Here is a 164,781-nt window from a genome sequence, read left to right as displayed (position 1 = left end):
GCGCCGGTGTTGGCGGCGGTGGCGCGGCCGGGGCCTCGGGCGCGCTGGCGGCAGCCGCCGGCGCACTCGGGGCGGCCGAAGGCTGCGGGGCAGCCGGCTTGGGTGCCGCGGGACGCGGGGCAGCCGGGGTCGGCACTTCAGCCGCCGGGGCCGCGGGGGCCGCGGGCTTGGCCGGAGCCGGCTTGGGTGCGGGGGCGCCGGGCTTCGGTGCCGCCGGCGTGGGCGCGCCGCCACCCTGCGGGCGCGGCTTTTCCTCGGGCTTCTTGCCACCCGAACGTGCTTCGGCCTTCGCGCCGAACGATTCGCGCAACCGACGCGCGACCGGCGCCTCCACCGTGGAGGATGCCGACTTGACGAACTCGCCCTGCTCCTTGAGCTTGGCTAAGAGTTCCTTGCTTGTGACACCGAGTTCCTTGGCCAACTCGTGTACACGGGCCTTACCTGCCACTACATCTCCTCGTCTGGAGGCAACAGCGGTGGTAGGCGCCGCGCCTCGGGTTTAGCTATGACGCATGGTCATCGGGACTTCACGGTGTGCTCATGTTCTTCGCTACCTGTTCTCTTGACCGGAGTGCTCGGGTGGCCGAATTCCTTCGACGTACTCGATCACTGCGGATGTATCCGGTGAACCGGTGAGTCGCAACGCTCGGACGAAAGCTCGTCGCCGGACTGCCAACTGTGCGCACTGACGGTCAGGGTGCAACCATGCACCCCGCCCGGGCAGGCTGGCCGTGGGATCAACGGTTACGGAACTCGTCCCGTTCCCGTCGGTCACCGCGACCACACGAAGCAACTCGGCGGCCAACTCTCGCTTCCGGCATCCGATGCAGGTCCGCACTGGTCCGACAGAGGTGTCGGAGGTGCTTTCATGCGTCAGAGCCGGAGTCTCGCGCTGGATCACGGCTGAGTCTACCGCCCCACCGGGTGTGCTCCGAAACGCCGGTCACTGCTGTCAGTCGTGTACCGCACCCGGCCGGACGTCCTGGTCCGGCTGAGGCGCCGCATCACTGCGGATATCGATCCGCCACCCAGTGAGCCGGGCCGCCAACCTGGCGTTCTGCCCTTCTTTGCCGATCGCCAGCGAAAGCTGAAAATCGGGCACGATCACCCGCGCCGCCCGAGCAGCCTCGTCGATCACCGACACCGACACCACCTTGGCCGGCGACAGGGCGTTGGCGACGAACCGCGCCGGGTCCTCGTCATAGTCGATGATGTCGATCTTCTCGCCGGACAGTTCGCTCATCACGTTGCGCACGCGCTGGCCCATCGGACCGATGCACGCACCCTTGGCGTTCAGGCCGGGCACCCGCGAGGCGACCGCGATCTTGGACCGGTGCCCGGCCTCCCGAGCCACCGCCACGATCTCCACCGAACCGTCGGCGATCTCGGGCACCTCCAGCGAGAACAGCTTGCGCACCAGGTTCGGGTGCGTGCGCGACAGCGTGATCAGCGGTTCCCGAGCGCCCCGGGTGACGCCGACGACGTAGCAGCGCAGCCGGTCGCCGTGCTCGTAGCTCTCCCCTGGCACCTGCTCGGCGCTGGGGATCACGCCCTCGGAACCCTTGGTCTCGCTACCCATGCGGACCACCACGAGCCCGCGGGCGTTGGCCCTGGCGTCGCGTTGGATCACCCCGGCCACGATGTCGCCCTCGTGAGCGGAGAACTCTCCGTAGGTCTTCTCGTTCTCGGCATCGCGCAACCGCTGCAGGATCACCTGCCTGGCCGTGGTCGCCGCGATCCGCCCGAACCCCTCGGGCGTGTCGTCCCACTCGTGCAGGACGTTGCCGTCGGCATCGGTCTGGCGGGCGATCACCTTGACGACACCGGTCTTGCGGTCGATGTCGATGTGCGCGTCGGGCTCATGGCCTTCGGTGTGCCGATAGGCGGTGAGCAGTGCCGACTTGATCGTGTCGACGACCACGTCGACGGTGATGCCCTTGTCCGCCTCGATGGCATGCAGCGCGGCCATGTCGATGTTCATTCCCCGGCCCCCTTCCCGGTTTGTCCAGACAGTTCCAATTCGCGTCGATTTGGAGGCGAAAACTCCACTTGCACAACAGCTTTGGCGACGTCAGCCAGGGCGATTTCACGGATCGCCAGCTCCCGGCCGTCCGGGACCACGACTTTGACCACCGCGCCGTCGGTTTCCCCGATCCGGCCGGTGAACACCGTGCCGTCGGCCAGCGTCAGTTCGGCTTTGCGACCACGGTTGCGGCGGAAGTGTTTGGCTTCGGTCAGCGGCCGATCCACCCCTGGCGAGGTGACTTCGAGCACATACGGCGTGTCGCCCAGGGCAAGTCGATCGAGCAACTCGGATGCGGTCCGCGACAACGCGGCAAGCGAATCCAGATCGAGGCCTTCGTCGCCGTCGGCGGTGACGATGATGCGGGGCGGGCGCGCGGAAGCCTCGATGACGACGTCGTCGATCTCGTAACCGGCGCGCGCGAATTCGCCGTCAAGTAGCTCGATCACCTGCGCCTGCGACGGTAATTCCGCAGACCGCAACTTTGGATCCGGTGCCACGGCGAGCTCCTCATCTTGAATTGTCTCCGGCACGAAGGCCCGGGCCAGCCGCGTGGGCTGGCCCCGGAATCGCCTATCCACGATACGCCAGGGCCGCGGCAGCAACCGCCAATCGCCGTCGGGTGCGTGGCGGACGTCGTCAGTGGCGGTGTCGGGCAATGGCAGGATGTTCACGTGCCGAGCGCCGATGCAGACATCAGCCGGCGGCGCGTACTGCTCTCGGCCGCGGCCCTTGCCCTGTTGGGCACCACCGCCGCCGCCTGCGGTACGACGACGCCGCAACCCGAAGTCGACGACCTCACCCGGCAGTTGGACCGGGCTCGCGCCGATGCCGAACTGGCCGCCGCGGTCGCAGCCGAGCAGCCGTCACAAGCACCCGCTGCCCAGGCGTTGAACGCGGTGGCCGCCGATCGCACCGCCCACGCCGAAGCGCTGTCCGACGAGTTGACGCGCATGGGTGCGGCGCCCGCAGCCACCGGCACCGCCACGACCACGACGCGTGCGCCGGACACCGCGGGCGCGGCCACCTCCACGGTCAAAGACGTCATCGACGCCCTCAAGGAGTCCGCGGACCAGGCAGCCGATGTCGCGCACGCGCTGGCCGGCTACCGCGCCGGTCTGCTCGGATCCATCGCGGCCTCGTGCACGGCCGCCTACACCGTCGCACTGGGAGGTGCACAGTGACCTCACCGGACCCACGGTCGACCACCGCCCCGACCCGGCCGAGCACGTCGGCCGATGCTGCCCTGTTCGACGCGGTGGCCGTCGAACACGGGACGATCTACGGCTACGGGCTGGTGTCGTCGCATTCGACCCCTGAGGAAAACGCCCTGGTGGCCGCGGCGATGGCCGAGCATCGAGCTCGTCGGGAAGACGCCATGGCCCGGCTCGAGGCTCGCTCGGTCACCCCGCCGCTGCCGGCGGCCGGCTATCAGCTGCCCGCGCCGGTGACCGACCCGACCGACGCCGCCAATCTCGCGATCCGGATGGAAGAGGATGCCTCGGTGGCCTGGCGTGCGGTCCTCGAACAGGCCACCAACGCCGATGACCGCACGTTCGCGGTGACCGCCCTGACCGAGACCGCAATTACCGCGGCCAAGTGGCGGGCCATCATCGGTACCTCGCCGGTCACGACCGCCTTCCCCGGCGGCACCGAGTAATCGCCTTCCGCGGGCCCGTTTCACCTTTGCGCGGTTTTCCACCTCAGGGCTGCCGATGGTCGCTCACAACAGCCCTCAGGTGGAAACCGGTGCATAGGTTCGCCCGCCCCGCGGCAATCAGCCGGTGATCGCCGCTGAGATCGCCGTTGAGATCTCACTGGCAGCCGCGTCGACGGCCACCTCGCGCTTCTCGCCGGTGAGCCGGTTGCGTAGCTCCACCACGCCATCGGCCCAGCCGCGACCCACCACCACGATCCACGGCATGCCGAGCAGTTCGGCGTCCTTGAACTTCACGCCGGGCGAGGCGGTGCGATCGTCGAACAGCACCTCGTGTCCGAGCCGGTCCAGATCGGCGACCAGTTCGCTCGCACCGGTGCGTGCGGCGGCATCCTTGTTGGCCACCACCACGTGCACATCAAAGGGCGCGACGGCGCTCGGCCAGCGCAGCCCCAGCTCGTCGTGCTGTTGCTCGGCGATCACCGCCACCAGGCGCGACACACCGATGCCGTAGGACCCCATGGTCAGCCGCACCGGCTTGCCGTCCTCACCAAGCACGTCGGCGGTGAAGGCGTCGGTGTACTTGCGGCCCAGCTGGAAGATATGGCCGATCTCGATGCCGCGCGCCGACGTCAGCACACCGGCACCGTCGGGTGACGGGTCACCGTCGCGTACCTCGGCCGCCTCGATCGTGCCGTCAGGGGTGAAGTCGCGTCCGGCCACCAGGCCCACCACATGCTTGTTCGGCGCATCCGCTCCGGTGATCCAGGCGGTGCCGGTCACCACCCGCGGATCGACAAGGTAGCGAACACCGTTGTCCTGCAATGCCTTCGGGCCGACATAGCCCTTGACCAGGAACGGGTTCTTGGCAAAGTCGCCCTCGTCGAGCAGCGCGAACTCGGCCGGCTCCAGCGCCGCGCCGAGGCGCTTCTCGTCCACCTCGCGGTCACCGGGAACGCCGACGCCGAGCAGTTCCCACTCACCGCCCGGTTGGCGGACCTTGACCAGGACGTTCTTGAGCGTGTCCGCCGCGACCACCTCACGGCCGGCGAATTGCGGCAGCTGCGCGCTGTTGGCCCACTCCACCAGCGTTGCGATGGTCGGAGCATCCGGGGTGTCGTACACCTGAGCCTCCGGCTGCCCGTCGACAGGCAGGGCTTCGGGCGCGTGGGTGATGACGGCTTCGACGTTGGCCGCGTAGCCCGATTCCAGGCAGCGTACGAAGGTGTCCTCACCGACCTCGCTCTCGGCCAGGAACTCCTCCGACGCGCTGCCGCCCATCGCCCCCGACACCGCCGAGACGATCACGTATTTGACGCCCAGCCTGCCGAAGATCTTCTGGTAGGCCTCGCGGTGGGCGTGGTAAGCGGTCTTGAGCCCGTCGTCGTCGACGTCGAACGAGTACGAGTCCTTCATCACGAACTCGCGGCCACGCAGGATGCCGGCCCGCGGCCGCGCCTCGTCGCGGTACTTGGTCTGAACCTGGTACAGGATCACCGGGAAGTCCTTGTAGGAGGAGTACTCCCCCTTCACCGTCAGGGTGAAAATCTCCTCGTGCGTCGGGCCGAGCAGATAGTCGTTGTTCCGGCGGTCCTGCAGCCGGAACAGGGTGTCGCCGTATTCGTTCCAGCGGTTGGTGGTCTCGTAGGCGGCGCGCGGCAACAGCGCGGGCAACAGGATTTCCTGCCCGCCGATCGCATTCATCTCTTCCCGCACGATGTTCTCGATCCGGCGCAGCACCCGCAGCCCCAGCGGCAGCCAGCTGTAGATACCGGGACCGACCGGGCGGACATAGCCGGCCCGGATCAACAGCTTGTGGCTGGGCACCTCGGCATCGGCAGGGTCGTCACGCAGGGTTCGCAGGAACAGCTCGGACATACGGGTGATCACAGCGGGCCAGCCTAGTCGCGGCCCTGCCACGTGCAGATGCAGGCCTCGTTGCCCTCGGCGTCGGCCAGGACCCAGAACGCCGGTGCCCGACGGTCACTGAGCAACCGGCCGCCTGCGGCCAGGGCCGCGTCGAGCCGCGCCTGCGCCACGTCGTGTGGGACGTCGACGTCGAGGTGGATGCGGTTACGTTGCGCGCGTGGGGAATCCATCTGCTGAAACCAGATGACCGGGCCCCGGCCGAACGGATCGACAAGTCCGCCGCTGAAACCTGATGCGCCCGACTCAGCTGGGGTCTCGTCCTCGTACCCGGTGACGGCTTTCCAGAACGGGCGCACCGCGGCGATGTCCAACGCGTCGATGGCGATCTCGAAGGCCTGGATCGAACCGCCCCCGCTCGACAGCTCGAAACCGTGGGCCGCCAACGCCTGTGACACCTCATGGGCCAGCTCGAGATCCCGCGTCGTCACCGCACCGGCATCGCGGGTCCGCAGGCGCAGGATGGCCCGGTCACTCCGGATGTCGATCGACAGATGCCCCGGCGCGTCGGAGCCGGCGGCCTCCACCGCGTGCGCGACCGCCCCGGCCGCGGCCGACATCGACGGCACCAACACCTCGGTGTAGATGGCGCCCAGGACCAGCCGCCAGCCCAGCGGGCCGACGGTTTCCGAGATGTGTTGTCGGTTCATCGTCGTGGGCCCCGGTTCGCCGGCTCAGTCGAGCTCGAGCTCTCCGGAATCGATCGCGTCCTTGACCTCTTGGGCATGGGCGACCTGTTCGGAGGTGTACCCGATGAACAGAGCGGCGCCACCGACGAGCACCGCCACCGCGGCCACCCACAACAGCCCATACGTGTAGCCGGCGTCGAGCGCCGCCAGTTGCGGACCGTTCATGTCCTTGACCGGACCGGTGATGCCACCCAGGAAAAGCGTGCGCGACGTGATGACGGCCTGGATGATCGCCAAGACCAGCGGACCGCCGAGGTTCTGCAGCATCAGGGCGATGGCCGAGGCCGGCCCGATCCGGTCGAAGCCGACACCGGCGATCGCGGCCAGGGTCAGCGGCACCACGATCATGCCGATGCCGATGCCGCCCACGGTGATCGGCAATACCAGGTTCGGAAAGTACGGGATACCGGCATGCAGCGTCGAGCCGTAGATCATCGAGCCGAGCACCAGGATGCCGCCGCCGATCACCACGAACCGCGGCTGGAAGTACCGCACGATCTGTGACGAGGCGCCCAAGCCGATACCCATGCCGACGACGAACGGGATGAAGCCGATGCCGGCGTGCAGGGCGCTGTAGCCCAGGATGTCCTGGACGTAGAGCCCGATCAGCACGGTCAGGGTGAACAGCACGCCACCGGCCAGGAAGATCGCCACAAACGTGGCGACCCGGTTGCGCTCGTGGAACAGGTCGAACGGCACCACCGGGTTCTCGGCGCTGCGTTCGGCGATCAGGAAGGCGATGCCGGCCACGGCGGCCACCGCCGCGGAGCCCAACGTGATCGGCGCCAGCCAGCCGCTCTCGGGGCCCTGGGTGAAGGCGAACACCGCAGCGGTGCAGGCCAGGGTCGCCAGCAGGGCGCCTGCGGCGTCGAGCTTCATCCGCTCACGGTTGGTCTCGCGCAAAGCGGTGCGGGCCAGATAGAGCATCACCAGGCCGATCGGCACGTTGACCAGGAACGCCAACCGCCAGGAGACCTCGGTGAGAGCGCCGCCGACCACCAGGCCCATCACCGAGCCGATGGCTGTCATCGCACCGAACACGGCGGTGGCGAGGTTGCGCGCCGGGCCCTTCGGGAAAGTGGTGGCCACCAGCGCGAGACCGGTGGGTGAGGCGATCGCCGCGCCGATGCCCTGCAACAGCCGGGCGATCACCAGCGTCGCTTCGTTCCAGGCGATGCCGCACAGGATCGAGGCGATGGTGAACAACGCGACACCGACGATGAAGGTGCGTTTGCGTCCGATGGTGTCGCCGAGGCGGCCGCCGAGCAGCATCAGACCGCCGAAAGTGAGCACGTATGCCGTGATGACCCAGCTGCGCCCGGCGTCGGAGAGGCTCAGCTCGTCCTGGATCTTGGGTAGCGCGACGATGGCGACCGTGCTGTCCATGGTGGCCAGCAGCTGCATGCCGCCGATCGCGATCACCGCTGAGAGGAAGCCCCAGGACGGGAACCAGGATGGGAGGCGGGCGGCGAGTCCCTGGCGCTCGGCGTCATTGAGTGCCGTCATACCGCGCCACCTTACCGGAATCTTAAGAATCCTTTAACCGGCGAACGCCGCGACAGAGCCGATCACGATGATCGCCGGGGGTCGAATGCCCTCGGCACGAATCCGTTCCGGCGCATCGGCGAGGGTGGCCCGCAGTGTGCGTTGCGCGACGGTGGTGCCGTGCTGGACCACGAGGACCGGCGTATCCGCAGGTCGACCGCCGTCCAGCAACGCCTTGGTGAACTGCTCGATCCGTTCGACGGCCATCAGCAGCACAATCGTGCCGCTCATCGCCGCCAGCGCATTCCAATTCACTAACGATTCCGGGTGGCCGGGCGCAACATGGCCGCTGACCACCACGAATTCATGCGTCATACCGCGGTGGGTGACCGGCACGCCGGCCAACGCGGGCACCGATATGGCGCTGGTCACACCGGGGACGACGGTGACCGGGACGCCGGCCTCGGTGCACGCCAGGACCTCTTCGTAACCGCGGGCGAAGACGAACGGATCGCCGCCTTTGAGGCGGACGACGAACTTTCCGGCCCGAGCGCGTTCCACCAGGACCTGGTTGATCGCCTCCTGGGCCATCGCCCGGCCGTAAGGGATCTTGGCCGCGTCGATCACCTCGACATGAGGTCCGAGTTCGGCGAGCAGTTCCTGCGGTGCCAACCGGTCGGCCACCACGACGTCGGCGCGGGCCAGCAGACGGCGGCCGCGCACGGTGATCAGCTCGGGATCGCCCGGTCCGCCGCCGATCAGTGCCACCCCCGTGGGCGCCTCCCCCGAATCATCACCGACTTGGGCGGTCAGCAGCCCGCTCTGCAGCGCTTCGTGGATCGCGGTGCGGATCGCCGCCGAGCGGCGGTGCTCACCGCCGGCCAGGACACCGACCGACAGACCGTCGTAGTCGAAGGTGGCCGGGGTCACCGCGGAGCCGTCGCGAGCGATGTCGGCTCGCACACAAAAGATGCGCCGCTCCTCGGCCTCGGCGGCGATGGCCGCGTTGACCTCCGTGTCGTCGGTGGCTGCGATCACATACCAGGCGCCCTCGAGGTCGCCGGCCTGGAAGTCGCGTAGCTGCAGGGTGATCCCCGGGTCGTCCTGCGACAGCGCCTCCACCGCGGGGCTGGCCGCCCGGGCGATCACGTGTACATCGGCGCCGTGGGCGATCAACAGGGGCAGCCGGCGTTGCGCGACGGTTCCGCCGCCCACGACGACGACCTTCTTGCCTGCCAGGCGCAGGCCGACGAGGTAGGCGTTCTCGGAGATCACATCGCTCCTCGCGTGCGCGGTAGTCACTCGCCGAGCTTAGTGGTTGCTGCCACCGGCTCGTTGGGTCGGCACCGCCGACGCCACGAACCGGGTGATGGCCTCCGGGTGTGCCGCCGGGTGGGTGTGCAGGTATCCGGCGTGCACACCACCCCGTACCGCGCCATCGCGCCGCGCCACCTGCCCGGCACCGGCGAACGCCCACGCCGGCGGTTGTTCTTCGGCGAATTCCACTGTGGTTCGGTGGAATTCGTGGCCGGTGACCCGATCACCCGCGGCGTGCAGGCAGGAATCCACGACGGCCACCGCGTCGCGGTAACCGAGGGTGAGACGCTCGGTGAAGCGTGCCGATCCGGCCAGCACACCGCACATGGGTATCCCGTCGAGGTCGTCGACCAGATAGGTCAACCCGGCACACTCGGCATGGATGGGGGCGCCGCGGCCGGCCAGGTCCCTGATCTGCTGGCGGACAAGGTCATTGGCCGACAGTTCGGCGGTGAACTGTTCGGGGAATCCGCCGGGCAGCACCAGTGCGCTGACGCCCTCGGGCAACGGGTCGGACAACGGATCGAACTCGGCGACCTGCGCTCCGGCCCCGCGCAGCAGTTCGGCATGTTCGGCGTAGCCGAAGCTGAACGCCTTGCCGGCGGCCAGCGCCACGGTGACATTTGTCACCGTGGCGGCCACCGGGCTCCAGGGTTCGGCGGTGACCTGCGCGCCCGAGGCAGCGACCAGAGCGGCGAGATCTACGTGCCGGGCCACCAGGGCCGTCATCGCGGCCACCGCCTCGCGCGCCTGCCGACCATGTTCGACCGCGGTGATCAGCCCCAGATGCCGTGAGGGGACGGTCAATTCGTCGGCGCGGGGAATCGCGCCGAGCACCGCCACCCCGGCATGCTCGCACGCCTGGCGCAACACCGCCTCGTGCCGCGGAGAACCCACCCGGTTGAGGATCACCCCGGCGAGCCGCACGGAGGGGTCGAAGGTGACGAAGCCGTGGATCAGCGCCGCGATGCTGTGGCTCTGCCCGCGCGCATCGACCACCAGCACCACCGGCGCGCCCAGCAGGTTGGCCACCTGCGCCGCCGACCCGCGCGGGATACCGGTCATCTGTCCTTCGATACGACCGTCGAACAGTCCCATGACGCCCTCGACGACCGCGATGTCTGCGCCGGTGCAGCCGTGCCGGTACAACGGGCCGATCAACTCTTCGCCGACCAGCACCGGGTCCAGGTTGCGACCGGGCCGGCCCGCCGCCAGGGCGTGGTAGCCGGGGTCGATGAAGTCCGGGCCCACCTTGAACGGGGCCACAGCGTGGCCGGCCTGACGCAGCGCACCGACCAAACCCGTTGCCACCGTGGTCTTTCCGCTGCCCGACGCCGGAGCGGCGATCACCACCGCCGGGGTGGTCATGCTCACCTCAGCACCGCGAGCGTGCGTGTCTGCTGCCCGACACGCCGCAAAACCTCGACGCCGAGCGCACGCTCGGCGGCCGCGAGCGGGTCGAGAATCACCACTCGATGCCCTTCTGCCCCTTGCGGCCGGCATCCATCGGATGCTTGATCTTGGTCATTTCCGTCACCAGGTCGGCGGCATCCATCAGAGCCTGCGGGGCGTCACGGCCGGTGATCACCACATGCTGCGTGCCGGGACGGGCATTGAGCGCCTCGACGACCTCGTCCACGGGAATCCAGCCCCACTTGAGCGGATAGGTGAACTCGTCGAGCACGTAGAAGTCGTGACGCTGTTCGGCCAACCGACGTTTGATCTCCGCCCAGCCGTCGGCGGCCGCCGCCGCGTGATCGACGTCGCTGCCGTGCTTACGGGTCCACGACCAGCCCGAGCCCATCTTGTGCCACTCGACCGCCCCGCCGAGGCCCTGTTCGTCGTGCAGCCGGCCGAGCTGACCGAACACGGCCTCCTCACCGACCTTCCATTTCGCGCTCTTGACGAATTGGAACACCGCGACCGAAAAGCCCTGGTTCCAGGCGCGCAACGCCATCCCGAAGGCCGCGGTCGACTTTCCCTTCCCCGGCCCGGTGTGTACCGCGAGCAGCGGCGCGTTGCGCCGGGCCTTGGTGGTCAGGCCGTCGTCGGGGACGGTCAGCGGCTGCCCCTGTGGCATGGGCGGTCCTTCCTGCAGAGTGGGGTCTAGGCAGCGGTCTGGTGCTGTACCAGCCGGGTCAGTTCGGCTGCGCGCAACTGTTCGAGCCGCACCACCGGCGATCCCAACTGTTCGGCCAGTTTCGGCGCCAAACCCAAACGCACGAACGATGTTTCACAATCGACCACCACGGCGGCGGCGCCCTCGGCGACGAGCGCAGCCGCGGCCTGCCCGGTGCGGCCCAGCGGATCGGGACCGCCAGTGGCGCGGCCGTCGGTGAGCACCACGACGAGGCTGCGCCGGGCGCGGTCCCGCGCCTTCTCCCGGATGACGAGATCGCGCGCAGCCAACAGGCCCTGGGCCAACGGCGTCTTGCCGCCGGTGTCGAAGCGAGCCAGTCTGCGGCTGGCAATGTGCACCGAGGTGGTCGGCGGCAGCAGCACTCGGGCATCGGCCTGGCGGAACGTGATCACGGCGACCTTGTCCCGGCGCTGATAGGCGTCACGCAGCAGCGACAGCGTCGCGCCGGTGACGGCCGACATCCGGTCCCGGGCGGCCATGGACCCGGAGGCGTCGACGACGAAGATCACCAGATTGCCTTCGCGGCCTTCACGTACCGCGCGTCGCACATCCTCTGGACGGGGGCGTGGCAGGCCGGGGCCCTGCTGCCGGCCGGCGGTGGCCAGCAGGGTGGCGAACATGTGCAGGCCGTGACCGCTGCCCGGTTCCGCGGTGGCCGCGATGGGAGTGCCGGTACGGTTGCGGGCCCGCGAACGACGACCGGGTGCCCCCTCGCCGACCCCGGGTACCACCAGGGCCTTGGTGCGGAACACCGGAGACGGCGGCGCGCTCGGCCGGGTCCCCGACTTCGCCGAATTACCCTGTGTCGGCGACCCTTCCGAGCCGGCGTCGGCCCCGCCGCCGGGCGGGTCGAAATCCGGGTCGAAATCGGGATCTGGGTCTGCTTCCGACTGCGGTGCCTGGGCGGACTCCCCCGCCTGCTGCATGGCCTCGTCGAGGCGGTCGGGGTCCAGGCCCGGATCGTCGAATGGATCGCGACGGCGCCGGTGCGGCAACGCCAGTTCCGCAGCCACCCGGATGTCGTCTTCGGTCACCGTGGTCGCGCCGCGCCAGGCAGCATGTGCGACGGCGGTGCGTGCCACCACCAGATCCGCGCGCATGCCGTCGACGTCGAAAGCCGCGCACAGCGCGGCGATGCGGCGAAGTTCGGTGTCCGGCAGCGTCACCGAGCCGATGCCGGCCCGGGCCGCGGCGATCCGGGCGGCCAGTTCGCCGTCGGCGGCGGCGTAGCGCTGAGTGAAGGACTCGGGGTCGGCTTCGAACGCCATCCTGGCCCGGATGACCTCGACGCGGACGTCGACATCACGCGAGGCGGCCACGTCCACGGTCAGCCCGAACCGATCCAGTAGCTGCGGACGCAGTTCGCCTTCCTCGGGGTTCATCGTGCCGATCAGGACGAATCTGGCCTCGTGGGAATGCGAGATCCCTTCCCGCTCAACATGAACCCGGCCCATCGCGGCAGCGTCCAACAAGACGTCCACCAGATGGTCGTGCAACAGGTTGACCTCGTCGACGTAGAGCACGCCGCCGTGGGCACGGGCGAGAAGACCCGGCGAGAAGGCATGTTCGCCGTCGCGGAGGACCTTCTGCAGGTCCAGCGACCCGACCACCCGGTCCTCGGTCGCCCCGATGGGCAATTCGACCAGTCGGGCGTCGTCGTCGACGGCGGACAGCACCGCGGCAAGGCCGCGCACCGCGGTGGATTTCGCCGTGCCCTTCTCGCCGCGGATCAGCACGCCGCCGATCTCCGGGTGAACGGCGCACAGCAACAGAGCCAGCCGCAGCCGGTCCTGCCCCACGAGTGCGCTGAAGGGGTAGGTGTGCTCGGTCATGAGGGGTCCGTCTCCGTCACATCGGCTCCTCTGACGCCGGGCCGCACCATCGGTACATGCGGGATTCCGTCGTCGAGGAACTCGTCGCCGTCACGGACGAACCCGTGCCGGCCGTACATGTCCACCAGGTAGACCTGGGCGTTGATATGGCATGGATAGTCACCGACCTCGGCCAACGCCGCCTGCATCAGTCGTGTGGTGTGCCCGTGGCCGCGGTCGCTGCGTTTGGTGCACACCCGGCCGATCCGGAAGCTCTTCTCCCCGCCGGGATGTTCCTCCATCAGCCGCAGCGTCGAGATCACTTCTCCGTCAGGACCTTCCAGCCAGAAGTGACGGGTCTCGGCCAGCAGATCTCGGCCGTCGAGTTCCGGGTACGGCGTGGCCTGCTCCACCACGAACACCTCGACGCGGAGCTTGAGCAGCTCGTAAAGGGTTGGTACGTCGAGGTCTTTCGCCCAGCTTCGGCGTAACGCGACCGTCATCCGCCCGACCCTGTCACACGGTCGCGGGAACGTCCAGTTGGAGCGCCTTGGTGCCCCACGCCCAGACCTCCTGGAACAGGCCTGGTTCGGTGGACAGCTTGGTACCGAGGGAGGGCACCATCTCCTTGAGCTTGGGCAACCAGCTCTGGTAGCGATCGCCGAAGCAGCGCTCCAGCACATCGAGCATGGCCGGCACCGCGGTGGACGCGCCGGGCGAGGCGCCGAGCAGACCGGCGATACTGCCGTCGGCGGCGGTGAGCACGGTGGTGCCGAATTCGAGGACGCCCCCGGCGCCCTTGCGCCGGATCACCTGCACACGCTGCCCCGCGATGTCCAGCTCCCAGTCGGAATCGACTGCGCTGGGCGCGAATTCGCGCAACGTATCGACCCGGTCGGCCTCACTGAGCAGCAACTGGCCGATCAGGTATTTGAGCAGCCCGACCTCGGTCAGACCGACCCCCAGCATCGAGGCCAGGTTGTTGGGTTTCACCGAGAACGGCAGATCGGTGACCTTGCCCTGCTTGAGGAATTTCGGCGACCAACCGGCGAACGGTCCGAACAGCAGCCACGACTTGCCGTTGATCACCCGGGTGTCCAGGTGCGGCACCGACATCGGCGGGGCTCCCAACGGCGGCAGCCCGTACACCTTGGCCTGATGTCCTGCGGTCAGCGTTTGGTTGTTTGTCCGCAGGAACGCACCGCCGACGGGGAAGCCGCCGAAGCCCTTGGCCTCGGGGATCCCGGACTTCTGCAGCAGCGGCAGCGCACCGCCACCGGCGCCGACGAAGACGAACTTGGCGTTGAACTTGCGGTTGAGGCCGGTGCGCCGGTTGGTCACCTTGAGCGTCCAGGTGCCGTCGGATTCCTTGCGCAAGTCGCGCACCTCGTGACCGAACAGCGTGTCCATCCCGCGCTGCGCGGTGAAACCGATCAGCTGACGCGAGAGCGCGCCGAAGTCGACGTCGGTGCCATGTTGGGACCAGTTGAGGCCGACGGGCTCGGAGAAGTCACGCTTGGCGGCCATGAACGGCAGCCGGCGGGCGAACTCGTCCTTGTCGTCGATGAATTCCATCGACGAGAACAGCGGGTTGCTGACGAGCGCCTCGTAGCGACGCTTGAGGTAGCCGACGTTCTCAGCGCCGTGCACGAAGCTGACGTGCGGGATCGGGTTGAGGAAGCCGCGCACGTCGGGCAGCACACCGTTCTCGGCCGCGTAGGCCCAGAACTGCCGCGACACCTGGAACTGCTCGTTGACGTTGATGGCCTTGGTGGTGTCGATCGAACCGTCAGACAGCTCAGGGGTGTAGTTGAGCTCACACAGGGCCGAATGGCCGGTGCCCGCGTTGTTCCAGGGATCACTGCTCTCGGCCGCGGCGCCGTCGAGCCGCTCGATCATCGTGATGGACCAGTCCGGCTCCAGCAGCCGGATCAGGGCGCCCAGAGTTGCGCTCATGATGCCGGCCCCAACCAGCACGACGTCGGTCTTCACGGTCGTACCCACGTTTGCCTCAGACACCCTGATCGCTCGTCCTTTGTATTGCGGCGGCCCGTCTCCATCGACGGCTTTTGTTATGCCCAGGTTATCGCGCGACGAATCCCGGTTGGCCAGGCATGGTAGTGCTGTCCGTCACCCGGAACCTTCCGCGCCGCGGTTAGGGTGGAGCCGTGACGTCACGGGAGCCCGTATGGGAGCCGGATGTATTGCCGGGGTTCTGGCAGCACACCATCGATGGCGGAGCCGATCCTGACGGGGAAGGTCACCTGGTCGCCACACTGGTGCGGCACGGCGCCGGAGGCGCCAAGACCGGACAGAGCGCCGGAGGCGCCCAATCCGGCCATGCCGTGCTGGCGCTGCACGGCTATACCGACTACTTCTTCCACACGGAGCTGGCCGAGCGGTTCGCCGAGCGCGGCTTCGCGTTCTACGCGCTCGACCTGCCCAAGTGCGGGCGGTCCCGGCAAGAGGGCCAAACCCCGCATTTCACCACCGACCTGGCGCGCTATGACGCCGATCTGCAGCGGGCCCTGACCGTCATCGCCGCCGATACCGGCAACGCCACGGTGTGCTTGTACGGGCATTCGGCCGGCGGGCTGATCCTCACTCTGTTCGCCGACCGCCTGCGCCGCAGCGGCCGACTGGTCGAGCACCGGGTGGGCGGGTTGATACTCAACAGCCCGTTCTTCGACCTGCACGGACCGGCGGTCTTGCGCATGGCACCCACGTCGGCCGCGCTGATCGCGTTGGCCCGGTGGCGGAAGCTCTCGGTGATCCGCAAGCCCACCGAAGGTGGATACGGCACCACCCTGCATCGGGACTACGACGGTGAGTTCGACTACAACCTGGCCTGGAAACCATTGGGCGGCTTCCCCATCACCCTCGGCTGGATCAACGCCGTCCGCCGAGCGCAGGCCCGGCTGCACCGCGGCCTGGACGTCGGTGTGCCCAATCTGATCCTTCGGTCCGACCACAGCGTCCGGGAGACCTCCGACCCGGCTGCGATGCAGCGCGGCGATGCGGTGCTCGATGTCCGCCAGATCGCGCGGTGGGCGGGTTGTGTGGGAAACCGCTCCACCGTGGTCCCGATCGCCGACGCCAAGCACGACGTCTTCCTCTCGGTGCCCGAGGCCCGAGCTGTGGCCTACCGGGAGCTCGATCACTGGCTGGACCACTACCTGAACACTCAAAGACAGTCCAGCACAACACCTTCCGGATAGGGACAGCAGATGGACCACTACGACCTGACGATCATCGGCACCGGCTCGGGCAACAGCATCATCGACGAGCGCTACGCCGGCAAGAAGATCGCGATCTGTGAACAGGGCACCTTCGGCGGCACCTGTCTGAACGTCGGCTGCATCCCCACCAAGATGTTCGTCTACGCCGCCGAGGTAGCCCATACGGTCGCCGACAGCACCCGATTCGGCGTGGACGCCCACGTCGACAAGGTGCGCTGGCCCGACATCGTGTCACGGGTGTTCGGCCGCATCGATCCGATCGCGGCCGGTGGTGAGGATTACCGCCGTAACGACCCCCAGATCACGGTGTACGCCAGCCATACGCGGTTCGGGCCCACAACCGCCGATGGCCGCTACACGTTGCGCACCGAGGCCGGAGATCAGTTCAGCAGCGATCAGGTGGTGATCGCCGCCGGGTCCCGCACGTTCATCCCACCGGCCATCGTGGATTGCGGTGTGACGTACTACACCAGCGACGACATCATGCGGATCCCCGAACTGCCCGAACACCTGGTGATCGTCGGCGGCGGATTCGTCTCGGCCGAGTTCGCCCATGTCTTCTCCGCCCTGGGAGTGCGGGTCACCATCGTGGTACGCGGATCTGGACTGCTCACCCACTGCGACGAGACGATCTGCCACCGATTCAGCGATTTGGCTGCCGAGAAATGGGACCTGCGGACGCACGAGAACGTGATCGGCTCCCATCAGGACGGCGACAAGATCGTGCTCGAGCTCGACGACGGCAAGACCCTGCCCGCCGACATGTTGTTGGTGGCCACCGGCCGGATTCCCAACGGCGACATGCTCGACGCCGAACTGGCCGGGGTTGAGGTGGACGAAGACGGCCGGGTGATCGTCGACGACTACCAACGCACCACCGCGCGAGGCGTTTTCGCGCTCGGCGACGTGTCGTCGGACTATCAGCTCAAGCACGTGGCCAACCACGAGGCACGCGTGGTCAAGGAGAACCTGCTGCGCGACTGGGATGACACCGAGGCGATGGTGCGCAGCGATCACCGCTTCGTGCCGTCGGCGGTCTTCACCGAGCCCCAGATCGCCACCGTCGGCCTAACCGAAGCTCAGGCCCGCGCGGAAGGCTACGACATCGTCACCAAGGTGCAGGCCTACGGCGACACCGCCTACGGCTGGGCCATGGAGGACACCACCGGTATCGCCAAGCTGATCGGCGACCGCGACACCGGCAAGATCCTGGGCGCCCACATCATGGGGCACCAGGCATCCTCGATCATCCAGCCGCTGATCCAGGCGATGAGTTTCGGCCAGACCGCCAAAGAGATTGCCCGTGGCCAGTACTGGATCCACCCGGCGCTGCCCGAGGTGATCGAGAACGCGTTGTTGGGACTGACGGACTGACCGTCAGGCCCGCGCCGCCCAGCGCTGCTCGATCCGCCCGAACCGCCAGATACCCACTGCGACTGCCCAACTCAGCACGAACAGCCCGACGATCGCAAAGCCGACGAACTCGAGGTCGGCCGAACCGACGACGGCCAGCGGTCCCGTGGTGATGCCGAGGCGCTCGACGATCAGACCGACGAGCACGATGACGCCGACGACCAAGGCCACGATCACCGAAAGCACCGTCACCGTCAGGTTGTAGTAGACCTTGCGCACCGGCTGCAGGAAGGCCCAACCGTAGGCCCGGGCCATGAAGATGCCGTCCAGGCTGTCGAACAGGCTCATCCCCGCCGCGAACAACACCGGCAGCACCAGCATCGCGTACCAGGGCAGCGTGAACGCCGCGGTCCCGGCCGCCAGCACCAACAGGGTGACCTGACTGGCGGTGTCGAAGCCCAGCCCCATCAGGAAGCCGACGGGGTACAGGTGCCAGGGCTTGCTCACCCGGCGCATGACCCGAGCCAGCAGGCGGGCCAGGAACCCCCGGCTGTCGAGCTGACGTTCGAGTTCGGCCTCGTCGTACTCGCCGCTGCGCATCGCGCGAAAAACCTTGGCGATCCCCACCGCGGCGGCAAGATTCGTCAAACCGATCAGGATCAGGAATGTTCCGGCCACCAGCGACCCGATCAGCCCGAGGGTCTGCAGCATCGCGGACTGTTCGTCCTGCACCGGACCGGCGAGTGTGCGCACGCCCAGCGCCAGCAGCAGCGCCAACCCGAACACCACGCTGGAGTGACCCAGGGAGAACCAGAACCCCGCCGACACCGATCGGGTGCCCTCCCCGACCATTTTCCGGGTGGTGTTGTCGATGACGGCAATGTGGTCGGCATCGAAGGCGTGCCGGACACCGAGTAGGTAGGCGGTGAGTCCCAGGCCGACGCCGAACACACCGGTCGACCCCAGCGTGATGTGCTGCGGCGCCACACCGAAGACCAGGACACCCCACCCGATGACGTGCAGTAACAGGACCACGGCACCGACCGCGCCGATCGAGATCCAATCGGCTCGGTCGAAACGGGTTGCCATTCCGGCTGATCGGGCGGTCGGCTGCGAAGCACCGATGGTCATCGTCCGAGCGTAGGGCGACCCCTGACATCTGTCCAGGTGGACAGATGATGATCGGCTTCAGCCGTGTCGGGCTCCGATCCAGTGCAACAGGTCGTGCACCGTCTCGTCCTCCAACCGGTAGTTGACCGTCCGACCAACTCGCGTCGCGCTGACCCAGCCCTGCTCCCGAAGCACCCGCAACGCCTGGGACACCGCATTCTCCGAGCGTCGGAGTGCGGCGGCCAGATCGCCGACGCAGATGCCGGGGGCACTGTGCAGACCCAGCAGGATCTCCAGCCGGTGGGGGTCGGACAACAGGTCGAATCGCCGCGCCCATCCCGACGTGTCGACGTCGGCCAGGGCCGACGATGCGCGCTCGACCTGTTCGTCGTTACCGGGATGGACCACGGTTCGAATCTAATCCAGGAAGCCGTGCAGCAAGGCCGACGATCCGCCGACGTGCGCCAGCATGGCCGCGGCTGCACCCTCACTGTCACCGGCCAGGATCGCGATGACGATGGCCTCGTGCTGTTCGTCGGAGTGGGCAATGTTGCGCGGCAACAACGGGATCTGATCCAGCAGCGCGTTGACCCGCATACGGTTCTCGGCCACCAGCGGCACCAGCGACGGTGACCCGGCAGCCTCGGCGATGGCCAGGTGCAACCGGGAATCCAGGCGTCGGTAGTCATCGGGCGCGGCCCCGCGGACGTCGGCCAGCCGGCACCACAACCCATCCCGCTCGCTGGCACTCAAGGTGCGGCCGGCCGCCATCCTGGCCGCCCCGACCTCCAGGATCTCGCGCAACCGCAACGCATCGTCGATCTCCTCGCGGGTCGGCCGTGGGCCGTCAGCCGTGTGCCGCGGCAACTCGGCGGCCAGGAAGGTGCCGCCGTAACGTCCGCGCTTGGACACCAGGTAACCGGCGTCGGCCAGCGATTTGATCGCCTCGCGCACGGTGTCGCGGCTGACGCCGAGACGCGTCGCCAACTCGCGCTCGGGTGGGAGGGACTCCCCTGGGGTCAGGACGCCGAGCCGGATCGTCTCCAGCAGCCGGCCGACGGTGTCCTCGAAGGCGTTTCCGAGGCGGACCGGCCGCAACAGCGTGTCAGCTGTTTCGGCGGCGGCCTGCGGATCCGGTTCGGTCATGGCGGGTCACAGAGGCGTGACGTAGGCCGAGCTGATCCCGCCGTCGACCAGGAACGTCGACCCGGTGATGAAGGAGGCGTCGTCGCTGGCCAGGAACGCGACCGCGGCGGCCAGTTCCTCGGGCTCGGCGAAGCGGCCCAGGGGGATGTGCACCAGCCGACGTGCCGCCCGTTCGGGGTCCTTGGCGAACAACTCCTGCAACAGCGGCGTGTTGACCGGACCAGGGCACAACGCGTTGACCCGGATGCCCTGGCGGGCGTACTGCACGCCGAGCTCACGCGACATCGCCAGCACCCCGCCTTTGGAGGCGGTGTAGGAGATCTGCGATGTCGCCGACCCCATCACCGCCACGAAAGAGGCGGTGTTGATGATCGAGCCCCGCCCGGCCGGGACCATGTGCCGCAGCGCCGCGCGGCACGACAGATACACGGATTTGAGGTTGACGTCCTGCACCCGCTGCCAGGCCGGCAGTTCGGTGGTCTCGATCAGATCGTCCTCAGGCGGCGAGATCCCGGCGTTGTTGAACGCGATGTCGACCGAGCCGAACGTTGCCGCCGCGGTGTCGAAGAGCTGGTCGACGGCGCCCTCGTCCGACACGTCAACCGCGACGAATAAGCCGTCGAGCTCCTCGGCGGCCGCCTCGCCCGTGGTTGGGTCGATGTCGCCGACCACGATGGTGGCGCCTTCGGCGCGCAGCCGCTTACCGGCGGCCAGGCCGATGCCGCCGGCGCCGCCGGTGATGACGGCGACCTTGCCGGCCAGGCGTTGGGTCAGATCCATCTACAGCTCCTCTACTGCGAAAAAGACGTTCTTGGTCTCGGTGAACGACAACGGCGCATCAGGGCCCAGTTCCCGACCGAGACCCGACTGCTTGAAGCCGCCGAACGGGGTGTTGTACCGGACCGACGAATGTGAGTTGACGCTGAGGTTGCCCGATTCCACCGCCCGGGAGACGCGCATAGCGCGCGACAGGTTCTCGGTCCAGATCGAGCCGGACAACCCATAGGGGGTGTCGTTGGCGAGCGCGATCGCGTCGGCCTCATCCTCGAACGGCAGCACCGTCACGACGGGCCCGAAGATCTCGTCGGTGACGGTGCGATCGGTGCGGCTCGGGGTCAACACCGTTGGCGGGAACCAGAATCCGGGCCCGTCGGGCGCCGAGCCGCGGAACGCCACGGGCGCATCGTCGGGAACATAACTGGCCACCGATTCCCAGTGCGGCCGCGACACCAATGGGCCCATCTCGGTGTCGCGCACCGTGGGATCTCCGACCGTCACGCCCTTGACCGCCGGTTCCAGCATCTCCATGAAACGGTCGTAGACACTGCGCTGCACCAGGATTCGGCTCCGCGCACAGCAATCCTGCCCGGCGTTATCGAACACCCCGTACGGTGCGGTGGCCGCGGCCTTCTCCAGATCGCAGTCGTCGAACACGATGTTGGCGCTCTTGCCGCCCAGCTCCAGGGTGACGCGCTTGACCTGGGCGGCCGCCCCGGCCATCACCCGCATGCCCACCTCGGTGGAGCCGGTGAACACCACCTTGCGCACGCCCGGGTGGGTGACGAACCGCTCACCCACCACCGACCCCTTACCGGGCAGCACCTGGAACAGGTCCGCGGGCAGGCCCGATTCAGTGGCCAGCTCGCCCAACCGGATCGAGGTCAGTGGCGTCCACTCGGCCGGTTTGAGGACGACGGCATTGCCGGCGGCGAGCGCGGGGGCAAACCCCCAGGCCGCGATCGTCATCGGGAAGTTCCACGGGGTGATCACCCCGACCACGCCCAACGGCTCGTTGAACGTGACGTCCAGACCGCCTGCCACCGGAATCTGCTTGCCGCTCAACCGCTCCGGGGTGGCCGAATAGAACTGCAGTACGTCCCGGACATGCCCGGCCTCCCATTCGGCCTGCCCGATCGGATGTCCGGAGTTGGCCACCTCCAGGGCGGCCAGTTCATCGACATGGGCGTCGACGACGGCAGCGAAGGCGCGCAGGGCCGCCGCCCGTTCCGCCGGAGCCAGCCGAGCCCACGCTCGCTGTGCCGCCCCGGCACGCGCCACCGCGTCGTCGACGGCCGCCACATCGAGGAGCTCGACGGTGGTCAACACCGCCTCGGTCGCCGGATTGATCACCTGACCTGATGTCATGAGACCCTTTCTGTTGCATACGTTCCGGCCGCATCTACCACGGCGGCGAACAAGCGCAGGTCGTCGAGAGTTTCCTCGGGATGCCATTGCACTCCGACGACGAATGCGTCGCCCGGGTACTCCACGGCCTCGATCACCCCGTCGGCGTCGCGCGCGCTGACCACCAGCCCCTCACCCAGCAGGTCGATGGCCTGATGGTGATAGCACTGCGCATCTGAGGTCTCGCCGATCAGGGCGGCCAGCGCGGTATTCGGCACGGTGTGCACCGCGGATGTGCCGAACACCGCATTGCCCTGTTGATGGTGGGTGTTGCCGATGACGTCAGGTAGGTGTTGGTGCAGGGTGCCGCCGAGGGCGACGTTGAGCACCTGCGCCCCGCGACACACGCCGAGCACCGGAATGCCCCGCCGCAGCGCCCCTTCCAGCAGCGCGAACTCCCAGGCATCCCGCCCGATGTCCGGCGCATTGGTGGCCGGATGCGGCTGTTGCCCGTACCGCGCCGGGTCGACGTCGGGCCCGCCGGTGATCACCAAGCCGTCGATGCGGTCGAGCACCCGGTCGACGACGTCGCCGTCGGCCGGCTGCGGGGGCAACAGCATCGCGATGCCACCGGCCCTGCTGACACCTTCGAAGTAGATCTGCGGCAGGAAGCTGGCCTGCACGTCCCACACCCCGGTCTGCGCCTGCTGCAGATACGTCGTCAGCCCGATTACCGGCCGTGCGTTCGCCGGGCCGGCCGTCGGGCCGGTCGCCGGGGCGGTCGCCGGGCTGGCGTCAAAGGCGTTCAAATCCACGCACCCTTTCCCAATCCGTCACCGCAGTGTTGAACGCCGCCAACTCCACCCGCGCGTTGTTCAGGTAGTGCTCGACGACCTCGTCCCCGAACGCCGTGCGCGCCACCTCGGACTTCTCCAGCAGCTCGACCGCCTCGACCAAGGTGGTGGGTAGCCGTTGCGCCCCACTGGCATAGGCATTCCCCGACATCGGGGCCGGCAGTTCGAGCTCGTGGTCGATACCGTGCAGGCCGCCGGCGATCAACGCCGAGACCGCCAGATATTGGTTGACGTCGCCGCCGGGCGCCCGGCATTCCATCCGCATCCCGTGCCCGTGCCCGACCACCCGCAACGCACACGTGCGATTGTCCATCCCCCAGGCCACCGCCGTGGGCGCAAAACTTCCGGCGGCAAAGCGCTTGTAGGAGTTGATGTTCGGTGCATAGAACAGCGTCAGCTCTCGCAAGGTGGCCAGCTGGCCCGCGACGAAACTGCGGAACATCGGGGACATGCCATACGGGTCGGACTCATCGGCGAAGACAGCCGAACCCTGGTCGTCGCGCAAGGAGATGTGGATGTGACAGCTGTTGCCCTCACGCTCGTCGAACTTCGCCATGAACGTCAGGCTCTTGCCGTGCTGATCGGCGATCTCCTTGGCACCGTTGCGGTAGATGGTGTGGTTGTCACACGTGATGCGGGCATGGTCGTAGCGGAAGGCGATCTCCTGCTGGCCGAGGTTGCACTCCCCCTTGACGCCTTCGCAGTACAAACCGGCTCCTTCCATCCCGAGGCGGATGTCGCGCAGCAGCGGTTCCATCCGGGTCGAGGCGTGCATGGCGTAGTCGACGTTGTAGTCCGACGCCGGGGTGAGACCGGTGTATCCGGCGGCCCAGGCCTCACGAAACGTGTTGTCGAAGACCATGAACTCCAGCTCGGTGCCGACGTAGGGCACCAGGTTCCGCTCGGCCAGGCGGTCGATCTGCCGGTTGAGGATGCTGCGCGGCGCCTGCTGCACCGGGTTCCCGTCTGTCCACGACAGATCCGCCATCACCAGCGCGGTGCCGGGCAGCCACGGGATCAGGCGCAGCGTGCTGAAGTCGGCGGTCATCACCATGTCGCCATATCCGGTGTCCCAACTCGACATCGCATAGCCGTCGACGGTGTTCATGTCGACGTCGACGGCGAGCAGGTAGTTGCAGCACTCCGCCCCGTGGGCGGCGACCTCCTCGACAAACAACCGGCCGGAGACCCGCTTGCCCGTCAACCGGCCCTGCATATCGCAGAACGCGACGATCACCGTGTCGATCTCACCGGCGGCCACCATTTGCTCGAGGTCGGCTCGTGCCAGCATGCCGGGGTGGTGGCTCATTGCACACTCTCCTGCCCGTGTCGGATTCACTGGCCAACCCGAACTCCAGCCGACCATTGCCTAGCCCGATGACGTCACGATCGTGCCCCGAATCCGCACGATTGTCACGCACAAAAGGTAGGACAACCGACCAATAACACTCTATTGTCCGTGTGCAGCGCGGGTTCGTTCCGCCCGGCCCGCCCGTACCGAGGAGGCGTTTGTGCCCGAAGGCCATGAGCAACTCACCGACGACGAACAACATCTGGCCAAGCTGGGCTACACCCAGGAGCTCCAGCGTTCCTGGTCCGGGTTCTCCAATTTCGCCATCTCGTTCTCGATCATCTCGATCCTGGCCGGCTGCTTCACGTCATTCGGGCTCGGCTGGAACAACGGCGGCCCGGCGGCCATCGCCTGGGGTTGGCCGATCGTCGCGGTGTTCATCCTGATCATCGGGTTCTGTCTGGCCGAACTGGTCTCGGCCTACCCGACATCAGGCGGAATCTATTGGTGGGCATCCAAACTCGGCGGTCCGAAGGCCGGCTTCTACACGGGCTGGCTCAATCTCATCGGGCTGGTGGCGATCTTGGCCTCGGTCTCCTACGGGTGCGCGACATTCCTGGACCTCACCCTGGGCACTTTCAGCGAGTCCTGGCTCGCCGGTTACAGCCTGACCCGGGTGTTCATCATGTTCCTGATCATCTTGGGTGTCTCCGCGGTGATCAACATCTTCTCCAGCCATCTGCTGGCGGTGATCAACAACGTCTCGGTGTGGTGGCACGTGGCCGGCGCCGCCGCGGTGATCCTCATCCTGTTCCTCGTCCCGGAGCAGCATGCCAGTTTCTCCGACGTGTTCGCCCAGACCATCAACAACAGCGGCATCTTCGGCGGCGAAAAAGGTTGGGGTTTCCTGCTGTTCGTCTTGCCCATCTCGGCCATCCTGACCCAGTACACGATCACCGGGTACGACGCCTCGGCGCATCTGTCAGAGGAGACCAAGAGTGCGGCCAACGCCGCCGCCCGCGGGATCTGGCAGTCGATCTTCTACTCGGCGATCGGTGGCTGGATCCTGTTGCTGTCCTTCCTGTTCGCGGTCCAAGACGCCGACGCGGTATCCAAGGGCGGCGGCGCGGTGGCGGTGATCTTCGCCCAAGCGATGAGTTCGAAGTGGGTGGCCATCGTCCTGTTGATCTCGACGGCCGGACAGTTCTTCTGCACCACGGCCTGTCAGACCAGCGCATCGCGCATGCTGTTCGCGTTCAGTCGAGACCGCGCCGTGCCGGGCCATCAGCTGTGGTCGAAAGTCAACGCCAAGCGGGTGCCGGCCAACGGCGTGATCGTCACCGCCGCCGTCGCCGCGCTCATCACGCTGCCCGCGCTGGTGCCCGTCGAGATCAACGGCGCCCCGGTGCCCGTCGCGTTCTTCGCGGTGGTGTCCATCGGGGTGGTGGGCCTGTACCTGTGCTTCGCCGTGCCGATCTACTACCGGCTCAAGGCCGGTGACTCCTTCGAGCAGGGCCAGTGGAACCTCGGCAACAAGTACAAGTGGATGGCCCCCGTGGCGATCATCGAGATCATCGTCACCTCGATCATCGCGATGTTCCCGACCTCGCTGGGCGGCATGCCGTGGGATCCGAGCTTCGCCTGGAAGTTCGTCAACTACACGCCGCTTCTGGTGGGCGGCGTCTTGGTGCTGCTGTTCATCTACTGGCACGTGTCGGTGAAGCACTGGTTCACCGGACCGATCAAGCAGGTGGACGACGCGGCCGTGCAACTGCCCCGCTGATCACCCGAGCAGTTCGCGGATGTCGGAGGCCGTGATGGCCGAGCCGAACAGATCACCGTCGTCGACCACCGCGGCGAACAGGGCCCGCTTGCGTTCCTGCAGAGCCACCACCTTTTCCTCGATGGTGTCCTGGGCGACCAGGCGGTAAACGGTGACGGGCCGGGTCTGCCCGATGCGGTGGGCCCGATCGACGGCTTGAGCCTCGGCGGCCGGGCTCCACCACGGGTCGCACAGGAAGCAGTAGTCGGCGGTGGTGAGGTTCAGCCCGAACCCGCCGGCTTTGAGGCTGATCAGGAACACCTGTGTGGTGCCGTTCCCGAATTCCTCGATGGCGGTGGCTCGTCCGTCGGAAGTGACCGAGCCGTCGAGGTAGCTGTAGGCAATGCCCGCCGAATCCAGATGCGCCCGCAGGATTCCCAGGAATCCGGTGAACTGGCTGAACACCAAGGCGCTGTGTCCCTCGGCGACCAACTGACCGAGTTGTTCGATCAGGAAGTCGATCTTGGCCGAGCCCACCGAGCGGGCGGAGTCGTCGACGAGCCCGGGGTGCAGGCTCAGTTGCCGCAGCAGGGTCAGTGACCGGAAGATCTGGAACCGGTTTTTCTCCCAGTCCCCCAGCAGCCCGAGCACCTTCTGCCGTTCCCGGGCCAACCGGGTGTCATAGATCTTGCGGTGCCTGGCGCTCAGCGCGATGGCGAGCACCTGCTCGCTCTTCGGGGGCAGCTCGGCGACCACCTGGGTCTTCGTGCGGCGCAACAACACCGGCTTGATCCGCCGCCGCAACACGGGCAACCGGTCGTCGGCCGCACCCGATTCGATCGGCTTGCGGAAATACATCTCGAAGATCTTCGGTGACGGGAACAAGCCGGGCACCGTGATCGACAGCAACGACCACAGCTCCATCAGATTGTTCTCCATCGGCGTGCCGGTGATGGCCAACTTGAACGGCACGTCGAGCAGACGTGCGCTCTGATGGGTCTTGCTGTAGTGGTTCTTGACGAATTGGGCTTCATCGAGAACCATTCCGGCCCATTGAAGTTCAGCATATGCGGCCACATCCATGCGCAGCAGCGTGTACGAGGTGACGACGATGTCGGCCTCGGCCACCTGCTCGGCCAGTCGTACCGCGCCGCGCGCATCGGTACTGGTCACCACCACCGCGGTCAGCCCCGGGGCAAACTTGTGGCATTCGGCCACCCAGTTGCGGGCCACGCTGGTCGGCGCCACCACCAGGAACTTCCCCGCCCCGTCGGCCACCGCCCGGGCGATGAGCGCCAAGGTCTGCACAGTCTTTCCCAGCCCCATGTCATCGGCCAGTACGCCGCCGATGCCGTTGTCCCACAGGAACGACAGCCAGTCCAGACCCTCGCGCTGGTAATCGCGCAGGTCGGCATCGAGACCCGCCGGCGGCTCGATCGGGACCGGTGGCCGGGCAAGGGCCAACCTGGCCAGGTTGGCCCGCCACCGGGAGAGCTGCTCATCGACGACACCGAGCTCAAGCAGTTCGTCCCACAGCGTGATGTTCAACGTGGCGGCATTGGCCCGCTCCCCGTCGATCTCGCCGAGTGCCCGTGCCTCGTCGAGCAGGGCCCGCAACCGGAGCAGCTCGGGGGTGTCGAGCCGGAAGTACATACCGGAGGGCAAGAGCATATGCGTTGCCCCGGAGTCCAATTCGCGGATCACGTCGGCCAGGGCCACCGTCTCACCGTCCACCCTCACGGTGACGTTCAGACTGAACCAGTCGCCGGGAAGCGAGGAGTCGCCGGAGAACGACAGCAGGGGGTCGACGCCGGAGGCCCGGTACTGCACCTCGGAATCGATGACCAGCTCCGCAAAGCACTCGAGCTGGGGCAAGGTCTCGTCACAGAGCACCGCGGCCTCGACGGGCGTGAGGTTCACCGCGCCCAGCAGCGTGCGCCGCGATGCCAGTGCGGCCGCCTCCACGGCACCGTGGGCGTTGACGATGGCCCGCAGCTCGTGGACCGCGCCGGTGTCCAGCGTGGCCGAGATCCGGCGGTTGACATGTTGGGAGGCCTGCCGTTTCCAGTCCTGTGCGGCCGCCGCGACGGCCTGCAACGCCGGCGTCACCCGCTCCCACAGCTCGTCCTCGGCGGCGGCGTCGCGGTACCCGGTCACCCCGGCGCTCGACGTCGGGTCGAAGTCGTGATGCTGGTCGTTGACCTGATAGCGGGTGCTCCAGAAGGCCCGGGCCCCGCCGTCGAGGATCTGCACCGTGAGCACCGCCACCGGCCCGGTGATGGTGGGCGGCACGAACAGTCCGTCGGCCACCTCCATCTCGACGCTGTGAGCCAGGCGCGGCAGGATGTCGACGGCGAGTTCGCGGGCCATCGCCGCCGGGATCTGGACCTGCTCTCGGCGGCCGAGCAGCTCGGCCATGGTCCGCCCGGGCAGCGGATCGAAGGCACCCAACCGCAGCACTGAATCGACGACCTGAAACATCCCGTGCGGCGCCGGCATCCCGATCAACCCGACGCCCTCGGGATCGTGTTCCTGTCCGTCGACGATCATCGCCACCGACATCACCGCACCCCCGGCAGTTTCGGCGGCGAAGTCCAGTCGCAGGTGCACATTCTTGATCAGTTCGACAGCCCGAATCCCGCTGGCGGTGTCGGCCAAGACGGTCACCCCGGCGTCCAACACCTCGTCGAGCCGCGGCCACAGGGAGGCCGGCATCCCGTTGAGCATCATGGCCTCGGTGCCGTGCGGCGACGCGTACCGCTCCATCTCGGAGATCAACCCGCGCACCGCCTGGTACTGGTCGCGTTCGAACTCGCCGGGCTCGGGGTGGTCGAGCAGGCGCCGCCACGTCAACGCCCGCGTGATCCAGGTGCCTCGCTTCCCGAGGGTCAACGGCCGCAGCATCAGCAATGTCCCCGGCCGGAACCGGCTGGGGGCGCCGATGGAGAACTCCAATGCGATCGGTTTGCCACCGCCCTCGGGCACAGCCACCTCGTCGAGCACCCGGTCGAGCAGATAACGCCATCGCTCGACCGGCGGCTGCGGCGCGGCCCCCGGCACCGCCGTCAGCACCAGGGCGACGGCATGTTTGCAGAACGAACCGACAGGGCATGTACACAGCGCCCATTCGACGACCGCCGGGTTTCCCTGCGACAAGCCGACCTCAAGGACATACCACTGACCATGCGATCCCACACACCGTCCGCGCAGCAGCCGCCCGTCATCGTCGGACTCGACATCACGGATGCGGCCCTCGGCCGCGTAGCGCTCACCGCGCATCGTCGATTGCGCGCCGAAGTCGCGAATCAGCTCGTCGCGGGCTATGCCGAAGCCGAATCCTGGCCCCATGGGAGGAGGATAAAGCCACTGTCCGACAGGTTCGGCCACGGCGCCGGAGAAATCCCCGTCACCCCGGGGAGGGGACAGCGCGGCCAGATGCTTGTAGGGTCGAACTGATGTGTGGAGCCGCCGGGGAAGTGCGTCTCGATGGTCAGGCACCGGATATTTCCGCGGTGTCGGCCATGGCAGACGCGATGACGCCCAGGGGTCCGGACGCGGCCGGTGTGTGGTCGCAAGGCCGGGTCGCGCTGGGTCATCGTCGCCTGAAAATCATCGACCTGACCGAAGCGGGCGCCCAGCCCATGGTCGACCCCGAGCTGGGGTTGACCATTTGCTGGAACGGCTGCATCTACAACTACCAAGAGCTACGTCGGGAACTGTCCGGACACGGCTACCGCTTCTTCTCCCACAGTGACACCGAGGTGTTGCTCAAGGCCTATCACCACTGGGGTGACCGGTTCGTCGAGCACCTGATGGGCATGTTCGCCTTCGCGATCGTCGAGCGCGACACCGGCCGCGTGCTGCTGGGCCGCGACCGGTTGGGCATCAAGCCGCTCTACATCACCGAGGACGTCCACCGGATCCGGTTCGCCTCCTCGCTGCCTGCCCTGCTGGCCGGCGGCGGCGTCGACACCCGGATCGATCCGATCGCGCTGCACCACTACCTCACGTTCCACTCGGTGGTGCCCCCGCCACTGACGATCCTGCAGGGCATCAAGAAGGTGCCGCCGGCCTCGGTGGTCGCGATCGAACCCGACGGCAGCCGGCACACCACCGTGTATTGGTCGCCGGACTTCACCCGACACGACGACCGGGCCGACTGGTCCGAAAGGGACTGGGAGGACGCGGTACTGGAGTCGCTGCGCCGCGCGGTCGAGCGTCGGCTGGTGGCCGACGTACCCGTCGGATGCCTGTTGTCCGGCGGCGTCGATTCCAGCCTCATCGTCGGACTGCTCGCCGAGGCCGGCCAGCACGGGTTGTCGACGTTCTCGATCGGTTTCGAGTCGGTCGGCGGCGTGGCCGGTGACGAGTTCAAGTACTCCGACATCATCGCCGAGCACTTCGAGACCGACCACCATCAGATCCGGATCGGAACCGAGCGCATGCTGCCCGCCCTCGACGGCGCCATCGGCGCGATGAGCGAGCCGATGGTCAGTCATGACTGCGTGGCGTTCTATCTGCTGAGCCAGGAGGTGGCCAAGCACGTCAAGGTGGTGCAGTCCGGTCAGGGCGCCGACGAGGTGTTCGCCGGTTACCACTGGTACCCGCCGATGGCCGAGCCTGCCGCCGCCGATCTCGCCGGCGCGGTGGCCAGCTACCGGGGCGCGTTCTTCGACCGCGACAGCGACGGGGTCGGCGCACTGATCAGCGACGCCTACCGGGCCGAGGGCGATCCCAGCGGGCGATTCGTCACCGACCATTTCGCCGCCGCCGGCGCGCAGACCGGTGTCGATCGGGCATTGCGTCTGGACACCACGGTGATGCTGGTCGACGACCCGGTCAAACGGGTCGACAACATGACCATGGCCTGGGGCCTGGAGGGCCGGGTGCCGTTCCTGGACCACGAACTCGTCGAGTTGGCCGCCACCTGCCCTCCGGCGCTGAAGACCGCGTACGGGGGCAAGGGCGTGCTCAAGCAGGCGGCGCGCCGGGTGATCCCGGCCGCCGTGATCGATCGCCCGAAGGGGTACTTCCCGGTCCCGGCACTGACCCACCTCGAGGGTCCGTACCTCGACCTGGTCCGCGATGCGCTGTATGCGCCGGAAGCCAAGGAGCGCGGCTTGTTTCGACCCGAGGCAGTCGACCGGTTGTTGGCGGACCCCAACGGCAGGCTGACCCCGTTGCGGGGCAACGAGTTGTGGCAGATCGCGTTACTCGAGCTGTGGCTGCAACGCCACGGCGTCACGGGGGCCGCGGCGTGACCGCCACCGAGCCCGACGCCTCGGTAGCCCCACTAGGGTCCGATCACACCGAGGCGATCACGCTCGGTCTGCACGACGCCTCACCGCAGCACCTCGTCGATGCCATGGCCGACGATGTCGTCCTCGAACTGGGTTGGGGCCGGCTGATTTTCGGCCAGACGTTCGCAGACCCGGAACAGCTCGCCGAGGTGCTGCAGCGAGAGGGTCCGGGCCGGCGCGACATCTGCATCTATGCCCGTGAATCGCACGTGCTGGTGGCCCGCTCCCCCGCTGAGCTGTTCATCGACCCCAGCCACACCTACCGGCTGCGGTTCACCGACGAGCTCGCCGGGCCCGAGCCGGTCGGGTTCAGTGTGCGCACCCTGCACACCCCGGCCGACGCCGACGACATGAACCGCGTGTACGTCCGCTGCGGGATGGTGCCGGCACCGGTGGACGTCATCTGGCACAACCACACCCTGACGCCGGCGGTGGTCTATCTGGTGGCGGTGCGCGACGACGACGGCTCCGTGGTCGGCACGGTCACCGGTGTCGACCACAAACGGTTGTTCGCCGACCCCGAGGACGGGTCGAGCCTGTGGAGCCTTGCGGTGGACCCGGCCGCCGGGCTGCCCGGCGTGGGCGACGCGCTGACCCGCACGCTGGCCGGCATCTTCCGTGAGCGCGGCCGCGCCTATCTGGATTTGTCTGTGGCCCATGACAATTCGGCCGCAATCGCCCTGTACGAGAAGTTGGGTTTCCACCGGGTGCCGGTGCTCGCCGTCAAGCGCAAGAACGCGATCAACGAGCCGCTGTTCACCCACCCGCCCGAAACCGTCGACGATCTGAACCCGTATGCCCGGATCATCGCCGACGAGGCGATGCGTCGCGGTATCCGCGTCGAGGTGCTCGATGCCGGCGCCGGTGAGATGCGGCTGTCGCACGGCGGGCGCAGCGTCATCACCCGGGAGTCCCTCTCGGAGTTCACCTCTGCGGTGGCCATGGCCCGCTGCGACGACAAACGGCAGACCCGACGCATCGTGTCTGACGCCGGGATCACCGTGCCCAAAGGCCGCTTGGCCACCTTCGACGACGAGGACCACGAGTTCCTCGCCGACGTCGGCGACGTGGTGGTCAAACCGACCCGCGGTGAGCAGGGTAAAGGCATCACGGTCGGCGTGGACGGCAGTGAGGAATTGGATGCCGCGTTGCACCGGGCCCGCGAACAGTACCCGGAGGTGCTGATCGAGCAGCGCGCGGCCGGTGACGACCTTCGCCTGGTGGTGATCGACGGCAAGGTGGTGGCAGCCGCGATCCGCAAGCCCGCCGAGATCGTCGGCACCGGCAAGCACACCATCGGCGAGCTGATCGAGACGCAGTCGCGCCGCCGCGCGGCCGCCACCGGCGGCGAGTCACGCATCCCGATCGACGACGTCACGAAGGGAACCGTTGCCGAGGCCGGCTGGTCTTTCGACGACGTCCTGCCCGAGGGCGTGCGACTGCGGGTGCGGCGGACGGCAAATCTGCATCAGGGCGGGACCATTCACGACGTCACCGCGCAGGTGAATCCCGAGCTGTGCCGGGTCGGGGTGGCCGCGGCCGAGGCGATCGGTATCCCGGTGACGGGCATCGACCTGTTGGTGCCCGATGTCACGGGCCGCGAATACGTCTTCATCGAGGCCAACGAACGGCCGGGCCTGGCCAACCATGAACCGCAACCGACGGCCGCGGCGTTCGTGGATTTCCTGTTCCCGCAGCAGCCGGGTTTGCCGCAAGCCTGGAAGCCTTCGGAGGCGGCTGACTGAGCGCTCGCGCGAAGGCAGGCCGCCGACCCGACAAACACGGAGGCGGCTGACTGAGCGCTCGTCACCAAGTACTGGTGCGCAGCACGATCTCGGCGGCAAGTTGGGCCGTCGAGTCGCCGGCGTTGCGTCGACCCGGCATCTCCACGAGTCGGAAGTCGCCGTAGACGTATCTCTGGCTGGCCTTGGCCACGGCGCGGGCAGCCGGGGTGCTGACCAGCACGGTGGTGTTCATCTCGACCGGCGGGCATCCGTCGTCGCGGACCGTCCCGGTGGCATCGGCGACCCGCGGGTGCCCCCGGTCCACCACGACGAGGCCGATGAACTTGTCCAGCCGGGTGGCGGCCAGCTCCCACGCCAGCTCGCCGCCGAGACGGTCCCCGACGAGCAGCGCCCATTTGATGTCCAGCGAATCGAGAATGCCGACCACGGACTTGGCGGTGAGCCGCGGATCGGGACCGATGATCACTGTGCGCAGTGACGCGGTGTGGAGGCGCTGGCAGATCGGCTCGTATGCGGCCGGGCCGTGGTGGCCGGCGCTCAGCACCACCACGGTGGAGCCCTTGTCGGGCCCCGAGACGTCGACGGGCGTGCTGAACCCGTCGATCGTCATGACGGTGGTAAGCATTCGGTCAAACTACCGTCCGGATTCGACGTGCGGGCCGGAATCCACATTGTCTTGACGCCGACGTCAGCGCTGCGTCAGGCGCTGCGCCTGATGGTCGAAAACGTCCAGAAACGTCTGCGGCAACTCACCTTTGGCGACGATCGACGGATCCGGCGTAGGGAACGCGATGCCGAAAACCGACCAGGTGCCCACATTTTCGAAGGCGAAGTAGATGCTCTGTTCATCTCTGCCCAGCCGCATGGTCTGCTGGTACACCAAAGCCGAGTCCCGCGTTCCGGCCATCCGGGTGGTGGTCATGGGAATGCCCGTGTCCGACGGGTCGAAGTAGGTGGAGAAGCGGGCGCACCGAGCGGCGGTGGCTTCGAGCCGCTCCATCGGCAGTGGTGAAGTCAGCACGGTCAGCACCATGCGCGCCCCGTCGTAGGCCGCGACGATCTGCGCGGCGCTGCCCGGTCCCCGCTCTGCGGACTCGGCGATCACCCGGGTCAAGCCGTCACTGCACCCGGCCGGTTCGGTCAGCATCGCCGGCGGCCCGCTCGATCCCCCCGGCCCACCGGATGCGCCGTCGTCGGTCACTCGGTCGAATTGCACGCCGGGCGGGAAATCCGCGGCAGTCAGCACCACTTTCTCGAGGGTGGCGCCCGGCCAGGTCGGGCTACCGGCAACCACGGACGCGCAGCCCGACACCACCAGCAACGTGGCCATCGGCCCGACCAACGCTGCCACCCCTCGATGGCACCGATTCATCTGCCCAGGCTATCGGGCCGGACCGGTTAGTGCAGTGTTCATGGTGGGCCGTGGTGGCGGACCGCTCCGCAACAGGCCCATCACGGCCTCGACATCCAGATGGCCCGCCAGCAGATCGGCCATGAGATCCAGTTGAGCATCGCGCCGGCCGGGCACGTCGGTGTCGTCGGCCACGACGAACCCGCCGCGTCCGGCCGCGGCGGCGACCTCGGTCAGCCAATCTCGGCGCAGCCCGTCGTTGTCGAGCAGGCCGTGCCAGTGGGTGCCGTAGATCGCGCCGTGACGCAGGCCGACGCCGAGCCAGTCCGCCGCCGCGGAACGGGTCACTTGGCCGTGATGAATCTCGTAGCCCCACAAGGGTTTTTCCCAATGCCGCAGGGTCTTGTTCGGGGCAAACTCGATATCTGCGTCAAGCAGACCCAACCCGTCGACCGAGACTGGCCGCGCTGCTCCAGCCTCCACGGCGTCGTCGATTCGCCGGCACAGCATCTGAAATCCGCCGCACACACCCAGCACGGGTCGCCCCTGTGCAGCGTGTTCACCGATCGCGTCGGCCAGGCCGCGTTGGCGCAGCCAGTCGAGATCGTGCACGGTGGCCTTGCTGCCGGGGATGATCACCAGGTCGGCACCGTCGAGGTCGGCGGCATCGGCAACCCAGCGCACCACGACACCGGGCTCGCAGGCCAGTGCCTCGATGTCGGTGGAGTTGGAGATGCGGGGCAATCGGATCGCCGCGACGCTCAGCGTCTGCGTGCCACGGGGCGGTTGTGGAACACCGACGAGCCCGCCGGGCCGGACCGAGACGGAATCCTCGGTGTCCAGCCAGATTCCGTCGTCGAACGGGATCACCCCGTAGGTGGGCCGGCCGGTGAGCTCCTGCAGCCGAAGCAGGCCGGGTTCGAGCAGGGCGGGGTCGCCGCGGAATTTGTTGACGATGAATCCGGCGATGAGCGCCTGGTCTGCGGGTTCCAGCACCGCGACGGTGCCGTGCAGGTGGGCCAGCAGCCCACCCCGGTCGATGTCGCCGACCACGACGACGGGCAGGCCCGCCGCCCGGGCCAACCCCATGTTGGCCAGGTCGGTGGCGCGCAGGTTGATCTCGGCCGGCGAGCCGGCGCCCTCACAGATGACGACGTCGAATTCCGATCTCAGCGAGGCCAATTCGTCGGCGACGACGGCGGCCAGCCGGTCGCGGTGGGTGAAGTAGTCACCGGCAGCCACCGTGCCGGCCACTTGGCCACGGATCACCAGCTGCGAGGTGCGGTCTCCGCCCGGCTTGAGCAGGATGGGGTTGAACCTGGTGTGAGGTGCCAGCCCGGCCGCGCGGGCCTGCATCGTCTGCGCCCGGCCGATCTCCCCGCCGTCGACGGTGACCGCCGAATTGTTCGACATGTTCTGGGCCTTGAACGGCGCCACGGACAGGCCTTTGCGGGCCAACAACCGGCACAGCCCCGCAACGACCATCGACTTGCCGGCATCGGAGGTGGTGCCGGCGACCAGCAGCGCCCCGCTCACTTTTCCCTCGCGAGCAGACACTTAGGTACCCGAAATCCGGGCGTGTCGGGTACTTTCACGTCTGCTCGCGGGAAAAAACTCACGGCAGGGTGAGGATCTCGGCGCCGTCCTCGGTGACCACCAGGGTGTGCTCGAACTGCGCGGTCCATTTGCGGTCCTTGGTCACCACGGTCCAGTCGTCGTCCCAGATCTCGTAGTCCAGCGTCCCGAGGTTGATCATCGGTTCGATGGTGAAGGTCATGCCCGGCTCGAGCACGGTCTCCACGGCGGGCTGGTCGTAGTGCAGCACCACCAGCCCGTTGTGGAAGGTGGTACCGATGCCGTGGCCGGTGAAATCACGAACCACGTTGTAGCCGAACCGGTTTGCGTAGGCCTCGATGACCCGGCCGACGATCGACAACGCACGGCCGGGTTTGACGGCCTTGATGGCACGCATGGTGGCCTCGTGGGTGCGTTCGACGAGCAGGCGGTGTTCCTCGGAGACGTCTCCGGCCAGGAAGGTGGCGTTGGTGTCGCCGTGCACGCCGTCGATATAGGCCGTGACGTCGATGTTGACGATGTCACCGTCCTCGATCACCGTCGAATCCGGAATGCCATGGCAGATCACCTCATTCAGTGAGGTGCAGCAGGATTTGGGAAAGCTCTTGTAGCCCAAGGTCGACGGATAGGCACCGTGGTCGACCATGTAGTCGTGGGCGATGCGGTCGAGCTCGTCGGTGGTGACACCGGGCGCCACGGCCTTGCCGGCCTCGGCCAGCGCAGCCGCGGCGATCCGGCCGGCGACACGCATCTTCTCGATCACCTCGGGCGTCTGCACCCACGGTTCGCTGCCCTCCTGCACGGTGGACTTCCACGCGTACTCCGGCCGGGGGATCGACTTGGGCACCGGCAGGGTCGGCGAGAGCACGCCGGGGCGCAGGGCGGTACGAACAGGCATGACAGCAAGGATAGCCAGGAGAACGCCGATCTCTCACAGCGAGAATGGTGCTAACTTTTCAGCCATGCTCAGTGAGTCGACCCCGATGCGGACCACGCCCGGTCATCTGCTCGGCCAGATGGGGTTCCGCGATGTGCTGGAGAACGACGAGACGCTCATCGTGGAGATGGACAACCGGCCTGATCTGACGAATATCCGCGGCGCATTGCAGGGCGGATTGGTGGCGACCCTGATCGACATCGCGGCCGGACGGTTGGCGGGCCGTAACGTCGGGCCCGGGCAGGATGTGACCACCGCCGACATGAACATCCACTACCTGGCGCCGATCATCGAAGGTCCGGCGCGAGCGGTGGCCACCGTGGTGCGCTCGGGGCGGCGGTTGATCGTCACCTCGGTCGACGTCACCGATGTGGGCCGGGACCACCGGCTGGCCGCGCGGGCCACACTCAGCTTCGCCGTCCTCGATCCGCGGTAGACCCTAGGGCCGGTCAGACCGGGGAAAACGGCCGAACCAGGCCTTACGCGGCCCGCGGATGTCCACCGAGCCGCACACCACCCGGCCGGTCAGGATGACGTGCGGTGTGCCTTCGCCGGGGGCGTCACGACGATGATCGTCGGCGCTGCCCACGATCACCTCGACGTCGTCGATCGATGCGCTGGCGCCCTCGGGCAGCCGCAGCTCCAACGACCCGAATTTCAGGTCCAGCTCGATGACCACCATCGGCCCGGCGAACCGGGCCCGGGTCAGATCCAGATCCACCGAACCCATCCGGCGCACCAGCGCCAGTCGGGTCGGCACGGTCCATTCCCCATGACGTTTCAGCGAGCCGAGCACTCCACGCAGCTCGACCCGGTCGGTGGCCGTCGTGACGATCGCTCCGGGACCGGGCAGATCCCCCACCAGCGCGTCGAGATCGGAATGCAGACGGGCCTGCGAGACCATCGCCGACCGCTCCTCGAACTCGGCGATGTCGATCAACCCCAGCGCCACGGCGCTGTGCAGCCGCCGCAACGTACCGTTGCGGTCGGCATCCGAGACCCGCAGGTCCACCGATTGTTCGTTGGTGCCAGTCATGACGTACCCACGGTACCGCCGTTCAGGCGAGGTAATCGTGCGGCAAGCCGTCGAGCATGGTCTTGCACATGCGCACCGCGTATTCCGAACTGCCGCCGCCGACGATCAGTGCGGCGAACGCCATGTCTCCGCGGTACCCGGCGAACCAGGAGTGTGAGCCACCCATGAACTCGGCCTCACCGGTCTTGCCGCGCACGTCGCCGAGCCCGCCGAGATCCTTGGCGGTGCCGTTGGTGACCACCAGTCGCATCATCGGCCGCAGCCCCTCGACCATCTTCGGGCTGATCGGGGCGCCGGCCCCGTCGACCATGGTCTGGCGTCCCTCGATGAGCTGCGGCACCGGCGTGCGGCCGGCAGCCACCGTCGCCGACGCCAGTGCCATGCCGAACGGACTCACCAGCACCTTGCCCTGACCGAATCCGTCCTCGGTCCGCTCGGCGAGGTCAACCGTCGGCGGCACCGAGCCGGTCAGCGTGGTGATGCCGGCCACGTCGTAGTCGGTGCCGATGCCGTATCGCGCGGCGGCCTGGGTCAACCCCCGGGGCGGCATCCGGCTGGCGAGTTCGCCGAAGGTGGTGTTGCACGAGTTGGCGAAGGCCCGCGACATCGGGACCGTGCCCAAGTCGAAGGCGTCGTAGTTGGTGACGGTCCGGTGGCCGATGTCCATGGTGCCTGGGCAGCCCAAAAGTGTGTTGGGCGTTGCCATGCCGCGTTCGATGGCGGCGCCGGCAGTGACCATCTTGAAGGTGGACCCCGGCGGAAACTGGCCCATGGTGGCCAGTGGCCCGACGGCGTCGGCGGCCGCGTTCTGCGCCACCGCGAGGATCTCGCCGGTGGACGGTTTGATCGCGACGATCATCGCCTGTTTGCCGGTGGTGTTGACGGCGTTTTGCGCGGCGTCCTGGACCGCGCGGTCCAGGCTGATGGTGATCGACGGCGCGGGTTCTCCCGGTACCTCGTTGAGCACGTCGACGTCGACACCGTTCTGGTTGACGGTGACCACCCGCCAGCCCGGCTGGCCGTCCAGCTCGTCGGCCACCGACTTCTTGACCTCGTTGACGATGGCCGGGGCGAAATCCGGGTCGGTGGGCAACATTTCGGGTTGCGGGGTGATGACGACGCCGTCGAGCCTGCCGATGGCGGCGGAGATCCGGTCGTTGTCGGCCTGATTCAGCGTGATCAGGCTCATCGGCTGAGCCGACGCGCTGGCCTGTTCGGCGAGCAACTGCGGATTGCCCAGCGCCGGATCGAACGGACGTAGCGCATCGGCCACCGCGCGGGCGGTCGGCATCAGCGCGGCGCCGGCCGCTTTGGCATTCAGGGCGTAGTGGTAGACGTAGCCGGGCACCAGCACGTCGGTACCGCCACGCTCGTTGACCCGGGCTCGCCGCGGGGCATCGGCGCGCAGCGCGAACGTCTGGTGCTCCCCCAACCTCGGGTGCAGTCCGGTGGCGCTCCAGCGCACTTCCCACTGTCCTTCGTCACGGACCATGTTGAGTTGGCCGTCGTAGGTCCAGGTGCGGTCCTTGGGCAGGTGCCAGGTGTAGCGGTAGGTGATGCTGCCGGTGTCGCCGGCGTACTTGGAGCCCAAGATCTGGGCGTCGAGTCGGGTGGCCTGCAGGCCATTCCACGCTTCGTCGAGAGCGGTCTTGGCATCGTCGGGCCGGTCGGACAACGCCGCGGCCGCCTCGGTGTCACCAGTCGCCAATTCGGCAAAGAACTGCTCCGCAGCGGGTTCGGGTCCGTCGGGTCGGGGGGTGCAGGCGCTGAGTGCCGTCCCACCGATCACCGCGACGACCGTCAACAGCGTTGCGGTCCGTGTGACTGATGATGTTTGAGTTGCCATTGAGGCTGATGTTAGGAACGCGGACGCCGGTTTCGTCGGAGGCGCACCGAGACCAAATCGAGACAGTGGTGAGATCTTGCGCCCGTCGGTGACCCGCTGCAAAGTTGCGGCATCTGATCTCTGATCGCCGAGTCAGATCATTCCGGCCACGTGCAGGGTCGCGACGAGGTCGAGGATGTGCAGCAGCCCCAGGATTGCTAGCACCGCACCGGCGACAGTCATCCAGGTCCCGCCCGAATGCGGATTTGATGTGCGGTGTACGTCGGATCGCGCCGACCCGTCCGGATGCAGCAGCCGACGGTCGTCTTCACGGTTCCAGCGGATGCGGGCGATGCGACGACGAACACCGACGACAATCAGCGCCACACCCACGGCCGTGAACACCGCCGCTCGGACCGCGGGTCCGGTCCACGACGCGCCGCCCCCTTGGGCAGCGAGGATGTACTCAAGCATCACCCTCCCTCTACTTTTCGATCAAGATTCGCCATTTTGCGGCTTTGCGTCGGTCATCCCCAGTTCTTCCGCGCATTCTCAAGCCGCAATTGAACTAGCTCCTCGCAGACACGCGGAGCGGTTACCGGGTCTGTAAACAGCTGCTCGATGCGAGCCAAGTTCACGGTCATCCATGCTGCCAACTCGACGGCTGACCCCTGGGTGGTGTCGTCTCCGCCCTCGAGGTATTGACGCAGCAGTGAAAGCCAGAAGTGGTTGCCCTCGTTCCGGTATCGGAGTGGAGTCAGAATAATGTCGATCAGCCCACGATTGTTCGTGATATCCCAGCGCGGTGACTCACCGGACAGCGTGATCGAGGCATCGATGTCGGCGAGACCGCGAGAACGTGACTCGGTGAACCGATACACGGGGTTCAGGTAAAGCACCTGCAGATAGCGGACGACAAATTCTAGAAGTACTTTCACGCCAATCTCCAGCCTTTGGGGCGTGAGCGACCGACCGTCGCTCGCGATCTAGTATCCATGCGCCCGTCGATATCCAGATATGCGCGACTGCAGCGAGTTACCGAAGTTGCCAGCCGACGCATCGACCGATTTCCCTGAGGGCTTGTGGCGACAACTCGGGGTGAAGCCCGCCGAATCTGACCATGATGTCGTTGACACCTTGAGCGAGGGGCTTGTTTCCCCATTCGAGCGGCATCGCAACGGCTTCTTTAACAATCTCCAGAATTTGATCTGCTATGACACTCCCGTCCTTCGGCCCGTAGCGGTCCATAAGTTTCTCACGGTCGACCCGTGGTATCGCGGAGCCGGATATACTCAGAATTATCGCTTCACTGATCAGATCTGAATTCATTTTCACTTTCGTGACATCGAAATACCGTTCCCGAATTCTCTGTCGGTCGGGTTCAGTTTCCGTATTGCACAGACTCGGTGTCAGCGGCGAACAACCTGTAAAAGTAGGCGACGTCGTCTATATCCCCATTGTTCACCCGCTTGAAGGCTTTGCCGATCGGATTCGCGTGCGTTGCGGTGGATGTACGGCACACGGTGAGCGGACCCAGGTTGCGTGCGATTTCGGTCGGGGTATCGACCCATTCGTAACCGGCGTTGCGAACCAGCACCTCACCGATGTAGCAGCCGAAGACAAAGATGGTCTCGGCGACCGCGTCTGAGCCTGGCTCACGAAAACCCTCCAAGATGCCGTCCACCAAACTGAGTGAGTCCGGCGTGTAGTCGAGTTCGACACCGGAGACGTTGAGCGCGGCGTCCGCAGCACGTTGCGCCAGTTCGGCGGCGTGCTCAGGCGTAGGTGGTGCGGGCAGTCGCAGAGGGCGTCCTGCCCATGCCGGCCCGCTCATCGCCGCGCCAGGAGTCGGCTACCTGGTTGTCCACTGCGGTGATCTCCTCGCTGACTCCTCAAACCTGGCCATGCGTCCGGCCCCAATTTCCGCGCGACCAACCCTCCAGCAGTTACCTACAATGCACTACGTAGACCACTTTTGCGTCTGAACTCCAATTAGCGATTCCCTCGCGTATCACCGAAATATCCTGCTCGACGTAATCTGGGGGTGCCGCAGTTTCCAAATTTTCAATCTGCAGCGAATAAAATGCCGCGGCGTCGGCGGTAAACGTCAACGCGGCACTAGGCGACGTTATCAACTCAACAGCAATACCTGCCGATGTACGACTTGCCGATGAACCAATAACCGTCCACGCCGTTCGCATGTTACGCCGGTCGATCTGCTTCCAAGAATAATTGCTGATGCCCGAAGCGACGATCAATCCGGTACTTGCCTCTGTGATCCGTTCGGCGAGACGCATCTCGAGGATAATCCCCAGAACCGATCGGATGCCGTCATACCGAATTTCGAGAATTTGAGCTTCGAGCAGGCAGTCGTCTTCGAACGGATCCACTGCAGCAGCGTTACTATCACACATCTCGGTCGGTCCGGAGAAGTACAAATTGTCCAACGTGGGCATGATTTTAATCCTAACCTAACGGTATGTGCCAATATGGGTCCGAGCGACTGATCGTCCTACCGGTCACGGGGTTAACCGCCTGGCCCGCGCTGTTCTCGTACGACACGTACCCACCGGGATACTGATAGTCGCCTGTTGTAGTCGGATCCATGACGCGGACGCGGGCCACTCTTGAATCCAACCCTTCGGTACCGGCTGGAATCTCATAAACCATTCCCTTGCCATTATCGGCGACGGTCCCCGTGGCACCAGGAGGTACGACAGGAAGCGATTCGTTCCCAGGTCCGACGATTGCCTCTGGTTGCGGATGTGATATCCCGGGGCCGTCTCCAGGCGAACCAGTGCTGCCTGGGTCCAAATCAGTGTGGCCAGCACTCGGAGCGTCGGTATCTGGAGCCACTGGCGTGTCCGGTGTGTGATGTCCGCCGCTCGGGACGTCGTCGTGGGTATGCGGCGCAACCGGCGTGTCTACGTGAGGTGTTGGGACATCGTCGAGATGGCGGGCGCCAGAAATGATGTCGAGGCCATGTTCGAGCCCTTCAGCAAGAGGCTTACCGAACGGGAGGGGGAGCATCCCTGCGGAGTCGAGAATGGCTTGGGCTTTGTCTTCTCCAGAAGCCTGACCCCAGTTGTTGAACGTGTCGATGTCCTTGGCCACGTCAGGTATCAGGCCGAAGGTGTTTTCACTGAGCTGGTGATTGGCGTCGGCGAGCGTGTCTGAAATGCTGGGCGGCGGCGGAAACGCTTGTTTGTCAGCGTTTTCCGGTAGCGGCGGCACTGGGACGGTGGGCCCGCCGTGAGTCGCCGCAGCTGCGTTGAGATCCCGCAGCGCATCAGTCTGTACCGTTAGCTCACGGCGGGCATCGAATACCGCCTGGGTCAGCGACTTGGTCTCGTCGGGGCTTGGACCCGACCCGGCCCCGTGCACATAGCCGTGCCCGAAGGCAGCATTCGCCTTGGCTTCGGCCGCTGCGAGGTGCTGACGGGCCGCCTCCACCCGCGCACGTTGCTGATCGATCGTCGCCTTGTCCGGCGCCGCTGGCAGCCGGCTCAGCGCAGGCGGTAGACCGGGGTGCTTCTCGTCACCGGGCTTGCCCTGCTCAGCCTCTCGCGGCTTACCCTCCGGTGAATCGTTGGCGCCCAACAGGTCCCCCAACCCGGTTGGGTCGGAATTTTTGCTGTCCGCCGGCACTTCGCCTTCTGGCTTCTTCGCCGCGTCCTCAACGGATTTGGGCACCGCGAACGGGCCGATCTGACCCGGCGCCTGCCCGGGGACCGCTGGCTTCTTCTCGCCTGGTTCGCCCTTCTCCTCAGCGTCATGCTGGATCTTGTTGTCTACCAGCCGAACCCTGCCCTCACCGTTATCGCGGCCTTCAGCTTCGCCGTCGAATCTGATCCCATCCAGCTCAGCCGCTTTGGCCTGCAGGCGTTCACCGACGAACGAATCGGTCTGAGCAAGGCGCTCGGCGTACCAGCGGATGTCCTCGGCATGCTCGTTGAGCGAATTCTGCCGGGCGCGCATGGAGAAGACGTCGACCCGCCTGGTGTCGGTCACCGACAGGTCGTCGGCAACACTGAACCCATCGCTCTCGGCGGCACTGATCGCGGCGACCGCCTCAGACCGGGCCATGCTGATGTCATGGCGGCCGGTCTCAGCGATGTCGGCGGCCTCTCGCAACACCCCGCCCTGGCGGCCAACAACCACCACATCTCCGGTCGCCCGCTCCAGAGCCGCATCTTTTGCGTCACCTGCCCAGGTCGTCCCGCCGGGTGAGGCGATGTTCTGGCGGTGCTGAGCGAACGCGTCCTCAGACTGCGAGGCTGCCACGCGCCACGTCGTCGCCGCGGTGTCCAGGTAGGAGGTATCCCAGTTCTCGATCTCCGAGCGGGTCAACCCCGGACCGTCACCGGAGCCCGCTGGGCTCACACGGTCACCGTGATGGCATCACGACCGTCGGAGTCAGTGCTGTCGTAACGGGCACTACTGACGGAAAGATCCTCGGCTTGCCCGGTTATCCGCGTCGACTGGCGCCCCTGCGTCGCGGCCAGCGCCGCATTGACCGCAGCCACTCCGGCCGCGCTGGGATGTGACGACGACGGCCCGCCTGCCCCAACCCCACTCAGCGCCGTGGCAGTGAGTTCACTGCTGCCCGCTGCTACACGCAGACCACTCGCATCGACTTCCAATTCGTTTGCCACGTCAATCCCCCAACTGGCGAAACACCCTGGTCGCGAGATTACCTCACCATTTGCGCCCAAGCGGAAAGCCGGCGACTGCTAGCAATGGGGACCCGCTTCAGTCCAGCAACACCGTGGCGAAGGTGCCGACCTGTTCGAACCCGATGCGCGCGTAGGTCGCGCGGGCGACGGTGTTGTAGCTGTTGACGTACAGGCTCGCGATCCGGCCCGAGGCCACCACCGCCGCCGCCAACGCCGCCGTTCCCGCCGTGCCCAGTCCGTGACCCCGCCACTCCGGGTGCACCCAGACCCCCTGGATCTGACCGACGGCCGGCGACTGGGACCCGACCTCGGCCTTGAACACCACCTCGCCCCGCTCGAACCGGGCCCATGCCCGTCCCGCGGCGATCAGCCCGGCGATCCGGCGGCGGTAGCCACGGCCGCCGTCCCCCAGCCTCGGATCGACGCCCACCTCGCCGATGAACATGTCGACCGCGGCCACCAGATACGCGTCGAGTTCGTCCATTCGCACCGGCCGGACTGCGGGATCGATCGCGCAGTGCGGCACCGTGTCCAGTGCCATCAGCGGCTGTTGCTCACGGACGTCGCGCGCGGGGCCCCACACCGATTCCAGTCGACGCCACATCGGCATCACGAGCTCGGCCCGGCCCACCAGCGACGAACAGCGTCGGGCGGTGCTCATCGCCTTGTCCGAGAACGCCTTCAGGTCGTCGGCGTCACCGCGCAGCGGGATCAAATTGGGCCCGGCGTAACACAGGGATTCGGTGACGCCGCGTCGGGTCCACAGCTCGCCGCCGATGGCGCCGTGCTCGACACCGAACTCGGCCACCCGCGCAGCCACCATGCACGAACCCACCGGGTCCTCGTCGAACACCTGCAGACAGGGGGTGGCGTCTCGCACCACGGAAACTCGACGCTCGTCGACGAGGCGGAACAGTGGCGGAGCCGACATGGACAATTCTCTCTGCTCAAGCCGAGGCTGGGGTGACCCCGCTCACAGGGTCGCTATCAGCTTACGGTCACCACTGGCGAACCGCTTGCATCATCTGAACCCGACTCTTCGGCCAACCGCATGGCCTCTTCGATCAGAGTCTCGACGATCTGTGCTTCCGGGACGGTCTTGATCACCTCACCCTTGACGAAGATCTGGCCCTTGCCGTTGCCGGAGGCAACCCCGAGATCAGCCTCGCGCGCCTCGCCCGGGCCGTTGACCACGCAACCCATCACTGCCACGCGCAGCGGGACATCGAGCCCGTCCAGCCCCGCGCTGACCGCGTTGGCCAGCGTGTAGACGTCGACCTGGGCCCGTCCGCAGGACGGACACGACACGATTTCCAGGCCGCGCGGACGCAGGTTCAGCGACTCCAGGATCTGGTTGCCGACCTTGACCTCTTCGGCCGGCGGCGCCGACAACGACACCCGGATGGTGTCGCCGATGCCCTTGGACAACAACGCGCCGAAGGCCACCGCGGACTTGATGGTGCCCTGGAACGCCGGCCCGGCCTCGGTCACCCCGAGGTGCAGCGGGTAGTCGCACTGGGCGGCCAACTGCGTGTAGGCCTCGACCATGATCACCGGGTCGTTGTGCTTGACGCTGATCTTGATGTCACCGAAGCCGTGTTCCTCGAACAACGACGCCTCCCACAGCGCCGACTCGACCAACGCCTCGGGCGTGGCCTTGCCGTACTTCTTCATCAACCGCGGATCCAGCGAGCCGGCGTTGACGCCGATGCGGATCGGGATGCCCGCATCACCTGCAGCCTTGGCCACCTCCTTGACCCGGCCGTCAAACTCCTTGATGTTGCCCGGGTTGACGCGCACGGCCGCGCAGCCGGCGTCGATCGCGGCGAAGATGTACTTGGGCTGGAAGTGGATGTCGGCGATGACCGGGATCTGGCTGTGCCGAGCGATCTCGGCGAGCGCATCGGCATCCTCCTGCCGGGGGCAGGCCACCCGCACGATGTCGCATCCCGACGCCGTCAGTTCCGCGATCTGCTGCAGCGTCGCGTTGACGTCATGGGTCTTGGTGGTGCACATCGACTGCACCGCAATGGGATGCTCGCTGCCGATGCCGACGTTGCCGACCATCAGCTGACGGGTCTTGCGACGGGGTGCCAGGACCGGCGCCGGAGGCGCAGGCATTCCCAGACCGATGGAAGTCACGGGTTCTCCTATTGGAAGATGCTGAGTGGGTTGACCAGGTCTGCCGTCACGGTCAGCAGCATGTAGCTGACCACGACCAGAAGCACCACGTACGTGGCCGGCATGAGTTTGAGGTAGTTGACGGGTCCGGCGGCCACTTTGCCGCGGGCCGCCCGGAACATGTTGCGGATCTTCTCGTACGTCGCCACCGCGATGTGGCCGCCGTCGAAGGGCAGCAGCGGCACCAGGTTGATCGCGCCGAGCACGAAGTTCAGCTGGGCCAGGAAGAACCAGAACGCCACCCACAGCCCGGCCTCGACGGTCTCGCCGCCGATGATGCTCGCGCCGACGACGCTGATCGGGGTCTCCTTGTCGCGCTCTCCCCCGCCGATCGCCTCGACCAGAGCACCGATCTTGGTGGGAATCTTCGCCAGCGACTTGCCGAGTTCGACGGTCAGGTCGCCGGTGAAGGAGAGGGTGCCGGGGACTGCCGTGATCGGGTTGTACTTCGTCGGCGGGGCGACCGGGACCGCGCTGACGCCGATGGCGCCGACGGTGGCCGGTTCTTTGGCGTCGGCACTGGTGAACCGCTGTGTCTGGGTGACGTCGACGACGGTGGTGATGGTCTGGCCGTCACGCTTGAGTTCGATGGGCACCGGGCCGTGGAGTTTGCGTACCGCGGCGGCCATCTGGCTGAAATCGGAGACGGTGGTGTCGCCGACCTTGACGATCTCGTCCCCGGCCCGGATACCGGCCTGCGCCGCGGGGCCGGCACCCTGGCACTCGCCCATCTTCTCCAGGCTCAATTGCGGTGCGACACAGCCGGTTTCACCGACGATCGCCGTGGTGGGCTGGTTGATGTTGGGCAGGCCCCACATGATTGCCACCCCGTACAGCAGCACCAGACCGATGATGAAGTTCATCGCGGGACCGGCGAACAGCACCGCGACGCGCTTCCAGACCTTCTGCTTGTACATGGCGTACGGCCGGTCTTCGGGCGCGATCTCGTCGACCGAGGTCATGCCGGCGATGTCGCAGAACCCGCCCAGGGGGATGGCCTTGAGGCCGTATTCGGTCTCGCCGAGACGGTTGGGGCGCCGGGTCGACCACAACGTCGGACCGAAGCCCACGAAGTAGCGGCGCACCTTCATGCCGGTGGCACGCGCCACCCACATGTGCCCGCATTCGTGCAACGCCACCGAGATCAGGATGGCGAGCGCGAACAGCGCGATACCGATTGCGAACATCATTTGCTGACGAGCCCTTTTCTCACGGATGTCTTCTCGGACCGCGTAGCGATGGCGCGCCGTGCCTTCTCCCGGGCCCAGCGCTGCGCGTCGAGTACGTCTTCCACGGTAGCGGGTTCGGCGGCCCACTGGTCGGCAGCGTGCACCACGTCACCGACGGTGTCGACGATGGCCGGGAACGGGATGCGGCCGGAAAGGAACGCTTCTGCTGATTCCTCGTTGGCGGCGTTGTACACCGCCGTCAGGCAACCACCGCGGGTTCCAGCCTCGGCCGCCAGGCGCACCGCGGGGAACACTTCGTGGTCCAGCGGCAGGAACTCCCAGGTGGACGCGGTGGTGAAGTCACAGGCCAGGGCCGCGCCGGGGATCCGGTCAGGCCACCCCAGGGCCAGGGCGATCGGCAGCTTCATGTCGGGCGGGCTGGCCTGGGCCAGCGTCGAGCCGTCGGTGAAGGTCGCCATCGAGTGCACGATCGATTGCGGGTGCACCACCACCTCGATGCGCTCGTAGTCGATCCCGAACAGCAGATGGGTCTCGATCAACTCCAGGCCCTTGTTGACCAGCGTCGCCGAGTTCAGGGTGTTCATCGGGCCCATCGACCAGGTCGGGTGCTTGCCGGCCTGCTCGGGAGTCACCGATTCCAGGTCGGCGGCCGACCAGCCCAGGAACGGTCCGCCGGAGGCGGTCAAGACGATCTTGGCCACCTCGTCGGGTGTCCCGCCGCGCAGACACTGGGCCATCGCCGAATGCTCGGAGTCCACCGGCACGATCTGTCCCGGCGCGGCGGCCTTGAGCACCAGCGGACCGCCGGCGACCAGTGACTCCTTGTTGGCCAGGGCCAGTCGCGCGCCGCTGGCCAACGCGGCCAGGGTCGGCGCCAGGCCCAGCGCCCCCACCAGCGCGTTGAGCACCACGTCGGCCTCGGTGTTTTCCACCAACCGGGTGACCGCGTCGGGGCCGGAGTAGGTCACGTCGCCGACCTTGTCGGCGGCAGCCGGGTCGGCGACGGCGATGTCGGTGACGCCGGTCGCGGCGCGCTGGGCGGCGAGCAGGTGGGGGTTGCCGCCGCCGGCCGCCAGCCCGACGACCTCAAAGCGGTCGGGATTGGCAGCGATGACCTCGAGCGCCTGAGTGCCGATCGATCCGGTGCTTCCCAGTATCAGCACGCGCTTTCTGTCGCTCACCGTTACATTGTGCCGCGCACGCGCGTGGCCGGCCCAATGCGGCACGGGGCGGCTCGCGGCGCCCGTTCGGTGTGCCGCCCATCCGTATGCTGGGACGACCGCCACAACTCCACACCGAGGGACCAGATTCGCCAATGGCTGCAGCCGAGAATGCACACGTGATTCCCGTGACTGCCCGGACCGAGTACCTGACCAGCCGGCATCGCCTGTCTGGGATCACCGCCGGCGCGATGCTGGGATCCGGTTTGATCGCCCTGGTCGGACTCAACTACGCCGGAGTCTCCGGACTCCTCACCGCCATTGTCGTGGCGGTGCTGGTCACCCTCGGACTGGGCGCGGTGGCCTACGGACGGATGAGTGTGCCCGGCGCGGTATTGGTCACCGTCGCCGGCGACACCGTCTATCTCGGCGACAAGAACCACGAAATCGTCAGCTACCCGCTGTCATCGCTGGTCTCGGTAGGACAGGGCGGCCCGGCCGAGCACACGGCAACCGACGGTCGGCGCCTGACGGTTCGTGGTCAGCACTACCTGACGTTGACCTTCGCGGCAGCCGACGGCCGTCACGATGAGTGGCGGATCGCCGCCGTCAGATCAGATCCGGCGGTGACCGAGATCGTGGAGCGGCTGGAGGCGGCGCTGCCGGCGGTTCAACCGACCGCACCGCCGGTGTCGGGTGCACGAATTGCCGACGCCGGAACCGACGAGGCCGCGAAACGGTTGTGGGCCGAAGCTGCCCGGCGCCACGACGACATTCTCGGCGCCTACGGCGCGTACGAACTGGACCCGGCGATGCTGTTGCGCTACCCCGCCATCACGGATGTCACCGTCGAGCCCACGCAAACGTTCCACCTCGCACTCGATGAGGCCCAGGCTCTACGCACCGAGGCTTATCCGGGCAACCGGGGCCTGGCCGACGCCTACCAGCAAGCGGTAGTGACACTGCGCCGCGCCTGGATCGCGTGCGAATCGCACGGCAAGAAGGTGGGCACGTCCTATCTCGAACCGGCCGACCGGACCGAAATGGACACCGCGCTCAAGCTCTACAACCACGCCGCCTCGAGCACCACACCGGCCGAACAGGCCACCTACTACGGGCGGGTGCGCGAGATCGTCACAAAACTCGTCGATCGCGGCGTCCTGCACCCGCCGAAAGGCCAACTGGCACAGCTGGAAGGCGTCACCCGCCGCGCGATCGAGGCAGCCCGGTCCAGCTGACCGCTTCAGGTGGCACCCGGCGCGAGGAACTCTCCGGAGACCGAGTACGTGCCGGTCGCGGCGTCCACCCCGGCGAGTTCGATCCGAATCGCCAACCGGGACGGATCGATCTCCCGGTCCGTCATCCAGATGTGCACGGCCTCACGTTCGTACGGTTCCAGCGCGCCACGCTGCATGGCCTGTGCGCGAACGGATTCGAAGACATCCGGCGCGATGTCGTCGAAAGCGAAGGTCTGCCTGCCCGCGTTGTACGACTCGTCGGTGACCTCGGGCAACTCCCCCGGCACGATGATGATCTTGCCGGACCGCTCCCCGGTCTGGAACTCGAGCAGCACACCGCCGTTGGTCTGGAGTTCACTGGCATGGGCGATCGGGGTGGCCCGGTGAGTGCCGCGGATCTCGAAGTTCGTCAGCACCCGGTCTGACGGCGCTATCCCGGCCGACGCCAGCGCATCCCGCGCCTTGTGGAACGACACGGCGAAATCTGCCGGGTCGAAGATCTCACCGACGGTGCCGTCCGGAAGCGCGTTGATCGTCTTGCTGGCGAAGGTGCCGCTGAGGATCACCGGCGCGCCGGGAGCCGACCGTTTGATCTCCAGGGTGTCGAGTTTCCGCCTGCCGGAATCGAGTTGGCGGGACATCTTGTCGACGATGGCGATCAGGTCGGTGGCGGCGATGTCCGACGCGGAGAAGGTGCTGTCCTTGCGCAGCACTTGCGCCGACGGCGTGGTGAACGCGTCCCCGCCGTTGTTGACGTAGACGATCGTGGTGTCGCCGTTGGTCGGGTCGAGCACCGTGCCGTAATCGGACCCGCTGCCGGTGAACCGGAGACTGAGCAGGTTGTTGGCCGCTGCGGGGCCGAACTGTTCGGTGATCGCCCGGATCATGCCGTCGCGGCGGGCGTTGAGGTTCATGTCCTTGGACGTGGGCGCGGTCTCGGCTCGCGGCGCGGGTGATGCGGGCCGGTCGAATGAGATATGCCAGGCGTCGCCGACACCGAACAGGACGGTCAGCGTCACCAGGATGGTGATGGCCGGGGAGATCAGCGCCCACCGGCCGGGGTGGTCATCGAACCGGGGTGTGCGCGTCACGTCACGCCGAGGTAATCCGTTGGGCGCCAACGTGGTCGACGGGTTATCAGCCAGGGCACGGAAGTCTGCCTGCGACATCGAGGCGATCCAGCGCGCCTGGTACTCGGTGTCGTGCGGCGGGCTGACTGTCGCACTCACCAACGTCGGCTGCATTTCGTCGTCGGTGAAACTGCTGCGGGTCAGCGCCTCGACCCGCACCGGCACCGAATGCGGGGCCGACGCGTTCTCGAAGACCTCAAGTTCGGAGAGGCGTGAGGCCCGCGGCACCATCGCCACACCGACCACGATCAGCGGGACCGAGACCAACAGCGCCAGCCACCACGCGTTGTAGGCACCCACGCCAATACCGAGCGCGATGATGACGCCGGCCGCGCCGGCCTGGCCGACACGTAGCGCCGCGCGGTTCATCGAGCGTCCTCTCTGCACACCGGTTTTGCGCGATCATAGTGAGCACCGCCGCGAGGCGCCCGCGCGTGGCTTACCGCACCTTCGCGATGATCGACTCGGCGAATCGTTCGATGGGGCCGCGGAATCGGTCCGGCCCGGAGGCAGCGGCTGAATCCGCGGGTTCCGTTACGGCCCATGGCGCGCACATCACCGCGGTGATGCCGAGATCCTCGGCCCGCTTGTACAGATTCGGCGACGGTGGGTCCAGCAGGGCCAGGATGATCTCGAACGGCTCGTGCTCCCGGCCGTATTCACGGCGCAGCCCCGCCAGCCGGCTGGTGTACCGGGTCGCCTGTTCCAGGGTGTAGGCGTAGCCGATCCATCCGTCGCAGGCCCGCGCCGCCCGCCGCAGCGCCGCCTCGGATTCGCCACCGCACAGGATCGGCACCCGCGCCGGCGGATGAGGTTCGATCGTCATCTCGGGAACCTGGTAGTAACGCCCCTCGAACGACACCCAACCGCCGCGCCACAGCTCACGCAGCGCCGGGATCATCTCGTCGAGCCGCCGACCACGGGTGTCGAAGTCCTGACCCATCAGTTCGAATTCCTCGCGCATCCACCCGACGCCGACGCCGAGGGACACCCGACCGTTCGAGATCACCGCTGCCGTCGCAACCTGCTTGGCGACCTCGAGCAGTGGGCGGGCCGGCGCCACATACACGGCGTTGGAGAACCGTAGCCGTCGCGTGAGGGCTGCCATCGCACCGATCAGGACCCAGGAGTCGGGCCAGGCGGTCTCCGGTGCCCACGGTGGCGTGCCGCTCGGTGAATCCGGGTAGGGCGAGGACAGTTCGCGCGGATAGATCATGTGATCCGAGCAGACCATGCCGTGGTATCCGGCCTCGTCGAGCAACGGTGCCACCACCAGTGCATCGGCGGTGTCCATGAACGCCGTGCCACTCCAGAACTGCATCTACCAACCCTTCTGTGTATCCGTATCGGGAAACTGTCCGTACCAGGGCAAGATCTGCCGTTCGGCGCGGGTGAGCAGGCGGCCGAGGGACCGCAGCCTGAATTGAGCGCCGGGGGTCGGCATACGACGCAGCGTCGTATGCCAGAATGTCGGCAAGCCAGCCTGAAGCCAGTTCGATCCTGAGGAGCAACCCGTGGCCAGCACCGAGGTGGAGCGACACAACGGCGTCGACGTCGAGGACGTGCCGTCCGCAGCATGGGGCTGGTCCCATCTGAACATCAGGGTGATCCACATCGGCGGCCTGCTGTCGGCGGCCTTCTTGCTGGTGATGCTGCGCGGAAACCACGTCGGACGTGTCGAGGACTGGTTCCTCATCTCGTTCGCGGTCCTCATCGTGTTGGCCGTCGCTCGCGACTGGTGGCTGCGCCGCCGCGGGTGGATTCGCTAGGCGCATCCCTGCGCGCCGGCCCTACAACCGGGCCGGCACATCGATGGCGGTATCGGTCGCGCGCATCGAGCGGATCAGCCCTTCCTGCGTGAACGAGGCCAAGAGGTCGCCATCTTCGGTGTGTACCTGACCGCGGACATATGACATTCCCTGGCCGGCCGCAGTGCTGTCGTGGCTGTAGAGCAACCAGTCGTCCCATGCCACCGTGTCATGGAAGACAACCGTTGCCGACATCAGCGCCGTCGACAACGTCGCATGCGCCTGCGCGGTACCCACCCCGCGATGGGGCCGCATCGTGGTCGAGATGCCGAGTTGCCCGGTGAAATACGCCAACAGCGCCTTGGCCAGATCGTCGCGCGCCGGGATCGGGTCATAGCGCAGCCAGGCATGCAGTTCGGGCGGGCCCACTTCGCCGGGACTGTTGACGTCGACGATGTCGACCAGGCGCAACTCGTGGCCGTCCATGGCCGGTGTCCCCGGATAGGCATCGGCGGGGGTCTCGACGTCGGGCCGTAGCGCGTGGTGGTTGATCACCTCACCGCCAGGCACATCGGCCAGCACCGTTACCGTGGCGCACCGCCGTGAATCCTGCTGCACGGCCACCACGGCGGTGGCGGTCGAGCGGCCCTCGTGCACGACGTCGACCGACAGCTCGACGGTGGAGTCGATCACGACGGGCCTGGTGAAGACCGCATGTGCCGAACGAATCGTCTTGTTCGGGAATCGCTTTGCGGTTGCCACGATCACCTGACCCAGCGCTTGTGTGCCTTTGGCCACCTGCCGGCCATCGGTGCCGGCGGGTCCGGTCACGCCGACGAATCGATCGGGACCGGCCGGGGCCACGTCGAACACGTCGAGCAGACCGGCCACTGACGCCCGTCCCGCCATCAACACACCGGGACCAGATCAGAATCCAACAGGCCCGCGGACCGGCCATACCGGTACATGGTCTCGACTGCGCCGGTCGGCCGAGCATCGGACCCGAGCACCGCAGATGCGTGCGCCTTGAACGCCAACGCGGCCGCACTCGGCCGGTAGTTCACCCGGTGCACCTGACCGGTGAGGCCGTCGGGAGCTCGCCACCCGAAAAACACCGCGTCACCGAGATCGCGCATCGCGGCCGGTTCCAGACGGTCGACGCTGATCGCCGTCATCGTGACCGCTTCACCCTCATCTGCGTCTGTTAGCGAGAGCGCTTCGGGCTCAACGAGTTTCACACCGAGGATGCCCAACGCCCGCCGGTCGGCGGCAACGTCGGCGCCCTGGCCGACGGCCACGCCCACCCGCCAGCCCGCCATGGCCCGGTCGAACAACCATCCGCCGATGCCGGACACCACCGGGGCGACTTCTGCGGCCACCACGGTGAGCTCGTACCGCACGGCCCGCTCCGGCCACACCCGCCGCCGGGTGATCGGCACGGTGAGCGACCCGGCGGCGGGCGATTCGCCGACCGCGGGTACCTCGGACAACTGCACGGACATTTCTGGCTGTGGGGACATAAGGCATCCATTCCGGGTCCAGAGGCCTGATCGGCCGGTACGTCTCGAGGGTTGTTGCGGTGTCGTCCGCCTCATCCAACAGCGTGACATTCTCAAGATAATCTGTAAAGCTTCTATCTTGACGCGCCGATCGCCGCACCGGAGATGGTCGGGGCGTCCCCGCCCGCGCGCCGCGGCCAGCGGGTCGGCCAAAGTGGAGGTGGCGCAATGAGTCTCGTTGCCGGGCGTGGCCCATTGAGCACCCAACCGGCCGGTTGGTTCACTCCCCCGCTCGCCGGCGCCACCGTGTACATCGAGCCCCATCCGCGCCGTATCCAAGCCGTTCGCGGTGACATCGTCGTACTCGACACCGAGCACGCCCTGATGGTGCACCGCGCCGGCCACCCACTGAGCTATGCGTTTCGCAGCGACGAGGTCGGCGGCCTCCCCCACGAGCCGGTACTCGAGGCGCCGGGATACGTCTCGGTACCGTGGGATGCCGTCGACGCCTGGTTCGAAGAAGGCCGCAAGCTCGTGCACTATCCGCCCAACCCGTATCACCGGATCGATTGCCGGCCGACCCGACGCAGCCTGCGGGTGACCGCTGCGGACACCGTCCTGGTCGACACCGACGAGACGGTGGTCGTCTTCGAAACTGCGCTGGAGCCCCGCCTCTACGTCGACCCGGCCCAAGTCCGCACCGACCTGTTGCAGCCCAGCCAGACCACGTCGTACTGCAACTACAAGGGCACCGCCCGCTACTGGTCGGCGGCGATCGGCGACAGCGTCATCGCCGACGTGGCCTGGAGTTACCCCGACACCCCGCCGGAATCCCTGCCGATTCAGGGATTCTTCAGCTTCGACCCGACGCGTGTGGACGTGCTCGCCGAGCTTCCCACCCCGGGCGATTCGGCAGCCTGCGGCTGCGATCTGTGACCGGCACAACCTTGAAACCAACCTTGAAACCAGAGGAGAGCGAACACCATTGGGCATCGTGACCACCAGCTCCGAGACAGCGTTCACCCAATCCGCCGAGGAGATCTACGATTTCGTCACCAACCCGGCGAACTGGGTCAAGACCTACCCGGGCAGTGCCCACATCGGCGGACTACCGGAACGATTGCCGTTGCAAGTCGGTGACACCTGGACCGAGGCCGGGCCGGACGGGACGCAGATCTACACCTGGCATCTGGCGATCGCGATGCGGCCACGCCTGTGGGTGTTCAACTCGGTGGGCCGGCTGGGACATGACCGAGATGGCAACGGCGGCATGGACGGCCGGATCACCGTGCAGTACCAGTTCACCCGGCCGGGTAACGACGTCACGCTCTTTGGCCGCACGATGACCATCGAGGCCTACAAGGACACCCCGCTGCCGGATGCGCTGTTCCGCGTGGTGAATCCGGCGAACATCGACAGGTATCACGCCGCGGTCGCCCGGGAGCTCGCGCTCAGATGAGTGGCGCGCCGCCCTCGAAGTCGTCGGACAGGGCCGCGGCCAGCTCCAGGATGCGACGCCGGTAGGCCGGCCGCAGCAGGTCGAACTGGATGTCGGTGCCCGCGGCGATGTGCTTGTCCCACGGCAGCACGACCACCCGGCCGGGAGCCACATGCTTTTGGAACTGGTGTACCAGGTCACCGGTATTCACGTTGGGTTTGCGCGGACCCACGTGATTGATGACGACACAGGAGCGGTTCAGCAGCTCCTGATGGCCGTTCTGCCGCAGCCAGTCCATGGTCACCGCCGCTTGGCGGGCTCCGTCGATGGAGGCACTGGCCACGATCACCGCGCCGGACACCGTTGCCAACACGCCGCGGGCCGCCGAGGCGAACATGTCGGCGGCGCAATCGGCAAGGACGAGGTTGTAGTGCTTGGAGACCGCGGCGGTGGCGGAGTTCCAGTCCACATCGTTGAATGCCCGGCCGGCCCGGCTGTATTCGTCACCGGCAAGCACTTCGAGCTTGGACTCGTTCATGCTCGTATAGGCGCGGACATCGTTGTAGCGCGAAAGGTCCTTGGCCGCCAGCAGATCGCTCACGGTCGCCGCGGACTGTCGCCCGGCCCGATCGGCCAGATTGCCGCCTGCCGGATCGGCGTCCACCGCCAGGATGCGGTCACCGCGCACCGCGCTGAGCACCGATCCCAGAGCCACGGTGACGGCGGTTTTACCGACGCCGCCCTTCAGGCCGAACACGCCGATCTGATAGGACTCTCGCGCTGTGCGGCGCACCCGGGCGTACAGATCGAGTTCGTACAGTTCGTCGCGGGACAACCCGAGGTTGAGACGGGTCATGACATAGACCGCGCGTCGCCAGCCGCGACGGGGTTGCATCTTGACGGCCGAACGCACGCCGACGCGGGCCAGGTTGTCGATCGCGCGCAGCTCGCCGGCGGCCGCCGCGGGAACCGGCTGCTCCAGAATCCAGTTACCGGCGGTCGGCGAGGCGTTGGCCGGCGGGGCGATGGGGCGACGCGGGCTCACCGGCGGCAGCTTGGCCGTGATCTCGGATTCGCCGGGGACGGCGAAATTCGAGGTGAGGACGACCGGCGGGGTCGAAACCCGGGCATCGTCGGGCCGCGACCGGCCGTGGGGCAGCGCCGCCACCGGACCACCCAGCAGGGCGTCGAGCCCGCCGTAGTCCAACGTGCCCCGGGCGTGTTTGGGGTCTCTGGAGTACGTGAGCCGGTCGTCGTCGGCCGACATAGCCACCTCTCAATCGCTCACTTGCCCGCGGTTGCCCGTGCCGGCTCCCCGTGCCACAGACCTGGATTATTGCCCACAATATTGCCAATATTTGCCGACAACCACCGCCGAGCCGATGTCCGAGGCGGTCAGCTACCGGCTCAGCCGTGCAGGGCACGGCGCAATGCCGCGCCCTGCAGGGCGAAGAGTTGTTGGCTGACCTCCCACTCGGGAAGCAGCGAATCGAAGCCATGGCAGGTCCCGGCGAACAGGTGGAGTTCGGTGGCAACTTCCTGTTTCAGCAGGCTGCGGGCGTAGTCCAGCGCCTCGTCACGCAACGGATCGAGCTCCGAGCAGGTGATGAGGGCCGGCGCCACACCGGCCAGCGCGTCGGTGCGAGCCGGCACCGCCACCTCGGTGATGTCGCGACCACCCGAGTAGTGCCGCCACATCGCCACGGTGGCCGGACCATCGAACCCGGGGGTGTCGACGAACTCCTCCTTCGACCCGGTGCGCCGGTTGTCGAGCACCGGTTGGTGCAGGGCCTGGAACACCACCGGCGGTGCCGAGCCGGCCGCGGAGTGTTGGGCCAGCAACGCCGCCAGTGCGCCGCCGGCGCTGCTGCCGGCCACGGCGATCCGGTCGGCATCGATGTCAAGCTCGGCGGCCATCGTGGCGGCCCAGTTGAGCACCACCATGGCGTCGTCGAAACCAGCCGGGTACGGCGCTTCCGGAGCCAACCGGTAGTCCATCGCGATCACGGTGCAGCGGGCGCGTCGCGCCAACTCCACGCATTGGATCTGGTCGGTGTCGAGATTGCCCAGAACGAAGGCGCCGGAATGGCAGTAGATCACCGCAGGCGCGGGTGTGGGGCCGCCGCGATAGAGGCGCACGGCGATGGTGCGACGCCCGAGCGTGACCCGGCCCCCGACGATCTCCACGCCCGGGGCATCCAGCGCCTGCGCGGCCTCACGGCGACGCTGATCCAGTGACGTACGCACCGCCCCCAATGTCTCGGCGGACAGGTCGGTGCGCGCCTCGGCGAAGCCGCGCAGTGCGGGGTCGAGGCGCGCCCGCCAGGACACCGGTCAGCCGTCCGTTCGATCGGCGCCCGCACTGACCGCATCCGGTCGGGCGACGGGCGGGTCGAAGGTGTAGTCGCCCGGACGGAACCGTCGCGTCATCGTCCAGAACGCCCGGGCACTGCGCGGCCACTGCGTGACGACGCGTCCGCTGGGCGCCCGGAAATAGCTGCTGCACCGGGTGAGCCACACGGTGCCCTGCATCCACCGGTCGATGTCGGAGAGGAACGCCGCCATCGCCTCGGGCCGCACCGCGACATACGACTTGTGTTTGCGCCGAAGGTGTTTCAGGGCCCGTACCACGTAGCGGGCCTGAGCCTCCAGGATGAAGATGACGCTGTTGGACCCGACGTTGGTGTTGGGGCCGTAGAGCATGAAGAAGTTGGGGAATCCGGGAACGGTCATCCCCAGGTAGGCGAATGCTCCGTCACGCCAGGTGTCGTGTAGGGACACCCCGTTTTCCCCAGTCACCTCGATCTGGCCCAGATAGTCGGCCGCGGCATAGCCGGTGGCGCACACCACCACATCGACGTCGAGTTCCCGGCCGTCCTCGGTGACCAGCGTTCTCGCTCGCAACGCCCGCGCCGGGCTGGATACCACCTCGACGTTCGGTCGGGTCAGGGTCTGGATGAAGTCCGGTGAGAAAACCAGACGCTTGCAGCCCAGCGGGTGGTCCGGGGTGAGCCGGGCCCGCAAATCCTTGTCGGCCACCGTCGATTCGAGGAGGTTCAGCGCGATCGCCTTGAACTCCTGGGTCTTGTCGCTGCCGTTCTCGATCACCGCGATGTTGGACTCACTGCGCAACCACAGCCGGGTCCGGTAGATCTTCTTGGCGAACGGGATGTGGGCGAACAGCCAGCGTTCCCGTTCGGTGTAGGGCCGGTCGGGTTTCGGCAGCACCCAGGTCGCCGAGCGTTGCACCGAATACACCTTCTCGGCGACCTTGGCCAGTTCCGGAACTACTTGGGAGGCAGTCGATCCGGTGCCGAGAACGGCCACCTTGGCGCCATCGAGCTCGACATCGTGATCCCAGTTGGCGGTGTGCATGAGGGTGCCGGTAAAGGGTTCCTCCTGGATCAGGTCCGGCTGCAGCGGTTGGGTGAACAGCCCGATTGCCGACACCACGACGTCGAAGCGATGCTGCGCGCCGGTCGCAGTGGTCAGCACCCAGTTGCCGGCCTCGGCGTCCCATCGTGCCGCGACGATCTCGGTGTTCAGCTGCAGATGCGGGCCCAATCGGTACCGCTGGGCGCACCGCTCGAAATACTCGAGGATCTCCGGTTGGCCCGCCCACATCCGGCTCCAGTGGGCGTTGAGGTCGAACGAATACGAGTACAGGTGCGATTTCACGTCGCAGGCCAGACCCGGGTACGTGTTGATCCGCCAGGTGCCGCCGACGCCGTCTTCGCGGTCGAAGATGGTGAAATCGTCGAAACCGGCTTTCTTCAGGAAGATTCCGAGCGCCAGGCCGCCGGGGCCGGCGCCGATGATTCCCACCGATGCGGAGTTGCCCATGCGTGTCATCTGATCTGCAGACATTGGCCGCCGTCGACGAGCAGCTCGGAACCGGTGATGAACGAGGCTTGTTCGGACAGCAGAAACGCCACGGCGTCGGCGATCTCGGTGGGTGTGCCCAACCGGCCCAGGGTGGCCCGCTCGGCCAGCCGGGCCTGGGTCTTTTCATCGAGCATCGGCGTCTCGACCGGCCCCGGGAACACGGCGTTGACCCGGATGCCGTCCCGGCTCAGCTCGGCGGCGGCCAGCTGGGTAAGGCCCCGCAGCGCCCATTTTGACGAGCCATAGGCGGCATGGTGCGGGAACGGGCGGACCGCGCCGGTGCTGCAGGTGTTCACCACCGCGGCCCCTTCCGCCTGCCGCAGCGGTTCAAGGGCGGCCTGCAGTCCCAGGAACGGGCCGAGGCAGTTGACCCGCCAGGAGGCCTCGAATCCTTGCGGGGTTTCCTCGGCGATCGAGGCCCGGTGCAGCACACCGGCGTTGTTGACCAGTGCGTTGAGCCCTCCGAATTGTTTCATCGTTGCCTGCACCGCGGCCTGCCATTGTTCGGCCGAGGTGACGTCGAGCTTCACGGCCAGCACGCAATCACCGAATTCGGTTGTGCCAGCTGCCAGTTCGTCGAACAGCAGATCGGCCGCGGTCACCCGGTAGCCGTCGGCCACCAGGCGTGCCACGATGGCTGCACCTTGGCCCCGGGCAGCGCCGGTCACCAGGGCCACCCGCCCGGTTGCGCTCACTGATATCCCCTTCGTTCCGATTCGTCGTGGTTCTGTCCGATGGCTTCCTGCAGGTGCTCGGTGGCACCGCGGCGCAGGGCCTGCGACTCCGAGGCCAGGGTGATCATCTGGAACCCCACGTCGGCCATCGCTTTTCCGAGTCTTCCCGCCCCGGCATGAATCCCGGTGACCAAGCCCGCCGCGTGGGCGGCGTCCTTGATCGCGACCATCGATGCTCGTACGTCCGGGTGGGTCCAGGCGTCGGCGAGCTGGTAGCCCATCGAGATGGCCAGATCTGCCGGTCCGACGTACACGCCCGTGAGACCGGGAACGGCGCAGATCTCCTCGACGGCGGCCCGGCCGGCTGCCGTCTCGATCATCGCGAACACACTCACCCGCGATTCCAGTTCGGCGGTGTCCAACCCCATGCTGGCGCGCAACGGCCCGAAGCTGCGTACCCCGGCCGGAGCGAATCTGGTGGCCGCGACCGCCGCCGCGGCCTGCTCGGCCGATTCCACCATGGCGATGATCACCGCGTCGGCACCGGCGTCGAGTACCCGGCCGATCGGTGCGGCATCGGCCGAGGGCAGCCGCACCGCGGTCGCAATCGGCACGTGTTCCAACCGGCGCAGCAGCAGCGCCACGTCGGCGTCGTCGAGATAGCCGTGCTGGACGTCGAATCCCACGTAGTGGTAGCCCGCGGCCGCGAACTCCTCGGGGCCGATGATCGTCGGTCCGACCACCCAGCCACCCCAGACCTGGGCGTTGGCCGCCAGTGCGTCCTGCAGTCGGCTCGGGGTCATCGGGTGATCGCAATCTTGACGCGTTCGGGCATGGGGCGGCAGGCGAATTCGAATGCGGCCGGCACCTCGTCGACGCCGAAGGTGTGGGTCACGTAGCGGGGCAACAGATCCGGATGCTCGCGGGCGAACGCGTCGGCGCGACGTAACACGCGCTGACGGTCCAGGGTGACACCGGATTTGAGGGTCAGGTTGTTCCGCAACATGGTGCGCATGCTGATCGGGTAACTGTCGTCGTCGGGTACGCCGAAGTAGAACACCGTGCCGCCGAACGCGGCGGCCTCCAGCGCGTGGTTGAGGGTGGCGACCTGATGCCCAACGGCCTCGATGACGATGTCCGGTTTGCCGTCGGCGCCCAGATGCCTGACCCAGCGGTCACTGGTGGCACGGACCGCGTCGTCGACCCCGAACCGCGGGCCGATCGTGGTGCGGTCCACCGGGTCCACACCGGTGACCCGGGCGGCCCCCAAAGCCTTTGCCACATAGGAGAACAACAGACCGATCGACCCCTGCCCGATGACCGCGACGTGACGGCCGGTGACATCGGGCAACTGCTCCATGGCGTAGAGCACGCAGGCCAGCGGCTGCAGCCCCACCGCGAGCTCGGGGGCGAGCGCGGGGTCGTAGGTCACCAGCCCGGCACCGTCGGTGATTACGCGGCCCATCAGACCGTCGAAACCCGAGGCCCAGCCCACCACCCGCTCCCCCGCCCGATGATCGGGATGGCGGCTGGCCAGCACCTCGCCGACGATCTCGTGGATCGGGAAGCCGTTCATCTCCGCCGCGCAGGGACCGGTGTCACCCGGAAGCTTGCCCTGGGTGCCCTTGAATCCGGGCAGGTCGCTCCCGCAGATCCCGGCGGCCAGGAAGTCGAGCAGCACCTGGCCGTCGGACAGGGATTCCGGTGTGGGCTCGGCGATGTCGGATCGTTCGAACGTGAACGGTGCCACGAGGCGGTAACACCACATGTCACACCTCCACGGGAATGTTGTTCCAGCCCCACTGAAAACTCGACGGCGGGCGGGACGCCGCGGCCTCGTCGATGTGGTACTCGGGCACGCGTTTGAGGAACTCCTGGATCATGATGGTGATCTCCAACCGGGCCACGTGCACTCCCAGGCAGAAATGCTGGCCGTGCCCGAACGACAACAGCCGTTCGATCGGCCGGTTCCATACGAACTCATCCGGATTGTCATATTCCCGTTCGTCGCGGGCGGCCGAGGCCAGCAGCGTGATGATGCGCTGCCCGGGATTGATGGTCGTGCCGTGGACGGTGTACGGCCGCCGTACGGTTCGGGCGAACCACTGCGCCGGGGCGCTGTGCCGGATGATCTCCTCGCGTGCGATCGGCACGTTGCCGTCGAGATCCGCTCGCACCGCCGCCAATTGGTCGGGGTGCCGCAGCAACTGCCACAGCCCGGTCGCGGTGATCTTCGGGACGGTTTCGGTGCCGCCGATGAACACGCCCAGCATCTGCACGGCGGCTTCCATGTCCCCGAAGGCCGACCCGTCGGGCAGGCGGAAGTCGATCAGGGCGTCGGCGATCGGCACACTGCCGTCGGCACCCTCGGCACGACGACGTTCGATGATCGGGGTGAGATACGACAGATAGCCGGGCCGGGCGTTGCCCACCTCGACCCCTTCACCCGGTTGCGCGAGGCTGCCGGCATTGACGGTGGCCAGTACCTCTGGCGCCAGATCGGCTGGTAATCCGACGAAATCGCAGACCATCGCGGCCGCGACGATGCCACCATAATCCTGGGTGAGGTCGAACGTGCCACGCGGCAGCAACTCGTCGAGCCGCTCGTTGGCCAGCGTTCTGATCCGGTCAGCCAACTTGGGTACGGTCCTGATCCGGAACTGGGCGGACGTGCATTTGCGCACGTCCTCGTAGAGCGGCGAGTCGAAGTTTGCGTGAAAGGGCATGGGGTGCAACGGCGGATCGGGCACCGGGCCGTCGTTGTGGTGTGCCAAGACGTTCGCCGCCGGCAGGGTGCCCTCGGAGGCGACGAAGGTTCCGTCGTTGACGCCGAGCATGTTCCAGATGTCCTCGAACCGGGACAGCGCGTAGGTGTCCCACTTGTCGATGTAATACACCGGGTACTCGTCGCGCAGAATCCGGTAGTACGGCAACGGATTGGCCATCACGTCCGGATCGAAGGGATCGTAGGTGAACCCCTGCAGCACAGGTTGATTCATCGCATACCTACTTCAGCGGCGAGGGTGGCAGCGCCGAGAGGATCGAATCCTCCCAGCCGTCACGCAGGGCGGGCGCGACACTCATCCAGGTCACGATCTCCGCGGGCGGGTTCCCCTTCCACGACGGATAGTGGTTCTCGAAGCAGTCCCAGTCGTCGTCGAGCGCCCAATAGTGGATCACCTCGTTGAACCGGAACGTGGTGATGAACGACCCCAGCCAGCGTTTGCCGGTGCTCTCCGACCACGGCACATACAACCGTTCCAGTTCGCGGATGTAGTCGTCCTGACGCCCCGGCTTGGTCTCCATGATCTCCTGGATCACCAGTCCGGCACCGAACTTCGCATCCTGAAGCTGGGCGAGTGTGCGGTTGTACTTGCCGGCGTACATGATTCGGCCCTCGCCGCGGGCTCCGAGCTCGGACAGGTATGCCGCCCACTGCAGTGCGGGCTTCTCGTGACTGCCTCCGGCGGCTTGGGCCTTGCCGATGCGGGCATAGTCGGCGAAAGCGTCGATCTCCCAGATGATCGTCACCTGCGGCCAGTGCCCGTTGTACGGCGTGGTTTCCCAGATCGCGAACAGCCGGGCACCCAGCTCCTCCATCATCGGCTGATAGACCTCACCGAATGTCTGGGTGAACTGATCTGTCCGGCCCGAACCGAGATCGATGGTCTCGTGCAGATACAGCAGCGTGTGGCCGTAGAACTTCTTCATCTACCGCGCTCCGGTGGTTGACAGTGACACCCTGCGAGCGTGACACTTGGGGCGTGTTTTGTAAAGGCACGAGGATATGACGGCGGGAACCGAAGAGGCCGGGACAACCGAACTCGCACATGGCTTCTGTTTCGGTGAGGGCCCACGCTGGTTCGAAGGCCTGCTGTGGTTCTCCGACATGCTGGGCGAGGCCGTGCACACGGTCACCCTGTCGGGGGCCATGACCACCCTGCCCGTCCCCGGACATTCCCCGTCCGGTTTGGGTTTTCGGCCGGACGGCTCGCTGCTGATCGTTTCTACCCGAGGCCGCCAGGTGCTGCGCTACGACGGCGACACCGTGGAACTGTTGGTGGATCTCAGCGATCTCGTTCCCGCCGACCTCGGTGACATGGTTCTGGACGAACACGGTCGGGCGTACGTCGGGTCGCAGGCGCGTTCCCACGGCGTGATCGTGCGCGTCGACCCCGACGGCACGGCGAGCGTGGTTGCCGACAACCTTGACTTCCCCAACGGCATGGTCATCACCCCGGACGGCACCACCTTGATTGTCGCCGAATCCACCGCCCGCCGGCTCAGCGCCTTCACGATCCGCCCCGACGGCAGCCTCACCGATCGGCGCGTGTTCATCGAGGGGCTCGACGGCCCACCCGACGGGCTCGCCGTCGACGCCGAGGGCGGCGTGTGGGCGGCATTGACATTGGCGCACGGGTTCCAGCGCATCGCGCCCGACGGCTCCACGGTCACCGACCGCATCGATGCCGACGGACGCACCGCAATCGCCTGTGCCCTCGGCGGTGTCGAGGGGCGCACGCTGTTTCTCGTCACCACCACCGACGCCTACCCGGAACGGCTCGTCGGCACCAAGCTCTCGCGGGTCGACGCCGTGACGGTCGACATTCCCGCACCCGGCGATCACGACACCCATCACCATCACCACTGAACGGTAGACATGTCTGACTCCTACTACGAGCTGATCGACGCGAACGATCCGCTCGGCGAGAAGTTTCGCGCCACCGACATGGCGCGCGGCACCTGGTCGGCCTCGATCCAGCACGGCGCGCCGGTGTCGGCGCTGTTGGTGCGAGCGCTGGAACGCTGTGCGCACCGCGACGACACGCGGTTGAGTCGGGTGGCCATCGACTTGATGGGCGGTGTGCCGTCCGAAGGTGACCTGTGGGTGCGGGCCCAACTGGAACGCCCCGGCAAGCAGATCGAGCTCGTCAACGCCGAGATGCTGGCGCCCGGACCCGACGGCGAACCCCGGGTGGTGGCGCGGGCCGGCGGGTGGCGGATGCTGCAACTGGACACCACCGCCGTCGCGCATACGGGCGTCGAGCCGCTACCTCCGTTGGAGCAGGCCCGTAGCCGCGACATGGCCAAGAACTGGGAGCCCAACTATGTGCACAGCGTGGACTGGCGCTGGCTGACGGTGCCCCAGGCGCCGGGCCCGGGCGAGTCGTGGCTCAAGCCGACGGTCGATGTGGTCAAGGGTGAACCGATGACGCCGTTGCAGCGGCTGTTCGCGGTCGCCGACGACGCCAACGGCATCGGGTCGAAGATCGACATCCGCAAGTGGACGTTCCTCAACACCGATCTGGTGGTGCACATCCATCGCGTGCCCGACGGGGAGTGGATCGGCATCCGCGCCGACACCCACTACGGACCCGACGGCATCGGCACCACGGTCGGCACGTTGTTCGACGAGTCCGGGGCGGTGGGCGCGATCCAGCAGGCGGTGCTGGTCCGGCCCCGCCCACCCAGACGTTCTTAGCGCGAGCAGACGCAAAACCGTACCTTTTCACTCGCAGATGTACGGGTTTGCGTCTGTTCGGCGAAGAACTGAGGGGGTCAGGTCGGCCACACTCGCCACCCCCATCAGCGTCAGCGTCGAGCGCATCTCGGCAGCCAGGATGTCGAGCACCGCACCCACCCCCGCCTCGCCGGCGACGGCCAGCCCGTAGATGTAGGGCCGGCCGATCATCACCGCGTCGGCTCCCAGCGCCAGGGCCGTGACGATGTCGCTGCCGGTTCGCACGCCGCTGTCCAGCAGCACCGTGGCGCGGTCTCCGACAGCGTCGGCAATGTCTGGCAGCGCGTCGATCGAGGCGACCACGCCATTGAGTTGGCGCCCACCATGATTGGACACCACCACCCCGGTGGCGCCCACCTCGTCGACCGCACGTATCGCGTCGTCGGGCTCCAACACACCCTTGACCACGAAGGGTCCGTCCCAACGCTCGCGGAGTGCACCCACGTCGCGCCAGCTCAGGTCCGGCCGCATCCGGCGGCTCTGGATGCTGACCGATTCCACGGCACCCTTGGCGCCCGTGATGTGGGTGAGGCTGCGCATCGTCATCCGTTGATGACGCAGCAGCCCGTACCACCAGGCCGGCCGGATCGCGGCGTCGGCGATCCGGCGCGGGGTGAGGATCGGTGGATGCCCCATCCCGATGCGCCGCTCACCGGTCCGGTTGCCCTGCGCCGGGACGTCGACGGTCACCACCAGGGTGCGGTATCCGGCGTCACGGGCCCGGCTGAGCATGGAATCCGAGAACGGGCCGTCGCCCCAGGGGTAGAGCTGGAACCAGTGATCGGCCGAGGTGCCCGCGGCGACCTCCTCGATGGAGTACGACGACGCCGTGGACAGGGTGAGCCGGGTCCCGGCCTGTTCGGCGGCCCGGGCCGCGGCCAGCTCACCCGAGTAGTGCGCCAGGCCGGTGAGTCCGGTGGGCGCCAGCAGCACCGGCAGGTCGAGTCGTTGCCCGTCGATCGTCACGCCCAGATCGGCATCGGCGTGCCCGGACAGAACCCGTTGGCGCAGCTGCCATTTGGCGAAGGAGGCACGGTTGGCCCGCATCGTGCGCTCGTCCTCTGCCCCGCCGTCCAGGTAGGCCCACACCATGGCGGGCAGGGCCCGGCGTGCCGCGGTCCGGTAGTCCTCGATGCTGACCAGTGGCGTCGGGGTTCGCAGCCGGTACTGGAATGCCGGGCTCATTTGATCGCGATGGGCGTGACGGGGGACCCGACGGCGTTGCTGATGTGCAGCGGTGGCGCGACGAACAGGAAGCTCCACACGCCGTCGTCAGCGCAGTCGGCACTCAATGCGTCAAGGTCGAGGATCTCGGCCAGCGGCATGCCCATGTCGCGGATCAAGATGCAGTGCAGCGGCAGGGTCTCCCCTGTCTCACTGGGGATCACCTCGATGGCCCAGTTGTCGCTGCCCACCGCCGCGACACCGCGGTCGTGTAGCCAGCGGGCGCACTCGATGCCCAGGCCCGGCTCGGCGGACATCCAGCCGTCGCGGCCCTGCGCCAACAGGCGGGCCCGCCACCCGGTCCGCACGAGCAGGAAGTCGGCCTCCCCGACGGTCACACCCTGTGCCGCTTCTGCGGCCTTCAAATCGGCCGGGGTGATCGCGGTGCCCGGTTCCAGCCAATCCACCCCACGCAACCGGGCGATGTCGAGCAGCACCCCGCGACCGACGATCCGGTCGGTGAAGGCGTCGACGGCCAGCTGTCGGGCACCCGCGCGGGCCCCTACCTCGTCGGCGGAGTGTCCGTTGTAGAGCTTGCCGTCGTAACCGACATGCGACAACGCATCCCACTGAGTGCCGGATTGCAGCGGCATGATGATCCAGTCGTCAGCCACCTGCAGCCCGTGCGACTCGAAGTCGCTGTGCTGCATCGACATCAGGTGCACCGGGTTGTTCCGGCCGCCGACACCGCTCTGCGGTCCGTCTTTGCCCACCGGGATACTCAGCTGAAATACCTTGCCCGAACGGACTTCACCGGCCGCGGCCTGCACGTGGCGCGGCTCGACGAGGTTGAGGGTGCCGATCTGGTCGTCGGGCCCCCAGCGGCCCCAGTTGGACAGTTCGCGGCCGAGATCCTTGAAACTCACGCTTTACAGAGTTGCACAAAATTGTCAACATGGCAGCTATGGTCGCCGCCCATTATCCGCTGCTGTCGTTCGACACGACCGATCCGGCGTTCGTCGCCGATCCGTGGGCGCGCTACCGCGAGATCAGGGAGCTCGGCGGGGTGGTCTTCAACGAGCGGATCAACCGCTGGATGGTCAGCGAGTTCGACCTGGTCAAGCAGATCCTCAGCGCACCATCGCGGTTCGGCTCCGAGCGCGGCCAGGTCGAGCACGCAGCGGTGTTCGGCGGACCGACGATGGAGTTCTACGACGGCCCCCACCACGACCGGATCAGGTCCATTTGGTCAGGCGATTTCCGGCCGAGGACGTTGGCGCGGCTGCGCCCGGTGATCACCGACATCGTGCGGGCCCGGTTGACACCGGTGGCCGCGAGGCTGCGCGACGGGGAAACCGTCGAGATCGTCACGGAGCTCACCCGGGGCATCCCGACCGAGGTGATCGCCCACATGCTCGGCGTCGAACCAGAGATGGTCGACCAGTTCACCGCGTGGAGCGACGCGATGGGTGCCTCCGCCGAGGGTTACAGCATGCCGGGTGCGCACGGTGCCGAGTTGATCGCGGCCGGGAAACACGCCACGGCCCAACTGAATTCCTACATTCGCGAGCAGTTACCGGTTCGGGGCTGTCCGGCCGAGGGCAGTTGGGATCTGATCGGGACGATGGTCGCCCATGAATACGCGTGTGAGCACATGACCGAGCAGGAGATCGTCGCGAGCAACACCCAGTTGGTGTTCGCCGGCAACGAGACCACCGCCAAGCTGCTCGCCCAGATCGTGGCGACACTGGCCATACATCCCGACCAGCGCCGAATCCTGCAGTCAGACCGCAGCGTGGCCCTCGACGCGGTGGAAGAGGTACATCGCCTGGAAACCGTGTCGCACTCGATCTTTCGCGACGTCGTCGGCGACGACGTAACGCTGAACATTGGCGGCTCGGCCGCCGTGGGTGACGTCGCGGTGGCCGACGGTGAGCGCATCACCCTGCTGCTGGGAGCGGCGAACCGAGACCCGCGACGCTGGGAGCGCCCCGACGACTTCGATATCACCCGGCGCAAGCTGTCCCACCTTGGGTTCGCCTTCGGCCTGCACAGTTGCCTCGGAATGAACCTGGCCCGGCTGGAGGCGCAGATCTTCCTCGAGGAACTGATCGACACCGTGGGTGACTGGCAACTGGCCGGCCCGCTGGACTACGGCACCAACTACACCGTGCGCGGGCCGAGCCGAGTGTTGGTGGCCGCCGCCTGATTCGCAACAAACACGAGTAGCGCACTACTCACGACACCGACGCCGAGCAGCGAGATGCTGCCGAGATGACACCAGACGGCCGGCGAATCGAGCAGCGCCGTAGGTGGCATGCCGGGGCGATCGTACTCGCGTCGACATGCGGGCTGTGGCTGGCAACGATGTTGAGTAGCCCCGCATTCGCCGATCCGAGCCCGTCGTCCTCGACGTCGGAACCAACGACTTCGATGAGCCCAACCGAGTCGCCGACGCCCACCCCGGAGACGCCGACGCCCACCCCGGAGACGTCGGCGAGCGTCACCCCCACCACGACCGAAACCTCGACGGAGCGCCGAACAACGGCGCATATGAGCCTCACGCTCGACCGCGACGAGGGCTACCCGGCAACGCATTTCACGGGCACTCTGACGGGTGTCAGTGCATGCGCGAACGCGCGCGCACACCAGGAGAACATTCGGTCGTCACGGACGGAATTGTTCCAGTGGGATGGCGCGTCTCTGCCGCCTGACGGTGGAAACGAAGGTGTACATACGGACCCTGCCACCGACAGTGCCGCGATCGACTTCACCGTGCCCACGACAGCTGAGCCCGGTGCGCACGAGGTGGCAGTGGCCTGCCCGAGCGGGCGGGTCACTGCCCAATTCACGGTGCTGGCACCCACCCTCGCAATCGAACCCGAGCAGGGTTACGCGGGATCGTCGTTCGACGCGACGGTGAGCGGATTCGACACCTGCACCCCCGCCGACATGTCATTCCGATGGGACGACCAGGCGCTGACGCCAACCGAGCCAGGCGACGATGGCAGATTTTCGTTCACGGTACCGGAGAATGCAACGGCCACCTCGTACTCCGTGACCGCATCCTGCGGGCACAAAACGGCACCGGCAGTCTTCACGGTCGTCCCGACGCCAGAACCCACGCTTACTCTCACACCGGGACACGGAGAACCCGGCGACGTCGTGACTGCCGCGGGCACCGGATTCAGCTGCGACGGCGATGTCGAACTGCACTGGGACGACACACTGTTGGCCGAAGGTCTGCCCGGCGCGTTCACGTCGTCGTTCACGGTTCCGCCGGCACAGAGGTCGTTCGTCCACACTGTCACAGCGTCGTGTCGCCCCGACTCGAGCATCAAGGACACGCAGACCTTCACGGTGACGAGTATGCCCACACCCATACCCGAGCAGCCCGAGCCGACATTGACGCTCCAGCCCACGAGCGGCCGCACCGATGACGAGGTCCTGGCCACCGGTGAGTGGTTCCCGTGCGCAAACCACTCCGGACCCGTCGATCTGGCCTGGGACGACGGCCCGACACTGACCGCCGTATCACTCGACCGATCAGGGCATTTCACCACGCCCCTCCTGGTGCCGGCCAAGACCGATGGCGGCCGGGTGACATTGCGCGCGACATGTTCGGACGGAGTCGTACTGGCCGCCGACTTCACGGTCTTGAGCAGCCCTCCGCCGCCTCCGCCCCCGCCCAAACCCGATTATCAGTGGGTGCTGTGGCTGTTCCTCGGCGTCATCGCTCTCGCGGCCCTCGCCCGCACCTTTCGTCAGCGTTGGCGCGTCAAGCCGCCGCCCCTTCCGCACATATATGCCGTCGGACGTGCCGATGCCGCCCCGACTGTCATCGCACGGGAGACACCTGACCACGGGGAAACGACACACACCCTGCGAATGAACACGCACGCAGATCTCGGCACACAAACCGTCAGAGAGGTGGACGATGATTACTCCCACACGCACTGAGACGCCCATCGGGAACGCAACCGTGCGCGATCTCCTGTTCGGTGATGCAACCCGATCATCCACCGGCGTGCTGGAGGAATCTCTGCACGAACATCGCACGGTGCGAGCCCTGGTCCCTCCCATGCATGCCGCCGAGGCGGAGCGTCAAATAGCCGCTGCCACAGACGGACTGCTGTCATTGAACCTGGCCGATGTGGCGGCCGAGGGCTGGAAGAAGTACGTCGCCCTCAATAAGGCGGCGCGCAGCACCCTCGACAGCCCTTCGACCACCGAAGTGGTCACCCTGGTGACCCACAAAATCGAGTCGAGCCACCACCCCACCGTCGACGTGACCCTGGACGGCACACCGCTCGCCACCATCAATATCGATCTCCAACTCTGCTTCACCATGGCGGCAGTGAGCGCTGTGATTCAACGCGGCCGCCTGATGGAGATTCGGACGGGAACGTGCACCGTCACCGGTTCGCTGACGGTGCAGCGGATCTCAGTAGCCAAGAAGGAACGCAAATTCGCCCTCCCCGGCGCGATCAGATTGCTCGAAGGGATCCCCCTGCTCGGCGTCGACGCGCGTCGTGTCCTGGCCTAGGCGATGTGTGCCGGCACCCGCTTGATGCCGTGTACGAAGCTGCTGTACAGCAGTTCGGGCTCACCGAATTCGACGGTCTTGAGCCGAGTAAGCAACTCGCGGAACAGGTGGCGCAACTCGGTCTTGGCGAGTTGGTTGCCCAGGCAGAAGTGCGGGCCGCCACCGCCGAACCCGATCTGCGGGTTGGGTGAACGGCTCAGGTCGAACCGCTGCGGATCGGTGAACACCGATTCGTCCCGGTTGGCCGAGCAGTAGAACAGCCCCACCTTGTCGCCGGCGTTGATCTGCTGACCGGCCACCTCGACATCCTGGGTGGCGTGCCGGGCGAACTGGATGACCGGGGTCGCCCACCGCACGAACTCCTCGGTGGCCAATCCGATTCGATTGTCGAAATCCTCCAGCAGCCAATCCTTTTGGTCGGGATTGGCCGCCAGCGCCATCATCGCGTGGGTGGTGGTCTGCTTGGTGGTGTCGTTTCCGGCCGAGGCCAGCAGGATCAGGAAGGCCCCGATCTCCTCGTCACTGAGGCGGTGTCCGTCGACCTCGGCGTTGACGATGCTGGTCATCAGATCATCACCGGGGTTGGCCCGCCGGAACTTGGCCAACTCGATCCCGGTGTTCGAGATCAACATGATCTCGTTGATGGTCGCCATGGCCCGCTCTTCGAGCGACGAGTATTCGTCATCGCTCATGCTGAACAGCTTCTCGGCGGCCTTGGCCAGCGCCGGCTGATCCGCGGTGGGCACGCCCAGCATGTCCGAGATCGTCCGCATCGGCAGCTGCGCCGAACAGGCCTCGACGAAATCGACGTCGCCCGCGCCGATCAGGTCGTCGACGATGGACACGGCGTTGCGGTGAATCTGCTCTTCGATCTTCCGCACGTTGCGCGGGGTGAACGCCGAGCTGATCAAACGTCGATACGTGGTGTGCTCCGGCGGATCCATCATCAGGAAGAACGTGGCGAACTTCTGCACGTCGGCCGGCATCGGATCGAGCGCGACGCCCTGGGTCGAGGTGAACAGCTCGGGATGTTGACTGACGAACTGGATGTCGGCCCGGCGCGTCACCGCCCAGAAGCCGGGCTCTTCGACGTCGAACAGAGACGACAGCGGCTGATGCCAGCTCAGACCCGCGCCGGCACGCAGCTGCGCGAACGTCTCGTCGCGCTCGGCGAACGGCCGGCTCCAGAAATCGTGCGACGTGATGTCGAACGGGCTGTATTCGCGTGCCTGCGGTGAGCTGGCAACTGTCACGGGGGTTCCCTCCTGCACGGGCGTCCGACGACTGTGTCGCGCCACGAATTAGCGTGACAGTTCGCCGATAGTTTGTAAAGCTGGGTGCATGGCGGAGATATCGTCCATCGACGACGAGAGCACCACCCGTGGGCGCATCCTGGCCGCCACCGCCGAAGTGCTCGGCGCCAACGGAATGACCAAGCTCAGCCTGTCCGAGGTGGCGTCGCATGCCGGGGTGTCGCGGCCCACGCTCTACCGCTGGTTTGCCTCCAAGCAGGAACTGCTCGACGCATTCGTGGTGTGGGAACGCAAGTTCTACGAACGCTCCGTGGCCGAGGCCGCCGCCGATCTGCCCGAAGATGAGCACCTGGATGCGGCGTTGCGCACCGTCGTCGAGTATCAGCAGTCCTACCCGGGGCTGCGGATGGTCGACATCGAGCCCGAGCACGTCGTCAGGCGGCTCGCTCAGGTGATCCCGCTGATGCGGGAACGGCTGCAACGGCTGACAACCGGATCCGATGCCGACATCGCCGCGGCCACCGCGGTGCGGGTGGCGGTCAGCCATTATCTGGTGCGCAGCGACGACGCCGACGACTTCCTGGCGCAACTGCGCCATGCCGCCCGGGTGAAACATCCACAATGACCAGGGCCTTACTTATTCGGGGCTACCCTGGGGCCGGTGACGCACTTCGCTGATCTCACAGCCGGATTGGACCTGTCCGAACAGGCCGCGCTCGGCAGCGGCGCAAGTTTCTGGACCACCAAGGCGATCGGCGTGTTGCCGTCGATCGTGCTGACCGACGGGCCGCACGGGGTACGCAGGCAATCCGGCAGCGCCGCAGACCATCTGGGTCTTGCCGGCAGCGAGCCGGCGACGTGCTTTCCCCCAGCGGTCGGGCTCAGCCAGACCTGGGATCCCGAACTCGTGGAACGCATCGGCGCCGCTCTCGGGGACGAGGCCCGCGCACTGGGGGTGCAGGTACTGCTCGGCCCGGGGGTCAACATCAAGCGTGACCCGCGCTGCGGCCGCAATTTCGAGTACTACTCCGAGGACCCGCTGCTGTCCGGCCTGCTCGGTGCGGCGTGGATACGCGGGGTGCAGAGTCGCGGAGTCGGTGCGTCACTCAAGCATTTCGCGGTCAACAACGCCGAACACGACCGGATGCGGGCCAGCTCCGACGTCGACCTGCGCACGTTACGGGAGATCTATCTACGCACCTTCGAAATCGCGGTGCGCCAGGGCAGGCCGTGGACCGTGATGTGCTCCTACAACCGGATCAACGGGGTGTACGCCGCCGAGAACAGGTGGCTGCTCACCACGGTGCTGCGGGAAGAGTGGGGCTTCGACGGCGCGGTGGTCAGTGACTGGGGCGCGGTGGGCGATCGGGTTGCCGCCGTGGCCGCGGGCCTGGATCTGGAAATGCCGACGACGGGCGGGGTCTCCGACGCCGAGGTGGTGCGGGCAGTACGGGCCGGACGCCTGGGACCAGATGTCGTGGCCCGTGCCGCCGCACGCGTCGCGCGCCTGACGGAGCGGGTCACTCAAAACAACAGTCAAGCAACAGGTTTCGAGATTGACGCTCATCATGATCTGGCGCGCGAGGCGGCCCGCCGGGCCATCGTGCTGCTGAAGAACGACGGCGACCTGCTCCCCCTGACACCGTCGGCGGTGGCGGTCATCGGCGGGTTCGCGCAAGAGCCGCGGTATCAGGGCGGGGGCAGTTCACACGTGAACCCGACCCGGCTCGACATTCCACTCGACGAGATCCGCCGCGTTGCCGGAACGCATCCGGTGACCTACTGCCCCGGCACCGACATCGGTGCGGCGGTTGCCGCCGCCGAGTCGGCCGATACCGCAGTGCTGTTCCTCGGGCTGACGGCCGAAGAGGAATCCGAGGGCTACGACCGCGAGCACATCGACCTGCCGGCCGCGCAGATCGAACTGCTGCGCGCCGTTGTCGCCGCCCAGCCACGAACCGTCGTGGTGCTGGCCCACGGCGGCGTGGTCCGCCTCGAAACTGTCGACGCCGTGGCGCCGGCCATCCTCGACGGCGCCCTGCTCGGTCAGGCCGGCGGCAGTGCGCTGGCCGACGTGCTGTTCGGCGTCGCCAACCCATCGGGCCGGCTGGCCGAGACGGTGCCGTTGCGACTGCAGGATTCACCGGCCTACCTGAACTTCCCCTCCGAATCCGGCCATACCCACTACGGCGAGCGAATGTTCGTCGGTTACCGCTGGTATGACACGCGGGACATCCCGGTGGCATTCCCGTTCGGACACGGCCTGTCCTATACCCGGTTCGACTACTCCGGCCTGGACCTCGCCGCTACGGCTGACGGCATATCTGTCCAACTGACCGTGACCAACGTCGGTCAGCGGTCCGGCCGGGAGGTGGTCCAGGTCTACGTCGGATTACCCACCTCCAGGGTCGGCAGGCCGCTGCGTTGGCTGGCTGGGTTCACCTCCGTCCTCATCGAGGCGGGGGCCGCGCATACCGTCGAAATTCCCATCAGCCGAGCCGAACTCGCGTTCTGGGACACGGATGCCGAAGCGTGGGTTGTCGAGCCCGGCGAGTATGTGGTGACTGTCGGCGCGTCAAGCCGTGACCTCCGACTGAGCGCGACGGTGACGCTCGACGGTGATCGACCATCGCGACCGTTCACCCGCGAATCCACCCTGGGCGAGATCCTTGCCGATCCCGTTGCCGCCCAGACGATTCTGACCGCGCTGGGCAACGCGTCCCCGGTGGGCGCGGTGGATTCAGCCCTCGGCAGCAACCTGCTGCGGATGCTGGAGTCGGTGCCGATCGGACGGATGATCGCCTTCTCGGCGGGCAAGGTGACCCGAGAGCAACTCGACCAACTGCTCTCGGAGGCCAATGCTCAACGGTCCTGACTGCGCAATTCGGCCAGGATCTCGTCGGTGTGAGCGCCCAGCGCCGGGGCTAACGTGCGTGGTTGCCACGGGGTGGCCGAGAAATCGGCCGGGCTGGCCACCATGGGCGTCGACGAGATCCCGTCTGGCACATCCACGATGCCTCCGGCAGCATGGAACTGCTCGTCGGCGATGACGTCGTCGAGACTGTTGATCGGTGACCAGAAGAGATCGGGCTCATCGTCGAACAGTGCCGCCCAGTGGTCCATCGGATGGCCGGCGAAGATGGCGTCCAGGTCGGCGATCAGTGTGCGGGCGTTGACGTAGCGGTCACGCGCCGTGGCGAAGCGCGCATCGGTCAGCCAGTTTTCGCGGCCCACTGCCCGGCACAGCGCGGGCCAGTGCCGGTCGGCCTGCAACCCGACGATCCAGAAGCGTTTACCGTCGCCGGCGGTGTAGTTGTTCATGCAGGGGTTGGCCATCGACTCCCGCTGGCCGATCGCGATCTGTTGACCGCTCATCAGCACGGTGTTCAGGTCGAAGCTCACGGTGTAGGCGCCCTGCCGGTACAGCGAGGTGGTGACGAGTTGACCGGTGCCGGTGCGGTTTCGGGCCAGCAGCGCGGCGCACACCGCGGCCGCCAGCGTCATCCCCGCCGAGTGATCGCCCATACCGCCCCGCTGGAACGGCGGTGTGTCACCGGGGCGGGTGAGCAGGTCGGCCAGGCCCGCGCGGGCCCAGAACGCGGCGACGTCGTAGGCCGCCCGGTCCGCCTCCGGCCCGGTGAGGCCGTACCCGGTGATGAGCCCGTACACCAGGCGCGGATTGCGCGCCGCGACGGTCTCGAAGTCCAATTGCAGCCGCCGCAATGCGGCCGGGCGCACGTTGGTCAGGAAAACGTCTGCGCCGGAAAGTAATTCGAGCGCAGCTTGCCGACCGTCATCGGTTCCGAGGTCGAGCACGATGCTGCGCTTGGACCGGTTGTCCATCTCGAAGGGTGGGTTGGCCGCCGGGCCGAGCTCCGGATCCAGCCCCAGCATCCGACCGAAGGTTCTCGCCGGGTCACCCGAGGGTGGTTCGATCTTGATGACGTCGGCACCCCAGTCGGCCAGCAGCGCCCCGGCGGCCGGCGCGGCCACCCACACCCCGAGTTCGATCACCCGGAACCCCTCCATCGGACCCGCCATCGCCGTCCTTCCCGAATCGCTTTACAATCCCGCGCAAATTTGTAAACTTGCCCAATGCCCACACCGGCCCGCCGCCTCGTCCCAGCCGTCGGCCTGGCCTCGCACATCGGCCACGGCGTGCAACGTATCGCAACCGACGCGGTGATCGGCCGGATGCGCTCATTGCCCCGAAGCATCGCCGATCTCGATGCCGCCTACCTGTCCGCGCTGACCCGGCGCCCGATCACGTCGGTGTCCGTGGCCGGGGGCGACGCAGGCACGTCGTCGCGCGCCCGGCTGACGCTGACCGGCCGGGCGGACGCCGACGTGCCCGCGTCGGTGTTCGTCAAGATGCCCGCCGAAACGACCGCCACCCGGATGATGGGCGAGCTGGGCCGGCTGGGACACACCGAGGTGCGCTTCTACCAACAGTTGGCCGAGGGACTGACCGGCGTCCCCCGCGCGTACGGCGCCGCGTTCGATGCGCTGACGGGCCGGTTCGTGCTCGTGCTCGAAGACCTGACGCAGAGCCCCTGCGAATTCCCCGACACCCTGCATCCGCTCGACCGAGACCGGGCGGCGCTGACGGTCGAGCTGCTCGCCCGCGTCCATGCCACCCTCTGGAACCGGCTGCCGGCGCGAAGCGGCAGTGGGCCGCTGGGCTGGATCTACTCGGCCTCGGGCGATGACACCTCGCTGCTGACCGGCTCCCTGCTCAAGCTGTCGACCAAACGCCTGGCTGAGAGCACCGACATCCCCGTGGCCGGCGGCCGGTTCATCGACGAGAACTACCGCGCGGCTGCGCAGCTGCTCGACCGCCCGCCACACACCGTGATGCACGGAGACGCACACCCGGGCAACCTGTACTTCCGCGACGGCGAGGCCGGGCTGTTGGACTGGCAGGCGGTGCGCCGCGGACATCCCGGGCGAGAATTGGCCTATACGCTGGTGACCAGCATGACCACGGCAGATCGGCAGGCATCCGAACGCGAGTTGCTCGACGAGTACCGGACGGCCCTGGCCGCCTCAGGCGGTCCCTCGCTGGATCGCGACGAGTTGTGGGAGCGTTATCGGCTCGGCGCGATCTACGCCTACGCCGCACCGGTGATCACCGCCGGCCTCGGCGGGATGCAGGACGAGGGCATCGCGCTCGAAGGTGCCAGGCGGGGTGTGGCCGCTTTGTCCGACCTGGAGACTGTGGCAATACTCAAGAAGTTGCTGTGATGGTCCTACCATTTGGTGAACCGCGATCAACCAAGGCCTGGACGTGAATGAACCTGTACCCGCGCAGCGGGACGCATCTGTTGAGGACACCTCGACGCGCAATCGAATCCTGGTGGCGACGGCCGAGGTGCTGGCCCGCAGTGGGCAGACCAAGCTGAGCCTGTCCGAGGTGGCACTGCAGGCCGGGGTGTCCCGGCCCACGTTGTACCGCTGGTTCGCCGACAAGCAGGAACTCCTCGCCGCGTTCGGCACCTATGAGCGCGAGATGTTCGATCAGGGCATCAGCCGCGCCACCGTCGGCCTGCGCGGCAACGAGAAGCTCGACGCCGCACTGCGTTTCATCGTGCAATATCAGCAGTCCTACTCCGGCGTCCGAGTGGTCGACATCGAGCCCGAAGTGGTGATTGCCCAGCTGGCCAACGTCATCCCCCTGATGAGGGAGCGGTTACTCAAGCTTCTGTCGGGTGCCAATGCGCCGGTCAAAGCCGCCACCGCGATCCGCGTCGCGGTCTCGCACTACATCGTGCGAAGCGATGACGGTGATCAGTTTCTGGCGCAACTGCGTCACGCCGTCGGCATCAAACAGCCCGACGCGGGCTGACCTCCCACTGATTCGCCGGTAAACACCTCCCGCCTCACGCTCAACGAGACTCTACGATCGCAGAGACTTGTCGATTGGTCAATCCTTCGCTCAAAGGGGTGACACCACTCGCAATTTTTGTAAAGCTGTCTCCTATGACTCAGGTGCAGAGCGATACGGGTGTCCTCGCCGGCGACGAGCGGATGCTCATCGACGGGGAACTCCAATACACCGGCAGCGGCGCGAAATTCGACGTGATCCACCCCGCCAGCGAGCAGGTGGCGGGCCAGGCGACCGACGGCACGGTGGCCGACATGGAGCGCGCCGTGGGCGCCGCGCGCCGTGCGTTCGACGACACCGACTGGAGCCGCGACGTCGAGTTCCGCTACCACTGCCTGATGCAGCTGCACGACGCGCTGGAGGCCGAGAAAGAGCGGCTGCGCCGGGTGCTGGTCACCGAGGTGGGTTGTCCCGTCACGGTCACCGGAAGCCAGATCGAGGACCCGATCGGCGAGGTCAAGCACTGGGCCGAACACGGCAAGAACTTCGAGTACCTCGTGGACAACGGTGTGCACCAGACCCAGCTCGGGCCGGCACACCGCAAGATCGCCTATGAGCCGATCGGCGTGGTCGGGGCGATCACCCCGTGGAACGTGCCGTTCTACCTCAACATCGCCGAAACCATCCCGGCATTGATGGCGGGCAACACCGTGGTGCTCAAACCCGCACAGCTCACCCCATGGTCGGGCACCGAGTTGGGCCGCATCGTCGCCGAGCACACCGACATCCCGGCCGGGGTGTTCAACGTCGTGGTGTCCAACGCCAACGAGGTCGGGGCGGCGCTGTCGGCGGATCCGCGGGTCGACATGATCACCTTCACCGGTTCCACCGCCACCGGACGCGCCATCCTGGCGGCCGGCGCCCCCACGGTGAAGAAGACGCTGCTGGAACTCGGCGGCAAGTCTGCCCACATCGTGCTCGACGACGCCGACTTCAACTCCGCGTTGCCGATCGCGGCGATGATGGCCTGCGTGATGAGTGGGCAGTCCTGCATCCTGCCCAGCCGCATCCTGCTCCCCCGCAGCCGCTACGACGAGGGCATCGCGATGCTCAAGGGAGCGATGGAGAACTTCCCGGTCGGTGATCCGTGGACCCCGGGCGTCATGCAGGGCCCGCAGATCAGCGCCACCCAGCGGGAGAAGGTGCTGGGGCTGATCAAATCCGGCATCGACTCCGGGGCCCGGCTGGTCACCGGCGGCGGCATCCCGGAGAATCTGCCCACCGGCTACTACACCCAGCCGACGCTGCTGGCCGACGTCGACCCCAACTCGCAGGTGGCCCAGGAGGAGATCTTCGGTCCGGTGTTGACGGTCACGCCGTACGACTCCGATGACGAGGCGGTCGCGATCGCGAACAACTCGATTTACGGCCTGTCCGGCGAGGTTTCGTCGAGCGACGTCGACCGGGCCTTCGCCGTCGCGCGTCGGATGCGTACCGGCAACGTCACCATCAACAGCCGCAGCCACTTCGGCATCAACAGCCCGTTCGGCGGCTCCAAGCAGAGCGGCCTGGGCCGGCGCAACGGCGAGGAAGGCTTCAAGGAGTACTTCGAGTCCAAGACCATCGGTATGCCCGAGTGAGTGAAGAGATTTCGGCCCTGCTGTACCGGTACGCCCGGGCCGTCGACTCCAAGGACTGGGAGCTGTACCGGTCGGTGTTCACCGCCGACGCCGTCATCGACTACTCGTCGGCGGGGGCTGTGGTGGGCACCCGCGACGAGGTGGTCGACTGGTTCGCCGCCAACTTCGGGGTGATCCCGTGGAGCATGCACTACATCACGAACATCGAGATCCTGGAAACCGACGGTGACACCGCGACCGTGCGGGCCATGTTCTACAACCCCATGCAGCTACCCGGCATGGCGGAGATGAGTGCATGCGGCGGGTACTACCACCACGAACTGGTGCGCACACCCGATGGCTGGCGCAGCCGCAACCTGCGCGAGGAGAACCTGTGGTTCAGCAACGCGCCGGGTCAGGCCTGACTGACGGACCGTTGACATTGAATCTACGCAGGCGCCTACTCGATCTTTTGCAGCCTCAGTTCAAAGTCAACGCCGAAAACCTCAGCCCTCAGCGGCGAGCTGACCACAGGCCGCGGCGATCTCCCGGCCGCGGGTGTCGCGCACCGTGCACGACACGCCCTTGGCCTGAACCCGTTTGACGAACTCCCGCTCGACCGGCTTGGGGCTGGCATCCCACTCGCTGCCCGGGGTGGGGTTGAGCGGGATGAGGTTGACGTGCACCAGGGGGCCGAGCTTGGCATGCAGCTTCTTGCCCAAAAGGTCTGCGCGCCAAGGTTGGTCGTTCACATCGCGAATCAACGCGTATTCGACGGACACGCGACGGCCGGTGGTGTCGGCGTAATAGCGTGCGGCGTCGAGCACCTCGTCGACCTTCCACCGGTTGTTCACCGGAACCAGGGTGTCGCGAAGTTCGTCGTCGGGCGTGTGCAGCGACAACGCCAGCGTCACGCCCAGTTTCTCGTCGGCCAGTTTGCGGATGGCCGGGGCCAGCCCGACCGTCGACACCGTCACCGAGCGCGCACTGATCCCGAATCCGTTGGGCGGCGGCGCGATGATGCGCTTGACGGCGGCCACCACGCGGTTGTAGTTGGCCAGCGGCTCACCCATACCCATGAAGACGATGTTCGACAGCCGCCCACCGCCGGCAGAGCCGGCAGTCCCACCGAAGTGCTCGGACCGCATGGCCGACGACGCCGCCCGAACCTGCTCGAGAATCTCGGCGGTGGACAGGTTGCGCTTCAGGCCGCCCTGGCCGGTCGCACAGAACGGACAGGCCATGCCGCAGCCGGCCTGTGACGAGATGCACACGGTGTTGCGCTGCGGGTAGCGCATCAGCACGGACTCGAACGTCGTGCCGTCCACCGCCCGCCACAGCGTCTTGCGCGTCTCCCCCGCATCGCACTGGATCTGCTTCACCGGGTCGAGCAACGTCGGGAACAGGGCCTCGGCCACCGAAGCGCGCACGGCGGCGGGCAGGTCGGTCATCTGCTGCGGGTCGGCGATCAGCCGTCCGTAGTACTGGTTGGCCAGCTGCTTACCGCGGAACTTCGGCAACCCCAGCTCGGCGACGGCCTCCGCGCGGCCATCCTCGTCGAGGTCGGCAAGGTGCCGCGGCGGCATGGCGCGTCGCGGTGCGTCGAAAACCAGAGGAAGGGAAGTGGCCATGATCGCGTCCAGTATCTCACTGTCAGCGGCCAGGCCACGAATTCACGCCAGCAGCGTCAGCACGATCCAGCCGACGACTGCCGAGGGCAGCATCGCGTCGATGCGGTCCATGATCCCGCCGTGACCGGGCAGCAGCGTGCCCATGTCCTTGATGCCGAGGTCGCGTTTGACCTGGGATTCGATCAGGTCGCCGAGCACACCGGTGATCACCAACAGCAAGCCCAACGGCACGCCCACCCAGGCCTGCTTGTCCAACAGGAACGCCACCGAGAGCACAGCCGCGGCGATGCCGAACAACAGCGAGCCGCCGAGACCCTCCCAGGACTTCTTGGGACTGATCGCCGGCGCCAACAGATGTCTGCCGAACAGGACACCCGCGACATAGCCGCCGATGTCGGCGAAGACGACCGTCACGATGATGGTGAACACCCGGGCTCCGCCGTGGTCGGCGAAGATCAGCAGCGCGGTGAAAGCGGCGAACAACGGCACCCAGGTGGCCAGTAGCACCGTGGCGGCGATGTCGCGCAGGTAATTGACCGGCTGCTGATCCAGACCTTGCCCGACGAGACGCCACACCATGCAGACGACGACCGTCGCGCCGTACGCGCCCAGCAGACCTGCCAGCCCGTAGGGCCAGGTCAGCCAGATCATGGCCTGGCCGCCGAGGAGCAGCGGAACGGCGGGCAGGGCGTATCCCTGTTCGCGCAGCCGGCGGATCACCTCGTGGGTGGCGATGGCGATGGCCACGGCGAGCAAAGGCAGCCACAACGTCGGCGCAAACAGCAACGTGCCGATGGCCATGGCGCCGAGGACGACGCCGACCGCGATGGCCGCCGGAAGGTTACGGCCGGCCCGGGACTGCTTTTTCTGCGGTTCTGGAACCGGTGAATCTGTCACGAAAGGTACTTGCTGATCGGTCATCAGACCTCCAGCAGCTCGCCTTCCTTGTGCTTGACCAGCTCGTCGACCTGGCTGGTATAGGTGTGGGTGGACTTGTCGAGGTCCTTTTCGGCGCGGCCGACCTCGTCCTCGCCGGCCTCGCCGTCCTTCTTGATGCGGCTGAGCTCTTCCATCGCCTTGCGGCGGATGTTGCGGATCGAGACCTTGGCGTCCTCGCCCTTCGACTTGGCCTGCTTGACCAGGTCGCGACGGCGCTCCTCGGTCAACTGCGGGATGGCGATGCGGATGATGCTGCCGTCGTTGGTCGGGTTGACGCCGAGATCGGAGTTCCGGATCGCATCCTCGATCGGCCGGAGCTGGGACGCCTCGTAGGGCTTGATCACCACGAGGCGCGCCTCGGGCACGTTGATGCTCGCCATCTGCGTGATCGGCGTCATCGCCCCGTAGTAGTCGATGTTGATGCGGGAGAACATGCCCGGATTGGCCCGGCCGGTCCGAATGGTGGCCAGGTCGTCACGGGCCACACTCACGGCCTTTTCCATCTTCTCTTCAGCGTCGAAGAGAGTTTCGTCGATCACGTCGGCTTCTCCCGTTTCCCGTTCAGGTGGTGACCAGTGTTCCGATCTTCTCACCCGCCACCGCGCGGGCGATATTGCCTTCGGTCAGCAGGTTGAACACCAGCATCGGCATCCGGTTGTCCATGCACAAACTGAAGGCGGTGGCATCGGCGACCCGCAGGCCACGATCGATGACGTCACGATGGGTGACCTCGGTGAGCAGCTCGGCGTCCGGGTCTTCCCGCGGATCGGCGGTGTAGACGCCGTCGACGGCCTTGGCCATCAGCACCACGTCGGCGCCGATCTCCAGGGCGCGCTGCGCCGCGGTGGTGTCCGTAGAGAAGTACGGCAGTCCCATACCCGCACCGAAGATCACGACGCGGCCTTTTTCCAGGTGCCGCACGGCGCGCAGCGGAATGTACGGCTCGGCGACCTGCCCCATGGTGATGGCGGTCTGCACGCGGGTGTCGATGCCTTCCTTCTGCAGGAAGTCTTGCAGGGCAAGGCTGTTCATCACGGTGCCGAGCATGCCCATGTAGTCGCTTCGGGTGCGCTCCATGCCGCGCTGCTGCAACTGTGCGCCGCGGAAAAAGTTGCCGCCGCCGATGACAACCGCGACCTGCACGCCGCTGCGTACCACCTCGGCGATCTGGCGGGCCACCTGGTGCACCACATCGGGGTCCAGACCGACCTGACCGCCCCCGAACATCTCTCCGCCGAGTTTCAGCAGGACCCTCGTATAGAAGGGACGGATGGGTGCTGCGCCCTCGCCGGCGACATTCGGATCCGCCATCGGTCTCCTCGGCACTCCTCGCATGTAGAGAGCCACCCGGGTTACCCCTGGACGGCCTCTCTATCCTGCCCTATGCCGGGCAGCCTGCGTTGTCGGGGGAGCTCTCGCGGATCGGAGTGTCGCCGGCCGGCCTGCCGTTATCCCAGGTGAGCCTGCAACAGCCAGGCCGGCACCGACTTGCGGTCGCCGCCTTCGTCGCGAATGCCCGCGCCGGCGAAATCGGCGAAATTGGCGAACTCCGGTGGCACGTTGGCGTGGATCCGGGCCGGCCGAACGTCGTCGATCACCCAGTACTTGCCGACGACCTCGCGCAGTTCATCCTCGCTGACCGGGTTGGCCGGTCCGGTGTCACCCATCGCCGCCTTGTCGAACACCAGCACGAAGTACGAGGCACCGGGCGCGGCGGCCCGCACGATCGACTGCTGGTAGCCCTCCCGCAGCTCCACCGGCATGGAGTGGAACAGCGTGCTGTCGACGATGGTGCCGAAGCGTCCGTCGTAGCCGGTGAAGGCGCTGATGTCGGCGACCTCGAAGCTCGCATCTGTCAGTCCCCGCTTGGCGGCCTCGGCCCGGGCCAGGTCGATGGCGGTGGCCGATTGGTCGAGCCCAACCGTGGTGAATCCCCGCTCCGCCAGGTACAGGGCGGTCGCGGCCTCACCGCAGCCGGCGTCGAGGACATCGCCATGGAATTTTCCTTCGGCAATCAGCGCCGCGATCTCGGGCTGGGGCTCTCCGATGCTCCACGGCGGGCGCACCCCGACGAACTCGGGAGCCTCACCGCGGTAGGCGGATTCGAACATTGCGTCTGACATCTCACTCGGCGTGGTCATACGTCCGGTATATCAACGTGGTTGATATGTGTCAATATGCTTGACATGCCTGATGGTCTCGAGGAGCAGCCACTCGGCTACCTGATGTATCGCGTGGTCGCGGTGCTGCAGCCCCGGGTCGCCGCGCAACTTCAACCGCTCGGGCTGACCCTCCCCGAGTTCGTGTGCCTGCGAGTGCTGTCCATGGCCCCTGGACAGTCCAACGCCGAGCTGGCCCGCCACACCAACGTCTCGCCGCAGGCGATGAACAACGTGGTGCGGGGACTGCAGGAGCGCGGCGCGGTACGCAGGCCGGCCAGCGTTGATTCCGGACGCGCACTACCGGCCGAGCTGACCGGCGAAGGCGCCGAATTGCTCGCCCGCGCCGAGGCTGCCGTACTCGCGGCCGAGGCCGACGTGCTCGACCGCCTCGACGACGACCAACGACGTCAACTCAAGCGCCTGCTGGCCCACGCGGTGAACTGAGCGTGCCGGCGCGGCCGCCCGACGCGCCGTATGGCTGCACAGTCGGTAGTGTCACGACGGAATGAAGATCGTGCTGGCCCCGGACTCGTTCAAGGAGTCGATGACCGCGTCGCAAGCGGTGGCAGCGATGCGCGAGGGCATATCGGCGGTGTTCCCACGGGCCGAATGCGTGGGGGTCCCGATGGCCGACGGCGGTGAAGGCACCGTGGACGCCGTGGTCGATGCGCTCGGCGGTGAACGGGTGACCGCCGACGTCTTCGATCCGCTCGGCCGGCCGGTGCGCGCCACCTACGGTTACGTGCCCGAGCGTCGCCTGGCGGTGACCGAGACCGCCAGTGCCGCCGGCCTGGAGCTGGTGGCAGCGGCAGACCGGGATATCCTGCGCGCCAACACCTTCGGCGTCGGGCAACTCATCCTCTCCGCGCTCGACCGCGGGGCCGGCGAACTGCTGATCGGCCTGGGCGGATCGGCCACCAACGACGGCGGTACCGGCATGCTGAACGCGCTGGGCGTGGCGTTCACCGATGCCGACGGCCGCCCACTGCCACCCGGCGGCGCGGCACTGGCGCGCCTGCATCACATCGACATCGCCGGTCTGGATCCGCGCCTGTCCGACGTTCACGTTCAGATCGCTTCCGACGTCACCGCACCCCTGCTGGGATCCGGCGGCGCCAGTGCGGTTTTCGGTCCGCAGAAAGGCGCCACGCCCGACGATGTCGCGGTGCTGGACGCCGCGTTGACCCGCTTGGCAGAGGTGACGGAAACGGCTTTGGGTCACGCTCGCCCGGACCGTCCGGGAGCCGGCGCCGCCGGCGGCCTCGGCTTCGGCTTGATGGAATTCCTTGCCGCCGAATGCGATCCCGGGGTCGAGGTGATCGCTGACACCGTGGGGTTGGAGCGGGCACTGACCGGTGCGGACTGGGTGTTCACCGGTGAGGGCAGCGTCGACGCCCAGACCATGCTCGGTAAGACACCATTCGGCGTCGCACAGGTGGCCGCGCGGACCGGAACACCGGTGGTGATCTTCGCCGGCCGGGTCTCCCCCGACGCCGACGTGCTGTTGGCCAACGGGGTGGACCGGCTCGTGGCGATCACCGCGGCGGGCACGCCTTTGGCGCAAGCACTGCGTGACGGCCCGGCCGCCTTGGCCCGGGCCGCCGCCGAAGTCTGCCGCACTCTCCAGCGCGAACAGACATGAACCCGTACATTTTCGGGCGGAAAGGTACGGGTTTACGTCTGCTCGCGGGTGGGATCAGAGGATCGCGGCCGCGACGATGAAGCCGAAGGCCAGATAGGCCGCGATCACGACCAGGGCCTCGGGAGTGAATCGTTCGGCGGCGAGCACCCGCCCCATGTCGATACCTTTGATCGCACCGATGAGCCGGACCGAAACAGCTTGGGCGGCGATGCCCAACAAGCCGAAGACCAGCGTGCTGATCAGCCCCTGGACCAGGTCACCCAGTGAGCTGTAGATGGCCAGCACGATGATGACGGCCATCGACACCACCCCGGCGGCGGCCACCGCCGACGCGTTGGGCCGACCGGCCTGCACCAGCGTCCGCAACGGCCCCGGCGTGGTCCAGTCGATCACGTAGAAGCCCAGGACCATCAGCGCCACACCGACAATCGTGTACAGCACGATCGCCGATACACCGTGGCCGAGGATCGACCAGTAATCGGAGCTGAGCGCAACCAGCGTGGTTGTCATAGGGATGTTCCTTCCAGAGTCACAGCGGGATGCGGTGTGGCACAAAGGCAGCGCCGTTGTCGGTGACGAGACCGGAGGTCTCGCGGATGCCGAGTCCGGCGGATTCGTCACCGACGATCCAGGCCCCCAGCGCGGGACGCATGTCGTCGAATTGCGGTAGTGGATCGAGCAACTGGTACACGTAGCCCTCTTCGCCGTACACCCCACCGGTCTCGGTCTCGTAGCCGGCGCCGACGATGGTGATGTTGGCGCCTTCCCGGCCGAGCTTCGGTTTGCGCACGTAGTCGACCAGCTCGTGTGGCTCATCGACGTAGGCGGGCAGGAGGTTCGGGTGACCCGGGTACATCTCCCACAGCACCGCCAGGATCGCCTTGTTGCTCAACAGCGTCTTCCACAGCGGTTCCACCCACAGGGTCGACGGCAAGCCCTCGACCGCGCGGCGCCCGAAGTCGTCGTCGAGCATCCACTCCCAGGGGTACAGCTTGAAGATGGACGCCATCGGAGCTTCCGCGAGGTCGACGAACCGGTCGAGGTCCTCGTCGAACCCGATGTCTTCGATCGCCAACCCGACCGTGTGCAGGCCGGCCTCGGCCGCGCACTCCTGCAGGTAGGCGACGGTGACGTGGTCTTCGCCGGTGTGCTCGGCGCCCGACCAGGTGAAGTAGGTCTCAGCGCCGGGCAGCCGGTCGCGGATCTCAGCCCAGCGGGCAACCAGCTTCTCGTGCAACGAATTCCACTGATCGTCGTCCGGATACACGTCGGTTTTCCAGTGCCACTGCAGGATCGCGGCTTCCAGCAAGGTGGTCGGGGTGTCGGCGTTGTACTCCAGCAGTACCGGCGGCCGGCGGCCGTCGTACCGCAGGTCGAAGCGGCCGTAGAGGTGCGGATCGCTGCGTCGCCACGACTTCTCGATGTGCTCCCAGCTCCATTCCGGAAGGCCGAAGTCACGGTAGCGGCCGGTCAGCACGACATGCTCGACGGCCTCCAGACACATCGAGTGCAACACCTCCACGGACGCCTCGATCGACAACACCTCGTCCATGTCGAAGACGTAGTGCACCGATTCGTCCCAATACGGGCGATCGGCACCCGTCGCGTCACGCGCCGGGGTGCCGAAACACATCCCCTGCTCGGCGACGATCTGTTCCCAGCCGGTACGCGGGGAACTGCGTTGGCGGCGCATTCAGCTGCCCGAGCTTCCGCCGTAGCTCGACGACGAGCCGAAACCACCCCGGGAGATCGACGTTCCCGACTTCGTCTTGGCGGTGGTGCCCTTGGGGATCTCCAGCGTGCCGCCCCGCGCGACGGTGCCCACCCCACCGTTGTTGCCGCCGTAGTAGTAGCGGTACGGCGAGCCCATGTAGATGAAGGTGCCGCCGGAGCTGCTGTGTCCACTGGAGCAGTACGAGTCGGGCACCACTTCGTTGGTGCCGTCCTTGACGCAGGTGGCCGCCACTTCCTCTTTGTGCAGCAGGTGATAGCCCAGGGCGATCACCCCGACCACACCGACGACCGCGACCGACCCCATCAGGATCTTGCCGTTGCGGGCCGAACGTTCACGCGCCTTCTGTTCCTGCAGCCGCGCCCATTCCTCGGCGGCTTCGCGGGCCTTCTGTGCCCTGTCACGCTGACGCGCCTCGGCCACCGTGGGCGGTCGAGGCTGGGTGACGCCGGGTTCCTGCCACCGGATCGACCCGGGCTGCGGACCCGGCCGGTATTCCTCCTCCCGGTGGAATTCCTCGCCTGGTTGGCTCCCCGACCCCATCACGTCCCCCTGTTCGGCGATACTCGCCGGTCATCATAGGAGGACGTCGACACCGTCGCGACCTCCGGCCCGGTCTGTCTACTTCACGGCCTTTCGCGCCCGCTTACGCGGGGCCGACGGCGCCGGGTCCTGAATGCGCGGCCACGGCTTGGCCTCCTCGAGCTCGTAAGCCAGCTCCAGCAGCAGGGCTTCGCGGCCGCGGGTCGCCGAGAGCATCATGCCCACCGGGAGGCCGTCGGCCGTCTGTGCCAGCGGCAGCGAGATGGCCGGGTCCCCGGTGGCGTTCTGCAGCGGTGTGAACGCCACCCAACCCAGCAGCCGCTCGATGATCTGCTCGTAGTCGGCGGTCGGATCCAGCCAGCCGACCTCGACGGTGGGTTCGGCCAGGGTCGGCATCAGCACCACGTCGTAGCTGGCGGACAACCGCTCGGTGACGCGCCGCGACCGGGCCAGCCGCGCGATCGCCGCCGGTACCCGATGCAGGTTGCGGGAGGCGAGCCGGTCCAGGCCGAGGCTGAGGTTGTCGAGCTTGTCGCGATCGAACGTCGGCCCCATCGCCCGCTTGCCGCCGCGCACCGTCGCATACGCGAGAAACGCCCAGTACAGCAGGAAGTCGTCCTTGAAGCGCGCCGGTACGGGATTGCCGATCACCGAGATCCGGTGGCCGAGTTCCTCGAGCAGCGTCGCGGTCTTGTGGGTGAGCTCGGTCATCTCCGGACCGGCGTCGTGGACGATCGACTGCGTGCACACCGCGATGCGCAGGCGTTGCTTGCCGGGCCGGCTGACGTCACCGATCGGCGGCAGTTTGGGGTTGCGGTAGACGCGCTCCATCTCCCGGAACAGCGCCGCGGTGTCGCGTACCGACCGGGTGAGCACCCCGTCGGCGACGATTCGCAACGGCATCAACCGCAGGTGCTGATCCTGTGGCAGCCGGCCGCGGGTGGGTTTGAGACCGACCAGCCCGTTGCACGCGGCGGGGATGCGGATCGACCCGCCGCCGTCGTTGGCATGCGCGATGGGAACCGCCCCAGACGCGACGAAGGCCGCCGAGCCCGAGGAGGACGCGCCCGCGGTGTAGCGCGGATTCCAGGGATTGCGCACCGGGCCCAGCCGTGGATGTTCGCACGCCGCGCTGAACCCGAACTCCGAGAGCCGCGACTTACCCAGCGGCACCAGCCCGGTAGCCAGGTAGGCACGGGCGAAGTCGCCGTTGGCCGCCTCCGGCTGCGGTTGCCACGCGTCGGTACCGCGCATGGTGGGCATGCCCTGCACCGCGACGTTGTCCTTGACGAAAGTCGGGACGCCGTCGAAGAATCCGCCGTACGGGCTGGGGGCGGCACCGCGGGCATGTGCCCGATCGAATGCCTCGAACGCCAGCCCGTTGAGTGTGGGATTGACGGCCTCTACGCGCGCGATGGCGGCCTCGATCAGATCGGCGGCCGACACCCGACCGGCCCGCAGTTCTTCGACCAGGCCCACGGCATCGTGCTCGCCGAGCGCGTCGTCGCCGAAGGCACTGCAACGGGCGGAGGCATTTCGTGTCGGACGCGGACCGCTACTCATGCTGCGACGCTAGCAAGCTGCGCGTCACTGCGTCCGGGCCACACTCTGCAGCGCCGCCAGGTGCTCGTCGACCGTGCGAAGGCCGGCCCCCATGGTGTTCACCGTGACGTGACTGGCCCCGGCCTCGGCCCACGCGGCGATGCCGGCGGCGGCCTGCTCGGGGTCACCGGACCACGTCACGCGCCCCTCCATCCCGATGGTGGCCGGATCGCGCCCGACCGAGATCGCCGCGCGTTCGACCCGGGCGCGCGCGTCGTCGAGTTCGAGCCCCGGACCGACCATCGGAAACCAGCCGTCGGCCAGCCGCCCGGCCCGCTCCACCGCCCGGGCGGACGCCGCCCCGAACCACACCGGGATCGGGCGCTGCACCGGCAGCGGCGCCAGACCGGCGCCGGTCACCGTGTGGTGGCGCCCCTCGAAGGTGACCGACGATTCGGTCCAGAGGCGACGCATCAGCTCCACCTGCTCTTCGGACCGTTTGCCGCGATTGCCGAAGTCCTCGCCCAGCGCCTCATACTCGACGGCGTTCCAGCCCAGCCCGATGCCCAACCGGAAACGGCCACCGGTGAGCAGGTCGACCTCGGCGGCCTGCTTGGCCACCAGCACGGCTTGCCGTTGCGGCAGGATGATCACCCCGGTCACCAGTTCCAGCGATGTGACCGCCGCCAGATAGCCGAACATCACCATGGGCTCGTGGAACGTGGTGTACAGGTCATACGGCCCGGCCCAGTCCCGGTGCACGGCCGGGTCGGCCCCGACCACGTGGTCGTACGCCAGGATGTGGGTGAAGCCCAGTTCTTCCACACGTTGGCCGTAGGCGCGCACTGCGCCGGGATCTCCGCCGAGTTCGGTCTGCGGAAATACCACTCCTACGCGCATGCTCACCTCCTCCACCATTGGTACCTGCCACACTCCCACACCGGCAAAGGCCGATACCGGCCGGCAAGCAACTACCCGGCACCAACCGGGTCACGAATGAACAAAACCCCGCACTTTCCGGGATCGCCGGAATGAGCGCGGGGTTTTGCGACGAGCGGGTCTGGTAGACCGCCCGAGTCTTCTTCGGCTAGGCCTGGCCGACCTCGAACCGCACGAAGCGGGTCACGGTGACGCCGGCCTCGTCGAGAAGGGCCTTGACGGTCTTCTTGTTGTCGGACACCGACGGCTGGTCCAGCAGCACGACGTCCTTGTAGAAGCCCGTGACACGACCTTCGATGATCTTGGGCAGCGCTTGCTCGGGCTTGCCCTCTTCCTTCGCGGTCTCCTCGGCGATGCGCCGCTCGTTGGCGACGATGTCGGCCGGGACGTCCTCACGGGTGAGGTACTTGGCCTTGAGCGCGGCGATCTGCAGGGCGACCGCGTGGGCGGCCTCCTTGCCCTTGTCGGCATCGCCGGCGGTGTACTCGACCAGCACGCCGACGGCCGGCGGCAGGTCCGCGGCCCGCTTGTGCAGGTAGGTCTCGACCGTGCCGTCGAAGTAGGCGACCCGACGCAGTTCGAGCTTCTCGCCGATCTTGGCCGACAGGTCGGCGACGGCTTGCTCGACGGTGGTGTCACCGATCTTGGCGCCCTTGAGGGCCTCCACGTCGGCGGCCTTCGCGGCAGCGGCGGCCGCCACGACCTGGTTGGCGAGCTCCTGGAATTCGGCGTTCTTGGCGACGAAGTCTGTCTCGGAGTTCAGCTCGATCAGCGCGCCGTCCTTGGCCGCGACCAGACCCTCGGCAGTGGCGCGCTCAGCGCGCTTGCCGACGTCCTTGGCGCCCTTGATACGGAGCAACTCGACGGCCTTGTCGAAATCGCCGTCCGATTCGGCCAGCGCGTTCTTGCAGTCCATCATGCCGGAGCCGGTCAGCTCCCGAAGGCGCTTGACGTCGGCAGCGGTGTAGTTAGCCATTTAAGACTTCTCCTGAATTACGAAGCGTCAGTGGATGTTTCGGGTGCCGCAGCGGCCTCGCCCTCGGCGGCACCTGCGGTCGCACCGGCCAGCAGTTCCTGCTCCCACTCGGCGAGCGGCTCTGCGCCTTCGGCGTCCTGCTTCTGACCGGCGCCGGCGCGAGCCTGCAGGCCCTCGGCCACGGCGGAAGCCACGACCTTGGTCAGCAGGGCAGCCGAACGGATCGCGTCGTCGTTGCCCGGGATCGGGTAATCCACGACGTCGGGATCGCAGTTGGTGTCGAGGATCGCGATGACCGGGATGCCCAGCTTGCGCGCCTCGCCGACGGCGATGTGCTCCTTGTTGGTGTCGACGACCCAGATGGCCGAGGGCACCTTCTGCATGTCGCGGATACCACCGAGGCTGCGCTCAAGCTTGTTCTTCTCACGCGTGAGCATGAGGATTTCCTTCTTGGTGCGACCTTCGAAGCCACCGGTCTGCTCCATGGCCTCGAGCTCCTTGAGGCGCTGCAGACGCTTGTGCACGGTGGAGAAGTTGGTGAGCATGCCGCCCAGCCAGCGCTGGTTCACGTAGGGCATGCCGACGCGGGTGGCCTCTTCGGCGATGGATTCCTGGGCCTGCTTCTTGGTGCCGACGAACAGCACGCTGCCACCGTGGGCGACGGTTTCCTTGACGAACTCGTATGCCTTGTCGATGTAGGTCAGCGTCTGCTGCAGGTCGATGATGTAGATGCCGTTGCGGTCGGTGAAGATGAACCGCTTCATCTTGGGGTTCCAGCGGCGGGTCTGATGCCCGAAGTGAGCGCCGCTGTCCAGCAGCTGCTTCATGGTTACAACAGCCATGTCGGCCATGTCCTTGTCGTTGTCGGTTGTCGTCCGGTATCGGTGACACCGGACCCTGGTGCCTGCTGGTTGCCGGACCCGCCCTGGAAAACCCCAGGTCAGGACCGCCGGCATCCGGGTACGACCCCGATGACGAGGTTGTGGCGCAGACACGCGAAGTCAGCCCGCTCAGCGAGCTGCGGGTAGAAGCTTACACGCTGCGCAGGGGTGCTTTCACCACGCGGCAAACGCGGACGGATTCATCCACAGGTCCAGTTTCGGGGCTTCCGCGCAGCGGGGACAAGACGCTGAACTGAAGAGGTGAGATCCGCCGCGGCAGTTCTGGTGCTGCTCCTGGCCTGGGCGTGGCCGGGCATCGCCCACGCCGACGGCGTGCGACTGCGCTGGCCGGTGTCACCCCGACCCGTCGTGACCAGGCAATTCGATGCACCTTCCCCAAACTGGACGCGTGGCCATCGCGGCGTCGATCTGGCGGCCGTCCCCGACCAGCCGGTCTACGCCGCGGGCCCCGGCACGGTGGTGTTCGCCGGCATACTGGCCGGACGTCCGGTGATCTCTCTTGCCCATCCGGGTGGCCTGCGCACCAGCTACGAACCGGTGCAGGCCACGGTGCGGCCCGGGCAGACCGTGACCGCCGGACAGCTCGTCGGCACCGTGCTGACCGGTCACCCGGGCTGCCCTGCGGCAGCCTGCCTGCACTGGGGCGCCATGTGGGGTGCGGCCGCACGAGCCGACTACGTCAATCCACTCGGGCTGCTGGCCGAGACCCCGATCCGCCTCAAGCCGCTGGGCGGTTGACCCGGCACCGCACAGCATCAGCCTGTTGCGCCAGGGCCCGTCAGGCCGTGCAGAAATCTCGCCATCGCGTCGAGCACGATGTCCGGTTGGTCACGCTGAACCCAATGCCCGGCGCCGGCAACCACTTTGAGCTCGGCATCGGGAATCAGCGTCGCCGCGGCACGGGCACACGCCACCGGCACACCCGGGTCACGTTCGCCGTGGACGATGAGCGCCGGGCACGGAAATGACCCCAACCGCGGGGTGTAGTCGGTGCGCAGCCGGTTCCAGCCGACCTGGTCGCGTTGCCATTGCTCGAACGCCCGGAAGCCGTCCGGCCGGCCCGCCGCAGCCATGATCTCGTCGATCAGGTCATCGGTGAGGTGGGCGGGATCGGTGATCAGCGAGGCCATACTGCGCACCATCGCCTTTCGGTTCCCGCCCACCCAACGGGTGGCCCAGCCCAGCAGGCCGGCACGCAAGGTCGCCCAGGTGATCAATTGCCGCACACCCGACAGCGGCCCGCCCGACAGCCGGGACATGAGCCCATAACTGCTCAACAGCATCGCGCCGGTCACCCCCTCCGGCCGCTCCAGCACGTGGCCGACGGTCATACCGCCACCGAGTGACAACCCGCCGATCGCATAGCGCTGAAGGCCGAGTCCATCGACGAACTCCCCCACGTAGGCGACCAGCCGTTCCTGCGTCACCGGTAGCCGCGGCGCCGGGCTGTGACCGTAGCCGGGATGGTCCGGCGCGATGACACGGTAACCCGCTCGGGCCAACCGTGGACCGATACCGCCCCACGACAGCGACGCGCTGTCCACTCCACCGCCGTGCAGCAGCACCACCGCGGGATTCTGGGGGTCGGTGGACCAGGTGAGGTAGGACACCGGCGCACACGGCAATTCGACGGTTGCCCGGGTTGGCTCGACAGCCGGCTCGTGCACAGTCCCCCTTACTCAGGCTCGCGGATGGGCTTGATCGTGCACGGCCCGCAGCCGTTCGACGGTGACGTGGGTGTAGAGCTGCGTGGTGGCCAGCGAGCTGTGGCCCAACAACTCCTGCACGACACGCAGATCCGCACCCCCTTCGAGTAGATGCGTGGCCGCACTGTGGCGCAGTCCGTGCGGCCCGATGTCCGGCGCGCCGTCGACCGCGGACATCGTCTGGTGCACCACGGTGCGCGCCTGCCGTGGGTCGAGCCGGCCACCGCGCGCACCGAGCAGCAGCGCCGGCCCCGATCGCGGGCCGGCCACGTGCGGGCGCCCCTCCGACAGCCACGCCGTCAACGCGGCGTGCGCGGGTTCACCGAACGGCACCGTGCGTTGCTTGTTGCCCTTGCCCAGCACGCGCAGCACACGCCGCGAGGTATCGACGTCGTCGATGTCCAGGCCGCACAACTCGCTGACCCGGATACCGGTGGCGTAGAGCATCTCGACGATCAACCGATCGCGCAAAGCCAGCGGATCCCCTTGCTGTGCACCGGAATCCAATGCGTGCAGGGCGTCGAGCGCTTGATCTCGCCGCAGAACCGCGGGCAGCGCGCGGCGCGCCTTGGGGACCTGCAGTCGCACCGCCGGATCGGTGTCGAGCAGGCCGCGCCGCACCGCCCACGCCGTGAAGGTCTTCACCGACGACGTACGCCTGGCGAGTGTGGCGCGCGCCGTTCCGGCTCCCGCCTGCGCGGCCAACCAGGACCGCAGCAGCGGCAGGCTCAGCCGCGAGATCGCCCGTTCCCCGGTGCGGTGCTCGACGAAATCGAACAGGGCCGTCAGGTCACCCCGATACGCGCGACGGGTGTGGTCGGAATGGCCGCGCTCCAGCCCCAGATATGCGTCGAACTGCTCGAGCACGGACTCCATTCCCTCACCGTGTCAGATCCCGTGGCGGTGTCCACCCGACGCGCCGCGCCGCTTCCGCAGTGTGACGTCCTGACTCACCTTTGTCTTCGAGTCACAATGCCGTGGCGATCGGCGCCGGCGTCGAGGCGATCTCGTCGAGCACGCGGATGTTCTTGACCACGTCACGGCTCTCCTGCGCGGCGACCGCGTTCACCGCCCATTGGATGAGGCCCACCATCCCTGGGGGCTCGAAGATGAGGCCGCCCTGCTTGGCGATCCGGTGATCGCGCAATCGGATGGTGAGGGGCCGGGTGAGGGCAGGTTGGACGGCCAGCAGAGTCGAAAACCGCCAGGCGTCGTCGCGGAATGCCCGTACCGCCTCGTTGATCAGGACGATCTGGTTGTCCATGAGCACTGCGTAGACATCGGCCAAAGCCGGTGACAGGTCGTTGATGTCGGTCACGATCCCGTTGACCTGGCTGGCGAGTACGGCGTTGATCCGGTCGAAATCGGCCTTCGACTCCCACAGCCGGTCGGGTCGCGTCGCGGCGGATGCCACGATGCCCAGGTCGAGGCCGATATGGGCGTTGATGCCGGCCAGCATGTGCTGCAGCACGATGGGTGCGGGATCGACCGCCGCGTCGAACGTCACTCGCCAGGCCCGGGTGGGTTTGGCGAACCGTCCGGGATAGAAAAGTCCGTTGAGCGCGTCGAAGTACCGGTTGGCGAACGCCACATCGAGCCGCTGCAGACGCTCGCCGTCGTCGAACACCCCGTCGGCCACGGCTGTGCGTACGGCGATCGTGATGCGTTTGTACAGGGCGGCGAAATAGCCCAGCCGGCTGATGTTTTCGATCGACCAGCCGATCACCGCATCGATCGTGTCGACGACGTCGTCGAGGGTGGCCGCGGGTGTCAGCGGCGGCAGTTGCGTCAGTTGCGGCATCGGTCATCCTCCCCGAAGACGGTGAGTCGGTGCGCGACGGTGCAACCATCGCCGCGCAATTCATCCTCACCCCCGGCGGGCGGCCCGGACACGAGTAGCCGATTACCCCATTTCAGCCGTGGTCGACGCGCCGCAGCGCCTCGGGCGTGAGATCGGCCAGGGTCGGATACCCGTCCACGCCCATGATCAGATCGGCCTCGGCCAGCAACGTGCGGAGCACGTGCACGATGCCGTCGACCCCGCCCAACGCCAACCCGTACGCATACGGACGTCCCACCCCGACCGCCGTGGCCCCCAGCGCCAGCGCCTTGACGATGTCGGCACCGTGGCGGATTCCCGAGTCGAACAACACCGGCAAACCGTCGGCCGCCTCGACCACGCCCGGCAGACAGTCGATGGCGGGAAGTCCCCCATTGGCTTGGCGCCCACCATGATTCGAGCAGTAGATACCGTCGACGCCGCCGTCTTTGGCCCGTCGCACGTCGTCGGGATGGCAGATGCCCTTGAGGATGAGCGGCAGTTTCGTCAACGACCGCAGCCACGGCAGGTCGTCCCACGTCAACGGATTACCGAACAGGCTCACCCAGCGCAGCACGGTGGCCTGCGGATTCTCTTCGGGTGGCTGCGGCAGCCCGGCCCGGAACACCGGGTCGCTGGTGTAGTTGGCCAGGCACTTACCGCGTAGCTGCGGGAAGTTCGAGGTGGACAGGTCCCGTGGGCGCCAGCCGGGAACCCAGGTGTCCAGGGTGACGACGATGCCCTTGAACCCGGCCGCCTCGGCGCGCTGGACGAGACTCGCGGCCAGCTCTTTGTCGGTCGGGGTGTACAGCTGGAAAAAGCCTGGGGTGCCACCGAATTCGGTTGCCACGTCTTCCAGCGGGTCTTCGGTGAGCGTGGACAACACCATCGGCACCCCGGTGCGGGCGGCGGCACGTGCGCCGGCCAGATCACCGTGGCCATCCTGCCCGCAGATACCCAACACTCCGATCGGCGCCATGAACAACGGCGAGGGCAACGTGAGCCCGAACATCTCCACCGACAGGTCGCGGTCCCGGTGGGCGTTGAGCATCCGGGGTATCAGCCCCCACCGGTCGAAGGCGGTCCGATTGACCCGCTGGGTCCGCTCGTCGCCGGCCCCGCCGGCGACATATGACCACACCGACGCCGGCATGGCCGCCTGCGCCTTGGCCTCCAGCGCCGCATAGTCCATTGGCATGGTCGGCAACACGCCGGACAGCCCCTGCAGGTAGATCTCAAGTTGAAAATCGCCGTACGCCATGATGGCTACCTTGCCATCCCGGCTGCGCGTCCGGTCTCAGCTCGCGGTGTCGGCCTCGGCTTTTGCCAGCTCAGCCTTCCATTGACGGAAGGTCTCCTCGGTGCGTCCACGCCGCCAGTACCCGGAGATCGACGCCGCCCATTTCGCCGGGACGCCGCGCTCCTTGCGAATGTAGGGACGCAGATTGTGCATGACGGCCTGGGCCTCACCGTGGATGAAGACCTGCACCTGGCCCGGCAGCCACGCCGCGCCCTTGACCGCGGCGATCAGCGGTGCGTTGTCCCCTGCGCGTTCGTCGCCGACGAGGTCGGCCCGACCACCTCGATAGATCCAGTTCACCTTGACACCGTCGGGAGCCGTCAGCTCGACCTCATCGTCGGGTCCGGCGACCTCGATGAACGCGTGACCAATCGCGTTGGCGGGCAACGCCTCCAAAGCAGCGCCGATCGCCGGCAACGCGGCCTCGTCACCGGCGAAAAGGTGCCAGTCGGCCTCCGGGTCGGGAGCATAGGCACCGCCGGGACCCATCAGGTAAGCCGGCTGGCCCGGTTCGGCGGCCGCAGCCCACGGCGCCGCCACCCCTTGCTCGCCGTGCACGACGAAGTCGATGGTGATCTCACCCCGCTCGCTGTCGACCTTGCGCACCGTGTAGGTACGCACGGTCGGACGCTGTTCGGCCGGCAGCTCCTGAAAGCTGTCCAGCGTCAAGGGTTGTGGCAGGGCCGCGACGTCGACGCCGTCTGGGACGATGGCGATCTTGACGTAGGAATCGGTGAATTCGCTGGGCGAGAACGTGTCGAAACCTGTCCCGCTGCCCGCCCCGCCAAGCACCAACCTGACCATGTGATCGGTCAACTGCTCGCGGTGCACCACCTGAAACGTGTGTAGGGGTCGTCCTGCCATACCGCCTCCAAGATCGTCTGCCGGTCGTTCATCAGCCGACCTCTCGACTATACGGAGACCACAGCGCGACCCGGGGACTACGTCAGCTCAGGCTTCGAGCCTCGCCCGGACCGCAGCCAGACGTTCTCCCAACTCCGATTCCGTGATCACCCCGCGAGCCAGCAGCGAGTGCGCCAGGGCCACCAGTTGGTTCTCGGGGTACGGCAGGTCGGCATACAGCGTCGACGAAAGCTGGTCTTCCTCGTCGCGGCGCTGTGCGAAGTTCGGGACGCCCGTCTCGTCCGCGGCGTGGTCGAGTGCGTCGCAGAGGCCGTCAAGGCTGGTCTTCCACGGGGGAACCAGATTCTCGACGCCGTATTTCGCGGCCATCAGTGGCCACACCTGGTTGCGCGCCACGATCTTCGCCAGCGTCGGGATCGGTTCGTCATCGACAGGTGCCGGCTCATCCCATCGGTTCATCAACCCGCTCCGATGTTCATTTCGCGGGGTGGGCGGCGGCCCGGGTGCGGGTGATGACGTTGGTCGTCACACCGGCTTTCGGCAGTGCCACACCGATGAGGCAGTCGCGGGTGATGATCTCGGTGAGCTGGTCCTCGGTCCAGCCGTCGGTTCCTTCGGGGCGCATGGGCATCACCATGAAGCGGTGCTTCTGATTCGAATCCTGTACGTGCACTTCGACGGTGTCGGGCAGGTAAAGCCCGAACTCGGCCAGGACCTGCCGCGGCCATCGCACCATCCGGCGCCGATAGTTGGGGGTGCGATACCACTCGGGTGAGTTGCCGAGGATCGGGCGCGGGTAGCACGAGCACAACGCGCAGACGATCACATGGTGCACCGTCGGGGTGTCTTCGAGAATCTGAAACGCGGTGAAGTCGCTGGGGGTGCCGAAGCCGGTGGGCTCCAGCCAGTCGACGCCGACTTCTTTACTCGCCGTCATCGGCTCGTCGACGGCGAGTTGTTTGAACTCCGGATCCAGCCAGGCACGGGCCACCAGCCGCGCGGCCGGAGTCGGTCCGATCTGTTCGGAGAACTCGGTGAACAGACGGTGCTCTTCGGCGGTGAAAATCCCTTTCTCGATACATAATTCGCGCAGTGCGATCTCGAGGACCTCGAAGTCGGTGATCTCGTCGACCATGGGCTTGACGGTGCGCTCGTGATCGTGGTCGTGATCGTGCTCTGCCATGGTGTGCCCTTCGTGCGGAGGCTGATCGCCCGAAGCCGTCAGCCGGCTGCCTGCAACCAGTGCTCGGGGATCTCGGTTCTCAACGTGTCCGTGGCCGTTCCGGTGTAGCCGTCCCACAGGTCAGCCATCGAAAAGCTCACCACGTAGAACCATTCGGGTTGGGCGTCGGTGCGGTCCCAGGTTTCGTCCTCGGCGGCCGGACTCTCGTAGGCCACCGCGGCGATTTCGCCGCGGGCGCCGCGAACGTATTCGGGTGTGCGCGTGTAGAAGATCACGGGTAGTTCGCGGACGAACACCGCGTCGCCGACCTGGAACCTGGGTGTCCCCGCACGGCCCGCATAGACCTGCGGATCACCTTTGCCCTTGGCGTGGGTGATGTGGCTGTTGCGCTCGATCTTCGAGCCATCCCCAACGCATTTGGGCCGGGCCTCCGGGAGCGCGCCGGACAGCCCGCCGGCGTAACGTTCCTGGACTTCCGCCATGCGCTCGGACAGTTCGGTCAAACCGATGTGGTGCTTTTCGATGAGGACCCGCGCCACCGACACGAGCCACCGGCCGTAGTACGGAAAGCCCTGATAAACGGCGCGTCCGACGTCGACGTTGCACATTCGGCGGCGTTCCTCGGACAGCCAGATGCCGCGCCAGCCGAGGACTTCACACATGACGTAGGTCATGTGCTCCCAGTACTCGTATTCCTTGTTCTCGTACTTCATCGGAGCATCCGGCTCGCCACCGACGTCATGCACCGGCTTGAGGTAGGCGATGAGCCGATCGTGATCGAGTAGGTCCGGCGTCGGCGCGTCGGGCAGCTCGGGATACGCCGATTTCAGGCGTCCGACCAAGTTCAGTTGGGCGGCGCGGTCAGCTGCGGTACTCATATCCACCCCCCATCCCCGGCGTCGCCCGGTGGGATGTCGGCATGCCGGGGTTGTGAGTTCACCTGATCATTCGAAGCTAACACCGGGTCGCTCTGCCCACAGCCGATCGGCGCGATTTCGCCCCGCGGGCTTACGCCGACGAGCACGTCTCGCCCGCCGATGCGCGAGGCCGACGTGGACGCACGATCCGCCAGCATCCGTCGGAGCTTTCGACCAGACCGTTGAGCTCCAACATCGTCAACGGCCCCAGCACTTGATGGGGCGGAAGCGCGGCAAGCACCGCAATCTCGTCCACGGTGTGCGCACCGCGCGCCGGCAGCGCGTCGTACACGCGTTTCTCGTCCGGCGCGAGCCCGTCGAGCGGTCCGGTCGGATGTTCGGGTTCGCACGCCAGTTCCCCGATGTGCCCGACGAGTTCGACGATCTCCTCGGCACGCCCGACGAGATGCGTGTCCTTCTGCTGGAGCAAGACGTGACACCCCGCCGACGCGGCCGAGGTCACCGGTCCGGGCACCGCACACACCGATCGGCCCATCGCGGCGGCCCATCCCGCAGTATTGGCCGCGCCACTGCGCAGCCCGGCTTCCACCACCACGGTCGCACCGGAAAGGACGGCCACCAACCGGTTGCGGGTGAGAAACCGCAGCCGCCCTGGCGGGACGCCCGGCGGATATTCGCTGACCAGAAGGCATTCTTGGCGGATCCGGTGGAACAGCGCGCTGTGACCGGACGGGTACGGGTTGTCGATCCCGCCGGCCACGATCGCGACAGTCACGCCCTCACACGCCAGCGCGGCGCGGTGCGCGGCCCCGTCGATGCCATAGGCGCCGCCGGACACCACGGTCACCTCGCGTTCGGCCAGGCCGGCAGCAAGGTCGGACGCGACGTGCTCGCCGTAGGCCGTGGCCGCTCGCGTGCCGACGATCGCCGCCGCACGCTGTGTCACCTCGTCGAGACACGCGGGCCCGCTGGCCCACAGCACCAGTGGCGGATGGCCGTTGGGACGCTTGTTTCCTGTCAGCCCCGCGAAGGCGCGGAACTGCAGCAACGGCCACTCGTCGTCGTCAGGCGTGATCAGCCGGCCGCCCATCCGGTCGAGCGTGTCCAGATCTCGTTCTGCTCGATCCAATTCACGACGCGCCTCAACCCGGCTCAGCAAGCTGGTTTCGATGGCACCGTATTTGACCCGCTCGGCCGCCTCAACCGGACCCACCTGCTTGACCAAGGCCGTCAGTTCCGGGCACGGCGGCTCCACGACCCGGGACAGGTAGGCCCACGCGCGCCGCACCTCGTCGGTCATGCCACACCCCCGGCCTCACGGAAGCTCAAGGCCGTTGCCACGTCCTCACGCGCGGGCATGGTCCGTCCGGCCAGATCGCCCAGGGTCCAGGCCACCCGCAAACACCGGTCCGCGCCGCGGATACTGATGACACCGCGCTCGACCGCGGACCGCAACGGTGCCATCACGGCTTTGGGCAACCGGAACTTTCGCCGCAGCAATGGACCGCTGACTTCGGCGTTGGTGCTGAATCCGTATGTTTTCCAACGGTCCTGGGCGGCGAGACGGGCCGCCGCGACCCGCTCGCGCACCTCGGCGCTCGATTCCTCGGCCTGGGGTGTGAACGCCCCGGCGCTCACCGGATTCAACTGCACCCGCAGGTCGACGCGATCCACCAGCGGACCCGACAGCTTGCCTCGATAACGCAACCGCGCCTGGGCCGAACAGGTGCAGTCGACCGGTTTGGGTGGAGCACACGGACAGGGGTTGGCGGCAAGGATCAACTGAAACCGTGCCGGATAACACGCCACCCCGTCGCGACGAGCCAATCGGATCTCACCGTCTTCCAACGGGGTTCGCAACGCCTCCAGTGTGCTCGAACCCATCTCGGCGAATTCGTCGAGAAAGAGCACGCCCCGGTGTGCCTGGCTGACTGCGCCGGGACGCGCGAACCCACTGCCGCCACCCACCAACGCCGCCACACTCGCGGTGTGATGCGGCGCCACGAAAGGCGGTCGGGTGATCAACGGCGTATCGCCGGCCAACAATCCGGCCACCGAGTGGATCGCCGTCACCTCCAGCGACTCCTGAAAGGACAACGGTGGCAACAAGCCCGGGAGCCGCTGCGCCAACATGGTCTTCCCGATGCCCGGTGGCCCGGTCAGCATCAGATGATGGGCGCCCGCCGCGGCTACCTCGACGGCATAGCGCGCCTGGGCCTGGCCGACCACATCGGCCAGATCCGCCACCGGCTCCGGTGCGCGCCCCGACGCCACGACGCGGCCGGCGAGATGACCTTTACCGGCCAACCAGGCCTGCAATTGGCGCAGGGAACGCACCCCGCACACCTCGATTCCGTCGACCAGGCTGGCCTCGGCCAGGTTGTCGACGGGCACCACCACCGTCGGCCAGCCCTCCCGCTTGGCGGCCAGCACCGCGGGCAGCACACCGTGGATCGGGCGGACCCGGCCGTCAAGGGCGAGTTCCCCCAGCAGCACCGCCTTCTCCAGACGCGCCCAGACCGTCTTGGTGTGCGCCGAAAGCACGGCCGCTGCCAAGGCCAGGTCGTAGACGGACCCGACTTTGCGCAACGTCGCCGGTGACAACGCCAGCGTCAACCGCGACATGGGCCATTCGTTGCCACAGTTGGTGATCGCCGCCCGAACGCGGTCTCGTGATTCCTGCAACGCCGTGTCGGGTAAGCCCACCAGGTGCACACCGGGCAACCCCGAGGCGATGTCGGCCTCGATCTCCACGATCACGCCGTCGACCCCGCGCACCGCAACCGAATACGCTCTGCCCAAACCCATTTCAGCCCACCCCCTTGAGGTGGGTGAGTTCGGGTTCTCGGCGGCGCCCGATGCGGATGCCGATCACGTCGATACGCAACGCCGCGTACCGAACCTTTTGCTCGACCAACCACAGCGCCGCCAACCGCCGGATCCGGCGCACCTTCTGCGCGGTGACCGCCTCGGCGATCCCGCCGAACCCGTCACCGGTGCGGGTTTTGACCTCCACGAACACCACGGTGTTGGTGGCGACCTCCTCGGCGATCACATCCAGCTCGCCATAACGGCATCGCCAATTGCGCACCAACGGCCGCAAACCCTGTGCCGTCAGATGTTCGACGGCCAACTGCTCACCCAGTGCGCCGATCTCGGCTCGTGTCAAGGAATCCATGCCCAGACCGTGCCGACATGGTCCGACAGAACGGGCTCAGACCGGGCGAGTTATCCCCAGCGCAGAGTTCATCCACAGGCAGCGCACCCGCCGCTCTTTCACCGCTCGGCGACCAGGCCCTCCTGCACCAGCGTGGCCGTGACGGCTCCGTCGGCTGAAACCAAACTCGATGTGATGACTCCACGGCCCCGCGCGGCCGCCGGAGACCGTGATTCCAGCAGATTCCACTCCCCCGCCCGCACCGGCTGGTGAAACCAGATCGACGAATCTGTGGTGCCGCTGCGGTGACTGCGGGACCGCATGCTGTGCTCGTGCACGGCCAGCGCCGGATCGATCCCGTACAGGTCGGTGATGTAGACCGCGATCAGCGTGTGCACCAACGGATCATCGGGCAGCGCCGTAGTGACGCGCCACCACATTCGCCGGACGAATTCCTCGCCGGATCCCTCGTCGAGGACGCGGATGTCGAATTCGTCGAGGGGCAATGAGGGCGCGGGCCCGGGTGGGCCGGTCTGCGGCAGCGCGTCGGGATCGTGCGACACCGCCACCCTGCCGTGCTCCGGACCCGCCAATGCGGTCGCGAAGGACGCCGTGGCCGTCGTCAGCATCCGGCCGTGCTCATACGACTCGACGCGCCGGGTCGATGCGGTGCGTCCGTCGTACACCTCCTGCACACGGTACTCGGCAGCCTCTCCGGCATCCCCGCCGCGCAGGAACTGTAGGTGCAGGTTGGTCGGTGACCGGTCGTCGCCCACGGTGCGGCAGGCGGCCGCTAGACTCTGCGCAGCCAACAGGCCACCGTAGGCGCGCTTGCCGGCCGGCCCACTGGCCTTGCCGATGAACACCTCACCGGCGGCCTGCAGGTCCAGCAGCTCCAGCAAGGCGCTCACGAAGCGTCAGAACCTGTTGCGACAGAACCGCTTTCGGTCAATGCAGCGATGTCCTCGGGACTCAGCCCGAGATGTTCGGTCAGCACCGCGATGGTGTCGTCACCAAGGGCGGGCGCCGCGACGGCCGGCGGATACATTCCACCGATCGACACCGGCAATCCTGGCGCCAGGTAGGTGCCGATGCGTGGTTGCTCCAGCGGGGTGAACAGCGGGTTGGACACCACCCGCTCATCGACGGCGACCTCGGCGAAGCTGCGGTAGCGCTCCCACAGCACCGACGTACCCGAGAGTGCGGCGCTGATCTCCTCGGCGGTGTGCTCGCTGAACCACAGCGTGAACAGACCGGTCAGCGCGTCGCGGTGGGTGTACCGCTGCCCCTCGTCGGTGAAGTCGGCACCGAGGGCCTCGGCCAGCGCGGCAACGGCTTTGGTGGTCCCGGTGACCTCGGTGAGGTCACGGAAGTGCCGGCCCGTGAGGGCCACGAGCATGAACCCGACGCCGTCGGTGCTGGTGAAGTTCTGCCCGTAGGTGCCATACAGCGTGTTGCCCAGACGTTCGCGCCCAGTGCCGTTGACCATCACCTCGGTCAAAAATCCGAGATTTCCCGCGGTGGCGAGCGCGACGTTTTCCAGCGGAATGCTGATCCGTGCGCCCACACCGGTGGAATCGCGGTGGCGCAGTGCGGCGCTCACCGCGAGCGCCACGTACAGTCCGCAGCTGACATCCCAGGCCGGCAGTACGTGGTTGACCGGGGTGGACAGCTGCGCCGGCCCGGTCACGAGTGGGAAACCCAACCCGGCGTTGACGGTGTAATCCACCCCGGTGCCGCCGTCGGCGCGCCCGGACACCTCGACGTGGATCAGGTCGGGCCGCAACCCGGACAGGACGTCGTAGGAATGCCACTGTCGCCCAGCCACATTCGTGATCAGCACGCCCGCCTCGGCAATCAGCCGCTGCACTAACCCCTGACCCTCACTTGAGCGCAGGTCGGCGGCCACCGAGCGTTTCCCTTTGTTCAGGCCGGCCCAGTAGATGCTCTCACCCTCGTCGGTGAGCGGCCAGCGGTGATAGTCGGCGGCGCCCCCGACGGGATCGACCCGCACCACCTCGGCGCCCAACTGAGCCAGCGTCATGCCGGCCAGTGGCACCGCGACGAAACTCGAGATCTCGATGATCCGGACCCCCGCCAGCGGCCTGGTGAGGTCGGGCGTCACAGGTTCTGCCATCCGGTCAAGCTATCAAGCCCGTTGGGTGACCAGGTTGACCGCAGCGTCCTCGATGGTGTCCTCGGACAGCAGCACCTGCAGTGCGGCATCGCCGAGCGGGATGAAACTGTCGGCGCTGGCCACCCGGTGCATCCGGCCGGTGTAGCCCCCGTCCACGAGTTCGGCCAGCACCGCTTCTCCCACCCCGCCGCTGTGACGGGTCTCGTCGACGATGAGCACCCGTCCGGTCGCCTCCGCCTCGCGCAGCATGTCCTCCACCGGCAGCGGCGCCAACCAACGCAGATCGACCACCCGCGCGGCGATGCCGGCCTCGGCCAGACGGCGCGCCACCCGCAGGCTCATCCACACTCCGTTGCCAAAGGTCAGAATCGTCAGATCGGCGCCCTCGCCGTAGGTGCGGGCCCGCCCGATGCGGACCGGTTGCTCCGGATAAGCCGCCAGCCATTGCTGATCGCCATCCGCATAGAGGTCCTTGGTGTGGTACAGCGCGATCGGTTCGAGGTAGATGCACACCGCCCCGGCTGATTTCGCGGCACCCACACACGTGTGCAGCATGGCCGCGGCATCGTCGGGCCGGGCCGGCGAGGCGATCACCACACCGGGGATGTCGCGGATCGCAGCGATCGAATTGTCGTTGTGGAAATGCCCGCCGAAACCCTTCTGGTAGCCGTAGCCCGCAATTCGCACCACCATCGGGTTGCGGTACTGGCGATTGGAGAAGAACTGCAGAGTGGCTGCCTCGCCGCGGATCTGATCGGCGGCATTGTGCAAGTAGGCCAGGTACTGGATCTCCGGGATCGGCACCAGACCCGAGATTCCGGCGCCCAGCGCCAGACCCAGAATGGTCTGTTCGTCGAGCAGCGTGTCGAACACCCGGGCGGGCCCGGCCGTGTTCTGCAAGCCGCGGGTGACGCCGTACACCCCACCCTTGTGCGCGACATCTTCACCGAACACGATCGTCTCCGGATGTTGGACCAACACATCTTTCAAGGCACGGTTGATGGCCAGCGCCAACGTCAAGGGTGCGCCGCCGGGCTCGCCGGGACCGGTGACCGAAACTGCCCGAGCGTCGTCGAGAGTGTCACGCAAAGGTTTCACCACGGCCGGGGCACTGTCGAGTTGTGCGGACCGGCTGAGCTCATCGGCCAACCCGATCACCTCGCGGCGTTTCGCCTCATACCGGTCGACGGCCTCGACCGGCGTCAAGATGCCATGTGAGACAAGGATTCTGGCGGTGTTGAGAACCGGGTCGCGATCGTAGTCGGCCAGGATGTCATCCGGCCTTCGGTAACCGGGTTCATAGTCCGACCCGGCGTGGCCCATCAACCGGACGGTGCTCAGGTGCAGGAAGGCAGGTTTGCGGTGGCTACGTACCCACTGTGCGGCCGCCACCGCCGTATCGAAGGCCGCGACCAGATCACAGCCGTCGGCAGCGAAATACTGCAGCCCCTCACGATGGGCGTAGGTCCGTGCCACCCACCCCCGCGGCGTCTTCGTGCTTATCCCGATGCCGTTGTCTTCGCAGACGAACAACAGCGGCATGGGCAGCCCCTGGTAGGAGGCATGCAGCGCGGCATTGATCGCACCCACCGCGGTCGAGTGATTCGCCGAGGCATCACCGAAACTGCACACCGTCAGCGCATCGTCCGGCCACGGGCTCGCCACACCGAGCTTGCGGGCCCGGGCGATCGAAAAGGCCACGCCGAGTGCACGTGGGAGATGTGAGGCGATCGTCGAGGTCTGTGGAATGACGTTCAGGTCATGACGGCCGAACACTTTGTGCCGCCCACCCGCGATGGGCTCGTCTTTCGCTGCGACCATTCCGAGTAACACGTCACACACCGGATCGGTGCCGCCGACCTGGGCGGCGCGGGCCAGGTAGAAGCCACCGGAGCGGTAATGCAGCAGCGCCGGATCGGTCGGGCGCAGGGCGGCAGCCACCGCCGCGTTGCCTTCATGGCCTGACGAGCCGATGGTGTAGTAGCCCGTGCCGCGGGCCCGCAACCATCGGGCCGCCAGATCGAGGTGCCGGCTACCCAGTTGAGCATCGAAGAGCGCCAACGCATCCCACGCGGTCAGCGCCGACTCCTGCGGCCACGGCTGATTACCGGTCCCGGTCAACTCGGACACCGTCCTACAGAAGTATTCGTCGATGCCTTCACGGTGGGAACTGGCCACCTGACCTCCTGAGCTCGCGGTGGGTGGACGGTACGCGCGACGCCGAGTTGTCAGCGCAACGCGGCAATTCCGGTGAGGTCCTGCCCGACGATCAGACTATGCATTTCGCCGGCGCCTTCGTAGGTCAACACCCCTGGTGATTATCGGTTCAGCAGCACCCGACGCGATGCGCCGTGGACTGTGCGGTCGGAACGGGCTCGCCGCGCCACCGCACCGCCCGGCTGGGCGGTGGGGTTTGTTCACTGCGGGTCTTGACCAGCGGGATACCGTCGACCAGCACGGTCGCGATCCCGGGCAGGTCGCCGAGGGCAAAACATTCCAGCGCATCGTCGGCAGTCGATCCGGTGACCGGCCCGAGGACCAGCAGGTCGGCCGGCCGGCCTTCGGCGAGCACCCCGGTGTGGAGGCCGTGGGCGCGGGCCGTCTGACCGGTGGCTGCCGCGACGGCGTGGAGTGGATCGACGCCGCAGATCGAGGCGAGGAAGCAGATGTTGCGCAGCATGCCTCGCGGGATCACGCCGGTGCCGCCGGGGGTGTCGGTGCCGAGCGTGAGCCGGCTCAGTTCACCGCGTGCGGACAGTTGGTCGACCACGAGTTTGGTGGCGCGGTAGTTCATCGAGCTGCACACCTCGACGTGGGCCGAGGGCAGATCCGCGATGATGGCCACGATGTCCTCGTCAGGCGGTGGGATCGGACCGCCCGAGATGTGGCCGACGATGTCCGGACGTACCGCGACGACGACGTCACGCCCCGCTACCCGGCTCGATCCGGATCGGGACACTCCACCCGAGTGCATCTTGACGGTCATGCCACGGTCATGCGCCCATTCGACGTAACGCTGGGCCTCGCCGTCCCCCAACCGGTTCCAGTCGTAGAAGATGAACTTGAGGTGTTCGACGCCTTCGCGGTGGGCGCGGTCGAAGTGCTCCTCGGTCATGCCCGGCACGAGCAGCATGGTGCCGGCGTTCACTTTGACGCCCGACGGGCGGGACCGCCCGGTGGTGTGTTTGGACGTGACCGCGATGCTCAGGACGAGTTCCGGCGTCAGTGCCCCGAAATCGAGGCCGGGGATGTGCAATTCACCGGCTGACACCATCGAGGTGGTGCCGCCCTGGAGGTAGTTGCCGATCCAGCCGATCGAGTTCTGCGCCGGCGTCCATTCGCCGAAGGTCGGATGCACGTGCCCGTCGACGAGGCCGGGCATGACGGTCAGTCCGCCGGCTGACAACACGTTGTCGGGGGCGGGATGGTCGACGCCGATCCCCGCGATGCGTCCGTCCTCGATCAGCAACGTGGTATCACGCACGGCCGGCGTCGCATCGCCGCACACGAGCAGTCCGATGTCCTCCACGAGCAGTGTGGTCACAAACCCTCCCAGCGTTGGATTTTGTATACACTATCCGAACGTGCCGGATCGGCATAGCGCAATGCAAGATCTGTCACGTACGGCCCGGGACATCGCCGCCGCGGCCGAGCCGGATTCACTTGCGCCGCAACCACGTCGCCACGACCAACGGTGCGACGAACACCATCAGCACCACGATGAGCGCACCCACGAAATTCATCGCGAGCCGCACCGCGCCTTCGTACCACGGGAACAGGTCCGGGTACTCGCTGATCACCAGCAGCACCGGTGGCCCGGTGATCGCCCACCAGGTGTAGTTGACGGGCCGTAACGCCATCGCGATCAGGAAAAGCGCCACCGTCAACCCGATCACCACCGGTGCAGATGGCTGTGTGCCCAGCAGCACCGCGGCGATCACGGCACCGATAGCGTTGCCCGAAAGCCGCTGAGCCAACCGCAAACCCGTCTGGGCCCGGCTCGGCTGGATCGTCAACAGCACGCTGGTGACCAACCAGTGGCCGCCGACCATGTCCGCCGGCAACAACGCCGCCACCGACACCGCAAGTCCCACCGCTACCCCAACCCGAGCCGCATGACCCACGCTGGCCGCAGAGGCCCGCGGGAGTGGCTCTTCCTCGGTCCGACGCCGCAGGCGAGAAATCGCGAACCAGACCGCCCAGCTCGCGAACACGATGACGATGCCGACGAGGTAAGGCCACAGTGCCGCGATACTCGTGGCGTGCTGATCCAGGTCGATCGACATCAGCACCACCGTCAGGCCGGCAGTCGCACCGACGCCGGGAATCAGCGCGCCCGCGATCGCCGCCCCCACGGTCAACCCGGCCAGCGCGACGGTGTTGTGCGCACACGCGATTACGAGCGCTCCGCCCGCCAACACGGTCACGGCCCTCACGCCCATGGCGCGAAGCGCCGATGGGCACGTGGCGGGGATCTCGGGAACGGCGATCAGCACGAAACCCAGGCCCACCCCCGATCCCCATTCGGCACGGCCAGACAACGCGGTGCCCGCCAGGACAGCGCCCAGCGCCACCGCCAGTGCGGCCGCCATCCCCCACCGGCTGTTGCCGACGGGACGCAGGAGTTCGGGAGTGCGAAACGGTCGACCCGCCACGGCGCTGCCGTCAGACCGCGGCCGGAGCGTCATCACCCGGACTGATTGGCGGCGTCCAGTACTGCCTGCACGATGCCCTGATAACCGGTGCAGCGACAGATGTTGCCCGACAATGCCTCTCGGACCGAATCCTCGGTCAGCGGCTTCTCAGTGTCCGGATCGCGCAGTAGCTCGACGGCAGTGACGAGAAAACCCGGTGTGCAGAAACCGCACTGCAAACCCCCTCGTTCGGAAAACGCCTCACGCAGCCGCCCGGTTTCCTCGAACGCCTCGAGGCCTTCAACCGTTGTCACCCGCATGCCGTCGATCTGCACCGCCAACATGAGGCAGGCACGCACACTCTGACCGTCGAGGAATACCGAACATGCACCGCACACTCCGTGTTCGCAGCCCAGGTGCGTACCCGTCAGGCCCAGCTCGTCACGCAGAAAATCGGCCAGCGTCAGCCGGGGTACCACGGTGCGCTGGATCAGCCTGCCGTTGACAACGGCTGATATCGGCACGCCCACAGTCGGTTTGGACGTATCGGCTGTCTGCCTCTCAGTTGACACCATGGGCGGCCTCCGGTCCCTTGTCGATACGCCGTTGGGCTTCGGTGAGCGATTGCGCCAACGCCGCGGCACACAACCGTCGGCAGTAGTCCGGATCGTCAGAAGCCGGTTGCACAGTGCCGGCCCACCGCTCTGCCAGTGCTCGCCACAACCGTGACGAAGGACGCTCGCCGATTGCATCATCGCCCTTGAACAGCAGCGGCCGGTCCGCCGCCGCGAGCACACCGGCGCGCAACGATTCGATCCGGCCGTCGTGGCCTATACCCAGCAGGCAACCGGCGCCGGCCAGCCCGTAATCACCGTGCTGCCGGGCGTATTCCACGAAACCCCAGCCCTGACCGCGCCGGATGGCGGGAAGTGACACCCAGGTGATCATCTCGTCGGGTGCCAGGGCACTGGTGTAGAACGACACGAACATGTCCTCGGCGGCAATCGCCCGCCGGCCCCCGGTCGCCGATTCGGTGTGAAATGTGGCGCCGAGGACCACAGTGGCCATGGGCATTTCAGCTGCCGGGTCGGCATGCGCCACCGATCCGCCCAGTGTGCCTCGGTTGCGGATTCCGATATGCCCGATATGGCCGGCAGCAGCGGACAGCAAGGGAGTGCGCGCGGCGATCAGCGGATCGACCTCGACGGTGCGATGGGTGACCAGCGCGCCGAGGATCAGATCGTCGGTGTCGTCGAAGATGCGCTCGAGTTCGACCAGCCTGCCGATGTCGATGATCACGCTCGGCCGGGCCAGCCGCAAGTTCATCAACGCCATCAAGGATTGACCGCCCGCCATCAACTTGGCGTCGGGATGACACGCCAGCTGCTCGAGGGCTTCACCGACCGAATCAGGGCGGAAATAGGTGAAGGGCGCGGGTTTCACGATGCCGCCCGATAGAGTACTCGGCACAGTTGTCCGGTCGAGATCGGGGTGCTGTCGACGTGGATACGCCCGCCGAGTGCATCGTCGACAGCCCCGGCGAGCGCGGCATACACGGCGATGGTGCCACTCTCCCCGGCCCCGCGAACCCCGATCGGATTCGCCGGGGTGTCGACATGCAGATGCTGCACGCGCACGTTCGGTATGTCGGTGGTCAGCGGCAGATGGTAGGCGGCGAACGTCGTCGATTGCGGCTGACCGGTTTCCGAATAACTCCACTGCTCGAACAGCGCGCCGCCGACGCCCTGCGCGACACCGCCGACGATCTGCCCTTCGACGATCTTCGGGTTGATCTCCCGGCCACCCTCGTGTGACACCGCGTAGCACAGCACTTTGACGATTCCGGTGCGCCGGTGGACGCCCACGATCACCGCGTGAACGCCCATCGTCCACGTCACCGTCGTAACCCGATGCACCGCAGTGACATCGAGGGCACCACCGCTCTCCTGTTCGCCGCCCACCGCAGCCGCGCGGGCCAGATCGTCCCACCCGATCGAGTGGTCCCTGGCGATGTGAAACCTGCCCTCGGCGTACTGAACGTCCTCGCGGTCGGCGTTGGTCAGGGCCGTCACCCGATCGGCGGCCAGCTCGACGAGTTGGCCGGCGGCCTTGTGCACGGCCGAGCCGGCGAGTATCGCCGAGCGGCTGGCAAAGGTTCCCACCCCGTCGGCCAGCCGGTCGGTATCCGCCGGCACGTAGCAGACCTGGTCAAACGGCACGTCCAAGGCCTCGGCGGCCACCTGTGAGAAGACGGTCTCGTGCCCCTGACCGGCGGATGCCGCTCCGGCGGTGACCTCGAACCGGCCGTTGGGCAGTAGGCGAATCCGCGCGGTCTCATGCGGGCCACGCCCCGTGGCCTCCAGGTACGACGACAAGCCGTAACCGATGTGGTATTGCGGGTTTTCGGCCGCGCAGCGGGCTATTTCGTCCCGTGGCAGCGCGTCCAGAACTGATTCCAGGCAGGCGCCATAGTCACGCCCGTCGTAGTGGATCGGGACACCGTCGCGGTACGGAATCGGCCGTGGATACGGCAGGTCGGCCTCGGTGAGCAGGTTGCGCCGGCGGATCTCGTCAGTGCTCATCCCGATTTCGCGGGCCGCCGCGTCGAGACTGCGTTCCAGGGCGAACGTCGCCTCCGGCCTACCGGCGCCGCGGTATTGGGCAACCAACGTCTTGTTGGTCAGGGCCGCGCGCCCGGAAATCCGCGCGGCGGGTATGCGGTACGGGCCCAGGAGGTGGATCGCGGTGTTGGCGATGATGCCCGCCACCCAGAGGCTTCCGGCGCCGATGTCGACGACGAAATCGTCTGCCCACGCCAGGATGTGACCGTCATGGTCGACCGCAAGCCTCGTGTGATGCACCTGATCTCGGCCCTGCGCACTGGCCAGCAGATGCTCCTGACGGTCCTCGACCCAGATCAACCGGTGGCCGGTGTGTCGGGCGAGCAGTGCTAGCAGGATTTCCTCGCCGTACACATTGGCCTTGGTACCGAAGCCGCCACCGACATCGGGCACCGCAACCATGACGTCCTGGCGTGACCAGCCGGTCACCGCGCAGATGGCGTTGCGCACCATGTGCGGCACCTGGGTCGAGGTGGTCACCTCGACCCGCTGCAGGCGGGAATCGAACTGGGCCAGCACACCTCGGCACTCCAGCGGTACCGCTCCGTGTCGGTTCATCCGGTAGGTGCCGCTGACCACCCTTGCCGCCGTGGCGAACTCGCGCTCGACGTCGCCGAACGAATAGTGCAGTCGCGCCGCCTCGTTGCTGTCGAGGTGGTCGAAAAGCACGGGGCACTCGGCGTCGAGCGCGTCGAACGGGTCAGTCACTGCGTCAAGCGGCTCGTAGTCGATCTCGATGGCCTCCAGCGCATCCTCGGCGCAATAGCGGTCCTCGGCCACCACGACAGCGATCGGTTGACCGGCGTAGTGCACGCGGTCATGGGCCAGGATGGGCAGCCGCTGCTCGGCTAGCACGCACGACGTGGCGGCGGTGAAGTCCGGGTCCGGGGTGGTCAGGGACGGGATCGGTACACCGCACAAGCCCAGGTCGCCGGCGGTGTGGATGCCGATCACGCCGGGCATCCGCTCGGCAGCCGTGGTAGCGAGGCGAACGATCCGGGCGTGTGGCTCGGTCGAGCGTAGGAACACGACGTGGTGAGCGCCGGCCGCACAGTCCGCCACGAACTGGCCGCGACCGCCGAGCAGGCGCTCATCTTCGCGGCGCCGGACCGAACTGCCGATGTGACCCGACTCCGATTGGTTCCTTGTCAATGGAGTCGTTTCTCCCACTGCCACAATGCGATCGAGATTCCGAACGAAATGGTGATCAACAGCATGATGGTGGCGACCATGGATGGGTAATCGCCGTGACTGTAGGCCTGCAGGACCACCCGGCCGAGACCTCGCCTGGTGGCGAAGAATTCCGAGAGCACCACGCCGACCACCGCGAGGCTCACCGCGAGCCGGATTCCGGTCAGCAGCGGCCGCCGGATCGCGGGGATGATGATGTGCACGAGCGTCTGCCAGGCGTTGGCGCGCACGGAGCGGGCCAATTTCCAGTACACCCGCGGGATTTCCTGCACGCCGGTGGTCACGTTGATCAACACCGGGAACAGGGCGAACAACACCCCCATGACGATCTTGGAACCGGACAGCGTGAAGATCGGCAGAAGTACCGGGTACAGCACGATCTTCGGAATCCCGTTCAGCACGATCAGCATCGGCTCGAAGATCAGCCGCAACCGCTGCGACAAGCCGAGCAGCAGTCCGAGTACGCCGCCGATCGCGGTGCCGATCACGAATGCCAGGAACACCGACTGCGCGGTGACCTGTAGATCGAACAGATAAGCGGGATCGGCGAGATTGTGGATCAGCACCTGGAAGGTCTGCACCGGCGAAGGAATGACGAACGTCAGATCGGAGAAGATCTCCCAGACGAGCGCCACCACCAGTGCGAGCAGGATCGCACCTACGGCCTGGTTACCCAGGACAGAACGGATCCGCTGCGTCGTCGATCGCGACTTGTCCACCGGAGGGTGGCCGGTAGATGACTGCACGGTGGTCATCGGTTCCTCCCACGCAGCAGTACACGTTCCACCGTCGCCAGCAGCGCGGTGAGAATGCATGACAACACCAGAACAACGGCGATGTAGGCAAACATCTCGTTGTTGTTGAAGATCTCGTAGAGATAGCGGATCCGGTAACCCAAACCGGCCTGGGCAGTGGTGAATTCCATCGCGATGGTGCCGATCAGTGCGTAGACCACCGCGAGCCGCAAACCGGCGACGATGAAGGGCCCGGCCGCCGGGATCGCGATCGCGAACAAGGTCTGCCGTGGCGAGGCTTTCAACGATCGGGCCAGTTTCATGTACACCGGCGGCATCGTGTTGAGCCCGACTGCGGTGTTGAGTGCCATGGGGATGGCCGCCATGATGGTCGCGAGGATGATCACCGACATCGCGTTGATCCCCACGATCACGATCATCACCGGATAGAAGAGCACGAGCGGCACCGCATAGAACGAGACCAGGTACGGCTCGAAGATGCGTCCGATCGCCGGCACCTTCCAAAAGGTCAGGCCGGCAGCGAAACCCAACAGGCTGCCGAACAGGATCGAGAAGGCCACCTCGACACCCGTACGGGCCGCGTCAGTCCAGAACTGGCCTTCGCCCAGCAGACGTACCAGTTCTGCCAGGATCACCGAGGGGGCCGGAAGGATGCGGTCGCTCCAGAGCCCGGTTCGGGCACCAACTTCGGCGACGATCAGGAAGCCCAGGATCAGCAATGACGTCGAGAGCATGCTGATCGCGGCGTTGCTCAACCGCCTCTTACGGAGTTCCGGCTCCGGCCGGCCGTCACCGGTACTCATGTTCTCCGTGGGCAAGTCCTCCTGTGCGACATAGGACGTCGTCACGTCGCCACCTTCTTCTGGGCCTCCTGCTGTCTGAATCCGCGCATGGATTCGGCCTGCAGTGACGTCCAGATCCGATTCTGGAGTTCGTTGAACCGCGGAGTGGAGACCATACTCGCGTCGCGCTCGTCGGGCAGGTCGATGTCGACGACGTCGATGATCGACCCGGGCCGATAGGACATCACCCAAACCTGTTGAGACAGCAGGATCGCCTCGGAGATGTCATGCGTGACGAACACTATGGTCTGATTGGTCCTGGCCCAGATCTGGCGAACCTCGGCGCCGAGGAACAATCGGGTCTGCTGGTCGAGGGCCGCGAACGGCTCGTCCATCAGCACCACTTCCGGCTGAACCGCCAAGGTACGGGCCAGTGCGACCCGCTGCCGCATGCCACCGGAAAGCATGGAGGGGTAGGACTTTTCGAAACCGCCGAGCCCGACGAGTTCGATCGCCTCTTTGGCCCGCTGACGTCGTTCGGCCTTGCCGGTGCCGATCATCTCCATCGCGAAGGCCACATTCTCTTCGACCGTGCGCCACGGTAACGTCGAGTCTTCTTGGAACACGACACCGATCGACGGATCGGGTCCGGTGACCGGCTGTCCAGCCACGCGTACCAGACCGGTCGACGCCTTCTGCAACCCGGCGATCACCGCCAACAGAGTTGACTTACCGCATCCGCTCGGCCCGACGATGGACACGAAACTGGAGTGCGGGACGTGCTGTTTGATGTCGGTTACCGCGGTCACCTTGCCGGCCGGGGTATCGAAAACCACCGAAACGTCGTCGATCCGGATGCCGTCACGATCCATAGGTACGCCTTTCAGGGATGCTGGCCGTGTCAGCTCAGATGTCGGTCTGCGCGTCGTCGGGCAGGTACTGCTGATCGAGCGTTGTGGCCCAGTCGATTTGTTCCGGGATCTGGCCGGCGGCGACCATCAACTCGGACAGGTTCTTCAGACCGGCCGCATCCACCTTCAACGAATAGCCCTTGGCGAGATCGGGATTGCTGGCGAACGCTGCGCGCATCACCTCCGGCGACACTCCGACCAGTGGGGCGATCTCGTCGGCCGCCTCGTCGGGGTTGGCCACCAGCCAGTCGTTCAGCCGGTCGGCAACAGCGAAGAATGCCCGGACGTTATCCGGATTCTTGTCGGCGTAGTCGGCATTCACGGCCACCAGGTCGGCCGGCAGGTCACCCACCACGTCCCGCGAATCGACCAGGACCGCAGCGCTATCCGACTTCTGCTTGTCGGCGATGAACGGCTGCATGGCCCACCCCGCGGTGATCTGCCCGGCCTTGGCCGCGGTCCAGTTGTCACCCATCGGCCCGACCGCTTGCGACTTGACACCGAGCTTGCGCTCGAGGCCCTTGACGATCAGTTCGGTGGACGAGCCCGCGGAACTGAACCCGAGGGTGGCGCCCTCCAATGTGCGGCCCGGCGGGGAGATCCACGAGAAGTCGTTCACCTGGAACCACGGCGCAACCACCTCGAGATTCGAATTCGGTTGCTGTGCCGCAAGAATCACCGAGCTGTTGCCGGCGATCGCCATGTCCGCGTCACCGCTGGTGACCACGCGTAGCGTGTTGCCGCCGCCACCGCCCGAGTAGAGATCGACGTTGATGCCCTGCTCTTTGAACCAGCCCTTGTCGATACCGACCTGCAGGATGGCCATGAACGGCAAGCTGTCCACACCGGTGGCCGAGATGCTCAGCGTATCCGTGGCGCCGCTGTCCGGACCTGACGATTCGTCGGCGCATGCCGTCGCTGCCGCGACGAGCGCCACAGCGGTTCCCGCCGCGACGAACACTTTACGAAACCAGGCCATCGACGCATACCTCCGAGGTCGGTGAATATTGGATACACTATACGAATTTGTGTGATCTAGGTCAATATTTTGGACCAATGTGAGCGGTCCCGCCACTCGTCCACAACCTCGCCAGTTCAAGGCCGAGAGCCACGCCCAGCAATGCGGCTGCCGTGGTGAACCTCGCGCTCGAGCTGACCGGTGGGACCAGCGGCCGCGAGCCGGCAGGATCCGCCCCGTGGTCGCCCACGGTCGCCACCGCAACGCCGTCAGCCGCGGTCAGGGTGCGCTTCAGCGGTGGCGGGGCACCCGCCACCGTGCTGCCGGGTGCGGGGAAGCCGTGGCGATCAGCCACGGCCGTCGATGATTTCGGCAAAAGTGCGGATGGTGGGCGCCCGGCTCTCCCCCGGACGCACGAACGGCACGATGGAAACCTGGTCGACGCCAAGCGATTCGATCTCCTTGAGGCGCTGTGCGCATTCATCGGGGGTGCCGGCCAGCGCAAACAGATCGACCAACTCATCGGGCACCAGGTCGGCATGACTGGCCTCGGGGTTCATGTGCTCGTAGTAGTTGTAGGAGTCCCGGATTCGATCGATGGCCTGCTCCAGCGCCGGTTCCACCTTAGCCGGAAGCGGCCTGATCGCCACTCGGGATACGTGCGCGCGCACCAGATCCCGCGCCTTGACGCGATCCTCGTCGATTGCCGTCGGGGTCCACAGCACGATGTGGATGTCATCGAGGGTACGGCCGCTCTCGGCCGCACCGGCTTCGATCGTCTGCAACGCGGCTTCGATGAAGTGTGGCGCAGTGCCGACCAACACGATGACGCCATCGGCGATCCGACCCGACATCCGCAGGATCTTCGGGGCCGAGGCGGCAATGTAGATCGGAATGTCGACCGGTTCGGACAGGTAGTTCAGGTGGTACTCAGCGCCGCTGGTCGGCTCCACCACCTTCTCACCTTTGAACAAGGTACGGAGCTCGCGGATCGACGCTTCGAGCTCGGCCAGCTTGAGCGGCGTGAGACCCATTGTCCGCAAAGACGAGTCACCGGTACCGATGCCCAGCGCCACCCGGCCGCCGGTGTACTCGGCCAGCGTCGCCCAGGTCGAAGCCAGCAGGGACGGATGGCGGGTCACCGCGTTGGTCACCCCGGTGCCGAACACGATGCGTTCGGTTCCCACGGCCGCCGCCCCCATCACGGTCGAGGACTCGCGCCAGATGTTCTGCGAATCCCCGAACCACACATTGTCGTAGCCGAGGGATTCGCTCAATTTGACGTACTCGCACATCGTGCCCACCGGTTCGGTCGGAAACAGCCCGACTCCCTTGCTCAGCACTATCGACCTCCTGGGCGACGTTGGATATCGTATCCAATCGTAGGGCCGCCCTTCGGGACGCACAACCGCTAGACGCGATCGAGGAGATGGAAAACCGCATGCAGCTAGTCAATGAGTTCTCCGTCGACGCCCCGCTCGACATCGCTTGGGCCGCACTGACCGACGTACCGCGGGTGGTCGAGTGCATACCTGGCGCAGCACTCGAAAGCCAGAACGGTGACGACTACCGGGCCAACGTCGCCATCAAAGTGGGGCCGGTCGGTTTGACGCTCTCCGGTACGGCAACCGTCGTCAGCCGTGACGACAGCACCCACGCGATGGTGGTCCGCGGGCAAGCCCGCGATCGAAAAGGCAACGGCTCGGCGGAAGCCACCGTCACCATGTCGGCCTGCGCGCAGGACTCCCGCACCGAGGTGACCGTTCGCACCGACCTCGAACTCGGCGGCCGCATCGCCCAATTCGGCGCCGGCGTCATCTCGCAGGTGAGCAACCGCATCATCGGGCAGTTCGTGCACAGGCTCAACGCCATGATCGTCGGTTCCGACGGTGCTGCCGAAACCGGCCGATGCGCCGAGCAGAGCCCGACACGGCGTCACCACGAGCTTGGTGAAATTGACTGGTATTCAATCGGGTTGACGACGCTGGCCGGAATCGCCCTGGGACTGGCGATCGGCCGCACCGCGTCGCGAGTGGCCTGATCAGTCGCGCACGGCCGCGACGAGCTCGAGTTCCACGCACGCGCCGCCCGGCAACGAGGCAACGCCGATTGCCGTGCGGGCATGTGCTCCGCACTCCTGGCCGAACACCTCCAGCAGCAACGCCGACGCCCCGTCGATCACGCCGGGGTGGGCATCGAACTCCGAGGTGGCGCGCACATAGCCCCGCAGATGCACCAGGGCGGTGACCGCATCCAGGCCGACGGCCGCATCGACCGCCGCGACGAGATTGAGCGCCGCCCACCGTGCCTGGGCGGACGCCTGCTCCGCAGTGACATCAGCACCGACCACCCCGACCGCGCCCGGATCCTCGGGCCGCCGCGCGGTGGTCCCTGAAATCCACAGCTGGTCACCGCATCGGCGGCTGGGAAAGTAAGCCCCTTTCGGCTGCGCCGGGGCGGGGAGTTCGATTCCCAACGCCGCCAACCGTTTCCGAGCGCTCACTCGTCGGATTCCTGGTCTCCGAACACGGTGTGCAGGTGGGCGATGGCGTGCATGCGGTGCTGATGGTTCAACGCGACCACCCGGTCGATGTCGCGTGCGGCCATGGCCTCCACCAGCAGCACGTGCTCACTGTTGACCTGGTCCAGATCCATCAAGTGGGCATACATCGGGCGGTATGCGTCAGCGGTGTTCCACAACTGGGTGACGATCCGCTTGGTGCGTGCCATCCGGCTGGCCTCGAAGGTCAGGAAATGGAACTGCCGGTTGGCCAGCCCCACCGCGATCAAGTCACCGCCGGCAGCTGCTTGGTCCATCACGGCCATCTGCGCACGCATGGCATCGATGAGCTCGTCGGTGACAGCCGGCATGGCGTCCCGGATGAGCTCGGCCTCAAGGATGTCGCGGATCCGGAACACCTCGACCAGTTCGTCGAGCCCGAGCTGAGCGACGCGGTACCCGCTGTGCGGCACATAGGTGATGTATTCCTCGGCCTCAAGCGTTTTCAGCGCTTCGCGTACCGGAATCCTCGACATGCCGAATTGTTCGGCCAGGCTCTCCTGCACGATCCAGCTGCCAGGCGCGAGTTTGCCACTGGTGATGTCCCGACGCAGCGCCTCGGCCACCGCCTGCTGAGCGGTCTTGGGCCGGACGAAGTCCGAGCGCGCTCCGACGGCGGAATCGGATCCTGCGGCTGTGCGCCGGGTGGCTGTTCGCGGTGGCATCGGGTCTCGCTTTCGCTAATAATTGGATATTCTATGCGATTAGCGGGTCGCAGTGCTATTTCGTTGCCATCTTGCAGTCTCGAGCGTCCCCGGCGAGGGCCGTTGAGCGTCAGATCAACTCGATTGCCTCGGCGATCGACGGCAACACTCGGCTGGGCCGGAACGGATACCGCTCGATGTCGTGCACGTTGGTGGAGCCGGTGAGCACCAGGATGGTGTCCAGCCCGGCCTCGATGCCGGCCACCACGTCGGTGTCCATCCGGTCTCCCACCATCACGGTGCTCTCCGAGTGCGCCTCGATGCGGTTGAGTGCGCTGCGGAACATCATCGGATTGGGCTTGCCGACGAAGTAGGGTTCGCGGCCGGTGGCCTTCGTGATCATCGCCGCGACCGAACCTGTTGCGGGCAACGGTCCCTCCGCCGATGGACCGGTGACGTCGGGATTGGTCGCGATGAACCGGGCACCGCCGAGGATCAGCCGGATCGCTTTGGTGATCGCCTCGAACGAATAGGTGCGGGTCTCCCCCAGCACCACGTAGTCGGGGTCGATGTCGGTCAGGGTGTAGCCGGACTCATGCAACGCGGTGGTCAGCCCGGCCTCCCCGATCACATAGGCCGAACCGCCGGGCTGCTGGTCGGCCAGGAACGCCGCGGTGGCCATAGCCGACGTCCAGATCGCCGCCTCGGGCACGAGCAAGCCCGAGCGCGCCAGGCGGGCGGCCAGATCACGCGGTGTGAAGATGGAGTTGTTGGTCAGGACCAGAAACGGCCGCTCTTTGTCGGCCAGGGTCTGCAGAAACTCGGCAGCGCCCGGCAGCGCGTGTTCTTCGCGGACCAGGACGCCGTCCATGTCGGTGAGCCAGCACTGGGCAGGTGAACGCACCGGTCCAGTGTCCCAATTTGCGGCGCCGATCAGGGGCCAACGCAGTTATCCACCGGGTGTCGCGATGGCATGGCCGTGAGACCGGGACGCCCTCACGATGGGGCGATGGCAGCCCTCGAAGACCTCGAAGCGCGGGTGGCAGCGCTGGGGGCCTCCCATTTTGACTATCGCGCGGTGCTTGCGGCAGTCAACGCATTGGGCGCCAATCAGCGTGAGCAGGGCCAACGACTCACCTCCGTCGAGGGGCGGCTGACCTCGGTCGAGCGCGAACTCACCGATTTCCGTCAGGAGACCCGGGCTCGGCTGCGCTCTGTCGACGAGCACCTGGCCGAGATCAAGGACCTGATCATCGACCGCAACCGCGGGCACTGAACGCCGATGGCCCGGCACCGCGGAAACCGCAGGGCCGGGCCATCGTTCGGGCAGTGATCAGTTGGTGTGCTGATCCGCGACGTCGAGCGCTTTGTCCAGGATCGCCAGACCCTCACGGGCCTCCTCCGCCGAGACGTTGCACGGCGGCACCACGTGGATGCGGTTGAAGTTGGCGAACGGCAGCAGGCCATTGGCCTTGCAGGCACCGACCACCGCGTTCATCGCCGGGCTGGAACCACCGTAGGGAGCCAGCGGTTCGCGGGTCTCCTGGTTGGCGACGAGCTCCACGGCCCAGAAGACACCGACGCCGCGCACCTCACCGACGCTGCGGTGCTTGGCCGCCAACTCGGCCAGGCCGGGTCCGAGCACCTCGGCACCGATCTTGGCCGCGTTCTCGACCATGCCCTCGTCGGCCATCGCGTTGATGGTGGCGACGGCGGCCGCGGTGGCCAGCGGATGCCCGGAGTAGGTCAGCCCACCCGGGTAGGACCGATGCGCGAACGTCTCGTAGATGGCGGGGCTGATCGCCACCCCACCGAGCGGGACGTAACCCGAGTTCACGCCCTTGGCGAAGGTAAGCAGATCGGGCACCACATCGAAATGTTCGATGGAGAACCACTTTCCGCTCCGACCGAAGCCGGCCATCACCTCGTCGGCGATGAACACGATGCCGTAGCGGTCGCAGATCTCGCGCACCCCGGCCATGTATCCCGGCGGGGGCACCATGATGCCCGCGGTGCCCGGGATCGACTCCAGGATGATCGCGGCGATGGTGGACGGGCCCTCCATCTGGATCAGCTTGTCGAGGTACTCCAGCGCGCGCTGCGATTCCTGTTCCTCGGTCTCGGCGTAGAACGACGAGCGGTACAGGAACGGCCCGTTGAAGTGCACGATGCCGGCGTTGCCGCGGTCGTTCGGCCAGCGGCGCGGGTCACCGGTCAGGTTGATCGCGGTGTCGGTGCCACCGTGGTAGGCGCGGTAGCGCGACAGCACCTTGTAGCGACCGGTGTGCAGCCGGGCCATCCGCACCGCATGCTCGACCGCGTCGGCGCCGCCGTTGGTGAAGAACACCTTGTTCAACTCACCAGGGGTGCGCTCGGCGATCAGCCGGGCCGCCTCCGAGCGGGCCAGGTTCGCGTACTGCGGGGCCACCGTGCACAGCTTGGCGGCCTGTTCGGCAACGGCGGCAACCACTTTCGGGTGCTGATGGCCGATGTTGGTGTTGACCAGCTGGCTGGAGAAGTCCAGCAGCCGGTTACCGTCGCCGTCCCACAGGTAGGACCCCTGGGCAGCGGTGACGGTCATCGGCGAGATCTCCTCCTGCGCCGACCAGGAGTGGAACACGTGCGCACGGTCGAGTTCGTAGGCGCGCGCGGCTTCGGCCTTGGCCGCCTCGACGGTCAACCCGTTGGGCAGCACGGCAGACTCTTGAGTCACAGTCATGGCTGAAATTCTCTCACTTGTTCTCGGGAAAGCCGAGGTTGATGCCGCCGTGGCTGGGGTCCAGCCAGCGGGTGGTGATGGCCTTGGTGCGGGTGAAGAAGTGCACCCCTTCGGCACCGTGGGCGTGGCTGTCACCGAACAGTGAGGCCTTCCAACCACCAAAGCTGTAGTAGGACATCGGAACCGGGATCGGCACGTTGATACCGACCATGCCCACCTCGACCTCGTTCTGGAACCGCCGCGCCGCACCACCGTCGTTGGTGAAGATCGCGGTGCCGTTGCCGTACGGGTTGTTGTTGATCAGCTCGAGGGCCTCGTCGTAGGTCTCGACCCGCACCACCGACAGCACCGGGCCGAAGATCTCGTCGGTGTAGACGCTCATCTCGGGGGTGACGTTGTCCAGCAGGGTCGGGCCCAGCCAGAACCCGTCCGGATTCCTCTGACCCGCCCCGTCCAGCACGGTGCGCCCGTCGACCACAACCTTGGCCCCGGCGGCCTCGCCGGCGTCGATGTAGGACGCCACCTTGTCCCGGTGAGCCTTGGTGACCAGCGGGCCCATGTCCGAATCCTTGGTTCCGTCACCGGTTTTGATGGTGGTCGCGCGCTCGGCGATCTTGGCCACCAGATCGTCGGCGATCGGGCCGACGGCCACACAGGCCGACACCGCCATACAGCGCTCACCCGCCGAACCGAAGCCGGCGTTGATCATCGCATCGGCGGCCAGGTCCAGATCGGCATCCGGCAGGATCACCGCATGGTTCTTGGCGCCGCCCAGGGCCTGGACCCGCTTGCCGGCCGCAGTCGCGGTGGCATACACGTACTGCGCGATCGGGGTGGAGCCGACGAAGGACACTGCCTTGATCTTGGGGTTGGTCAGCAGTTCGTCGACAGCGGTCTTGTCACCCTGCAGCACGTTGAACACGCCGTCGGGCAGGCCGGCTTCCTTCCACAGCTCGGCCATCCACAACGAGGCGCTGGGATCCTTCTCCGAGGGCTTGAGCACCACGGTGTTGCCCGCGGCGATGGCGATCGGGAAGAACCACATCGGCACCATGGCCGGGAAGTTGAACGGCGAGATGATGGCGACCGGCCCCAACGGCTGCAGCACCGAATGCACATCCACCTTGGTCGAGGCGTTCTCGGTGAACCCGCCCTTGACCAAATTCGGGATCCCACAAGCGTATTCGACGACCTCCAGGCCCCGGCTCACCTCGCCGAGCGCATCGGAGAGCACCTTGCCATGCTCGCTCGTGATGATGGCGGCCAGTTCTTCCTTGCGGGCGTTGAGCAGCTCGCGGAAGGCGAACAGTACCGACGTGCGCTTGGTCAGCGAGGCGTCACGCCAGGCCGGGAACGCCGCCACCGCGGCGTCGATCACGGCACGCGCGTCATCGACACTGGCCAACGCAAGCTCGCCGGTGACCGCGCCGGTCGCCGGATTGGTCACCGGAGCGGTGGCGGAGGAGCTGCCGGCAAATATCTTGCCATCGCGCCAGTGCTGAATGACATTGCTCATGGGTTCCGAACCTTCCTATGGCGGTGAGTACTGCTATTACTCTGGGCCAGCAACGGCTGCTCGCAGCCGAACATCCCGTAAGGCAGAACTCCAGATTTATTACACTTTGTAAAATGATCCCTACCGTCCGCGACATCGTCGGGCTCCCGGTGGTGCAGGCCGGCGAGCCCGAGGTGCTCAGTGCCCAGCAACTGGACCGCCCGGTGCGCTGGGTCCACGTCAGCGACATGCCCGACCTCGCCGGTCTGCTGCAGGGCGGCGAGTTGGTGCTCACCACCGGCGCGGCGTTGTGCGCTGCGCCGCGCGACTACCTGCGCCGGATGCAGCGGGCGGGTGTCGTCGGCGTGGTGGTGGAACTCGGTACCCGGGTCCAATCGCTTCCGCCCAGCGTCGGCAGCATGGCTCAGACGCTCGGACTGGCGCTGGTGGTGCTGCACCGGGAGACGAAGTTCGTCGAGGTCACCGAGGCGGTGCACCGGCTCATCGTCGCCGACCAGTACGAGGAACTCGAGTTCGCCCACCGCACCCACCAGACCTTCACCGAGCTCAGCATGAAACGCCCGTCGATGGCCGACATCGTGCGCGCAGCCGCCGAGATGATCGACGAATCGGTGGTGCTGGAGGATCTGTCCCGGCAGGTGCTGGCGATCTCACCGCGTGGCGAGGCGGCCACCACCGTGCTCACCGACTGGCAACGTCGGTCCCGGGCGATGACCGAGCCATGGGCAACCACCGCCGTCGGCCCGCGCGCCGAGGAATGGGGGCGGCTCATCGTTCCGCACGCGCCGGTCGCTCCGGCCAAAACCAAGATGGTGCTCGAACGGGCCGCGCAGGCACTGGCCCTGCATCGGATGGCCGAGCGGGGTCGGTCCGGGCTCGAGCACCAGGCGCAGAGCGGGTTGATCGACGACGTGTTGGGCGGCCGGATTTCCGACGACCGCGAAGCCAATGCCCGGGCACTGGCGCTGGGCCTGCGGGCCGCCGGGTCCTACCTGCCGGCCACCGTCCGGGTGGGCGCACCACCGGACCGGCTCGATCCCGTCAGCACCCAGCGCCGCAACATCCGCATCCTCGATGCGGTCACCCACAGCGTGAAATCCCAAGGGCACAGCGCGATCTGCTCGGTTCGCCGGGACGGTGAGATCGGTCTGGTGCTGGCCATGAACCCGCGGCGCGGGGCCGGCATGGACACCACGTTGACCCGGTTGGCCGAGGGCTGGCGGGAGGCCATCGCCCGCGGCGGCGACGCCGACAAGGTCGTGATCGCCGTCGGCAGCAGTGCCGGCGCGTTCGCCGACGCGGTCCACGGCCTACGCGAAGCGGCCCATGTCGCCGAGGTGGCGGCGTCCATGTCGGATTTGCCGCGCCCGTTCGTGCGTGCCTCCGACGTCCGGTTGCGCGGTCTGATCACCCTCCTGCTCGACGATCCGCGGGTTCAGACGTTCGCCGAGACCGAACTCAAGGACCTGCTGATCCACGATGCCGAGCAGGACAGCGACGACGTGGCCGTGTTACGCGGCTACCTGGAGCTCGCCGGCAACAAGTCGGCACTGGCCAAGCGACTCCACATGAGCCGCCCGGCGCTCTACAGCCGGCTCGCCTCGATCGAACGGCGGTTGGGCGTGAACCTCGACGACGGCGAATCGATGACCTCGCTGCACGTCGCGCTGCTGGTACTCGATGCGCAACGCAGCGCCGCGCCATACTGATCCGATGGCTGATCGCAATGTGCTCGGAGGCCCGCTCGAAGAGTGCAGCACCGACCCGCTCACCGGCTTCTACCGCGACGGGTGCTGCTCGACCGGTGACGCCGACGCGGGCCGGCACACCATCTGTGCCGTGGTGACCACCGAATTCCTGGAACATCAGCGGTCGATCGGCAATGACCTGTCGACCCCGGCCCCGCATTTCCGCTTCCCCGGCCTGGCACCCGGAGACCGGTGGTGCGTCACGGCGGCCAACTGGCTGCGGGCCCACCATGACGGCCAGGCCGCCCCGGTCGTGTTGGCCGCCACCCACGAACGCACCCTGGAGCTGATTCCCCTCGACGTGCTTCAGCAGTACGCCGTCGATGTGCCCGACGACCTGGGCAGCCTCTGAGGCTCCGTAGGCTCGAAGGGTGAGCGTCGCCCCCAACTCGACCGTCGCGCTGGACAACCGCTTCGCCGACGCGCTGCCCGAAATGGCCGTCGCGTGGCAGGCCGAGGCCGCCCCGGCGCCGCGACTGCTGGTGCTCAACGAGCCGCTGGCCGACGACCTCGGGCTCGACGCCGGCTGGTTGCGCAGCCCCGAAGGCCTCGGCCTACTGGTGGGCACCGTCGTCCCCTCCGGCGCCACCCCGGTGGCGCAGGCCTACGCCGGCCATCAGTTCGGCGGATACGTCCCTCGCCTCGGCGATGGCCGCGCACTGCTGCTGGGTGAATTCGTCGGCCCCGGGGATCGGCTCCGCGACCTTCACCTCAAGGGGTCCGGGCGCACCCCCTTCGCTCGCGGCGGCGACGGCCTGGCCGCCGTCGGACCCATGCTGCGTGAGTACATCGTCAGCGAGTCGATGCACGCCATGGGCATACCGACCACCCGGTCGCTGGCCGTCGTGGCCACCGGCCGGGAAGTCCGCCGCGAAACGCTGCTGCCCGGCGCGGTCCTGGCCCGCATCGCCGCCAGCCACTTGCGCGTCGGCAGCTTCCAGTACGCCGTCGTAACCGTCGGCGACACCGAACTGCTGCGTCGGCTGGCCGACCACGCCATCACCCGGCACCATCCCCATGCAGCCGATGCCGAGAACCCGTACCTGGCGTTGTACGAGGCGGTCGTCTCGGCACAGGCCGAGCTGCTCGCGCAGTGGATGCTGGTCGGATTCGTGCACGGCGTGATGAACACCGACAACATGACGATCTCCGGGGAGACCATCGACTACGGCCCCTGTGCCTTCATGGAAACCTTCGATCCCGCAACGGTATTCAGCTCGATCGACCAGGGCGGCAGGTACGCCTACGGCAACCAGCCCACCGTAGCCGCCTGGAACCTGGCCCGCTTCGCCGAGACCCTGCTGCCCCTCTTGGCCGAGGACTCCGAGCGGGCTGTGGAAGTCGCCACCGAGGCATTGCACGGGTTCGGCCCACAGTTCGACAGCGCCTGGACGGCCGGTATGCGAGCCAAGCTCGGACTGCGCGCCGGTACCGATGACACGATTGCGAAACCCGTCATCGAGGACTTCCTGGCGCTGCTGCACCAGCACCGCATCGACTACACCTCATCGTGGCGTGCGCTCGCCCGGATGGCCCGTGGTGAAGACGAGTCGTTGTTCGACCGGCCCGGCTTCGACGGCTGGTGCCCGCGTTGGCTTGCGCTGCATCCCGATGCCGAGGCGATGGACCGGGTCAATCCGCTCTACATCCCCCGCAACCACCTCGTCGAGGAAGCACTCGTCGCGGCGTCGAACGACAATGACCTAGCACCGCTGAACGACCTCATGGCAGCCCTCGCGTCCCCGTACCGGCAGCGCCCGGGTCTCGAACGCTATGCCGCCCCCGCACCCCCCGACTTCGGTGCCTACCGCACGTTCTGCGGAACCTGACCGGCAGCCGCTACTCTCGGTCGGGTGACGACGATCACCGTGGACACCCCGGCCGGTTCGATCGATGCCCTGCTCGGAATCCCCGCTGGTGGAGGGCCGTGGCCGGGTGTGGTGATAATTCATGATGCGATCGGCTACGGCCCGGACAACGAGGCGATCTCCGAACGCGTGGCGGCCGCCGGCTATCTCGCGCTCACCCCGAACCTGTACTCCCGCGGCGGCCGGGCCAGATGTATCACCCGTGTGTTCCGCGACCTGCTGACCCAGCGTGGCCGGGCACTCGACGACATCCTGGCCGCCCGGGACCACCTGCGCGAGCATCCACAGTGCACCGGGACCATCGGCATCGCCGGCTTCTGCATGGGCGGACAGTTCGCACTGCTCATGGGGCCCAAGGGATTTGCCGCGTCGGCACCGTTCTACGGCACACCGCTGCCGCGTCGGCTCGACCAGACCTTGGACGCCTCGTGCCCGATCGTGGCCAGCTTCGGACGCCGCGACCCGATGGGCGTCGGCGCCCCGGGTCGATTGCAGCGCGTCGTCGACGACAAGAACATCGCGGCCGACATCAAGATCTATCCCGATGCCGGCCACAGCTTCGCCAACCAGCTACCGGGGCAGTCGTTTCTGCGGATCACCGGTTTCGGCTACAACGAGGCAGCCACTGCCGATGCGTGGTCCCGGGTGTTCACCTTCTTCGGTGAACATCTGACCGCCAAATCCGGCTGAGCCGGCCGCTACTCCGGCAACCGCAGTTCCGGCTTCTCCACCTCTTCGATGTTCACGTCCTTGAAGGTGATGACCCGCACCTGCTTGACGAACCGGGCCGGGCGGTACATGTCCCACACCCAGGCATCGGCGAGCCGCAACTCGAAGTACACCTCGCCCTCGGAGTTGCGCGGAATCAACTCCACGCTGTTGGCCAGGTAAAACCGGCGCTCGGTCTCCACGACGTAGCTGAACTGCCCGACGATGTCCTTGTATTCGCGGTACAGCGAGAGCTCCATCTCGGTTTCGTACTTCTCGAGATCCTCGGCGCTCATCTGGTGTGCAGTCCTTCTCGTTGTGCTGGTGCCTTGTCGCCCATCTTTCCGTACGCCACTTCAGCATGCCGCATTGGTGCCATATCCCGCCGCACCCCCGCCGTCTCTGCGGCCCGCCGCACTCCTGCTGTCTCTGCGGCCCGCCGCACGTTCACATACGAGTAGCGGTGCTCCCCACACGGCCCCAACTCCGCCAACGCCGCCGAGTGTGCCGGGGTGCTGTACCCCTTATGTTCGGCGAACCCGTACCCGGGGTGGTGCTGCTCCATGTCGACCATCAACCGGTCCCGACTCACCTTCGCCAGCACACTGGCGGCCGCGATGCAGGCTGCGGCGGCGTCGCCCCCGATCACCGGCAGAGACGGCACTGCCAACCCCGGCACCCGGAACCCGTCGGACAACACATATCCAGGTCGCACCGACAAACCGGCCACCGCACGGCGCATGCCCTCGATATTGGCCCTGTGCACGCCGAGGCGATCCACTTCGGCCGACGGGATGAACACCACGTGATAGGCCAGGGCGTAGCGGCGGATCAGGGGGAAAAGTCGCTCCCGCTCCGCCGGGCCCAGCTTCTTGGAATCGTCGAGGGAAACCAGGCTGTCCATCCGGTTCGGACCCAATACGCAGGCCGCCACCACCAGAGGACCGGCGCAGGCGCCCCGTCCCACCTCGTCCACCCCGGCGACCGGGCCGAGACCGTTGCGGTACAGCGCGGATTCCAGGGTGCGTAGGCCGGATGATCTGCGGATCACCGTTCGAGGCGGCCACGACGTCTTCGCCACTGGCGGCACAGGGCAGCTCCCTAGGAGTCGGTCTGTGGGTTCACGCCGTTGATGCCGCCCCATCGAGACGGCGGCCAGGCGATGAACCGTGCCTTTCCGATGACATTCTCCACCGGAACCGTGCCGGCCATCGGGTCACCGGTACACAGCAGCCCCTCACGCGCATCGGCGGGCAGGTTGCTGCAGTGCACCCGCGAATCGGCCGAGTGGGTCCGGTTGTCCCCCATCACCCACAGTCGGTCCGCAGGCACGGTCACCGGGCCGAACTCATTGCCCAGACAGGGATAGACATTCGGGTCGGCCATCATGGTGGCCGGATCCAGGTACGGCTCGTTCAACTGCTTACCGTCGACCGTCAGCCCCGTGTCCGCCCGGCACTGCACGGTCTGACCACCCACCGCGATCACCCTTTTGACCAGGTCGTTCTCGTCCGGCGGCACGAACCCCACGAACGACAGGGCGTTCTGCACCCAACGGATGGCGGTGTTGTCCGAGCGGATCGACTTGTACCCGATGTTCCACGACGGCGGGCCCTTGAACACCACGACGTCACCGGGCTCGGGTTCGGAGAACCGGTAGGTGAGCTTGTCGACCATGATCCGGTCCCCCACGCAGCCGGGGCAGCCGTGCAGCGTCGGCTCCATCGATTCCGACGGAATCAGGTAGGGACGCGCGATGAACGTCAGCGTCACGTAATAGAGCACCAGCGCAATGCCGGCCAGAATGGCAATCTCGCGGGCGGTGGAATGCTTGCTCTTGGGAGACTCTTCCGGCGATTCGTCTGCGGCGGGAGCCGCGGATTCGGAATCGGAGTCGAGGCCGCCCTCCGAGGATGCGTCGGCGGAGTCGGTGGGTCTGGTCACAGGCACCACAGTAGCGAGCGTCGTGACCGGTCCCGCGACGAAAGCTTCGTCAGGCGGAGCAGCGCGCTCAGCGCTTTTCCTTGATCTTCGCCTTCTTACCGCGCAGTTCGCGCAGGTAGTAGAGCTTGGCGCGACGCACGTCACCGCGGGTCACGACATCGATGTGATCGATGTTGGGCGAATGCACCGGGAAGGTCCGCTCGACGCCGACGCCGTAGCTTTCCTTGCGCACGGTGAAGGTCTCGCGGATGCCGCCACCCTGGCGACGGATCACGACGCCCTTGAAAACCTGGATGCGCTCCTTGGAGCCCTCGATCACCTTCACGTGCACATTGACGGTGTCGCCGGGGCTGAAGGTCGGGATGTCGTCGCGCAGCGACGCCTGATCGACGAAGTCCAGCGTGTTCATCGGTGACACTTCCTTGTTGTTCGCGGCTCCGGCCGGGCGCGCACAAACCGCGCAGCCGAAGCTATTTTCGGGTGTATCGGGGTGTATCTCGCAGCGGAACGCGGGCAAGCCGGCCCAGTCCTACGCAGACAACTGCTCAATTGTGCCAGACGGGTCCCCATACCGTGAAATCCGGCGAGTCTGCGTGGAACCTCCACAGCGCTGGGCAAGCATACTTCGAGCCGGACCCACTAAGCGCTCAGCGGCGCGAACAGTTACGCTGCAGCCACCGATGTGCCGGTGCGACAAGCCCATCAGATGTGATCGACGGTTCAAGGAGGACCATGCGACGGCGGCCGTCGAGACTCACAGTGGCGGGCGCAGCCGGCGTGACGGCGATCGTGGCCATCGCCGGCGTGACGGTCACGGGCTGCGAAGCCCGGGTATACGGCACTCCTCCGTACGATCCCGCCGCGCCACAGCTGACCGTCGTCGCACCTCAGGGCAACATGGCCCCCCTGCCCGAAGCGTCCCCCGGCGAACCTGCACCGTCGTTCGACGGCCTTGAGGACCGCGCACAGCAGGCCACCGAGAATGCCGCCGAGGCCGGTGCCGACATCACCGTGCTGGTACTCGACCGCAACACCGGCCAGCTGGTCTCGAACGGAAACCAGACTGCCATCGCGATCGCCTCGGTGGTCAAGCTGTTCATCGCCGACGATCTGCTGTTGCAGGAAGCCAAGGGCGAGACGGTCCTGAGCCCCGAGGATCGCGAGAACCTCGACGTGATGCTGCGATCATCGGACGACAGTGCCGCCGAGGTGTTCTGGTACCGCAGTGGCGGCAGCGCGATCGTCGAGCGGGTGGCCGCTCGGTACGGCCTGGCTTCGACGCGTCGACCCAACGACGGTCGGTGGTGGAACACCATCAGCACCGCGGCCGATCTGGTGCGCTACTACGACATGTTGATGAACGGCAGCGGTGGCCTGCCCGCGGAACAGGCCAACGTCATCCTGTCCAACCTGGCCCAGTCGACCCCGGACGCCATCGACGGCACGCAACCGGACGGCACGTACCCGCAGCGATTCGGTATTCCTGAGGGCCTTTACGCCGAACCGGTGGCGGTCAAGCAGGGTTGGATGTGCTGTATCGGTTCGGACTGGATGCACCTGTCGACCGGTGTGGTCGGGCCCGATCGTCGCTTCATCATGGTGATCGGTTCACTGCAACCGACAAATGCCGCCACCGCGCGCACCACCATCACCGACGCCGTCAAGACGATGTTCCCCGGCGGCCGGATCTAGGCTCGCGACCAGATCATTCGAGCAGATCCGGGCGACGTTCGCGCGTGCGGTGCAGCGATTGTTCATGACGCCAGGCCGCGACCTTGGCGTGATCACCGGACAGCAGCACATCGGGCACGTCGAGCCCCCGCCAGCTCTGCGGACGGGTGTAACTCGGCCCTTCGAGCAGGCCGTCGGAGTGGGAATCCTGTTGGTGCGACGCAGGGTTGCCCAACACGTCGGGCATCAGCCGGACCACCGCCTCGATCATGACCAAGGCGGCCGACTCTCCGCCGTTGAGCACGTAGTCGCCGATCGAGACCTCTTCGACCCGCATCCGCCGGGCCGCATCATCGGCCACCCGCTGGTCGATCCCCTCGTACCGGCCACAGGCGAACACCAGGTGCGACTCAGCACTCCACCGCTCGGCGGTCGCCTGGGTGAACAACCGGCCCGCCGGCGTCGGAACCACCAGAAGCGTGTCCTCAGAACAGATTTCGTCGAGCGCCTCGCCCCACACCGGAGCCTTCATGACCATGCCGGGGCCCCCGCCGTACGGCGAGTCGTCCACCGAGCGGTGCACGTCGTGCGTCCAGTTCCGCAGGTCGTGGACGGCCACGGAGAGGATTCCGGCCTCGATCGCCTTGCCCGGCAACGACTGCCGGATCGGATCGAGGTAGGCCGGGAAGATCGTGACGACGTCAATACGCACTACGTGGCCCGTCAGACCTGGTCCAGGTTCAGCAGACCATCGGGGGGATCGATGACGACGGTGCCGGTTTCCCGGGACACCGAGGTGACGATGGCGCCGACGAAGGGCACCAGCACTTCGCGGCCATCCGGGTCGGCCTTGACCGACAACAGCTCGCCGGCCGCGGTGTGCAGCACCTCACGAACCACTCCGACCGCGGCGCCGTCGACCGTGACGACCCGCATCCCTTCGAGCTCGTGGTCGTAGAACTCGTCGGGATCATCGATGGTGGGCAAGTCGGCGGTGTCGACGATGAACACCGTGCCACGCAACTCATCGGCCGCGTTGCGGTCGGAGACACCGGCCAGCCGGATCAGCAGCCGGCCGGCGTGATCGCGTACGGACTCGACGGAGAAATTGCGCTCGGCACCCCCCTTGGCGCGGCCCCGAAGGGCCACGCCGGGGGCGAACCGGGCGTCGGGGTCGTCGGTACGGACCTCGACGACGACCTCACCGGTAATGCCGTGAGCTTTGACAACCCGCCCGACAACCAGGTCCATGGATCCGACGCTACTGGTCGGTGTCCACCACGTCGACGCGGATTCCGCGTCCACCGATGCCTGCGACCAGGGTGCGCAGCGCGGTAGCGGTGCGGCCGCCGCGGCCGATGACCTTGCCCAGGTCATCGGGGTGCACGTGCACCTCGACGGTCCGCCCACGGCGGCTGGTGACCATGTCGACGCGTACGTCGTCGGGATTGTCCACGATGCCGCGGACCAGGTGCTCGACGGCGTCGACCACGACAGAACTCACTGCGATGCTCAGCTCTCGCTTGCGGCTTCGTCAGCGGCGGCCTCGGCGGCAGGTGCCTCGGCGGCCTCGTCCTGCTGATCCTTCTTCGGGGCCTTCTTCTTCTTCGGCGTGACGGCCGCGGCACCGGTGCCGCTCTCGGCCTCGGCCAGTGCCGCGTTGAACAGGTCCAGCTTGGACGGCTTGGGCTCCTTGACCTTCAGCGTGCCCTCGGCGCCCGGCAGGCCCTTGAACTTCTGCCAGTCACCGGTGATCTTCAGCAGGGCCAGCACCGGCTCGGTGGGCTGCGCACCGACGCCCAGCCAGTACTGCGCGCGCTCCGAATCGATCTCGATCAGGCTCGGCTCTTCCTTGGGGTGGTAGCGGCCGATGACCTCGATGGCGCGGCCTTCGCGGCGGGTGCGCGCGTCGGCGACGGCGATGCGGTACTGGGGGTTGCGGATCTTGCCAAGCCGGGTGAGCTTGATCTTGACAGCCATGGTTAAGCACTTCTCCTTGAGTGTCACGCTGCAATTCGGCGATGCGGGCGGAATTGCCCGATCCGGTTTTGCCTTACGTGTATGACCACCGCGCAGCGCATTGAACGAGTCGCACGGCAGACAGCCGCCAATTGTGCCAGAACGATGCCGACCAGCCCAAATCCGGTCCCAATGGCCAGTTATCGCACAACTTCCGGCCGGTTGCGTGTCACAACTGGCCACTCACGGCGCCCACCAACAGCGTCACACGACTTTGTCGAAACACTTGGTCTCGACGCGACGGCTCATCCGCCAACCGTCGGCGGTCCGGACGAACTCGTCTTCGTACCACAGGCCGCAGAACAACACCTGTTGCTCCAGCCCCGGCAGCACCATTGGGTTGAAGCAGATGGTCCGCGACGAGGCCTTGTCTCCGTCGAGTTTCACATCGCAGTTGCCGAGCATGTGGGCGTACGCCGGAAAATTCGGCAACACCTCGGTCAGCCAGGCCTTGACCTCCGGGTAGTGACCGTCGATGCCGCCCATGGCCCGGTAGTCGATGTAGGCGTCGGGAGTGAACACCACATCGAGGTCATCGAACAGTCGACGGTCGATCGCCGTGGAGTAGTCGATCAGCAATTGCTGGATCTCCAGGCGGTCCGAAATCTCGGCCAGGCTCAACATGTCTCGATTCAACACGATTAGGCTGGCCCGCCATGGGGAGGTTCGTCAGGTTGTCTGTCATCGGGGCCGCGGCCGCCGTCGCATTGATCCCGCTCTCATCGGTGCCTGCCACCGTGCCCGCGGCCAGAGCCGACCTCGAGGTGCAGCAGGTCGGCTCCGCGCCCATTCCCGACGGTCCCGCGCAGGGTTGGGTGGTCGCCGATCTGGACACCGGTCAGGTATTGGCGGCTCGCAACGAGCACACCCGCTACGCGCCGGCCAGCACGATCAAGACCCTGCTGGCCCAGGTGATCCTCGACGAAGTGCCGCTCGACGCCACGATCGTGGCCGAGGAAGCCGACACCAAGGTCGAGTGCAACTGCGCCGGCGTCGCGCCCGGGAAGACCTATACCGCACGTCAACTGCTGGAGGCCGCACTGCTGGCGTCGGGCAACGACGCCGCCAACACCCTGGCCCGGATGCTCGGCGGTCCCGAGGCGGCCGTGGCCAAGATGAACGCCAAGGCCGCGGCACTCGGCGCGCACAACACCAACGTGGCCACGCCGTCTGGGCTGGACGGGCCCGGGATGCCGTTCTGGTCCACACCGCACGACATGGCCTTGATCTTCCGCGGGGCGATGGCCAATCCGGTGTTCGCCGAGATCACCGCGTTGCCGTCGACCACATTCCCGAGCAAGAGCGGCGAGCGCGTGCTGGTCAACCAGGATGAGCTGCTGCACCGTTATCCGGGTGCCATCGGCGGCAAAACCGGCTTCACCGACATTGCCCGCAAGACCTTCGTCGGGGCCGCGGCGCGCGACGGCCGCCGCCTCGAGGTCGTGATGATGTACGGGCTGGTCAAGGAGGGCGGTCCGACGTACTGGGATCAGGCTGCCGCCCTTCTGGATTGGGGCTTTGCCCAGGACCGCTCGGCCAGTATCGGGTCTCTGTAGCGCCCGGCCCGATTCGGTATCTTCCGATACCCGAAGGAAACCTGACTGCGCGCTGAACGAGTCCTTGACTCCGTAGGGTCGGCGCTCGTGCGAAGACTGCTCGTGACGCTCGCGCTCGGCCTCGGCACGGCGCTGACCGCTGCCACGATCTCGGTCCCGCCGGCGGCCGCAGCGCCAGGGGTTCAACCCGCAGGCGCCCAGATTCCCGACGGACCGGCCAAGGCTTGGCTGGTCGCCGACCTGGATACCGGCCAGGTTCTGGCATCCAGAGATGCCTACGGCTCCTATGCCCCGGCCAGCACCATCAAACCGCTGTTGGCGATGGTGGTGCTCGACCACCTGCGGCCGGATAATTTCGCCCGGGCCAACCAGTCACACACGAAGGTCGAATGCTCGTGTGTGGGCCTCACCCCGGGGCAGCCCTATACGACCCGCCAACTGCTGGAAGCACTGCTCATGGTGTCGGGTAACGATGCGGCGAACATGCTCGCCGACATGCTCGGTGGCCAACGCTCCACGGTGGCGGCGATGAACCGCAAGGCAGCCAGTGTCGGGGCACGCAACACCCGGGCTTCCTCGCCGTCGGGGCTCGACGGGCCCGGTTGGGAAAGCGTCACCACCCCGCACGATCTGGCGGTGATCTTGCGCGCCGCGCTGACCTATCCGTTGATCGCACAGATCATGCGTCAGCCGTCGGCCCAGTTCCCGGGCAAAACCCTGACCAACCAGAACGAATTGCTGGCCCGCTACCCCGGCGACATCGCCGGCAAGACCGGCTACACGGACCTGGCCCGGAAGACGTATGTGGGTGCGGCACAACGGGGTAACCGGCGGCTGGTGGTGGTCCAGATGTACGGCACCGGCGATCTCTACCCACAGGCGATCGACTTGTTCGATTACGGCTTCTCCCACTGAGCCAGAAAAGGTAGGGCCCCACCGGGACTCACGAGAAACTAAGGTCACCCTAAATTCGCGTGGCAGGTCCGCGCGCGACCGAGGGGAGCCGACGTGTCCGACCTTGAGTTCTCATTGGTGGTCGCCTACGGCACCGACATGGGCAATGCCGAAGACGCCGCGATGACGTTCGCCGAGGCGGCGACCGCGGCCGGAATTCCGGCCGAGGCCCTCGAACTCAACCAGGTGGAACTCGATCAACTGGACACCACAACGCATTTCATCGTCGTCACGTCGACCTTCGGCGATGGCGAGTTTCCCGACACTGCCACATTGTTCTGGGAGGCGCTCAGCGCCTCGACCGCGCGGCTGGAACACCTGAGCTTCGCGGTGCTGGCACTCGGGGACACGTCCTATGAATTGTTCTGCCAGGCAGGCAAACTGCTCGACGCGCGCCTCGAAGAGCTGGGTGCCACCCGACTGGCCGACCGGGTCGACGTCGACGGATACTACGAAGAGCCGGCCGCAGCCTGGACCACCGATCTGGTCAAGCAGTTGACCGCCGCCCAGTCCGGCCCGACTGCGCACGTGACCGTCGTCGAAACTACCCCGGCCGATCCCCTGCCCCGCAGCCAGGAACGCAACCGGGTCGTCGCCGCTCCCCTGATCGTCAATCGGCTGCTCACCTCGCCGGAATCCGACAAGGAAGTACGCCACTACGAACTCGACCTGACCGGGTCCGGCATCACCTATCAGGCCGGCGATTCCCTGGCCGTCCATGCCATCAACGATCCGGACCTGGTGGCAGCCATTCTCGACGCACTGCACGTGGGACCGGGGCACCGGCTCGCCGAGGCCGACGAGCCCCTGGGCGTGCTGCTCACCGAACGGCTCGAGATCCGGACACCGTCGCGGGCGCTGCAGGAGCTGGCGGGTGTGGCCGCCTACGGTGAGGATGTCCTCGATCTGATCAGACGAGCCGATTTGACCGTAGACGAGGTCGTGGATACGTTGCGTCCGTTGCAGTTTCGCGACTACTCGATCGCCTCGAGTCCGCTGCTCCACCCGGATCACATCCACCTGACGGTGGCCACCGTGCGCTATGCCGGCACTGCCCGCCGACACGGGGGCGTGGCCTCGACATACCTGGCCGAGCGCACGCAGACGGTTCGAGTCCATCTGCGTCCCAACCATCATTTCCGGCTGCCGGCAGCCGATGTGCCGATCATCATGATCGGGCCCGGCACCGGCATCGCGCCGTTCCGGGCGTTCCTGCAGGAGCGGCAGGCCGCCGCCGCGCCCGGCCGGTCCTGGCTGTTCTTCGGGGACCGCCGCCGCGCCACCGACTTTCTCTACGGGTCGGAACTGGAAGGTTTCCGGGACGCGGGCACGTTGACCCGGCTCGATGTCGCGTTCTCCCGCGATCAGGACACGAAAGTCTATGTGCAGCACCGTATGCGGGAGAACGCAGCAGAGTTGTTCGCCTGGCTGCAGGACGGCGCATACGTGTATGTCTGCGGTGATGCCGACCACATGGCCAAGGACGTCGACGCCGCGCTGCACGAGATCGTTGCCGAAAACGGCCGGATGGATGCCGAGGCCGCGCACGCCTATGTCAACGACCTGATCAGGAGCCACCGCTACCTGCGCGACGTGTACTGAGACGAGTGATTTGTGCACCTGCGGTAACGGTGGGCGTTACCGCAGGTGCACAAATCGCCGGTCAGTAGACGCGACCGCGCAGGATCACCAGATCCGGATGGTTGACGCCCCCGTGCCGCGGATCCTCGCGGTAGCACACCAGATCCGCCGACGCGCCGTGTTCCAGCGCGGGCCGGCCCAACCATGCCCGGGCGTCCCAGCTGGCCGCGCCCAGTGCCGCCGTCGGGCTCATCCCGACGCCCTTGAGCGCCTCGATCTCGTCGGCGATACGACCGTGCGCGACCATGCCGCCGGCATCGGTGCCGGCGAAGACCGGCACCCCGGCCGCATAGGCGGCGCCGACGCGGTCCCGGCAGGACGCGTAGAGATCGCGCATGTGCTTGGCATACGTCGGGTATTTCCCGGCCGCATCGGCGATGCCGGGAAAGTTGTCGATGTTGATCAAGGTGGGCACCAGCGCCGTACCGTGCTCGAGCATCAACTCGATGGTGTCGTCGGTGATCCCGGTGCCGTGCTCGATGCAGTCGATCCCGGCGTTGATCAGCCCGGGCAGGGCGTCCTCGCCGAACACGTGCGCGGTGACCCGCGCACCCTCGGCATGCGCCGCGTCGATCGCGGCCTTGAGGATCTCGTCGGACCACAGCGGTGCGAGGTCGCCGATGCTGCGGTCGATCCAGTCGCCGACCAGCTTCACCCACCCGTCACCCCACCGGGCCTGCTCGGCCACCGCCGCAGGTAGCTGTGACTCGTCCTCGATGTCGATCGGCAGCCCGGGGGAATATCGCTTGGGGCGAGCCAGGTGACGACCGGCCCGGATGATGCGTGGCAGGTCCTCGCGGTCGTCGAAGCTGCGGGTGTTCACCGGTGAACCGGCGTCCCGCAGCAACAGCGCACCGGCGTCGCGTTCGGTCTGCGCCTGCACCACCGACTCGTCCAGCGACACCGCACCACCAGGCCCGAGGCCGACGTGGCAGTGCGCGTCGACCAGGCCAGGGATGATCCAACCGCCGTCAAACACGTTGTCGGCGTTGGCAATCGGTTCGGCCGACAGCACGCCCTGATGGATCCACCATTGCACTTCTTCGCCGTCCGGGAGCCCCCAGCCACGAATGTGCAGCGCGCTCATCGGGCTACTTCTGGCCGGGGAACTTCAACTTCGACAGGTCGAAATCGGCCAAACCGGGCGGCAACTCGTCCAGCCCCTTCGGCATCTTGGACAAGTCGGGGAAGCCGGCGGGCATCCCGGCGCCCAATGGGTTGCGCGGCGGAGTCGGGCCTTTCCCGGACTGACGACCCTTCTTCTTGCCGGCCTGCTTGTTCTTACCCTTGGCCGCCTTGCGGGTCGAACCCTTGCGGCCGAACGGCATACCCATCTGGCCGGCCATCTGCGACATCATCTTGCGGGCGTCGAAGAACCGGTCGACGAGTTGGTTCACCTCGGAGACGCTGACACCCGAGCCGTTGGCGATGCGCAGCCGCCGCGAGGCGTTGATGATCTTGGGATCGGCCCGTTCGGCCGGGGTCATGCCGCGGATGATGGCCTGCACCCGGTCGAGTTGGCTGTCGTCGACCGCGGCCAACGCATCCTTCATCTGCCCGGCGCCGGGCAGCATGCCCAGCAGGTTGCCGATCGGCCCCATCTTGCGGATCGCCAGCATCTGCTCGAGGAAGTCCTCCAGAGTCAGCTCGCCCGAACCGATCTTGGCGGCGGCCTCCTCGGCCTTCTGCTGATCGAAGACCTGCTCGGCCTGCTCGATGAGGGTGAGCACGTCGCCCATCCCCAGGATGCGGCTGGCCATCCGGTCGGGGTGGAAGACGTCGAAGTCCTCCAGCTTCTCCCCCGCCGACGCGAAAAGAATCGGCACACCGGTGATCTCGCGGACCGACAGCGCCGCACCACCGCGGGCGTCGCCGTCGAGCTTGGTCAACACGACGCCGGTGAACCCGACGCCCTCGCGGAATGCCTCGGCGGTGGCGACGGCGTCCTGGCCGATCATCGCGTCGAGCACGAACAGCACTTCGTCGGGGTTGACGGCGGCGCGGATGGCCGCGGCCTGGCCCATCAATTCCTCGTCGATACCGAGCCGGCCCGCCGTATCGACCACGACCACGTCGAAGTGTTTGGCCTTCGCCTCGGCCAGACCGGCCGAGGCGACCGCCACCGGGTCCCCGTGACCGGCCTGCTCCAGACCCTCGACGGAGGTACCCGGATGCGGGGCGAACACCGACACCCCGGCGCGCTCACCGACGATCTGCAGCTGGTGGACCGCGCCGGGCCGCTGCAGGTCACATGCCACCAGAAGCGGGCTGTGCCCCAGGCCCTTGAGCCACTTCGCCAGTTTGCCCGCCAGCGTCGTCTTACCCGCACCCTGCAGGCCGGCGAGCATGATGACCGTCGGCGGGTTCTTCGCGAAGGCCAATTGACGGGTCTGGCCGCCGAGGATGCCGATCAGCTCCTCGTTGACGATCTTGACCACCTGTTGCGCGGGATTCAGCGCAGCGGAGACCTCGGCGCCCTTGGCCCGGTCCTTGATCCGCGCGACGAACGCACGCACCACCGGCAGTGATACGTCCGCCTCCAGCAGGGCCAACCGGATCTCGCGCGCCGTGGCGTCGATATCGGCGTCGGTCAACCGCCCCTTGCCGCGTAGGCCCTGCAGGGCTCCGGTCAACCGGTCAGACAGGCTTTCAAACACGTGGTAAGCCTAGCGGTCGGGGGGTTGGGCGGACGTCGACCCGCCCTCAACCGGCCTGTTCGGCGGGTGTGGCCGGTTTGGGTGGGGGCGCGGGCAGGACCGCGAGCATGTCGCGCTCCAACTTCTCGCGCACGGCGTCTGGACCGCCATCGCCGGCCGCCAGTGTCGGTGCGGTGATGCCGAATACGTCGATCACCGAGGATCCCAGTGTGGTGACCTTGGCCCACGCCACATCCACGCCGTCGGTTTCGAACACCGCGGTCAGCCGGGCCAGCAGGCCGGACCGGTCGATGGTGCGGATCTGCACGATGAGCTCACCGGGCCCGCCGCCGGGCGACCACAGAATGCGCGGCTGGGCGGGCACGTGGTTGGCCGGAACTGCGGCCAGGATCTCCCCGGCGCGGGTGGTCGGATACCGGGCCGCCTCGCGATCGCGTCGGTCGAGTGCGTCCATCACCTCCAGATCACCGTTGAGCGCCAGGATCAACTGCTGACGGAGCAGCTCCGCCGCCGGTGGCGCGCCGAAGTGTGGGGACACCACGAACGTGTTGATGGCCGAACCCTCGTGGCTGTTGACCGACGCGGAGTGGACCCGCAGTGAGTGCAACGCCAACACACCCGCCGCCTTCGACAGCAGACCTCGCCGGTCCGGGGCGATCATCGTCACGTTGTAAATGTGTGGCGAGTCCGCCGGGATGAGCTCCACATGGACACCGACGTCGGCGGCCAGGGCGAGGAATCGCGGCTCGATGGGGTCGGGCTTGGGCAATGGCTCGCCGGCCATCACCAATCGGCACCGCCGCACCAGGTCGCCGATCAGCGATGCCTTCCAGTCGCCCCACACCCCGGGGCCGGTGGCCAGCGAATCGGCCTCGGCCAGGACGTTCAGCAGCTCCAGCAGCACCATGTCGCCGCCGAGCGCATCGGCGACCGCGTCAATCGTCTTGGGATCCTGCAGGTCTCGTCGGGTCGCGGTGTTCGGCAGCAGCAGATGGTGGCGGACCATCTTGGACAGCACCTCAATGTCGGAGGGCCACAACCCCAGCCGGGTGCCGATCTGGGTGGCCAGCTCGGCGCCGATGACACTGTGGTCGCCACCACGACCCTTGCCGATGTCATGGCACAGCGCACCCAGCAGCAACAGATCCGGGCGCGATACCCGTGTGGTGAAAGCACTTGCACGCGAGACCGTTTCGGCCAGATGACGGTCAACGGTCCAGATGTGGACGACATCGCGGGGTGGCAGGTCGCGCACCGCACCCCATTCCGGGAACAGCCGTCCCCACAGGCCGGTGCGGTCCAGGGCCTCGATCGTGGCAACTGCGGCCGGCCCGGACGCCAACAGCACCAGGAGGTCCTTGAGCGCCTGACGCGGCCAGGGGGTGCGCAGCTCCGGCGCGGTTTCAGCCAGCCGGCTCAACGTGGAGACGGCCATCGGCAGGCCGGTGCTGGCCGACGCCGCGGCGACCCGCAGGATCAGGCCCGGGTCACGTTCCGGGCGGGCGTCACGGGCCAGGATCACCTCACCGGCGTACTCGATGACCCCTTCGTCCAGCGGGCGTCGCACCGGGCGGCGCAGGGCCGCAAAGCCACGGCGGGGCAAGGCGTTGGCGGCGGTGCGAATACCGGAGTCGACGTAATAGCTCACGGTGCGCGCGGCGTCCGAGAGCATCCGGGCCAGGTCGAAGCGGTCTCCGATCCGCAGCGCCGCCCCGATCTCGTCGGCGTGCTGGGCCAGCAGGGTTTCTCGACCACGGCCGGAGGCGCGGTGCAATTCGGTCCGAACATTCAGCAGTGCCAGGTGCGCACCGCCCAGCGTCCCGGTCGGCGAGGCCAGGGCACGGCTCGGATACACATCGGCCAATTGGGCTATCGCCAGTGCGTTGAGCAGTTGGACGTCACGCAGCCCACCCCGGCCGGACTTCAGATCGGGTTCGGCGCGGTGGGCGATCTGACCGCTGCGCTGCCACCGTGCCTGTGCATGGTCGATGAGTTCGTCGAACCGCGAAGCGATTCCGATCCGCCACTGCCGGCGCGCGCCACCCACCAGCAGCATGGACAGATCGGCATCACCGGCGATATGCCGCGCGTCGAGCATGGCCAGGCCCGCCGCGATGTCCTCACCGGCCACTTTCAGCGCCTCGGGCACGGTACGGACACTGTGGTCGATGCGAATATTGGCGTCCCACAACGGATACCAGAGCTGCTCGGCCACTTCCGAGACCACGGCCAGTGGCATGTTGTCGTGCAACAGCATGAGATCCAGATCCGAGTACGGCAGCATCTCACCGCGACCCAGACCACCGGTAGCCACGATGGCAAAACCACTGGAGGCCGTGATACCGATCTCGGCGGCCTTTGTGGTGAGCCAGAATTCGTGTAGATCGAGCAATGCGTCGCGCAGTTCAGCCGCATCCAGCTGACGCGATCCTCCGTTGAGCAGCTGTTGGGTGGCCGCCGCCAAGTCGTTGGCGGGGCGTGGCGAGCCGGTCGGAGCCTCCCCGAGGGGGGCTCCGGTACCGGCCGGCTCCTCACGCAACCACTCGCGGGTGGATTCTGGTTGCTGCTCTGTCATTTGGACTCCTCCCCCGGCCGACGACCCACCAACGCTCACACGGTTCGGCCGGGAGACTCGGTCGACCAGCTGTTCGACCGACTGCGGCTACAGTGCGTCGGCGCCGCGTTCCCCGGTCCGGACCCGGACCACGGTGTCAACCGGGCTGACCCAGACTTTCCCGTCGCCGATCTTGCCGGTACGGGCGGCTTGCACGATGACGTCGACCACCTTGTCGACCGCGGAGTCTTCGACGACGACCTCGACCCGGACCTTCGGTACGAAATCGACCGAGTATTCGGCGCCCCGGTAGACCTCGGTGTGCCCCTTCTGCCGGCCGTAACCCTGTACCTCGCTGACGGTCATTCCGAGAATGCCCGTCTGCTCCAGGCCGGTCTTGACATCTTCCAGCGTGAACGGCTTGACGATCGCAGTGATCAGCTTCATAAATTCCATCCCTTCGGTGGCCAATTGTTCCCGATCAGGCGAGCTCGTAAGCCGTTTCTGCATGCTCGGTCTCATCGATACCGGTGGCCTCATCTTCTTCCGTGACACGCCAGCCCAGCGGTTTGAGGGCCAACGCAATGATGGCAGTCATGACCGCGGTGAATACGGTTGCCACGACGGCAATCACGATCTGGACCACCAATTGCCTGACCCCGCCGCCGTAGAACAGGCCGGTTTCGGTGGCGAAGAAGCCGATTCCGATGGTGCCCCACAGACCGGCGACGAGGTGGACGCCGACGACGTCGAGTGAATCGTCGTAGCCGAGCTTGTATTTCAGACCGATGGCCAGGGCGGACAAGGCACCGGCGATGGCGCCGAGGATCAGTGATCCGATCGGGCTGAGCGCACCGCAGGCCGGCGTGATGGCAACCAGACCGGCAACGATGCCCGAGGCCGCACCGACACTGGTCGGATGTCCGTCGCGGATGCGTTCGACCACCAGCCAGCCCAGCATCGCCGCGGCGGTGGCCGCCGTGGTGTTGATCCAGACCAGGCCGGCGGTGGCATCGGCGGCGCCTTCGGAACCGATGTTGAACCCGAACCAGCCGAACCACAGCAGCGCGGCGCCCAGCATCACCCACGGGATGTTGTGCGGCCGGAAGGCCATCTTGCCGAAGCCGCGGCGCCGGCCCACCAGGATCGCCAGCACCAAGGCGGCCATACCCGCGTTGATGTGCACCACGGTGCCGCCGGCAAAGTCGATGGGCGCCACCGTTGCGGTGGCCGTGCCGTCATCACCCACGGTGGTCCCGAACAGCCAGGAGGCAAAGCCCCGCTCGTTGTTCGACAGCAGACCGCCGCCCCAAACCATATGCGCCAGAGGGAAGTACACCAGGGTGACCCAGATACCCGCGAACGCCAGCCAGGTGCCGAACTTGACCCGCTCGGCCAGTGCACCGCTGATCAGTGCGACCGTGATCACCGCGAAGGTGAGCTGGAACGCCACCCACACGATCGCCGGGACGGAGCCGAACCCGCCGATGACGTGGAGTTCCTGGCCACCGATCTCACGCGTCTCAAGCAGCTGGGTCAGACCGAACAGCGAGAACGGGTTGTCGAAGACTCCGCCGACGTCCGACCCACCGGTGTGTGCGGACGCGAACGACATCGAGTAGCCCCACAGGACATAGATGACGCTGACGACGCCCAGGGCCCCGAAGGACATCATCATCATGTTGAGCACGGACTTCTGCCGGGAGAGGCCGCCGTAGAAGAACGCCAGGGCCGGCGTCATCAGCAACACCAGCGCGGCACTTGCGAGCACCCAGGCCGTATCGCCGCTGTCGAATGCGGCGAACGATTCGTCAGGTAGGGCTAAGACCACTTTGTGTGAACCTCCTTGGGAAGTGCGCCGAAAGATCGGCTCCCGATGAGATTCGTTGTGTGCCGTTTCATCGGTGATGCGGATGCGTTTCGTCGAAGTGAACGCAATCCGGATCCCCGTTACCTTCATGTTTCCCGAAACTCACGCCGCGTACCGGCGCGCCGGGAACTCAGAGACCCGCTCAGCCCAGCAGGGCGTCGACGAAGGCCGCCGGCTCGAAGGGCGCCAGATCGTCCTGGCCTTCTCCGAGCCCCACGAGCTTGACCGGCACCCCGAGTTCCTGCTGAACCCGGAACACGATGCCGCCTTTGGCAGTGCCGTCGAGTTTGGTCAACACCACCCCGGTGATGTCGACGACTTCGGCGAACACCTTGGCCTGGGGCAGGCTGTTCTGGCCGATCGTGGCATCCAGCACCAGCAGCACCTCATCGACGGCGGCACGCTTCTCCACCACCCGCTTGACCTTGCCCAGCTCATCCATCAGGCCGGTCTTCGTGTGCAGGCGACCAGCAGTGTCGACGACGACCACGTCGGCGCCGGCCTTGATGCCCTCGTCGACGGCGTCGAACGCCACCGAGGCCGGATCGGCACCTTCGGCGCCTCGTACCACCTCGGCGCCGACGCGCGCAGCCCACGTCTGCAACTGGTCGGCAGCCGCAGCGCGGAAGGTGTCCGCCGCGCCCAGCACGACACGTCTGCCGTCGGCAACCAGCACCCGGGCCAGCTTGCCGACGGTGGTGGTCTTGCCGGTGCCGTTGACACCCACGACCAGCAGCACCGACGGCTTGTCGGCATGCGGAAGCGCCTTGATCGAGCGGTCGAGCTCGGGGCGCAACTCCGACATCAGCACTTCGCGCAACACTGCACGGGCTTCGGCCTCACTGCGGACACCCTTGCTGGCCATCCGCTCGCGCAATGCCGCCACCACGGATTCGGTGACCACAGGCCCCAGGTCGGCGATCAACAGGGTGTCCTCGACCTCTTCCCATGAATCCTCGTCGAGGTCGCCGCCGCCGAGCAGCCCGAGCATGCTGCGGCCCAAGGCATTCTGCGACTTGGCGAGGCGCCCGCGCAGCCGGTCCATTCGGCCTTCGGCCGGGGCGATGGCCTCGACCTCGGCGGCGACGACATCGGTCACCTCGGTCGAGGGTGCGGCGGGTTCTTCCGGTGCCTCGGCTTCCGCTTCGGGCTTTTCGGGTGCTTGCGGTACGGCCGGCGCTTCCGGCGCTTCGGGTGCGGCGGGCTCCTGGGGAGCAGCAGGCGCCTGGGATAGAGCGGTCTCGACCGGCGGCTCGGGCAGTTGTACGTCGGAGATCGTGCGCCGGGGCGCGTCCCGCGGAATCGTGGCGTCGTCACCGACGGCCGGCAACCCGCTGGTATCGATCCGTTCAGCGGTCGGCGCGGCCGATTGGCTGAAGGTGATCCCGGACGAGGCCGTGTATCCCCCGGAGCGGTCGATCGGTTTCGCCGCGTCCTCTTTCGACAGGCTGATCCGTCGCCGGCGGTACCGCACCAATCCGACGGTCAGCGCGATGACGACGAGAACAGCGACGACCGCAATGGCGATCCAGAGACCCAACAACGCACCATCTGTCACCTCGCCATTGTCTCAGGGCGAATGACCGGCGCCGACCGGCCCCGTTTGGCGGCCGTGGGCGAACAGAACCTACTGCGCTCCGCGCCTCGCGGCCAGATCGTCACGCCCAATTTGCCAAAAATGCCGGTACGTATACGTACCAGAGAGTACGTTTCGGTCAGTATCCGTTTTGCACCCACACGTTCACGCCCGCCGTCGGCGTGCCCAGCCGCTTAGCTGTGTTTGCGTCATGACCTACAAGAAATGCATTTCATTACGGTTTCAAGATCGGTTTCAGTTTCTTTTCGGATTTGCTGAAAACCGCGCACCATGTGGTTCACGATGCACCTGGATCGGGAATGACCACAGCCGTAGCCGGTGCGCGGTCTTTCCCTCGGAATATTTGCGAACGGGAGAACAAAGATGCCCACGCGTGTGCTTCGAGGGGTGTCGCTGGCGATCGTCGCGCTGATCGGCACGGTCGGGCTCGCGGTGATCGCGAGCATGACCACGCTGGTCCAGTTGACCGCCACCGCGCTCATCATGGGTGGAACCGGGATGAAGGCGTTGGGTGCTCCACATCAGTGGGGCGCCGGAAGCTACGTGGATCAGGTGAACAACACCTATCTGTCGGACCGCCATCTGGATGAGGACGATTTGGCCTGGGTTTCCACACCTGAGCAGTTCTGGCCGGCCACCGGCCTGACTGATGCCACCTTCGACACCTCCGTCGCGCGCGGCGTGCTCAGCCTCAACAACGCGGTTCTGGCGACATCGGGCGAGAAGATCGTCGTCGGCTACTCGCAGAGTGCCAACATTGCCACCCGGGAGAAGCGGAACCTCGCCGAACTGCGGGCGCAAGGCGCCACCGTCCCGGCCGCCGACGAACTGTCATTCGTGTTGATCGCCAATCCCAACCGGCCCAACGGCGGAATCCTGGCCCGCTTCGAGGGGCTCTATATCCCGATTCTGGGCATCAGCTTCGACGGCGCCACACCCGATGACGAGTACGCGACGATCGACGTGGCCCGTGAATACGATCTGATCGCCGACTTTCCGAAGTACCCGCTCAATCTGCTGGCCGATCTCAACGCCCTGATGGGGTATGTCTACCTGCACCCCAATTACGGCTCATCGGTAGTGCACCTCGACGATCCCAGCACCTACCAGTCCTACACCTCCGGCAACACCACCTACTACCTGGTGCACACCGAACATCTGCCGCTACTGCAGCCCTTGCGCGACATCCGGATTCTCGACCCGGCACTGGACCTGATCGAGCCGACCCTGCGCGTTCTGATCGACCTCGCCTATGACCGCACACCCGAGCACATGGGCGTACCGACCCGAGCCGGGCTGTTCCCCGACATCGACTGGGACAAACTGGCGTCGGATCTGACCGCCGCAGCCAACGACGGCATCCGCGACGCGCTCGCCGATCTCGGTATCGATGTCGACCGCGACGGCGTCGGTCCGGAAAGCCCGGCGCCGCTGGGTAAGTCAGCTCCCCGTACGACCGCAACCGGCGGCGTGACGGACCCTGACACGCTGCCACGCCGGGTCGGCCCGCACCTGTCAGGGCTTCGGTCGACGACCGACGGCCACCGCTTCGCTCCCGAGGACACCGAGACCGACGCCGACGCCGACCCCGCCACCGACGCCGGTCGCGCGCCGCAAACCGGACCGGTGCCAGAGCAGGAGTCTGAGCCGAGCGGCTCGGATACGAAGGCGACATCGGAACGCACCCGAAAGCCTCTGCGGCAGTCCCTCATCCACAAGAAGACGTCCGATATCGCCGAGGCCGAGGCCACCTCGCCCCAGGCACGCCCCGATCGTCCCGACCGTCGAGTCCACCGCGTCGACCATGACAAGGACGCAGCCGGGACGAGCGCCGAAGACACGAAAGACCCAGAACCACAAAGCAAACCGCGTCATCCGCATCGCGTCGGGAAGTCCGACGGGTCACGTGACCGGGCATCGGCCGGCGTCAGCTCGAGTTGACCGCCAGTTCCTGTCCGCGCATCCGCTGGGAGATCACGGTGGTGATACCGTCACCGCGCATGGTCACGCCGTAGAGCGCGTCGGCGACCTCCATCGTCGGCTTCTGATGGGTGATCACAATCAGCTGCGACTTTTCCCGCAGCTGCTCGAACAGGCTGATCAGCCGCCGCAGGTTGACATCGTCGAGTGCGGCCTCCACCTCGTCCATGACATAGAACGGGGACGGCCGGGCCCGGAAGATCGCCACCAACATCGCCACCGCGGTCAACGACTTCTCGCCGCCGGACAACAGCGACAGGCGCTTGATCTTCTTGCCCGGCGGTCGCGCCTCGACCTCGATGCCGGTGGTCAGCATGTCCGCCGGGTTGGTGAGCAACAACCGGCCCTCCCCACCCGGGAACAGCGTGGAGAACACCTGCTCGAACTCGCGCTCGACGTCGACGTACGCCTCGGTGAACACCTGCAGGATGCGGGCGTCCACGTCGGCGATGACGTCGAGCAGATCGCTACGGGCCGCCTTCACGTCCTCCAGTTGCGTCGAGAGGAAGTTGTAGCGTTCTTCCAGCGCCGCGAACTCCTCCAGCGCAAGCGGATTCACCCGGCCCAATTCCGAGAGCTCGCGTTCGGCCTTCTTGGCCCGACGCTCCTGCGTCGGCCGGTCGAACGGCATCGGTGCCGGCGCGGTCACCTGCTCGCCCCGCTCACGGGCCTGCTCGTATTCGGCCATCTCCAACTCACTGGGTGGCAGCGCCACCTGCGGCCCGTATTCGGCGATGAGGTCGGCGGCGGGCATGCCGAACTGCTCCAGCACCTGCGCTTCGAGTTGTTCGATCCGAAGCGCCGCTTGCGCTTTGGCCATCTCGTCGCGGTGCAGCGCATCGGTCAGTGCGGTGATCCGCGCGTTGAGCTCGGAGACTTCGTCGCGTGCCTGAGACAACGCGGTCCCCCGCAATTGGCGCTCGGTGGCCAACTCGTCACGCATCTGTGAGGCCACCGCCACCACGGCGCTGAGCCGTTGCGCCACGACACGACCTGACTCGGACACGGCAGCGGCCACCCGCGCCGCATGTTCACGGGCTTCGCGGGCGCGTTGGGCGCGTACCCGGGCCTCACGCTCGGCCGCGGCGGCGCGGCGGAGCGAATCCGCGCGTCCGCGAACCGCATTGGCCCGCTCCTCAGCGGTACGCACCGCCAGGCGGGCCTCCACCTCGACCGAACGGGCCGCCTCCGCGGCGGCCATCGACGCCTGCCGATCCACCGGCTCGGCTTCGAACGTCGGGAGCTGTTCGGCATTGTGCAGCCGCGACTCGAGTTCGGTGAGTTCCTCGACGGTCTTGGTGCGTCCGGCCTCAAGCTCGTCACGCTGGCGGATCAACCGCTGCCATTCGTCGCCGGCGACTCGGGATTCCTGCCCCAGCCGCCCCAGTTGCTCATAGATCGCCGAGATCGCCGCGTCCGACTCGTTGAGCGCGGCCATCGCCTCTTCGGCGGCCTCCTGCCGGGCAGCCTGTTCTGCCAACGCGCCCGAGAGCGCGGCGGCCAGCTCGCCGGTCTGACGCTCGGCGGTATCCAGTTCGCGGCGGGCCTTGTCGATCTCCGAGCTGATCTCCAGTGTCGACGGCTTCCGGTCGGAGCCACCGCTGATCCAACCGGCACCGATGAGATCGCCGTCGGCGGTCACCGCGCGCAGGTCGGGTCGCTCCGACACCAGTTGCACGCCGGCGCGCAGATCTGTCACCACGGCCACCCCGGCAAGCATCGCGGTGATCGCGCCGCGGAGCCGATCGGGAACGGTGACCACGTCGTTGGCCCAGAGCGCGCCGTCGGGAAGCACACCTGACGGTGCGGCCCCGTTGGTCTTCCAGTCCCCCAGCAACAGGGCCGCCCGGCCGCCGTCGGATTCCTTCAGCGCGGCCACCGCGGCGGCAGCCACCCCGAAGTCCTCGGCCGCCAACGCATCTGCGGCCGCCCCGAGAACCGTTGCCACCGCCACCTCGTGACCCGGTTGGACCTTCAGGTAGTCCCCGATGGTGCCGAAAAGGCCTGCGCCACTGTGGTTCTTCTGTAACCAGGCGGCGCCGTCGCGCCGATCCAGGCTGACGGACAGTGCCTCGATACGGGCGTGCAGCGAGGCCACCTGTCGTTCCGCCGCGCGCTCGGCCGCCTGCAGTTCCGCCACCCGCTCATCGGCGAGCTTCAACGCGGCCACCGAGCGGTCATGCTGTTCGTCCAAACCGACTTCACCGGCATCGAGTTCGCCGACCCGGCTCTGGACGGTCTCGAATTCCGCTTGGGCCTGTTGGGCTTTGGCCGCAGCTTCCTCGATGCTGACCGACAACCGCATGACACCCTCGTCGATCGACTCGACCCGGGTGCGCATCGTGTCGACCTGACCCGCCAGCCGGGCCAGACCTTCGCGGCGGTCGGCCTCGGCGCGGGCCGCCGCCAAATGTGCACGCTCGGCCTCGGCCGCCAGCTGTTCGCGCTCGGCCAGTTCGGCGCGCGCGCTCTCCAGAACGATGCGCGACTCTTCCAGCTCGCCGAGCAGCTCCATCTCGAGTTCGGCGACTTCCTCGGCCTCGGCTTCCAAGGCCTCGGGATCGCGTCCGTTGGAGATCTCCGGCTCGGCATCGAACAGCTTCGCCCGGTCGGTCGCGATGCGGATGGTGGCACTGACCCGCTCGGCCAGTGCCGACGCCCGAAACCAGGTCTGCTGGGCGGCCTCGGCCCGGCGGGTCAGTTCGGCCACCGCGGCCTCGTGCGCCTGCAATTCGACAGTCGCGGTCTCCAGCCTGGTCGTCGCCTCGTCGTGCTCGCGGCGCAACGTGGTCTCGGCCTGGTTGGTGTTGTGGAACTCGACCTGGCGTCTGACCAGGTCGTCGGCGGCCAGCCGGAGGCGGGCATCTCGCAGATCGGCCTGGATGGTCGCGGCACGCCGCGCCATCTCGGCCTGGCGGCCCAGCGGCTTGAGCTGGCGACGCAGCTCGGTGGTCAGGTCGGTCAGGCGGGCCAGGTTCGCCGCCATCGAGTCGAGCTTGCGGACCGCCTTTTCCTTGCGCTTGCGGTGTTTGAGGACGCCGGCAGCCTCCTCGATGAAGGCGCGACGGTCCTCGGGACGCGACTCCAGGATCTCGGCGAGCTTGCCCTGGCCGACGATGACGTGCATTTCACGCCCGATGCCGGAGTCACTGAGCAGTTCCTGGACGTCCATCAGTCGGCAGCTGCTGCCGTTGATCTCGTATTCGCCTGCGCCGTCCCGGAATACGCGACGGGTGATCGATACCTCGGAGTACTCGATCGGCAACGCGTTGTCGGAGTTGTCAATGGTGAGCGTCACCTCGGCGCGGCCCAGCGGCGCCCGCGACGACGTGCCGGCGAAGATGACGTCTTCCATCTTGCCGCCGCGCAGAGTCTTGGCGCCCTGCTCGCCCATCACCCAGGTCAGGGCGTCGACCACGTTCGACTTGCCCGACCCGTTCGGACCGACGACACAGGTGATGCCGGGTTCGAAACGCAGAGTCGTCGGCGAGGCGAAGGACTTGAAGCCCTTCAACGTCAGACTCTTGAGGTGCACGGCGTTTTACCCTACCGCCGAGTCGGCTACCGTTCGCGAAACCCCGCCATCGGGGCGTCGGCTTCCGTCCAATCTGCGACGACGTTGTCCACCGACCCCGGGGTTTGACCGCTTCCCAGCAGCTCAAGCAACTGCTGACACTTGTCCCGAGGCCCCTGGGCCACGACATGCACGCGGCCGTCGGGCCGATTCGAGGCAAACCCGGTCAGGCCGAGCTCCAACGCCCGCGACCGGGTCCACCACCGGAACCCCACGCCCTGCACATGACCGTGCACCCAGGCGCTCAACCGCACCTCGGCCTCGCGGTCAGCGGGGAGTTCCGGCCCGGTCATCGCGTTTCGACCTCGAACCTGACCTCGGTGCCCGACTTGAGGGTGCGGCCGACCGTGCAGACCTGGTCGACGGCCCGCTCGACCACGGTCAGCAGCCGGGCCACCTCGGACTCGGACAGATCCGACACGTCGATCTCGAGTTTCTCCTCGAGCAGCGGGTACCGCTCCTGCTCGCGGTCGGCCGGTCCGGAGACCCGGATCGTGGCCGGGTAGTCATCACCGAGGCGGCGGCGCAGCGGCTGATCACTGGCCATTCCGCTGCACGCAGCGAGCGCGATCTTCAGCAACTCGCCCGGGGTGAACACCCCCTCGACGTCCTCACTGCCGACGAGTACCTCTGCGCCGCGGGAGCTGCGCCCGACATAGCGGCGCACACCGGTACGGTCAACCCAAAGTTCGGTCACGGAGTATTTCTACACGTCGCGATACCCGCGTATTCCAGCGGCGATGGTCCATACCACGGGTTCGGCCCGCCGCCCAGCCGGGCCGCGACGATAGACTCGACACACCGACTTCGCTGAGGAGCACCGTGACCTATCCACCGAGCAATCAGCCCACCCCGCCGTCGGGTCCTCCAGGCCCGTGGCAGCAGCCGTACCAGCCGCAGGGCTATCCGAACCCGGCCGGGGGTCCCGAGCAACCCTATGGAGCCTCCTACGGAGGTCCTCAGCAACCGCAGCAGCCCTACGGCTCCCCGTACGGCGCACCGCAACAGCCCCAGCAGCCCTACGGCTCCCCGTACGGCGCGCCCCAACAACCGCAGCAGCCCTACGGCTCACCCTATGGGGCACCTCAGCAGCCCTACGGCGCGCCGCAGCAGCCGTACGGCTACCCCACCCCCCATCCGCCGAGCGGTGGCAACAACAAATGGCTGCTTATCGGCGGCGCGGTGCTGGTCGCGTTGATCCTCGTCGGCGGCATCATCATCTTCGCCATGAGCGGTGATTCGGATTCAACCGGAAGCCGCACCACGGCGGGCGGTTCCTCACAGTCCGGCGGCTCGTCGAGTTCGGGCGAGAGCGACGCCGAGAAAGAGGTACGGGACTTCCTCGACGAGGTGATGACGAGCACCAGCGACCTCAAGGACGCGCTGCCGTATTTCTGCCAGGCCGATCAGGACCTGTTCGAGAAGCTCGGTGGGCTGGACGCGATCGACATCCCGCACAGCACCGATCCCACCGGGTCGGCCGAGATCACCAAGATCACGGTCAACGGCAACAAGGCCGTCGTCGACATCTCGAGCAGCGCCGGACCGGGCAAGTTGTACCTGCGTAAAGAGGGCGGCTCCTGGACGCTCTGCATGTCCGACATGCCGGGCATGCCCAGCATGCCCTGATCAAACCGGGAGGGTGTCAGCCCCGGGGCCGGGGCTGACATTTCGGGCAGTAGAACGATGACCGGTTCATGAACTTGTCACGGCGCATCACCGCGCCGCACCGGCGGCACGGCTCGCCTTCGCGGCCATAGGCGTCCAGGGACCGCTCGAAGTACCCCGATTCGCCGTTGACGTTGACATACAGAGAGTCGAATGACGTACCGCCCTGGCTGAGCGCATCGGTCATCACCGCCGCGGCAGCGTCGAGTATCTCGGCCAGCCTGCGGCGCGGCAGCAAGGCAGCCGTTCTGGCACCGTTGACCTTGGTGCGCCACAGCGCCTCGTCGGCGTAGATGTTCCCGATTCCGGAGACCACGGTCTGATCGAGCAGCTGACGCTTGATCTCGGAATGCTTGCGCCGCAACACCGTTACCACCTTGTCGCGATCGAACAGTGGGTCCAGCGGGTCACGTGCCACATGCGCGACCGGCTGCGGCAGGGTGGTGCCGTCCACCGTCACCAGATCGGCCAGCTGCCAACCGCCGAACGTCCGCTGATCGACGAAGCTCAGCGCGGTGCCGTCGTCGAGCAGCGCGGCGATCCGCAGATGCCGGTCGTCACGAATCGGGCCCAGCAGCATCTGCCCGCTCATCCCCAGGTGCACCACCAACGCCTCGGTGGCGTCCTCGCTGTCCTCCTCGGCCAGGTTCAACCACAGGTACTTGCCGCGGCGCCCGGTTCCGGTGATGCGCGCCCCCAACAGTCGGGCGGTGAGGTCGGCCGGGCCGGCCTCGTGACGGCGCACGGCACGGGGATGATGCACGCGCACCGCCGAAATGGATTTGCCCGCAACATGTTCGGCCAAACCGCGGCGGACGACCTCTACCTCGGGTAGTTCTGGCATCGGTCGTCACGCATTGTCGAGGGCTTTGTCCAGCGCGTTCCAGGCCGCGGCGGCCGCCTTGAGTTCGGCCTCTTTCTTGTTGCGCCCCACACCCCTGCCGTATTCGACGTCGGCCACCACCACGACCGCTGAGAATTCCTTGTCATGGTCAGGTCCGGTGGAGGTCACCACATAACTGGGCGCACCGAGGCCTCGTGAAGCGGTCAGCTCCTGCAGGCTGCTCTTCCAGTCCAGGCCCGCGCCCAGCGTCGGGGCGGTGTCGAGCAACTGACCGAACAGCCGCAGGATCACCTCCCGAGCGGTGGTCAGTCCGTGCTCCAAATAGATTGCCCCGAGCAGGGATTCGACGCCGTCGGCGAGAATGCTGGACTTGTCGGCGCCCCCGGAGTTCTCTTCTCCCTTACCCAGCAACAGGTGGCTGCCCAGGCCGCTCTCGGTCAGACCACGGCCGACGTCGGCCAGCGCCTGGGTGTTGACGATGCTGGCCCGCAGTTTGGCCAGATCGCCTTCGGAACGTTCGGGGTGGCGGTGGTAGAGCTCCTCGGTGATCGTCAATCCCAAGACCGCGTCGCCGAGGAACTCCAACCGCTCGTTGGTCGGTAAGCCACCGTTTTCGTACGAAAAGCTGCGGTGGGTCAGCGCGATGGTGAGTAGTTCGGAGGGAAGTTCGACGCCAAGAGACTCCAGCAGTGCCGCGTGCGAATCGCTCACTTCTGGTCCCCGGGGCGCTCGTCGTCGGGCAGCATCGCGGCCAGCTTCGCCCAGCGGGGGTCGATCTTGTCGTGGTGGTGGCCCGGCTCGGCGGTGGCCAATGCGACCCCGCAGTCCGGGCACAGTCCGGGGCAGTCCGCACGGCACAGCGGGGAAAACGGCAACGCCAGCCCGACCGCATCGATGATCGGTTGCTCCAGGTCGACCGTGTCGGCCTGACCGGCCGACCCGACCCGGCTCACCTCGTCGGACTCGGTGGTCTCGTCGGTGGCGCTGTCCGGGTAGGCGTACAGCTCGGTGAGATCGATTTCGACGTCACCGGTGAGTTCGGTAAGGCACCGCGCGCATTCTCCGACGGTGGGCGCCGACACCGTGCCGGTGACCAGGACGCCCTCGGACACCGACTGCAACTGCAGGTCCAGATCCAGCGGAGCACCCTCGGGAATGGCCACCAGTTCGACCCCGATCCGTACGGGGCTGGGCACCGTGTCGCGGTGGGTCAGGAACGAACCCGGCCGCCGGCCCAGTCGCGCGACGTCGATCACCAAAGGCGATCGGGGGTCACCGTGCCGTCCAGTTGCCCCCTGTCCACCCGATTTCGCACCCGTCGCCATGAATCAATCCTACGGCGGCGTCAGTACGCACCATGACGCAGTGCGCGTCGACAAACCGGGAAAGCGGTCAGCGGGTGGCGTAGTCGTGCGTACCGGCGGTGGTGCGTAGCTGGTGACGGCCACGACCGACCGAGCGCAGCGTGCCGTTGAGGAAGTCCTCGAACTCGGCCAGTTTGCTGTCGACGTAGATGTCGCACTCCCCGCGCAAGCGGTCGGCCTCGGCGTGTGCGGAGTCGATCAGGCGGGTAGCCTCGGCCGTCGCGGTGGACACGATCTCGGTCTGCGACACCAGACGCTGTTGCTCCTTGATGCCCTCCTGGACCGCCTTCTCGTAGGACAGGTTGCCGTTCTCGATCAGCCGGTCGGCTTCGGCCTTCGCCCGGCCGGTGCTGGCCTCGTACTCGCGCTTCGCCACGGCGGCGAGACGCGCGGCCTCTTCACGCGCTTCACCGACCATGCGCTCGCTGTGCGCACGTGCTTCGGCAACCATCCGGTCGGCCTGCGCCTTGGCATCGGCCAGCAGCCGGTCGGCCTCGCTGCGGGCGTGGTTGATCATGCCGTCAGCGTCGGCATTGACCTTGGACATCACCGATTCGGAGTGCTCCTTGGCTTCCCGCAACAGCGAATCGCGGGCATCGAGCACGTCCTGGGCATCGTCGAGCTCGCCGGGGATCGCGTCCTTGATGTCGTCGATCAGCTCGAGCACATCACCGCGCGGCACCACGCAACCGGCGGTCATCGGCACACCACGCGCTTCTTCGACAATCGCGCCGAGCTCGTCGAGCGCTTCAAAAACTCGGTACACGGCAAAACCCTCCAGGCCTCGTTGTTAGTGACCAGTGTGCCTGGTGTTACGCCTGTGACTTGGGAGCACAATCGGTGTGTCGCCCCGACGGTTGGCCTGCGTGAGCGCGATCACTCCGGACCACGGCGCGGCGGCCGCTTACCTCAAGGCCGAACCGATCAGATCCCGAGCCCGGTCGAGCATCGACGCGAACGGCCCGACAGCGAAATTCAGCCCGGCCGATTCGACGCCTGGATGCGGTCGGGTGGGCGCGATCGACTCGGCGGCCTTGACGGCTTTGACCATCCGTTCGAGATCGTCGGCGTCGAGTTTGCGATGCAGCTTGTCGAATTCGTCGTGCTCCTCGTGCTCGGCATGGTCGATCACGGCGTCCCGGAAGTTCGCGAGCTCGGTGAGGAATCCGTCGGACCCGATGTCCATGCTCTCCAGCGCGGCGAGCTGCTCCTTGGCCGTGTGTTCCTCCTGCAGGAGGCTGTCGACGATCTCGTCGCCGGCGGCGAGCTCGCGGCGCACCCGCGGATGCACGACCATCTCCTCGGCTGTCTCGTGCACCGCCAGCAACTGGCGTAGTTCGACGAACGCCTTCTCCCGGGCCTCGGTGGTGGAGGCGGAAAAGACTTCCTCGAACAGGTCCTTGATCAGGTTGTGCTGGTCTTTGAGGAACTTCACGACGTCATCGGTGGATTGAACGAATGTGTTCGGCACGGCGGACCTCCGCATGATCGGATTTCGATGTCACGGCGCATGGGCTGAGCGCCTCGGACATCAGATACCCGCCGTGGTGGGAAGGCTAACCGCCGAGCTTTTCCCGGAGCCTGCGATTGACGGGCTCGGGTAACAACGCCGACACGTCACCGCCGAGCGAGGCGACCTCCTTGGCCAACGACGACGACACGAACGAATACTGCGGCGTGGTAGCCACGAAGAAGGTGTCGACACCGGCAACGTGCTTGTTCATCTGCGCCATCTGCAACTCGTATTCGAAGTCGGTGCCGGTGCGCAGACCCTTGACGATCGCGGTCAGACCGTGCGCCTTGACGAAGTCGACCACCAGACCCTGACCGGACTCGACCCTAAGATTCGGCAGATGCGCGGTCGATTCGGCGATCATCGCCATCCGCTCGTCGACGTCGAACATGCCCTTCTTGTTGGGGTTCACCAGAACCGCCACCACAACCTCGTCGAACTGCGCCGCTGCGCGCTCGAAAACATCGACATGACCGAGGGTCACCGGATCGAAGGAGCCGGGGCATACCGCGCCACTCATGAGTCACGACGGTACAGGCCGCCGCATTCCCCGGCGCTAGCCTACCTCCGCGAGTTCGACGCGGGTGTCACCGTAGCGTCGGCTACTCAGCGCGTCCCAACCCGGCGGCCAGTTCACCGGCCGACTCGACGAGCGCCGTTCCACCAGCACAAAGCTGCCGGCAGCCACCCAGCCGCCGTCGGCCAACGCGGTGAGCATCGCGTCGACCGCAGCGTCGTCGAGGTCATAGGGCGGGTCGGCGAACACCAGATCCATCGGCCGCGCACCACCGGCGGCGAGCACGGTCTCGACACTGCCCCGGCGCACCGTGGCCGCGCGGAAGCCAAGGGCGGCAATGTTTTCGGCGATGACGGTGGCGGCACGTTGATCGGCCTCGACGAAAAGTGCCGAAGCCGCACCACGCGAGAGCGCTTCCAGACCGAGCGCTCCCGACCCGGCGTACAGATCAAGTACTGACAACCCGGCGAAATCCAGCCTCGCGGTGAGCGAGTTGAACACCGCCTCGCGGACGCGATCGGACGTCGGCCGGGTTCCCTTGCGGGGCACCGCAATGCGGCGCCCACCGTGTGCCCCCGCGATGATGCGGGTCAGATCGATCCCCCGGTCGCTTCGCTCCTGCCCGCCGAACCCACCACGACCAGCAGGTCGCCGCCCTCGACCTGTGCGGTGGCACTGACCGCGACACGTTCGACGGTACCGGCCTTGGGGGCGGTGATCGCGGCTTCCATCTTCATCGCCTCGATGGTGGCGATCGTGGCACCGGCTTCGACGGTGTCGCCGGCGGCAACTCCGACGGTGACCACACCGGCGAACGGGGCGGCCACATGATCGGGATTGTTGCGGTCGGCCTTCTCGGCGGCCGGGACCTCACTGGCGATGCTGCGGTCACGCACCGTGATCGGACGCAGCTGCCCGTTGAGGATGCACATCACGGTGCGCATGCCGCGCTCGTCGGCATCGGAGATGGCCTCCAACCCGATCAGCAACTGCACCCCACGCTCAAGCTCGACACGATGCTCCTCGCCGTAGCGCAGCCCGTAAAAGAACTGGTTGGCACTGAGCCCCGAGGTGTCGCCGTACTCCTCACGGTGGGCCTCGAACTCCTTGGTCGGACCGGGGAACAGCAACCGGTTCAGCGCCGCCTGCCGCTTGGGGCCGGGCGCGGCCAACAACGCCTCATCCTCGACCGAGAGGTCCTGGATCGGTTTGGCCGGGCCGCGGCCGTCAAGAGCCTTGGTGCGCAACGGCTCTGGCCACCCACCTGGCGGATCGCCCAGCTCGCCGCGCAGGAAACCGATCACGCTGTCGGGAATGTCATAACGGGCCGGGTCGGCAGCGAAATCCTGGGCACTGACCCCCGCACCCAACAGCGCCAACGCCAGATCCCCGACCACCTTCGAGGAAGGGGTCACCTTCACCAACCGACCCAACACCCGATCAGCCGCCGCGTAATTGGCCTCGATCTCCTCGAACCGATCTCCGAATCCCAACGCAATCGCCTGCTGGCGCAGATTCGACAGCTGCCCACCGGGGATCTCGTGGGTGTACACCCGCCCCGTCGGTGCCGGCAAACCACTCTCAAAGGGCGCGTAGACCTTTCGCAGCGCCTCCCAATACGGCTCCAGCTCACACACCGCACCCAGATCCAGCCCGGTGTCATAGTCGGTGTGCGCCGCCGCGGCCACGATCGAGGACAGTGCGGGCTGACTGGTCGTGCCCGCCAGCGGCGCGGCCGCCCCGTCCACCGCCGACGCGCCGGCCTGCCAGGCCGCCAGATACGTCGCCAACTGCCCGCCGGGGGTGTCATGGGTATGCACATGCACCGGCAGATCGAACCGGGCACGCAACGCACTGACCAACGTGTGCGCCGAGGCCGGCCGCAGCAACCCGGCCATGTCCTTGATCGCCAACACATGCGCACCCGCATCGACGATCTGCTCGGCCAGGCGCAGGTAGTAGTCCAGCGTGTACAGATTCTCGGCCGGGTCAGACAAATCCCCGGTGTAGGACATCGCCACCTCGGCGATCGCCGTCCCGGTCTGCCGCACCGCATCGATGGCCGGACGCATCGACTCGATGTTGTTGAGCGCATCGAAGATCCGGAAAATATCGATCCCGGTCCGGGTGGCCTCATCGACGAACGCCGACGTCACCAACTCCGGATACGGGGTGTAGCCCACGGTGTTGCGGCCCCGCAACAACATCTGCAGACAGATATTGGGAACCGCCTCACGCAAAGCGGCCAACCGCTCCCACGGATCTTCCTTCAAAAACCGCAGCGCCACATCGTAAGTCGCCCCACCCCAACACTCGATGGACAGCAACTGCGGCATCATCCGCGCCACATACGGCGCCACCTTCAACAACCCGGTGGAGCGCAACCGGGTGGCCAACAATGACTGATGTGCATCACGGAACGTGGTGTCGGTGACCCCGACCGCCTTGGAATCACGCATCCACGCCGCGAAACCCTCCGGGCCCAGCTGCAGCAACCGCTGCTTGGAACCCGGCGCCGGCACCGCCGACAAGTCCAACTCCGGCAGCTTGTCCTGCGGATACACCGCCGACGGACGCTCCCCGTTGGGTTTGTTCACCGTGACATCGGCCAGGTAATTCAAGATCTTGGTGCCGCGATCGGCCGGGGTGTGCGCGGTCAACAACTGCGGACGGTCATCGATGAACGAGGTATTGACCCGCCCGGCCCGGAAATCCGGATCCTCGATCACCGCCTGCAAGAACGGGATATTCGTCGACACCCCACGAATCCGGAACTCCGCCAACGCCCGCCGGGCCCGAGCCACCGCCGTGGAGAAATCCCGCCCCCGACACGTCAGCTTGACCAACATCGAATCGAAATGCGCCAACACCTCGGCCCCGACATTGGTGCCACCATCCAGGCGCACCCCCGCACCACCGGGCGACCGATACGCCGTGATCCGCCCCGTATCCGGCCGGAACCCGTTGGCCGGATCCTCGGTGGTGATCCGGCACTGCATCGCAGCGCCCCGAATCACCAGCGTGTCCTGACTCAACCCCAGATCGGCCAGCGACTCCCCCGCCGCGATCCGTAACTGCGAACCCACCAGATCCACATCGGTGATCTCCTCGGTCACCGTGTGCTCCACCTGAATCCGCGGATTGCACTCGATGAACACATGATGGCCACGCTCGTCGAGCAAGAACTCGATCGTGCCCGCACAGGAATAACCGATCTGGCGGGCGAACGCCACCGCATCGGCGCAAATCCGTTCCCGCAACGCAGGATCCAGATTCGGTGCCGGTGCCAGCTCGATCACCTTCTGATGCCGCCGCTGCACCGAACAATCCCGCTCGAACAAATGCATCACATTGCCGGCGGTATCAGCCAGGATCTGCACCTCGATATGGCGCGGATTGATCACCGCCTGCTCCAGATACACCTGCGGATCACCGAACGCCGACTCCGCCTCACGGCTGGCCGCCTCCACCGCCTCGGCCAACGCGTCAGGATCGGTGACCCGGCGCATCCCACGCCCACCACCACCGGAGACCGCCTTGACGAACAGCGGGAACTCCATATCGGCTGCCGCCGCGACCAATTCATCCACCGACGACGACGGCGCCGACGACGCCAACACCGGCAACCCCGCCGCCCGCGCCGCCTCGATCGCCCGCGACTTGTTGCCGGTCAGCTCCAACACCTGCGACCCCGGACCCACGAACGTGATCCCGGCCTCGGCACACGCCGAGGCCAATTCCGGGTTCTCCGACAAGAACCCGTACCCCGGATAGATCGCATCGGCCCCCGAATGCTGCGCCACCCGGATGATCTCGTCCACCGACAGATAAGCCCGCACCGGATGACCGACCTCACCGATCTGATACGACTCATCAGCCTTCAACCGGTGCAACGAATTGCGATCCTCATACGGATACACCGCCACCGTCGCAATGCCCAACTCATACGCAGCACGAAACGCACGGATCGCGATCTCGCCACGATTGGCGACCAACAACTTGGAAATCACGGGTAGACCTAACCGCCGAGTTATTTCTGGAGTGTTACAGCAGAGTTGACCAATATTCCCAGAAACGCACCAGGATCAACAGGACAAGTGAGGTGAACCAGAGCGTCACGATCGACCAGCGCCACTGGTAGATCGCCCGGGCCGCCGCGTTGGTGGACAGGGGGCGCAGGGCGATGGAACTCGCCACCACGAACAGCGGAATGGTCACCGACCACACCACCATGCAGTACGGGCACAGGGCACCGATCCGGTAAAGGCTCTGGAAGATCAGCCAGTGCACCATGACGGCGCCGAGCAGGCTGCCCAGAGCCAATCCCACCCAGTACCACCGGGGTAGCCGAACTCCCGCAACGGCCAGTACCCCGGTGACCAGGGTGACGGAGAAGGCCACCACGCCGATCAGCGAGTTGGGGAAACCGAATACCGAAGCCTGTGGCGTGGTCATCACCGAGCCGCAGGAGATCACCGGATTGATGCTGCAGGACGGCACATAAGACGGATCGATCAACAGCTCGATCTTCTCGATCGTCAGCGCCAGCGCAGCGGCCAGGCCCAGCACGCCGGCAATCAGAATCCAGACCGCGCCCGCCCGCCCGACGGCCGGTCCCGCCGCGTTCTCGGTTACCGATTCGTCGATCTCGGACGACGCGGTGTCGCTCATGGGTTGGCCGGCGCCGGTGAAGCAGGGGCGGGTGCGGGAGCCGCGGGCGCCGTCGCGATGCTGATTGCCGGCGAGCTG

The 164,781-nt window shown here is 66.9% G+C and carries 161 protein-coding genes; 38 read left to right on the top strand and 123 right to left on the bottom strand.

Going from position 1 to position 164,781, the window contains the following annotated elements; translation table 11 throughout:
- The 4 genes from A5733_RS05370 to rimP all read right to left on the bottom strand — a co-directional run.
- Positions 1-448 (bottom strand): translation initiation factor IF-2 N-terminal domain-containing protein (locus tag A5733_RS05370; protein ID WP_198938733.1); only part of this gene is annotated, 448 nt, incomplete at its 3' end.
- A gap of 102 nt (positions 449-550) precedes the next feature.
- A complete protein-coding gene (locus A5733_RS27825; RefSeq protein ID WP_231965812.1) occupies positions 551-775 on the bottom strand; it encodes a YlxR family protein in 225 nt (74 codons plus the stop codon).
- 177 nt (positions 776-952) lie between these two features.
- Complete coding sequence (nusA, locus tag A5733_RS05360) at positions 953-1,981, bottom strand: transcription termination factor NusA (protein WP_067774678.1); 1,029 nt, start codon at positions 1,979-1,981, stop codon at positions 953-955.
- Positions 1,978-2,523 carry a ribosome maturation factor RimP gene (gene rimP / locus A5733_RS05355; RefSeq protein WP_076239378.1) on the bottom strand — a complete coding sequence of 182 codons (546 nt, stop codon included), beginning with the start codon at positions 2,521-2,523 and terminating at the stop codon, positions 1,978-1,980. Before rimP ends, nusA begins: the two co-directional genes overlap by 4 nt.
- A gap of 174 nt (positions 2,524-2,697) precedes the next feature.
- Here rimP and A5733_RS05350 point away from each other — a divergent pair, with 174 nt between their 5' ends.
- Positions 2,698-3,207 (top strand): hypothetical protein, encoded by a 510-nt coding sequence (locus A5733_RS05350; RefSeq protein WP_076239368.1) that lies wholly within the window; start codon positions 2,698-2,700, stop codon positions 3,205-3,207.
- Positions 3,204-3,683: a ferritin-like domain-containing protein gene (locus A5733_RS05345; RefSeq protein ID WP_076239367.1), complete on the top strand. Its 480-nt coding sequence runs from the start codon at positions 3,204-3,206 to the stop codon at positions 3,681-3,683. The genes A5733_RS05350 and A5733_RS05345 overlap by 4 nt, the downstream gene beginning before the upstream one ends.
- Before the next feature lie 117 nt (positions 3,684-3,800).
- Here A5733_RS05345 and A5733_RS05340 read toward each other — a convergent pair whose 3' ends face one another.
- From A5733_RS05340 to mqo, 9 genes are all read right to left on the bottom strand, one after another.
- Positions 3,801-5,570: a proline--tRNA ligase gene (locus A5733_RS05340; protein ID WP_076239366.1), complete on the bottom strand. Its 1,770-nt coding sequence runs from the start codon at positions 5,568-5,570 to the stop codon at positions 3,801-3,803.
- Between the two features lie 11 nt (positions 5,571-5,581).
- Positions 5,582-6,256, bottom strand: coding sequence for a VOC family protein (locus A5733_RS05335; protein WP_067774690.1), 675 nt, complete (start codon positions 6,254-6,256; stop codon positions 5,582-5,584).
- Between the two features lie 24 nt (positions 6,257-6,280).
- A complete protein-coding gene (locus A5733_RS05330; protein WP_067774693.1) occupies positions 6,281-7,801 on the bottom strand; it encodes an MFS transporter in 1,521 nt (506 codons plus the stop codon).
- 33 nt (positions 7,802-7,834) lie between these two features.
- The gene (gene cobA, locus A5733_RS05325) at positions 7,835-9,052 is read right to left on the bottom strand and encodes a uroporphyrinogen-III C-methyltransferase (RefSeq protein WP_076239377.1); all 1,218 of its coding nucleotides are present in this window, start codon (positions 9,050-9,052) and stop codon (positions 7,835-7,837) included.
- A 39-nt stretch (positions 9,053-9,091) separates the two neighbouring features.
- Positions 9,092-10,465, bottom strand: a complete 1,374-nt coding sequence (locus tag A5733_RS05320) for a cobyrinate a,c-diamide synthase (RefSeq protein WP_076239365.1) — start codon at positions 10,463-10,465, stop codon at positions 9,092-9,094.
- A gap of 97 nt (positions 10,466-10,562) precedes the next feature.
- Positions 10,563-11,177: a cob(I)yrinic acid a,c-diamide adenosyltransferase gene (gene cobO, locus A5733_RS05315; protein WP_067774702.1), complete on the bottom strand. Its 615-nt coding sequence runs from the start codon at positions 11,175-11,177 to the stop codon at positions 10,563-10,565.
- 26 nt (positions 11,178-11,203) lie between these two features.
- Positions 11,204-13,069 (bottom strand): magnesium chelatase subunit D family protein, encoded by a 1,866-nt coding sequence (locus A5733_RS05310; RefSeq protein ID WP_076239364.1) that lies wholly within the window; start codon positions 13,067-13,069, stop codon positions 11,204-11,206.
- Positions 13,066-13,551, bottom strand: coding sequence for a GNAT family N-acetyltransferase (locus A5733_RS05305; protein ID WP_067774708.1), 486 nt, complete (start codon positions 13,549-13,551; stop codon positions 13,066-13,068). The genes A5733_RS05310 and A5733_RS05305 overlap by 4 nt, the downstream gene beginning before the upstream one ends.
- A 13-nt stretch (positions 13,552-13,564) precedes the next feature.
- A complete protein-coding gene (gene mqo / locus A5733_RS05300) occupies positions 13,565-15,004 on the bottom strand; it encodes a malate dehydrogenase (quinone) (protein ID WP_369830905.1) in 1,440 nt (479 codons plus the stop codon).
- A gap of 212 nt (positions 15,005-15,216) precedes the next feature.
- Here mqo and A5733_RS05295 point away from each other — a divergent pair, with 212 nt between their 5' ends.
- Positions 15,217-16,266, top strand: coding sequence for an alpha/beta hydrolase (locus A5733_RS05295; RefSeq protein WP_076239362.1), 1,050 nt, complete (start codon positions 15,217-15,219; stop codon positions 16,264-16,266).
- A gap of 9 nt (positions 16,267-16,275) precedes the next feature.
- Entirely contained in the window at positions 16,276-17,661 is a 1,386-nt protein-coding gene (gene mtr / locus A5733_RS05290; RefSeq protein ID WP_076239361.1) for a mycothione reductase, read from the top strand.
- Between the two features lie 3 nt (positions 17,662-17,664).
- Here the strand turns inward: mtr and A5733_RS05285 are convergent, their stop codons facing one another.
- From A5733_RS05285 to A5733_RS05255, 7 genes are all read right to left on the bottom strand, one after another.
- On the bottom strand, positions 17,665-18,771 hold the full coding sequence (locus tag A5733_RS05285) for a HoxN/HupN/NixA family nickel/cobalt transporter (RefSeq protein WP_076239360.1): 1,107 nt from the start codon (positions 18,769-18,771) through the stop codon (positions 17,665-17,667).
- Positions 18,772-18,828: 57 nt separating this feature from the next.
- Positions 18,829-19,158 (bottom strand): helix-turn-helix transcriptional regulator, encoded by a 330-nt coding sequence (locus A5733_RS05280; RefSeq protein WP_198938732.1) that lies wholly within the window; start codon positions 19,156-19,158, stop codon positions 18,829-18,831.
- A gap of 9 nt (positions 19,159-19,167) precedes the next feature.
- Positions 19,168-19,896, bottom strand: a complete 729-nt coding sequence (locus A5733_RS05275; RefSeq protein ID WP_067774726.1) for a FadR/GntR family transcriptional regulator — start codon at positions 19,894-19,896, stop codon at positions 19,168-19,170.
- Positions 19,897-19,902: 6 nt separating this feature from the next.
- The gene (locus tag A5733_RS05270; protein ID WP_067774729.1) at positions 19,903-20,676 is read right to left on the bottom strand and encodes a 3-oxoacyl-ACP reductase; all 774 of its coding nucleotides are present in this window, start codon (positions 20,674-20,676) and stop codon (positions 19,903-19,905) included.
- The gene (locus A5733_RS05265; RefSeq protein WP_076239358.1) at positions 20,677-22,041 is read right to left on the bottom strand and encodes an aldehyde dehydrogenase; all 1,365 of its coding nucleotides are present in this window, start codon (positions 22,039-22,041) and stop codon (positions 20,677-20,679) included.
- Positions 22,038-22,751, bottom strand: a complete 714-nt coding sequence (locus A5733_RS05260; protein WP_233152621.1) for a gamma-glutamyl-gamma-aminobutyrate hydrolase family protein — start codon at positions 22,749-22,751, stop codon at positions 22,038-22,040. Before A5733_RS05260 ends, A5733_RS05265 begins: the two co-directional genes overlap by 4 nt.
- Positions 22,752-22,815: 64 nt before the next feature.
- Positions 22,816-24,183 carry a glutamine synthetase family protein gene (locus tag A5733_RS05255; RefSeq protein WP_067774735.1) on the bottom strand — a complete coding sequence of 456 codons (1,368 nt, stop codon included), beginning with the start codon at positions 24,181-24,183 and terminating at the stop codon, positions 22,816-22,818.
- Positions 24,184-24,385: 202 nt separating this feature from the next.
- Here A5733_RS05255 and A5733_RS05250 point away from each other — a divergent pair, with 202 nt between their 5' ends.
- A complete protein-coding gene (locus A5733_RS05250) occupies positions 24,386-25,948 on the top strand; it encodes an amino acid permease (protein WP_067774738.1) in 1,563 nt (520 codons plus the stop codon).
- On the opposite strand, the gene A5733_RS05245 is transcribed toward A5733_RS05250, so the two are convergent.
- Positions 25,949-29,275: a DEAD/DEAH box helicase gene (locus A5733_RS05245; protein ID WP_076239357.1), complete on the bottom strand. Its 3,327-nt coding sequence runs from the start codon at positions 29,273-29,275 to the stop codon at positions 25,949-25,951.
- Positions 29,276-29,382: 107 nt separating this feature from the next.
- Here A5733_RS05245 and A5733_RS05240 point away from each other — a divergent pair, with 107 nt between their 5' ends.
- Both A5733_RS05240 and ngg read left to right on the top strand, forming a co-directional pair.
- Positions 29,383-31,188 carry an N-acetylglutaminylglutamine amidotransferase gene (locus tag A5733_RS05240; RefSeq protein WP_076239356.1) on the top strand — a complete coding sequence of 602 codons (1,806 nt, stop codon included), beginning with the start codon at positions 29,383-29,385 and terminating at the stop codon, positions 31,186-31,188.
- The gene (gene ngg / locus A5733_RS05235; protein WP_076239355.1) at positions 31,185-32,972 is read left to right on the top strand and encodes an N-acetylglutaminylglutamine synthetase; all 1,788 of its coding nucleotides are present in this window, start codon (positions 31,185-31,187) and stop codon (positions 32,970-32,972) included. Before A5733_RS05240 ends, ngg begins: the two co-directional genes overlap by 4 nt.
- Before the next feature lie 61 nt (positions 32,973-33,033).
- Here the strand turns inward: ngg and A5733_RS05230 are convergent, their stop codons facing one another.
- The 4 genes from A5733_RS05230 to map all read right to left on the bottom strand — a co-directional run bounded on the left by A5733_RS05230 (position 33,034) and on the right by map (position 36,796).
- Entirely contained in the window at positions 33,034-33,597 is a 564-nt protein-coding gene (locus tag A5733_RS05230) for an alpha/beta fold hydrolase (protein ID WP_067774751.1), read from the bottom strand.
- A 63-nt stretch (positions 33,598-33,660) separates the two neighbouring features.
- Complete coding sequence (locus A5733_RS05225; protein ID WP_076239354.1) at positions 33,661-34,344, bottom strand: hypothetical protein; 684 nt, start codon at positions 34,342-34,344, stop codon at positions 33,661-33,663.
- A 9-nt stretch (positions 34,345-34,353) separates the two neighbouring features.
- Positions 34,354-35,859 carry a cobyric acid synthase gene (locus A5733_RS05220; protein ID WP_076239353.1) on the bottom strand — a complete coding sequence of 502 codons (1,506 nt, stop codon included), beginning with the start codon at positions 35,857-35,859 and terminating at the stop codon, positions 34,354-34,356.
- Positions 35,860-35,938: 79 nt separating this feature from the next.
- Positions 35,939-36,796, bottom strand: coding sequence for a type I methionyl aminopeptidase (gene map / locus A5733_RS05215; RefSeq protein WP_067774757.1), 858 nt, complete (start codon positions 36,794-36,796; stop codon positions 35,939-35,941).
- Positions 36,797-36,881: 85 nt separating this feature from the next.
- On the opposite strand from map, the gene A5733_RS05210 reads away from it, so the two are divergent.
- Positions 36,882-37,271 carry a PaaI family thioesterase gene (locus tag A5733_RS05210; protein WP_076239375.1) on the top strand — a complete coding sequence of 130 codons (390 nt, stop codon included), beginning with the start codon at positions 36,882-36,884 and terminating at the stop codon, positions 37,269-37,271.
- Positions 37,272-37,274: 3 nt separating this feature from the next.
- On the opposite strand, the gene A5733_RS05205 is transcribed toward A5733_RS05210, so the two are convergent.
- The 13 genes from A5733_RS05205 to dxr form a co-directional block, all read right to left on the bottom strand.
- The gene (locus tag A5733_RS05205) at positions 37,275-37,871 is read right to left on the bottom strand and encodes a DUF1707 domain-containing protein (RefSeq protein ID WP_067774760.1); all 597 of its coding nucleotides are present in this window, start codon (positions 37,869-37,871) and stop codon (positions 37,275-37,277) included.
- A gap of 22 nt (positions 37,872-37,893) precedes the next feature.
- On the bottom strand, positions 37,894-39,717 hold the full coding sequence (locus tag A5733_RS05200; RefSeq protein WP_076239352.1) for a penicillin-binding transpeptidase domain-containing protein: 1,824 nt from the start codon (positions 39,715-39,717) through the stop codon (positions 37,894-37,896).
- Between the two features lie 132 nt (positions 39,718-39,849).
- Positions 39,850-40,170 carry a hypothetical protein gene (locus tag A5733_RS05195; protein ID WP_076239351.1) on the bottom strand — a complete coding sequence of 107 codons (321 nt, stop codon included), beginning with the start codon at positions 40,168-40,170 and terminating at the stop codon, positions 39,850-39,852.
- Between the two features lie 53 nt (positions 40,171-40,223).
- Entirely contained in the window at positions 40,224-40,634 is a 411-nt protein-coding gene (locus A5733_RS05190; protein ID WP_076239350.1) for a hypothetical protein, read from the bottom strand.
- A gap of 97 nt (positions 40,635-40,731) precedes the next feature.
- A complete protein-coding gene (locus A5733_RS05185; protein ID WP_076239349.1) occupies positions 40,732-41,025 on the bottom strand; it encodes a hypothetical protein in 294 nt (97 codons plus the stop codon).
- Positions 41,026-41,077: 52 nt separating this feature from the next.
- Positions 41,078-41,530: a hypothetical protein gene (locus tag A5733_RS05180; protein ID WP_076239348.1), complete on the bottom strand. Its 453-nt coding sequence runs from the start codon at positions 41,528-41,530 to the stop codon at positions 41,078-41,080.
- A gap of 112 nt (positions 41,531-41,642) precedes the next feature.
- Complete coding sequence (locus A5733_RS05175) at positions 41,643-42,152, bottom strand: hypothetical protein (RefSeq protein ID WP_076239347.1); 510 nt, start codon at positions 42,150-42,152, stop codon at positions 41,643-41,645.
- Between the two features lie 10 nt (positions 42,153-42,162).
- A complete protein-coding gene (locus A5733_RS27655; RefSeq protein ID WP_198938730.1) occupies positions 42,163-44,046 on the bottom strand; it encodes a hypothetical protein in 1,884 nt (627 codons plus the stop codon).
- A gap of 29 nt (positions 44,047-44,075) precedes the next feature.
- On the bottom strand, positions 44,076-44,351 hold the full coding sequence (locus tag A5733_RS05165) for a hypothetical protein (protein ID WP_076239345.1): 276 nt from the start codon (positions 44,349-44,351) through the stop codon (positions 44,076-44,078).
- A gap of 97 nt (positions 44,352-44,448) precedes the next feature.
- A complete protein-coding gene (locus tag A5733_RS05160; RefSeq protein WP_076239344.1) occupies positions 44,449-45,303 on the bottom strand; it encodes a GNAT family N-acetyltransferase in 855 nt (284 codons plus the stop codon).
- A 56-nt stretch (positions 45,304-45,359) separates the two neighbouring features.
- Complete coding sequence (ispG, locus tag A5733_RS05155; RefSeq protein WP_076239343.1) at positions 45,360-46,493, bottom strand: flavodoxin-dependent (E)-4-hydroxy-3-methylbut-2-enyl-diphosphate synthase; 1,134 nt, start codon at positions 46,491-46,493, stop codon at positions 45,360-45,362.
- A gap of 29 nt (positions 46,494-46,522) precedes the next feature.
- Positions 46,523-47,743, bottom strand: a complete 1,221-nt coding sequence (locus tag A5733_RS05150) for an RIP metalloprotease (protein WP_076239342.1) — start codon at positions 47,741-47,743, stop codon at positions 46,523-46,525.
- On the bottom strand, positions 47,740-48,924 hold the full coding sequence (gene dxr / locus A5733_RS05145; protein ID WP_076239341.1) for a 1-deoxy-D-xylulose-5-phosphate reductoisomerase: 1,185 nt from the start codon (positions 48,922-48,924) through the stop codon (positions 47,740-47,742). The genes A5733_RS05150 and dxr overlap by 4 nt, the downstream gene beginning before the upstream one ends.
- A 305-nt stretch (positions 48,925-49,229) precedes the next feature.
- Here dxr and A5733_RS05140 point away from each other — a divergent pair, with 305 nt between their 5' ends.
- Positions 49,230-50,141, top strand: a complete 912-nt coding sequence (locus A5733_RS05140) for a hypothetical protein (RefSeq protein WP_142253817.1) — start codon at positions 49,230-49,232, stop codon at positions 50,139-50,141.
- A gap of 5 nt (positions 50,142-50,146) precedes the next feature.
- Here A5733_RS05140 and A5733_RS05135 read toward each other — a convergent pair whose 3' ends face one another.
- Both A5733_RS05135 and A5733_RS05130 read right to left on the bottom strand, forming a co-directional pair.
- Positions 50,147-51,640, bottom strand: a complete 1,494-nt coding sequence (locus tag A5733_RS05135) for a hypothetical protein (protein ID WP_198938729.1) — start codon at positions 51,638-51,640, stop codon at positions 50,147-50,149.
- Between the two features lie 70 nt (positions 51,641-51,710).
- Positions 51,711-52,592 carry a TIGR03619 family F420-dependent LLM class oxidoreductase gene (locus A5733_RS05130; protein WP_076239339.1) on the bottom strand — a complete coding sequence of 294 codons (882 nt, stop codon included), beginning with the start codon at positions 52,590-52,592 and terminating at the stop codon, positions 51,711-51,713.
- Positions 52,593-52,785: 193 nt separating this feature from the next.
- On the opposite strand from A5733_RS05130, the gene A5733_RS05125 reads away from it, so the two are divergent.
- Complete coding sequence (locus A5733_RS05125; RefSeq protein WP_076239338.1) at positions 52,786-53,040, top strand: DUF2631 domain-containing protein; 255 nt, start codon at positions 52,786-52,788, stop codon at positions 53,038-53,040.
- 21 nt (positions 53,041-53,061) lie between these two features.
- Here A5733_RS05125 and A5733_RS05120 read toward each other — a convergent pair whose 3' ends face one another.
- On the bottom strand, positions 53,062-53,928 hold the full coding sequence (locus tag A5733_RS05120; protein ID WP_076239337.1) for an acyl-CoA thioesterase II: 867 nt from the start codon (positions 53,926-53,928) through the stop codon (positions 53,062-53,064).
- Positions 53,928-54,539: a hypothetical protein gene (locus tag A5733_RS05115; RefSeq protein WP_231965813.1), complete on the bottom strand. Its 612-nt coding sequence runs from the start codon at positions 54,537-54,539 to the stop codon at positions 53,928-53,930. Before A5733_RS05115 ends, A5733_RS05120 begins: the two co-directional genes overlap by 1 nt.
- A gap of 207 nt (positions 54,540-54,746) precedes the next feature.
- Here A5733_RS05115 and A5733_RS05110 point away from each other — a divergent pair, with 207 nt between their 5' ends.
- Complete coding sequence (locus A5733_RS05110; protein WP_076239336.1) at positions 54,747-55,454, top strand: DUF427 domain-containing protein; 708 nt, start codon at positions 54,747-54,749, stop codon at positions 55,452-55,454.
- 49 nt (positions 55,455-55,503) lie between these two features.
- Positions 55,504-55,977, top strand: coding sequence for a polyketide cyclase (locus tag A5733_RS05105; protein ID WP_067774789.1), 474 nt, complete (start codon positions 55,504-55,506; stop codon positions 55,975-55,977).
- Here A5733_RS05105 and A5733_RS05100 read toward each other — a convergent pair.
- From A5733_RS05100 to A5733_RS05065, 8 genes are all read right to left on the bottom strand, one after another.
- Entirely contained in the window at positions 55,970-57,223 is a 1,254-nt protein-coding gene (locus A5733_RS05100) for a MinD/ParA family protein (protein WP_076239335.1), read from the bottom strand. The two genes, A5733_RS05105 and A5733_RS05100, sit on opposite strands and share 8 nt — an antisense overlap.
- Positions 57,224-57,363: 140 nt before the next feature.
- Positions 57,364-58,287 (bottom strand): alpha/beta hydrolase, encoded by a 924-nt coding sequence (locus tag A5733_RS05095; protein WP_076239334.1) that lies wholly within the window; start codon positions 58,285-58,287, stop codon positions 57,364-57,366.
- A gap of 3 nt (positions 58,288-58,290) precedes the next feature.
- On the bottom strand, positions 58,291-59,799 hold the full coding sequence (locus A5733_RS05090) for a flavin-containing monooxygenase (protein ID WP_369830901.1): 1,509 nt from the start codon (positions 59,797-59,799) through the stop codon (positions 58,291-58,293).
- 5 nt (positions 59,800-59,804) lie between these two features.
- Entirely contained in the window at positions 59,805-60,542 is a 738-nt protein-coding gene (locus tag A5733_RS05085) for an SDR family NAD(P)-dependent oxidoreductase (protein ID WP_369830904.1), read from the bottom strand.
- Positions 60,533-61,318, bottom strand: coding sequence for an HpcH/HpaI aldolase/citrate lyase family protein (locus A5733_RS05080; RefSeq protein WP_076239331.1), 786 nt, complete (start codon positions 61,316-61,318; stop codon positions 60,533-60,535). The genes A5733_RS05085 and A5733_RS05080 overlap by 10 nt, the downstream gene beginning before the upstream one ends.
- Positions 61,315-62,283: a zinc-binding dehydrogenase gene (locus tag A5733_RS05075; protein ID WP_076239330.1), complete on the bottom strand. Its 969-nt coding sequence runs from the start codon at positions 62,281-62,283 to the stop codon at positions 61,315-61,317. The genes A5733_RS05080 and A5733_RS05075 overlap by 4 nt, the downstream gene beginning before the upstream one ends.
- Before the next feature lies 1 nt (position 62,284).
- On the bottom strand, positions 62,285-63,514 hold the full coding sequence (locus A5733_RS05070; protein WP_076239329.1) for a cytochrome P450: 1,230 nt from the start codon (positions 63,512-63,514) through the stop codon (positions 62,285-62,287).
- Positions 63,515-63,521: 7 nt separating this feature from the next.
- Positions 63,522-64,226, bottom strand: coding sequence for an NIPSNAP family protein (locus tag A5733_RS05065; protein ID WP_067774810.1), 705 nt, complete (start codon positions 64,224-64,226; stop codon positions 63,522-63,524).
- A gap of 76 nt (positions 64,227-64,302) precedes the next feature.
- Between A5733_RS05065 and A5733_RS05060 the strand changes: the two genes are divergently transcribed.
- Together A5733_RS05060 and A5733_RS05055 are read left to right on the top strand one after the other, a co-directional pair.
- On the top strand, positions 64,303-65,166 hold the full coding sequence (locus tag A5733_RS05060) for an SMP-30/gluconolactonase/LRE family protein (RefSeq protein ID WP_076239328.1): 864 nt from the start codon (positions 64,303-64,305) through the stop codon (positions 65,164-65,166).
- 9 nt (positions 65,167-65,175) lie between these two features.
- Complete coding sequence (locus tag A5733_RS05055) at positions 65,176-65,997, top strand: thioesterase family protein (protein ID WP_076239327.1); 822 nt, start codon at positions 65,176-65,178, stop codon at positions 65,995-65,997.
- A 27-nt stretch (positions 65,998-66,024) separates the two neighbouring features.
- On the opposite strand, the gene A5733_RS05050 is transcribed toward A5733_RS05055, so the two are convergent.
- Together A5733_RS05050 and A5733_RS05045 are read right to left on the bottom strand one after the other, a co-directional pair.
- Complete coding sequence (locus tag A5733_RS05050; RefSeq protein ID WP_076239326.1) at positions 66,025-67,221, bottom strand: alpha-hydroxy acid oxidase; 1,197 nt, start codon at positions 67,219-67,221, stop codon at positions 66,025-66,027.
- Positions 67,218-68,126 carry a cyclase family protein gene (locus tag A5733_RS05045; RefSeq protein ID WP_076239325.1) on the bottom strand — a complete coding sequence of 303 codons (909 nt, stop codon included), beginning with the start codon at positions 68,124-68,126 and terminating at the stop codon, positions 67,218-67,220. Before A5733_RS05045 ends, A5733_RS05050 begins: the two co-directional genes overlap by 4 nt.
- A gap of 29 nt (positions 68,127-68,155) precedes the next feature.
- On the opposite strand from A5733_RS05045, the gene A5733_RS05040 reads away from it, so the two are divergent.
- A complete protein-coding gene (locus A5733_RS05040) occupies positions 68,156-69,409 on the top strand; it encodes a cytochrome P450 (protein ID WP_083666004.1) in 1,254 nt (417 codons plus the stop codon).
- A gap of 28 nt (positions 69,410-69,437) precedes the next feature.
- Here the strand turns inward: A5733_RS05040 and A5733_RS05035 are convergent, their stop codons facing one another.
- Positions 69,438-69,716, bottom strand: a complete 279-nt coding sequence (locus tag A5733_RS05035) for a hypothetical protein (RefSeq protein ID WP_142253811.1) — start codon at positions 69,714-69,716, stop codon at positions 69,438-69,440.
- A 259-nt stretch (positions 69,717-69,975) separates the two neighbouring features.
- Here A5733_RS05035 and A5733_RS05030 point away from each other — a divergent pair, with 259 nt between their 5' ends.
- Both A5733_RS05030 and A5733_RS05025 read left to right on the top strand, forming a co-directional pair.
- A complete protein-coding gene (locus A5733_RS05030) occupies positions 69,976-71,160 on the top strand; it encodes a hypothetical protein (RefSeq protein WP_142253810.1) in 1,185 nt (394 codons plus the stop codon).
- A 22-nt stretch (positions 71,161-71,182) separates the two neighbouring features.
- Entirely contained in the window at positions 71,183-71,746 is a 564-nt protein-coding gene (locus A5733_RS05025) for a hypothetical protein (RefSeq protein WP_076239321.1), read from the top strand.
- Here A5733_RS05025 and A5733_RS05020 read toward each other — a convergent pair.
- Positions 71,743-72,999, bottom strand: a complete 1,257-nt coding sequence (locus A5733_RS05020) for a cytochrome P450 (protein ID WP_076239320.1) — start codon at positions 72,997-72,999, stop codon at positions 71,743-71,745. The two genes, A5733_RS05025 and A5733_RS05020, sit on opposite strands and share 4 nt — an antisense overlap.
- A gap of 88 nt (positions 73,000-73,087) precedes the next feature.
- Here A5733_RS05020 and A5733_RS05015 point away from each other — a divergent pair, with 88 nt between their 5' ends.
- Together A5733_RS05015 and A5733_RS05010 are read left to right on the top strand one after the other, a co-directional pair.
- The gene (locus A5733_RS05015) at positions 73,088-73,624 is read left to right on the top strand and encodes a TetR/AcrR family transcriptional regulator (RefSeq protein WP_076239319.1); all 537 of its coding nucleotides are present in this window, start codon (positions 73,088-73,090) and stop codon (positions 73,622-73,624) included.
- Positions 73,625-73,651: 27 nt separating this feature from the next.
- On the top strand, positions 73,652-75,874 hold the full coding sequence (locus A5733_RS05010) for a glycoside hydrolase family 3 C-terminal domain-containing protein (protein ID WP_369830903.1): 2,223 nt from the start codon (positions 73,652-73,654) through the stop codon (positions 75,872-75,874).
- Here A5733_RS05010 and A5733_RS05005 read toward each other — a convergent pair.
- Entirely contained in the window at positions 75,862-77,040 is a 1,179-nt protein-coding gene (locus A5733_RS05005; RefSeq protein ID WP_076239317.1) for a CaiB/BaiF CoA-transferase family protein, read from the bottom strand. The genes A5733_RS05010 and A5733_RS05005 overlap by 13 nt on opposite strands.
- A gap of 54 nt (positions 77,041-77,094) precedes the next feature.
- Between A5733_RS05005 and A5733_RS05000 the strand changes: the two genes are divergently transcribed.
- From A5733_RS05000 to A5733_RS04985, 4 genes are all read left to right on the top strand, one after another.
- Positions 77,095-78,243, top strand: coding sequence for a phosphotransferase (locus tag A5733_RS05000; RefSeq protein ID WP_076239316.1), 1,149 nt, complete (start codon positions 77,095-77,097; stop codon positions 78,241-78,243).
- 43 nt (positions 78,244-78,286) lie between these two features.
- Positions 78,287-78,844 (top strand): TetR/AcrR family transcriptional regulator, encoded by a 558-nt coding sequence (locus A5733_RS04995; protein ID WP_067774849.1) that lies wholly within the window; start codon positions 78,287-78,289, stop codon positions 78,842-78,844.
- Positions 78,845-78,978: 134 nt separating this feature from the next.
- Positions 78,979-80,463, top strand: a complete 1,485-nt coding sequence (locus A5733_RS04990; protein WP_076239315.1) for an aldehyde dehydrogenase family protein — start codon at positions 78,979-78,981, stop codon at positions 80,461-80,463.
- Positions 80,460-80,867: a nuclear transport factor 2 family protein gene (locus A5733_RS04985; protein ID WP_076239314.1), complete on the top strand. Its 408-nt coding sequence runs from the start codon at positions 80,460-80,462 to the stop codon at positions 80,865-80,867. Before A5733_RS04990 ends, A5733_RS04985 begins: the two co-directional genes overlap by 4 nt.
- Before the next feature lie 81 nt (positions 80,868-80,948).
- Here A5733_RS04985 and rlmN read toward each other — a convergent pair whose 3' ends face one another.
- The 5 genes from rlmN to A5733_RS04960 all read right to left on the bottom strand — a co-directional run bounded on the left by rlmN (position 80,949) and on the right by A5733_RS04960 (position 85,153).
- Positions 80,949-82,073 carry a 23S rRNA (adenine(2503)-C(2))-methyltransferase RlmN gene (gene rlmN, locus A5733_RS04980; protein WP_076239313.1) on the bottom strand — a complete coding sequence of 375 codons (1,125 nt, stop codon included), beginning with the start codon at positions 82,071-82,073 and terminating at the stop codon, positions 80,949-80,951.
- Positions 82,074-82,115: 42 nt separating this feature from the next.
- Complete coding sequence (locus tag A5733_RS04975; RefSeq protein WP_076239312.1) at positions 82,116-82,994, bottom strand: phosphatidate cytidylyltransferase; 879 nt, start codon at positions 82,992-82,994, stop codon at positions 82,116-82,118.
- Entirely contained in the window at positions 82,994-83,551 is a 558-nt protein-coding gene (frr, locus tag A5733_RS04970) for a ribosome recycling factor (RefSeq protein ID WP_067774864.1), read from the bottom strand. Before frr ends, A5733_RS04975 begins: the two co-directional genes overlap by 1 nt.
- Before the next feature lie 22 nt (positions 83,552-83,573).
- Complete coding sequence (gene pyrH / locus A5733_RS04965; protein ID WP_067774867.1) at positions 83,574-84,323, bottom strand: UMP kinase; 750 nt, start codon at positions 84,321-84,323, stop codon at positions 83,574-83,576.
- 137 nt (positions 84,324-84,460) lie between these two features.
- Positions 84,461-85,153 (bottom strand): class I SAM-dependent methyltransferase, encoded by a 693-nt coding sequence (locus A5733_RS04960; RefSeq protein WP_076239311.1) that lies wholly within the window; start codon positions 85,151-85,153, stop codon positions 84,461-84,463.
- 36 nt (positions 85,154-85,189) lie between these two features.
- Between A5733_RS04960 and A5733_RS04955 the strand changes: the two genes are divergently transcribed.
- Both A5733_RS04955 and A5733_RS04950 read left to right on the top strand, forming a co-directional pair.
- The gene (locus A5733_RS04955) at positions 85,190-85,618 is read left to right on the top strand and encodes a MarR family winged helix-turn-helix transcriptional regulator (RefSeq protein ID WP_067774872.1); all 429 of its coding nucleotides are present in this window, start codon (positions 85,190-85,192) and stop codon (positions 85,616-85,618) included.
- Between the two features lie 61 nt (positions 85,619-85,679).
- Positions 85,680-86,816, top strand: a complete 1,137-nt coding sequence (locus A5733_RS04950) for a glycerate kinase (RefSeq protein WP_076239310.1) — start codon at positions 85,680-85,682, stop codon at positions 86,814-86,816.
- Positions 86,817-86,870: 54 nt separating this feature from the next.
- Here A5733_RS04950 and A5733_RS04945 read toward each other — a convergent pair whose 3' ends face one another.
- The 7 genes from A5733_RS04945 to rpsB all read right to left on the bottom strand — a co-directional run bounded on the left by A5733_RS04945 (position 86,871) and on the right by rpsB (position 93,390).
- Entirely contained in the window at positions 86,871-87,326 is a 456-nt protein-coding gene (locus A5733_RS04945) for a DUF350 domain-containing protein (protein ID WP_076239309.1), read from the bottom strand.
- A gap of 19 nt (positions 87,327-87,345) precedes the next feature.
- Complete coding sequence (locus A5733_RS04940) at positions 87,346-88,509, bottom strand: glutathionylspermidine synthase family protein (RefSeq protein WP_067774881.1); 1,164 nt, start codon at positions 88,507-88,509, stop codon at positions 87,346-87,348.
- On the bottom strand, positions 88,510-89,016 hold the full coding sequence (locus tag A5733_RS04935; protein WP_067775095.1) for a hypothetical protein: 507 nt from the start codon (positions 89,014-89,016) through the stop codon (positions 88,510-88,512).
- A 153-nt stretch (positions 89,017-89,169) separates the two neighbouring features.
- Complete coding sequence (locus A5733_RS04930; RefSeq protein ID WP_076239308.1) at positions 89,170-90,654, bottom strand: amidase; 1,485 nt, start codon at positions 90,652-90,654, stop codon at positions 89,170-89,172.
- 24 nt (positions 90,655-90,678) lie between these two features.
- Entirely contained in the window at positions 90,679-91,533 is an 855-nt protein-coding gene (locus A5733_RS04925; protein ID WP_076239373.1) for an LLM class F420-dependent oxidoreductase, read from the bottom strand.
- A 187-nt stretch (positions 91,534-91,720) separates the two neighbouring features.
- Positions 91,721-92,548, bottom strand: a complete 828-nt coding sequence (tsf, locus tag A5733_RS04920) for a translation elongation factor Ts (protein WP_067774886.1) — start codon at positions 92,546-92,548, stop codon at positions 91,721-91,723.
- A gap of 17 nt (positions 92,549-92,565) precedes the next feature.
- Positions 92,566-93,390, bottom strand: coding sequence for a 30S ribosomal protein S2 (gene rpsB / locus A5733_RS04915; RefSeq protein ID WP_067775106.1), 825 nt, complete (start codon positions 93,388-93,390; stop codon positions 92,566-92,568).
- 300 nt (positions 93,391-93,690) lie between these two features.
- Here rpsB and A5733_RS04910 point away from each other — a divergent pair, with 300 nt between their 5' ends.
- Complete coding sequence (locus A5733_RS04910) at positions 93,691-94,188, top strand: M23 family metallopeptidase (protein WP_076239307.1); 498 nt, start codon at positions 93,691-93,693, stop codon at positions 94,186-94,188.
- A gap of 17 nt (positions 94,189-94,205) precedes the next feature.
- On the opposite strand, the gene A5733_RS04905 is transcribed toward A5733_RS04910, so the two are convergent.
- The 24 genes from A5733_RS04905 to A5733_RS04785 all read right to left on the bottom strand — a co-directional run bounded on the left by A5733_RS04905 (position 94,206) and on the right by A5733_RS04785 (position 119,689).
- Positions 94,206-95,117, bottom strand: a complete 912-nt coding sequence (locus tag A5733_RS04905; RefSeq protein ID WP_076239306.1) for an alpha/beta fold hydrolase — start codon at positions 95,115-95,117, stop codon at positions 94,206-94,208.
- A gap of 12 nt (positions 95,118-95,129) precedes the next feature.
- Entirely contained in the window at positions 95,130-96,032 is a 903-nt protein-coding gene (locus tag A5733_RS04900; RefSeq protein WP_076239305.1) for a tyrosine recombinase XerC, read from the bottom strand.
- A 91-nt stretch (positions 96,033-96,123) separates the two neighbouring features.
- A complete protein-coding gene (locus A5733_RS04895) occupies positions 96,124-96,957 on the bottom strand; it encodes a DUF5995 family protein (protein ID WP_076239304.1) in 834 nt (277 codons plus the stop codon).
- A 112-nt stretch (positions 96,958-97,069) separates the two neighbouring features.
- Positions 97,070-98,236, bottom strand: a complete 1,167-nt coding sequence (locus tag A5733_RS04890) for an alpha-hydroxy-acid oxidizing protein (RefSeq protein WP_076239303.1) — start codon at positions 98,234-98,236, stop codon at positions 97,070-97,072.
- A 36-nt stretch (positions 98,237-98,272) separates the two neighbouring features.
- Positions 98,273-99,139 (bottom strand): siderophore-interacting protein, encoded by an 867-nt coding sequence (locus A5733_RS04885; protein ID WP_067774905.1) that lies wholly within the window; start codon positions 99,137-99,139, stop codon positions 98,273-98,275.
- A gap of 87 nt (positions 99,140-99,226) precedes the next feature.
- Entirely contained in the window at positions 99,227-99,598 is a 372-nt protein-coding gene (locus A5733_RS04880) for a thiocyanate hydrolase (protein WP_076239302.1), read from the bottom strand.
- Positions 99,599-99,614: 16 nt separating this feature from the next.
- The gene (gene scnC / locus A5733_RS04875) at positions 99,615-100,322 is read right to left on the bottom strand and encodes a thiocyanate hydrolase subunit gamma (protein WP_076239301.1); all 708 of its coding nucleotides are present in this window, start codon (positions 100,320-100,322) and stop codon (positions 99,615-99,617) included.
- Positions 100,323-100,360: 38 nt separating this feature from the next.
- The gene (locus A5733_RS04870) at positions 100,361-101,200 is read right to left on the bottom strand and encodes an SH3-like domain-containing protein (RefSeq protein ID WP_076239300.1); all 840 of its coding nucleotides are present in this window, start codon (positions 101,198-101,200) and stop codon (positions 100,361-100,363) included.
- Positions 101,201-101,330: 130 nt separating this feature from the next.
- On the bottom strand, positions 101,331-102,500 hold the full coding sequence (dprA, locus tag A5733_RS04865; RefSeq protein ID WP_076239299.1) for a DNA-processing protein DprA: 1,170 nt from the start codon (positions 102,498-102,500) through the stop codon (positions 101,331-101,333).
- Positions 102,497-104,008, bottom strand: a complete 1,512-nt coding sequence (locus A5733_RS04860; protein ID WP_076239298.1) for a YifB family Mg chelatase-like AAA ATPase — start codon at positions 104,006-104,008, stop codon at positions 102,497-102,499. Before A5733_RS04860 ends, dprA begins: the two co-directional genes overlap by 4 nt.
- Position 104,009: 1 nt before the next feature.
- The gene (locus tag A5733_RS04855; RefSeq protein ID WP_067774920.1) at positions 104,010-104,378 is read right to left on the bottom strand and encodes a YraN family protein; all 369 of its coding nucleotides are present in this window, start codon (positions 104,376-104,378) and stop codon (positions 104,010-104,012) included.
- Between the two features lie 98 nt (positions 104,379-104,476).
- Complete coding sequence (locus A5733_RS04850) at positions 104,477-105,268, bottom strand: acyl-CoA thioesterase II (RefSeq protein WP_076239297.1); 792 nt, start codon at positions 105,266-105,268, stop codon at positions 104,477-104,479.
- Entirely contained in the window at positions 105,265-106,494 is a 1,230-nt protein-coding gene (locus A5733_RS04845) for a CoA transferase (RefSeq protein ID WP_076239296.1), read from the bottom strand. Before A5733_RS04845 ends, A5733_RS04850 begins: the two co-directional genes overlap by 4 nt.
- A 12-nt stretch (positions 106,495-106,506) precedes the next feature.
- Positions 106,507-108,615, bottom strand: coding sequence for a thiamine pyrophosphate-dependent enzyme (locus A5733_RS04840; RefSeq protein ID WP_369830902.1), 2,109 nt, complete (start codon positions 108,613-108,615; stop codon positions 106,507-106,509).
- Positions 108,616-108,820: 205 nt separating this feature from the next.
- The gene (locus A5733_RS04835) at positions 108,821-110,038 is read right to left on the bottom strand and encodes an amidohydrolase family protein (RefSeq protein ID WP_076239294.1); all 1,218 of its coding nucleotides are present in this window, start codon (positions 110,036-110,038) and stop codon (positions 108,821-108,823) included.
- A gap of 115 nt (positions 110,039-110,153) precedes the next feature.
- Positions 110,154-111,182, bottom strand: a complete 1,029-nt coding sequence (locus A5733_RS04830) for an FUSC family protein (protein WP_076239293.1) — start codon at positions 111,180-111,182, stop codon at positions 110,154-110,156.
- Positions 111,182-111,703, bottom strand: a complete 522-nt coding sequence (locus A5733_RS04825; protein ID WP_076239292.1) for a (2Fe-2S)-binding protein — start codon at positions 111,701-111,703, stop codon at positions 111,182-111,184. Before A5733_RS04825 ends, A5733_RS04830 begins: the two co-directional genes overlap by 1 nt.
- Complete coding sequence (locus A5733_RS04820; protein WP_076239291.1) at positions 111,690-112,571, bottom strand: xanthine dehydrogenase family protein subunit M; 882 nt, start codon at positions 112,569-112,571, stop codon at positions 111,690-111,692. The genes A5733_RS04825 and A5733_RS04820 overlap by 14 nt, the downstream gene beginning before the upstream one ends.
- On the bottom strand, positions 112,568-114,901 hold the full coding sequence (locus tag A5733_RS04815) for a xanthine dehydrogenase family protein molybdopterin-binding subunit (RefSeq protein ID WP_142253807.1): 2,334 nt from the start codon (positions 114,899-114,901) through the stop codon (positions 112,568-112,570). The genes A5733_RS04820 and A5733_RS04815 overlap by 4 nt, the downstream gene beginning before the upstream one ends.
- On the bottom strand, positions 114,898-115,695 hold the full coding sequence (locus tag A5733_RS04810; RefSeq protein WP_076239289.1) for an ABC transporter permease: 798 nt from the start codon (positions 115,693-115,695) through the stop codon (positions 114,898-114,900). The genes A5733_RS04815 and A5733_RS04810 overlap by 4 nt, the downstream gene beginning before the upstream one ends.
- Complete coding sequence (locus A5733_RS04805; protein ID WP_076239288.1) at positions 115,692-116,543, bottom strand: ABC transporter permease; 852 nt, start codon at positions 116,541-116,543, stop codon at positions 115,692-115,694. Before A5733_RS04805 ends, A5733_RS04810 begins: the two co-directional genes overlap by 4 nt.
- Positions 116,540-117,349 (bottom strand): ABC transporter ATP-binding protein, encoded by an 810-nt coding sequence (locus A5733_RS04800; RefSeq protein WP_067774950.1) that lies wholly within the window; start codon positions 117,347-117,349, stop codon positions 116,540-116,542. The genes A5733_RS04805 and A5733_RS04800 overlap by 4 nt, the downstream gene beginning before the upstream one ends.
- Positions 117,350-117,383: 34 nt before the next feature.
- Positions 117,384-118,367, bottom strand: a complete 984-nt coding sequence (locus A5733_RS04795; protein WP_076239287.1) for an ABC transporter substrate-binding protein — start codon at positions 118,365-118,367, stop codon at positions 117,384-117,386.
- A 326-nt stretch (positions 118,368-118,693) separates the two neighbouring features.
- Positions 118,694-119,689 (bottom strand): LLM class flavin-dependent oxidoreductase, encoded by a 996-nt coding sequence (locus A5733_RS04785; RefSeq protein ID WP_231965814.1) that lies wholly within the window; start codon positions 119,687-119,689, stop codon positions 118,694-118,696.
- A gap of 98 nt (positions 119,690-119,787) precedes the next feature.
- On the opposite strand from A5733_RS04785, the gene A5733_RS04780 reads away from it, so the two are divergent.
- On the top strand, positions 119,788-120,387 hold the full coding sequence (locus tag A5733_RS04780; RefSeq protein ID WP_076239372.1) for an SRPBCC family protein: 600 nt from the start codon (positions 119,788-119,790) through the stop codon (positions 120,385-120,387).
- On the opposite strand, the gene A5733_RS04775 is transcribed toward A5733_RS04780, so the two are convergent.
- The 3 genes from A5733_RS04775 to A5733_RS04765 all read right to left on the bottom strand — a co-directional run bounded on the left by A5733_RS04775 (position 120,388) and on the right by A5733_RS04765 (position 122,454).
- Positions 120,388-120,849, bottom strand: a complete 462-nt coding sequence (locus A5733_RS04775; protein WP_067774956.1) for a RidA family protein — start codon at positions 120,847-120,849, stop codon at positions 120,388-120,390.
- Positions 120,846-121,571: a GntR family transcriptional regulator gene (locus A5733_RS04770; protein ID WP_076239285.1), complete on the bottom strand. Its 726-nt coding sequence runs from the start codon at positions 121,569-121,571 to the stop codon at positions 120,846-120,848. The genes A5733_RS04775 and A5733_RS04770 overlap by 4 nt, the downstream gene beginning before the upstream one ends.
- Before the next feature lie 109 nt (positions 121,572-121,680).
- A complete protein-coding gene (locus A5733_RS04765) occupies positions 121,681-122,454 on the bottom strand; it encodes an HAD-IIA family hydrolase (RefSeq protein WP_076239284.1) in 774 nt (257 codons plus the stop codon).
- 105 nt (positions 122,455-122,559) lie between these two features.
- On the opposite strand from A5733_RS04765, the gene A5733_RS04760 reads away from it, so the two are divergent.
- On the top strand, positions 122,560-122,826 hold the full coding sequence (locus A5733_RS04760; protein ID WP_076239283.1) for a hypothetical protein: 267 nt from the start codon (positions 122,560-122,562) through the stop codon (positions 122,824-122,826).
- Positions 122,827-122,883: 57 nt separating this feature from the next.
- On the opposite strand, the gene A5733_RS04755 is transcribed toward A5733_RS04760, so the two are convergent.
- Positions 122,884-124,269, bottom strand: coding sequence for an aspartate aminotransferase family protein (locus tag A5733_RS04755; protein WP_076239282.1), 1,386 nt, complete (start codon positions 124,267-124,269; stop codon positions 122,884-122,886).
- 13 nt (positions 124,270-124,282) lie between these two features.
- Positions 124,283-125,785: a CoA-acylating methylmalonate-semialdehyde dehydrogenase gene (locus tag A5733_RS04750; RefSeq protein WP_076239281.1), complete on the bottom strand. Its 1,503-nt coding sequence runs from the start codon at positions 125,783-125,785 to the stop codon at positions 124,283-124,285.
- A 113-nt stretch (positions 125,786-125,898) separates the two neighbouring features.
- Between A5733_RS04750 and A5733_RS04745 the strand changes: the two genes are divergently transcribed.
- The 4 genes from A5733_RS04745 to A5733_RS04730 are packed head-to-tail and all read left to right on the top strand — an operon-like array spanning position 125,899 to position 130,091.
- The gene (locus A5733_RS04745) at positions 125,899-127,494 is read left to right on the top strand and encodes a PucR family transcriptional regulator (protein ID WP_076239280.1); all 1,596 of its coding nucleotides are present in this window, start codon (positions 125,899-125,901) and stop codon (positions 127,492-127,494) included.
- Positions 127,495-127,498: 4 nt separating this feature from the next.
- Positions 127,499-127,885, top strand: a complete 387-nt coding sequence (locus A5733_RS04740) for a DUF2237 family protein (protein WP_076239371.1) — start codon at positions 127,499-127,501, stop codon at positions 127,883-127,885.
- Positions 127,886-127,904: 19 nt separating this feature from the next.
- Positions 127,905-129,362, top strand: coding sequence for a YdiU family protein (locus tag A5733_RS04735; protein ID WP_076239279.1), 1,458 nt, complete (start codon positions 127,905-127,907; stop codon positions 129,360-129,362).
- 24 nt (positions 129,363-129,386) lie between these two features.
- A complete protein-coding gene (locus A5733_RS04730) occupies positions 129,387-130,091 on the top strand; it encodes a dienelactone hydrolase family protein (protein ID WP_076239278.1) in 705 nt (234 codons plus the stop codon).
- An 8-nt stretch (positions 130,092-130,099) separates the two neighbouring features.
- Here A5733_RS04730 and A5733_RS04725 read toward each other — a convergent pair whose 3' ends face one another.
- From A5733_RS04725 to rplS, 4 genes are read right to left on the bottom strand one after another with little or no spacing between them, the layout of a single operon-like run.
- The gene (locus A5733_RS04725) at positions 130,100-130,405 is read right to left on the bottom strand and encodes a DUF2469 domain-containing protein (protein WP_003881082.1); all 306 of its coding nucleotides are present in this window, start codon (positions 130,403-130,405) and stop codon (positions 130,100-130,102) included.
- Positions 130,402-131,190 (bottom strand): ribonuclease HII, encoded by a 789-nt coding sequence (locus A5733_RS04720; protein WP_076239277.1) that lies wholly within the window; start codon positions 131,188-131,190, stop codon positions 130,402-130,404. Before A5733_RS04720 ends, A5733_RS04725 begins: the two co-directional genes overlap by 4 nt.
- A 20-nt stretch (positions 131,191-131,210) precedes the next feature.
- Complete coding sequence (gene lepB, locus A5733_RS04715) at positions 131,211-132,062, bottom strand: signal peptidase I (protein ID WP_198938728.1); 852 nt, start codon at positions 132,060-132,062, stop codon at positions 131,211-131,213.
- Between the two features lie 58 nt (positions 132,063-132,120).
- Entirely contained in the window at positions 132,121-132,462 is a 342-nt protein-coding gene (rplS, locus tag A5733_RS04710; protein ID WP_029372100.1) for a 50S ribosomal protein L19, read from the bottom strand.
- Positions 132,463-132,785: 323 nt separating this feature from the next.
- On the opposite strand from rplS, the gene A5733_RS04705 reads away from it, so the two are divergent.
- Positions 132,786-133,745 carry a hypothetical protein gene (locus A5733_RS04705; protein ID WP_067774993.1) on the top strand — a complete coding sequence of 320 codons (960 nt, stop codon included), beginning with the start codon at positions 132,786-132,788 and terminating at the stop codon, positions 133,743-133,745.
- A 13-nt stretch (positions 133,746-133,758) separates the two neighbouring features.
- Here A5733_RS04705 and trmD read toward each other — a convergent pair whose 3' ends face one another.
- From trmD to A5733_RS04680, 5 genes are all read right to left on the bottom strand, one after another.
- Positions 133,759-134,436 (bottom strand): tRNA (guanosine(37)-N1)-methyltransferase TrmD, encoded by a 678-nt coding sequence (gene trmD, locus A5733_RS04700; protein WP_076239275.1) that lies wholly within the window; start codon positions 134,434-134,436, stop codon positions 133,759-133,761.
- Positions 134,437-134,447: 11 nt separating this feature from the next.
- A complete protein-coding gene (rimM, locus tag A5733_RS04695; protein WP_067774999.1) occupies positions 134,448-134,975 on the bottom strand; it encodes a ribosome maturation factor RimM in 528 nt (175 codons plus the stop codon).
- A gap of 10 nt (positions 134,976-134,985) precedes the next feature.
- On the bottom strand, positions 134,986-135,228 hold the full coding sequence (locus A5733_RS04690) for an RNA-binding protein (protein WP_003881089.1): 243 nt from the start codon (positions 135,226-135,228) through the stop codon (positions 134,986-134,988).
- An 8-nt stretch (positions 135,229-135,236) separates the two neighbouring features.
- The gene (gene rpsP / locus A5733_RS04685; RefSeq protein ID WP_067775003.1) at positions 135,237-135,704 is read right to left on the bottom strand and encodes a 30S ribosomal protein S16; all 468 of its coding nucleotides are present in this window, start codon (positions 135,702-135,704) and stop codon (positions 135,237-135,239) included.
- Positions 135,705-135,947: 243 nt separating this feature from the next.
- Positions 135,948-136,367: a nuclear transport factor 2 family protein gene (locus tag A5733_RS04680; protein WP_067775006.1), complete on the bottom strand. Its 420-nt coding sequence runs from the start codon at positions 136,365-136,367 to the stop codon at positions 135,948-135,950.
- A gap of 32 nt (positions 136,368-136,399) precedes the next feature.
- Between A5733_RS04680 and A5733_RS04675 the strand changes: the two genes are divergently transcribed.
- From A5733_RS04675 to A5733_RS04665, 3 genes are all read left to right on the top strand, one after another.
- A complete protein-coding gene (locus A5733_RS04675) occupies positions 136,400-137,299 on the top strand; it encodes a D-alanyl-D-alanine carboxypeptidase family protein (RefSeq protein WP_076239274.1) in 900 nt (299 codons plus the stop codon).
- Between the two features lie 87 nt (positions 137,300-137,386).
- Positions 137,387-138,214, top strand: a complete 828-nt coding sequence (locus A5733_RS04670) for a D-alanyl-D-alanine carboxypeptidase (protein WP_076239273.1) — start codon at positions 137,387-137,389, stop codon at positions 138,212-138,214.
- 138 nt (positions 138,215-138,352) lie between these two features.
- Positions 138,353-139,855, top strand: a complete 1,503-nt coding sequence (locus tag A5733_RS04665) for a sulfite reductase flavoprotein subunit alpha (protein ID WP_233152618.1) — start codon at positions 138,353-138,355, stop codon at positions 139,853-139,855.
- Between the two features lie 61 nt (positions 139,856-139,916).
- On the opposite strand, the gene A5733_RS04660 is transcribed toward A5733_RS04665, so the two are convergent.
- The 6 genes from A5733_RS04660 to ftsY form a co-directional block, all read right to left on the bottom strand.
- The gene (locus A5733_RS04660) at positions 139,917-140,981 is read right to left on the bottom strand and encodes an amidohydrolase family protein (RefSeq protein ID WP_076239271.1); all 1,065 of its coding nucleotides are present in this window, start codon (positions 140,979-140,981) and stop codon (positions 139,917-139,919) included.
- 4 nt (positions 140,982-140,985) lie between these two features.
- Entirely contained in the window at positions 140,986-142,551 is a 1,566-nt protein-coding gene (gene ffh, locus A5733_RS04655; protein WP_067775018.1) for a signal recognition particle protein, read from the bottom strand.
- Positions 142,552-142,597: 46 nt separating this feature from the next.
- Entirely contained in the window at positions 142,598-145,126 is a 2,529-nt protein-coding gene (locus A5733_RS04650) for a [protein-PII] uridylyltransferase (protein WP_076239270.1), read from the bottom strand.
- Between the two features lie 87 nt (positions 145,127-145,213).
- A complete protein-coding gene (locus A5733_RS04645; protein WP_018600748.1) occupies positions 145,214-145,552 on the bottom strand; it encodes a P-II family nitrogen regulator in 339 nt (112 codons plus the stop codon).
- A gap of 34 nt (positions 145,553-145,586) precedes the next feature.
- Positions 145,587-146,936, bottom strand: coding sequence for an ammonium transporter (locus A5733_RS04640; protein ID WP_076239269.1), 1,350 nt, complete (start codon positions 146,934-146,936; stop codon positions 145,587-145,589).
- Positions 146,937-147,117: 181 nt separating this feature from the next.
- A complete protein-coding gene (ftsY, locus tag A5733_RS04635; protein ID WP_142253814.1) occupies positions 147,118-148,518 on the bottom strand; it encodes a signal recognition particle-docking protein FtsY in 1,401 nt (466 codons plus the stop codon).
- A 417-nt stretch (positions 148,519-148,935) separates the two neighbouring features.
- Between ftsY and A5733_RS04630 the strand changes: the two genes are divergently transcribed.
- A complete protein-coding gene (locus tag A5733_RS04630; RefSeq protein ID WP_083666002.1) occupies positions 148,936-150,513 on the top strand; it encodes a PE-PPE domain-containing protein in 1,578 nt (525 codons plus the stop codon).
- On the opposite strand, the gene smc is transcribed toward A5733_RS04630, so the two are convergent.
- Genes smc through A5733_RS04615 form a run of 3 tightly spaced genes read right to left on the bottom strand, consistent with a single transcriptional unit; the run spans position 150,500 to position 154,823 of the window.
- A complete protein-coding gene (gene smc, locus A5733_RS04625; RefSeq protein ID WP_076239266.1) occupies positions 150,500-154,087 on the bottom strand; it encodes a chromosome segregation protein SMC in 3,588 nt (1,195 codons plus the stop codon). The genes A5733_RS04630 and smc overlap by 14 nt on opposite strands.
- Before the next feature lie 26 nt (positions 154,088-154,113).
- The gene (locus tag A5733_RS04620) at positions 154,114-154,419 is read right to left on the bottom strand and encodes an acylphosphatase (RefSeq protein WP_067775033.1); all 306 of its coding nucleotides are present in this window, start codon (positions 154,417-154,419) and stop codon (positions 154,114-154,116) included.
- The gene (locus A5733_RS04615; protein WP_067775036.1) at positions 154,416-154,823 is read right to left on the bottom strand and encodes an OsmC family protein; all 408 of its coding nucleotides are present in this window, start codon (positions 154,821-154,823) and stop codon (positions 154,416-154,418) included. The genes A5733_RS04620 and A5733_RS04615 overlap by 4 nt, the downstream gene beginning before the upstream one ends.
- A gap of 125 nt (positions 154,824-154,948) precedes the next feature.
- Between A5733_RS04615 and A5733_RS04610 the strand changes: the two genes are divergently transcribed.
- Positions 154,949-155,755, top strand: a complete 807-nt coding sequence (locus A5733_RS04610) for a hypothetical protein (RefSeq protein ID WP_076239265.1) — start codon at positions 154,949-154,951, stop codon at positions 155,753-155,755.
- A gap of 16 nt (positions 155,756-155,771) precedes the next feature.
- Here A5733_RS04610 and mutM read toward each other — a convergent pair whose 3' ends face one another.
- From mutM to A5733_RS04565, 9 genes are all read right to left on the bottom strand, one after another.
- On the bottom strand, positions 155,772-156,638 hold the full coding sequence (gene mutM, locus A5733_RS04605; RefSeq protein WP_076239264.1) for a bifunctional DNA-formamidopyrimidine glycosylase/DNA-(apurinic or apyrimidinic site) lyase: 867 nt from the start codon (positions 156,636-156,638) through the stop codon (positions 155,772-155,774).
- Between the two features lie 6 nt (positions 156,639-156,644).
- On the bottom strand, positions 156,645-157,349 hold the full coding sequence (gene rnc, locus A5733_RS04600; RefSeq protein WP_076239263.1) for a ribonuclease III: 705 nt from the start codon (positions 157,347-157,349) through the stop codon (positions 156,645-156,647).
- Positions 157,346-157,963 carry a DUF177 domain-containing protein gene (locus A5733_RS04595; protein ID WP_076239262.1) on the bottom strand — a complete coding sequence of 206 codons (618 nt, stop codon included), beginning with the start codon at positions 157,961-157,963 and terminating at the stop codon, positions 157,346-157,348. The genes rnc and A5733_RS04595 overlap by 4 nt, the downstream gene beginning before the upstream one ends.
- Positions 157,964-158,030: 67 nt before the next feature.
- A complete protein-coding gene (gene sepIVA, locus A5733_RS04590; RefSeq protein WP_067775052.1) occupies positions 158,031-158,768 on the bottom strand; it encodes a cell division protein SepIVA in 738 nt (245 codons plus the stop codon).
- Between the two features lie 138 nt (positions 158,769-158,906).
- On the bottom strand, positions 158,907-159,473 hold the full coding sequence (locus A5733_RS04585; RefSeq protein WP_076239261.1) for a hemerythrin domain-containing protein: 567 nt from the start codon (positions 159,471-159,473) through the stop codon (positions 158,907-158,909).
- 85 nt (positions 159,474-159,558) lie between these two features.
- A complete protein-coding gene (gene coaD, locus A5733_RS04580; protein ID WP_076239260.1) occupies positions 159,559-160,035 on the bottom strand; it encodes a pantetheine-phosphate adenylyltransferase in 477 nt (158 codons plus the stop codon).
- 36 nt (positions 160,036-160,071) lie between these two features.
- Positions 160,072-160,626, bottom strand: coding sequence for a 16S rRNA (guanine(966)-N(2))-methyltransferase RsmD (gene rsmD / locus A5733_RS04575; protein WP_076239259.1), 555 nt, complete (start codon positions 160,624-160,626; stop codon positions 160,072-160,074).
- Positions 160,623-164,042, bottom strand: a complete 3,420-nt coding sequence (locus A5733_RS04570) for a pyruvate carboxylase (RefSeq protein WP_076239258.1) — start codon at positions 164,040-164,042, stop codon at positions 160,623-160,625. The genes rsmD and A5733_RS04570 overlap by 4 nt, the downstream gene beginning before the upstream one ends.
- A gap of 34 nt (positions 164,043-164,076) precedes the next feature.
- Positions 164,077-164,703 carry a vitamin K epoxide reductase family protein gene (locus A5733_RS04565; protein ID WP_076239370.1) on the bottom strand — a complete coding sequence of 209 codons (627 nt, stop codon included), beginning with the start codon at positions 164,701-164,703 and terminating at the stop codon, positions 164,077-164,079.
- Positions 164,704-164,781: the final 78 nt, after the last annotated feature.

Origin of the sequence: Mycobacterium sp. NS-7484 (assembly GCF_001953975.1) — a bacterium.
GTDB lineage: Bacteria > Actinomycetota > Actinomycetes > Mycobacteriales > Mycobacteriaceae > Mycobacterium.
Note: the sequence above shows the minus strand (reverse complement) of the source record. Positions and strands in the feature narration are given on the sequence as shown.

Coding starts and splice junctions, on each gene's coding strand:
- nusA (WP_067774678.1), bottom strand. CDS start 1,981: ATGAACATCGACATGGCCGCGCTGCATGCCATCGAGGCGGACAAGGGC.
- A5733_RS05335 (WP_067774690.1), bottom strand. CDS start 6,256: ATGAACCGACAACACATCTCGGAAACCGTCGGCCCGCTGGGCTGGCGG.
- A5733_RS05330 (WP_067774693.1), bottom strand. CDS start 7,801: ATGACGGCACTCAATGACGCCGAGCGCCAGGGACTCGCCGCCCGCCTC.
- A5733_RS05320 (WP_076239365.1), bottom strand. CDS start 10,465: ATGACCACCCCGGCGGTGGTGATCGCCGCTCCGGCGTCGGGCAGCGGA.
- cobO (WP_067774702.1), bottom strand. CDS start 11,177: ATGCCACAGGGGCAGCCGCTGACCGTCCCCGACGACGGCCTGACCACC.
- A5733_RS05310 (WP_076239364.1), bottom strand. CDS start 13,069: ATGACCGAGCACACCTACCCCTTCAGCGCACTCGTGGGGCAGGACCGG.
- A5733_RS05305 (WP_067774708.1), bottom strand. CDS start 13,551: ATGACGGTCGCGTTACGCCGAAGCTGGGCGAAAGACCTCGACGTACCA.
- mqo (WP_369830905.1), bottom strand. CDS start 15,004: ATGAGCGCAACTCTGGGCGCCCTGATCCGGCTGCTGGAGCCGGACTGG.
- mtr (WP_076239361.1), top strand. CDS start 16,276: ATGGACCACTACGACCTGACGATCATCGGCACCGGCTCGGGCAACAGC.
- A5733_RS05285 (WP_076239360.1), bottom strand. CDS start 18,771: ATGACCATCGGTGCTTCGCAGCCGACCGCCCGATCAGCCGGAATGGCA.
- A5733_RS05275 (WP_067774726.1), bottom strand. CDS start 19,896: ATGACCGAACCGGATCCGCAGGCCGCCGCCGAAACAGCTGACACGCTG.
- A5733_RS05270 (WP_067774729.1), bottom strand. CDS start 20,676: ATGGATCTGACCCAACGCCTGGCCGGCAAGGTCGCCGTCATCACCGGC.
- A5733_RS05265 (WP_076239358.1), bottom strand. CDS start 22,041: ATGACATCAGGTCAGGTGATCAATCCGGCGACCGAGGCGGTGTTGACC.
- A5733_RS05255 (WP_067774735.1), bottom strand. CDS start 24,183: ATGAGCCACCACCCCGGCATGCTGGCACGAGCCGACCTCGAGCAAATG.
- A5733_RS05245 (WP_076239357.1), bottom strand. CDS start 29,275: ATGGGGCCAGGATTCGGCTTCGGCATAGCCCGCGACGAGCTGATTCGC.
- A5733_RS05240 (WP_076239356.1), top strand. CDS start 29,383: ATGTGTGGAGCCGCCGGGGAAGTGCGTCTCGATGGTCAGGCACCGGAT.
- A5733_RS05230 (WP_067774751.1), bottom strand. CDS start 33,597: ATGCTTACCACCGTCATGACGATCGACGGGTTCAGCACGCCCGTCGAC.
- A5733_RS05225 (WP_076239354.1), bottom strand. CDS start 34,344: ATGAATCGGTGCCATCGAGGGGTGGCAGCGTTGGTCGGGCCGATGGCC.
- map (WP_067774757.1), bottom strand. CDS start 36,796: ATGCCTGTTCGTACCGCCCTGCGCCCCGGCGTGCTCTCGCCGACCCTG.
- A5733_RS05210 (WP_076239375.1), top strand. CDS start 36,882: ATGCGGACCACGCCCGGTCATCTGCTCGGCCAGATGGGGTTCCGCGAT.
- A5733_RS05205 (WP_067774760.1), bottom strand. CDS start 37,871: ATGACTGGCACCAACGAACAATCGGTGGACCTGCGGGTCTCGGATGCC.
- A5733_RS05200 (WP_076239352.1), bottom strand. CDS start 39,717: ATGGCAACTCAAACATCATCAGTCACACGGACCGCAACGCTGTTGACG.
- A5733_RS05195 (WP_076239351.1), bottom strand. CDS start 40,170: ATGCTTGAGTACATCCTCGCTGCCCAAGGGGGCGGCGCGTCGTGGACC.
- A5733_RS05185 (WP_076239349.1), bottom strand. CDS start 41,025: ATGAATTCAGATCTGATCAGTGAAGCGATAATTCTGAGTATATCCGGC.
- A5733_RS05180 (WP_076239348.1), bottom strand. CDS start 41,530: ATGAGCGGGCCGGCATGGGCAGGACGCCCTCTGCGACTGCCCGCACCA.
- A5733_RS05175 (WP_076239347.1), bottom strand. CDS start 42,152: ATGCCCACGTTGGACAATTTGTACTTCTCCGGACCGACCGAGATGTGT.
- A5733_RS05160 (WP_076239344.1), bottom strand. CDS start 45,303: ATGTCGGCTCCGCCACTGTTCCGCCTCGTCGACGAGCGTCGAGTTTCC.
- ispG (WP_076239343.1), bottom strand. CDS start 46,493: ATGCCTGCGCCTCCGGCGCCGGTCCTGGCACCCCGTCGCAAGACCCGT.
- A5733_RS05150 (WP_076239342.1), bottom strand. CDS start 47,743: ATGATGTTCGCAATCGGTATCGCGCTGTTCGCGCTCGCCATCCTGATC.
- A5733_RS05135 (WP_198938729.1), bottom strand. CDS start 51,640: ATGAACCGCGCGGCGCTACGTGTCGGCCAGGCCGGCGCGGCCGGCGTC.
- A5733_RS05130 (WP_076239339.1), bottom strand. CDS start 52,592: ATGCAGTTCTGGAGTGGCACGGCGTTCATGGACACCGCCGATGCACTG.
- A5733_RS05120 (WP_076239337.1), bottom strand. CDS start 53,928: ATGGCGGGACGGGCGTCAGTGGCCGGTCTGCTCGACGTGTTCGACGTG.
- A5733_RS05115 (WP_231965813.1), bottom strand. CDS start 54,539: ATGTCCCCACAGCCAGAAATGTCCGTGCAGTTGTCCGAGGTACCCGCG.
- A5733_RS05110 (WP_076239336.1), top strand. CDS start 54,747: ATGAGTCTCGTTGCCGGGCGTGGCCCATTGAGCACCCAACCGGCCGGT.
- A5733_RS05100 (WP_076239335.1), bottom strand. CDS start 57,223: ATGTCGGCCGACGACGACCGGCTCACGTACTCCAGAGACCCCAAACAC.
- A5733_RS05090 (WP_369830901.1), bottom strand. CDS start 59,799: ATGGGCAACTCCGCATCGGTGGGAATCATCGGCGCCGGCCCCGGCGGC.
- A5733_RS05080 (WP_076239331.1), bottom strand. CDS start 61,318: ATGACCCCGAGCCGACTGCAGGACGCACTGGCGGCCAACGCCCAGGTC.
- A5733_RS05075 (WP_076239330.1), bottom strand. CDS start 62,283: ATGTGGTGTTACCGCCTCGTGGCACCGTTCACGTTCGAACGATCCGAC.
- A5733_RS05070 (WP_076239329.1), bottom strand. CDS start 63,514: ATGAATCAACCTGTGCTGCAGGGGTTCACCTACGATCCCTTCGATCCG.
- A5733_RS05065 (WP_067774810.1), bottom strand. CDS start 64,226: ATGAAGAAGTTCTACGGCCACACGCTGCTGTATCTGCACGAGACCATC.
- A5733_RS05060 (WP_076239328.1), top strand. CDS start 64,303: ATGACGGCGGGAACCGAAGAGGCCGGGACAACCGAACTCGCACATGGC.
- A5733_RS05055 (WP_076239327.1), top strand. CDS start 65,176: ATGTCTGACTCCTACTACGAGCTGATCGACGCGAACGATCCGCTCGGC.
- A5733_RS05050 (WP_076239326.1), bottom strand. CDS start 67,221: ATGAGCCCGGCATTCCAGTACCGGCTGCGAACCCCGACGCCACTGGTC.
- A5733_RS05040 (WP_083666004.1), top strand. CDS start 68,156: ATGGCAGCTATGGTCGCCGCCCATTATCCGCTGCTGTCGTTCGACACG.
- A5733_RS05015 (WP_076239319.1), top strand. CDS start 73,088: ATGGCGGAGATATCGTCCATCGACGACGAGAGCACCACCCGTGGGCGC.
- A5733_RS05005 (WP_076239317.1), bottom strand. CDS start 77,040: ATGGCGGGTCCGATGGAGGGGTTCCGGGTGATCGAACTCGGGGTGTGG.
- A5733_RS05000 (WP_076239316.1), top strand. CDS start 77,095: ATGCCCACACCGGCCCGCCGCCTCGTCCCAGCCGTCGGCCTGGCCTCG.
- A5733_RS04990 (WP_076239315.1), top strand. CDS start 78,979: ATGACTCAGGTGCAGAGCGATACGGGTGTCCTCGCCGGCGACGAGCGG.
- rlmN (WP_076239313.1), bottom strand. CDS start 82,073: ATGGCCACTTCCCTTCCTCTGGTTTTCGACGCACCGCGACGCGCCATG.
- A5733_RS04975 (WP_076239312.1), bottom strand. CDS start 82,994: ATGACCGATCAGCAAGTACCTTTCGTGACAGATTCACCGGTTCCAGAA.
- pyrH (WP_067774867.1), bottom strand. CDS start 84,323: ATGGCGGATCCGAATGTCGCCGGCGAGGGCGCAGCACCCATCCGTCCC.
- A5733_RS04960 (WP_076239311.1), bottom strand. CDS start 85,153: ATGACCACGCCGAGTGAGATGTCAGACGCAATGTTCGAATCCGCCTAC.
- A5733_RS04955 (WP_067774872.1), top strand. CDS start 85,190: ATGCTTGACATGCCTGATGGTCTCGAGGAGCAGCCACTCGGCTACCTG.
- A5733_RS04950 (WP_076239310.1), top strand. CDS start 85,680: ATGAAGATCGTGCTGGCCCCGGACTCGTTCAAGGAGTCGATGACCGCG.
- A5733_RS04945 (WP_076239309.1), bottom strand. CDS start 87,326: ATGACAACCACGCTGGTTGCGCTCAGCTCCGATTACTGGTCGATCCTC.
- A5733_RS04940 (WP_067774881.1), bottom strand. CDS start 88,509: ATGCGCCGCCAACGCAGTTCCCCGCGTACCGGCTGGGAACAGATCGTC.
- A5733_RS04930 (WP_076239308.1), bottom strand. CDS start 90,654: ATGAGTAGCGGTCCGCGTCCGACACGAAATGCCTCCGCCCGTTGCAGT.
- A5733_RS04925 (WP_076239373.1), bottom strand. CDS start 91,533: ATGCGCGTAGGAGTGGTATTTCCGCAGACCGAACTCGGCGGAGATCCC.
- tsf (WP_067774886.1), bottom strand. CDS start 92,548: ATGGCTAACTACACCGCTGCCGACGTCAAGCGCCTTCGGGAGCTGACC.
- rpsB (WP_067775106.1), bottom strand. CDS start 93,390: ATGGCTGTTGTAACCATGAAGCAGCTGCTGGACAGCGGCGCTCACTTC.
- A5733_RS04900 (WP_076239305.1), bottom strand. CDS start 96,032: ATGGAGTCCGTGCTCGAGCAGTTCGACGCATATCTGGGGCTGGAGCGC.
- A5733_RS04895 (WP_076239304.1), bottom strand. CDS start 96,957: ATGCCGCAACTGACGCAACTGCCGCCGCTGACACCCGCGGCCACCCTC.
- A5733_RS04890 (WP_076239303.1), bottom strand. CDS start 98,236: ATGGCGTACGGCGATTTTCAACTTGAGATCTACCTGCAGGGGCTGTCC.
- A5733_RS04885 (WP_067774905.1), bottom strand. CDS start 99,139: ATGGCAGGACGACCCCTACACACGTTTCAGGTGGTGCACCGCGAGCAG.
- A5733_RS04880 (WP_076239302.1), bottom strand. CDS start 99,598: ATGAACCGATGGGATGAGCCGGCACCTGTCGATGACGAACCGATCCCG.
- scnC (WP_076239301.1), bottom strand. CDS start 100,322: ATGGCAGAGCACGATCACGACCACGATCACGAGCGCACCGTCAAGCCC.
- A5733_RS04870 (WP_076239300.1), bottom strand. CDS start 101,200: ATGAGTACCGCAGCTGACCGCGCCGCCCAACTGAACTTGGTCGGACGC.
- dprA (WP_076239299.1), bottom strand. CDS start 102,500: ATGACCGACGAGGTGCGGCGCGCGTGGGCCTACCTGTCCCGGGTCGTG.
- A5733_RS04860 (WP_076239298.1), bottom strand. CDS start 104,008: ATGGGTTTGGGCAGAGCGTATTCGGTTGCGGTGCGCGGGGTCGACGGC.
- A5733_RS04855 (WP_067774920.1), bottom strand. CDS start 104,378: ATGGATTCCTTGACACGAGCCGAGATCGGCGCACTGGGTGAGCAGTTG.
- A5733_RS04845 (WP_076239296.1), bottom strand. CDS start 106,494: ATGGCAGAACCTGTGACGCCCGACCTCACCAGGCCGCTGGCGGGGGTC.
- A5733_RS04830 (WP_076239293.1), bottom strand. CDS start 111,182: ATGACGCTCCGGCCGCGGTCTGACGGCAGCGCCGTGGCGGGTCGACCG.
- A5733_RS04825 (WP_076239292.1), bottom strand. CDS start 111,703: ATGGTGTCAACTGAGAGGCAGACAGCCGATACGTCCAAACCGACTGTG.
- A5733_RS04810 (WP_076239289.1), bottom strand. CDS start 115,695: ATGACCACCGTGCAGTCATCTACCGGCCACCCTCCGGTGGACAAGTCG.
- A5733_RS04800 (WP_067774950.1), bottom strand. CDS start 117,349: ATGGATCGTGACGGCATCCGGATCGACGACGTTTCGGTGGTTTTCGAT.
- A5733_RS04795 (WP_076239287.1), bottom strand. CDS start 118,367: ATGGCCTGGTTTCGTAAAGTGTTCGTCGCGGCGGGAACCGCTGTGGCG.
- A5733_RS04780 (WP_076239372.1), top strand. CDS start 119,788: ATGCAGCTAGTCAATGAGTTCTCCGTCGACGCCCCGCTCGACATCGCT.
- A5733_RS04770 (WP_076239285.1), bottom strand. CDS start 121,571: ATGCCACCGCGAACAGCCACCCGGCGCACAGCCGCAGGATCCGATTCC.
- A5733_RS04760 (WP_076239283.1), top strand. CDS start 122,560: ATGGCAGCCCTCGAAGACCTCGAAGCGCGGGTGGCAGCGCTGGGGGCC.
- A5733_RS04755 (WP_076239282.1), bottom strand. CDS start 124,269: ATGACTGTGACTCAAGAGTCTGCCGTGCTGCCCAACGGGTTGACCGTC.
- A5733_RS04750 (WP_076239281.1), bottom strand. CDS start 125,785: ATGAGCAATGTCATTCAGCACTGGCGCGATGGCAAGATATTTGCCGGC.
- A5733_RS04745 (WP_076239280.1), top strand. CDS start 125,899: ATGATCCCTACCGTCCGCGACATCGTCGGGCTCCCGGTGGTGCAGGCC.
- A5733_RS04740 (WP_076239371.1), top strand. CDS start 127,499: ATGGCTGATCGCAATGTGCTCGGAGGCCCGCTCGAAGAGTGCAGCACC.
- A5733_RS04725 (WP_003881082.1), bottom strand. CDS start 130,405: ATGAGCGCCGAGGATCTCGAGAAGTACGAAACCGAGATGGAGCTCTCG.
- rplS (WP_029372100.1), bottom strand. CDS start 132,462: ATGAACACGCTGGACTTCGTCGATCAGGCGTCGCTGCGCGACGACATC.
- A5733_RS04705 (WP_067774993.1), top strand. CDS start 132,786: ATGCGACGGCGGCCGTCGAGACTCACAGTGGCGGGCGCAGCCGGCGTG.
- rimM (WP_067774999.1), bottom strand. CDS start 134,975: ATGGACCTGGTTGTCGGGCGGGTTGTCAAAGCTCACGGCATTACCGGT.
- rpsP (WP_067775003.1), bottom strand. CDS start 135,704: ATGGCTGTCAAGATCAAGCTCACCCGGCTTGGCAAGATCCGCAACCCC.
- A5733_RS04680 (WP_067775006.1), bottom strand. CDS start 136,367: ATGTTGAGCCTGGCCGAGATTTCGGACCGCCTGGAGATCCAGCAATTG.
- A5733_RS04675 (WP_076239274.1), top strand. CDS start 136,400: ATGGGGAGGTTCGTCAGGTTGTCTGTCATCGGGGCCGCGGCCGCCGTC.
- A5733_RS04665 (WP_233152618.1), top strand. CDS start 138,353: ATGGGCAATGCCGAAGACGCCGCGATGACGTTCGCCGAGGCGGCGACC.
- A5733_RS04660 (WP_076239271.1), bottom strand. CDS start 140,981: ATGAGCGCGCTGCACATTCGTGGCTGGGGGCTCCCGGACGGCGAAGAA.
- A5733_RS04650 (WP_076239270.1), bottom strand. CDS start 145,126: ATGACAGAGCAGCAACCAGAATCCACCCGCGAGTGGTTGCGTGAGGAG.
- A5733_RS04645 (WP_018600748.1), bottom strand. CDS start 145,552: ATGAAGCTGATCACTGCGATCGTCAAGCCGTTCACGCTGGAAGATGTC.
- A5733_RS04630 (WP_083666002.1), top strand. CDS start 148,936: ATGCCCACGCGTGTGCTTCGAGGGGTGTCGCTGGCGATCGTCGCGCTG.
- A5733_RS04620 (WP_067775033.1), bottom strand. CDS start 154,419: ATGACCGGGCCGGAACTCCCCGCTGACCGCGAGGCCGAGGTGCGGTTG.
- mutM (WP_076239264.1), bottom strand. CDS start 156,638: ATGCCAGAACTACCCGAGGTAGAGGTCGTCCGCCGCGGTTTGGCCGAA.
- A5733_RS04595 (WP_076239262.1), bottom strand. CDS start 157,963: ATGGCGACGGGTGCGAAATCGGGTGGACAGGGGGCAACTGGACGGCAC.
- coaD (WP_076239260.1), bottom strand. CDS start 160,035: ATGAGTGGCGCGGTATGCCCCGGCTCCTTCGATCCGGTGACCCTCGGT.
- A5733_RS04565 (WP_076239370.1), bottom strand. CDS start 164,703: ATGAGCGACACCGCGTCGTCCGAGATCGACGAATCGGTAACCGAGAAC.